Here is a 230686-nt window from a genome sequence, read left to right as displayed (position 1 = left end):
GGCCAGCGATCGCTTCAGTGCATCGATCTTTGTGGCATCCGAAATTGTATCTTTGACCAAAGTATCCATTGCGTTCTGAAACAATTCGTCGAAAGAGACCGCAACTGGATACGATTCCTTCAAACGTCGCACCGTCGAAACCACCAAGGGATCTTGAGTAGTCATCGTCTGACGTGTGGTTGGGTTAATGAAGGTAGTGGCTTGATTCACTTCGGATTGTGGCGACTTGCCTTCTTCGGCCTTTTCATCCAAGTTGCCCGCAATGTAGGCACCTTTCAGTGACTCTAACCGCAGAGCACGCGTAATCGGCGCCTTCTTATGGCATAGTAGCGTCTGACGGAAAGTGCGATTGCGAACGAAGTCGGCATACTGCTCACGTTGGACAATATCAGGAGCGACACGCTCTAGCGTTTGGGCGATTTCTTTCGGGAAATTACCGATCCACATCGTGGCTAACTGAGCTTCGCCCAAGTATTGCAAATCGCGCTGTTTGGCCCGTTCGATGAACTCGTGGAAATAGATTGGGGTGTTGTCTTTCTCTAAATGCTCGTGAAACAAGTAATTGTCCGACTGCCGGCGAATCAATTCGAGTTCGCTGTTGAGCAGCATTCCGTACGCACCTCGATCAGCAGAAACGCTCTTGGCGAGGAATTCCAACAAGGCTCGTGATTGCTGAATGCGTCGGGGTGGGTCATCGAAGTTGCGGACATGGTAATTCATCATGTCGCGGATCATTCCACGTAGATGCCAGCCTGGGTATGTGTTGTAGCTGACGTATGCGATCCCGTTTTCCGACAGGTTGTTCTGGCAAATTTTGAACAGTGCTTCCTGGACATCGTGTGGAATCCATGAGAAGACACCATGAGCGATGATGTAGTCGAACTTGCCGAATGATTCGTCGATGTCCGCACAGTCCATGTGCTTCAGTTCGATGTTGCTTAGCCCCAATGTTTCAATATTCTTGCGACCTGACTCGATCTGTTTCTTCGAAAGGTCGACACCAACAAACGTGCTTCCTGGCAGGCCTTCCGCCATCGGAATCAGATTGCCCCCAGCGGCACAACCGATCTCCAGCACGCGGCAATTATCGATCGGAGCGGCATCGAGCCCGAACAGATGCCCGACAGCCGCCAAACGTTCCGGGTGAGACTGACGAAACGGGTGACTCGGATAGGGAACGATGTCGTAGCTGTACTCTTCTTCAGTTAGCGTGGCTGGTTGCGGGTTTTCGGCAGTGCTCATGAGCTCTTTCGCGAAAGGGGGCAAGAAGAATCGAATACTTGATGGGGAATGGGGCACATCTGCCCGGTTAACCATAAGGATTCATTTTTTTCACGATAGGGGCAAGTGTCGTGATGAAACACAGGAATCTGGGGGAAATCTCGCGGTTTTCGAGTCAATTCTTGACGATTGAACCTGATAAGACATTTGAGGCAAACCGCGCGATCTGGGCGATCATTATTTACGCAACGATTTTATCGATCGACCGATAATGACGTTTGGCGGCTTCGTGCCAGGTTGTGTCTTATGCTTCATTGTCGATAGGTAATCAGGTCGTATTAGTTTGACGGAGCACCTGGATACTGATTTAATCGGACAATGGACACTTTCCCCTAAATTTAGGCGCAGATAGTACTAATGCTGGTAGTTCTTGAGGTGGTCGTCGGATCGGAAGTTGGACGCCAAATCAAAATTCCGCGAGATCAGACGTGCAAGATTGGACGCACCAATTGGGCGGACGAAACCTTCTCGGACGACGTCATGATGTCGGGCCAGCATTTCGAGATCCAGAACGACGGAAAATATTGCTGGCTTCGCGATCTCGATAGCCGAAATGGAACGCGGGTCGATGAAGACTTCGTGAAAGAAAACTTGGTTCTCCGCGATGGTCAGACCATTTTCGCGGGGCGAACTCAGTTTGTGGTGAAGATCGACGGCGGCGCTAAGAATCCCTACGAATCAACCAACTTTGGCAATTTCGAGCCGGTCGATAACCCAGGGCTGATGTCGATGGCGTTTGGCAGCGGTTCGGTCCCTACGACCGACCCTCGATTTCAGGGAGGAGACACTCCGCCACCGCCAACCAATCTGCCGCCCAGTGCTCCGCAGTCCCCTGTCATGCCAGCACCGCCTGCATCGCCAAGTGGGCAACATGGTCACAATTCGCCCGAATTTCCGCCTGGGGGTGGGCATTACCCGCCTGGTACTCCACGTCCTGAGGACGCCCCACCTTCCTGGGATGCACCTACGCCGGAACCTCCTGGGCTACCTCAATCTGGTCCCGGGCCAGCCCCGCCAACGCATCTTCCCCCAGGCTCACCACTTCCTGGTCAACCGTTGCCGCCACGACCGGGGCAACGAGGTGGTGATGCTCCTGTGTTCAAGTTCGCGAAAGGAGGCAACAGCCCGCCGCCGCTTGGCCCACTTCCCGGAGCCCCGACGAACTTTCCGGCACCTCCTGGCAGCCCGGCGTCACCTCCGAACTTTCCAGCGTCACCGCCGAGTAGCCCTCCGCAGCTTCCTGGTGGCGTCCCGGATATGGGATCTCCTCCACCACCGATCGGAAAGGCACCACTTCCGCCAGGAACGCCTCCCGCCTCGGCAGAGCCGCCAACGAATATTGAACCAGACGAAGAGGGCCCGGTATTTGGCGGGCTTCCCCAAGAAACACCTCCGCACGAGTCGCCACCCAGTTCCGACTTAACGCCACCGGGCTCCGCAAGCCCGCCTCCTTGGTTGGCTGGTGGTGGATTTGGCGGATCCGGAAATCCAAATCTCGATTTTGGTTCCCAAGAGTTCGATGACGACGCCGGGCCTGGCCTCGATTTTGGAGAAGATGTCGATGACGATCCCCAGTTCGGGCCGCCATCTTTTGGCGGGCCGAAAGGACCATCGTTCACCAATCAAAAGGGACCGTCGGCAATCAATCCAAGTTTGATTGGATTCGGCGACGAACCGCCGGGTAATAACATCGTCGGTCCACCGCCAAGCGAACCGGGCATCCCAGGTGCGGATAACTCGTCACCCTTTCCCCCGCAACGTCCGCAGTCTGATCCAAATTGGCGAAATCCTGAATACGCCTCATCGGAACCTCCCGTATCGTTCGCCGACGAGAAGCCGGAGACGGTACCTGCGAAGCCATCGGCCGATTCAGTACGCGGGTTTTGCTTCCAAGAGGAAGCAGCAGACTCGGGATATCCGGTTTATCACAGTGTCCTAGAAGGCGTACCGCAGGTTCCCTTCTCGCCGTTTGCGTTGGTCAGCCAGTTGGCGAAGTTGGCCAAGCCGGTGTTGGCGATCCACTTCATGCGAGCTGAAAAGCCGATTCCGGAAGACCTGGAAGGTGTTCCGCTACGTGCCGATTTGGATGCCAAGTTTGCGGCTCTTGGTGGGCCGATGCTTTACTGCCCAACCGATCTGGAACCTTTCCGCGAGATCATCAACGAGCTATGGGGTATGGATGCAATCAGCTGCCTCTTTACCAGTGGTGACCCTCACGCGATCGTCGAACATTTCCGCGAAGGTCTGTTTGCTCCAAAGCGAGGCGATTTGCCTGAACCAGCCACGCCTGGCCCGCAGTTTTTTGCCGTCTTCTCACCAAATCTGTTGGCAACCTATTTGTCGGCGCGTGACCAGGAGACGGTGGACGAATTATTAGGGGGTTCCATCGAAGTCGTTCTGACCGAGGTGGGCGACATGCCTGACAGTTGGCAGTTGTTCACCCGCAAGTCGTGGGCGGACCAACTCAAGGGGCTTGGCATGAATCGCGTGGTAGCTCAGCCACAATAATCGCTCGGTACCTGTTCAACCTGATTACGGACAACGATTGTTCGGAGAGAGTCATCATGGCAGAGATTCAAGTCGGAGCTGCGCTGGCTCGCTCGACCCCAGCTGTAAACGAGAAAACGCCTCTGCACGTGCTGTTGCTTGGTAACTTCCGCGGGAGCGGACACGCAGCGGAACGAAGCAGTCCGAAGCCGGTTGTTGTTGATCGCGATAACCTCTACGAACTGCCGGAACAATTGGGAGTTCGACTCGACGGTTTGCTCGCGTCTTCAGATGGGCAAACGCAGGATATTGAGTTCCACGAATACGAAGACTTCGAGCCTGACCAGTTATTCGAGAAACTTGAAATCTTCGAGCACTTGCGGACGCTCCGTCGCCGCTTGCAGAACCCCAAACATTTTGATGCGGCCGCCGCAGAAGTGTTAGCTTGGACAGGGCCGGAAACCTCGGCTTCACCTAGCTCTAATGATGTGCCCGTCTCGGCGGCGGCACCTGGCTCGGAAGATCTGTTTGCCGATGTCTTGTCGCAATCGGTTGATGGAGGAAGTTCGCCTCTGGAAAGCGGAGATTGGAACGGCTTTATACAAGGCGTCCTTGCGGCCAGTGCGATCCAACGTGTCGATCCGCGTCAGGATGAATTAGTCGCCGTCGTCGATGAAGCCATTCAGGAAACGATGCGGCAGCTACTAAGCGGGCCGAGGTTCCGCAGCCTGGAGATGAACTGGCATGGACTGCGGTTTCTGACCTTTCAAATCGAAACGCATGCTAAGCTGAAGTTCTACCTGCTCGACATGACCGAGGAGCAGTTCCACGAGACCTTGGGCGCCGAGAACTGGCAGGAAAGCTGGTTGGTTGAAGCGATTATCACGCCATCCAAAACGCCCGGGGCAACTTCGTGGGGGCTAGTTGGCTGCTTGTTTCCGTTCAGCACGCGGGAGGAAGACCTGACCGTGGCAAAGCGATTCGGATCGATGGTAGAAGCAGCCGGAGCGGGCGGGGTAATCGAATTACTGGCTCGCAAAGGGCAGTGGCTTAACCCCGACGATGCGATTCATGAAACGTGGAACGACGCCCGCATGAAGATGCCGATGACCAGCATCGCTGGGTTGTGGCCACGTGTGCAATTGCGACTACCGTACGGTAAGAAGTATCGCTCGACCGAGCGTTTCCTATTCGAGGAAATATCCAGTCCAGGTGGAAGTCAACTTGCATGGGGTAGCCCTGTTTGGCTCGCATGTGCCGCAATCGCTCATGGTTTTAACGAACGAGGCTGGGGATTGGACACTGCGGCGGTCTCGCAGTTCAGCGACCTGCCTCTCTACTTCGATCCAGCCGACGATGGAGATGCCTACCCTTGCGGTGAACACCTGCTTACCGATCAGGAGTCGGCCGCGCTGATGGAAATCGGCTTGAGCCCGATCATCTCGTTTAAGAACCAAGACCGCGTCCAAATCCGCGGCCTGCAATCACTTCGCGGTGGACCATTGCATGGTCCCTGGAAAGAAGCCTAACGACCTAGTTTCCAACATACAAAAAGCCGGAATAGGCAAACGCCCATTCCAGCTTTTGTCGTTGAACGAAGTTGCTGCTCGCAGCAAACGCTTATTGCCCCAAGATGTATGCAAACATTAAGGGAGCAACGATCGAAGCGTCGGAGTTGATCATGTACTTCGGGCTGTCTTTGCCTAGCTTGTACCAAGTGATCTTCTCGTTGGGTACCGCGCCGCTGTAAGAGCCGAACGATGTGGTTGAGTCCGAAATTTGGCAGAAGTAGCTCCAGAGACTCGCGTCTCGCATTTCTAAGTCTTGCAGGATCAGTGGGACTGCACAAATCGCGAAGTCGCCAGCGATACCACCACCGATTTGGTAGAAGCCGATCCCCTTCTTTTCGTGCTCGAGGTACCACTTCACCAAGTCTTGCATCATCCGTGTGCCTGGGTGGATCACGTTGTGCGTCGACAAAGTACCGTCATAAACACGGGCCGCGAAGATGTTGCCCAGGGTCGAGTCTTCCCAGCCAGGCGTATAAACTGGAATTCCCTTTTCGTAGGCTGCCAGAACCCAGCTATGCTCAGGCGGGATCTGGTAATGCTCCTGCAGCTTGCCATCCTTCAGCAGCCGGAAGAAATAGTCGGTAGGGAAGTGCTGTTCCCCCTTTTCGTCCGCTTCTTTCCAATACTCGAGCAGGTTGTGCTCGAAGTGGCGAATGACCGTTTCCGGAATACAGGTATCGGTGACCCGATTGAAGCCACCCTCGCGGAGCTGGAATTCATCTTCCGGTGAGAGGTCGCGGTAGTTCGGGCACATCTCGTAGTCATCGTGAGCAACGAGGTTGAAGAAGTCTTCCTCGAAATTTGCCGCGGTGCAGCTGATCGCATGGACCTTATCCTGACGGATCATTTCCGCCAGCGAAATACCAAGCTCGGCGGTACTCATCGCCCCAGCGATCGACATGAACATCTTTCCGCCTCCTTCGACCATCGACTTGTAGGTCTTGGCAGCGTCTAGCATCTCGCGAGCGTTAAAATGGCGGTAATTCTTCTCCATAAACGCGCTGATGCTCATGGCCAGTTCTCCTGCGGAAAGTAGGGGCGATGCCCAGGGGAAAGATAAAAGGTTCGAGGCGCGAAATTATAACAACGCGGCAGGGTGAGCGAAATCGGGCAAGCGGTGCCCGGCAGGTAAAGGGGCCAAGCAGAGACAAACCTGGCTGTCTACTTCCCTTTTCCCTTCCGTGACTTCGGACTTTGCTTTGGCGTATCCTGCTTCGGAGGTGAAACGGACTTTTGCGAGATTCGTTCTCGAGGGATCTTCGCGTCCGGGAAGTGTTTTTCTCCCCAGCGGGCTACCGTGATCGCTAGCTCACGTAGCGGTTCTCCGTCTGGCGTCAGTTCGTAAAGGACTTGCCGACCATCGCTTGGATCTGGTTTCCTCGTTACGTAACCAGCATCGGTCAAGAGCTTCAGCCGTTTGGCCAAGATGTTGGAAGCAATACCCTCCGGACCTTTCAGGAACTCGTCGAACCGGCTCTTGCCCATGACTAAGTCGCGGACGACGAGCAGTGTCCACTTATCGCCCAACAAGTCCAGAGTACACGAAATCGGACAGTTGGATCGACGCGGAGGAAGGGCTGGCATTTGATCGCTTGCAAAATGAAAGTGAGTTTTGTAAGGTGATCGCAGTTGAACGGAAGTCGAGTCATTTTCGTTCACATCGTTTCCGGCCTAAAAAGAATTCGATGCGCCGATTGGCTCAAGCAATCGCGTCAAAATGACATGGAGTTTTCAATATGGATCAACGTTATGGCTATGTAAATGCTGGTCCCTTAGACCAGTGGGGTGGTTTCCGATTTCAGCTGCGGGATATGCCCCCGGTGCCGAAGCGGTTTCTGAAGAGCGAGCTTAACTTGACTGGTATGGAGGTCTCGTTGAATTGTTGTCCAGCTGGGGCTGGTATGCCTTTCGCGCACAAGCATTGTAAGAACGAAGAGGTGTATGTTTTCCTGACCGGCGAGGGAGAGTTTCAAGCGGGCGAAGATATTTTGCCGATCAGCCCTGGAGCTTGTTTCAGCTGCCCGCCAGAGATGACTCGGGCTTTTCGCAACACAAGCAGCGTGCCAATGGAATTCATCGTGATTCAAGCCGAGGCAGGGACTTACTCCGGATCTGGCGAAACCAACGATGGAGAAATTGTCCCTAACGCGTTGGTCTGGGGTAACGCTTCTGCGAATTCGTAGGACAGATAGCGATCAGCTGTCAGTGGAGGAATTGATCCCTGCGGGTTCGCTTTGCTTCTTGAGGGAAAAATGAAGGTGATTTCCCTCTTTCGTTCCGTCTTCTTTCTTTTGAAGACGCGAACCTTATTCCATGACAAGCCCTCTCGAATGGGAAGCAACTCTCTATAGGCTTCCTTCGGATCGCGGTACTTATCGTGCGAATCGTCTCTAAACCCTCTGATCCTTCATGGCGAATCCCTTTTCTGAATGCGGGAAAAGGGCAGGGGGGATACTATCGAGAGTCGCTGCCGGTGCAGACATCTCAAGTAGATCAGTTGCCAGGGGACCTCGACGCGATCGTGGTGACGGCCGATCTTCAAGGACGAGAAACGTTTGAATCGTCGCGTGGGCACCCACCGCGTTTGTTGGGGGAAGTCGTTCCTGAAGAACTGGAGAACGAGATCCTTCCCGAGTTAGGCATCGATCCCCAGCGTTGCGGCGCGATCCTCGCCGGCGACTTTTATACGGTACCGACGCTCGATCGACGTGGTGGTACCGGCGACGTCACTGCGGTATGGCAGGCATTTGGCCGATGCTTCCGGTGGGTGACCGGCGTGGCTGGCAATCATGATACGTTTGCCAGCGATCTAGAACACGTCTCCCAAATGGGAAGAAATATTCACTTCCTTGACGATCAGGAAGTCGTCCTAAGTGAATTAACGATCGCCGGAATCGGGGGCATCGTCGGAGACCCACGCCGCAACCAGCGAAAGAGTGATCAACACTTTCGCGATTGCCTCCAGCGTCGCATCCATGATGAACTCGATATTCTTATTCTTCATGATGGACCAGGCGTACCAGAGCAAGGATTGAAGGGCTCGCCATTGATCCGAATGATTGTCGACGTTCTGCCACCACCGCTAATAATTCGTGGCCACTGTCATTGGGAAACGCCACTTGTCGATCTGCCATGTGGTACTCAGGTGCTAAACGTGGACAGCCGGATTGTCATCTTGCTACGCAGCCCGTGAACCTGTTTCCATCGATAATGTCTTACCTCAACAAGTAATCTCTCATTTCCCCAAAGGAAACCAAAAAATGACTCGTAATTCAAAGCCCGCGAAGCTGCATTTACCATTTTTCTATCCCCTCCGCGTATGTCATCAATATGAGTCGAAAGAAAGAAACAACGCTGGCCGAGCAGCCGGATCATGATCTGCTGAATCATCTTCACGGTCTTGGGTTAACGTCGATCGAAGCGTATCAAGATTGGTGCGAACAAAATGGGTTCAGCCGCAAGCTACACAAATCTTGGCAGCTTCGTTGCCGCGAACGTTATTTCCTGACTCAGGCCGCCGCGGAACAGCGTCTGAGGACGAAGAAGAAAGAAAAACGTAGGGAAATCGATTTGCTGTTGGCTATCTGTCGCCACGAAGTGACCATTCACGACGTCACCCAACCTCATCTTCAACGTCTCTGCAACATCGTCCAGCCTAGCAAACGGCCAAGAGAAGAACGCCATGTCGATCGCGGCGCCCTTTCTCGTCTGATCACACACGTTCATCGTTGTCGAGCTAAGTTGTTTGATAATTCTCCTGCGATCCAATACGGCGACTTGTGGGGAAGGACTTACCTTGATGCAATGGCGATGATGGCCGCTTATGCGCCATGGTGGCTGCGCGGAGTCGAAGACTGGAAGCCACGCACTCGAAGTGTTACCCGTCAGTTTGCCTCGCTAGTGCGGCATCTTTTCGTTCAGTATGACGACGTGCCACGTTTCTTTGACTCAGTGTGGTTTGCCGGCGAGACAGATGAATCGGCAAAACGACGAAAGTGGTACGTGCACGTCGGCAAGGGACAAAGTGTTCGTACTTGTGATCTTCCTATTTCGTTTACTAAAAAGATGGCGCATCACTTCATGCTTGCCCCGAATGATCTATCAATCGATCAAGCGCTGCGATGGGGGCAGATCCATGGATTGGGTGGCGATGAATGTCTCGCCCGGGCGATCCTTGGTACTCATCTTGCTGAAAACTTCCAAAATGACGATTTCTGGACGACCGTGATTCGCTGGTTGATTAGCCACCCAATGCTCGATCGAGTGCATGTCGGTCCGATCATAGATTACTTAAATAACCAACGCTTTCAGCCAGCCCCAGGTTACGAGCAAACCGCTCTTCCTACGCAGCCGAATCTCACGATGAAAGGACGCACGCCGGAGTCCCTGTTAGCACGTGTTGAACATTGGCATCGCGGCCTTGTTAAGGAAGCTCCCCATCGCCGAGTTCGAGAGTGGACTTCGACTGGGATTCCACCATATGAATTCGAAGAAGGCGCCTTCGAAAACTACAACTGGAAGCGTTGGACGATTCGCGAACTCCTCAGCAGTCGGGCGTTACTTGAAGAAGGTCGAAGGATGAATCACTGCGTGGCGACTTACGATCGATCATGTGCTAGTGGGCACTGCTCGATCTGGAGTATGGAGATCGAATCGCACGAGGGCATCAGCAAGGCATTGACCATCGAAGTCAACAACCAGGGACCTACGATCTGCCAAGCTCGCGGAAGAAGAAACCGAGAGCTCAACGACAAGGAACGCTCGATCTTACTTCGCTGGGCGGACGAAGCGGGTTTGCGAATATCGAGGTTCTTATGAAGAAGTCACCGCTTTCGAACTGGCAAGTTATGGATGCGTTCGGTGTGTTTCCAGCCATTTGATTTGGTCGTCGAGCCACTTCTGGCAGTTTAATTGTTTCGCACGAACGTTTAGCGAGTCAAAGAGTTCCTCATACGTCATCTCTCTCTTGGCCACTTGCTCCAGTTCTAGCGGAACATTGTGGAGAAGATTGGCCAGGCCAAAGACCGGGCGACTCTTGAGATCGCCGCCAAGCTGCCGGATTTCAATTAGGGCTATGTAGAGTAAATCGTGAATCTGTCGCCGCCGAAGTGTTTCTAAGTCGTTGATGGTCATCTGTCCAGCGTCCTCTGCAAAAGGGGGGCTTTCTTGAACTTGTGGAATAGGCGTTAAATCGGCGAAACTGTTTGGTGCTCTCGAAGATTTGCCTAAGCAAGAGCGAAGTACTTTGAAGTACTGGATAAATCGCAGAATGAACGGTTAAAAAGAGCGGGGCGTCGCACGACCTCAAGGAAGACTCATTGAATGAACGCCGCTAGTTCGCAGCTAAGACTTGCGTAAAATAGGGGACGTCCCCAACTTTCTACCTGAGTACCAACCCTATGGTTTACGTCGCTGCTTTATTGCTCATGTTTGCCAATCTGGCTGCGTGGGTATCCACGTTGTTCACGCTGCCAGGCAACTGGATTCTGCTGGCGTTTACGATCCTTTATGCCTACTTTCTACCGGCGGATTATTTTCCACGTATCAGTTGGACCGTCGTGATTTTTGTGGCGGTGATCGCATTGATCGGCGAACTGATCGAGTTCCTGGCTGGTGCGGCCGGAGCGGCGAAACAAGGGGGCAGCAAGCTCGGCATCTTCCTGTCATTGGTCGGTGCGTTTATTGGCAGCCTGGGCGGGGCGATCTTTCTCAGCTTTATTCCCCTGATTGGAACGATGGTGGGGGCGCTGCTTGGTGGCGCCTTCGGTGCGTTTGCTGGAGCCTGGCTAGGTGAGCATAACACGCAAAAAACATCGGAAGAACGCTTTAATATCGGCAAAGGCGCATTCATCGGCCGCATTCTCGGAACGGTCGGTAAGCTTTCGATGGGGGTGATTATGCTGGTCGTCGTGACGCTCGACTCTTTTCTCGATATGAAGGGTTACCCTCAACTCAAGTCGCAGCCACCGATGACAGTGACCGTGACTTCCGAAGCGAAGTAACGACCGGCAATCAGTCGAGATGCTTTGCGATCAACTTTCGGATGCTGGTCATGTTCCGCATCGAATGCGTAGGAAGTTTAATCGCTTTCGTCTCAGGCAACTTCCACACGTCTGATTCTGAGATTTTGCCCAAACATCGCCAGTAAAACTCCTTGCCGGTTACTTGGAAGGCATCTTTCTCTGTGGCAATCGCCGCAAGTGCGGCGGCTTGATGGGCGGGTAGCTTCTTTTGTAGAAAGGCGACATGGATTGTGTAAGCTGGGTCACCATCTTCTGGAAACGATTGGGATGCCCCGATTTTCTTGACGTCCGTCGTGGTCCGAACGAACGTGTCGACCTGATACCCTAGAGATTTCTCAAGGTGTTGTGCGATCTGATCGGGCAGTTTACTGGCGGTAACATCCGTGGCGAAAATCACATTACCGCTTGCGATAAACGTCTCGACTTCTTCAAAGCCCAATTCGATGAATAGGTCACGCAAGTCACTCATTGGTAAGCGGCGTTTTCCCAGGTTCATACCGCGCAGAAAGGCAACATGGCGTTGAGGTTTCGGCATGAGGATTTATGGTTTACCTTTGAGAGGCGAAGGAGTATGAACGGAAACGGAATAAGGACGTGTCCGGCCCAACGGTTGGTTGAACTGGCTACTTAAAATCTGCCCGTGATAGAATCCGAACCCATCGCTCTTCAACCGAGTGCTTGAATACCATTTTTTTCCGGTGGCCGTAAGCGTCCAGGCAAACTCTACAAGATACGTGTCTTCTTCCGGGGAGTATCGTACATCCTCGACTTCGGTTGTGACCGTCGATGGAATGTTCGTCGCTTTGATGAATTGCTTCGCGACCTCCTCCGCTGGAATTGGCATCCCAGAAACGGCCGATGTCCTGAGTTCGTTTTTCAAATCAAGAACGGCGTTGTAGGTCAGGACGTTGGTAAAGATCAGTGCTAAGATCGCAATCCACAGAATCACAGCGTTTAATGAGAACCGAAAGCCTGGTCGAGCAATCGCTTCGTCTTCGTTTTCAGTCACAATTTTGTTAGCTGGAAAAGTTGTAAAACATAAATCACTAGAACGTTCGTCCACTATTGTCACCTTTGAGGTGGTTGGCTCGCAACCAGAAAGGCATTCTTGTGAAAAGCCATCTGGTGACGAACGTTCAATCAGGGTCGGATGGTGGTGTGGATTTCGTGATTGGCGGATGGTTCAACACACCGATATGTTGAACCGGAGGATAGAGCCACGGCATAAACAACTGTGTTAGCCACGGCATGACAAACCATGCCAGCGTGATCACGACCAGGACGTTCACCATGGCCCGCACCAATAAATCGGGCCATCCCGTCAGCAGGGGTGGCAGCACCAGCGACCATATCCAGGCACTCGGGTAAACAGCCAACCACGTGATGATGGCCATCTTCCATTTCGCAGGTGGGTTGGCTTTCGGATCGCGGAAGAATGCTTCCAGGCCATGTAGTTTTCGGCGAACACCTTGATCGACGACAAGCGATTTTGTTCGCTCGTGGAAGTCTCGGAAACGCTCGGATTGATAGAATGCGTCACACGATTCCTGGTTCTCGAACGATCGCAAGATACCAAATTCACAGCCATGCGTTCCCGGAACCGGCGCCAGCAGTAGCACGCCGGCCGTTCCTGGTTCGTGCAACGATGTACGAGCAAACTCACGCAATGCAGCCTCATAGTCAGCTTCCTTGCCAGGTTTGACTTCGTGTGTGATGGCAACATGAACTCGGTTCGACATAGCGTCTTTCATGCGTTGGTTTCGCTTCTAAGCTCAAAAACGGTCGGTGGCTACGGTCTGAGAGATGGCGCTTACGGGATTCTTTTCACTTTTTACGCAACAACCAAAGATTGTCGACGATAATCCGATAACGTTCCACTCTACACACCTAGGAGATAGACATACGTTATGTGGCAGATTAGCGCTTCGGTTGGAAGCTATGAAAGTGGTGCCGTTAATAAGCAGCCGGACGTGAGAACCGTCCAACAGATGTTGACCGAGGCTGCAAAGAAGCTGAACAATCCGCGATTTCATCCCGGCGGCATCGACGGTTTAATCGCTCGGTCAGGAGCAAGTTCTGCCACAGTCACCGCGATTACCAACTTTCAATTATTGCGTGTCGGCATGGTGCGGGCCGATCAGCGGATCGATGTTGGTGGCAAGACTTGGAAAACGTTAGTCGCGGCGATCGGAAACATTGCGACGCCCATTCCAACGCCTGCGGCTGGCAATGTCACTTTGACGGTGCGTCACGGTGGAAAAGTACCAACCCATACCACCCGACAAGGAAATGCCGCACCGACTTTCAGTGGGATGTACGAGTCCGTATTTCTGCTCTCTGGTGGCTTGTCAGGGACCTTTCGGGGGTCGATCTGGCCCGATGATATGACCGTCAAGGGGCGTGTTGTTGACGGTACTTATCCTCTGCATATCGGGTTCCATAAAGGGGGTGGTGCCGCACGTCAGGGCGCAAATAATCTTGTGGTCAAAACCCAAGGCATTCGGCCAGGATTATTGGTAAACTGTCGGAACGCAGTGAGCGTCGAGAGTGATAACCCCACCAAGAAGACATCGTATGGGATTAACGTTCACAATGGCTTCCGAAACCAGCGTTTCTCCGATGGTTGCTTAACAATCGAACCGTCGGATTGGCCCAAGTTCATTCAGAAGTTTCTGGATGGCTTCCCGAACATCAACGACTGGCACACCAATGGCGTGAATTCCGGGAAGAAGATCGGCCAACTGGTCATTCAGCCGTAATCAAGTCGCATTCAAGGGACTCTACATCCCCTGAAAATCGAATCAGCCAGCGTGCATGTCACGCTGGCTGATTGTTTTTCTTGGTGACGACCGATTGTCTCGTGCCTATTTGAAAGGATCTTCTTCCGTAGCATCGATAACCGTCGACTCGGGACGTTCAATTTGTGGAGGCGGTTTCAGGTCGCCTGCTTCCAAGCCGCGTGTCGACACCGAAGTCGTTCCCAGACCGCGTCGGTAATCCTTGTGGATGATGCGGCTAGGGATGTCGGCATACTTGAAGAACGACGCATTCGCGAGCTGCGATTCGTTAACCTTCGACTGTGCCGTTTCCCCTTCGCGAAGCGACATGAACATTGGCGAACCACTCTGCCGGCGGCTCGACCAAATGATGTCATTCGCCTTGACGATCTTCAGCGAATAGATGTTGGGAATGTACGTCACCGTCTCTTCCCGCGAGCCCCGCGAGAAGAACGAATTGTTGTAGTAAGTTGTCGTTTGAGTTTCCCCTTTGGTGGCGTCGGCGTAAATGATTGCCGTGGGATTCTCCGCGTCCAGGATCCAACCGTTCTCTTCGATCTTCGCCAGCAATGCGTAGTAGACATCGCGATTGAGTTGATCGCCACAACGGACCTCTAAACGGACACGTTCGCCGGGGCGCGTAACTTCCAGGTCTTCACGGTCGACGGTGCCGAAGACTTCTGCTACTTTCGGGCCTGGCAATTTTACATTCCCGACGGCGAGCCCTTCATTGCGATTGTCGTCGCGAACCGAAGCACCGTACACCAAGTGATCGTTTACCACACGAACCAGTTGTCGTTCTTCGTCGCCATGCTTGGTGGTGTGCTCGAACTGGTAACTCCAGATAACGATCCGCTGCGTCAGACTAAACAGCAGGAGTTCGCGATACGTTTTGACCATCAGCTTATCGCTGCCCAGCCAGAACATCGACTTCACCGTGGTGCGGCCGATATCGTCCGCGTGGTAATACTGAGGTTCTGCGGTCGCATCAGTGAGGTTCCATACGGCCAATTGGTGGTTATCCAGCACAGCGGCCCGTTTGCCATCTTCGCTGAGAGCAACTGCTTTCGAGCCTTTCGGAGCCGGCAGGGAGGTCATGATACTGCCGGACAAGGGATCAAAGATTCGGACTTGGTCTTCTTCCGGGAGGAAAGCGTACTTCTTCGTTCCACTAAACGCCGGCAAATTTGCGTTGAACGCTTCTTGTTTAATACGATACGCCACACTTTGTTGATCGACATTCCACCCGACGTATTCTCCTTTATCCCATCGCTGCAAGACGACGTGTCCGTCAATAATCTGCGCCCAGGGATCTTCGCCCGTACCTTCGGCCGGATGGGCTTCCCAACGAACAACCGGCGTTACCATTTCGTCGGTCGGAAGGACTTCCCAAATCGCCAAGGCGATCTTCTTCTTAAAGCCGCGCGTTTCTCCATCGACATAACTGTAAGTCAGCAAGCGATGCGTTGGAGGATGGTAGTCGAGCACGTACTCATCGGGCGGAAGTTTCTGCTGGCTTTCGATCCTCTTGTCAGCAATCGACACCCAGATCAGTCGCGTTGATCCGTCCCCTTCGCGAGGATGACGTTCAGCCGACGCGAGAACGAGCGATTGTGGTCCACCCACTGGAATGATGACACCAAACTCTTCCCCATCGCTATAGCTACCAATTCGTCCAAAGGCAGCTCCACCTTGTTGGAGTTTCATGTAAGCTGGGAGCGGATCAGGAAGAATCGCGATTCGATCGTCATTGGAAATGGCGACTTGAAACTGGCTGCCGCCGCTTCCACCTGCGAATTTGACCACCGGCAAGTGGGTGGGCGTTGGTGCCGCTGCGCCCCCCATCTCGCGGCGAATCCGTTCGATATAACGTTGATCGCCGTCACTGAGTTTCGAGATGGGAACTTCCAACTCCGCCATGTCGGGCTTACGAATTTTGAGCGTATCGCCGTAGATCCCCAGCGGCGCGGCCATGATTTTGAAGCTACCGGTGGCGTCGGTCCAGTTGCGAGCCGGCGCAATGGCGTCTTCTTCGTAGGCAAAACGGACGAAGTTCTCGTGGAAGATCTCGACCTTCGTTCGGCTACCGTCCTGATATTGCACCTGAACTTGGCCAGTCTTGCGGTTGAGATCAAGAACGGTGCCGTTGTACCACTTCTTCCAGAAGTCTTTATAAACCTGGACGACATCTCCTCGACTGAAACGCCCAGCATTCGCCGTCAAAGGAAGCGTCAGCAATAGGACCATCGAGAAGAGGAGTCCGACCTGAAGACGTTGCTTGAGAGTCATCGGATTCACCATGCCACATGCGCATCGAAAAATAGGAACAGGATAAGATCGGTCAGGGGCGCGCGACTCAATTACACGTTCGCTGGCGGGCCTGAAATATTGTGGGGGGCATCAACCCATCTAAGAAAATTTATTATGGCAGGCCGTCTGGGTGGTGTCAGGACTGATTTCGGATAATTGCCTGATCGACGAGCAGAATCACAAATAACGAAAAAAGACCTGCCATTAGCAGGTCTTCTTCGGTGTTATCATTTTCGGTCGCTCAATCGAGAGCGATCGAATTAGGTAGGCAGTTGGCTACTCAAGCCACCGGCAGCTGGGACGTAGCACAGCTTGGTGTAGTCGGCGACCATGCGGTGAGCACTAAATCGCCAAGCCAACGTGCCAATGCTGTTCATCATCCGCTTGATCCACTCTTGCGGCAGACCATCGACGTCGCGATTGTAGTACAGCGGAATGACTTCGTTCTCCAGCACCTTGTATAGGTCTTCCGCGTCGCGGGCATCCTGTTTGGCGGTATCGGTGTGGGTGCGACCGGTACCAATGGCGAAACCATTGCGGCCGTCGTAAGCTTCAGCCCACCAGCCGTCGAGGATCGAACAGTTCAAACCGCCGTTGAGAACCACCTTCTGGCCGGAAGTACCAGAAGCTTCAAGTGGCTGACGTGGATTGTTCAACCAGACGTCGACACCTTGGATCATGTGACGGCAGACGTTGATGTCATAGTCTTCGATGAAGACGATGCGATCGCGGAACTGCGGATCGTGACGCAGGTTCTGGATCTTCTTGATTTTGGCCTTACCCGGTTCATCTTTCGGGTGAGCCTTACCGCTGAAGATGAACTGAACTGGGCGTTGAGAATCGCTCATCATTTCGACGAGACGATCGACGTCGGTCAGCAACAAGTCAGCACGCTTGTAAGTGGCAAAACGACGCGCGAACCCAATGGTGAGGATATTGGGATCGAGCACGGTTCGTGCGCGTTCCACTGCATCATCGTTTTCACCTCGACGGCGACACTGACGCGAGATGCGGCGGCGAACGAATTGCAGCAGCAGGTTCTTCAGGGTGGCGTGGGTTTCCCAAAGCTCGCCTGGATCGACATTATGAATCGATTGCCAGACTTCCGATTCACCCATTCGCTGATACCAGCCGCTGGGGAAGTGGCGATCGTAAAGCTGCAGCATCTGCCAAGCGATCCACGATGGAATGTGAACGCCGTTGGTAATGTGCCCGATTGGAATTTCCTCTTCCACTCGCCAAGGCCAGAGGTGAGCCCACATGCTGCGCGAGACGTGCCCATGCAACTGGCTCACTGCGTTGGCCCGTCGGGAAGCCTTCAAGCCGAGAACCGTCATGCAGAAGGTTTCGCCTTGGTTGTTTGTATCGACGCGTCCCAAGCCCATCAGCTGTTCGTGCGAAATGCCAATCGATTCACGCAGATGACCGAGGTGTTCTTCGATCAGGCCTGCATCAAAACGATCGTGACCAGCGGGAACTGGGGTGTGCGTGGTGAACACGGTTCGCTTGGCGACTTCACGCAGGGCATCGTCAAAGGTCATGCCGTCTTCGTGCATATGATCGCGAACCGCTTCGATGGTCGCAAAGGCGCTGTGACCTTCGTTCAGGTGATAAACGCCCGGATGGATGCCCAACGCTTTCAAGGCTTTGATACCGCCAACGCCGAGCACCATTTCCTGGCGGATACGCGTACGCTCGTCACCACCGTAAAGTCGGCTGGTCAGTTCACGATCTTCCGGGCTGTTACCGTCGACGTCACAATCCAGCAGGAACAACGGCACTCGACCGACGTTCATCTGCCAAACCTTGGCCAACAGCTTGCCACCCTTCAGATCGATTTGAATCGTGATTGGCTTGCCGGAAGGATCGACGGCGGGCTTCATCGGAAGGTTCTCGACTTTGGTGTCGAGGTACTCTTCCATCTGGTAGCCTTCTTCATTTAAGTGCTGCTTGAAGTAGCCTTGATCGTAGAACAGACCGATCGCAACCAGCGGCACGCCGAGGCCACTCGCACTCTTAATATGGTCGCCGGAGAGAACGCCCAGACCGCCAGAGTAAATCTGAATCGATTCGTGGATACCGAACTCAGCGGAGAAATACGCGACCGGTTTCGCTCCCAGGACGCCAGCATGCGTGTCTGCCCAAGTGGTGCTGCTGGACATGTATTCTTTAAGGCGACGATACGCGTGATTGATTCGGCTATACAGAACCATCTCTGCGACGCGTGTCTCAAGTCGCTCAGGGGTGAACTCCCGGAGTAACGCGATTGGGTTGTGGTCCAATTGTCGCCAGCGGATCGGATCGAGATCGCGGAACAAATTGAATACATCCGGCTGCCACGTCCACCACAGGTTATTGGCCAGAGACATGCACTTCTCGTACAACTTCTCGGCCGATAGCTCGACGGGTGCTGTCACGGATTCTTCGTCAGTTCGTGTCATTTCAGCCTGGCTCATCAGCAGTCACCTAATTGATATTGAACATTCAAGCCCAACGGAGTCGATGCACACTGGCAATGTAGCGAGTTGGCTACTAACTGGCGACCCCGGAAGCGTTTGCTAACCATGGTTTGTTGAGGAATATGGTTGCAAGCAGTGGCGAGCTATCAAGAGTTGTCCGGTAATCCTTTCGCAGCTTGCCAACTTGCCGTAATTTATGATTAAGAGATTCAGGAGCGAACGTTGAGCACCTAAGTGAATCGCTATGGTTAGCAACCAAACGGCTTGCTATTCCGTTGGCTTAGCGAATGATTAGTTGATAAGAATGCGAAACCAAACCATCCTGACGCAAACAGGATGCCAAGATAGACTGCACGTGCGATTCGCGGCGTGCTTGTGAGGTTCATAATGTCGAATAACGAAATCATCACGCCCGATTCACCTAATCTTGGGGCACTTTGTACGCAACTAAGTGCAATGTCGAATTCCTTGCAATCGGCTTCCGATTGGCCTTCGCAGCAGCTACAAATTTGTGCAGACCACGGAGTCTTTCGCTGGTTTATCGCACACGAACAAGGAGGCCTAGGTTGGTCCGGTGATGATGTTGTTCGAGGATATCTCGAACTTTCTGCGGCGTGTCTGACCACCACGTTCGTCATCACGCAACGTACCGGCGCATGTCGTCGTATCGCGAGTAGTGAGAATGAAGACCTGAAAGCAAAGCTGCTCCCCGATCTCTTGTCAGGAAAGACATTCGCCACGGTTGGTATCTCGCACCTGACGACCAGTCGCCAACATTTGAAGAAGCCAGCGTTATTGGCGACGGAAGTGGAAAATGGATTCGTGCTCGATGGCTACAGTCCTTGGGTTACCGGAGGCAAAGCAGCCGACAACCTCGTCGTCGGTGCGAGTATGGAAGATGGCCGGCAACTGCTATTGGCGGTTCCTACGGCGGTCGATGGGCTTGAGGCGGGAGATCCTGCCGAACTTGTTGGTTTATCAGCCAGTCAGACGGGGCCCGTTAACTTTCAAAAAGTCTTTTGCCCTATAGAGTGGGCACTCGATGGCCCGCGCGAAGATGTGATGAAACGAGGTTCCGGAGCAAATACGGGCGGACTCGAAACATCGACCCTTGCCGTAGGCCTTTCGACGGCTGCCTACCGCTACTTGGTTGAACAACAACAGAAGCGAACCGAATTTGCTCAACCGACCGAACGTTTTGAGGCGGAACTAGACAGTTTGAAGCACGACCTCTTAGCAGCCGCTGCGGGGACACCCTCGTGCGATCCGATGCAGATCCGTACGCGCGCGAACAGTTTGGTCTTACGAATCACGCAGGCGGCGCTTAGCTCAGCCAAAGGTGCAGGCTATTTGGAATCGCACCCGGTCGGTCGCTGGTGTCGCGAGGCATTGTTTTTCCTTGTCTGGAGCTGCCCAGCCAACGTCCTGTCTGCGAATCTGTGTGAACTTGCTAGAATTGAGTGAGCAACGACCGCTTACCTTGATCTAACGAACGAAGAATTGCACGCATGGAAAAAGTCGAGATTACTTGGCACGATCACCACGTTACCCGTCAGGATCGCGAATCGCTTAATGGACATGGTGGCGGCGTAGTGTGGTTCACTGGCCTAAGTGGTAGCGGAAAAAGCACCGTCGCCAATGCGGTCGATAAGAAGCTTCACGACCTGGGGATTCATACCTTTCTGCTCGATGGCGACAACGTCCGGCATGGTCTTAATGCGAGTACCAAGATCTTAGAAGATGCCTACGATGCTGAGTTCGCGAAACGATTCGGTCTTGGTTTCGGAGCAGAAGATCGCACGGAAAATATCCGGCGGATCGGTGCCGTTGCTGAGCTCTTTTGCCAAGCGGGCGTACTCGTGCTGACCGCTTTTGTCAGCCCGTATCGTGCCGATCGCGCGGCCGTACGAAATGTCGTCGAGGCCAGCGGAGGGGCAGGAGACTTCATCGAGGTCTTCGTTGATACGCCGCTAGAAGTTTGCGAACAGCGTGATCCCAAAGGGCTATACAAAAAAGCCCGCGCCGGGGAATTGAAAGGATTCACCGGTATTGATGATCCCTACGAAGCACCAGAATTACCAGAGGTCCATTTGGCAGGGGGCTCTGCGCCTCCCGACCAACTTGCCGATCAGGTGATTGCGCGGTTGCGGGAACTTGGCAAGCTTCCGCAGGATTAGCTTGACCATTTCTTGACCACTTTCTACAACTACCGATAGTACCGCTGTCCAAGAGGAACCTGCCGCAAAGGACTTGCAGCAGCGTCTAGCTAACTAGCGTGCGAGCTAATACGCTCGCATCTTTTTTTGCGTTCACTGCCGAACGGGAAGAACCCACTTCGGTTGAAAGAGGATATAGGATGATTAGTTCCTCGAAGAAAGACATCCGTTCACGCGTTGTGACGGCCTTGGAAGAAAGTTCGATTCGTCGACTTCGTTTCATTAAAGTCGAGTTCCAAGACAACACGCTGTGCCTTCGTGGTGAGGTACGATCGTTCTACCACAAGCAGCTTTTGCAGGAACTCGTCCGCTCGATAGATGGTAACGTTCAAGTTCGTAACGACGTCACCGTAGAAGCATAACTCGCTGGCGATAGCTCTTTCGAGCGGCGAATGTTTAGGCCGCTTTCGCCTGGTCCGCTTCCCAGACCAATTGTTGCTGGGCTGTTTGAAGCACATGATTGACGGAAACATCTCGCATGCAGCGATGATGTTTCAGCGGGCATTCACGTTGAGCACATGGACTGCAATCGATGCCGGCGCCAACGATCAATTCGTACGGATTGTAATTTTCGGCCCAGCGAGGATCGGTCGGTCCGAAGATCGCCACCGAGGGGATCTTAAACGCAGCGGCAAAGTGTCGCGGTCCCGAGTCGGTCGTGATCATTAACGAAGCATGGCGAATAACCGCTTTACTTAGACCGATCGAAGGCGTTTCGCTGGCCAAGCTGCGAACCGCCGGATGATTCACATCTCGCTCAATCTGCGAGACCGCTTCTCGTTCGCTCGGACCGCAAATCAGCAGCACGGCATTGCGTGGATCTTGTACTAATCGTTTAGCCAGTTCCTGGTAATATTCCGTCGGCCAATGCTTCGCACCACCGTAAGCTCCGCCGGTGTTGAAAACGATCACGCGCTTGTCGAAGAAGCGAAAGTCTCGCCAGATTCGTCGAGCGATCGAATCGTCCCCTGGTGTAGTTGCCAGTTCGCAGTAACGTGAGCGAACTTCATAGCCCGCCAGTTCCGCCAGGGCAGCGTAGTAGTCGACAGCGGATACCGGAACACGCTTGCCATGTTCGGTTGGTGGACATAGTTTGTGTGTAAGAAGTGGACCGCGACCGTATCGCTTGTAGCCAACTCGCTGCTGCGCACCGCCCAGCCAGGCGAGACCTGCCGAGCTCAACGAGTTGGGTAGCAGAATCGCTTGATCGAAACGTTGCTGCCGAAACGTCTTCACCACGTTCCAAAAACGCTGGCTAGGATCTTTGGCTTTCTTGTTCCACAGAATCACGTCGTCTAGAAAAGGTGTTCCTGCCAGAACATCGGCTACGTACGGTCGCATAACGCCGACCAGCCGATCACCACGAGTCAGGCCCTCGCGAATTGCCCGCAATGCAGGCGTGGCCATGACGACGTCCCCAATCCAATTGGGCAGTACGACCGCGATGTTTCGGAAGTTAGCCATCGTCGGTCCTTAGGCAGCCGTGCGACGAATCGTTTCGTTCGCTGCGACCTTCTGAATGATGTCGGTTGTCGAGAAGCCACCCACGATGTCGACCAAGCGGACTTCGCCACCGTACTCTTGCAGGACGTCGAACCCTGGGATCTCTTCCGGAATGTAATGTCCACCTTTCACCAGCACATCAGGGCGGACCGCTTTGATCAATTCGTATGGTGTTTCTTCGCCGAAAACGACCACATAGTCGACACACGACAAGGCGGCCAACATCGCCGAACGTTCGGTCTCGCTGATAATCGGACGCGTTGGGCCTTTCAGCTTCGAGACACTTTCGTCGCTATTCAGGCCAACGACCAGCACGTCCCCCATCTTCGACGCCTCAGTCAGATTGGTGACATGACCGAAGTGCAACAGGTCGAAGCAGCCATTGGTGAAGACCAGTTTTTCCCCGCGACGCCGATGCTCTTCCGCGAGCGAAGCGATTTGAGCGTGGGTGACGATTTTCTTTTGGCCGGGCAACAGATCGGTACGAAGTTCGGCTTCGATTTCGGCCAGTGGAATCACCGCCACGCCGGACTTTTCAACTTCCAGTCCTGCAGCCACGTTGGCCAGGCGAACCGAATCTTGTTTATTCAAGCCGGAACCCAAGCAGGCACCCAGCATCGCCAGGACCATGTCGCCGGCGCCGGTAATGTCGTATACGCTTCGGGCTTGCGTCGGGAAGTGAGTCGAAGTGCCATCACGATGCACGAGCGCCATGCCATCGCGATCCAGTGTCACGATCACGTCTTGCAGATCGAGTTGCGCACAAAGCTGGCTGCCTGCCGTCGAGGCATCTGCCACGCAGTTCAGCGGCACGCCGGTCGCCATCTCCGTTTCAATTCGGTTGGCTTTCAGCAGCGTCGCGCCACGATAACGTTCGTAGTCGTGGCCTCGCATCGGATCGACCAAGGTCGGAATGTTGTGTTGGTTGGCAAGTTCAATGACTTGCTGCAGAAACTTCGGCGTACAAACCCCTTTCGCGTAATCCGAGATCAGGATGACGTCGAAGTCTTCGATTTGATTTTCGATGCCGGTGTAGATTTTCTCGACCAACCAATCGGCGATCAGAGCGGTATTTTCATGATCGACACGCAGAATCTGGCTAGGATGTCGGGAGCCAGCTCGCCCGACAAACCGTTCTTTCAGAGTCGTGGGGCGGGACGCATCGCAGGCAATCAGCGAAGTGTCGATGCCAGATTTTTGGGCGAGTTCAACCATCTGCGAGCCAGATTCATCGCGACCATGCACCCCGGCAGCGACCACATAACAGTCGAGCCCTTTAAGCATGTTGCAGACGTTGGCGGCACCACCCAAGCGAAGTTCCTGGTCGTCGGCATGCAAAACAATAACCGGCGATTCCTGGCTAATTCGCTGCGCGTTGCCGTAGGTGTAGCGGTCGAGGATCATGTCCCCCAAAACCAAAGCTTTGGCGGGACGCATCGATTTGAACGCTTGCAAGAGCGGGGGGAGGCTCACGGCTCGTCTTCCTTGACGCGGCGGAAATCGAAAAAGTACCAGGCAGCTTCCATCCATGGAGGTATGCCTGGTCGGACGGTCGGGCGTCAGTTATACCGAGGATTGATAGCGAGGCAAATAGCGAACCCCGCCATACGCCTTTAATTTGTGCTAGCACCGAGGATCGCTTCGACCTGGTCGACCACTTGGCGGCAACTTATCGCCGCCATTTGAAAGTTGGTGTGGTCCGAGATCTCGGGCTGGATTTCCTCGAACAGCTCGCACGCCTGGCGAAGTTTGCGAAACTTTTTCTTGGCCTGTTTTAGATAGGCGGTCGGATCGTTGGCCTGAACCGCCGGACCAAGAGCCAGCATGTAGTCGTAGAGCGTCCGAGCAACTTCTTGCAGTTCGTCATCCTCTTCCGTCTCTTCGGCGTGCTTCAAAAAGGTGCGCACCATCCACAGATGGGCCATCTCGAGGTCGATGGCCTTCATCTGGGATTCAGGAGAGAGGGACGTTTCCGTCATAGCAAAGCGCGTTTCTATCGAGCGACTTACTCAGACTCGGGCTTTTCAATTCCCAAAGCGGCTTCCACCGATGGCTTTTCGTGGGCATCCGGAGCCGAAACTTCCTTCGCCGCGTGATCAGCCTTGGCTGGCGGAGCCTTGGGTTGGAATATTAGCACCGTCACGGCACCGGCGACTACCATGATCAAACCCGCATAAAAGACCGGACTGGCCTGGCTCCAAAGGTTCTTGGTTACAAGTGAAATGAACGTTGTCACAACCGGAGCAAAACCAAATACCAATGGCATCACGACCCACGGCTTCCCCCCATTGGTCAAAGCCAGAATGATGCCGAACGCACCAAAAGTACCTGCGGTACCGGCTGCGAAGCTCCACGTAAACCCGGAGAACGACCAGTCGCCTGAAAAGCGGCCTTGGGCGATCAGGATGAACGAAGGAATGATCACGGCGATCACCAGATAGGCCAAGCCAACGCAGATCAGTGGTTTGATGCGATCGTTGCCGAGGTGGTGTTGTCCTTCGTGCAAGACCGGGCCGTAGCTACCCCACGAGAGCGCAGTTAGGGCGATACCACCGATCACGAGCAGAAAATGTTGCATGGTCAGACTTCTCCGGTTCGACACGAGGGGGAAATACTTGTTAGAACGACTTTCCGCCCATTCTAACGGTCGACAGCGACGTTGGCGAGGTCAGGCAAGCAAACCCGCGGGGAATCAATCTCCACGCAGGGCGGGGACGATGTTCCCCTTCAGGGCCGAGCCAACCGCCAGGCGGCTGCTAATAATACCGACAACAAGGATCACGCCTAACATACCTGCGAGTGAGGAAACCGGGATCGAAGCGCTGCCGAACAGCATGTGCGGTACCACGGTAACTAGGGCCGAGATCACGCCAGTCAAGAGTCCGCCGAGAAGCAGCAACATCGTCTCACGCATCACCAGTGATCGGAGCCGAGCATTGGCAAACCCAGCAGCTCTCAGCAAAGCCAACTCAGCCCGACGTTCCAAGATGGTTCGCAGCTGAACCGCGGCCAGGCCGAACGTACCTAGCAAAAGTCCCAACGCTCCCAAACTTTGGAAGGTGGACAGATAGGTGTTTTGCACCGCCAGCAAACTGGTTAGTTTGCGCTGCGACGAAATCGTATCGAAGCCTTGATCGGCCAAACGATTCTCGAGTACTTCCGCCACTTCCTGCGATTTCCCGTTGGGGGATTGGATCAAAAACATCTCGTAACCACTGACATCAGGGTAACGATCCAGGAAGTTTGCTTCCCCAATTAAAAGGTTGCCCTGGAAGATGCTGTTAGACAGAAGGCCAGCGACGACATACTTCGTTTCCCGTCCATCATCATCGTGTGTGGTGAACTGCTCGCCGATTCCGCCGTACAAGTGCAGCGCATACATTGCTGTGTTTTTATCAACGACGACTGGGATCGGTTGATTGTCGCCGTCGGCTGGCTGGTCGAGCACATGCCACGGGTTCTTCTTTGCTTGCTCGCTGTCGGCCGCCGAGCCGGCCCATTCGAAGCTAGTCGCGTCTGCTTGGTCGTAATAAGCGGTCATGCTTGGCGTAACGCCTAGAACACGCGGACTGGTCGACTGATAGAGGTTTAAACAACTTGCGTCATCGCCAGGTTGGACACGCAAGGAAAGTACCGTCGTGTCGGACAGTTGTTCTTCTTCCTCGGCACTAAAGCCGGTATCAATGCGCCCTTGCACGGTGTTCAGGTCGTGGAACAGTGGCTGCGAGCTCTCAGCAATTAAGTCCATTCCGCCTGAGCCGGTATCCGTGGGGGAAAGACGAAACGCTCCGATCGCAACAATTAGAAACGCTGCCGAACCGATCAGGCCAATCGTGAGCGTACTACGACCTGGGTTACGGGCCGCATTGCTCAGCGAAAGCTGACCCAGGGTAAACGAGCGATCATTGCCTGAACCGGCCCCATTTCGAAGAGCGTGCCAAAGCAGCAGTAAGCAAGCGGTTAGCACCAACGCACCGGAACCGAAGAACGCCCCTGCCTGAGCTTCGCCACCCAAGCTAGTCGCCAGAACGGAAAGCCCGACCGCGCCAACGGCGCAAGCGAGCCCGACGTAAAGAGCCCAATGACTACGCTTGCCAAAGGTTTTTTGAGTATCGGTGGTCGAGCCGGCCAGCAGCCCTCGGATCGAAAGCTTTTTCAGCCCTCGCATCCCGAAGTAGATCGTAAGAAGGCAAACCAGAGAACCGCTTAGCAGACCAATGATCAAGCTACTGGGGTTATCCAAATGTAAGAACAGAAACGGAGTGACAACCGCCCCAAGCCACCACGTTCGGAGGCCGACCAGCATCAACCACGCATAGCCAATCCCGATGATCACACCCGCAATGCTGCCGATCAGTGAAATCAGACCCGCTTCACGCATCAGCAGCCCTTGCGTCACCTTTCGGTTAAGCCCAACCGCTTGCAGCAATCCAACCTGCTGGCTGCGTTGTTCCAAGCCTAGACGGAACAGCAGTGAAACCAGCATCAACGCCGATGCAATGATGAACATCGAGAAGCCCATGAATAGCACGTTGAACGGCGTAGTACCGGCGGCAGCCTGCAGGGCGTCTTGCCGAACGGTGATCAGCCGAAAGCCAAGGTCATCGCGGTGGGAGGCCAACGCTTCTTCGATCTGTGATTGCAACGCATGTTCGTCAAATTTGGTTCCAGGAAAGCGAAAGGAAGTGACATCGCCGAAACGGCTTCCCCACAGCGCTTGCCCGGTTGCCAGCATCAGGAATGCTTTGGGTGTCGTGCGGTAGTTATCCCAATACTCTTCGTCGTTGCCGTCGATGCGGGTGTTGTCGTAAGGGAAGGGGGGATCCCAGTCATCGATCGATTCCTGATCGGTAATCCCTTCCACAACCGGTGTGTAATCCGAATCATTGGCCGTGGTCGGCGCCTGATCGTACTGGGCAGGACGATTCCGCCGAAACGCTTCTGCTGGTTCCGTGAGCGGCGTGATCGCAGCCAGACGAAACGTGCGACCTGTTTCTTTGGCCACACCATGCGAGCTTTCTGGCTCGAAGTATTTCAGGTAGATGGTATCGCCCAGGTTTAGCTTCGTTTGCGCAGCCGCGTCTTCTTCGCTGAGCTCGGGCTTCTCGCGACGGAGCTTGGCAGCGGCATCTTGTTCTAAGCGATTCACGGTCCAGGAATTGAGGACGATTTCGTCCGGGCCAATCTCTTGGATCTCTTCGCCGTTCAAATTCTTCAGGCGGTAGTCGAGATCACTGAAATTTAGCGCCGTGATCGTGGAATATGGAATCGCGAGATCGTCTGCTTCGGTAGGCAACTCGCCGCGACCAATCGATGTGGCCAGGTAGGTGAAGATACGGTGCCCGTCCGCTGGCATTGCGTCGTGAATCGCATCGGCGGCAGCATGCCCGAAGATCATTCGGCTGCTGGTTAGTTGCCAGTAATCGTAGATGGTTTCCTTATCGCCACCCTCAGGCTGAAACTGCTGCTCAACTTTGTTGAGCGCGAAGTTATAGTCTTCAAGCGTTAGAAAGAGCTTGCTCAAGTCGAGCTCTTGTCCGTCAGGGTGGCTGACCAGCACGGCGTTGATGCAATCGTCCTGTTCCAACGCGTCTTGCAGGGCCGTTCGTGAAGCATAAGCGTTGAGCGGCAGCTGTTGCGTCGGGTACATACCAAATCGTCCGAGTCCGTCAGCTGGGATCACGGCAATCACTTTCAGCCGCGGCAAGCTCTGCGTTTCTGCAGTCTTGCGGCCGAGTGGGCTATCGGAAGGAACATCGTTTCCGCCAGGTAGGCGCAGCGTAACTTCGTCACCGACCTTTACGCCTAGTTCGGCAGCGAGTGGCTCGTTCAATACGATTTCGTCTTCGCCGATTTCAGTAGGGGACCACCCCGCCACGCTGCCCAGCTTCCAGAAATCTTTGTCGATCCCGAAAACGGCCAGGTTGCCGGCTACTTTGATCGGATCGCCCGGTTGGTCGACCACCGTTTGTAGTGTCCCTTGCATCAAGACGATTGGAACAGCTGTGGTGTTAGCGTTCTCCTCTGCGATTTGCTCGGCTACGGAAACGCGAAAGAAGCGATCTGCCAGCAGCACTTCTTGGATACTTCCCAGACGCGAAATGGCCAGGTCGCGGAGGCTGCCACGTACCGAATCGCCGATGATCAGCGCCCCGGTTAGCACCGCAGTGGCTGCGGCGACTCCCAGCAGCACGGCCAGATTCGTTTGCCAGAATTGTTGTGCACTTCGCAGCACTAACCGCCAACGATTCATCGGAGTGATCCTTTCCGCGGTTAGGCCTGAGTGGTTGCGTTTTGCAGTTGCAGCTTCCCATCGTCCAGTTGGTAACGTCGCTGGAAGATCTCGGCCAGCTCTTGGCTATGGGTTACGACGATCAGGATCGTGCCTTCTTCCTTTTGAAGTTCCAGCAGTAGATTGCCGATCACTTCGGCGTTGGTCTTGTCGAGGTTGCCGGTCGGTTCGTCGGCCAGCAGTAGTAGTGGCTCGTGAATCAAGCTGCGGGCGACTGCCACGCGTTGACGTTCACCACCGGAAAGTTCCGCTGAGCGATGTTCGATCCGCTGCGATAGCCCAACTCGCTCGATCAGCATGCGAGCACGCTCGATTTGCTTAGGTGTCGCACTCCCTTCGGCGAGTGTCGGAACGAGGACATTCTCTAAAACGGTTAGCTGTGGCAGCAGATGATGGTCCTGAAAGATGAAGCCGATGTTCTGGCTGCGAAACTTGGCCAAGTCGGTCTCGCTCAGTGCAAAGGGGGATTGGCCGTTCAGTTTCACGCTGCCAGAAGTAGGTGTGTCGAGCGTGCCAATGCAGTAGAGCAAGGTGCTTTTGCCGCAGCCGCTGGGGCCAAGGATTGCCGCACTATCCCCTTGAGAAAGCTCCAGCGAAATGTCTTTGAGCACCTTCAGCGATTCGGCTCGCGTGGGGTACTCCTTCGACAGGTTCTCGATTTCCAGGTCCGCCATGATGGGTTAATCCAGTTGGAAGTCGCTTGGGGTGTGCAATAGGGCGAGGCTACCCAAACCATAAAACGTGTATTCCACGTCTGCAACCTCATCCCAGGCCGCACCGAAGAAGCCGCCGTTGGGTTGTTCGAGACTACGAACATATCGCAGGGCTGCGTCTTGGTCGATCTCGTCGAATGCCGCCAGGTCAGTCAGGGTGAGCATACCAGTGAATGTGCTTAGCACATCGGCAATCGGTATTCGGGTGTTGGCCCGCAGTCCCCCTTCATCGTTCTGCATCTCGACCAAAAAGTCGAGAGTTCCTTCGATGATCTCTTCCGTCAGGGCATCTAGAATTCGCAGTGCGCCGATTGCGGCAGCGGTTGGATTGGTACCGGCCCGTTTGCTGGCGCGAATCTCGCGAAAGCCTCCTTCTTCCGACTCTTGCGAAAGCAGGAACTTGACCATCGACTGCGGATCAGGGATCGGTTGTTCAATCAGTTGTAAGCATAACAGCACCAGGAACGTGTGGTACGTGCTGCTGGCCATTCCTTCGGGGCCCTTAGCATAACCGCCGTCGTCACGCCGTAAGCTATTCAAGGTTTCGGCAACGGTTTGCTGCCAGCCCTCCGGAGCTTGAGCAAAGAGGTCGATCCCGGCTGCCGTTTCCAGCAGTTTGGCTCCGTAGATCAGCGAAAGGAAGTCGACGACCGATTCGTGCCCCGATAGCTTGGTTTGAAGGAACTCGGCACTACGCTGGGCAACTTCTCCATGCAGTTCCCCAAGGATCGCCAAGCTACGTAGGCCAAAGCTGGTGTAATAGAGGTCGCTTGCGCCTTCTCTTCCAGCAAAGCCCCCATCAGGCTGCTGCTTGCCCAGCAGGAACTCGATATGCCGAGTGCGGACTGCTTCGTCCAGTTCACCGATTCCGGCGGCTAGGCGAAGGGTAAGTTGTTCGTGGTAAGAAAGCATACGGGCCAGTTCAGGTTGGTGGGGTCTGGTCAACGAAGGGGAGCAACTTCTCTTTGAACCATCCGGGAATGTCCATGCTTTTGGGCGGGACGCCAGGACGAACCTGGCAGCAAACGGCCGTGATGGTTCCTTCGGCCAGGCGTTTTCCTTCGTGTTCGAAGCGGAGCCGATAGGTCACGCTGCGGCTGCCAAGCTGATCGATCGAAAGCGAAACATCGAGTACCTGTTCAAACTTGGCAGGGCTGCGGAAGTCGCAATGGACCGAAACCCTGGGCCAGCTCATCGACGCGTCTTCCAACTGGTGGTGCACGCTGAGCCCCAGCGATCGCAGGAATTCGTGCTCGGCCTGTTCCATGTAAATCAAGAACGCCGAGAAATGAACGATTCCAGCGGCATCGGTATCTCGAAATTCGACGCGGCGCGTGGTCTGAAACGATTGCGACATGAAGGTCTCCTTGGCCCCATTGTTGGCAGCTGGCGCCAGTAATCAATACGAGGGACCCATTTAGGGAGCTTATGTTGACGCTGCACGCGCATAGAAAAAGCCTGCTTCGTTGCGGAAAGCAGGCTCTTTCGTGAATTGCTTAAGACCGGTTCGGCAGACCTAGTCTTTGACGTAAGCCAACAGGGCCATGAAGCGGGCACGCTTGATCGCTTGGGTCACGGCGTGCTGGCTGACCGCGGTGCAGCCGCTCTTGCGACGACCGACGATACGACCATGGCGATTGGTCAGCTTCTTCAACAGCTCCACGTCCTTGTAGTCCACGAACATCGGGCGCGGACGTTTGCCATCGACGAAAATCGGATCCTTTTTGGATACACGGGCTTTGGTCTTGGCACGCTTGCGAGCTTTGGAGCGGTTGGCTGGTCTCATATTTCTCTTTCGGGCGATTTCTTTCGGCCGCATTCTGACGCGACCAGACTCGATATAACTGAGGTTTCCGGGCCGCAAATGCCCTTAACCTGGGATTTCCTTCTAGGGGAAACTCAAGATTCTATAGCTGCCGCGGCGAGGTCGCAACCCCCAAAAGCCTTGGAGGCTGCGATGTTTGCCGCAAAGAACACGATAGCAACGATTTACGTTACTCCGGAGCTTCCACGGTCACTGCCATGACGACGGGGGCCGTCTGATCGTTGCCTTTCACCAGATCGATCGACTTGATCATCTCGGCCCGCTCTGGGTGAACGGCTAGGTAGCGAACCTGACGCCCTTGCAGATCGAAAGCGAACTTCGATTCTGGCACGTCGACGCGTCGGATATAGTCGGCGATCTGGACCCCGTTTTTGAGGGGGTGATCCTCGACGGTGCCGTCTTCGTACGTCAGACGAACGATCATCGAGGTCGAACCGTTCTGACCGTAAGGAGATGCCCAGCCAGCGACGCCACCCAAGATATGCACAGCCTTAACCGGCATGTTACAAGGAAGGGACACCTGTTTCGGCATCTTCGGAGGAATGTTCCCCTGAGGACCGTTCAACAGAACGACGTTCGGCTTCTTGGTTCCTTCTGGATCGACCAGCTGGAACGGAACCCCATCAACCGTCTTTGGTGACCATTCGTCAAAGGCCATCCGTTCGGCCGGCGAGGCCTTCGAGTTGAACATCCCTTCGGTGCTAACGACTGTGGCGACCTTCTCGAGCGGAAGTGGCACGTACTTGCCACGCTTGGTAAGGAAGGCCAGCAGGTCGGTGAACTCTTCCGGTTTAATCTGCTTCTCGAAGCCAACCGGCATCAGCGATTGAGGCGTACCACGCAGTTCGTCGATGTCTTCTCGCAGAATCGATTGCTTTTTACCTTCGGCGTCGATCAGCTCGATTGCCGTGCGACTTTCAGAAGCCAACAGTCCGCTCATCACGCGGCCATCCATCGTAGCTACCATGTAGGTGCGGTAGTTCGATTCAACGCTACGGTTGGGATCGAGGATTTCGGTCAACAACTGCGTCTTCGGATGAACGGCCATACCGGTCAGGTCGGGGCCGATCTTCGAACCTTCGCCGCTGTGGACGTGGCACTTCGAGCATTCTCGCTTGAAGACGAGTTTGCCAGCGGCCGGGTCACCCTTCGCTTCGGTCGTTGACCACAGTTCTTCGATCACCTTCTGACGGTCGGCGTTCGGCAAAGCACCACCTCGCATGAAGAGTGCTTCAGCACGCTTACGAATCTGCGAGTCTGGATGTTGCGAAAGGGCCTGACGTTGGTCGAGTGCCAACTCGTTGAGTTGGATTTCGCCTGCATCCATGGCGCCCAGTAGTTCGCTGGTCCAAGCCGGACGTCCCAGCAGCAGGCCAATCGCATCCTTTCGGGCGGCTGGCGTCAGGGTTGGAAGGACTTCCAGCACGTGCGAACCGAGTTCGTCGTTTTCGCTCGTGGCCAGTGCGACGAAGAGGGCACGAGTAACATCGGCCGAGGTTTGAGGGCCGATCAGGTTTAGCAGTTCCACTTCAACGGGAGGATCGGTCTTCACGTTCAATTGAACGATCTCGCGAGCCAACTGCTGTGTTTCACGTGGGCTTAAATCTCCTTCTTCCAGACGCTCCAGCGAGGTCTCGACCAGTTCCTTGAGCTGCGAAGCCAGACGATCGCTGCCCCAGTTCACGGCCAAGCGGATCAGCTTACCCTTGGTGGAAGGAGGAAGCTTTTCGGCCAATGCGGCGAGTGACTGATCGAGTTCGTCGGTGATTTCTGGCTTGTCTTCCTTCGGCCAACCACTCGATAAACCGTTGACAATCGCGTCGGCGATCTGTGGCTGGGCGTCCTGAATCGACGGAATCAGATCGGCCACGGTGTCGGTTGGGCCGCTACGTGCATAGTGCTCGGTCACGATCGCCACCAGCTTCAGCATGGCATCGTCCACCTTTTTTGACTTAGCAACCGCTTTGAGGAAGCTGGCTCCTTGCTGGGCAGCTGCGGCCGTTGCGGCATCTGGGATCCAGCGATCACGGAAATTCTCTTGCTTAGCAATCATGGCCAACAGCTCGGTGCCGGCGGCGTCGCTGGCAGGTAGATCGGCCAAGGCCAACAACGCCATCAAGCGAACTTGCGGATCGTCATCGTTGAGCACGCCACTGTTCAAGATCGCCGCGGTGCTTTCCGGCGAGGAAGGCAGGACCTGAACCGCGTTCCGACGAACGCCAGGCGCCTTATGCTCAAGCGAAGCGTAAACTGCTTGAGCCGCATCGCTATTCGGATCTTCCAGAGCACCTAGACCGTCGAGGGTCCACAGTGCATGAATTGCTCCCACGTTCAAACCAACCGAGTCAATTGCGTTGTCGCTGATCAGGTTGATCAATGCTGGCACGACATCGGTCTTGCCACGTTCGACTAGCAATTGCTGAGCATGGCGACGCCACAGGAGGTTGTCGTTCTGCAGCGTTGCTACCAGTTCTTCGGGCGAAGCTTTCGTTAGATCAAGCTTCCAGCCTTTGTCTTCTTTGGCACCTTCGCCGGTATAGACAATGCGGTAGATGCGACCATGGCGTTTGTCACGTAGGTCGGTCTCGTAAGCTGCGCCTTTGCCCGTCTGGAAGCCGTGCGGCGTCGGATTGTGCTGCACGATGTAGTTGTACCAGTCGAGCACCCAGACGTTGCCGTCGGGGCCAACTTCGGCTTGGATGGGGGCGGTCCATTCATCGTCCGAAGCGACTAGGTTAAAGGCGTTGGTGGACGAGAAATCACTGCCGTGACGGGAAATCACGAACGCACCGGTAAGGTGACCAGTCGGGCCGTTCACGAAAGCAACACGATTCCAGAACGGTTCGGGATAATTACGAGCGGTATAGAGCGAATGCCCAGCACCAGCCGTGTAACCACCATGATGGTCAACCTGACGAACCTTTTCGGTGATCGCGTGAAAGTCATTGGTGTCGGCCATCGAGTGCAGCGTTAAGCTGGCAGTCCAACCGCGAACACGTTCGTAGTAGCGATTCGGAATCGGCATGTAAACGCTTGGGCAACCGTTGGCGGTCGAGCCGAAGATGATTCCTTCTTCGCTAATTCCTAAGCCCCATGTGTTGTTGTCAGTTGAACGAATGAACTCCAGCTTGCTGCCGTCTGGCTTGAAGCGGAAGAAGCCGTTACGGAAGCCTGGCTGTTCTTCGCCTTGAACGACGACATGCGAGTCGTTGTAACCCTGCATCGCCCAGATCCAGTTGTCGTGACCGTATTGGAAGTTGCTCACACCGCCGTGCGTGTCACGCATGTTCCAACCGGTGAAGATCACCTTCTTCTCGTCGGCAACGTCGTCGCCGTTGGTGTCTTTCAGGAAGATCGTCTCGGTGCCGTTTTGCACGATCAAGCCACCGTCGTGGAAGGCGATGCTGGTCGGAATGCTCAGGCCTTCAGCAAACGTCGTCACCTTGTCGGCTTGCAAGTCGCCATCGGTGTCTTCGCAGACGACGATGCGGTCGCGGCCGGGACCGCGGCTGTGCAGTTCGTTCGGGTAGTCGAGCGTCATGCACATCCACAAACGCCCCTTGGCGTCCCAGGTCATGAAAATCGGCTTGCCGCCATCGAAGATCTCTTCCGAAGCGAAAAGCTTAGCTTCAAAACCTTCCGGCAGCACCAAATGCTTCTTTGATTCTTCCGGAGCGAGCGGCTTCTGCATCAAGCTCATCGGTTCTTCCTGGGTTCCCCAGCGAGCACCGGCAGTATAGTTCGGGATCTTCGCACCAACGTCGACGTAGTCGAAGGGTTTAACGTCAGTGTTTGGCTTCTGCATTTCAGGCACGCCCATTGGTCGATCGAAGGCGGTCACCAGGCCAGGTTGCTCTGGCGGGAAGTTCGGAGCGACGGCCGGATCTTGACCGACGGCCCAACGAACGCCGCGCTCTACCAGATTTTGGAATCCAGGGTTGGTCCATGTCCGTGCGTCATGTCCCCATGCGGTGTAGAAGACGCGGCCTTTGCCTTGTTCACGAACCCACGTCCAAGGTTCTTTTTCGTTGTTGCCCACACGGTAGGTCAGCACGGTGCGGTTCTTTTCGTTGTGCTTGGTGTGGACGTAAGTTTCGTCCCAGCTTTCAAAACCGTCGAACCCCTTCATGATTGGATGCTGCGACTCGGCGATCTTTGTGCGGAAAGTACCGGTGCCGTGACGTTGGAACTGAGCCCCCACCAAGGCGATGTACTTCGGCGAGTTCAAGAAGCAGTACGATGCACAGTGCAGCGGGATCAGTCCGTGACCTTGCTCGACGTAATCGATCATGGCCTGTTCGGTGGCGGGATCGATTTGCTCGGTGTTGGCATAGATCATCAGGCCGTCAAACTTCGCGAGCGTTTCAGGATTGATATCCTTCAGCGAATCGGTGTATTTCAGATCGATGCCCCGATCTTCCAGTGCCGGCTGAAGTTCCACGAACCGCTTGGCGGGTTGGTGGTGGCCGTTATCCCCCAGGAATAGGATCGAAATTCGTCCTTCACCAGGTTGCGTATCGGCTGCGTTGGCTGAAGTCGACGCGGCATGGTTCAAGCACATTGCCACGGCGAAAACGCCGACGGCAAACCGCATGATCGAAGAGAATGTCTTGTTGCGACGCATGGCATTGGGGGGGTAGGAGGAATCGAATTTAACATCGAGCGTCGGATGTGATTCTGCCCGGTTGGACGTAGGGGAATGGGCAGGGGAAAAGTTAAAATTTCCGACTAATTCAACTATAGTGGCTCAAGGCAATAAGTCCCCTTAAATAAGTCTCGGAGATTGTAGGTTTTTTGCACGGAATTCCGTGGCGAACTCGACTCGATCCCTATTCAATCACTGCGCGATCGTTCATACTTGCCGATTCGGTTCGAGATTTTTACCTGCCGCGAAGACACCTTCGCATTCCTACAACCCGAACAACGAGAATTATGACTGAACGAACCGCTGATCGACCTGTGATGTCGATCCAGTCAACTGCTTTGCCATGCTCTGTTTTTTCCTCCAGCGAAGCTCTTTCCCGCCACGTCGCTGAAATCGTTGCCACGATTATTCGTGAACGACAGGCCCAAAAGGCCACTGCCGTGCTGGGGCTTCCAACCGGTTCCACGCCCATGGGCGTCTATCGAGAACTGGTTCGCATGCATCAGGAAGAAGGGTTGGATCTCTCCAACGTCATTACCTTCAACCTGGACGAATACTACGGTCTCAAACCCACGCAGCTGCAAAGTTACCATCGGCAAATGCACGAGGTCTTCTTTCAGCATGTGAATATCGCTTCAGAGAATATTCACATCCCCGACGGTATGATTCCGTTAGATGAAGTCGACGCCTACTGCGACGACTACGAAGCCAAGATCCGCGAAGCTGGCGGCATCGATTTGATGTTGCTGGGGATTGGCTCGAATGGACACATTGGCTTCAACGAGCCCTTCAGTATCCATAACAGCCGAACGCGACTGTGCACGTTGGATCCAATCACCCGCCGTGGTGCTGCGTCCGACTTCTTTCACGAAGAAAACGTCCCGCATCAAGCGATCACGATGGGGCTGGGCACCATCCTGGAAGCCCGCAAGATCTTGTTGTTGGCTCTTGGCCAAGGCAAGTCGTCTGTCATTCGCGAGTTGCTCGAAGGCCCGGTTACCAACCGTGTTCCGGCGACCTGCTTGCAGGATCATCGCGACACATCGGTGTTCATCGATTCGGCAGCCGGTATCAAGCTGACCGCTGTCGATACCCCTTGGGTCGAGCACGAGGTCGAGTGGGATCAGGTGATGATCAAACGGGCTGTGCTGTGGTTGTGCGAGCAGGCTGGCAAGTCGCTGCTGAAGCTCGACGACGATGACTTCCGCAAGTTCAATTTGCATCAGCTATTGCGTCACCATGGACCGGCACCGAGCCTGGCTCACCGCGTGTTTCGCTGGATGATGGATACCATCGAGTATCACCCAGCCGGTAAAGAAAAGAAGAAAGCGATTTGCTTTAGTCCTCACCCGGACGACGACGTGATCAGCATGGGCGGTACGCTCATTCGCCTAATCGACGACGGCCACGAAGCTCACGTCGCCTACATGACGAGCGGTAATATCGCCGTGTTCGATCATGATGCTCAGCGATTTGCCGACTTCGTTACTCAGTACAATCGCCTGTTTGGCATCGACGAGCACAAGTCCGCTGAAGTCGAAGGTCAAGTGGTCGAATCGCTGAAGGGTAAACCACCCGGCGAGCCCGATATCGAAGCTGTGCTGACGATTAAAGGTTTGATTCGTCGCAGTGAAGCCATTGCCGGGGCTTTGAAGGCTGGCTGTCAGGAAGAACACCTACACTTCCTCGATCTACCGTTCTATCGCACGGGTAAGGTCGCCAAGAACCCACTCGGCCCTGAAGACGTGCAGATCGTCAAAGAGTTAATCCTGAAGGTTCAACCCGACCAGGTATATATCGCGGGCGATCTTTCCGATCCGCACGGCACCCACCGTGTATGTGCGATGGCTATCTTCAACGCACTCTTGGAAATTGAAGCCGAAACCGGAAGTCGCCCGGAAGCCCTGCTTTATCGCGGTGCCTGGCAAGAATACCCGCTGCACGAGATCGAAATCTGCGTGCCACTTTCGCCGAACGACATGTTCAAGAAGCGACAGGCGATTTTCATGCACGAAAGCCAGAAGGATAGTGCGTTGTTCCCCGGAACCGACCCACGCGAATTCTGGGAACGTGCTGAAGACCGTAATATCGGAACGGCCGATTCCTACAATAGGATTGGTCTGCCTGAATACTTCGCGATGGAAGCATTCGTTCGCTGGAACGGTCAACCACTCTAAACAAGAGTGGAAGCTAAAACGACAGTAAAGAGGCTCGGTGCCACCGCCGAGCCTCTTTTTTTATGCGGCAAACGAAATGTCTCGAGTTGTTTTGCTGTTATCTAGTGCACTTAGAGATAAGCATTAACGATTGTCAGATTCAGTGTGAATTTGGCCATTGCCATGTCGGGACAGAGGCTGGGCCGACGATTATTGAGTAAATTCACAAAGATTTCTTGATATTCGTTTGGTCGCATAGAAATATGTATTCTTCTCCAAAATCAGAATTGTGACGTGAGATTAGCCTGTCGTCAGAAAATGGCGTTAGTCATCGATAGACAAGAGTGTGAGGAGAACGAGTTCCTCCGAGGAAAATCCAAGATATGTCGAAACGCTCGCTGATACTATATATCGCCCTCTACGCACTGATTGTCGTCGTATGGGCAACAGTCGGCGCTTATGTTGTTCCTCAGATTGTTAGCGACGCCTACGACGGAAAATCTTGGGGGTTCATCAATTCGATATTTGATGGTCAAAGTTCCCCCGCAAAAGAGCACTATTTAAACAAGTGGCAACGCTTTTACGTTACTAGTGTCGTCGTGTTAATGGGAATTCCTTTGCTCTTTCTTGTCGCGAATCGCTTGTGCATTCAATTCTTTAATCGATTTGTTGGTCACTCATCCCCGCAGTCACTCGGGGCAATTCGATTCTGGATCTTCTCTATTCTGGCAGTAAATGTTTTGTGGGAAGACTTGCCAAGCATTGCGTATCTCCCAGGGCAGCTACGTAGTCGAATGGGGGTCATGTTATTGATTCACAAGATACCTGGATGGGATTCTATCTATTCGAGCTACCACGCACTTTTGGTGCTGAAAGTAGCAACTTTAATAGCGTTGTTTCTGGCACTGATTGGGTTAAAAACAAAATGGAGTGTGCCACTTGCCTCTCTTCTGGCGTTGCTACACGGTGGCATTTTGCGTGAGTATTCCCATTTTTTTCATACCTGTCTTCTGCCAATACATGTTGCAATTGCTCTTTCGTTTATGCCGTGTGGAGATGGGTTCTCCGTCGACCGATATCTCTCAAAATTGAAGGTAAACGACTCACCGCAAAATCAAGGACTTCTAGCGAAATATGGTTGGTCGAGATACATCTGTTGGGGCCTGATTGCTGCAGCGTACACGGCCGCTGGACTGAGTAAGATCGCCAACGGCGGCCTCTGGTGGTGGCATGGCGAAAACCTCAAGAAAATCGTTCTTACTGACACCTTGAATCCAATGCAATTCGAGTTTGGGTTAGAGCATGAACTGGCGTATCTGCCTGTAGGCTTGTTTTCAGTGATGGGCCTTTCAGCCGTTATTATCGAGTCGACTTTCGGTGTGGTGCTTTTCTCTCGCCGTGCGAGATTGGTGTTGCCAGTTCTTGTGATTGGGATGCACTTGGGCATCTTAATTTGTCAAGGGATTTTGTTTTTCGACCTAATATTGATACAAGCGGTCTTCTTTGATTTCACGAGAATTTTGCCCGAGAATTTGCAACTGAAAGACAGTGTGAAACAGGCGAGCGAGAGCCCGAGGAGTCACTCATTGCACGCGAGGTGGTTTACGATATTCTTGTTGCTCATGTCAGTACTCGCCGCATTCTGGGCGTCCAGGCTGGAACTCTATCCTCTTACTGCGTGGCAGATGTACAGTGGAGTCAGTGAGTCAGAGTTAATCAAATACAATAAGGTGTTCGCTGTTTATGCGGATGGTAGGAAAGAAGAGGCCCGTCTCGAATATTGGATTGGTGCTCTCGCGGATTCTAGGTACCGGGATATTCTCAAGAAAACCACACAGCAGCAAGCAGCATTTTTCAAAATGCTGCTAAGTCTAGCAAACAAGGGATCTCAACAGCCAAAAATCATTCGGTTCGAGGTGGAGACTGTTGAGTGGAGATTCCTCACGAACGCGGATGATCCCGATTTCGGCACAGTTAAGAGCGTTGAACATTATCCGTGAGTAATGCAACTCTTGACAATTGTTAAAACGTCTTCCTCTTCAATTTCTCAAGGGTTCGATGTGTACGGATTATTGGCATCTGCTACTACAACCCGAGCCGTTTTTTCTTCAACCGAGGTAATCAACTTCTCTTAGATTAGCGTTTTAGCACGGCGATTTGCAAAGGAGTTGAGTTATGCGACCTCGTAGATTTGGCCATGGAATTAGTTTTGCGTGCAAGCTTGTGGGGCACCTCAATCTTTTAGTGAGAGTTCTGCAAGGTATCCTTGGGCTCGGACTTGCTCTGGCGTTCTCTCGAATCGCTCGCGGAAGGCACGCGTAAACGCTTCGTGCGATCCATACTGATAGTCGAGCGCGATCGTGAGGATGTCGTCTGCTCCGGCGGCCAGCCGTTGAGCTGCTTCGCTCAGCCGCCGAGCCCGCACATAACGCATCAGGGAGAGACCCATCGTCGCCGCAAAGGCCCTGGTGAGATGGTAAGGGGAAACGTGGCAAGCCGCGGCGATTGATTCGAGCGACAAGTCATTTTGAAGGTGGCCTTCCACAAACCATAACGCTTTCTGAACGGGATTCATTCGGTTCTCCTGAGGTCGAATTGCCCCAGCTTAGAAAGTGCCGACTAGAGCTCGCTTGATCGTTCTTGCGGATTTGGCACGAAGTTGTATCGGAGAAATTTTACGAACGAACAGTGGCACTAAAAGAGTGGGGCCAACTAGTCGTGAGCCTTCCCGCAGTTGCGAATCATTACGCACAGATAGCGCAGAAGATGCCACAAAGAAGCGTGGTGGAAAGGTGTGGGACGCTCGGAGATCAAACACCTAAGTCAGGGAAGGTTCGTTCGATTTCGGTCTTGGAGAAATTAAAACTGCCTTGCGTCAGCATGCCGATGAACGTAATCGAGCCGATGACAGCCATTAAGATCATGGCCAGCATGATGGCGTATTCTACGGAGGTGGGACCGTCCTCCGATTGGAGGAATTTGCAGATTTTGGGGAGCATGGAACCGTTCCTCGGATGGAGGGAGCGACGAGAAAAGAATAAACGTGAAATTCCATGCCCAAGCTGGGTGGTATCCACGGGATCAGTCAATTCAACCATACGTCGGATTTGAGGGGTTGGCAAAAAATAAGAATTCGCCCTGCTTTATGGGAGTTGACATATGTACAGCGTCTAGATAGGCTGTAATTACAACTCTACCCCTCCATACTGGAAGGGGAGTCTCGCGACGGATCAGGATCCTTGAACATGGCAAGTTCCCAATCGGCGACCGACCAATTAACAAAACGTCAGTGCGACGTTTTCTATTTCATTCGCGAAAAAATCCAAACGCGTGGCTACGGCCCCACGGTGCGCGAAATAGGCGAAGCGTTTGAGATTAGCTCGCCCAACGGCGTCGTCTGCCATTTGAAAGCCCTGGAACGCAAAGGGCTGATCTCACGTGAAAAGAACATGTCCCGGGCCATCCAACTTCGAGCCGAGGTCGAAGAAGAGGTCGGCTTACCTTTGGCTGGCCGAATTGCGGCAGGCGTCCTGCACGAAGCAATTGGTCAGGACGAACGGGTCGACTTCGGCACGATGTTCAATCGCCATGATCACTTCGTGTTGGAAGTCTCGGGCGACTCGATGACCGAGGCCCATATCGACGATGGCGACTACGTCGTAGTAAAGCAGCAAGATTCGGCTCGCGCCGGCGACATTGTCGTGGCGGAAACCGACGATGGCGATGCGACCCTTAAATATTGGTTCCCCGAAAAGAACCGTATTCGTCTACAGCCAGCCAACAGCAGCATGGAACCTATCTACGTCAAGAACGCCAAGGTACGCGGCGTAGTGATTGGCGTGGTACGCAAGTTCTAAGAATCGCTTGCCGACATACGACATGAGGAAACAAAAAGAGCTCACCATCAGGTGAGCTCTTCGCTTGCATGCTTTTTGGGATGGATCGAACTAAGCCGTTCGCTCGTTGGCGGTCGCCTGATTTAGCTTGTTGTAGAGCGTCTTCAAGCTAATCCCTAAGTCTTCCGCCGCTTGGGGTTTGTTTCCCTCATGTCGTTCGAGTGCTTCGTGAATTGCTTGCATTTCCAGTTCTCTCAGCGACATTGGCCCCACGACCGCGCGAAGCTGTGGCTGCTGTGAACCAGACTGTTCGCTGAATCGGCGTGGCAGGTGCTCTGGTTTGATCGGCAATTGTTCGCACAAGATCGTGGCATGTTCAACCACGTTTGCCAGTTCGCGGACGTTGCCTGGCCAGTGATGTGTTTTGAGCGCGCGGATCGTTTCGTTAGCGAACACCGTGTGTGTCATCGGGATCGTCGGCCAGAAACGACGACTGATATGTTCGGCCAGAAGTGGAATGTCTTCTGTCCGTTCCCTTAGGGCAGGGAGTTGGATTTCAAACGTGTTGATGCGGAACATCAAGTCTTCACGGAAATCGCCATCCCGGACCATATCTTCGATGTGACGATGCGTCGCGCTGATGATGCGAACGTCGACCTTGATCGAACTGTTTTCACCGACGCGGCGAATCTCGCCCGTTTCAAGTACCCGCAAAAGCTTCGCTTGGAGCGACTTGGGAAGCTCTCCGATTTCGTCTAGGAACAGGGAACCGCCATGGGCAACTTCAAACAGTCCGATACGTGTTTCTTCGGCGCCGGTGAACGCACCTTTACGGTGACCAAAAAGTTCACTCTCGATCAGATTCTCGGGGAGCGCTCCGCAGTTCACTGCCACGAACGGTTGTGAGTGTCGTAGACTTTGATCGTGTATCGCCTTCGCGACCAATTCCTTACCGGTACCGGTCTCACCGCGGATGAGAACCGCTGAGTTCGACGGAGCGACCTTGGAAATCATCTTGTTGACGACTGCCATCGGTTGCGAATCGCCGATGAGTTTCGATTTGCCTTCAATGCGATCGAGTCGGCTGGTAAGCGCTTTGATTTTTCGGTCCTGATCGCGCTTCTGGGCAACCCCTTCCAGCAGCGTTTTCAGTTCCATCAAGCGGCATGGCTTGGTCAGGTAAGCAAAGACCTTGAATTTCACCGCAGCGATGGCGCTCTCAGTCGACGACTTCCCGGTAAGGATGATCGCTTCGGTGTCCGGGGCCGTACTTTTTGCTTTCTCGATGACATCGATTCCGCTCTTGCCAGGCATGTCGAGGTCGACCAGCAGGCAATCAAAGTCTTCCTTTTCGAGGACCGCGATCGCCGTCACCCCGTCGGGACAGACCGTGACCGTATGACCAAGTCGCGGCAGTTCGAGGCTCATCAGCTTTTGGAGCGACTTCTCATCGTCGGCAAACAGAATCTTCAGCCCTTCAGGCTGCTTGGTGTTTTCGCTCATTGCGCTTACTTGCTTCCCTGCATGGCAGCGTAAAACTAAACTCGCTTCCGAGGCCTGGCCCTTCGCTCCATGCATCGATCTGACCACCATGGTCGCTCACGATGCGGTACGAAATGGAAAGCCCCAGTCCCGTCCCTTGGCCATCCCGGCGTCGGGTGAAAAACGGCTCAAACAAGTGACGTCGAACTTCGTCGGTCATGCCACAGCCGTCGTCTTTGACGGTGACTTTGACCTGGCCTCGTTCCTCGCCGATCTTCACCAATACCGATCCGCCTGGATCGATACTATCCAGGGCGTTCGTGATCAGGTTCAGAACCACTTGCTTGATTTCCGGTCCATTGACCGGAGCGAGGGCGACTTGATCGTCCTCGAAAATCAGATTCTTCTCGCGATACTTGCCCAAGTGACGCACCATATCGATGACGCCTTGAACGAGATCGCGAACATCGGTCTCGGTCTTTTCGACATCTCCTAGACGCGAGAAGTCGAGCAGTCGTTCGGTAATTTCCTTACAGCGGAATGCTTCCTCCTCGATCATACCGAGGTAAGTTTGTAGTACCGTCACGTCACAATCGCGGAACTGCGATTCCTCCCCTTCGCTCAGCCGCGAGCGAAGCGACTCCGCACAAAATGCGATCGAGGCCAGCGGATTGTTAATCTCATGGGCGACCCCGGCGGCTAGGAAACCAACGCTGGCCAGCTGTTCGCTGCGGACGACTTGGTTGGTGCGATCTTTTACCTGTTCGTTGAGGTTCGACTCGATGGCCTGGAATCGATGGGTCATCGCATTCATCGCGTCAGCGAGAATCGCCAGTTCGGCGTGTCCTTCCAGTTGTATTCGGTGGTCGAAGTCGCCATTGGCCACACGACGCGAGCCATCCATCAAGATTTTCAGGGGGCTAAACAGCCACCGCCAGCTTGCGTACACGGCGAAACCGATCGCACATGCTGTGAGGAACATCACTACCAGTGAAACGGTGATCCAGCTGCGATATTGCGAACGGACCTCGTCTTTGAGCTGCTGCATTTCTTCGATGAGGAAGCTAGGCAGCTTCTTGGCCAGTCCATGCAGGTGATCTGCTTCGCCCGAAAGCTGTTCCAGCTTGACCTTGTTCGAGAACCAATCGGAACCACGATTCAGGTCAGAGAGTTTCTGAAGCGAGCCATGAATCTCGCCAATCGTATCTCGTTCGTCCGAGTCATCACCAATGTCGCTGTCGCCGGCGCCACTGCGATCGAGCTGGTCTTCGTAGCGTCGCAACGCTTCCTGGGCGGCTGAGAACTTGATACGGAACTCTTGGGTTAGAAGCTCGTCGAGGGCCGAATTATGAAAGACAAAGTCTTCGGAATGCTTGGCCTGGTTCAGCGCGTGCCGCAGGTCGGTCACGGCCAAGGAGAAGTCGATTGCTAGCGGCAATTCGACTGAGCGGGCACTGATGTCTCGCGCGACCTGACGGTACGAAAGCCCGCCGAATAGGGTCGTGGCGAACAGCGCAAGCACGAGAGCGGCAAGCACGACTCCGCCGAGAATCAGTTTATGTCGAAGTGGGCGTCGGTTGAGCACCGCGACCTCCTTGTCGCAGAAGCACGTTTCAGCCGGCAATAATCGGAGCCGGTTGATCCAATACGCAGCCAAGATCGATTTGGTGCGAGGGGAGTGAGTCTAGCAGCCAGTTTGCAAATTTTACAAGAGCGATGTGCGGGAAATCCGAGGAAATCGTGACGGCTGAGCTGCTGGCACAAAAAAAGTGTCGACAGCATGACTGACGACACCTTCTTGTTTCTTGTTATTGGGCAAGCGTTTAGACAACGCTCAGCGAGCCCGTCGAGTCGCCAAAGTCAGGATCTTGGATTCCCATCTTCTGCATCATCGAGACGAACAGATTCGCCATTGGTGTACGATCTTCGACCTTCAACTGAACGTGACGCTCCGTTTCCAGCAAGCCACCACCTTTACCGGCCATAATGATCGGCAGATTGTCGTGACGGTGGCGATTGCCATCGGATAGGCCGCTACCGTAAACGATCATCGAGTTGTCCAGCACCGACGCACCCGAAGGATCTTTCAAGCTTCGCAGCTTGTCCAGGAAGTACGCGAACTGCGTGACGTAGAAGTGATCGATCTTGGCCAGCTTGTCGATCCACTCTTGGTTATCACGGTGGTGCGACAGGCTATGGTGACCTTCCGAAACGCCAATGTCCTTGAAATTACGGTTGCTACCGTCGTGGGCCAACATGAACGAAGCAATACGAGTTGAATCGGTCTGGAACGACAACGCCAGCAAGTCGAACATCAAACGAATGTGCTCGGCGTAATCCTTCGGAATACCTGCAGGGGCTTCCATCTCGACCTCTGGCAAATCGCGGAAGCGTTCCGACTTCTCGATGCGACTTTCGATCTCGCGGACGCCGGTCAGATATTCATCCAATTTGTGGACGTCGTTGCGCCCCAGTTGCTTCGACATCGACTTGGTTTCGCCCATGACGAAGTCGAGCACCGAGCGGCGTTCGGCCATCCGGCGATCGAAGTTCTTTTGACGTTCTTCGCCGTCACCTCGGCCGAACAAGCGTTCGAATACTAAACGGGGGTTCGACTCCGCCGACATAGGCGAGTGCTTGGTTCGCCACGACAAATTGAACTGATAGGCACACGAATAGCCAGAGTCGCACGAGCCCGACTTGCGTGCCCCATCGCAGGAAAGTTCCAGTGAGGGCAATCGCGTGGTGTGGCCGAGGTGCTTGGCCATCTCTTGATCGATCGAGACGCCCACTTCGATGTCAGAACCAGCCGTCTTACGAGGACGTTGTCCGGTGAGGAACGTGGCGTGGGCCCGGGCGTGGTCTCCGGCACCATCCTTACCGGCAAAACCGTTGGAGTGGGCCAAACCGCTGAGAATCTGGAACTCGCCACGAAGCCCTTCCAGCGGCTTCATCGTTTGGTTCAGCTTGTAGTCTTTGCCGGTACCTTCCGGGAACCATTTGGGAAGGATCACGCCGTTGGGCACGTACAGGAAGGCCGATCGCAGTGGATCTCCAGCGGCAGTCAGCGCCGGACCAGCAGCACTGGTGGTGGCTGCATTGCCGGTCGCTGGCATCAGGCTTTCCATGGCAGGCAATGCGACGGCCAGCCCCAGGCCCTTCAGGAAGTGGCGGCGGGAAGGCTTCATGGTCATGGCATCATATCCTTCTGAAATACGTTGCTGTCGGTAAGTCTTTTGTCCGGCAGGGATTGTTTCGGGCAGGATCAGCGATTGGACGACAAGAGGCTGCCGTCACCGCGACGTTTCTGGAAAGGGGCGGTATCCACAATGGTGTGAACCGTGTCACGCAGCTTGCCGTCGTTGGCCAGCATTCGCTCCACGATCAAGTCGACGGTCGGCGTGTCGTAATATTCCAAACCCCGACCGAGGGCGAAAGTAAGCAGTTTTTCGGTCAAACAACGATAAAAATCGACTTTTCGCTCGGTAGCCAACACCTTCGAGAGCTCACGCACCGTGTTAAACTCTTCCCCAGTGATCAACTTGCCTTTCGTGTCAATCTCGTTGCCGTCGTCATCTTCACGGTATTGGCCAATGTAGGTGAACTTTTCCAGGGCCAAGCCAAGCGGGTCCATGCGAGAGTGGCATGATTTGCACAGAGCTTCGCTCCGGTGAAGTTCCATCTGTTCACGCATGGTCAAACGGCGACCACGTTCGCGAACTGCTTCTAAGGCGGGCACATTTGGTGGGGCAGGGGGGGGAGGTGTTCCCAGGATGTTATCTAGGATGAACAGCCCACGCTTCACCGGCGAGGTACGGGTTGGGTTGGAAGTGACAATCAGGAACGTGCCTTGCGTGAGGATACCACCACGCACGCCGTCCTCCGGCAAGTCGACCTTCTTCATCTTGCGGTCGTCCAGGCCTTCGATGTCTTCCAGTCCGTAGTATTTTGCGAGCGGCTTGTTGAGAAACGTGTAATCAGCGGTCAGCAGTTCGCTGGCCGAGCGATTCTCTTTCAAGATGTACTCAAACAGCATGTCCGTTTCTTCACGCATCGCACGACGAACGGTTCGGCTGAAGATACGTTGGGCGTCGCCCAGGTCCTTCAGCTTGAGGGCGCGGCGAGGATCGATGCTGATCCCTTCGATGTCTTGCGATTGCAACCACTGGCCGACAAATCGGTGGATGAATCGTTCCGACTTCTCGTCGTCCAACATCCGATCGACCTGCTCATGCAGATTCTCGCGCAGTTTCGCTTCGGTGGCCAACTTCATCAGCTCGTCATCAGGCATCGAGCACCAGAGGAAGTACGACAGACGGGACGCAAGGGCGAATTCGTCAATCGGTACGACCTGGCCTGGGTTGTTTGGTTCAGGCTGGATCTCCGCCCGGAAAAGGAACTGTGGCGAGATGAGCATCGCAGCGAATGCCTGGGCGATCCCATTCTCGAACGTACGTCCTTCCAGTTCGTCAATCTTGCGTTGAATGTCCACCAAGCGGTCGAGTGTGGCATCGTCGACCGGACGGCGGAAGGCTTTCGTGGCGTAGCGTTTGAGGATCTTGCGAGCGTACACATCGCGTTCGCCCCGATCGTTGGTCGCAGGGCCGTCGAAGAAGATTCGCTTGTACTTGTCGCTCTTCTTGTCATCCACCAGCACCACGGCGGAAACAATTTCCTGAGCTGCGTCGAAGTACTTCTCGGTCATCAATGGCGAGATCGTCAGCACGTCGCCAATCGTGTCGAAGCCATAGCCGGTATCATCCGGTGGAAACGCCTCGTCGACGTCGTAGCGATAGCCGAACAAGTCTTGGATGGTGTATTGGTATTCGTCTCGATTCAACCGACGGATGGTCACACGACCTGGATCAGGATTCTTGGGATCGAGCTTGAAGACCTGCGATTCGATCCAACGACCGACCAGTTCGCTTTCTTCTTTGGTGGGTTGGTCTTCATCGGCCGGCGGCATCGTTTGCGCACGCAAATTGCGCCAGACAGCCAACCAAGTGGCGTGGTCGCCAAGACGTTCTTTCTCTGAGGCTTCTTCGATGACATCGAAGTTGATGTTCCCTTCCTCTGCACCATAGGCATGGCAGCCGTAGCAGTAGTTTTCCAAGATCGGTTTGACCTCGGCGAACGTGGGGGCCTGCGTTTGTTCGGCAGCGCTGCTATCGTTGATAGCTAAGCAGCCAAACGCGAGCGTCAGGATCAACGCGTTGAAGATATAACGAAGCATCGGGTTTCTTAAGGAGGGACGAAGGTGGGTCTTCGTGAATTGCAAGTTGCCGACGGCGAGGATAACTGGAGGGGGCAATGCCGCGGCAAAAAAGGAAGGCTGTAACTATCTATCGTAGGGAGGGATGTCCATGAAGTAAAGATTTATTCGGTAATCCCAGCAATTCCCCTGAAGGGTGGTGGGCTTGCGAGGAAGGGGAATCCTCGGCAAAACATGCGGGATACGGCCGCGACCGTTTAAAACGACTGTTTTTCCTCTGTGAAACATCTAACACCTCTGTCAGAAACTAGGTGCCGGTGACCGCAATCGAGTTTCATCAAATTGAAAAGCGTTTCTCCCCTGAGGCTTTGGTCCTTACGGTCGAGAAACTGCAAATTGCTGCTGGGGAATTTGTCTCCCTTGTGGGCCCGTCCGGATGTGGTAAGTCCACCTTGTTGCGACTGGTGGCTAATCTCGATTCACCTACCCACGGCGAACTCCGACTGGACGATGGTGTCGACATCGAGCGAGCCTTCGTCTTTCAAGACGCCAATTTAATCCCCTGGCGAACCACCTGGCAGAACGTTCAACTGCCGCTTGAACTTCGCCGGCATCTCACACAGGAAGATCGTGAGGCCATTTCTGATGCCTTGCGGCTGGTCGGTTTGCGGGAGGAAGATTTTCAGAAATATCCGCGGATGCTTTCCGGCGGGATGCGAATGCGGGTCTCATTGGCCCGAGCCTTGGTAACCGATCCGCATATTTTGCTATTGGACGAACCATTTGCGGCACTCGACGATTTGCTGCGGAACCAACTCAACGAACAACTGCTGGACATCTGGCAGCGGCAAAAATGGACCGGCTTGTTCGTCACGCACAACGTGCCGGAAGCGGTTTTCTTAAGCCAGCGGATTCTCGTAATGCATGCTCGCCCTGGGCGAATTGTGGCTGACCTTAAAGTGCCGTTTGATTTTCCTCGGACCAGCGACTTGCGATCCGATCCCGAATTTGCTCGCTTCTGTGGCGAAGTGGTCGGCCACCTGGCAGGAGTCGCCCACGCATGAACAAAGATCGCTTCACCTGGCGCTCGATTGTCTTGCCGGCGATTGTCTTTCTGTTGACGATTGCCATCTGGGAATGCATCGTCCTGACGGGCGTGCTGGAGACATACATTTTGCCGAGTCCCTACAGCGTAGCGCAAACCATGTGGCAGCGTGGCGGAGACCTTGCCGGCTACACCTTTCGCACCGGGATTGTCGCCGTGAGCGGCTTTTTAACGTCGGTTGTTCTTGGGGTGGGAATCTCGCTCGTCTTTTCCCAATCTGCGATCATCCGACAAAGTGGTTACCCCTATGCGATCTTCTTTCAAACGGTCCCGATTGTTGCCGTCGCGCCGTTGGTAATCGCGATCTTTGGTTACGGCATGCTGAGTGTGGTAGTCGTGACGACGATGATCAGCTTGTTTCCGATCATTACCAGCACGACTACCGGACTGATCACCGTTGATCAGGGGCTGCTCGATTTGTTCCGCTTGAACAACGCCACCCGTTGGCAGATCTTGTGGAAGCTGCAATTTCCCGGCGCGATCCGTTACCTGCTAACCGGCATGAAAACCAGCGCTGGGCTGGCGGTGGTCGGGGCGATCGTGGGGGAATTTTTCGCTGGGTATAGCAGTGGCGGACAAGGACTGGGATACTTCATCCTGATTTCACAAAATCAAACGAGCACCGCTAACCTATTTGCTGGCACCATTTGTAGTACGTTGTTGGGGGTGATTGTTTTCATTTCAATTTCGACCCTGGGACGATTGTTCCTGCATCGTTGGACGGGAGAGGGATAGACGTGGCACAACGCATGACGGTCGGGCTGCTGCTTGCAGTTACACTTTTCCTGTTCGGCTGCACCGGTAGTGGGCCCAAGACAGAAACGGTCGATGGTAAAACGCTTCGCAAAGTGAAGCTGGCCCTGAACTGGTTTCCAGAAGCCGAACACGGCGGTTTTTACACCGCGCAGCTTCAAGGTTACTTCGCCGAAGAGGGGCTTGATGTCGAGATCATCCCCGGTGGACCAGGGGCGCCGGTGATTCCTCAGGTTGCTCGCGGCGCCATCGAGTTCGGCATTGCCTCCGCCGATCAAATTCCTCTTGGCCGTGCAGAAGGTGCGAACGTGGTCGCGATGATGGCCCCGATTGATAAAAGTCCGCGCTGTTTCCTGGTGCACGAAGCTTCCGGTATCAAAACGCTTGAAGAGCTTAAAGACTGCACGCTGGCGATGAGCAGTGGCCGAGCTTTCGCGGAATACCTGAAGAAGCACGTTCCGTTAAAGAATGTCCGCATTGTTCCTTACGACGGTAGCATCACCGCGTTCCTGCGAGATCCGAACTTCGCCCAGCAAGGCTATGAATTCAGCGAGCCGTTTCTGGCCACCGAAGAAGGCGCCAAGGTTCGTGTACTGCCGATTCGCGATATCGGATTCAATCCGTATACGAGCGTGTTGTTTACCTCCGATAAGCTCAACGATAGCGACCCAGAGTTAATCGCGGCGATGACCCGCGCGTGCATCAAGGGTTGGAAAACCTATCTGACCGATCCGCTGGAAACGAACAAGCATCTCGAGTCACTCAATCCTGAGCTCTCACCTGGTGTGTTGAGTTTCGGTGTCGAGGCGATCAAACCGTTGACCATTGTCGACCAACCGAGCTACGGCCAGATGACGCTTGAGCGATGGAAGACGCTGACCGACCAGTTGGTCGAAATCGAGATGTTGAAGAAAGACGCTGTCAAACCGGAAGACTGTTTTAACGAGACAAAATGAGCGATTCGATTCCTGCCGATCAGTGCACGATGTTTCTCGTCCGACATGGGGCGACCGATTTGAATTTGAAGGTGCCGACCGTGCTACAAGGCAACGGTATCGACGGACCGTTGGCCGCAATTGGTCGCGAGCAAGCGGCTCTGACCGGCACCTTTCTCAAGTCTTATGCCTTTGATGCCGTTTACGCCAGCCCGATGGCCCGAGCCCAGGAAACCGCCGGGATCATTGCCCCTGGCCGTTCGATCGAAATCGTGCCCGATATCATCGAAGGGAACGTGGGGCGTTGGCTTGGTAAGAACTGGGATCAGATCGCTGCTGAAGACCCTGAAGAGTACCAAAAACATCTCGACGACCCTGCCGAGAATCCGTACCCGGAAGGGGAGTCGGCCAAGGATATTGCTCGTCGAAGCGTGCCAGCGATCACCAAGTTGATGCAAGAGAACCTCGGTCGTCGGATCTTAGTCGTGGCCCACAGCATCGTGATTCGCGTGGTCCTGGCACACCTGTATCAGATTCCGCTGAAGTCGTATCGCGCGATCGAACTCGATAACTGCTCGGTCAGTCGGCTTCATTATCATGACGAGAAGCTGAAGGTGATTGTCGCCAACTCCAACTTTCACCTCGATCCACTCTCTCAATAGTCGGCGTAGGGATCTTCGGGGATCCGCGTGACGATTTCCTCGAGGCGTTCTTCCAATTCGGCCTGACCGTCGACGATGTTCGCTTCAATGGTCAGTGCCCACAGCGGCTTCTCGGCCAGGCGATCAACACCGACTTTAACGAGATCCTTGTGCGTGCAGAGCACCGCCGTGAAGTCGCTCTGCTCGGCGACCCATTGCTCAAGGTTATGGATATCTTCTCCATCGAAATGGTAGTGATCGTCGAACTCGCGAAGCTCGATCACTTCCATACCCGCTTCACTGAGCGTGTGGCGGAAACCACTTGGGTTGCCGATTCCACAGAAAGCGAGCACCTTCTGCCCGCGCAGCGAATCGATCTCCGCGAACTCGCCGCTGGCATTCAGCAGGCGACTCGGTTGATGCCGCATCTCGACCAAGGCGGCATCCAGGTCGAGCTTTAGCACTTGATCCCAGATAGCCCGTCGCTGCTCGTCGCTAACCATGTCGCCGCGGGTCAGCACAATCACGTCGGCTCGGCGTAGTCCGATCGTCGGCTCGCGCAAAGTACCGCGAGGGAACAGATATCCATAACCAAACGGCGCCGTGGCATCGATCAAAACGATATCGAGATCGCGGGCAATCCGCCGATGTTGAAACGCATCGTCCAGCAGCAGCACCTGGGCAGCCAGTTCTTCGGCAGCGACCTTTGCGGCGGCGACACGATCAGGATTTTGCAAATGCGGAACGTCGGGCAGCAGTTGTTCCAGTTCCTTCGCCTCGTCGTTCTGGGCCCCTTGCTCGGCACCGTAACCGCGGCTGATCAGCGTGACGCGGTAATCTCGCTCGCGAAACCACCGAGCCAACCAAGCAACCATCGGCGTCTTGCCGGTTCCGCCGAGGGTGAGATTGCCGACGCTGATTACCGGCACGTCAATCTTTTCACTCCCTTTGACGTGCGAATCGTAGCGACGATTGCGAACCGTTACCCCAATGCCGTACGCCAGCGAAGCGAGCCACATCGTGCCGCGCAGCAGCGAAGCTCCGATTCCTCGGCGTTTGCCGCTGACAATTTCTTGGAAGTCTCGTGCGGAGAGCATCGTTCTCTCATACCAATAAGAAAAGGACAGGCCTACTTAAAGACCTGTCCCTTGGTTTATTTCAACTCGCCGGTGGGGACTAACCCTTCAGCTTGGCACAAATGGCGTCGGCCATCTCTTGCGTGCCAACGGCGGTCGGATCGTCGCGGTGTGGCTTCAGGTCGTACGTGACGTCCTTGCCTTCCTTGATGACGTCGGCCACGGCTTGTTCCAGACGCTGCGCGGCGTCCGTTTCGCCCATGTGTTGCAGCATCAGCATGCCTGACAGGATCAAAGCGGTCGGGTTGACCTTGTTCTGGCCCTTGTACTTCGGAGCCGAACCGTGGGTCGCTTCAAACACGGCCCCTTCTGGACCGATGTTCGCACCAGGGGCAACACCCAGGCCACCGACCAGACCGGCACCCAGGTCGCTGAGGATATCGCCGTACAAGTTTGGCAGCACGATCACGTCGTACAGTTCTGGCTTTTGGACCAGCTGCATGCACATGTTGTCGACGATGCGTTCTTCGAACTCGATATCTGGGTAGTCCTTGGCGACTTCCGTGGCGGTGGCCAGGTACAAGCCGTCCGAGTACTTCATGATGTTCGCTTTGTGAACCGCCGTGACCTTCTTGCGGCCGTTCTTTTGGGCGTAGTCAAACGCACAACGCACGATGCGTTCGGTTCCGCTCACACTGATCGGCTTGATCGAAACGCCCGTCTCTTCCGCACCAGTCTTGATCTTACGATCCGATGGCAGACCGTTGATGAACTCGATCAGCTTTTCCGTTTCCGGCTTGCCCTTCTCGAATTCAACACCGGCGTACAGGTCTTCGGTGTTTTCACGGACGATGACGATGTCGACGCCGACTTCGCTGAAGTAGCTGCGAACGCCAGGGTAGTACTTGCAAGGACGAATACAGGCAAACAGGCCCAGCTCTTGACGTAGATAAACGTTGATGCTGCGGAAACCGGTACCAACGGGCGTGGTGATCGGAGCCTTCAAGGCACAACGCGTCTTGCGGACGCTGTCGATCGTCGAGTCAGGGATCGGCGTTCCGGTTCGCTCCATCACGTCGATGCCCGCTTCTTGGACATCCCAGTTGATCGCAACGCCGGTCGCGTCAACGCACTTACGGGCGGCTTCCGCCAATTCAGGACCAGTACCGTCGCCGGTGATGAGGGTTACGTCGTAGGCCATGAGGTTTTCCTGGCAGCAGGGGGGAGAATCTTGGTGGATAAGCTATCGTTGGCGAAAAAACGCCTAGCAAAGAGCCCAAGTTAACAGACGAAAACCCCCCGGTAAACCTAGCGCCCGGGGTTTATGGCCCTGGAATCGGCGGGGAAAAGCTACCAAATCGTTGTTTTCGGTAGGGACGGGAAGAGATCAGGCGATTCTGATATTCAACGAAGCCCTTAACGAATGATGGTCTCCGGGGCGGCCCCACGCTTCGTCTTCTTGGCCCACGAACGTCAGCCGGTGCATAATAGAATCTCGAAGCGGCCGCTGAATATCATGATCCACGCCACAAACGAAGCAATTTGCTCAGGCAATGTCCCATTCTGACTCACACGACCCGTTCACCTCGCCATCCTCACCGGCTGTGCAGCTGGCTTCTTCACCAGAGGATTCAGTCAAGAAGAAAACAAGCATCTTAGAAACAGCGACAGGATTCATCGCAGGTATGTCGATCATGCTCCTGCTGTGTCAGGAATTCCCCCTGGCGATGTGGGGTGCGCACATTCTAGAAACCCTACGCCCAAATTGGGGTAATCCAAGCGAAACACAAAAAGTGCTGATGACACAGTACGAGTGGTTCATTGTCTTGCTGCCGGGGTCTTTGTGGGGTGTGCTGTTTTTCGCTGCGATCGTCGTAGCGATTGTCGGCAATCTGACAAAGACCTCCCGGTATGTCATGCTCATGTGGGCGATGACGGACCTGACCAGTTTCTTCGGCATGGCAGAAGTCGTGCGATCGGTCGGCGAGTACATGTAACAATCGTACGTCGAGGTAGAACAGGAGATGACATTGGATGGAAGCCCGTAAAAAATCCGTGAAACGGAAAGCCAGAGCAGCCTGGGCAGAGCATTCTGCGGCTTTACCACGGTTCAGCCTCAAGACGATGATCGCCTCGATCGCCGTTGGCATGGCGGCGGCGTCTTGCTACATGACGCTTAACCAGGATGTCCATCCGAGCGTTCTTGACGCGGGCTTTCGCTATTCGGAAGTCGATGGTTATTTTGCGAAGTTCAAGCGAGGCGAAATCATCGACATGGTCAGACTGCCTATTCTCAACGACGACATGGAGGTGCAGATTGTCGAGAGTGTCCGAGGCGCGGATTACGGCTTCGTTGAGTCACAATATCCCTTAGACCGTTTTTGGGTACAGGCCCACGGCTATCACGTCCATGTGTATGACGAGCACCATCTGTTTGTAATTATTTCCGACTGGTACGTAAACGAGCGGAAACGGGAGGAAGCGATAGCAGCGCAAGGCCAGAAGTAAGAATCGCATTGCATAGCCGGGCGCGTGGGAAAACGCTGGCGTTTTTTCGCCTGTTTACGTGACTATGTTAGGTATATTGCCTATCGATTCTTACCAAATTTGGCCTCCAGGAATTTCAGCGTCTCTTCCCGTTCTCGAATGATCGTCTCCTGGCCGATCTCGGCGGAACGCACGATCTGGTCTTTGATCTCTTCTAGTGATTTCCATTCTGGGACGATGCCAGGACCGAGGGCAACGTCGCGTGGTTCCATCCAGTGGATTCCGGAATCCTTGATCTCAATAATGATGAATGGTTGGTCCGCAGGGAGATAACGTCCTACTTGATGATCCAATCCATACGGCCTTTCCTCTAGCGGTGCACTCGCTAGGGCCACGAACAGCGTGTCGAAAGAATCGTCTCCCCGCGCCTCGTAATAGACCTCACCCACATCGGCAGGATTGGGAAACTTGTCCCCTTCCTTCCACCGCGTGGCGTTGCGTAAATCGGCATTGGCGTCACTATCCCAAGAGGTTTCGAAATTATATTCCTCACTAAAATTGTTTGCCTGAACCATCGGCAGGACCAGCACTCGCCAGCTATGAAAAGGCTTGCCACTAGCGTCGCTCACCACAAGTGGCGGAAATGTGCGATAGGTTTTGCGATATGCATCAACCGCAAAAGCAATTTGCTCTAGATATTGCTTACTCGTCCATGCAGTATTGTGCACGTCGCACGCAGAAAACGCGATTGCAACAACGACTGCAGTGACGAGAGTTCCGCGGGTGTTACGAGTCATTGTCGCTACTTTTGATGGAGTGGTTTGGGATTCACCAGCGCGAGCCGAAAAGGAGATCGGTAAGGTATGATTGGCGGTGCTGGAGTTTCACCTACACGCCAGTGCAATCAAACTCGAAGCAGATGTTATCGTCAATACGCGGGCATGCTGGAACGCGTTTTCGCTTGCTTAAGCCTACGTAACGGCATCATGGCCAGTCCCGTCGTTCCGTTATGACAGGGACAGCAGCAATAGACCATACCTAACCACCGTTGCTTCAACCAACGCGAGAAGTTTGGGTGTTGGCAATCCTCGTCAGGAAGGGCAGATCGATCTGCTAACCGTTCTCCGTGATGCAATTCCTCTTCGTGAATCGGGTAAGTAAGGATACGAATTTGAGTAACGTCGATCGTCGTTCCGCAGCGATCACACCGATCGACATACCAACACCAATCGACGGCAACGAACCAAATGGCAAGCATCGCAGTTGGAACAACGGCACTTAGGAGGAAAGGCCAGTGTTTCCGCAAGTATTTCATCGATATGGTTCACTTCCTAATGTCGCAGCAGTATCGTCGCCGGGACAAAGTGGCAGTGCGTTCCAGCTTAAAGGGAATGTCGCCTACAGTCCCAGGATATGCGAGATTGTTCAAAGGCCGAGAGTGGTCAGTGCTTTGGTAGGATAGATGCAACAGATCTACTGTTGCCCGAACATAGCGTTCTTGTTGATACGCTTCGATACGTTAGGCTTGATCCCTGATAAGTTCGAGTATCAGTTCCAATTCGTTATCAGGATTGGGCGAGGCAATCATGAATCCAACCGATTTCAACAGCTCTATCACGGGTGCATTGCTGGTGGCAATAAACGCCGAAATGGATAAACACTTTTCTTCCTCAGCGATTTGTATTAATTGGAGGAGAAGGAATCGCCCAAGCCCCATCCGGCGCATTGACTCGGAAACGACGAATGCAATTTCCGCTGAGTTCGTCTTCGGATCCAGGTAGACTCGGCCAATGGCAAGAATTCTATTTTGCCGCTCGTCGAAGATGGCGATGGCCTTATCGACATCGGTGTTTCCGCAAATCCGTTCTTCAGCGTCGGACTCGGATAATCGGGATATGAGATAGCCAAAACGACAGCGAATCGATTCTTCGCTCAGATCATTAAAAAAGATTAAATACTTATCGACGTCTGAGGAAGTCAGATAACGCAGAATGAATTCCTTTTCTCCCTTTGAGAACTGCAGCATCGGGGAACTTATCGTCCTTATCTAACGGCCGTTTAACGATTCAAATGTCAACGTTTCATTTCAATTGCAGAGTAAAACCAACGACCAGCTGTCTTTCGCCCGTCGTTGGCTCTTGTGGTTCAAGTTATTAGCAAGCGCCTACTTGCCAATGCAGTACAATGCCTTGTTCGTTCGCAGGTAGATCTTGTCATCCACCACGGCCGGGCTGCCGTTGGCGATGGAGTCGTCGAACTCGAACTTGTTGATTGCGATCAGGTCGTACGTTGGGGCTGCTTCCAGGACGTAGGTTCCTTCTTCGCGGGTGACGTAATACAAGTTGCCGTTGGCGACCACTGGTGAGGCGTAGATCAGGCCAGGGCGGGGTTCCATACGCTCTTGATAGATCAACTCGCCCGTCTTGGCATCGGCACAGTAAGCGACGCCCTTGCTTTCACTAGCCCAGTACAGGTAGCCTTCGTGGTAGGTCGGCGAAGAAACATTCGAGCCCTTATCGAGTTCCCACACGACGTTCGTTTCGGTCACGTCGCCGCTCCCGCCCGGCTTGATGGCGATGGCCGAGTTCTTCCGAGCACCGATCGCCACGACCAGGTCGCCGACTGGAATCACGCTCGGGCAAATGTAATCGTCGATTCCTGTGCAGTGCCACAGTTCCTTACCGGTAGCTGGATCGAGGGCCCGGACGAAGCCTTGTTCGCTGTAGATCAACTCGGGATGGCCAGCGGCTTCAATCAAGATGGGTGTGTTCCACGAACGATTCACCCCTTCATAGCGCCAAGCCTCTTTACCGGTCTTCTTATTGAGGGCGACGATCGCGTTGCCTTCGACGCCCGCGTTTAAGATCACCAGGTCCTTGAACAGCACCGGCGAATTCGCCGTGCCGAACGCGTGGATCTTGTCGCCGAGGTTCACGGTCCAGCGATGCTTACCGTCCAGGTCGTACGCGGCGGCGCCGGTGGTTCCGTAATAAACGTAAACGCCTGTCTCGTCGACGATCGGCGTACTCGAGGCAAACCCGTGCAGGGCCACGAAGCCGGCGAAGTCACTTTCGTGCTCGACGTTGGCTGGCAACGCTTCATTCCAGATGATCTCGCCGCTCTTGCGATCGATGCAGACCAAGTTGCGCTTCAAGTCTTTCTTGTCGCCAGGTTTTTCTTCACTAAGACCATAGCCGGTATAGCAGGTCAAATAAATTCGATCGCCGAAGACAATCGGACTCGAAGCGCCTGGACCGGGCATGTCGGTCTTCCAGACGATGTTCTTTTCGTCGTCCCACTCGGTTGGCACGTGTTCGACCTGGGCGACGCCGGCTTGGCTGGGGCCACGGAAGCGAGTCCAGTCGTCCGCTTGCGACGTGGCTGCGATCAGCAGCAATGGGACAACGGCAAGAAAGGTGGCAAAGTTACGATGCATCGACCAAATCCTTTGTGGCGGGGGAGGTGTGTACTTCGACGTTGGCATGCGGTGTCTTCAGGATTATAGACTTTGCCCGAAAGAGTCAAAACTGACAAGCCGATCTGAGAAATTCAACAGGCTGCTAAACGAGACGAACGTCAAGTTGTTGGCAGCGGCCCTCGATCGGGCTATGCTGAGGCTCGGCGGCCCAATTCCAGGCAGCCAGCTGTTTGGGAGTAGCTCGACATGGGATTTTCATTTCGCAAATCGTATACGTTCGGCCCATTACGGGTGAACCTCAGCAAGTCGGGCATTGGATTCTCGTTTGGCGTGAAAGGGCTGCGAGCCGGCATGAGCGCTAACGGCCGCAAGTATGTCTCGGCCAGCGTGCCAGGCACCGGGGCACGCTATTACAAATCAACCAAGTCTCTCTCAGGCCTCTGGAACGAGTGGTTCGGCGGCGAGGACGAGGCGGAAGATGAAAAGCCGAAGAAGAAACCGACCAAAAAACTGAAGAAAAAAGAATCGTTCTGGTAAAAGGCACCTCTCGATGAAGGCAAAGTTCATTCGCATCTTTCGTACCTCCAGTTCGGAACGCTTCCTGCTGCACGACAACTCCGACGAAGAGCTGGGGATGATCGATCTCCACTTCCTGGCGGATAACACCGTGGTCGGCAACTTATTTCTTGTGGCCGAAAAAGTCGATAACGAAGCTGGCATTCGCGAGCTGCTGGAACAAGTCGATGAACAACTGGTCCCCGCCGCCAGCTTCAAAGACGCCAACCTCTCGTTCACGGTCACCCAAGGGGAACTGGTCGGAACGTTCTCGAGCGAGTCGGAAGAGTAGCCGTCCACACAACGTTTCGCTTCGGATGGGGAAGAAATCTTAACCACGGATTCCACGGATGGGCACCGATGAGAACCGTGGATATATCCGCGGAGTGGTGATATGGCGTACCTCCTGAATGCCTACGCCGTCGATCTGAACGCAGTGAAGCAAGAGGTTGGTCGCGGGGACGCGAAATTGCAGGCGGCTATCATCAAGTCGCACCCAGACGAATTCGACGATGATGACGACTTTGAGCCAGGTTCGAATCGAGTTTTGTTGCGAGATGCGTTGAATCATCTTCTCGCTGGCAAAGCGGCCTTGTCGGGTGACTTCAGCCAACATGCCTACGCGCTGGAAGAGTTGTGTCGCTATCTCGCCAAGAAGGAGTGGTCGACCTACCTTCTGCCGCAACAGAAACGAACGATCAATCGCTTTCTAAACGGGCCGCCGGTCGATTTGCCGGACGAGGCCGGTTTTCCCAACGTTGGTTGGATTGGACGTCAGGAATTGCCGGCTTCGGCGTGTCAAATCGAAAAGGAATGGATCGAGCAGAGCGACGGGGAATTGCCCGAGGATGAAGCAAAGGTCCTGGGCGTCCTAGCTTATGCCGTAAAAAAAGGGCTCGATATTGTCCTCTTTTATGGCTAACGCGAAGTTTGTGAACGTCTTCATCAATTCCTTCCGATCTTATCCGTGCCCATCTGTGGAAGCCGTCATGAGAACTTCCTTCCTTTCCTCTGGGCCGAAAACCTCCCCTGAATCTCCTTGCATCGCGCTGGCGGAATCGTTCAACTAGACAGTGCGCGGATTTTGGATTTGTCCGTTCCCCCTGTCTGTAACACGAGGAGATACCTCATGCGACGTTCGTCGTTGGTTGCTGCGGCCAGCTTTGCGCTGCTGTTGTGTGCGAGTTCGGTTTACGCCATCGATTTGCCTGGCTTTTCGATGGGTGATGTGAAGTTGAAGTCGGCCGGTCCTTTGGCTTTCGCCCCGGATAACACCCTGATCGTTGGCGATCCGAAAGCCGCGATGGTTTACGCGATTCAGCTCGGCAAAGAAACGGCTGCCGCTCCGACCAAAATTGAAATGACCCTGCCGGACGATCTGCAGGTCGCTGACCTGGCCGTCAGTCCAGACACTGGCGCGATCTACCTTTCGGTCAACGAAGGGGGCGAAGGGAAGATCATGCGAGTCGACGGCGACAAGCTGACCCCTGTCGCGCTCGATAAAGTCTCGCGTGCTTCGGCGCAACTGACCAACGCCCCAGAAGACAAAGTCGTCGGCGAAGGTCGTCGTCGTGGCAATCCTCGCAACGAATCGATCACCGACTTGGCTTACGTCGATAACCAGGTGATCGTCACTGGTCGTACCACTGGCGAAGCGTCGGCTGGCGTGCATGCGATTCCTTATCCTTTCCAGGAAGAAGGTTCCGCCACATCGATCGAAATCTATCATGCTGCTCATGGTCGCTATGAAGACAGCGCCGTGGCACGCGTCTTCGTGCCGTTCACCATCGATGGCAAGCCACATTTGCTTGCTGGGTTTACCTGCACACCGCTGGTAAAGTTCCCGCTGGGTGAAGTCGCCAAAGCAACGTCGACCTACCGCGGTACCACCGTCGCCGAGTTGGGCAACCGCAATCAGCCGCTCGACATGATTGTGTACGAGAAGGATGGCGACAAGTTCCTGCTGATGGCCAACAGTGCCCGCGGCGTGATGAAGGTCAGCACCGACGACATCGAACGTAACGACGGTCTTACCGAGCCCGTCCGTGGCGGCGGCGTGGCTGGTCAAAAGTACGAATCGATCGACGATTGGAAAGGAGTCGTTCAGCTCGACAAGTTGAATGACACCACCGCCGTGATCATCACCAAGGCCGAAGGCCAGCCAACTGTGTTGAAAACGGTTGAACTGCCGTAACGGAAATCATGGGCGTTGTCATGTTTGACGCACGCTCTGCGAACTTTAAGAAGAAGGCCCGCGTCCATTGGATGTGGGCCTTTTTTGTTAACCTTTCAGTGAGATACCGAACGCATGTCCGAGATAACGATGCGTGATGCCCAGCCGTCCGATCTGGCTTCGCTGGCCCGTCTGCTGTTGCTGGTTCATCAGCTGCATGTCGATGCCCATCCGGAAGTTTACCGGCCCATTTCGCATGACGAAGCCGGCCAGCTGTTGCAGCAGCGACTGCGCGAGCCAGACACAATCGTCCGCGTCGCTGAAGCGGATACGAATCTGCCGCTCGGGTACTACTGTGCTGTAATACGGAGCCTGCCCGAGTCGATGATACTTCATTCGAGAAAGCTCTGGTACGTCAACGAAGTGGTTGTCGATCCCGCTTTTCGTGGCCAGGGCATCGGCTGCAAGTTGCTGGTCGATCTAAAACAGCTCGCCGAGCGTGAAGCAGTCGATTCGCTGGAACTGGACGTCGGCGTTTTCAACGCGGAAGCGAGGCAGTTCTTTCAGGGACAAGGCTTCAAGCCCGTTCGCATTCGGATGCAAGCCCAAGTTGCGCGTTCACGGTAGGCGGTACAGCGGCTTCTTGCCGGGCATATCATGTCCCGTCGATCCGATATGCTAGCACCCCGCTCGTCATCTATCGGTTGTATCGATTGCCCCACAATGCTGGGGTTTTCCACGGGGAATTCGGCATCGCTTCATTCAGCGCCGCTCGATCGCGCGTCGATACGATTACTGATTCTCTCCGGATCAGTGCCCCGGATTTCGGTTCTTTTTGATGCATTGGAGGCATCATGCGTAGGACGTTTGCCAAGTACTTGATGCTCGCTTCCCTGTCAGGCTGGATGGTAACCACCGCCGCCGCGCAGCAGCCAGGCAAGTTTCCAGAATCGATCTTCGACGACGCTTCTCAGGTGCAAAACGTTTCGTACTACGACGGCATCGCCAGCGATGTCTCGTGCGGAACTTCCTGTGGCGACTTCGCTCCGTCGTGCGGCGATTGTTGTGGCATGGCCTCTTCGCATAATTGCCTGTGGAATCGAAGTCAGCTGACGGGCGATTGGTATGGGCATCGCAGTGGCTTGGCTGAATGCGGGATCACCGTCCAAGGTTCGCTCACGCAGTTCTATCAAGGCCCGTCCAGTGGCGGTAATCGCGAAGTCTTCCGCTACGGCGATAAGTTCGATCTGTACCTTAACGTCGATACGGGCAAGATGGGACTGTGGGAAGGTGGTCAGCTTCAGATTCACGCAGCGGATTGGCAGTTCGGTCAGAATGCCATTCTCGATGCGACAGGGCTTTCGCCGGTGAATACCGCGATGTTATTGCCAAAGATCGGTGATCCCACTTATGCAATGACCAGCCTGCAGTACACGCAAGCAATCGGCGGTGGGTTTCTACTGACTGGTGGTCGCATCAACATGCTCGACCTGTGGCAAACCTTTTATCCTGAGTACGGTCGCGGCGTCGATGGTTTCATGAATATGTCGATGATGCTGCCTATGAATGTGGTCCCCAGCTTGCCACTGGTCACCAACGGGGCAGGGATCATCAAAGCAGGCGACCGAGGCGTAGAAGCGGCGCTGCTTGTCTTTGAAAGCCAGAACAGCCCGACGACGGTTGGCATGGACTTTCCGAACGGCGTGACGATTGTCGGCGCTGCTCGTAAGTACACCGATTTCTGGGGCAAACCAGGCTCGCATACGCTTGTTGGTGTTTACGCAACCGGGGAATACACCTCGTACGATACCTCAGGCTGGATTGTCGTTCCTGGCGCTGGGGTCGCTCCGGCTCGTAAGCAAGGTACCTGGGTGGCTGGCTACCTGGGGCAGCAGCAGCTATGGTCCGATCCATGCAACAGCAAGCGACACACCAGCGTCTTCGGCTACGTCGGTTTCTCTGACGTCGACAACAGCCCATTCCAATGGACCACCAGCATCTCGATCGAAAAGTTCGGCCCGTTTGCCTGTCGCCCGGACGACCGAGCTGGTATCGGTTACTTCCGCAACGCACTGAATTCCGATTTCCAGGACACGGTCAGCATTCTGACCCCGCTGCAAGATTTGCAAGGTGGCGAAATCTATTACAACGCCGCCATCTCGCCCTGGTTCCACCTAACGACCGACGTTCAGGTGATTCAGCCAGGCATCATTGCGAACGACACGGCGGTCGTCTTGGGTCTGCGTGGCAAGATCGACTTCTAATCGTAACCAACCGATTGAAACACGAGCTTGCAGGAAGCCACCCCTTGTTGGTGTCTTCTTGCTTTGGTGGTCGTCGGCATCATTCAGGCAGATGCCGTATAATGAATCGCTCGTGTCCGCATCGGCTTTCTCTTGTCTGACTTCTTACCTGCCTGATATCGATGAACTTACTTGCGATAATCAAATCGTTCTTCACCTCTTCCGGCAGCCCCAGCGATCCGCAGCAAGAGGCGGACGACCGGTATTGGCAGGAAGTGTACGACGCGCGGGCCAAGTTTTACGAGCAGCACTTCGGTCCGCTGCCGGATGATATCTTGAAGCTGGGGCACCTGTTCGGCGTGTGGCCTGGGGGCGGACTGTACGTGATTCCGGCGACCAAGCTGGGGGAAGGAACGTACGTCTACACGACCTTCGGCCTGACCAATCCTGACATGCCCGCCACGACCACGCTGATCGAGTGCGATGAAGCCTGTGACGAGCAGGGGAGGCCAACCCAAACCACGACCAGCCTCGGTCCGAAAGAGCCAGCCGAAACGCCCGAAGGAGCCGCCGGGTATGGTTACGAACTACTGATCGTAGCACGCGAAAACGCCGAGTGGCCGCTGTGGGTGTTGCAGTGGGCGGTCGGCGCGGAACTGTTAAACGACGCCGGCATCCTCGGCCGCGTGGAAGAGTTCGACGGGCTGACGGTCGAAGGAATCCAAGTCGGCTGTGGCGACGAAGCCAATCTACTGATCGCCAAAGCCAAGCCGCCCCTGCCGGAAGGAATGCAACTTCCTGGCGGCAAAATGGAACTGCTGGTCGCCACCGTGATCACCAACGAAGAGATGCAATGGGCCATGGAGAACGGCCGAGCCGCACTGCTGGACCGCCTGGCAGAAACTGGCAGTGGGCAGGTTAGCGTGCGCGAGCGAAGCTAATGGGTTGAGCTCGATTAGTCGAACACTGCGGATACTAGAATCGAAAAGAGTTCTGACACTGTTTCCTCCAGAACTACCCGATTGGATACCAACCGAAGCGTTTTATTTATCAAGGTGATTTTTAGAAATGATCGTCGACTGGAGAAAGGAAATTAGTATTGCCTTCTTGGTAAAACAACGGGTTGCTGAGCTCGACACGGAAGGCTTATGGTCGTTTCATTTCCCAGAAGTAGCAGCGACCGAACTGGAAATAAAAGTTGCTGAAGAGTCACTTGGCGAACGAATTGCCGCGGGATATCGAGCTTTCCTTAGTTTCGCTAATGGATGGCAGGGGATACTTCATGCAACGGACATATTTGGCACAATCGACTTGACTTGTGGCGAAAAGCTCCGAAAAGCGAACGAATTGCTTGAATCGTTGGAAGATCTACGTCCGCTTTGTGGATTGTCTCTCAATGAGGTAATGCCAATCGGCGTATCCCAAGACGATATCGACGTGATTGCTATTGGCCGGCAGAACTCTAGCAAGCCGGGCGAAGTCTTTTGGTTAGCAGGGCAATTGATCGACAGCTACCCTGATTTCGATGAGTTCTTTTTGGCTATGGTCGATTACAATCGTGATCAGGCAAGATCATTTGAAGAAGGGCGATGACCAAAGAAGATTTCTTTACCAGTCATCAGGGAAACGAAAAGAATCCTGGCACGTTATCTTGCCTCGATTAGTCGAACGCTGCGGATACTAGAATCGAAAAGAGTCCTAGTGCATTGGTCACTCATCAAGTCAGGCCGGCAGATGTTTTGTGATGACGTTGGCGTTTCAATCGTGACGCTCGACTGTTTAATTCGGGAACGGTTTGACCGCCCGCTTCGGCCGAAACTTCAGGAAGTGCTTACCGTGATACGCGCTTCCGATGATCCAGAATTAGCATGTCAAAAAGTAGTTGAATCGGGAATTGTAGGGCCGGATTTGTTTTCGAGTTCGCATCGTCGTTTTGGGCCCCACGAACCAGGCATTTGCATTCAGCCAAGTGACCGCCCCAGCCCAGCCGTGAGACCGACATCTCTGGCAATGGTAATTGCAATCGCAGCCGACGAAGATGGCATACTTCATGCAGAGTCGGCTGCTTGTGAGTTCGCTAAGCGACTAGCTCCATTCCAAGCGATTTTTAGTGGCGGCGTTGTCTGGTATCTCACTGAAAACGCCTTTCGCAAATCATATCCCTTTGAAACAACAGGTCTTGGACAGTCATTCTTCGCAATAGGGATGACTCTTACCTTGTGTCTGGATTCGGCTGGTATTGATATCAAGGATTATCGAATAGGTATGCCAAGCGAACGCATGCCACTGCTTGTACATCGAGCGTTAGCCGCCTGGGAAGGTTGGCGCGTTGCACAGCGACTTGACCTTTCTGTTACAGAGGATGTTTGGCCAGTTGATCGGTATCAGTTTAAGCGATTTAGGGAACTACCGAACCCCTTTGCACCACTACTCGAGTTGTGGCTTACGGGCTACCGTATTTCGGCCGATTTTAACGACAAGTATCCCGCTGTGCACTTGTATGCTAATCCCAGCGATATCGGAATTTAAGGTGTCAGGACTGAATAGCACCATTACTTGTCCCTACTATCAGGCTGGAACGAGAAATTAGATTAAGAAATGTCGAGTCCAGGAGAAGAACAGATATTCGCAGCGTTGTACGCCGATGATGACGGCCAGCTTGTTGGGCTTGACGAAGTCCAATTGATGGAGAGCCCGGTTCCTGAGCGAATTGATGTACTACATGCGGCATTAGGGTGCAGCAATCTTGAAATCAGTTATAAGGCTGCAATTGTTTTAGCGGCATGGGGTGACGACAAGGGGTTTGACGCACTTGAGTGTCTTGTAGACACGCGAATAGATAAGCAGGGCGTATGTGATCCACATAGGATATATGGTTATAACAATGTGTTTGACTGCATTGCACACGCGGTCTATTTGTTTGGTGACTGTGGTCGAAGAGACCGTGATCAGGTCCGGTTGTACCAAAAGATTCTCGCTCTTTACGGTGAATGTGACTTTGAGTCAAAGCTGAAGTACGCTCTTCTTCGTGTTGATTTTCCCGAACTGGCTAACAATGTTGAGAGTGCATGCAAAAGGTCAAAAGACGCTGGGAAACTTTACCTTGCGAGCCAAATGCTGCCAGTCATCGCGCGATGGGCCCCTGCAAGGGCGTGGGAAATGTTACCGGCTTTTTGGATAGACCAGAAGGCAACTCCAAATCCAACCGTCAACATTGTTGAGGCGCTCGCGTATTTTCAATCTCGAGAGGCAGAGGAAATACTGCATCATCTGGCGAACCATCGCGATAAAGTGGTGTCCAAGGAAGCAAGAAAAGTTATCGATCAATTGCATTAGAAGATCGTGGACTGCGTAGCCCACTTAGCGAAGACAAGCCGGCGGCATATAGTGTTGCCAAGTCGGGAATGCCATCAAAGCTGGGGAACAAACGCTGTCAGGACTGGAACGCACAATTCTCTTCCTCTCGCATGCTTGCCAACGAAAAAAGCCCCGCTTCGATCCGAAGCGGGGCTTTTGTTATTTAGCTTAAGTTAGGTCAGCGAAGTGTTACGCTTCATCGCCGCCTGATTCGCCACCTTCGCCACCGGAACCGGCGCCGACGGCTTCTTCGGTGTCGGCTGGCTCTTGCAGCGAACCTTTGAAGTCCAAGCGGACGGCCTTGCCTTCGTCGTTGAAGATTGCATCAACCGTGATGGTGTCCATGCCTTGGAACTCGCCCTTGAGCAGTTCTTCGGACAGCGGATCTTCGATCGAGTTTTCAATCGCACGACGTAGCGGACGAGCACCGAAATCTTGGCCCTTGTCCGACTGGTTGCTGCGGCGGATGATCAAGTCCTTGGCAGCATCGGTCAGAACCAGGTTGTAACCCCGTTCTTCCAGGCGTTCACGAACCTTGGCCAGTTCCAGGTCGATGACCTGCTTCAAGTCTTCCTTCGTCAGGTGATGGAAGATGATGACCTGGTCCAAACGGTTGATGAACTCGGGACGGAAGACCTTGCCGATTTCTTCTTCGACGCGGACCTTCATGCTTTCGTACTCGGCACCTTCATCGGGGGCTTGGAAGCCGAAGGCCGATTCGTTCTTGATCGCACCGGCACCAGCATTGGTGGTCATGATCAAGATCACGTTCCGGAAGTCGACGTTGCGACCGAAGCTATCAGTCAGGCGGCCTTCTTCCATCACTTGCAAAAGCATGTTGAAGACGTCGGGGTGGGCCTTTTCGATTTCGTCCAACAGGACGACCGCGTAAGGACGCCGACGAATCTTCTCGGTCAGCTGACCACCTTCTTCGTAACCAACGTATCCCGGAGGGGCACCAATCAGACGGCTGACGTTGTGCTTCTCCATGTACTCGGACATGTCGATTTGAATCAGGGCGTCGGCGTCACCGAACATGAATTCCGCCAAGGCCTTGGCCAGCAACGTTTTACCCACACCGGTTGGACCGGCGAAGACAAACGTACCGGTCGGACGCTTGGGATCTTTCAAACCGCTGCGGCTACGGCGAACAGCCTTCGAGATCGCCTTGATGGCGTCGTCCTGGCTGATGACCTTCTTATGCAGAACATCTTCCATCTGCATCAGACGCATGCTGTCTTCGGTGCTCATACGTGTCAGCGGAATGCCGGTCATCTTACTGACCACTTCGGCAATCACTTCTTCGTCGACCACGCCATCTTTCTGGCGGCTCTTGGCCTGCCATTCCTTGACGATGTCTTCCTTCTTTTTCTTCAGCTTGTCGGCCTGATCGCGCAAGGAAGCCGCCTTTTCAAAGTCTTGGTCGGCGACCGCTTGTTCCTTCTTACGATTCAAGGTTTCGACTTCTTCGTCGATCTCTTTCAGATCTGGCGGACGGGTCATCACGCGAAGCCGCACGCGAGCACCTGCTTCGTCGATCACGTCGATCGCCTTGTCTGGCAGGCAGCGTCCGGTGATGTAACGATCCGAGTATTCGGCCGCGGCGACGATGGCGTCGTCGGTGATTTGCACGTTATGGTGCTCTTCGTACCGATCTCGCAGACCCTTGAGGATCTCGACGGTTTCGTCCTTCGAGGCTGGGTCGACTTGGATTTCCTGGAAACGACGAGCCAGGGCGCTGTCTTTCTCGATGTACTTGCGGTACTCGTCGAGGGTGGTCGCACCGATGCACTGGATTTCGCCACGAGCCAAAGCTGGCTTCAGGACGTTCGCCGCGTCGATGGCACCTTCCGCACCACCGGCACCGACCAGGGTGTGCAATTCGTCGATGAACAGAATCGTGTTCTTTGCCCGACGAACTTCGTTCATCACGGCTTTGATTCGTTCTTCAAACTGACCGCGGTACTTGGTACCGGCGACCATCATCGCCAAGTCGAGCACCACGATTCGCTTTTCGGCCAACAGTTCCGGCACGTCGCCGTCGATCACGCGTTGCGCGAAACCTTCGACGATGGCGGTCTTACCGACACCCGCTTCACCCAGCAGAACCGGGTTGTTCTTGGTACGACGGCAGAGGACTTGAATCGCTCGTTCGATCTCGCGTTGGCGGCCGATCACTGGGTCGAGCTTGCCTTGCTTGGCCAACTCGGTCAGGTCGCGACCGAAGCTGTCCAGGGCAGGGGTCTTGCTCTTGCTGCCTTTGCCGGGGCTGCCACCTGGGTCGGAAACACCGCCCGGTTCGCCACGCCCTTCGCGGCTGCTGTCCCCTTCCATGCCGTGACCCAACAGGTTCAGCACTTCTTCGCGGACATCTTCCAGCTTCAAACCCAAGTTCATCAACACTTGAGCGGCAACGCCTTCTTGCTCGCGCAAGAGACCCAGCAGGATGTGCTCGGTACCGACGTAGTTATGGTTTAGATTCCGGGCCTCTTCCATCGAGTATTCGATGACCTTCTTGGCCCGCGGAGTTTGTGGCAGCTTGCCCATGGTCACCATGTCGGGACCCGATTGGACGAGCTTCTCCACTTCCAGTCGAATCTTTCGCAGGTCGACTTCCAACGTTTTCAATACGTTGGCAGCGACACCGCTTCCTTCTTTGATGAGTCCCAGAAGGATGTGCTCGGTTCCGATGTATTCGTGGTTGAACCGCTGGGCCTCTTGATTGGCCAGCTGCATCACCTTCCGAGCACGATCAGTAAATCGTTCGTACATGGTCATCCGTCCTCATATCGAGTTGGCGACTGCCTCAGCTACTGTCTACCCAACTCTATGTTGTCTCACAATTACGCGGCTTCCGGTAGGCTGGGTCTGCCTCTCTCCGCGTTTTGTTCACCCAAGTTTTGTGCTGAAGTGTTTGATGCGTCAGCTTGGGCCTCCGTTTCCCCTTCTTCTCTTTCAGAAAGAAGCTGCTTCTCACGGTGGATCTCAAACCACCAGCGTCTGCTGGCATCGAGACGCTCGAGTCGGTCGAGGATCTCTCGCGCTTCTTCAAATTGCTTCGTATGTCGCTTCAGCGTTGCTAATAATAGGAGCGCCTCGGCGTCGTCAGGCTCGCGCCGTAATAGCCGTAGTAAAACGGCCTCGGCCTGATACCACTGACCTTTTAAATAGGAGGTCTGGGCAGTTTGGAAAAGTTGGTCAATCGTGGCGTCGACGGCATCCCAACTCCCCGAAGCGAGCCGAGCACCCATCCATACGCTGTTAACCAGCCAGAAGCCGAGAACTAAATACCAGAGTCCGCTACGGATCCAGACGTTTCCTAGCTCTGGCCAAACCCCTTTAGAAACAAGCGCCGCGTTCAGCAGCAACGTGAATCCTAGAGCCCAAACCAGTCCTGTCCAGCGTCCCCGCAACCAAAGCTCGCTGAGCCCCGGCCACAGGCACGTAATCCATGGCGTTGATAGCATCCTTACTATTCCTGAAATGTGCGGAAAGTGACTGTGCAGTTACGCACCTCCCGCTAGGAAACGCCGGGGAATTGTAACTTCCGATTCCAGGAGGAGCAAGGTAAGTCGGCAGGCGGCTTTCACTTAGATAAACTGAGGTCGTGCGGCAATCGTTACCAACCGGTAATTCCACGAGTTGTCCCCGCCACTTGGCCCCTAAAACTCCGCCCAATCGACAGGTTCGCGGCAACGTGAACAATCCCGATCATCGAAATCGATATGACTGATCCGCATAATCCTGACCAGCACGGCTTCCCGCCGGCGATGGACATTTCGCTCTGGCGAACGCTCGACGCGGCCTCGAACCGAGCTAGCGAAGGGCTGCGTGTGATTGAAGATTTCGTCCGCTATGGGCAAAACGACAAGTACCTGACCACCGAGCTGAAATCGCTTCGTCACCAACTGGACAGTACGCTAAAAAAATTGGATCGACTGACTTCCATCCAATCTCGCGACACCTTCGGCGATGTCGGAACCACCTTGCAAGGAAAGCTGGAACAAGCACGCAGCAACTGGCACGACTTGCTTACCGCCAATTTTAAACGCCTGCAGCAAGCGCTGCGAAGCTTGGAGGAACACGCCAAGTTGATCGATTCTGCGGCTGCCACGGCGTTCGAACAGGCGCGTTACCAGTCGTATTCGCTTGAAAAGATGGTCATGACGACGATCGCCGCTAGCAACACGTTTGCGGATGTTGCGATTTACGTCTTAATCGATGGCCAGGCCAGTCAGCCGGTTTTTGAATCACTGGTCACCAAACTTCTCCATGCGAAAGCGGACGTCATTCAACTGCGCGACAAAAACTTGGACGACCGCACCTTGGTCGCCCGAGCGCAATGTCTTCGTCAACAAACGGTTGGCACCGGTACGAAGTTTATTGTCAACGATCGTCCCGACATCGCCCGCATTGTTTCCGCCGATGGGGTTCACGTCGGTCAAGAGGAACTTACCGTCGCTCAGGCCCGTATGGTGCTGGGACCCGGCAAATTGGTCGGCGTCTCGACGCACGACATCAACCAAGCCCGGCAAGCGATCCGCGATGGAGCCGACTACATCGGTGTCGGCCCAACGTTCCCCAGCGGGACCAAGTCGTTCGATCATTTCCCAGGCCTCGACTTCTTACGGGAAGTCGCCGCAGAGATCACCTTGCCGGCGTTCGCGATCGGCGGTATCACTGCCGACAACGCGGCCCAAGTCACCGCCGCCGGGATTCACCGCGTGGCCGTTTCTGGCTGCGTGAACCAGGCCCGTGATCCGCGTGCGGTAATCGACAGCCTGCGAAGTCTGCTGGCTGGTTGATCACACCATCGACTTCGCGTCTTCTGCGAACAGTCGGTTGCCTGACGGCTACGATCGCGGTAATTGAGATAAGATTGATTCCGCTTCCACCGATCTTCCACGAGCCGATTTCATGGCCAGTCTCGCGATGATCGCGCCCGTTGGCGCGGGCATTCTGTTTCTGTTTGCTCTTATGCTGATTGCCATGCTGACGATGTTTTGGATCGTTGTGTGGTGCTTCTTTGGATTTCGTCACCGCACGCACAAAGATCCGGAAACGGTTAAGAAGCAGACGGCGAAATTCTTTGTTGCTGTATTAGCCGTGATGTTTCTCTTTCCACCACTGGCCGAGGTGGGCGCGTGGCAGCCGGCGGAACCTTTTAATCCGCTGATTTCTGCGCGCGACCGGAGCCACTACGGATCGATTCCAAGTTACCAGTGGCTCGGTGCGATCTTCTCGGAAGAGCCCATTCCATCGAACCATATTATTCACTCAGGAACGCATCGTTTGGTGGCCAAGCGTTGGCAAATTGACTGGATCATTCTTGCCGGGCAGACGCTGCTACTCGGACTCTTTTGTCTTCCTTACCTGCGGGCCGTCAAGGTTGACGTCAATTGAGTGGCGTTCGGTAATGGCGATCGATAAACTGTGAATTCCGAGAACGCTGCCTGCGGCGCTATTCAATGGTGAATTCTGTTTTCGATGTTCCTTACTTGGTGCCAGCCTGTGACCGATAATCCGTACGACTCTCCAAATCTTGATACCACGGCCTACGTTAAGCAGTCGAACAGTGGGCCTGTGAAGCGACCGATTGGGGTTTCTATTCTCGTGGTGCTGTTGGGGATTACCGTGCTGCTTTGCATCTTCATCTGTGTAAATATTCTGTCAGTACCTTCTCAGGTCCGCGAGTTGGAAGGGCTAGGCGAAACACTGAGTTGGGTGATTTTTCTTACCAGCGGAATCGTTTTCATTTTGGCCGGTCTCATCCTCGCCGCAGCAATTGGAATGTGGATCGGTGCAACATGGGGTTGGTGGCTGGGGACCACTGGTTATGCATTCAGCGTCGTATTGAATGTGGCAGGGATGATGATTGTCACCGTCATGAATCCACAAGCCGAAGCTCTATCAAGTTCGTACATCAAAAACGGCACGCGAGCATTCATTGCAGGGCTGATCGTGCTGTATCTTTTCCAAGACAACGTGCTCGCTTACTTTCGCTTGCAAAATTGGTCGAAGGGAAAGCTATTTGGCGTTCTCGCAGGGATTACACTAGGGCTGTATGCTGCCCACTTCCTGATCGTGCAGATCGTTTTTGCGGCTCTAGTAGTCAATGTCGGCGAATAGAGATCATGGACCAAGGGCGTTTTCAATTAGCGATAGTGAGTACTGATTGTGACTGATAACCCGTACGATTCTCCCATACTTGATACGACGGATTACGTTAGAGAGCCGAGCAGTGGGCCCGTGAAGCGACCGATCGGGCTGGTGATCCTCGTGGTGTTCGTGGTCATCACCGCAATCGTCGTCGCCGGGGTTGGCGTCTTGATGTTTGCTACGATCGCGGCAAACCAAGCCGCAGCTTCTGTTCTCGGGGTTCCCATAATCGCCATCGGTGGTTTCATGATTGGGATAGGGGGACTAATCCTGGTCAGCGCGGTCGGCCTGTGGATGGGCAAGATCTGGGGTTGGTGGTTGGTAGGCGTTGGCTACTCACTGAGCGCACTTTGGAACGGACTCTTTCTGATGTTTATTATCGGCATGTCGACCCTCGGCCAGATCCCGGGAGGCGCCCCGGGAGAAGTCTATACCAAGTATGGCGTCCGAGCCGTCATCGCCGGGCTGATTGTCTCGTACCTGTTTAAAGACAACGTGCTCACCTTCTTCGCGCTCCACAACCAATCGAAAGGAAAGCTGTTTGGCATCCTGTGCGGGATCACGTTTCTGTTGTTCGTGGTGCTGTTCGGAATTGGGATGAGCTTGCAATTGTTGATCATGAGCAACGTTTAGCCCGTATACCCGACCAAGCCCGCTGCTATATCTCCAGCGCGCAGCCAATAAAACCCGCCAAAGAAAACGGTGGCGATGTCAGAGAATCCCTTCGAGTCGCCGACTACCACAGCCGCCGCAGTAGATGCCGATCAAGCTTCGTCCGTTCCGGCCAAGCGTCCGCTGGGAATTACCATCCTGGCAGTTTTGCATTCGCTTGGCGGTTTTCTTTTCCTGCTGGGCTTCAGTTTTCTGTTTGCCGAAACGGTTCACGATACCACGATCAATGGTATCGCGATCCGTCCCGTACTAGCGATGGCTTGGGTGACGACTCTCGCCGTCCTGTTTATCTGTTCTGGCGTCGGAATGGCTTGGGGTGCCACCTGGGCGTGGTGGATCGCGACGATCTATTACTGGCTAAGCTTGCTGTCGATCGTGATTCAGTTAGGATTCAACGTGCTGAATTCCATAGGTATGGGAAACTTCGTCTCATTTCATTTGACGCAGTCGGGCGTGCCACTGGTAGTTTTGGGCTCACTGTTGGGATACTGCTTTCGGACGAACGTACTGGCGTACTTTCGCCTCGATTCTTGGTCGAAGAAGAAATTGTTTGGCGTTTTACTGGCAGCCGCTATTGCCTGCTACGTCCTGATTATGATCGCGACGTACGGCATGGAAATTCTATTGCAGAGTCGACCTAACGGCTGAATTTAAAGCCAGGGCGAGCAAGCTGGCTTTAGGCTTATATCGTGAAGAATAGGTGCCGAGCTCATTGTTCTTCTGAGAAGCTTGTCTCCCACGATTCGAGCTCAGGCCTTGGCCTTGCGCAATCTGTATTCGCGGAAGGCCACGAGGGGCATTGAGATAATGCGTAGCGTTATCTTCCAAGTGCGTCTAATTCATTGAGCAAAAGATCGAACGCCGCACCTTGGGAACCTTGTTCGTCTTTCATGGACTGAAGTTGTTGCCGCAGCAGAACGCGGGCGTCAAGCGGCATGCTATTTCCCGGACTGGCGGCAATTCCTGTGTTGTTGCCGGCAGTCGATGTTGGTTTCAATAGCTTACGATAGATCGCGGCCGCTGAGCGGGATTGAAGCGCCAAATCGCGTAGGTCGTTTGCGACAAAAACCTCTTTCGTTCCATCTGGATGCTCGAGTGTGAACGAAATGGTATTGGGCTTTTCAACAATCGTTATGTTGTCGCCATTGAGCGTTGCTTCGGTGGTTCGCGTCCACGCGTCATTACCACCTGTATTCCCCGAAATCATCGATTGTTTCATCCTTGAGGGTTTCTCAAGATTCGTTTGAGACAGAGTGGCCGGTTTTGGGGCCCCTGGCGTGGGATTCGTGTTGATCGATATCGAAGTTCCACCGCGCGACTGCGACCTGGAACGTGTCATAGCGCCGCCAAAACCAAAGCCCCGCGAATCCCCGTCGGAATTCCCTCTTCCCATGCCTCCTCCGGCCCCCATGCCGTCCGCAGATCCTGACCCGCGAGAAAACGCGCTCGCAGATACAGACACGTTCGGCCCGCCCGAATCTTGGTTCGTTGTGGCTTGCTCACGCTGTTGGGCAATCGCAAATGGAATGAGGCTTAGAACTCCCATTGCCGTCATCGCCCCTGCGATAAACTTAGTCGGTTTGTAGTGTACCTGGTACATCGACGCGATCCTTTCCTTGAGACTAGAAGTTGACCCTGTCATCGCCACGGTGCTCATAGGAGTTGCCGTAGCGTGTTCCGCAAGTTGTACGAGAAGACGCGCGAACTCGCCGCGATTCCCACCCGTTTCCGCAATCGCGATACGATCGCAGGCCATTTCTTGAGACAGCAGGTATCGTCGCACAGCAATCCAAACCAAAGGATGGAAGAACAGCACCGCACGCGACCAAACCAAAAAACGATTCCACGCTAAATCACCACGTGCCAAGTGCGCGAGTTCGTGGGTCAGAGACAATCGCAGCTCGGACATCGAACACGATTCAAGCCACCGCTCCGGAAGAAGAATGATCGATCGCTTCTTTCGGGTAAGTAGACAGGGACTATTCGATCCTGATGCCAGCCGAACCTCGGGAATGACCGTTAGGCCTAACTTGTGACTAATCGCTCGTACATTCTGCATGAGCAGGCTACTTGCCAGAGTGGAGGTCGACTTCTGAAGTTCTTTTCGGACTCGCCTGCCACTCTCCCAAATTGAAATCGCGCAAGCGGTGAAGCCGACGACCCAGGCTGAAAATAAGAGAAGCTTCAACGGCGGAAGAGGGGATTGAAACGTATCAGAAGCAGATGCTGAAAGCGGAACGTCGATGAAATCACTTGTTGCCGTAAGTGCGGTTGGCTCCGCAGAGACTGGAAGCAGCGGAAGTGGAATTGAGAGAGGTAGTATCGCGAAAGCAATCTTGAGAAACGCCAATCGCCACAGCCAATTTCGCCAGATTGGCGGCATCGACTTCCATTGGTAGTCGATCAGCAAGGCAATCAGCACGACAACGGTACCTTGCCAGGTTATCCGCCAGAGGGTTTCGAGCCAAACGGTAAGGAACTGAGTCAGAAAGCCATTCATTTCTTCTTCCTCTTTTCCTTTAGGGCCTGCTTGGCCTCGAGATCTTCCACCAACGATTTCAATTGAGCCAACTCGTCGGGATCGACTTCCTTCTGGTCTTGTAAATAAGCGACAAAAGGAGAAACAGATCCACCAAGCATCTTCTGCACGAAGTCATCCACAATGCGAGGTAACAGTTCCGATACCGCGACGCGTGGCGAGTAGTGGTTGACCCCTTTAATGGAACGTCGCGTCACGCAACCCTTGGCCCGCAACCGTTCGAGAGTTGTCAAGATGGTGGTCCGGGCCTGACCTGTTTTGTCCGCCAGATGTTCCGCCAAAGTTCGAACGGACACCGGCTGCAGCTGTTCGACTGCTTGCAGCAATTCGAGTTCAACTTTGCCCAGAGGTTTGCGCTTCGGCATTGCTTTTCGCCTTGTGTGACTACTCGTGTAGTCGGAGTGTAGAGGATGACTACACAAGTAGTCAATCGATTTGTGAAAGAATTAGGAAGAAACTTCAAGAGCCGCAGGAAAGAAAATAGAGAAGCGTAGGTGGCAGGGCTCAATGTTCGGTAAGGATACCGCACGCCTTTCTCGAAAGAGCTTAGAAGAATGTTCGGCAAGCAAGTTGACTTGAGTCACCTTAACAAAGACGCGAGGGTGGTCATTGCCGACAGCTTCGCCGCATTCCTAGCGGAAATTGGAAAAGCAGAGATTTGACTAGATGGAGTAAGTGGAATAGGAAAGGTGCCATTCGTTCTAACCCGTTTTTTTCGAGCAGTACTTCCCTTTCTTTCCACTACCAAACTATTCAGCTTTGCTATGACTTAATCTCCAGAGGCTGACTTCTCCGGTCTCCGCCCCCGTCGCCAACAGGTCGCCGTGGACAGCGATACTGCTGACATGCCAAGGGTTTACTTGCACTTCGGTAATTTGCTTTCCTTGGCGATAGTCAAGGATCTGAACACGGCCATTTCCTAGGCCGATCACGATTTCATCTTGATTCACGAAGTCGGCGCAAAGAATGTACGAGTCTGTTAGGTAATGGGAACTCCAGCCGTTTTTCTTCGGTTCAACCACATCCACATGGCCAATCGGGACCTCCATATCCCCTTCGTGACCATCTTCCCAGCCGGAACAAAGGACGAGCGAATTGTCCTTGCTAAACTTCGTGGTAAAGACACGATAACCCAGATTTCGCTCGTAGATCAGTTTGCCAGATTCGGTATCCCAAACAAAAACGAACGAACTATTTGAATTCGCCATTTGCCATGGTTCCGTCCAAGCAGCAATCGGCATACCGCAAGCAGACAGGAGCTTACCATCTTCGGACAGTGCCACAGCCTCAACCCGGACATTCATCTCCAGTACTTGTTTGGTTTGGCCGGACTTAAGATCGACGATCCTCAACTCTTCATCTTTTGATCGTTCAACAAAGAAGCGTTGCTTTAAAGACACAGCAACGACGCTGTCAAATCGCTCAGGTTCTGGGAGTTTAATGGAATGCTTGACACGCATGTCTATCATGCCGTCTGGGTCGACAGTCAGGCTTTCGATGAGCAGATGTCCTTCCTTCTCCAAAGTCCAGAGGCATCGGTTATCCGAATATCCAACAGCACCGCGCAGTCCAGTTAACGGATCGGCGATTGATACAGACTTGCCATTGCTGGCGTTCAAATAGTACAACCTCATTGGCCAACCGCTATGTTGGCTCATGGTCTCGACAATCAAGTTCGATCCATTGCCTGTAAATTGCAAGCCCTTGATTCCTTCAACCTCGGTAACAAAGTCAATGCCTCGCACTTTCTCTAGCGTGCGAGGCCTATCTTGACGTTCGTTCCCTCTGGCTAATTTCCCCGGGGCATTGATGCTAGGAGGCATCTGTGCATAGAGATAATCTGTACCGCTATGGCATAAAGAAAATATTAAGAATGTAGTATGCGCAATAGTAATCGCAAGGTAGCTGTTCATACTTGCTGGCAAGTTATGGGTAATTGGTTTGTGGGAGAATAAAGGTGGTAGAAAGATTCTTCTCGCCCATTCACGAATCATTCCCTCACGCATCGTCTGATATTTCCGTCAATTCTTCTAGCAGAAAATCAGCAAAGTTTACGTCCAGTGTCTGAGAAATTTCGCGTTCGATGTTGTCCCAGATCGCGATCTTCCGTTCGTCGTTGTCCAAAGCCTGATCGGTGTCGATGCAAAGGTACTCTTCGTCGTTGATGTTGCGAAAAACGATCAAGCTGTGAGGCAGGCCAACGGTCGTTCTCTTGCTCATGGTGAACCATACGCAGTTCGGAACGCCACCCTTATCAAAATCGCCATTGCGAGTTAGCCCGTAGTATTCGAGGTCGTCGCAACTAATATTGCCCCATCGTACAAGGTATTCTCGAAAAGAAGGTGGGAAAGAGACACCCAGTTTAGACTCGGCGGCACCTACCATCGCTTCTGGCTGTCCGCCAGCGATAAATGCATCCAAGTCATTCAGAAGCTGTTCGATCTCTTCAAATATCGACATAGGAAGTTGCCTTCGGAACTACGAAGTTATGTTTGGGTTAACTTAAGGTGCCATTCAGCCCTGACACTTTTTCTTGTCCCAATGTTATTTCAACCGTCGATGACCTCAAGACGCTCTAGAAAATCCCCGAATGATTGGGCGATCAGGTAGACGTTTTCGAACATCGCTTCAGGTGGTCTTGCCATTCCATAATCCTCCATGTAGTCCTCCTCATCGAAAGGCTCATTGTTCAGATCCCAAAAGTAAACTTTACCTGCCTCCTCACCGCTAATTCCCAGTAGAATCTGGCTTCCACCCCCATTGTCTGCAATTGGAATAAGATTGGCAGGTACCCTACCAGAAAAGACTTGAATGCGTCGCTGAATACTGTACGCATCATCAACATCGCTCTCATCCCCATAGAAGATCGCAAGATTTCCTTTACCACTGGTGGATATCTCTGATGGCAATCTCAATACTGGGTCGTAAACTACGATCTCCTTTGGACTGCACGCCCCGAATGTTAAAAGAAATTTGCGATAAGGATCCGGGAGTCGAAGGCCCAATCCCACCTCAACTGCTTCAACCTCGGATTCTGGCATTGGTGTGAAGTTTTCGCCGTCAATTGGCTCTAAACCACCGAATTTTTCGACTGTGTTATGCAAATCCACAAGTTTTTGCCTGTCAAAAAAGATTACTGATTGCGAAGTCCGCATGCCCCTGACTGGTGACGCACACCTCGGAGTGGCGGCATCGCGCCAGGATTAATTTAAGGCGTCAGGACTCTTTGTTTGTATTTAGAGCCGCCCTCTTCGGCCTGCTGCGTGGATGGAACGTTGAATTCAGGTTAAAGCTAAAGCTGCGGGCGGTTGATTGGGGCCGATCGGGGCGGCTCGGCAGATCGCGTGACGGATGGCATCGGCATCTTTCTCCGGCATGGCTTGGTTGACGCGGGTCTTCCAATGTGCAAGCCACTTGATCGGTAGTAGAGAACGGAAAATAGTCCTGACACCTTTTCTTCTCTCAAGCGCAGACAAGGCAACTTCGTCCGAGACAAAACGGACTCAAGTCACCACAAAGAATTGCACCTGATGGTGCTGACTCACAATGTTATGATTCTCTGGTGGGCTTGAGTTTTCTACAGAGCCGTTCACGTCCCGATTTACTTACTGAGAGTTCGGCAGGTAAGAGCAGAGTCCGAGAATCGAAGAATGGACCGTCTGCAAAGCTTTCCGATAACCAGAAGGAACTCAAAGAAGCAATAAAAAATCGCCAACCGGTTACTCCAAGGGGAAAGCGAGCCGCGCAAGCAGGTCTTGAGCCACGGGTTCCCGTCATTTTGGACAAATTCAATGAGGATAGGTTTTGATATGTCAGACAATGTTTCAATTAATCTCATCACTGAAGACGCCGATACAGGAGAGTTTGTACTTTACCTCTTAGAAGATGGTCCATGGCCTAGTGGTGAGGTGGATTGGAATGATTGCTTAATTCGGATCCAAGATCATATCCTTGATGCTTTTGATGCTGTTGTAGATGGTGGATTAGCTAAGAAGTATCCTGAATCTGTTGGTACTAAGGTGCGCATTCAAGTTGACTCCCCTAGTGGTCTTCCTGGAAAACTAAATGAATTAATTGGTAAGATCGACGAGTTTGTCCACCAGCAAGACAACGAATATGGCCAGGGGCTTGCCAATTCATCCTGCGTTAGCGGCTTGCGAATTGTGACCGGACACTCACTTGGGACATGGCCCTAATATCAAGGATGGTCTAATTTAAGGTGTCAGGACTCTTTGTTTGTATTTAGGCCGTCCTCTTCGGCCCGCTGCGTGGATGGAACGTTGAATTCAGGTTAAAGCGAAAGCTGCGGGCGGTTGATTGGGTCGGGGTCGCCTTGTCGGATCGCGTGACGGATGGCATCGGCATCTTTCTCTGTCATGGCTTGGTTGACGCGGGTTTTCCAACGTGCAAGCCACTTGATCGGTAGTAGAGAACGGAAAATAGTCCTGACACTTTTCTCCCGTCCAGTTTAGACTCGGCGGCACGAACCATCGCTTCGGGCTGTCCGCCAGCGATAAACGCATCCAAGTCATTCTGAAGTTGTTCGATCTCTTCAAATATCGACATAGGAAGTTGCCTTCGGAACTACGATGCTGTGTTTGGGTCAGGGGAAGCCTTGTTTGCGACTGAATTTCTCTCCACACCTTTTCATTCCAGGACTCAGCCATGCAAACACTTATTGTGAGATTAACATGCGCAAGGACGAATTAGGCTAATATCGGTGCGAAGATGCGGCTGGCCGGACGTTTAGTTCTTTTTGTAAAACTGAAATGGACTCACTACCTCCACCGGCAGGACGCTCGTGAATGTTTGGCCGCTGAGGTGGTCGGTGAAGGTTGACCGCAGGAGAAATTTACCGGGACGGTTGAGTGAGATCTGCATTGAGACTGGAAGGTTTCCGTTCAATTTTTCTGAGACACTTAGCTCTCGCTTGTGTTCAAGGACAAGTTCTGTGCCGGCGATCGGTTGATCCTGCTCTGTAAATGCTTTGACGGAGTGGGTTAAGTTGATTGCGTAGTCCTTGATCTGGAATTTCGCGAGATCACAGTTGAGATAGTAGATCTGTCCAGCGGTCAGAAACTGCCCTGCGGGGATCTTGCCCTGAGCGTCCGCTTTAACGCTAACGTTGAGAGCCGCCAGAGCCCTAATTGGTTGGAAACGGATTGGAGCCGAGAGAATTGTCTTTCGCCCATCGCTTTGCCCTTCCAACTGAATTCTGACATCTCTCACCTTCTCGAGAGAACTGACGAACCTATTTCCTGGGATACTGACGTGTTCCACGAAGTACGACTCTGCGAATCCGCTCAGTGCATCTAAATTGCCCAGGGGGAACTTCCCAATGGTTTTTTCATCTTCATCAAGGAAGTGTGCACTTAGAACTTGTTTTGAAATCGATCCCTTCCCAGGATCCTCGAACGCAAGCGTTGCTGTGACATCCTCTCCTGCGAAGTAATCCATTTGCTTGCGTGGGCCATATGCCCCATTCGTCAGAAACATGAGAGATTTGGATTTGCTAACAGCATCCGTTTCCGCCACTTTAACTGGGATCGTGTCTAGGGCAGTACTTCCTGACAGCATATCTTTGAATTCTACCGATATCTTGAAATCGCCAGAGCTAGAGAATTTCAATCCCGTCCCAGACCAAGCCCTCTCTGGTAGCTTCCCTCCTCCTGGGACGGTCCTCAAGTTCTCGAAAACAGCCGTTTGTCCGATTGCCACTTGCTCGCTTGGTCGAAGTAGCTTCATTTGTTTTTCGATCCCGAAGGACCGATCATTAAACGTCATCCCTACGTTGCGGTATGCAAGAACATGGAGTCGGCCAGTCTGAAGTAGTGGTCCGGAGGGATAATTCCTTTCCAAGTCAAGGAACCAGCAGAACTCATCAGTGCCAAACTTCTCAATGGCTTTCCAGGTGAAGCCATGGCGCACGTCAAAATGCTGCCCGGTACGCAAGTGTTTTACTCTCGCGAATAATGAATATTCGCCGGGCGGGATCTCCTCGCCATCACTGTCGATGACCAACGTCGTTTCAACAGAGTCGCCACCTAAAACCTGTTGATAATTCTCACGCTCTTTGGCAACTCGCAACACTTCCTTCCCGTTGGCATCGATTACAGAGCCAGTGACTTCAATTTGTCCGGTGTACGGGCGTTGGTCTTGCAGGCCGGTGAGTCGCAATGTGGCAAAGATCTTTTCACCACTATGAAAGACGTTAGATCGCGGCAGCCCTGACTTGCCGTAAGTTAACACCAGTTCCGCACGACCAGATCCCAGGACTGTGCCCGGAAGCCCTAGCGTCAAGCTCAGTAATACAATTACATGTACACAAGAACGATCACGACAGAACATCATTGAATGACTTTTCCTGAAAGCGTGAGCTAATTTAAGGTGTCCGGACTCTTTACTGGTGTTTATTGCGATAGATGTTTAGGACGGTCGTTTTCTGTCCTGTTCCCGATGCACATCAAGAGGACGATCAAATACGATTTTAGCCATATTGCCAATTCGACGCTTGAGCAAGAAGCCCATGCGGCCACCATCATGCGTACCAGTGTTCAAGCCGTGGAAGCCTGATCAATCGGCCAAGCTGCAACCTTGAATTCACTTCCCACCACAAGTAGTTGGACTCTTGAAACGGCCTCCTCCGCCGAATTAGCAAAATCAAATTGAAGTCCATCAAAGTATCCTTGCTGATTTACCATCTTCCATGCCCACAACAGAGGGCGCAGGGCAGCTTTCTCCCAAGCTGGAGTGTGAAGTAATGTACGCACCTTCGAATGAGGCAGATCAACTAGAGCACCGTCAGTGAGCACTTTGATCGAATCATCATCTTGGGCTACCAGTATCACTATCGTGGGCTCAAATGTAATCTTGATCGCAGTTAGCATCGGAGAACTGTCATTGCCTTGTTGAAAACTAATCTTCCTTTTTCGATTGCCTGGCGCTAAATTATCAGGCATGAGCACGAAGCAGAGCAGCCTGATTGCCGTAACTCAGCTTAGCATGAAGCTGGCCGCCAATTCCATGCGCCCTTATTCGCTCGAACCCGTGTGGCATACTCAGCAGCAATTGATGACCTGCGTGAGCATGCGGGTTTATTTGAGGACGACCTGTCGAGCATCATCGAGATTGTCGATGCTTCAGGACTAGCTTCGAGAAACGATCGGTTGTGCCAGGCGTTTGCGCGACGCTCAATCGCTGTTCTGATCGCTCGCGGCTTGCCAAAATCGCCGATGCTAAGCTGGCGGGAATCGTTAAGGTGTTCGCCTCAGCGGAAGAAGAAGCGATCGATTCGACGGGACTAGGGTTAACTTTGACCGACCTTTACTTTAGCTTTAGAGAACGAAGCGGCAGCAAGCGAGAGGAGTTTCGTGAAACTTCGATCTGTGTCCTGGTGGGCTAGTTTCTGCTAGCCGGAGCGGTTTATAGCTGGGGGTACGGCCGGAACAAACTCGAAGCGATAGAACCGATGAGCAAGCCCTCCCTGGTCATCATGCCCAAAAGTCTGTTCGCTGAAGATGCTGATCGGGGTCGCGCCTTTTCCCGGCAGGTGTGGAAGTCGGAAATCTAGAGTCCACTGGTCATGTAGAGGCGAGAAGGATCGCTTGCCGGTGGATATCGCCCGATGATGACGGTGGAAAACCGAAGGAATGAAGGTTACGTGAAGCGTCGGAAAGTCGAATCGTTTATGAGCGGCTTGACGCCTCATTGGCGAGGTAGCCAGCAGGCATTGTGTACAAGCCGCCCTGAAAGAGCGGACCTTCAGCATTAGCGCGATGAGTTCGGTGCTAATGGGTGTTCATGGGAATATGACAAATTAACACGTGTGGCATGAGTTTTTTGGCTACGAAAACATTGCCAAGAGAACAAATTCGAGAAACATCTTCTCGCTCTGCTCGTCGCCAGAATTTTAGAGACTGCGTTAAGACGTATTGACGACGGCGCCGCCAATCCATAAGGAGTGACTTGAGGACGTCTCAGATTCGTGGCAAGTCAGCCAGTAGCAGTGTTGATTTATGTGCGCAGGCATCAATAACGACAATATTCTAGTGAAACGATAAAACGGTACAGAAATGGACGAAGTATTTCGTTGGCGCTATATCATGGCCATGATGCGGTCAGTTGCTAAAGGCCCAAACTATATTTTTTCGGGTAAATCTGCTGACGTGGCAGGCATGGATGCTGGGTCGCATGTTATGTCAGTATATTATGAGTCACCTGAAGACTGGAGAGGCATTGGCGTGTATCGCACACAGAGCAATCGTGATATATTTCGTCGTTTTATTTGGAAGGAGAAGCTGGATAAATCCATGTTCCACGAGGAACTTGATTCCCAGGGCATGGGCGTCGTACGAGCCCCACTTCAGGTTCAAATTGAGTACTGGATTACGCGAGATCCTGCAACGTCAGAAGTTGATACTGTAGTGTCAAGAATCGCAAAAGTACTTCTGGATAGGGCGGAAATACTTGCGGAAGGAAATGATTTTGAAGGACGGTTTCCCGATGACCGCGATTCGATGTTCAGTTGTATTCGAGTCAGGCATGGAACCGGTTCACTGATCCAGGACGGTGTTGATTTTAAAGTGTATTCCGGTGAAGTGCGTTTTCTGGAGCGCTGCTGCAATTTGCAATATTGCCGGAGCCTTGACTGTGGAGATATATCGGAAATGTACTACTGTGATATCTATGCAGGCGATCCATCTGTGTATGGTGCATTAGATTTGTTAAATCTTCCTCGTTGTCTTTATGAGGGGTCAATTTAAGGTGTCAGGACTCTTTGTTTGTATTTAGAAGTCGCCCTCTCCGGCTTGCTGCGTGGTTGGGGGTAATTCAGGTTAAAGCTAAAGCTGCGGGCGGTTGATTGGGTCGGGGCGCCTTGTCGGATCGCATCGGCGTCTTGCTCCGTCATGGCTTGGTTGACGCGGGTCTTCCAATGTACAAGCCACTTGATCGGTAGTAGAGAACGGAAAATAGTCCTGACACGAATGGCACCTTTTCTCCCGCTCAGACAGGCTCGTACATCTGTCAGTGCCATTTAACCTCGTTCTCTTTTGGTCCTCCGAATGTTATTACAATCATTAGCACGGAAACATACACAATAATGCAGGTAAAAGCATTTAGTAAGACGATATTGCAAGTATTTCCTATGCACAAAAGCACTATAGACAGAAAGGCAACTAATGCATATATTATTGCCGAGTGCATCGCAATACGCGCAATGCAGGCATTGCGATAAATAGTCACAACTGCAACACAGTAACAGGCTATCGAGCACAACGATGTCATTGCTAACCCATAAGTGACATCTTCTATGTAGTAGATGTGGTCGACTGACATAAACATATCAAGGACATCATTCCCCCAGAAAAATATCCAGATGCAGGACATCGACAAGAATGTCAGCAAGTCATAGACGCTGTACTGCCAATTGTTCTCGGTGCGTACTGTCCAATATTGAATCACTGAGGCAATAGCTCCTGTCAAACCAACGAGCATCCCGATTCCACCGGCCAACCATGGGTAAAAAAATAATACATTTTCAATTGACAAGTCGAGCCAGAAACAGGAACCGAAAAGGACAGCTATTCTTAGTCGTATATCCTGCCTGCCAATTGCAACCCAAACTCCGATGATGGCAGCCTGTGATCCCAAAAAAGGAATTCCGATTGGTTGTCCATAGCGCAGAAAAATAAAAGCACCACAATGAAAGCATAGGATGCCCACGATACATAGAGATCTAATGGCGATGTGCACAGTTTATTGGTGGCATTACTTCTAGGACTAATGTAAGGTATTAGGACTCTTTGTTTGTGGTAGTATCTCGCGTTTAACCTTCCGGCTTCAATTCTGCCAGCAGGTGATCGCTGTAGGTGTCGATGACAATGGTTCCGTCTTGTTGATACGGATCGAACATGCCGAGTAGCTGTGGCAAGGGGATGCCTTCCAAGTGGTGGCCGAAGCAGAAGCGAAGAATTTTCATTCGGTTCTCTTCCGAATCGGGGAAACGCATTTGGAACTTGGCTTCCGTCTTTTGGACGGCAAAGCCTTGTTCGGCCAGGACTCGCTGGACATCTTCCGACATGTAATACGGCACCGGCTGGTTGATCAGGGCGAAGCCAGCCTTCCAGATGGCGACGATCACGTTCTCGGCATTGGCGATCGCAAACGCCAGCTTGCCTTCCGGCTGCAAGGTGCGGCGCATCTCGCCGATGGTTTGCGAGAGATCCTGGACATAATACAGGACATGGTTCGAGAGGATTAAATCGAACTGCTGATCCTTGGCCGAGGAAACGTCCTCAAGCGTTTCGACCGAGTGATGGCTGAACCGGGCTACACGTTCGGCGGCCTGATCGAGCTGATGGGTGACCGGTTCGCAGAGGGAAAGATACAGCACCTCGGGCGGCAAGTTTAGCGCGTTGAGTAGCGGGGCCGAGAAGTCGCCGTTGCCACAGCCGAAGTCGAGCATGCGAATCGAAGTGCGGTCGAGCAGGAAGTCGGCCAGTTCACGCTGATAGGCCACGATGTCGCTTTCCGCTTCGGTGGCATGGGCCATGAAAAAGGCGTAGTCATTCTCAATCGGCGCGAAGTCTTTTTCGGGCATGGCGGTTCTCGGAGGAGCAGTCCGTGGGGGTGGGGAGAAAAGCAACGAATCAATATACTAAAACCAACGTCGTAAGCCATCACTTGACGTTTTTTCCAATGCCGATCTCCGCACCAGATGTTTTCCGCATTGCTGCCTGGCATCGCTTGGCAGGCGGGAGAGCAACGAAGAAGTAAGTATGAGCACCGTTCACATTTTGCCGGTTCCCTTTTTCAGCGAGTTGGCCAACCTGGCCATGGGGCTTCGGCGCGAGGTCTTCGTCCTGGAGCAAAACGTTCCGGAGGAAGAGGAATACGATGCGCTCGACCCGACCTCACAGCACTATGTTGCGATTTACAAGGGAAACGTCGTCGCCACCGCGCGGGTGATTCACGGGGATCAGGCGACCAGGATTTCGCGGTTCGCCGTGCGAAAGTCGCAGCGTGGTACCGGGGTGGGAGCCAAGCTGATGGCCTTTATCATGCAGCACTTAAGCGAAGCAGGGCACGAGAAGGTCTTTTTGAACTCGCAAGAAGACAAGATCGGTTTCTATGCCAAGCATGGCTTCGCAGCCTATGGCGATGTCTTCTATGAATGCGAGATCCCGCATCGCAGAATGACCAACTGGGGATCGGCGTAAACAGGTCCCCAGCGGTCAAGTTTGCGAGCGATTAGGCATCCAGGAAATCAACAACGCCGGTTGACAGGTTGTAGTAGGCGCCGACGATTTTCACTTTGCCACTATCGACAAAGTTGGGGATAATGCTCCCGGTCTTGGCCAGCTTCTTGGCGTTGTACAAAGCGTTGGCTTTGGTGACGTTGACCAGCTTGTCGCCGGGCTTGCCTTGTTCCTGACGAACGACCGGGCGAATGTAATCGACCATGCCTTCGATCGCGCCTGGCAGGGTTTCGTTGTTATCGATGTGGTCGATCGCCGCCCGGCAAGCACCGCACGAACTGTGACCCATCACAACGATTACGCGGGCACCGAGTTCGGCGACGGCGAACTCGACGCTGCCCAGCAGAATCGGGCCGGAACCTATCATGTTGCCAGCCACTCGCAAAGTGAATAGGCCACCGACCGGTTGGTCAAAGACGATCTCTGGCGGAACACGCGAATCGGCACAGCCCAGGACGATCGCAGGCGGGGCCTGACCTTGCGCGTCTCGCGCGAAGTCGGCTGGCGTACGAGGCTCGACGGTGGGCTTTCCGCTGGCGAAGCGGATGTTGCCAGCAACCAGTTCCGACAAGATATCGTCGGGGACCAGCGACGTCGGTTTGGTGTCGGCCGAAAGGGACGAAAGCGGGCTCAAGCCCAAAGCCCCAGCAGCCAAAGCCGTGTTACGCATGAACGTACGACGTGAATTCGAGTGAGAATCACACATGAGGAAAGGTCTCCAGGTCAGCAAATAAAGGTGGGTGTCGAAGGAGCAGGAGACCTTTGTCTCCACCGAAACTTAGCACGGTTTTGAGGACGAGGAAGGGCATTTTCGCCTCATAGCAAAGGGCGATAATCGGTTGAGAAGTCATAATCAGCATCTTGAATAGCGGCCACGAACCGAGTCGAAGAGGATCGTTGGAGCAAGCGTTTGGTTGAAGAAAGGACCAACATGGAACCACAGGAAGCATTCGGAACCATCATTGGAACCGATGCCGGCTGTGTCGTCGTCAAGCTGGAAGATGGTAACGAGATTCTCTGCCGCAGTGTCCGACGTATGCATCGCCCGCTGGGATTCTTCATGGTGCCGATTGGCCGAAGAGCACGCGTCCGGCTGACGCCCAACTCTGCAAACCACCGCCCGCTGATTTTGGAAGTATTGCCAGAGGACGACACTTGAGGAACGTCGAGTGCTTGGGCGAGGAACATGAGTTTGCAATCGTCAATCGCGTTCACAACAATAAACGCTTCCCCACCTCTCCTCATCATGCCATGCCAAGTAAGGGAAGCACCATGTCCCCAGAACCCTCGCCTGCGGATCGTCCTCTTTCCGCGGAAGAATTCGTTCAATTGAAGAGCTGGAATACGCCGACGGTTTACAACGGTTGGGAGCAGATCACGCAGCGAAATCCGGCCAGTGAAGGATTCAATTTGGAGGAGACGCGCGACTTCATGCCGCACATGGGGGCGATGGTCGGCGTGGCAGTGACGGTGGTGATCGAACCGAGTAATCCGTCGCACAAAGCGAATTCGCCAACCGCGTTTAGTGAGTACCGGCGTTACATGGCCAGTGTGCCCGGTCCAAAAATTGTGGTAGTGCAAGATCTGGATAAGCCTGCGTATGTCGGCGCATTTTGGGGCGAGGTCAACTCGAACATTCATCGCACGCTCGGTTGTGTCGGTACGATCACGGACGGGGCGATTCGCGACTTGGACGAGATGACTGGCGTCGGTTTCAAAGCAATCGCCAAGCGGCTGTGTGTCGGGCATGGCTTTGTCCATCCGGTGCGTTGGAACTGCCCTGTCGATGTTTTCGGCCGCCGCGTAAACCCAGGCGATTTGATCCATGCCGACAAGCACGGCTTTTTGGTCGTCCAGCCAGAGGAAGCTCGCCAATTGGTCGAAGCCGCGAAATTTATGGACGACAACGAACACGCCACCGTGATCGCTGCTGCTCGTAACTTGACGCTGGGAGGCAAAGAGGAAGTACTGGCCAACATCGACGCTGCGGCCATCGAGTTCGGCGCGATAGCCCGCAGCCGCTTCGGCAAACAAGGAGAATTCTGATGCGCTGGCAATCATTTTGGGTCGGTCTTCTGTTGGTAGGCTTGGCAAGCCTAGCCACTGCGGCGGACCCTGAGTTTTCAGTGACGATCGAGCATCATTTCCCTTGCCCCAGCGATGCGTTTTGGTTTCAGGCCCGGGCGACGGCGATTCCGCAAGCGGGCGATGAAAATCCCTCGATTCTGTTGACGATGCAGCCGCACGGAATGAAGGGGACGCACAACTACGCTGGGATCGTGAGTGCCACAAGCCCCGATCTGGGGCGAACCTGGGACGGGCCGAAGTCTCACGACGAACTTGAGGTGCGAACGCCAGACCAAAAGGACTTGGCTTCGTACTTGGTGGTACCGGTCGATGCGACGCCGCAGTATCATCCACAAACGGGCAAGGTGCTGCTGATCGGGGCCACGTTTTACGTCGATCCGCTAACGCAGAAGGATATACCAGGCGGGCAAAGTGATATCTTTTACGCCGTCTACGATCCTGAAGACAACGCGTGGAGTGACTGGCGAACGGTCGCGTTTCCGGAGTCATTTCGGTGGCCTTACAAACGGAGTGGCTGTGCCCAATGGGTGGTCCAGCCAAATGGAGAACTGCTGTTGCCGTTCTACTTTGGCGAGCACAACAACAGCATTCACTACGCGGCGGTCGCTCGCTGCAAGTTCGACGGCACCACGCTGAAATACGTGGAGCACGGCAGCCAGCATAAACTCGATTTTGGCCGCGGGATGAGCGAGCCCTCTCTGGCGAAATTCGAGGACACGTACTATCTCACGATGCGAAACGACAAGGCCGCTTACGTCAGCACCAGCGACGATGGCCTTCATTTCAGCGAAGCGGAAAAGTGGCGATTCGATGACGGCCAGGAGCTAGGCAGCTACAACACGCAGCAACATTTTCTGGCTCGGCCCGGTGGTTTGTACTTGGCTTACACCCGCCGTGGTGCTGACAACGACGACGTCATGCGACACCGAGCCCCAATCTTCCTGGCGAAAATCGATCCCACGACCCATCGCATCCTTCGCCAGACCGAGCAGATTGTCGTCCCGAAAGAAGGTTCCGCAGCGATGGGTAACTTTGGGGTCTGCGACATCACGCCGCAGGAAAGCTGGATCGTGGTTGCCAAGCGAACGACGACCCCCGGCGAGAAGAACGTGATTGTGTCGCGGATTCGTTGGGAGTGAGTTCAAATCGACCAATAACTCTGCTTTGATCGATTTGGTCTATCAAAAAACATTCGCTCGGTTTCTCGAAAAAGTTCTGTTAATCGTTGCAACGTCTTTCCGGTTGAGGCACGTAACGCGAGATCTCGTTTTCCTGATTCCCAGTTGGGCAGGGCTTAGGCGATCGCATTGATGCGTGGCCGTCCGCTCGTTGGGTGAGAACTGTTTCAAACATAACTCCACGCTCGAAAAAGGTAATCCCAAATGGCATTCCGACGAATCGCTCTCGCTGTAACGTGCATGCTCGCTCTGGCCGCTTCTTCCGTCCACGCTGCAGACACGAAGGACATTGTCGACACCGCGGTATCCGCTGGTAAGTTCAAGACCTTGGTCGCCGCCGTCACGGAAGCCGACTTGGTTGAGACACTCAAGAGCAAAGGTCCATTCACTGTTTTTGCTCCAACCGACGAAGCCTTTGCCGCATTGCCAGACGGCACGGTTGAAACGCTGTTGAAGCCAGAAAATAAGGAAAAGCTTGTCAAGATTCTGACCTATCACGTCGTGCCAGGCAAAGTGATGGCCAAGGACGCGATGAAATTGAAAGAAGCCAAGACCGTTGAAGGCTCGACTATCGACATCGAAGTCAAAGATGGCAACGTGATGATCGACGAAGCAAAGGTCGTCAAAGCGGACATCGAATGCTCGAATGGCGTGATCCACGTCATCAATAAGGTCATCATGCCGTAGTCGCAGCTGCCTCACACGATTCCGAGTCGAGGAGTTCAATTTGAGCTCCTCGACTTTTTTTATGCGCTGGCTTTCTTCATTGTTGGCATCTCTTGACGGCTAAGTACCATGTCGAGGGAAAATCCCCCGAGCATCGCCGCCGGCAAATAAAGCGGAAGGTCGATGACCGTGAACCACAATGGCATGCCGAGCGAAATCGCGTTGACGATTCCCATTGCGGTGAAGATCAGCCCAATCACCAGCGATTCTTTCCAGATCGCTTCCCCTTCGACCAGCCGTGCGAAAGCTGCTCCGCCGAATGCGCCACCAGCGTGGGCAACCAGCACCAAGGCGAACGCCGAAACAGGCAACGAGGCTAAGTGCCGACCAAACGCTTCGGCGTCGGCCGGATCGTTGACATCAATGCCCGATGGAAGTGGGTACATCAAAAAGCAGGGAATCAGCAAGAACAGCATAGCTGCCATGCCGGCGACAACGCCCAGTGGAATCGATGCAATGGCCCGTATGGTTGCCATCATTCTAGTTGCCACCCCGGTTGCGGGACGTGGCCTCAAATTGAGAGGGGGGAGAGATCGTGAGGTAAGGCATCTTCGGCTGCACAGACAGCACGAGAGATGTCCGCATATTATCGTCGGTTTGACGGGCGCCGATAAGGGCATTTGTCCCGATTGCGGTAACTTATTCGCCCTGTGTTCTGCGACCTATCAGCTAGGTCATTGCTAGCTGATTCATCTGGTTTGTGTGCGAATAGTTTCTCTAATCGGTACAACTTACTGAAGCGTTACGGTCCGCGCGGCCGATGAGAGAAGAGACGAAGCGGCGTAGGATAGCCGCGAAAAAGTGCTAGCACCAAAGCGAGACGGTTTTGTCGACAGGGACGGTTTCTAATTCGAACGGGGACGATCAGCCCCAAACTCCCACCGAAGACGCGCAACCTTCGATGTTGTCGTCGGTGCAGTTGGCTTTGTTCAACTGGCTGGCCGACTGGGGCGGAGTCGCGATCGACACGGTTACGTCGATCGGTGTGCTGACGCTGTTTGCCTGGCGAACGCTGGCCTGGACGGTCGGCCGTTGGCCCCGACGCGAGACCTTGCTCCCCAGCTTCTATCAAGTGGGCGTGATGAGCCTGCCGGTGGTGGCCCTGACCGGAACGTTCATCGGCATGGTGCTCGCCGTGCAAAGTTACTACCAATTCCGCGAACTTGGTTTGGAAACCAGGTTGGGCGCGGTGATTAATATGTCGTTGGTCCGCGAACTGGGGCCGGTGCTGGCTGCTACCATGCTGGCCGGCCGAGTCGGAAGTGCCATGGCGGCTGAACTCGGGACCATGCGAGTGACCGAGCAGATCGATGCGCTCACCTCGATGGGGGCCAATCCCATTCACTACTTGGTCGTCCCCCGCGTGTTGGCGATGCTGCTGTTGATTCCCGCGCTGACGGTGATGGCCGACTTCATGGGCTTCGTCGGTGGTTATTTTTATTCCGTGATCATCATTGGTATCGACAAGCACTATTACTTGTACAATTCCCAGATCTTTGTCGGCTCGTGGGATATCTTCTGCGGGCTGTTCAAATCGGTCTTCTTCGGTGGGGTGATTGCCCTGGTCAGTTGTCATCAAGGGTTTTATTGCACCGCAGGTGCCGAAGGGGTCGGCAAGGCAGCGACCGCGGCGTTCGTTTACTCGTTCGTGATGATCCTGGTGATCGACTTGGTTTTGAACATCGGTCTGGAACGCGTCTACATGGCGATGTGGCCTGATTCGATGGTTTCGATCAGTGGAGGTGCGTAAATGATGCACGCCCGCCTGGAAGCTGACGACGCTCAACCCATCGTCGAAGTGAACGACTTGCTCGTGCAGTTCGAGGGACAAACCATTCTGCGCGATATTGGCCTGAGCATTCCGCGTGGTCAGACGCTGGCATTGATCGGCGAGAGTGGTTGCGGCAAGACGGTGCTGCTGAAGTCGCTGATCGGTCTGGTTCGTCCCACCCACGGCGAAGTGATCTTCGATGGACAAAACATCAACAAGCTGAACGATCGGCAGCTGACATCGCAGCGGATTCGCTTTGGCTTCGTGTTCCAGAATGCGGCCCTGTTCGACAGTATGACGATCGGGCAGAACGTCGCCTTTCCGCTGAAGCAGCATACCAACAAGCCGCTCTCCGAAATTCGCGATATCGTCTTTCAGCATTTGAAGGAAGTTGGCCTGCCGGAATCGGTGGTGTGGAAGAAGCCGGCCGAACTCTCGGGCGGAATGCGGAAACGAGTCGGGCTCGCGCGGGCGTTGGTCTTGCGACCAGACATCATTCTGTACGACGAGCCAACCACTGGGCTCGATCCGATCATGAGCGATGTGATCAATGAACTTATTTTGCGGACACGCAGTAAATACCCCGTGACCAGTATCGTGGTCACGCACGACATGCGGACGGCACAAAAGGTGGCCGACCGGATGATCATGATGTACCCGGCACCCCGGCTGAAGGAAGCCGAGCCGCAAATCCTGTACGACGGTCGACCGGATGAGGTCGAAGAATGCCGCGACGAACGCGTGACGCAGTTCGTCCACGGGGAAGCAGGGCAACGCATCGAGGAGTTGGGAGCCTTCATCGGCGACTAGCCGGAAGGAACACGGGCCATGGACGACCGCGTTTTGCAATTTCGAGTCGGTTTTGTGATGCTGGTGGCAATGCTGCTGACCGGGATCTTGTTCTTTCTGTTGGGAGAGCAGCCGCAGTTCTTGTCCGAAAAAGAGACTTTGTATGTCGTCTTCAACACGGCGCCTGGCGTTACGGTCGATACCCCCGTGCGAACCAGCGGCATTCTGATCGGCCGCGTCAGCAATGTGAAACTGCGCGACGATCGCAAAGTGCTGGTCACCTTGAAAGTCGATCAGGAATACATGCCGCATTACAACGAAGTATGCCGGATCGTTTCGGAGTCGTTGTTGGGTGACGCGGCCCTTGAGTTCGTTCCGACTGATCGACCCGGCTTGCCGAACGAGCCGCTGCCCAACGCTGCTCAGATCGAAGGTTCGGTCTCGGAAAATCCGCTGGCCGTGCTGGTGAACTTGCAAGAGAAGATTAATCGCGCGCTTGATACGTTGGAGCAAGCAGGGACGAATATCAGCGTGCTGAGCGAGAACGCCAACCGAGTCGTCTTGGCCAATGAAGGGAACTTCGGCAGCATCTTGCAGAAGACCGATGGGGCGATCACTCGCTTCGATATGACCTTGGCCGCAGTGCAAAACCTGGTCGGGGACGAGCAGTTGAACCAACAGTTGAAGGAAGCTTTGAATGGGCTGCCGGATACGATCAGGGAATCGCGTGCGTTGATCGAACAGTTGAAGTCGGTCGCGACTCGGGCCGATACGAATCTCGAAAATCTGGAAGGCTTCACGCAGCCGCTCGGCGAACGGGGCGAGCAGTTGGTTGCTAACCTTGAGAACGCGACGGAGAACTTGAACTTGCTGGTCTCGCAGTTGGCTCAGTTCAGCCGACGCGTGAACGAGTCGGAAGGGACCGTAGGGAAGTTGATCAACGATCCCCATCTCTATCAAAACCTGAACGATGCCGCGCTGAATTTGCGTGAGCTGACCTTGCGTCTGCGACCGATCGTGGAAGATGCCCGCGTCTTCGCCGACAAGATCGCCCGCGACCCAGGCCGGATCGGCTTGAAGGGAGCCCTGGAGCGGAACCAATCGGGCATCAAGTAAGCCAGATTGGTCACTGGCTTGGGGAACGCCAACGGAAGGTTTCGCTGGTCCCAAGTCACCGCCTTCATCAACCAAGTCTCGGTGTGCCCCGGGCCTCTGGCCCGTGTCTTCCGACGTGGGACGTTGGTGATCGTAGGGTTCGATCGCATTGATGGACTGGTTGGCCGCACTTTTCGAAGACCCGGTTAGGATGCCCGAGGCACACAGATTTTCTGCTTCGGCCAGGTTGATTGAAGGGTTGATTCCTTCGGCCAAATCATCGGGCGTATCGAGGTTCACTTGTGGAGGGGCGTGCGAGCGACGTCGTTTGGGCCGCGGTGTTGGCCCTGGCGGTCGCCACGACCAGAGATCTTTCTCTTCCTGCTCGCGTTGTGCTTGATAACGTTGGCGGCGATCTTTCTCGTGGCGGGCATCTTCTTGTTCGTCGTTCACACGCCGGATCATCCGGCGCAGCCGCTTGCCGATTCTCGACCAGGAGAACTTGCTACGCGTAACCGGTCGGGTAACGCACAGCTGGATGTCGTCGAGAATCTCTTTCGGTGTTTGTGGTGGTAGGGGTTGATCGTTGCCCGTTTGCTTAAGCTGCTTTTCTTTCAGCGAAGCGTCCAACGCTCGCAAACGTCCCGACACGTCGACCAACTTTTGATCGACATGCGAGATCAGCTCGCGCACCGAATGCTTGATCTCGTCTCCTGTTGGAGGCTTCGACCGACGCAGCGGTGGCAAAACGCCTGCGGTGTACGCGTCGAGTTCGGCAGCGAGTTGGAGATACGTATCGGACATGAGATCGGAACGAGTGCTGGCACCGCAGGAAATGTTGACTTGTGGCTTCGGTTATCCAGAGATCGTGTCAACTTAGCAACTCATTTTTTCACGCTTGCCAGCGCAAGGTGTTGCCCAGGCTAGAGAAGAAAAATTCTGGCCGCGACAATTCGCTGATGAAGAAGGGATCGGAAACGAAAAAGGCCCTGAAAAGAGACCTTGAAAGCGGGTTGCGCTTTGGTCGTCCTTTCAGGGCTTGGACAGAATATAAGACATTGATTTACGGCGTGGTGACACGCGGTGGCAGCTTGGGGAGATCCCAGACGCGGATCGCACAGTCAGGGCCGACTTGGACTCCACCAACGGCACCGTGCCGTCCGCCGCCCGCCGAAACCACTTGTTTGCCATCGGGCGTGAACTTTACGCGCCAGATCCAGTTGCGATGTCCGAGCATGGTTTCGACATGCTGTCCGTTATCGGGATCCCACAGACGAACCTGGCCGCCGTAGCCTGCGGTGATCAGCAGACGACCGTTCGGGGACCAGTCGACCGTGGTCAGCGGCGGCCCTTGTTCGCGGAACTGTCGAATCAGCTTGCCGGTTTTTAAGTCCCAAATATCAATGGAAGGAGCACACAGCGAGACGGCACGACTTCCATCGGGTGAGAACTGGGCATCGGTAACCGTTTTGTTGTTCGATCGCATCACGTGGATCGGCTTGGCAGCGTTCAGGTCCCACAGACGTAGTGTTTGGTCGAGACTGGTGGTCAGGGCCTGACTGCCATCAGGCGAGAACCTGGCGGTGCGGATGTCGCTGGTATGTCCTTTCAGTTGCATCAGTTCCTCTTGCGTGTTCAAGTCCCAAAGCCGCGCGATGGAGTCTCGTCCGCCGGTGAGAACCTTCGTCCCGTCTGGCGAGATTTCGACCGCGTAAACCGTGCTGATGTGTCCTTTGAACTCACCAATCATCTTGCCACTGGCGACATCCCACAGGCAGACGGCACCGCCAGTACTGGTGGAGATCAGCTTGGTGCCATCGGGGCTGATTGCTAACGCGTAGAACTCACCAGGAGCTTCCCTTGTGCCGGAGTTATTCGGATTCGGTGGCACGGGAGCCGTATCAAATCGACGGACCTCCTTGCCTGTTTCCAAATCCCACATGCGAATGGTTCGATCCCCAATCGGCCAGCCACTGCATGAGATGAGTGATTTTCCATCGGGAGTGAAAACAAAGTCTTGGACTGGTCCAGTGTGACCGAGTAGCTTGCGGGCCAGCAGCGGCGATTCGTCTCGCGGGAGGGAGTCTTTCTCGGCTTGAATGCGTTCCTGCATCAACTGTTCCGGTGTGACAATCTGCATGCGAATCGGAGCCGCTGGAGGAGATGGTGCGGGACGTAGTTCGGCGGCATTGGTCACTTCCGGGGCAGGATCGGTTACCTCTTGCTCGACGACGTCTTCTGCCGCCGCCGGTTCTTTGGCGTTCACTTCTTTGGGGACGTCTGCCTCGGCGGCAGGTGCTTCGGCAGGTTGCTCGTCGTTGGCGGCTAGCAGTAGTTGTCCGAAATTGCTCCAGCCGTTGGCCTGACTCGCTCCCAGAGCAATCACCGCCACCAACAGCGCGGCTGTGGCGGCCATGGCGAGCAGGGGGCCACGGCGGGTACGTTTCGTGTGAAGAGGTGACTGGGCAACGTGAGCATGATCGGTTGTCGGCAACGCTTGAAGTGCCGCTTGTACCTCGGCCGCGTTTTGATAACGAGCATCAGGGTCTTTCTGTAGAAGCCGCTCGATCACGTCGCACAGTGCGGTTGGAATATCAGGTCGGGCGGCCTGGATCGAGGCAGGTTGATCGTCCTGAACGCGGCGGAGGATGGCGAGTGGAGTGTCGTCGTGGAACGGGGGTTTTCCGGTGCAAAGGGCATACATTACGCAGCCGAGGCTGTAGAGATCGGCACGGCGATCGACTTCACGACCCGCCGCTTGCTCAGGAGCGATGTATTCAGGCGTACCGGAGATCATGTCGTCTTGCGTTAGCCAACTATCGTCCAGGCCACGCACCAGACCGAAGTCGGTGAGCTTGACCTTGCCGGTCCCATCTTCCAGCAGCACATTGCCTGGCTTTACGTCGCGGTGGATCAGGCCGCGAGCGTGGGCCGCTTGCAGCCCAGCGGCGATTTCGCTGCCAACACGGATGATCTCTTCGGGAGAAAGTTGCGTCTCTGAATGCAACCGTTCTTCGAGCGAGACGCCGGCAATGTATTCCATCACCAGGTAGGGGCCTGACTCGATGTGGTCGATGTGATGAATGGTCACCACATGCGGGCTACGAATGGCCGCGGCGGCAATCGCTTCGCGTTTGATTCGTTCCTGAGCTTCCTGCTTGTGCGTCAATGGGCCTTGGATCAGCTTGATCGCCACCTGGCGGCGCAGCATTTCGTCGAAGCCGAGGTAGACGATGCCCATTCCGCCGTGCCCCAGCTGACGGATGATCTGGTAACGACCAGAAAGCCGCGTGTCTTTTTTCAGTGGGGCGTCGTGCGGTGTCCCCGTACGCGTGGCACTCGGAACCTGGCGGGTAGGATCTTTCAGGCTTTGCAAGGTTTCTTTGAGCTGGCCGTCGGCCGGTTCGCTTGATTTCGGTTGCAGATGTTGAGCCACGGCTTGCCACTGCTCTTTCTGGCCAGCGGCCGCTTCGAGCCGAGCTCGACAGGCCGAACAGTGATCGAGATGCGTAAGGACTGTGGGAAGCAGCTCGTCCGGCAACTGGTCGTCGACCAACTGATACAGATCAGACTCGTCCAGGCAGTCGGCCTGTTGAGGAAGGAAGGCGGGGGAGCGGTCGAATTTGGAAATCATCTATTCGTCTCCTTGGACCTCTTCGATCCATTGTTTTAAGCGGGCCATCACGCGACTTTTCGCAACGTAGACGCTACCGATGGTCATCTGCAGCTGCTCGGCGACCTTCTGCCCAGGCTGACCTTCAACGGCAGTTCGCCAGAAAGCTTGCCAGGTAGCAGGTTCAACGCACGTTTCCACGTGCGCGGCTGCCAGGGAAAACAATTGCTGCTGGTAGCTACGTTCCCATTCGGCTTCTTCATCCGCCGCAGGTTGGGCGGCAAGCGATTGGAACTGGCCGGTATCTTCGCCTGAACTTGGTAAACGTCCGCGACGCTCTAAGAAGTCGTGCATCCTTCGGCGAGCGATCGTGAACAACCACGAACGAAACGTGCCTCGCTGCGGATCGTATTGCAGACGAGACGCACCTTGAGCGACGCCTTGCAGGACTTCCTGCGTCAGATCGCACGCATCCGCGTCTTGCAATCCACGATTCCGATACCAACCGTACACAACAGGGCCGTACAGTTCGACGAACTGTTTCCAGGCCTCGGTGTCGGCCGCGTCACGGATTCGCAGGAGCAAGGTAACGCGGGTCAGTGGTGCATCCGGCATGGTTCCTCTCTCTGCTAATGGATTCCGAGCTGGGGAGAAAACCTTACACACAATTTTGCGAAATCGTCGCAGGTTGTTATGAGATCAGAGCTTGTGACGAGAGATTTCGACTCAATACAACACAATCAGGGTGAACGCGTGCTCCTTTCGTTCGCTGTGCGAAGCTGTTGAATGATTTGCTCGAAAATTCGATCGACCAATTGTTCCGGGGAAGTATTGGGATGATGTTGCCAGAGCGCACGATTCCAGCCTGGCCGTGCGACATCGCCACGCGGATGTTGATAACAGGTTGCTACGCCATAAATCGCCGCGACACGCCTCCGCCAGGCAAACCCAGGATCGCCGTCGTCGATACGATTGAAATCGAGTGCCTGGCAGACACTGGAATCGGGCAAGTGTTTGGCAATGAAATCATCGGCGATCGCTTCGAGCGTATCGGGGCACACCCTGCGCCAGTGGTAACCTGGAGCGAGGTAGGAAAGCAGTGTATTCCAAAGCGAAGCCATTGAGGTTAATCCGCGTGGGATGTGTCATCGCGAAGCAGCTGAAATAGATCGCTGCGATGATCGGGATGCGGAGAAAGGACGTACTGAGCAGCTTCCGCGATCCAGGCGTTTGGATGCGTGCTGAGTTGCTTGACGATTGCAACTGTTTCCGCACTGTCGACGGGTGAATCTGCATCGGCCAGCCAGTTAAGGCTTCGTAAGACTTCGATCGGATTGGGATCGCGTAGACCGCTGAGCCACTGGGTTTCTGTGCGCTGCGTTGGTTCTGGGCCTAGGGAATATTGCCTGTTTTTGATTCGACTACCATTGTTGTCCTCTAAACGTAGCAAAACGATCTCGTTTTCGACGACAGCGTAATATTGTTCTCGAGCTGGCGTACCATGAATTCCGGGCCCAGTTCTGATTCGTAAAATTGGTGTCGGACCGAATGGCGATTCATGTTCGATGTTGGCATCGACGAGATTATTCCGGTACCCAGTCGGGAAGGATTCGTTCTTAATAACTTGTCCAGAACTATTGAATGTAGTGAGGTAAACTGGGTTATCTCCCGGAATCGCGTAGATACCGCTCGTTTGCAGTAAGAGGAAACGTTCCTTTGTCTTGCACTCGCTTTTCCAGATGCAAAGTAAAGGCTTTGTACCCGTAAAAGGAGAGTCTTCCGTTTGGAGTAATTCTTTCACAATGTTGCGGAGTAACTTCGTTTCCTCATCCGAAAGCTGGCTCAGATCGCGTCCGACGAACGATTTGAATCTCTGAAATTGCACGTAATGTCGAAGGTGCGGGTAACCCAAAGCAATCGAGACCAAGCCCACTGCTAGTAGTAGCGTGCTGATTCGGAATGTCAGCCAGCGACGTGAGGTCGTTTTCTGGATGGGCTGAGGCACGGTGGCTGCTTCGCTGGTAAAATCGGAATGGAGAACGCGATGCGGGATGCGTATGCTTGTTGTAAGTGATGCCGCGAGCGATTGCGAGAAGTTCTTTTCGCCAGCTTACGCTCCTTAACTTGGCGATGCGGAAACCGTGAGCGTTCCCCTTATAGGCTCGACGCCTATCGTCGGAATTCGAAGCCGCTATGCCAACTGATTGTTGTACGGACAAGTAGGATCCCTATGCCACATACTGTTCACGTGTTTGGAATAAAGCCGGGGACCAGGGGGGAAGAAGCTGGATACGCGTATCCATTCTGGGAGCCTGAACCGAGCGATGGTGTCTCGGATGAAGTGTACGAAGCTTGGGAAGATCGCAATCCGATTTGGGGATTGCGAGACGACTTAGGTCTCTACTTAGATAGCGACTTTGTCGAAACGCATCTCGACAGCGATGAGTTTGACTTCTGGGATTACCTGGGCGTTTACGTCACCGATCCCGCCGACATCGAGACGATTCGTGAACGATTGAGCGGAAGTCACCAATTCGTTTTGGTCTTTAGTTTGGCATTGGAAGGGGCGGAAGCAGACTTCAGCGAGACTGAGGGTGCTTGGTACGCGGGCGAGTTTCCTTGCAAGTTCAACGACTACGACGACGGACCAACGCCGCAACTTCAAACCGACGACCACACCGGCCGGATTCTGATTGCCAAGCGACTTTACGCGGGCCTAGTGGTTACGGCAGGGCGGTATGGAGAAGTCCGGTTTTGGAACACGCAGAAGGCGAGCAGCATCGAAACAGTTTTCGACCATTCGACTAGCGACTTTGTGCATGCCGTCGAGTTGTCGGCGGACGAAACCTCACTCTATACCAGCAGCAACGAAGTGTTGAATTGGGATCTGACTAGCTGGCCGATCGAGTCACGATTGGTCGCGCGGCACGGCGGCTATCAAATGCAAGACTTGGCGATTTTGCCAGGCAAGAACAAGTTGATCGTGGCGTGTGTCGATAAAACGGTCGGCGTGATCGATCTGTTGACCGGCGAAGAACAGTTGCTGACGCACGATCATCGCGTGACGGCCGTGTTGTCGCTGCTCGACGGCGAACACTTTGTTTCGGTGGCAAGCGATACCTCACTCGACTATGCCGCGCTCGGGCAAGAGGATGCAACGACGTTTACAGTATGGCGAACCGCTAATCGCCAGCGTGTGCGCGAGGTAAGTTTGCCAAAACCGATTACGCGTCTTTGTTTACTTAATGATGGTCTCACCATTCTTTACGGCACCGAGAAGGGGCAGCTGGTTTGGTGGGATTGGCGAGCCAGTGAAGCGACTCGTATCGTCAGTGCCCACGACAACGGTTGGGTGAATATCATCGAGCAGTCTGAATTCGGGCAACTGTTGCTGACCGCCGGGGATTCGACCGCCAAGTTGTGGCGAGTTGACGATGGGCAACCGATCGCCACTTTCGCCGGGCATACCGATCGCGTGCTGGCCGCTTGTTTCTTAGAGGACGACTACCTGGTGACCGGCTCGAAGGACGCGACGATTCGGGTATGGCAGATCTCGAAGCAGGCCGAGGTTGCCAGGTTTACGGACGCACCAGAAGGACGACCGGAGATTCCGAGCTATCTAGATGATCCATGGGAGATTCACGCCGTGGTGGCTGATGGGAGGACGATCGTCGCGGGTGAAACGTCTGGCCGCGTCCGAATTCTGAAATTCGCAGACAACGAACTTCATCTGCGTCGGTAGCAAGCGACCGCGCGGCCTAATAGCCAGAGGGCAACGGAGGCAGTTCGTAGCCGCCTGAGGGTAGGCTGTTCATGCCGGACGATGGTGGTGCCGGGAGCATCTCGGCTGGCGTTGGCTGAGGCTGTGGTTGGTTGAGATCGTCCCAGTAAGGAATGCGTTGGGCTGGTGGTTGGACAACCGCCGAGGGGACGTAAGTTTGCTGTGGCGGAGCCAGCGGCGTAGCGTAGCCAGCGTGGGCATTCGCACGCAACTGTTCGGCCCGAGCTCGCAATTCTTCCGGCGGAATGATCCGCAAGGGAACCATCTCGAACTCGAGATCGCGTTGGTCGCGGATTTCCCAGGGGACAAGGTTCTCGGAAATGAAGTCGAGGCCTGGGTATTCGTACCAAGGTGTCTTGAACTGATGAAGCTGGACGACTGGCTCGTAACCATCTTTTTCGAGACGGATTTCACGCGTGCCGTAGTAGGTATAGCCGGTCGCTACCGGAGTGACGCCGATTTCCTGGTTGTCGACATACAGGACGGCTCCTGGAGGATTGGTGCGCACGGTGAAACGGCGTCGGACACATCCGGTGCTTGCCACCATGATGACCAACAGCGTGAGCACGCTAATGCGATGAAAAACGGTCGATTTTTGTGTGAAAAATGGACCCATGAGCTATCCTGAAACCAGAGGCCGCGAAACTTCGCGTGGGGCGGGATTGTAGCGATCATGCCGATTCGCCGCCAGATAGTTTTCCTGGGGACATCAATCTGCCAAGAAAGTCCGCGCCGAGAGCCGGTTAGCCAAGGAAAATCTATTCGGTTTTCTCGGGAAATGACCATTGATTTGAGGGGGCGCTAGAGGCAACGGCGAGTTGTGCTTGCTAGCGGGCCCGTTTATTATCGAGAGCTTCCCATAAAAAATCATTTACGTGACTATGGGCCCAATTTGGGACGCACCGATAATTAAGTAGGGAACAGGGAATTTCGCGAGTCGATATCGCATGCAAGTCGCCGTCGGCTTGTCCCTGGAGGAGCAAGAGGATCGAGTAGGTTTCCGCCAGCATGGCCCAGAGCGAAAAGCATGAATGGGCAGGATGTCTTCAAGTCGCTGCATTAAGCGATGTGGGGATGCGACGCTCTAACAATCAGGACCACTACGGCGTTGCTATTACGCAATCGTGGGAAGATTGGCAGCGGCGAGGACATTTGTTTGTCGTCGCCGATGGGATGGGCGCGCACGCGGCGGGAGAACTTGCCAGCGAAATCGCCGTCGAACAGGTACGGCATCTCTATAAAAAATACATCGACAAGAAGCCTGCGATGGCCCTGACGGCGGCCATTGAAGAGGCGAATATGATCATCAATCGCCGCGGCGAGTCAAACGCGGCGTTCCATAAGATGGGGACCACATGCAGCTGTTTGCTGCTGCTTCCCCAAGGTGCCGTGATGGGGCACGTCGGCGATAGCCGCATCTACCGTTTGCGTCAGGGCAAGCTGGAACAGATGACCTTCGATCACAGCATGGCCTGGGAGATCAAGGCCGCGACCAAGGGCAAGGAATACTCCGAGGACGTTTACGCCGCAATTCCGAAGAACGTGATAACCCGCTCGCTTGGTCCTTCGCCTGAGGTCGAAGTCGACCTGGAAGGGGCGTTCCCGCTGGAAGTGGGCGATACGTTCATGATGTGCAGCGACGGGGCATCAGGCCCGGTCAGCGACGAGGAAATCGCCCTCATCCTGCATTCTTTGGAGCCGACCAAAGCGGCCCAGTTGATGATCGACATGGCCAACCTGCGAGGTGGCCCCGACAACATCACCGTGATCGTGGTGAAAGTGACTGGCGAACAAATCGCCAACGATCCATGCAAGAACGATCCGCTGATCAACGAAGAGGACCTTCCTCCGCCACCGATGGAACGCGTGATGCGTCCCATTCCGCGGATGCTGTGGATCGGGCTACTGTTGGTGTTGATGGCCAGCGGTTTGGCGTATTACTTCCAGCAGCCTTTGGTCACTCTGGGCGGTGTATTGATAACGATCTTCGCAGGGATCTTCGCCCTGGTGTATCGGTTTACCGGTGAACTGGTTCAGTTGCCGGCGAAGAAGAAATTTCGTTTCGGCAAAGGGCCTTATTCGGAAACTCAGTGCCATGCCGACTCGAACGTGGCTCTCAATCTGAAGATTCTGTTCGACGAACTCAGCGAAGCGGCCCGGACCAACGAGTGGAAGATCGACTGGGAAACGGTCCATCAGATCGGTGGTCAGGCCGATACCGAGATGAAAAAAGGGGACTACTACAAAGCTTCCCGCCACTATCTGCTGGGCATCGGCTCGCTGATGGCCCAGATTCGTGGCCAAAACGGGGCGAAAAACCCACTGGATGAAGATTCTCGCCCTGACCTCGGCTGAGCGACATTTCTTTAGTTTCTTGTAGCTGCTACAGTAACCAGCCGATTCTTTGCCTGGCGTGGTGCTGGGACCGGATCGAAATGGATTTCGATCACGATGGGTATTCTGCAACGCTACATTGTCGAAGAGCTGCTGAAAGTCTTCTTTCTGGCGCTATTCGTGCTGACCGCACTTCTGTTGTTTGTGGGGCTCGGACAGCAAGCGATCAAGGAAGGTCTCGGCTTTGTTGCGCTGATCAAAGCGGTGCCATATCTTCTGCCCAATGCGCTTCGTTTTGCCGTGCCCGGTACGATGCTGTTCGCGGTATGCAATGTTTACGGCCGCGTGAGTGCTAGCAACGAGCTGAACGCGTTGAAGGCAGCCGGTATCAGCCCGATGAGCTTAATTGCGCCTGGGTTGGTGATCGCATTGGTCCTGTCGGTGACCTGCGTCTGGCTGAACGACGTGGCGGTCTCGTGGGGGCATCTTGGGCTGCGAAATGTGGTGATGCAATCGATCGACGACATCGTGTACGGCGTACTGAAGACGAAGAAGTCGTTTCATAGCGACAAGTTCTCGATCTTGGTGCGTGATGTCGAAGGAGACCTGTTAATTCGACCAGAAATATCAATCGTCAAGTCAGGTGAGCAGGGGATTGTGACCATCTCGGCCGCGACCGCCAAGTTGGAATCGGACCCAGAGCACGACCGAGTGATTGTCACCCTGACCGATAGCCGAATTCGATCGACCGGCCCGGAAGGAAAGGTGTTTGAGCATCCAGGCGAGTTTGTCACTTCGATTCCCCTGACCGATCCGACCGCAGTGGAAGGGATTCGTGATGCTTCCCACCAGCCGATGCGTCGGATCCCGGCGTGGAGTGGAAAGATGAAAACCTACCACCGCCAGGTCGCCCAAGTTTTGGCCGCCAAGGGTGCCGCTTGCTTGGTGACCGGTCAAATGCCGGCCGAGGATGACCCGACTTGGTCTTACTGGATGAAAGAAAAGAACTGGTCGGCCGCTCAGATCAACCGCTTGAAAACGGAACCACACCGCCGTTGGGCTAACGGGTTTAGCTGTTTGTGCTTCGCCTTGCTCGGTATTCCCCTGGCGATTCGACAACGTAACGCCGACTTTGTGACCAGCTTCTTCGCCGCGTTCGTGCCGGTGCTATTGGTCTACTATCCGCTGATGGCCTTGGGGGTCGATCGCGCCAAGGATGGCGAATGGCCCGCAGTAGCCGTTTGGCTAGGGAATGTTGTCCTACTAATCGCTGGTGGATGGCTGTTGCAGCGTACGCTGAAGAACTAAGGCCGAATGGGGCCAAGCTTCGGTTTGGCCGTAATCGTGAAGGCGGGTTACCGCCAGCGACCCCTATGATTGTTCAGCCATCTCGTTCCTGGAGATATTCCAGGTCGAATCCAGACGGGCGGCATGCGTGTTCTAATTTCGCTTTGCATCAATTGTGCCGTGCTTGGGATTGGGGAAAACCGTAAAGCAGCCCCTTCGCCTGCGAAGGTTTTCCGACAGTGACGCTTGCATGGCGTAACTAATTTCTATCACGCGATGTATTGGGCACCGCGTATTGTGATGCGGCTTCTGCGAACTCGTGGCATCAAAACCTCGGAACGACGTCGAGAGAAGCAAAACTTTCTGAGTGTTAGATCTACGGGGGTATTGGTGATGTTGAGTCGACTGAGCATTCTGCAAAAGACGATGGCTGGCTTCGGGGTTATTCTGCTGCTGATGGGCATCTCTTCCGGCGTTGCCTGGTATGGAATTCGAGATGCGGCTGATGGCTTCGATCAGTATCGAACCTTGGCCCGTGACTCCAATTTCTGCTCGGACATCATCGACCGTGTGATGCAAATGCGGTTGTCGGCCAAGAACTTTGACGTCTCCGGGCGACAAGAGTTCGTGACCAAATTCGCAGAAACACGCGCAGAAGCCGAGAAGATGCTCGCCGAAGCGGACGAGCGTATTGTCGACCCAGAGAATCAGCAGTTGATTAACGAAATGCGTGTGGCATCCGCTGAGTACTATCAGGCATTCAACGACATCGTTGCTTGCCGCGATATGCGAGAGAACAAGCGTGTGAACGTGCTCGACCAAGAAGGACCGCAAATGGTCCAGCAACTGAAGTCGATTATCGAAGCCGCACAATCCAACGAAAACGCGGAAGCTGCCGGTCTGGCTGGGGTGACTTTGAACGATCTGATGAACGCCCGCCTCAGCGTTTTTAAGCTAATTGTGACTAATGATCCCCGCTTTAACGAAGCAACCTTGCATGCGGTCGACCAATTTGCGGCCAATCTGAAAAAGCTGGGAGAAGCGTTGAAGGATCCAAAGAGCCGCGAGATCCTCGAAGCCGTCTCAACCAATCGCGAACAATATCAGCAAGCGTTGGTGGAGATGGCTACGGCAATCACTAACGAACGTCAGTTAGTTCAAGAGAAACTTGACGTCTACGGTCCGCAGATTGCCGCTTTGGCCGTTAAGCTCAATCAGGAAATTACGACAGAGCAGAACGGGCTGGGGCCGGAAGTCGAGGCCTCGAATCGTGCGACGCTAGTTTCCGTGCTGGTGGTCAGCTTGGGGGCAATCGCAATTGGTTTGGTGATTGCACTGCTACAAAGCCGAGCGATCGTCCGGCCGATTCGGCGTGTCATGACCATCCTTGGCGCGGTTTCCGAGGGGGACTTACGACAACGGCTGGAGATCACCAGTGGAGACGAAGTCGGTAAGATGTCGAATTCCGTGAACCATATGGTTGAGAACTTACAGCGAGCGATGTTAGCTTTGTCGAAGAATAGCGAGGCGATTGCCCGTTCCGCGGAAGACATGAATAAGACCGCTGAGAACATGGCGAGCGTTTCTAACGATACCAAATCGCAATCGACATCGGCCGCTGCGGCGTCGGAAGAGCTTTCGATCAACATGCGATCGCTCTCGGATATGGCCGTTGAAATGTCGACCAACATGGAATCGGTGGCCAGCTCGGTCGAAGAGATGTCGATCAGCATTAATCAGATCGCCACGAACATGGAAAAGGTCAGTGGGATTGCCTCGGAAGCACACCGCTTGTCCGATAATAGCTGTGGCCTTTTGTCGAGCTTGAATACGGCAGCCAACGAGATTGGTGATGTGGTCGAGCTGATCCAAGACATTGCCGAGCAAACGAATCTGCTGGCCTTGAATGCAACGATTGAAGCGGCGCGTGCGGGAGAAGCGGGGAAGGGATTTGCCGTTGTGGCGGGCGAAGTGAAAGAGCTGGCTCGTCAAACGGGGGATGCCACCGGCGATATTGAACGTCGTGTCACCAGCATTCAATCGACTTCCGATGAATCGATAAAGGCCATCGATGCGATTCGTGCGGTGATTGTGAATCTGAACGAAGTCGCTCAAGAGATCGCAGCAGCTGTTGAAGAACAATCGGCCACGACGCAAGAGATTGCTCAAAGCGTTGCCAACGCAAACTGTGCGGTTCAACAAGTTTCACAGTCGGTCACGGAATCGGCTACTGCCGGTGAAGAAATTGCCCGCGCCGTGAACTCTGTCGATGATGGTGCTGTGTTGGTTTCGGCTGGGGCAAGCGAAACGCGCCATCACAGTGGATCCCTGAACGGCATTTCGCAAGAGTTGGCAATCCTGGTCGGGCAATTCCAGGTCTAAGGAAGACTCGATTCGTCCACCAGCGAATCGAATTTGGGGCAGAAGAGAAGGGGGCCAGCAATTGGTCCCCTTTTTCTTTTGGCAGCGGCTAGTCGTTCGCCGCTCGGCCGCAAAAGGGGCATTTGCCAGCAGCAATCGGATCAAACGGCTCGTCTTCGTCGTCGCTACGGAACGCCTCGGTCTGGCGAAAACCACAGTCGGGGCATTTATGTTCCCACGAGTGAATTTCAAGTTCGTCGTTCTGAAAGTGGTTGTGCTGACAGGTCAGAAGATCGGACTTGCACTTGGGGCAGCCTCCGATCGTAATGCGTTCGCGCGACATGGAATTTCGATTCTGCGGAGGTCCATCAAGCAAAAAGGCAGGCCATCCAGAAGAATGAACCTGCCTTCATCGTAAACATTTAAGCGTCACGAGTCATCGTGCGTTAAAAACCGCGAGCAGCGATGATGTCGTCGAAATCGCGGAGATGATAGTCCACACCGGCAAAATCGAGGACGCGACAGAAGCCACGCAAAGCGACACCAAAACCATCTGGACCGCTGAAACCACCGAATTGACCGCCACCCTTTACGTGTGGTTCCATGTCGCAGAAGACGCCAGGAATGCCACGTTTCTTCAGCTTCTTTTCCAGCTTGGGAATCGAGGAAGCGAAGTCACGCATGATGCGTTCATAAGCACTATCACCCAGGTCGGCCGGGACGAAGTTTTTCAGAGCATCTTCGTCGATGTGCCCCTTTTCACCTACGGGCTTGGTGATCTTGTAGTCCTTGACGTGCATCCAGCCCATGCCTGGCTTCATGGCCATGTACTGGTCGTACACTTCGTCAGGCGTGTAGCCTTGGCAGACGAGGTTACCGGCATCGAAGATCAGCATCATCGCCGGGTGATTCACCTTCTTGTGAAGCTCGGCCAGGATGTCGCCGTTTTGACCGATCAGGTTCGCTTCGACTTCTAAACCGAAGGTCAAATCGCTGCGATGACAGGCTTCGGCAATTTGGCCCAATTGATCGACCGCTTGCGACATGTGTTCGCGGGGGTCAGTTCCCTTGGGATGATAGAAAGAGAAGCCGCGGATAAGCTTCGTTTCAAACGCGTGGGCTAGTTCGCAGGCTTTGTTGACGTCTTTGGCCAGATATTTCTCGAACGGGACGAAGCGATTCTTGGTGCCGTCTTCGATATCCAACAGCTTGACCTTTCCGATCGGCGAACCGAGCGACGAGACGTTCAGGCCGTATTCCCCTTCTAGAGTGCGGAGCTTGCCAATCTCGGCCTTGGTCAGATCCATCACGTTCTTGATGCCGTTGCCAACATCGATGAAACGGATGCTGTAGTATTCCAGTCCCAACGCAGCGAACGCGCTGAACTGTTGTTCGGCGGTCTTTTGATTCGCAGATTCGTCGGCAAAACCGGTCAATATCACTTGGGGCTTCGAGGTCATCTCGCTCGTCCAACTAAAGTCGCGTAAAAAATCTCTATAAAGCTATGTTCCCTGAACAGGAAGTCGTATTGTGAATGCCTCGTCGAGGGATCGCAAGTGCCCAGACAGAAGAAGCTTTTCGCGATCTCATGTCCGACGAACGCCAAGTCGGCTGCGAGGCAGGTTGAGAGTAACCACCGATTACACCGATATCACGGACCTACTCTCGTCGGCCACCGGCGAATTGAATTTCCCCACTTATCCGTGCCCAACCGTCGGATCCGTGGTTAAGACCCTCTTTCGACGGTAATCTCTTTAGGCCCAGTTACTAAATTTCTTCGAAAACAAAATCGGGTTCTGCTACAACAAAGACAACTTACTTGCTGGGCAGCAGGAAGAGACACCAGATGACACCAGAAGAGTTGATGGAGTTGGCGATCGAAATATGTCGTCAAGGGATTGGCAAAGGTCAAACGCCGTTTGGCTGTGCGATCCAATTGGACGGGAAGTTGATTGCGGTGGCCCATAATACGGTCTCGGAGTCGATCGACGTCACGGCTCACGCCGAGATCAACGCCCTGCGGGAAGGATGCAAGATTGTGCGTAGCCCGCACTTGGAAGGGGCGATCGTGGCAACAACCTGCGAGCCGTGCCCCATGTGTGCCGCAGCGTTGTACTGGGCACGGGTCGATACGATTTATTTCGGCGCTTCCATTGAAGATGCCGCCCAGGCCGGTTTCGATCAATTAAAGTTGCCGCTGAAGCAATTGTTTGAAGCGGGGGAAGGAAATACCTCGCTGGTGCCTGGCGTGTTGCGATCGGCATGCCAAGACTTGTTTGCCCACTGGAGAGATCGTCAGCCGCAGTAACGGCATCGACTGGCGAAGCACGCGTGGCAGAGAGATTCAAGATGAAATGGTACTTGTGGCTTTTGTGTTGGGGAGGCGTCGTCATGGTGCAAGGCTGTAGCGGCGGAGATGGTCAGCCAGACTCACGGATCCTCGTCGATAACGTCTCAGGAGATGGACAACTGCCATCCGGCATGATGCGGCATCAACCTCGCGATCCCAACGCTCCAGCACGCGTTGATCGCATGCCGGTAATGATTGAGGATCCTTCTCAGATTGCCAAGACGCGCGAGCGGTATCAGAAGAAGATCGATCAGCTCTATCAGCAAGCGATGAAGCAGGTGAACGAGGGAGGCTATCTCTTCGGCGAACATCTGCGGGCGGTCGAAGCTCGACCGCAAAAAGCGAAGGAGGACTTGGTTGCGTTAATGGTTGATCCATCTGTTTTGGCCAAAACGCGATTGAAAGCGGCTGAAGTGTTGATGCGTCTGAACATCGATCGGGGGTGGGCGTTTCATCTTCAGTGTCTGACCGATCCTAACGTTGAATTACGCCTGGCAGCCCTGAAGAGTTTGGCGGCTTACCAGATTCGCCCTGAACAACTGCAAGGAGAGCAAGCCAAGCTGGTAGTCAACTTGCTGGATGATAAGGATCCAAGAGTCGTCGTTGCCGCGGCCGAGCTTTGTCAAAAGTCGAATGTCACTGGAAGCGAAGTCAAGCTTCGACAGCTGTTGAAATCGGGCCAAGCGAAAGACCCCGCGAAGTTGGCGGCTTGCTTGGCTGGTGTTGCCACAACTAAGGAGTCGGTTGACGCTTTGTTGCCGTACGTTCTGAAGAAGACCGTCGATGGTTATCAGTGGGGTAGCGTCTACAATCTGGAAGGCTTGCTCAAGAATCCTGATCCGGAGATTTCGGAACCGGTTCGTCAGGCGATTTACACCTACACGTTGAAGTTTCCGGAAGAGAAATACGATCAAACGTTGGTACGTGATCTCACCCAGATCGCTGGCAGTCAATCGAAGGATCTGCTGCTAGATATCCAAAAGAATGCCACCGATCCGGCCAGTCAGTTGTATGCGACCGAAGCCTTAGCCCGGCTCGACCCTGATAATGCGGTCGATATCTTGCTGTCGCAGTTAGCGAAGGGCAAGTTTGCTTCGGACCTGATCGGAGAGATGGCCAACTATGCCACGCCAGATGATTGCACAAAGATCACGGGGCAATTGCTGGCTATGAAGTCGCCGTGGGATAGTCGTGTCGTGTTGTTGTGTTATGAAAAGTTGGGTTCGCAGGGCAAGCAGTTCATCGAACAACATGCGGATCGTCTCGACCCACACGCCCAAGAGGTTGCTTACTGGAAATCACAAAACTTGGATTTGCGGACGGCACTGAATGACTTCTATGCAGCCGGGATCTTGACGAAGACTCCGGACGAAATCTTGGCGTTAATGAAGCAGCCCAAACGAAACCAAACCACAGCCAGCGAAATTGATTTCAACGATCCTGGTGAATTGCTGGGTGCGTTGGGCTGGGCTGAAATCGTGACGATGTTCGACTCGGAAACTGGAATGATCCCGTCAAATCACGACGAGCTGTTGGCTGATTGGGGGGCGGCGACCGGTGGCAAATGGAAGCCAGAGTGCCCGGTACAGAACTGGTTGCAAGAGTCCAGCGAAGACTTTAACGCACCGTATATTGTCGAGTTTCTCTCTGAGGATCGCCTCTATCGCGTCGGAGCCGAGAATTACGGCGATTGGTACGATGTCGAAGCGGTGCTGCGCTTGGCCAATTTCAGCTTGAAAAAAATGGGCAAACCCGAGCAGTTCATTCCGCTGGAAAGTGATGGGCAGTTCATGATGCTCGTCTTCGCGGATCCTGCCAAATTCGTTCCGTTGGCGAAGAAGTACCGCATGCCTCTCTCCGAAGATGCCGCGCAGGGAATGAAGAAAGGTAAGGATTTCGAGCAGCGTGTGCTGGAGCAAATCGACTAGTTCTCCCCCAATCGTGCTGAATCGTCGTTGGTCTTTGGCCGATAAATCAAGGTAGCGGGGCGACGACAGCGATTCACAGGTGCCAGGAGAACAAGGATGTTCTGTTCCCATTGTGGAGTCAAAGCGAGCGGAAACTTCTGTTTCCAGTGCGGAAGCCCTTTGCATGCCGCGGCGGAAATCGTTTCGACCGAAGAAGATTCGGTTGTTCCAGCGGTGATTGCCTGGGAACTCGATCCAAGCTACGAGAATGTCGTTGCCGTCAAGGAAGTTCGTGCTGTCATCGCCAGCCATGCGAAGCAAGCACGCCCAGGGCTATCAGCCGAGCAGTTCTTCGATATTGCGGACAAAATCGTCCCGGTTGGCGTGTCGTATTCTGGTTTGGCCGCGATCACCCAACCGTTGTGGGCTTCGTGGGGCGTGCGGACAGGGAAAGAGCGGAGCGAGTTCTTGTCGCTACCAATTGGTGTCGCGATTGCCCGCACGATGTGTACTTTGGCTCGCAACAAGCAGGACGTAGAAGAAGTCGAGCAACATAGCGACGGCTGCACAATCACCGCCGAACTTCCTTCGTCCGTTTGGGCGATGAAGGGAGAACTGAAAGTTCGCTTGGTGCAGCAAGACCATGGGACTCACGTTACCGCCGCCACCAACATCCCCGGTCAGGCATTCGACTGGGGAAAGAGTGTCCGTTGTTTGGATGTGTTGTTTGGTGACTTAAGCACCGAACTGGGACTTCCCACTCAGCAGGCGGCTTAGCACCCTATTGAATTTCTCAATTACTCGCTAACGAAGCAGAAAATCAACAGTCTGTTAGTCCCGCCGACAAGCTATTTGACTTGGAGGCCCAGCTTTTTGGCCTGGGCGTTGATCTTCTTAACCCATTCTTGCTCGGCATCTTCCAGCGGTTGCAGGAGGGCCGATGCTTTTTGCAGGGTGGGAAGCGAGGCTGGGTTCTCTTGCTCGGCCAGTTCGCTGACTTCGTTCAGCGTGCCGATAAAGGTTTCGACCTGCCAATCGCAGTACCCTTGTACCAACTCGGCGAACTCTTTTGCCTTGGGATCACTCGGAACTTCGACCGCATAAACCGCATCACGAATCTGCTTCATCGATTCATTGCCCATGGTCTTCGTTCTGGCTAGGTCTTCGAGATTGACTTGACCTCCTTTGAACCAAGGATCTAAGACCATGCCCCAGCCTTGCACCGAGCCAGGAATGCGGTGGGTGATTTCGAGCGTTTTGACGGCATATTCAGCGCCAGGGCTGGGACCACATCCCGACATGGTGACCAAAAGAATTGCGGAAAGGGCTAGTCCCGTCAGCGATCGAATACTAAGCATCGGAGCAGTTTTCTCGTTTTGTTGTTCATGAAAGGCGCTTCCTATCCATCGATCGGAACGCCCAAGGTTTTCGATTAGGCACGCAGCTTACGCTTCGATGCCATGGCTTTGTCATCCTGTGAAGATAACAACTTAGTTACCTAACGTCTCGTTTCTGGTGGTGCTAGGTTCTATTACGCGGTGATATTCATCGAATATTCAAATGGAAGCTGAAACGAAGGCACGCAGAAACAGCGATGGATGCTCATCACGTACAGAGCACGGTCCTCATTTACGTCGCTTCGTTGAGATATTAGATGACCGTCAACTCATCCGGGGGCGTTTCGTTGTAATGTTCGACTGTGATCGTCGAGCTGATCCCACCGCGCGGGGTGAACTCGGCACGAACTTGCATCCAGCGAGGCTGCATGGCCGAGACCAGGTCGTTCAAGATTTCGTTGGTGACGTTTTCGTAGAAGATTCCCTGGTTGCGGAAGGCCTGCATATACATTTTCAGGCTTTTCAACTCCACGCACAGCGATTCCGGGATGTAGGTGATCGTGATGGTGCCGAAGTCAGGCTGACCGGTCTTTGGGCAAACCGAAGTGAACTCAGGAACGCTGATCTCGATCTCGTAATCTCGCTGCGGGTGTTGATTCTCGAAGGTTTCGAGAATTGCACGAAAGTCTTCTGGCACGGTCCGTAACTCCTTGCTTGATGGTAAACTGTTATTTTGGGCTGTCCCGGTCCTTATGGCTAGGCCAGGAACGGAGCTCAGCGAGACGGTTGTGGCGACCGAAATGCGGATAGCCGAACGGTTTAGGCATCTCGACAAAACTGGCCTGAACCTGTTTCTTAGAAGTTTGGTCTATCCGCCTGGGCCCTTTAGCCGTCCAAGGTTGCGATCCCCGCCGATGGGCTCTCAGGTAGTTCTCTGTGCGCATTGCTGAAATCTATCCCTCGATTCAAGGCGAAGGCCTTCTGACCGGTGAGCCAAGCACGTTTGTGCGGGCCAGCGGGTGCAATCTGCGCTGTTGGTTCTGCGATACGCCGCATGCCTCGTGGAATCCGGAAGGGGAAGATCTTTCGGTGGCCGAGATTCTCGGACGAATCGAACTTCTGGACGTGCCAAAAGTCGTACTGACTGGGGGGGAGCCGATGTTGTTTTCGGAGCTGATTCCACTGTGCGAAGGCATTCGCAAGTCAGGCCGCCATATCACAGTTGAAACGGCCGGTACGTTGTACCTGCCGCTGATCTGCGATTTGATGTCGATCAGTCCGAAGCTCTCGAACTCGGCCCCTGATGCCGAGGCCAATCCACGCTGGCATCGGCGTCATGAGCAAACCCGACAGCAAATCGATGTCGTGCGGCGGCTGTTGGACGAGTTTCCTTACCAGCTCAAGTTTGTAATCGATCGCCAGGCCGATTGCGATGAAGTGCTTGCGTACCTAGGAATGTTACCTGGTGTCGAGCGTGAACGTGTCTTCTTGATGCCGCAAGGGATCGAGCTGAATCAACTTGAAGCGATCGGCGAGTGGCTGGAGCCGTGGGCTAAAGAGCATGGTCTGACGCTCTGTCATCGGCGTCAGATCGAATGGTTTGGCAACGTCCGCGGCACCTAAGCGTGCGTTAGTCTTCGACAGGGAGTTCGCCCTGTGTTTCCGCGTGAACAGCTAAGCCGTGCGGCGTGATGATTTCATCTTGGAACCGCTTATCAAGTCGCTCTTTGCGGTTGGCCTTCACGTGCTGATAAATCACAGCGGATTGAAGCCACCAGAACACCGTCACCACGTAAGCGAGGCAGGCCCCGGCGAATTGAATGCTGAGGTAGCTGGAGGAAAAGTAGTTCAACGTGAAGCCAGCCAACAAGGCGAGGATCGAAACGGCCAGCTTCGATTTGCACAGCGATTCCCAGCGATTGAGCGTCGCGGAGTCGATAGCCGCCTTAGCGGTCTCGTTGGCGAGCTCGCGGAGCTTACGAATGTCGGACGTTTGTTCCGGGGCGAAGCGAGACGGCACGAATTCTTCGTGCGTGATCGGGGTCACGACTTCCTCGACCGCCTCGACATGCGGTTTCGGGGTGATCGGACAGGAGGTTGGTTTCGCGACCGGTTGCGGTGCTGGTTCGGTCACACCCTGCTTCGCACGCATCCTCTGCAGCAGGTTTTGCATGTACGAGTCGATCGCTTCCTTGTCATCGGCGTGCGGATCGTGATCAGTAGGTGTTTCGGCGCTATCGGCCTGAAACGGTGATTCCTCATACGAACTGCTCGGCTCTGCGGCTAGTTCTTCGTCGTCGAACTTAAAGTTCGGGAAGCTCGTCAGCCCAGTGCTCGATGGGGACGCCGGTTCTTCATACTGTGGAATTTCCGATTGGTAAGCCTCTTCGGACGGTGGTTCCGTTTCTACGAGTTCCTCTTCGACTACGTCGGACGACGATTCCCAGGTCTCTTCTTCCATAGCGGTTTCGCGCAGAATGCCCATCGTACGCAGGTGATCCATCGCCGATTGCTCTTCCTCTTCATAGGCAGCTGCGGCGTGTTGGCTTTCTTCCAACTGCTGGCGCAAATTGAGCGATGCCTGGCGTGCTTCTTCAAGTTGTTGCTTCAACTCTGCTTCGTTCGCTTGCCGCTCGGCAATGCTTTCTTGAAGTTCGCGATTGAGCTCTTGCAGTTCCGCCAACTGCTGTTGCAACTGGTCGCCCAGTTCCTTCTGGCTGAGGAGCTGGGATTGAAGTTGCGAAAGCTCTTCCGCTTGAGCCGGATCGGGCTGCGGGGGTGCTGGCGTCGCAGCCAATGCCGCGGCCATTTCTGCTTGCTGCGAACGTGTCGAGGAAAGGGCTTCTTCCAGCTCGCGAATCTTGCTGGTGAGTTCTTCTGCTTGCTGTTGACTTTGGGTCAGTTCTTCCTGTGACCAGGCCAATTCGCTTTCGGTATCTTTCAGCGAATTGCGGTGATCTTGCAGTTCCCGCAGGGCATCCTCATAGGCGAGACGCAATTCGGCCAACGGCTCGGAATCTTGCGAATCGAGTTCGTCGTCGTTCGAATCGAGGGATGATAGGTGCTGTCGAACGTTACGGAGATGGGACAAGATCGTCTTGACGCGTGACCGCCCGTTGTAGCGTGCCGATTGCCACCGCTCACGCAAGAGATCGGCTCGCGACTGAAGTTCGCTGGCCTGTTCCTTCAGGTGAGTGACGGTCGCTTCGGTTTCGCGAAGATCCGCTTCGAGCAGACGTCGCTGGGAACGTTCCGCCTCGGTCTCGGCGGCCGTTGTGTTCAGTTCCTGACGAACTTCATTGAGATGGTTTTGCTTGACCTCGAGTTGTTCGCGAAGTTCCGCTTGGAGCTGCTGATTGCTACGGACAAGGTCGCGAACATGATTCACGACGTTGCGAACCCGTTGGTTCTTTTTCTTGCGAAGTTCACTTTGAAGCTCGCGCAGTTCCTGCCGCGACTCCTGCGATGGTTGCGGGGTTTCGACTTCGCGTGCGAGGAGCGAGTCGACCAACTTCTGCGTTTCGTCCAACTTGGCTTGCAGGCTACTAAAGCTTGTCTTCTGCTGACGAACCACATTTAAAAGGTTACGGATGCGACGATTCGAGCGGCGGCGTTGTTGTCGGTTTTCTTGATGGAGTTCGGCAGGTGAACGACTGGGTGGGGCAGAATCGTTTGGCTGATCGGCCAAGACTTCAAAGCTCAAACTGCCCAGGCTCAAGTGATCACCAATCCGTAGCCACGCTTCGGAAATCGTGCTGCCGTTGATCCGGGTGTCACGCGTCCATGATTTGACGACCATGCCACTTTCGCCGCGGTAGATCACACAGTGCTTCGGCAAGACGTCAGCCGCAATGAGCCGCAACTGGCAGTTAGCCCCAGAGCCGACCAGGCATTTGGCGGAATGAACACGGATGATCTGACCATCGCGCTCAGTTCCTTCGACTTTCAAAACCAACGGCGTAGCAGCTTGGCCCAGGAGCTTGGAAGCTTTCTTCGTAGTTGGTGCGGCGGTGTTCTTGACCATGGTTTCGTTTCAGGAGCGGGGGCATTGACCGGCAGGGATCGGCGAAACAAACAAATTTGCGCAGATATCGACGTAAGTACGTAACTAACTAAGGCATATAGGTCACGGCAAGCGTCTGGTCAAAAACCAAGAAGAGGGAGATTTCGATGGTTAAAAAGCGCTTAAATAGGCAATTTCGATAGGCTTTTCAGCGGAAAATGTCGATCATCCGATTGCCTGCCGCAGCGGTCGTTTGGAGTCGTGGAAGAGAATTTTTCAAACTGGAAAGTGTCTCAAGATCAAAATAGGCCTGGCGGACGTAGAACTAAGAGAGACCTAATACCTGATCGAATAGCTTCTTAAGATGATTCCCAGGAAAGGGTTAGCCGATTTTCCAGGAGTCAACTTGAGAACGTGAAACTGCGGAAAAATTTTCCGAATACTGTTCCATCGGCGTACTATAGTTTCGTTACGTCAATGAGAAGAAAGGTTTGCCCGCCATTCAGGGGGGCAAAGGCACGAAGAGAATCGTGTGCTTTGCATTCCATTTAAATACTAGGCAGGGGCGAAACGAATCGCTAAAAATACGACTTTCCTGCTCCCAAGGTGACATCATGGCACGTTCAAGAGACGAGTTCATCAGCAAGATCAAGGAGATTCTGCTCCGCCGTCGTGATGCCTTGCGCAAGGCACTCGCCGGGGACTTGAGTCTGTTGAAAGAGCTCGAGCAGACCTCGGGCGACGTGGTCGACTTTGCACTCGATTCAGTCCAGGACGAACTTAGTTCGCAATTGGCCGAAGTCGAAAGCCGCGAGTTGGCCAGTATCGACACAGCTCTCGAGCGAATCAAAGAAGGTAAGTACGGCGAATGCGAAGGTTGCAATACCACCATTCCGATCGCACGTCTTCAGGCCCTTCCTTATGCGACGTTGTGCATCAAATGCCAGCGTGAACTGGAAGAACTTGGTCCGGATGGAGTCAGTTGGGCTCAGACGGATGATACCCAGGCCGTCAACTGACACATATCCGGCACAATCGGTATACTTTCCACGGGACGAGATCAAACTCGTCCCGTTTTTCTTTTCTCAGCCAGACTGCTAGCACGATCTAACTGGTGTGGTGTTGTTCATGACGAACGGCATCTCAAATCTCCCCCCGGTTATGGTGTTGATGCTATGCGAACTCTCGTAACTCTTACGCTGTTGTTACTCTGCGGCTCGATCTCCCTCGGCCAAGACATGGCCACAACCCAGATGGATCGGGCGGAAATGCGGCAAGAGATCTTGGCGGAAGCCGACTTCCTGCAGCGCGAGCTTAATCATCTAAAGAATGTTGTCAAATTCGTTCGCCCTTCGGTTGTTCATATCGAAACGACCACCGCCAACAACTCGGGCTATGCTTCGAGCAGCCAAGTCGATGAAGCGGGAGCAGGGATCGTTTTCCAGCAAGGCACCAGTTTCTTCGTGCTGACCAATCGACATGTCATCAACCAGGCGCCGCTGGAACGGATCAAGATTTACCTGGAAGACGGACGGGTGATCAAAGCGAAACGTGTCCTTACCGATCGTGATACCGACGTGGCCGTGGTGGAAGTCGAGTCCGATCGGTTGATTCCGGCCGAAGTCGGCGACAGCTCGGAAGTCGAAGTGGGTGAAAAGGTATTCGCCGTCGGAAGTCCCTTCGGATTGAGCCAAACGGTAACCTACGGCATCATTAGCGCGGTGGGGCGACGCAACCTGCAGCTTGGCCGACAAGGATTGAAGCTGCAGAATTTCTTTCAAACCGATGCGGCCATCAATCCGGGGAACAGTGGTGGCCCGCTGTTCAATTTGCGGGGTGAAGTGGTTGGTCTGAACACGGCGATCGCCAGCAACTCAGGCGGCAACGATGGGATCGGATTCGCCATTCCGATTCACGCAGCACTAGGTGTTGCTGAACAACTGCTTGAGAACGGTCAGGTAGCTCGTGCTTTCTTTGGAGTACGAATGGACGCTGATTTCGATGCAGCTGCCGCGAACAAGATTGGCCTGTTCCGTGCTCGCGGAGCCAAGGTGAGCGGCATCACGCCAGGCTCGCCAGCAGAGGCAGCCATGATTGAAGTGGGCGACGTGATCACCAAGTTCTACGGTCAGGAAGTGGAAGACGATTTACAATTGATCAACATCGTCAGCCTCTGCCCGCTGGACGAAGACATTCGCGTCGAAATCTTCCGCGATGGCAAATTCGTCGAAAAGACCGTTCGCCTTGCCGCCCGCAAGCAGTTTGAGGACTAGTTAGCCTAGTTCGTAATCGGCACTTTCCCTCGGCCGTAGATCCACTGCCCAAGGTAAACCAAAAGGGCCAAGCCCATGAACGCACCGCCACTAACGCAGACGCCGGTCCAACCGAATTCGCTCCACGCCCAGACCCCGACCGCCGAGCCGATGCTACCGCCGAGGAAGTAAATGACGATATAGATCGTTCCAAGGCGGTTTCTAGCTTCGGGGATCAAGCTGTAGATCTGAGCCTGGTTGCTGACCTGGGTGGCTTGAATGCCGAGGTCCATCACGATCACACCGAACGAGATCGCCCACAACGATGTGGCGCCGAATCCGAAGATCGCGAATGAGACGAACGTTAGCACCATCGAGCTGAATAAGATTCGTTGCGGACCATACGAATCGGCCAGCTTTCCCACCGGACCAGCGATCAAAGCGCCTACGACGCCTAACAGCCCCAGCATGCCGACGACATCGCTGCCTTGTTCGAGTGGTGGTTGTTCCAGATGAAAGGCCAGCGTTACCCAAAACGCGTTGAACGAAGCGAATGCGGCGGCTCCGTACGCACACGAGAGACGCAAGATCGGCTGGGCACGCAGCAAATCAACCATCGACCATAGCAGCCGAGGATATGACATCTGCGACTGCGGGATCGAGTTCGGAAGTTTGACATACAGCAAGAAGAACAAAACCGTCAGCACCGAAGCGCCAAAGTAATAAACCGGCCGCCAACCCCAAGCCGAGCCCAGCACACCGCTGATCGTGCGGGATAGGAGTAACCCGGTAAGGAGACCACCAAACACAGTGCCCACAACTTGCCCCCGTTTTTGTGGATGGGCGAGACTTGCGGCCAGCGAAATCGTCATGTGCGTGCCGAACGTTGAGATACCCACCGCAAAGCAGGCCACCGAAAACCAAACAATGCCATCGGAGAAGGAAACCGCCAAAAGTGCGAGGACCGAAGCGGCGATTGAGGCCAGAATGAACGGGCGACGATTATAAACATCGCCCAGCGGAAGCAGGAAAAACATTCCGAAGGTTTGGGCGAGCATACCTAGAGACGCCGCACCGCCGACTTGAGCTTCGGTTAGGCCGAGGTCCTGAGCAATGATCGGTAGCAGAGGTTGAGCGTAGTAAAGATTTCCAACGACAACGCCAACCGTCGCTGCGCACAGAATCGTCAACGATGTGCTGATGCCAGCTTCGTTCTCGGTGATATTGTGTGGGACGCGTTCTAATTCAACGGCTTGCGTCGTCGAATGCTCGGACATATCGGGGCCTGTTTCTCTTAAGTTCCGCGTGTTACCACCAACACGCCAGCGCGGTAGTCCACTACTTAGTTAGCAAAGCATATCGAGGTCAGACACCACAACCCACCCTCTGGTTCAACTTCGGGTATCCGTCTGAAGTCGCCAAGATAGAGTTCTGGCGATAACGAATAACTTTGCCTTGATCATCGCGCGTTGATGAGTTCCCCACGTCTAAGAGGAGGACGGGCAGAGGGGAACGAAACGGCGATAAGGCTTAGATGCGGTAAGCCGGGCTGAGGTTACAGGCCGCTATCTGAAGTTGGATTAGGGATCTCTTTCGACGGTTTACCAGGCCGCCCTAAGCGGTACTGAAGGCCCAGCAATACAAAGCCAAGGATGGGAAGCCCGATGTCGGTATAGAAGATGATGCCTGCGTTGCCGGGGGCGAAGTTGTGGGTCTCGATCATCTGCACGATGTGCCCCACCGCCGCGCCGAGCAAAAAACAGGAAGGCCCCACAATCGCCAGCAGTCGCATTCCCAGGCTCGCGCGAAATGCCAGGAAGCCAACGACTGCGTAGCCTAAGCTCGCTGTGCCCACCTCCGCTTGAAAGGGGCTTTGCTGCCAGCCAATAAAGCGAGCGCTCATCTCCCCAAAGAAGACGTGCATCACGAAGTTGTAGAAGAATGAGACCCCGATCGAGAAGAACAGAAACCAAGCCAACAGTTCTTCGACGACCACCGCAGAGTTCCAAGGTCGAGGTCGCAATAGCAAGGCGATCATCGTCGCGACAAAGCCAATGACCAAGAAGGTAAGCGTAAAGTTGCTGAGCACGAACTTGATGAATTCTGCCATGGTTCTTTACCTTCATGCCGAGTTAGCAATCGCTGCATGGTATTTGGCGGCAAGCAGACGTAGTGCTTTTGATCGCTGTACATTGGCCAGCAAGTGTTTCGGGATCGCTTCTTCACCTAACCGAGCTCCGGAGAGTGCTCCGATGATTGCTCCCAAGGTATCAACGTCTCCCCCAAGGCGAATCGCGGTAGTCACGGCATCGCTCCACGAATCGGGATGCTTGATTACGCAGTAAAGCGAGGCAAGGACGGTCGGAACGACGTAGGGAGTGATAATCGGCCGATCGAACTCAGGATTTGATTGGCCGGCGAAAGCAATTTGTTGAACGGCGTCATGCGATTCCGCAATTAAGGATAGGTCACGAATCTGCTGAGCGAACCCTTTTTCGATCTCCCAGCAACGTGCTGAAATCGCCTCGCAGAACGAAGTCGGTTCAAATACAAACTGATCATCTGAAAGCAGTCTGGCTGCTTCCGCAATCGCCACACCACCCGCGACGCTACGAGGGTCTTGATGCGTCAATCGCGAAATGTCGGCGACCTCTTCCGCCAGGGCTTCCGGGCGATCACGGTACCACAGGCCAAGTACGGCAGTTCGCATCGCGGTACCGTTTCCAGCTTGCCCAATCGGAGCACCCATAGTCGACCAGTCGGCGGTTATCAGGAAGGTTTCTGCCGCATGGGTGCAAGCGCCACCTGGGCCGATGACGGCGTGGTTGTGCCACAGCTGAGCAATCCGCGTGGCAATATCGTAAAGGTCGATTCCTTGCAGACGCACGATCGATTCAACGGTCGCGACGGTGAGCTGCGTGTCATCGGTGAATTGGCCGCTCGGGTAGCCATCGTAAAGATGGTAGTCGTCCAGAAGCGAATCCCGAGTCGGAATGGAATCACCCCACAGACCTTCAAACGGGGCCCCCATCGCATCGCCGACGGCACATCCCAACACCGCACCTGTCACCTTCGATCGCAGCTCAGGCATCAAGGTTTGCCTTTCGTAAGATACCGTCGTGGATCAAGGCGTGATAAGCAATCGCGGCGGATAGCTATCCATTTATTTCGTACGTCAATTCGCGAGCAACCACGCGATAGAGGGCTCCCCACGACTCGTGCAGTCGATAGGTTGACTTGTCCTGATCGCGTTCTACTTCGATTGATTCTAGCGAGAAACTTGGTAGTACGTCGACGTAACTAACATCATGAAACATCAACGTTCCTTTCTCTTCACCGATCTCTTTGATCAATTGAAACGTCAGCATACTGGTTGAGCCGTCCCATCGAATGAGCGTTAGTTCGGAATCGGCTAGATACTTCAAGAGACTCGCGGGGAGTTGACTCATGTTCCCGTCATGTTGTCCTATCTTCAGGGGATTGCTGCGACGCTGGAAATTTCCGATGAAGCGTACGCTCGGGGCGACCGGACAAGCGAGGATAAATCATTTCAAAAACGGTGGCCGATGCCAAGAGACCGCCGAATACAAACAGTGCGCGAGGATCCGTTTGGTAGGTATTGAGAAGCAACGCTCCGAGAGCCAGGGTACATGCCAACGCCGCAAGTCCAACGACCCAGCGATTCGATTTCGTTTCGTCCGCCAAGCGAAAGGCGGCCAGATTGACGAAAGCAAACAGGACGAGGAATCCGGCACTACCGAGAATGGCAATCGCTTGCAGGTCGATCAAATTGACCAGCAGCAACGATAGCACCGTCGTCAAAAGCACTCCTGCCACCGGGCGACTCCACACGCGACTTTCGAGGAATTCTGGCAGGTCACCATCTTTCGCCAACGAAAAGCCCAGTCGCGCGTTGCCGTAGATCGTCGCATTAATGGCGGAAAACGTGGCCAGCAAAGCGGAGATCGAAACAAGCACGAATCCGAAATGCCCCAGTGACGGTTTAGCGGCAGCGGCGAGAGCATAATCTTTCGCTTCGGCGATCGTCGCTTGGCTGACCGAACCAACGGTAACGATCGAAACTAAAACTTATAGCAGCACCACGAAGACGACACATCCCAAGTAAGCTCGAGGAAGCGTCCGAACAGGATTTTTGACATCTTCAGCCGCGTTGGCGATTAGTTCAAAACCTTCATACGCCACGAAGATGACCATGCCTCCCATGACCAGCGATAACGGATCGGCCCAAGTTGAAATCTCCAGCCGCGCGGCTTCGACATGAGGAATTCCAGCAGCGATGACCAGCGCCAGTAAAGAAAGCTTGATGACGACAATAATCGTTTCCGACTTACTGATGATGTCGGAATTTAACAGATTGATGACCGCCGGCAAAAGAATTGCGAGACTGGCAAAGAGCTGTTTTACGAGCGTAGAAGAATCGGTGAAAAACGTTGCGGCATAGGAACCAAACGCTGCGGCATATAACGCGATGGTCACCAGATAGCTGAGCCACAACGTTGTGTTCAAAGTGCCGGTTAAAAGATTGACACCAAACGCTCGGTCTAGAAACACTAGCGTTCCACCCGCCGATGGGAACGTGACCGATAGGCGTGCGTAGGAATAGGAGGTTAGCAAGGCAATGATACCGGCGATCAAAAACGCGACCGGTGTACCACCTCCGGCCAGCGAGACGGCCGTTCCGAGGACGGCGAAGATTCCTCCGCCTACCATGCCGCCGACGCCAATCGCGGCGGCACCCAATAGACCTATTTGAGGTTGTTTCTGGACGGTATTTGCTTGCTCATTGCGTGGGGACGTCATTAATAATCCTTCGAACGCCCCGTCGATTGAAATCTATGATTGCGATAAACGCAGAGCCTGCCGTGTCCAGGCTAACGATTCCCTATGTCGCCGTTTCTTTCGCTGCCAAGATGATTCCGCGGAGGATTGAATCTTTCACGCTGGCCGCGTCGACCGTGGTCATAACTTCCATGTTATTGGTCCAGGTCTTCACCGTGCGTTGATCGAAGATCGTGGCACCTAGCGTCAAGTCACCTTGCGTTTCGACATCGCCCGCCATGGGCACGGCCTCGAACAGCTCAGGCTGAAGCAGGGCAACCAGCGCGACGGCGTCGTTCAGCGAGATTCCCTCTTGGGCCAAGTGCCGACGATGCGAGCGGAACGAGAAAGGCAGGATGTGATTTAAAATATGCGTAGCCCGAGATTCTGCTTTCGGAATATGATCCAACAGATCGATGCCAAATGTTACCTGGTTAGTCACATCGAGTGGGACCAGGGTTTTGGTGGTCTTGGAATGAAAGACAAGACGGGCGCTCTCGGCGTCGAAGTGGCAGTTGAATTCCGCACACGGCGTGACGTTGCCAATCCCGTTGAGCGAACCTCCCATCATGACAATCTGTCCGACTTGCGACGCGAAAGTTGGATCGCGTTGAAGGCAGTTGGCAATGTTGGTGGCGGGCCCAAGGCAGAGCAATGTGATCTCTTCGGGGAATTCGCGTACCCGATCGCTGATCAGTTTTTCCGCGGGATGCGTCTGATGCAGATTGGCTGCTGGCAAGTTCAGTTCAGCCAGGCCATCGCTGCCATGCAAGAATGTGGAATCGACGGGGGGGGCTGACCTCGGCCCGGGCCCCATACCAATCCGCGGACGCCGAGGGGGATCGAGAAACTCGATCAGAGCCTGCAAGTTAATGTAGGCTTGTTCGGCGTTCACGTTGCCGGCCGTTGAGGTGACTGCGACCACGTCCAAACGTGGATCGAACAAGGCGATCATGAGCGCAATAGCATCATCGATCCCTGGGTCACAGTCGATAATGACCTTCCGTGACATACGAGATGGGACCTCCTGCCTTCCTGGAATAAAAGATCGAAACGAAGCGACAGTGCTGACTTCTCGCCCCTGACATACCCTGTTTTGAAGGTCTGCTAATGAGAAGGGAACCGTCCTGCTGCCTCGATTATATCAGATCCCCCCTAGCTACGTCAGAGAGATCGTGGCTAGGACCTACCGGCAAAGGGGGCTAAAATAGCGTGTTTGTATCAGGTTGATTGCCACTCAGCGGGGAGAAGTCGGTTGTCCCATTCAGAAGTCATCGCCAAAGTTCAAGCCGGAAATGACCTATCCTTGGACGAAATGTCGCACGCCATTGGCCAGATGATGAATGGCACATGGGCCGACGATGATATCGGCTCGCTGCTATTGGCCCTCAATGAAAAAGGTCCATCGGTCGACGAAATCGCGGGAGCGGCGACCGCGATGCGAAGCCACATGATTCAAATCAATGCGCCGTGCGAGAAGTTCATCGACACCTGCGGCACCGGTGGCGACCGAAGTGGTACATTCAATATCAGTACCGCCACGGCCCTGGTTATCGCCGCGGCCGGAGTCACCGTAGCCAAACATGGCAATCGAAGCGTGACCAGCAAATCAGGCAGTGCCGATGTTTTGGCCCGCCTGGGCGTCAACATCGAAGCCGACGTCGCAACCATCGAAAAGTCGCTCGCTGACGTCGGCATCTGTTTCTGTTTCGCGCCACTGATGCATGGCTCGATGAAACATGTCGCTCCAGTCCGTAAGAAGCTTGGCGTTCCAACGATCTTCAATTTGCTGGGGCCGCTCTGCAATCCGGCAAATGCTCCTTACCAACTGCTAGGCGTGGGCAAGCCCGAGTATCGCGAATTGCTGGCCAGCGCGTTGCAAAAGTTAGGAACTACCAAGGCCGTATTTGTGACCGGGCGCGATGGGATGGACGAGGTGACCATCAGCGACGCGACCGATGTGACTATCGCGACCGGGAATGGCTTGGTGCCGCTCGTCTGGCAACCGGAAGAGTTCGGTCTCGAGCGTCAAGGTAAAGAAGATATGTTGGTCGACGGACCAGAGGAAAGTGCGGCAATGATTCGCGGCGTGCTATCGGGCGTACTTGGCTCGGCCCGCGACATCGTAGTGATTAACGCGGCGGCTGCGTTGTGGACGATTGGCGAAAACGACTCGCTCAGCGAATGTGCTCGTTTAGCCCAGAACGCGATCGATAGTGGTGCGGCGGAAGAGAAACTCGCGAAACTCGCTGAGGTCAGCCATTCGTGAAGCGGGCCGGAACCACCTTAGCAATTCTTATCCTGGCGGTCTGTGCCGCGCATGCGATGGTGCATGTGCTGGAAGGCTCGTTGCCGTGTGTCGAGCAATCGATCGCTACGGAATATGACGTCAACCAAAAGACGACTGGCTGGCTGCAAACGGTGTGGCGGTTTCCGTGGGGCGTTGGTGCGCTGATCGCCGGATTGCTGGTCGATCGGTTTGGAGCCAAGCGAATGTTGGCGCTATACCTACTTGGCAGCGGAGCAACGTGTATCGCGGCAAGTACGTTGCCAGGGCTCGATCTGCTGTTCGTAACGATGTTCTTAATGGGGGTGATGGCCAGCATTTATCACCCCGCCGGCCTGGCGCTTCTTTCGCATGAAACAACGCCCGACACCTTACCGAAAACACTTGGTTGGCACGGGGTGTTTGGCTCGCTAGGGATTGGTGGCGTTCCGCTTCTAGCTGCCGGGGTATTGTCCGTCAGTCACTCGTGGCAAGCGTTTTACGGCGTCTTAGCTGTGATGTCGATTTCGGTCGGACTTGTGTTCGTCTATCTCACACTGCAATCGCCGGAGCGAGTGTTCTCGCACGTTGATCGGGCCAATGCCGACGATCGCGGAGATTGGACCAGCTTCGGTATTCTATTGGTGATGTCGAGCTGTATCGGGCTTTCTTACCATGGCGTAATGAGCTTTCTGCCTCGCTTCCTATCCGACGCTTCGGTATTGGGGTGGCAGATGAACAGCGAGATCGGCGGCAACGTAGGGGCAGCCAGCGCGCTGATTCTAGGCTGCTTCGGACAGTTTCTGGCGGGCTACTTTGCACGACACAAGCATCTGGAATGGCAATTGATGCTGATCTGTGCTGGGACCATTCCTTTTTTGATTGGGATGAGCTTTGCCTCGCCCGAATGGAAATGGTGGTTTGTCGCGGCCTGGGCTCCGACCTTCTTCATGCATCAGCCGGTGTTTAATAGTCTGATTGCCAAATACACTCCGCGCTCGCGGCGAAGTCTTTGCTACGGAGTGTCGTTTGCGATGGGTAACGGTATCGGTGCGATTTCAGCTGGCCTGGTCGGCGAAAACACCGATCTGCAGACAGCCTATTTGGGTTTAGCTGGGTGCGCTCTTGCGGCAACGTTGAGTGGGGGAATTCTGTGGATTCGAGCATTTCGCACCCCTCCGATCGGGCCGGAAAAGGGTGGAGAGTGAAGTTTATCGTTTGATTTCCAACGCCTGGCTGGGATAATCAACGATTCTGGAGTGGGCTGGCTCCATCCTTGTCTCTGGGGAATACTTATCAAAACCCACAGGGAATCTTTGTATTTTCATCCAAGCCTGACTTCCTGATTTCTAGAAAGCCGACCCCCGATGGCAATCAAATACCATTATCTGAAAGTTCGCGACGTTAAAGACGTCGTGGTGGCCGAGTTCATTCAATCGTCGATTCTGGACGAGACGGCAATTGATCGCGTCGGAAAGGAATTCGAGCAGCTGGTTTTGGAAGCGGCGACCGCCAAGAAGCTGTTGTTGAATTTCCAGGCCATCGAGTACATGTCGTCCGCGATGATCGGCAAGCTGATCCTACTGAATAAGAACTGCAAACAAGCCAAGATCAAATTCAAAGTCTGCAACGTAAGTGGGAACATTCTGGAAGTTTTTCAGATCATGAAGATTGGGAAGGTGATCGAGATCCACAAGGACGAAAAGTCCGCGCTCGATACCTTCAGCGGGCCATCCATCTCGCGTTGGCTTGGGTTGGGCTAAAGTCCGCACACGATTACTGTTCACCGCATGCCTAACCTGTTTTTGATCAATGGGTTAGGTTTCTTTATGGGATGCGTCCCCCTTTCGGTCTGGGGGATAACGGGCATTCCATTGCAAGGCTGTAGGCTGGCGAATCACTGCGGGCCTCTTGATTCTTCCTTCGAATTGCCAGCTTTCGTGCTAGCATTGCTACGTTGATTGTTCGCTCTTAGCGCCGTCGGGGCGTTTGCGTAAGATTCCCCGACCTCCACTTGGCCTCGATCGGAATTCTAAGAAGGTGGCTGCGTGCCGTAACGGGCTTGCGTAGCAAATTAGGCGAATGCGGCCCCAAACCGAAACGACGGAAGAAAAATCACTGCTCTCCAAACCGTTGGCGTACGGCACGCGTTTGATCGTGCGCTATCCGATCTTGGTATTGCTGATTGCGTTTGTGGCAGCTGGGGCTTCTGTCTTCTACGCGACGAACCATCTCGGGTTCAAAACAAGCCGGCTCGATCTGATCAATCAACACAGTCACTTCAATCAACTGTGGCGCGAATACCTCGACCAGTTTGGTGCGGACGACGATGTGGTTGTCATTATCGAAGGATCCGGGCGTGAGGAAATCGTGCCGGCGCTGGAAGATCTATACACCCAGCTCACGGCCGACGATCAATCATTTTATGCCGTGCTGCACGAACGTGGTTTAACCAAAGTTCGCGAGAAAGGTCTGCACTTCCTGCCGGAATCCGATCTGACCAAGATCGACCAACAACTACAACGGCTGCGACCGGTGATGCAGGGGCAGTGGGATTCGATTGGTGTTGGCCAAATGGCTTACAACTTGAATCAACAATTGCTGGCCGCGCAGCGTCAGCCAGACTCGCCGCAGGCGCAGATGATGGCCGCACAAAGCCGTGCCCAATTAGATCGCCTGGCCAGCAACTTGTTGGCGGCGATGGGGCAGGGGGAGCCACAAGGTTCTGTGCTTGTGCCGCCCAGCGATTCGTTAAGTGCGATGAGTCAGATCGACTCGGACTACTTCCTCGCCAACGACGGCCAATTAGGTTTGATCTTGCTTCGCTTGGTAAAGAACCAAGATGAGTTTGCCCAAGGTAAGGAAGCCATTGCGGAACTTCGCCGCATTTTAGACCGCTTTCAGGTCGAGTACCCTGGGCTGAAGTTTGGGCTAACCGGACTTCCCGTGATGGAAAACGACGAGATGGAACGCAGCCAGGTCGACATGACCAAGGCCAGCGGCATCAGCCTGGTCGGAGTGGCGTTCCTATTTATGGCTGCATTTGGCGGGCTGCGGCATCCTTTGATGGCGGTCGTCGCACTGCTGGTCGGCATTGCGTTGTCGGTCGGCTTCACCACGATCTTTGTCGGGCATTTGAACATCCTCAGCGTTTCCTTTGGCGTGATTTTGATTGGCTTGGGGATCGACTTTGGCGTGCACTACGTCGCTCGTTACTTGAAAGAAGCCGAAGATCGCCGGACCGACGACGCGTTGGTGCAAACAGCGCGCGATATTGGTCCCGGTATTGTGACTGGCGGGCTAACCACCGCTGTGGCATTCTTTACCGCATCGCTAACTGATTTCACGGGCGTGGCAGAACTGGGAATTATCGCCGGTGGTGGCCTTTTGGTCTGTTTGTTGGCCTCGATGACGGTATTGCCGGCTTCGATTCACCTGGCCGATCGCCATCGAAATCGTCATCAGCTTCCCAAGCCGTTGCACCTTGATTGGTGGATCTTGCCACTGTTAAAAACGCCCAAGGTGACGTTGTTCGTCGCCTTGATTGGTGTGGGATTATTGGCAATCGGCACGCCGAAGCTACGTTACGACCACAACTTGTTAAATCTTCAGCCGAAGGGGCTCGATAGCGTTCGTTGGGAAGAGAAGCTGCTAAACGACACCGACCGCAGCGTGTGGTTTGCGTTGTCGATCGCAGAAGATCGCGAGACGTTGCTCGAGCGGAAGAAGAAGTTTGAAGCGTTGCCTACCGTAAACCGCGTTGAGGAAATTGCTTCGCTGATGCCCGATAGTCCGCCGGGCAAGCTGGCCATGATTCGCGACTTGAATAATCGACTTGCCCAGCTTCCCGAGAACACACCAACGCTTAGCATTCCACCAGCGGCCCACTTGGGGCAGGTGTTGGCCGATTCCCAGCGACTTCTACCGACGAATGATCCCGACGCCCAACATACCTACCGCCGTCTGTCACAAATTCGCGAACTGCTGCGGGGCATGCCAGAGCCTCGCTACAACGCGATCATCTCGCAGTTTCAGCAGCGCTCGGCGGGGGAACTGCTACAGTGGTTGCACTCGTTGGCAGCGATCTCAAATCCTGATCCGCCGACCGCTGAAGACTTGCCAGAAGCACTGGTGACGCGGTTCGTCGGTAAGAACAATCAATTGCTGCTACGGATTTACCCCAACGCAAGCATCTGGGATATGGACGCTTTGGAAGGTTTCGTTCGCCAGGTTGAATCGGTCGATCCAAAAGTGACTGGTCAGCCACTGCAGACCTTTCACGCCTCGCGTCAGATGCAGCTGAGCTACATCCATGCGGCACTTTACTCACTGATCGCCGTGATGATCATCCTGCTAATCGATTTCCGCAGCATGACGAACACGTTATTGGCGCTCACCCCGGTTGGGTTGGGGATGGTAATGCTGTTCGGGATTCAAGGGTTCGCTGATATTCCGTTGAACCCAGCCAACATGATTGTGCTGCCGCTGATTTTGGGGATCGGGATCGACGATGGGGTGCACGTGGTGCATGACTATCGCCGCCAGGGACGAGGTTATTCGTTGACCGCCTCGACGGCGACCGGCGTGATCATTACCTCGCTGACGACAATGATCGGGTTTGGTGCGTTGATGCTGGCCGATCATCGTGGATTGGCCAGCTTGGGGCGTGTGCTGACGATTGGCGTGGCCTGTTGCCTATTCACATCGTTGGTGGTCCTGCCGTGTCTTTTGACGCTGTTGTCTGGTTTCCGACATCCGGTTGAAGATGGTGAAGAAGCGGCATCTCCGGCTCGCGAGCGTCCTCGCGGCCGCAAGTTGGCTGCGCTGCCGGATGACCCTAGTTTGCACCCGCATAAAGAGCCGCTGGACGATCCGCGGGAGGCGCGAGATTTGTCCCACAATCACCGTGATGGTCGGTAAGTCCTTCTTATTTATAGGCTTACGTGAGATTGCTGGTAGCGTTAAACGGAACGCTACGATCCTCATTAGGGCTTTCGTTGCGTCCCTAAATCGCTATACTGAATAGATTGTGCTCCAAAATCCGGCGCGGACTCTCCAGTTCGCCCTCCATATTCCGCAATTCTCGCTTAAGGTAAATGAACCATGGCCAAGCCACATCGTAAGTTGAAAAAAGCCAATCATGGTGCCCGTCCTGCCAACGCCAAGGCTCGCAAGGGCAAGCGTAAGTCGATCAAGACCTAAGATTGGAGATCAAGCCATCGCGGCTTGCACGCAGATTGATTTGAGTTTCAATGGTCTGGACGAGCCAGGCCATTTGTTTTGATTGTCTCCCAAGTTCCCAGTCAGAAGCTGAAGGATTCACGGTGGCGCGAGAAGATCTGATTCTCGACCCTGCGTCGATTGACTTTGATAATGTCGTTGCGGACCTCGAAGGGGTTCGCAAATCTAATCCTCAGCGTTACGAGATGGAACAGCTTTCCGGCATCGTTTACGATGACGGCGAAGCTGGTATCTGTGCTGGCTACTTAGATATCGCTGAGGATGCGTTCTGGACGCGCGGCCACATGCCGGGCATGCCGTTGATGCCTGGGGTTTTGATGTGCGAGATGGCGGCTCAGGTTAGCACCTGGTACGTCGTGCAGCACGACTTGATGCCGGGCAAGCGAATGGGCTTTGGTGGACTCGACGAAGTCAAGTTCCGTGGCATTGTTCGTCCTGGCGATCGTCTGCTATGCGTGTTGAAGAAAACTCGCTTTCGTCCTGGACGCATGCTGGTTTGCAACTTTCAAAGCTTTGTCGGCACGACCATGGTCGCCGAGGGCGTGATTCGGGGTATCCCGCTGCCTGACGCCATCTGAGCTTGCTCTGACGACGAGTTGGGGGAGTGACCAGGTCTGAATGTCGATTCCTCGCCGGTAACTCCCCATGTTGTTCCCGCTTGTTGACGAAAACCCGACACGTCGCCCCCCTGTGGTGACAATCGGCCTGATTGCGATCAACACGCTTCTTTTGTTAGCCACTGTGGGCTTCTCCTCAGTCGCGCACAACCGGCTCTTCATTGAGTACGGCTTTGTGCCGGAGCGTTTGACGTCGGCAATTACCACGCATGAGAATGTCGTGGTTGATTTGCGAGATCTACTGGGAAACGATCCACGATCGCGCGAAGTGTTGGAGCAGAGCAAGGTCGATACCCGCATGGTGCTCTCTGGCAACTTGCCAGCGGTTGCGATGACGGTTTTTACGTCGATGTTCCTGCACGCAGGCTTTATGCATTTGATTGGCAACATGTGGTTTCTGTGGATCTTTGGTAACAACGTCGAAGATCGCTTGGGTCACGTGCCGTTTCTATTGTTCTATCTTGTTGGTGGGGTCTTTGCGGCGCTGACACACTGGTCGGCGACGACCGGCGTGGGGGCAATGTTGCCGACGGTTGGGGCTAGTGGGGCGGTGGCGGTTGTGTTGGGCGCGTATGCGGTCACCTATCCGAAGGCCCAGATTCGTTGTTTGCTATTTATCTTCGTGATTTTTCTGTTCGTGGATTTACCAGCTGTCGCGGTGCTGGGCATTTGGATGGCCGGACAGATCATCGAAGGCTTCGGTGCTCTGCATCTTGATATCGATGGTGGTGTGGCCTGGTGGGCTCATATTGGCGGCTTTGTCTTTGGCATGGCCGTTATGCCGCTGTTGACTTTGTTGATTCCCGATACGACTTACCAGTCGGTGCTGACCCAAGAGCGGTCGTTTCAATTCGATCCTCGCAAGCACGACAACTTTCGCTACTAATTGTTCTTCTACGAAACATCATGGGCCGAAAAGCACTTCCCAAACTCAATCCCGAAGTCGATTTCTCGAATCATTTCTTCAAGTCCGAGGTTCTCGAGCAGAAGCCTGACATGCAGTCGTATTTCCCCAAAGAGCAACCGCTGGAAATCGAAGTCGGGACAGGCAAGGGGCTGTTCATGAATACGGCTTCCGGTGAATTCCCAGCGCACAACTTTTTGGGGATTGAGATCGCGTTCAAGTACGCTCGCTTTGCCGGCTATAAGTTGGCCAAAGAAGGGCGTACCAACGCCGTGATGTTCCATGGCGACGGACAGAAGATCTTTCCGCAGTATGTGAAAGATGGATCATTGGAAGCGGTACACGTGTACTTCCCCGATCCTTGGTGGAAGGCCCGACATCACCGACGTCGCTTGATGAACGAATCGTTCTGCAAAGAAATTGAACGAGCTTTGCGGGTGGGTGGCAAGCTGCACTTCTGGACCGATGTGCTCGATTATTTCGAGATGGCAGTCGAAACACTGCATAGCCATACTAACCTGCAAGGCCCCAATCCGGTGGAAGAGTCGCCGGCTGAGCACGATCTCGACTATCGCACTCACTTCGAACGAAGAATGCGGAAGAACGAGATGGATGTCTTCCGCAGTCAGTTTGTGAAGCCTGAATGACTGAGGCTTAAGCCCCGGTCGAGGTGGCCGCTTGTTCTTCGGCGCGACGTTCGTAAGTTCGTCCGCCTTCGCTCTCGATGTCCTTGGTTTCTAAGGCAATTTGGTAGAGGGCTTCGCCGCCTGCGGTTGGGTATTCGCCTGTGATGCAGGCCTGACACAACTCGTCGCTGGAGAAGTTCACTGCCCTGGCAATCGAGTCGACCGACAGATAACGCAGCGAGTCCGCACCGAGTTGTTCCGCCATGGCGTCTTGCATCTCTTCGGTCAGCAGGTAGCTGTCCCCCATGAACTTGGGAGCGAACAGTTCGCTGATGGTCGACATGTCGATCCCGTAGAAGCAGGGGGCAATGATCGGCGGACAGGCGACACGCACGTGGATTTCTTTTGCTCCGCCTCGTTCTCGCAGGCGATTAATGAGCACTTTCATTGTGGTGCTGCGAACAATCGAGTCTTCGACCAGGAAGATTCGTTTGCCTTCCAGCACTTCACGTAGCGGCGTGTATTTGATTTCGGCAGCCCGGCGACGCTTACTGCCAGACTCGATAAAGGTACGGCCAGAGTAGCGATTGCGGATCAGCCCTTCGCGGGAAGGAATTCCCAGCTTAAACGCCATTGCGTCGGCGGCAGCTTTACTCGTGTCAGGAACCGGCACCACGATGGTGTCGCTATCGAGCGGAACGCTACCACGCTCCATTTCGATTGCCGCAAGTTCTTCCCCTAGGTTGGTGCGGCTGACATAGACACTTTGTCCATCCAGCGTACTGGCAACGTTGGCGAAGTAGATCCACTCGAAGAAGCAGTGGGCTTTTCGCTTCGATTCAATGAATTGGTGAGCTTCGATCTTACCGTCAACGATGGTAATTGCCTCACCCGGCTCGACGTTTTTGATCTCTTCAGGCTCAAAGCCGAGATTAATCAGGGCGACGCTTTCGCTGGCAGCGGCGAACATCGGACCTTGAACCGCATAGCAGAGCGGCTTAATGCCGTAAGGATCGCGGGCGACCAGCATTTCACCGTAGGCGTTGAGCATGACCATGCTGTAGGCCCCATCGAACCGCGGAGCCGCTTGCTTCAATGCTTGCAGCATCGAAATGCGTTTGGCACCGGTCATCTCACGGCTGAGCTCGTGCATGATGATTTCGGTATCGGTTTCGCGGGAGAGGTGATGGTCGTCGTCGGCCAGCAGGCGATCGCGAAGTTCGCTGTAGTTCGACAATTGTCCGTTGAATGCGAAGCTGAACCACTTGTGTTTCACTAAGTGGTGTCGCTCGAACGGCTGGGCGTAGCTCTTGTCGTCTTGGCCACACGTCGCATAACGAACGTGACCGATCGCGGCTCGGCCGGCGTATTCACGCATCAGCGATTCGCTTTTGCCGCGATGCGAAAGCCGGAAGACTTCCTGCACGGTACCGATGTCGCGATGCGTGGTGATCAACTGGTTGCGATTCGGATTGAAGGTCGTGAACCCGGCCGCAAGTTGTCCGCGATTTTGGATGTCCAGCAGCATTCGCGGCATCACACGCGAAACTTCTTCGGGACCTTGATCGGGACAGAGCGGGCTTTCTTCAGCGTCGGGAAGGTGATAGATCGCCGCGATACCACATTCGTGGAAGAGTTCACTCATAGAATCTCAGTTCAATCCTGCCGTTTGCCGTAGAGAGCCACCATTGGGGGAAACGATCGCGTGAGAGCGTGGGCCGGGGTAGCAAGCACGTTCCCATTCTACGAACGACCCTGCGAATCCTCAACCGCTTGCGCCCTGCGAATCCCCGAAGTGTTCAATTGCGGTGTGTTTTCCAGACCGAACCCCCATGGCAAGTGGGCCGTCAAACTCTAAGATATCCGTACGATCTGTCCTTTTTCCCTTGAAATAGCCCTCCCCATGACCGACTTGCTCCGGCAGGAAATCGCGACCTCCGCTCATACCATTGTCGTGAAGGTCGGTACGCGCGTTCTTACGACCGATCAGGGCGTGCTCAACGAAGATCAAATCACTCAATTGGGACGGCAATTATCTCAATTGGCAGCAGCGGGAAGGCGCGTTCTGTTGGTCTCCAGCGGGGCGGTCGGGGCCGGTATGAGTCAGCTCGGACTAACTCAGCGCCCTTCCGACCTGGCCAAGCTGCAAGCGGTTGCGGCTGTGGGGCAAGCCAAGTTGATCGAACTGTACGACCGGGTTCTTCGCGACAACGGTCGGCACGCCGCCCAAGTGCTGCTGACCGCCGAAGATCTGGATGATCGAACGCGATACCTCAATATTCGCAACACTTTGCACAGCGTGCTCGATTTCGGAGCGATCCCAATCATCAACGAAAACGACACCGTTGCGGTCGAAGAGTTGATGCTTACCTTTGGCGACAACGACCGTCTGGCGGCCCGAGTCACCAATTTGCTGCGCGCCCCGCTTTTGATTTTGCTTTCCGATGTGCAGGGGCTGTATAACGGTTCGCCTGAGTTGCCCGAATCGAAGCTGCTTTCGGTCGTGCCGAAGCTGGACGAAGAGATTCTTTCGTTCGCCCGAGATAAGAAGACCGGACACTCTAAGGGGGGCATGGCCAGCAAGTTGGAAGCGGCCCGAATGGTCACGTCGGCGGGTGAGAACATGATCATTGCCTCGGGCCGGGTACCCGATGTGCTGCCCAAGCTGGTGGCCGGTGAAGATATCGGCACGCTGTTCCTGGCACAAGGCAAAGCGGTCACGCCGCGGAAGCGATGGATTGGTTACTCGGTGCAGCCTCGCGGCGATTTGATTGTAGACGACGGAGCCGCGAAAGCGCTGGGCGAAAAAGGGAAGAGCTTGCTACCAATTGGCGTAACCGAGGTTCGAGGCACGTTCCAAAAAGGAGACGTGGTTCGAATTTGTAACAGCCAATCGCAAGAAATCGCCCGCGGACTGACGAACTACGCTTCCGACGAAGTCGCCAAAATCCTCCGTTGCCGCACCGATCAAATCCAAGGCATTCTCGGTCAGCATCCATACGACGAGGTAATTCACCGCGATAACATGACGGTGAGCCGAGTGTAGCTGCTTCTTCTGATCGCGCAATAAAAAAGCCCCTCGCCAGATGTTGGTCGAGGGGCTTTTTTGATAATTAAGCTGTTTTGTCTTTAGCTTTTCTTCGCAGGGAAGAAGCGTTCAAGGTGTTCTTCGCTCGGCGGAGACGTCACGAGCGAAACGACGACCATCGCAATGGCTGAGCCAATTACCATGGTGGCGGCTGGATTCATCTGAAACACGGTGTAGTTCGTGTTGCCAGCGAAGTCGGAATCGTAGAAGAAGTAGCACCACATTGCGAAAGCCGTGATCACGCAAGCGTAAGCACCGGCTTTGGTTAGACGCTTCCAGTACAGCGAAGCGAACACCAGCGGGAACAAGCTCGAGAAGCCAGCGAATGTCCAGACACCAAGCGTGAAGACACTGCGTGGTTCGAGCAAGCTTAGGCCGTAGGTCACCGCGACAATGGCAATGATGAAGGAGCGAGCGATGATCACGACTTGCTTGTCGCTGAATCGGTCTTTGCCGCCGTAATGGACGACAATGTCTTCGGTAAACATTGTTCCAATACAAAGGAACTGGCTATCAAGCGAAGACATGATGGCGGCCAATACCCCGGCGATCAGAAGCCCTGAGAGGAAGGGCGTACTCATATCGGAAACCATCTTTGGAAGGATGGCGTTGGGGTTAAAGTGCGGCGGTATCATCGGCGCTGGCCCGTTCATCGCCGACGTGGCCCAAACCCCGACCAGCACGCACGGAATCCACACAATCGCGATGAAGAGCGGATGGAGTACGACCGGCAGTTTGAAGCTCTCGGCACTCTTAGCCGTTAGCCAGTGTTGAAACAGGTGAGGGAACATGCCGACCGAAAGAGGCACAAACATGTACGATACAAACGTCAGCATCGACATCGCGTGGGGCTCTTCCGGCGACCATTTGGTTGCCTTGTAGACACCTTCAGCACGTTTCCGCGTCCACTTCTTTCCTTTGCTGGGATCTTCCGGATCGAGGTCATCTTCCGGGTGTCCAATGTTCTTGTTGTAGACCGGATTGCTGGCCAACGCTTTGGCCGGGGCACTACCGTCACGAGGAATTTCGTTTAGCTCGTGACCAGAAAGAATGGCCGCGCTCCACGAGGATGGTACTTCCTCCGGTAAGAACCGGTCGTCTTGCAGGACGTATGCTTTATTCTTGTCGACGGTCGAAAGATGAAGTAGGTCGTTTTTTGCGGCGAACGTGGCTTCAGCACGTGCTTTCCAGTTGCCGATTTTTGGGCCTTTGTAAGCCGCAATCGCTTCCGACTTTTGCTCGTCGGTAAGTTTCAGCTCTTTCGTGACATCGGTGGCGTAGTTGTATTCCGCCAGCGTTTGCCACTTGGCAAGTTCTTTCTCGAAGTCGTCGGTATCCTGCGGATGGACGGCACGAATCAATTTCGAGGGATTATTGTCAGCGACCGCTTTCGAAGCTTCCTGAAGCCCGCCTAGTTCACTAGAAATGAGCCAGAAGGTGATGATGCCTAGGACCATGAAGATCATCGTTTGAAAGGCATTTGCCCAGGCCGTTCCGCGCATCCCGCCGAAGAAGACGTAGATTAAGACCACGATCGAAATTACCAAGCTGCCGAGAGCCGGAGGGACGCCGTAGTCGTAAGCTGCTAACGATTCGCTGCGAAATGCACCAACCGTCACCGCGCTAACCACGGTTCCGGAAGACATCACGCCGATCAACAGGTAAGGAATGACCAAGCCAACGAGGATCGGAAACAAGAGAATGCCGATCTTGTCGCTCTGCAGACGATCGCGGAAATATTGGATCTGTGTGGTGTAGCCGTACTTCTTGCCGAATGACCACAGCTTGATTCCCAATACGAAGAAGCAAAGTGAGTGAATGATTCCGCTGGAGGAAGCCAGCAGACCGTACACACCAACACCCTCGGTATAGGCTTCACCGGTCGAACCGACTAGCGCGAACGCGGTCATCGTGGTACCGAACAGGCTCATTAGTAGCAGGAAGGGGCCAATCGAGTGGCTGGCCAACATATAGTCCTTGCTAGACCCGCGAAACAAAGTGCTCGCGAAGATGCCCAAACTCAAGAGAAGGGCGAGATAAACACAGATGACAATTAAAGGTATCATTATTCGCCTTCCTCCGATTCTCGCTGCACTTCTTCAATCAAATCCGATGGCCAGGCGAAAATGGTGGCCAGAAACCAGACGATCGATGCCCCAATCGATATCCCTGCTTGCCAGAGCAAGGTGATTGGCATGAATCCCCATACAAGGGTTCCGTTGTTCCAAAGCCAGAGATCCTGACGAAGAATGATGAGGGCTACGACCAGTAGCCATACCACATATCTCATGGGAGAGAGGCCTTCGAGCTTGAGTGGGGCGGGCAAACACGTTGCAAAGACAGTTGGTTAAACAACTATCGCGGTCATTCTAGACGGCTCACAAGCAAGTTACCAGACGATTCTGGCGACTCTTTTATTGTTTCTCGCTGGTTTTACGAGGTTGCGCCAACCAGTCGAAGCCACCGGCGAAACCCAAGCGTGGGGCAAGAAGCATTGGAGATTGGAGCGTAGTGACGGTAGACTAAGCCTTAGATCTGCAAAGGATCTTTCCCGGATTGATTTGCTTGCCCCAATAGTCTTTCAGCGAAAGTGCTTCTTATGCCCCTGCCTGTGTCACGCCGTCAGCTTCTGGCAGCTTCCCTTTCAGGTGTCCTGCTTCCAACCGCCCTGCGGGCCGCTGATTCGACGCCGGCCGATTCGCCTGATCAATTGACGGAAGCAGAGCGAACAATTCCGATTGTCGACACAACCGATGTTTTGGTCTGCGGCGGCGGTCCGGCTGGGATCGCGACGGCAATCAGTGCTGCACGGACTGGGGCATCAGTCCGGATCTTAGAGGCGCACGGCTGCCTGGGAGGTGTGTGGACAAGCGGGATGCTCTCGTATGTGATGGACGCTGAAAAGCCTGGGCTGAATGCGGAGTTGCCCCGTCGACTCAAGGAGATGGATGCGCAGCGGCAAAGCGGGCCGAAGAACTACGTCTACGATGTCGAGAGCATGAAAGTGCTACTCGAGCAAATGTGCGATGAAAATAAGATCCGCGTGCAGTACCACACTAGGATTGTCGCAGTTGAAAAGGACGCCTCCAATCGGGTGCGGGGCGTGATCACGGAGTCGAAGTCTGGTCGACAAGCCTGGCGTGCGGGAACCGTGGTCGACACAACCGGCGATGGCGATGTTGGCGCACTAGCAGGTTGCGCGTGGGAGTTCGGCCGCGATCAGGATTGTCCCTGTCAGCCGATGTCGCTAATGGGCATCATCACTGCCAGCCCTGAGGCGTTGCAGCAGTTTGATCGCTTGAAAGGTGGACAAACCAAAGATCAATTCCGCGAGTTCATTCAAGCTGCTGGTCGCGATCCTTCCTACGCCAAGCCGACGCTGTGGTATATGGGCGGCTCGGTTGCCGCGGTGATGATGAATCACGAATACGGTGTCCAGCCGTTTGACGCCGCAGCTGTTACCGAGGCAACGATTCGAGCACGTCGTGAACTGTACGAAATTGCTCGGGCGCTGCGAAGCCAGGGCGGGCTTTGGAAGGATTGCAAGTTGGTGACGACTGCCGAGCAGATCGGCGTGCGTGACGGTCGGCGGATTAAAGGACGCTACTTCGTGACGGTCGACGATGTTCGTCTGGGGGCTCGGCATGAAGACGCGATCTGTCGTTCCGAGTTTAGCGTCGACATTCATGCAGCTACCCGCGAAGCCAACAAGAAGGCTGCCTATCATAACGATGGGGTAAAAGCTAAGCCGTTCGATATTCCGCTGCGGGCGTTGATAGCTCAAGATGTCGATGGCTTGATGATGGCGGGGCGCTGCATCAGCGGCGACTTCTTTGCCCATGCGAGCTATCGTGTCACGGGCAATGCCGTGGCGATGGGGGAAGCGGCTGGTGTGGCATCAGCTCTCGCGGCGAAGCAAGCTTGCCTACCGCAGGATGTCGCTTGGAAAGATGTTGAAACCGAACTGACACGCCTTCGTAAACCGGTCGGTTAGCTGGTTAGCTAAAGCAATTTATTTGTCCTGTGGTGTTAATCACGCGTGACGATCTCAAGCAGTTCGACCGCTGGCTCGCCGTTGCAATAGATTAATGCAGTTCGGCCGTAGACCGTTTCGTTCGGCTGCAGTTGCATCAGCTCGCGAAGTTCTTCCGCTGGTTGAACATGCCAGAGACTGGTCAGCTGAACTTCCCGTAGGACGTTGTGTTCGATGAGCACACGTCCAAGCGGAATGCGTTCGCTCTTAATCTCGTTGGCCGGTTCGTCGTCTAGATAGTCGCAGTTCAGCCGTACGATTCCGTACTGCACGACTTTGCCATCGCTTTGACGCGTGAGCAGGATCTTTCGCGAGTAGAAGTTGCCGTCGTTGCGAGTCTTCAGGACTTTAACGTCCACGTTGCAGCCGTGGAACTTCTCAACGGTGACCGTCATGTGTTCGTTGTGGGCCAACAGTTGATGAAACGGCGGAGGAGTCTGCTCAGCAGATACTTCTTCGAATTGCCCGAGCTTTTCCGGCTGGTCGTAAAATAGAGCGATCAATTGGCTCAACTCAGGCATCGTGTGGCGAGACGATTTCACGTCGTTTCCTTTGCTGCGGGAAAGTGGACGAACTTGAGGTGGCCAACCGTTTAGTTTTGAACGCTACGCTGCCTGGCATGGGGATGGGGGCGGCAAACGAAGAAGCGTTCGGCAATCGATTTGGGGCGGGATTTACGAAGTGGGTGCGGCCAAGGGGAACTCCAGCGTCGTGGTTGGTATCACGATCGTCGGTTTGTGATCTTCCGTGGTTTCCAAAATGGAATCCACTAAATAATACAACAATCGACGGAATGGTTCGGGTTCGATGCCGTCGGCGATTTCTTCCGCTTTTGCCCGATATTTCTCCACAAGCTGTTCCGCCGCTTCGAAAACGCCTCCTTCGAGGTACAGGCTTCGCACTCGCTGAATCTTCGCATGAGCGGTTAAGTCTGGTGCATTCGCAACCTGGATCAATTCCGCTTTGCGATCATCCTTCAGGCTTTGTAGTGCTAACGCCCATAGGACCGTGGGACGGCCGCCAATGATATCGTTGCCTGCAGATAACTTGTTGTCCGAATCGCCGAGCCAATCTTTCAGGTCATTCAAGATCTGGAAGGCGACGCCGACGTGACGAGCGAACTTTCGCATCTCGTCCCGATACTCATCCTTGCTCTTCGCCAGGGCGATACCGCAGTGCAATGCGGCTTCAAACGCTGGCGAAGTTTTCAACGCATATATTTTCAAGGCATCGATAGGAGTCAACTCTTTGCTGACCGAATCACGCCACAACAGTTCGGCACCTTGTCCTTCCGACAAACGCATGTGAGCTTCGGCCAGGTGATCAACAATCTTGGAGACGACTTCCGGCCCCAAGGTTTTTACCTCGCGGCTGACCAAGCGGTAACCAAGGCCAATCATATAATCGCCGAGATTAATCCCGGTCGAAACGCCGAACTGGCGATGGACGGTTGGCTCACCGTAGCGGAATTCGTCATCGTCTTCGATGTCGTCGTGAACGAGCGAAGCTTTGTGGAAGGTTTCGATAGCGAGCGCGCCGCGTTTAACGGCATCGGAGTACTCTGCTACGTGGGTTGCTCCGTTAGCCGTGGTACCTTGGCCGCCGGTGAGCGAATCGTAAACGGCCAGTGTGGTGAACGGACGCGAATACTTGCCACCTCGACCGATGAAGTCGATTGCCAGTTGTTCGGTGGCACCGATCGGATCGAGATTCGGTAGATCGGCAAGTTTCGCGTGAGCGGTTGCTTCGGTTTGACGTTGAGGCGCGATCAAACGAGTCAGCTCTTCTCGCTCGAACATGTCTTGAGCGGCACGCATCAAGTGGACATACGTGGCCGTCTTTTGCTGTGGCTCACGATGCGGCAGGTGGATCATGTCGAACACCCACTGCTCGTCAACGGAGGTGTTTCGACAATCGCTTGAATGCAGCGGCACGGCCATGCAAGGGATGCCGGCCAGTAAGATCTTGTCGAACGCTTTCTCGAGCACGTTCAAGCAGGCAACGCCGACGACAGCATCGACGTAACCGCTGACGAGAATCTTCATCACAATTGGCGAGCCTTCGGCGACTAGCACACGATAGCCCAACTCCTCGGCTTGGGTGCGATAATCGGCGATGCTGCAGGCGCCGCAAGTCTTGCAGTCGAGTCCGAACTGGTCGTAGTCGGCCGGACAGCCTTCGGCATGCTTCAGGCAGTGAGGTAACAGAAATAAGCGACGTTCGGGCGGAATAGCAGAAACCTGGTCGCGCCAGAAGGCCGAGGCCATCATTACCATCGTCCAGCCGACGTAGGACTCGGGAAGCTCCATCTCTGTCAGAAGCTGACGGACGATCTTCTCCATCTCGTCCTTGGACAGTGGACGCGACTTGTCGAGCTTCTCGCAGATCTGGTAACAGCGGTTCTGAATCTCTTCGCGCAGCGCCAAGCGATCAGGAACTTGTTTCAGATGGGCCGTTTTGCGGCGGCGGGAGACCCGCTTCTTGACGCCGCTGTTGGCTTCAGGCTGGGAGGGGGAAGGCATAGGCAAGGTTGCTTAACTCAGTTCTCGGTTCCACTTCCGCTTAGGACGCTGCTGCTCGGTGCGGCTTGAATGGCTTTGCAGGCATACGCTAACGCACTGACAGTCATGATTCGCGGATAGAGCTTTTCATAATACCACAGCTTAGAGAAGTAAAAACCGATTGGCGAACATTCGACATGGGAATTTTCTTCAACGCGGCGGCACAACCAATCGAGTGCTTTTTCTAACTCTGGGTGATTTTCGATTCCCTTATCGTCGCAAAGCAGGCCTTCAATGGCCAACGCTGTCTCTTCTACCGTGCTTTCGTAACGACCCACCGAGGCATCCCGAATGGAGTTGCCCCCCCCAAAACCACCATCTTCGTTTTGCTGAGAGGTGAGCCAGCGAATGGCATTCTTGGGAACAATCGTCGGTGGCGCTGGAGTATGCAGTTCGTATTCAAGGTTATGCGTATCACGGAAGTAGCTCAAGACTTTCGAGGTTCCGTAGATCGGATTGTCTTCTTCCTCACGATCTTGATTGCCAAACCACAGCGGCAGCCATGGGCCTCCCTTCTGTTGATTGAAAAGATACCACTTACCTTGGATCAACCGCTGGTATTCCCGTGGATGGAGCTCGTTGATCCAAGCCAGTAATCCGCGCATCGCATGCGCCGTGAGATCGCTACCGCTGCGATCAAACGGTTGAGTTCCCCAGCCGCGACAGAATGTTGGCCAACCACCATCTCTATTCTGGAGATCGATCAGCCAGCGACAGCCTCGTTGAGCCGCGGCGCGGATTCTTTGCCGCGTATTGTCGTCGAGATCGCCTCGATCGTAAAAGTGACGCAGTGCCAGCAACGCTCCTGGGGTATCGTCGGCATCTGGGACGCTGCCACTCAAATCGGTCCAACCCCAAGCACCTGGGGCAGCCCCAGTGAACGGGTGGACGTCTTTCGTCTGGCAATCCAACAGCCATTCCAGGCAGTCGAGCGTGAGATGCGAATCGTCGTCGTCCAACACCGAAAGCGCGTTGATCGAAAGCGTTGTGACCCAAGTTGCCAGGTTGGTATCAATGGGCCAGCTGCCATCCGGTCGAACGCTTTCACGGATGAATCGGAGCCCGTTCTGAGCGACCTCGCTGTTGGCCCGTCCGGTTGCGGCTAGGCTCATCACCACAAAGCTGGTCAGTGGGATCGCCTCTAAATAGCCGCCACTTTTTGGCTGCATCTTGGTGAGGACTTGAGCTGCCATGTTGAACGTGGCGGCTCGGGCCATCCGAGAAAATGGATTCCAAGGTTTATCGTGGTAGTACTTGGCCTGACCTATGCCCACGAGCGCTGGAATCGCGTAGCTGACCACGGGTAGTTGGATGAATTTGTAAAACGCTTGCGGCAGAACGGCGGCCTCGAACGGTAAGGGAGCGACTTCTTTCCAGTCGACCAAACCGGCGAGGGCATAATTGGTCAGAATGGGAACTGCGAATGTCTTGTCTCTGCCATACCTCGCCCGCAGCCCAGGAATTCCCCCTTTTTGCTCGATGTACTGGTTAGCTGCTGACAGGACACTTGGGTTTTTCTCGGCATCGCCCGTTAGCGTCAGGGCCGCCACCGTGAGCATCGTGGTGGCGATATTCGAATAGCTAAGGTCGGTATCTCCCCACCCACCATCCTCATTCTGGTGGGATAGCAAGTAATCGACGCCCTTACGAATGAGGGCGACATCCGCTTCGCTCGATTGTGAGCTATTTCGCAAAGCGAGTTGCAATGCGCTCACAGCCGTCGCTGTCGAAAGGCTCGAGGTCGATAGTTCGCCAATCCAATGGCCAGAAGAGTCCCGCTGATTCAGGAGATCTTGCTTGGCGATTTCGTAGGCAGCACGAATCCGGGCGGGGTCAATCATGAGTTAAGATATATCGAGCAAGCCGTAATGGCAGTTGGCTAAGTCATGGGGTGTTCCCCCATTATCAGCACAACTTACTCTGACTTCCAATCCTTTATCCGTGAGGGGGCAGGCAGACCAAACAGGGGGCTTGGATGGCTGCGCGAAATCCACAAGAAAGGACTGCTTATTGCATCCCTTCGATATACGATCGCTGATCGGAATTGCTCTCTTTTCCCTGACGTATACGATGTTTTACGTTAGAATGAATCGCTTGCCGCACGTTATTTCTCTCAAGGTTATTGCATGTATTTCCGCCTGGCCAAACGCGCTCTTCTGGAAACCGATAAACGACTTGTCGCCAAGTTTCTATGGTTGATGGGCTTCAAGGGATTACGTTCGGTTCAGAAGCATAAAGCTCGGCTGAAGCGTGGCGAGTTCTTTCCTCCGTTTCTTTACATCTCGGTGATCAACAGTTGCAACTTGCGTTGCCAAGGTTGCTGGGTCGACGTCTCCGCAAAGCAAGCCAAAATCGACGTCGACGCGATGGATCGGATGCTGGGCGAAGCCAAAGCGATGGGCAACGCTTTCTTTGGGATCCTCGGCGGCGAACCGTTCATGCATGCCGATATTTTGGAGATCTTCCGTCGTCACCAGGATGCCTACTTCCAGGTTTTCACCAATGGCCATTTCATTACGGATGAAGTTGCCAAAGAACTTCGCAAGTTGGGCAACGTCACACCGCTGATCAGTATTGAAGGAACCGAGATCATCAGCGACGTTCGTCGCGGTCGCGGGGGTGTGTACAGCAAGTCGATGGAAGGCATTCAGAATTGCATCAACAACAAACTTCTGACTGGCGTTTGTACAAGCTTGTGCCAATCGAACTTCGACGATCTTCTTCGCGAAGAGTGGATCGATCGCTTGATTGAAATGGGGGTTTTCTATTGCTGGTACCACGGTTACCGCGTGGTCGGTCCGGTGCCCAATCCTGACTTGGCACTGACGCCTGAGCAGCAACTGGCTGTCCGCAAGTTCGTGGTTGAAATGCGGGTGAAGAAACCGATCGCGATTATTGACGCTTACCACGATGCCGATGGCAATGCTTTATGTCCAGCAGCGACCGGGTTCACGCATCATATCAGTCCCTACGGCGACATCGAACCTTGTCCGGTGATTCAGTTTGCCAAGGAGTCGATTCACGACGAACGACCCCTGCGTCAGGTATTTAACGAATCGGAGTTCCTGGGTGACTTCCGCGAACTGGCCGCCAAGAATACCCGCGGTTGTATTATCCTGGAACGGCCTGATCTGTTGAGCAGTTTTGCGAAAGAGCACGAAGCGAAAGATACTACTGTGCGACATGCTGCCTATGAAGAGCTCGATGCGTTGGTGTCGAACCCTTCGCAGTACAATCCCGGCAACGAGATCCCCGAGAAAAGCTGGGTTTATTGGCTGTTGAAGAAATACGCGTTTCACGATTACGGTGCGTACTCGAAGCATTTCGATATCAAGAACTGGCAGCCTACGATTCACCAAGAGGGTCAGCCGCCAGCCGCCCCACAAAACTTGGTCCAGCTGGAAGCAGATTCGACGACACAAGCGTAGTCGATTTGCGCGCGAAAGATTTGATTCGGTCTGTGCATCTCACTAGACTGAGGAGGTCGAACCCCACACGATCATCTCTCGCTCCTTCGGATTCGCGATAATCTCATGCGCCCTTTTGCTGTACTTTTTCTCTTAACGACCGCCTCACTCGCGATCGCCCAAGATCCTTCCAAGTTGCCACATGGGGAGCACTTGCCAGGCGTCGATAATGTGCTGAAGATCTCCTCGCATGTTGTCAGCGGTAGTCAGCCGCATGGCGAGGAAGGCTTTAAAACGTTGAAAGAACTGGGCGTAAATGTGATCGTATCGGTAGATGGCGCCAAGCCCGACGTCGGGAATGCTCACAAGTACGGAATGCGTTACGTTCATATTCCGATCGGATATGATGGCATCTCGGACGACGCCCAAGCCTCGCTCAAACGTGTGATGAAAGACTTCAAGCAAGACAAGATCTTCTTTCATTGCCATCACGGAAAACATCGCGGGCCTGCCGCTGCCGCGGTTGCTTGCCGAGAGGCGGATGTCCTAAGCGAAGGAGAAGCACTCGACTTCATGCGGAGTGCCGGGACCAGTTCCGATTACGGCGGACTATGGAAAGAGATCACTGAGTTCCATCCTATTCCGATCACGACGGAGCTGCCGATGCTGGTCGAATCCGCGGAAGTTGAATCATTAGCAGCGGCGATGGCTAAGGTCGATCGAATCTACGACGAGCTGGTGCTTTGCGAGAAAGCAGGGTGGAAAGCTCCGCCAGAGCACCAAGATCTTGATCCGGCTCAACAGGCGTTGCTGTTGCAAGAGGGATTGCACGAGTCAGGACGTCTCTTGGAAGAGAATCAGTACGATGCGAACTTCCGCCAAATGTTGGCCGACACCGAATCGTTGATCCTGATCATGAAAAAACAGATCGAGTCCGACAAATCGAATGAAGCGACCGCTTCTCTGAAGAAGGTCAAAGCGGCCTGTTCAGCGTGTCACACGGACTATCGCAACTAGATATCGAGTTCATCGACGGCATCGATAAGATCGTCGAGCTCGTCCTTCTCGCGGCTGTCTTTTTCAGCTTGGCGTTTGGGGACACCGACCGCCGTGCCGACTGCCTCTCGGCCGGCAAGCAGCAGTTGTTCGTCCCGTTCACGAACCGCGGCGTCGAGCGACTTTTCGTCCTCTTGAGGTTTGCCGAACAGCTGCGACAAATCGATCTTCAAGCCACCGCCAGCCACTTCGTCGCTACCGGCGATGGTTGGCGTTTTATGTTGCGGAAAGATGATCGCGTTTTCAGGACAAACGCGGCTACACGCAGGACAGCCTTTACGGCAGTTGTCCGGCATTTCGACCAAGATGGTTTCGACCTTATCGACCCCATAAACGCCGAACAGGCAGAAGTCGATGCACTCCATGCAGTTGGTGCAGCGGCTGTAGTCGATCACCGGATACCAACGCCGTTTGGCATCTTCTTCGATGCGAAACGGTTCAATCGCCTCGATTGGCTTCTCGAGTTCCCCACCTTCCTTGATGGCGGTGTCGTTGGTTGGCTGGGCGACACGCGCAAGCTGCTGCGGAGTGGGCCCGGCCGAGCCGTTGCCGTTGAGCCCTCCGAGTTCGACTACCGATGTGGAAACCTCACGGTGGATTCGCTTCACCTCGTCGACATACTCTTGCAGGTTGTTAGATACCCGCAAGTCGATGCAGTAGATCATTCGGTTGGGCATCGATCGGCTGTCGATGACCCGCAGTTTGGATTCTTCTTCAGGCTCGTCCAAAAGGTCGTCGTCATCTTCGTCCGACTCGTGAACTAAGAGCGTCGTGCCCCGTTTGCCATGGATGCTGGTGCGATCCAGCGTCCAGCGAGCGGCACGTTCATATAACCAGGACAGGACGACAAAGTCGGTGGTGATCGCTTGAAGCCCCATGATCCCGGGGCCGTCCGGTTTCAGATCGTACAGATGCGGAACAATCGTAACCTCGATGCCGGGCTCGAATAGCAGCGCCGCCACGATGTCTTCTTCCAGCTTTCGCTTGGCTGGATTGTTGCTCTGTCCTTGGCTGACGACAACCGTCAAACGTTTGGGCATGGGGTTACTCGTTCAATTGTCCCTTGATGGTCCGCTGGGTGACATCCCAGACCGACGCGAGGTGTTCGATGTATTCTTGCGGAGAAAGCAGCGTTTCGCCACTGCCTTTAATCTCATAAAGCCAACCCTCGCCGTACATATCGACGTTAATCCGAGAAGGGTCGCTCATCAAATCGGGGTTCAACCGCGCAAGAACACCGGCAATGGGAGGATAGAGGTCGCTTTCGGCCTTACTGCTTTCAATAAAGCCGATTTCCTGACCTTCCTTAATTGTAGCACCTTCGTCAACCTGCCACTCCAGGAAATAGACATCCTGCAGCAATCTGACCGCATAGGCAGAAAACCCGAACCGGAATGCATTTCCGCTTCGGGTGGCCCATAGGTGGTTTTTGGAGTACTGGCGGTCGGTGGGGAAAGTCGCCTCGAACTTCCCCATCATGAAGACGAGCGACTCGCTCATGTATACCGCACTCCCTGGAACTGCGGCTCGAAGAACGGCGGCAATAGGCCGTCGGCACGCAGTAGGCCGTCGCGGGTCAGTTCGATCCGATCGCCATCGACAGTCACGAGCCCTTCCTCTTGGTACTGCTTCCAGATGTCGCTCCACTTTTCGAGGATTTCGACACCAAACTTCTGGCGGAAGTAGTCGGCATCGAGATAGCCTCGTTTGAGCAGCAAGATCGTTTCGCGAATCAAAAGCTGCTCCGGCGTTGGACGATAGGCTCGCTTAAGGGGGAGTTCGCCTTTTTCTAACAGTGTCCCGGTGTAGTCGGCCCACTCGGTCTTGTTCTGGTAGTGAACTCCACTAATGTGTCCGAAACTGGCGACGCCCGTGGCAAGTAGGTCGGAACCGCCAAACAAGTTATCGCGATAGCTGAAATTCACCTTGTTAGGGTCTTTGACCATCGTGTAGGCGCTGCTGACGGCGTAGCCTGCCTTGGCCAGTTCGTCGAATGCATAGCTCACCCAAGCACGCTTCATCGGCCAATCGGCGACCGGTGTCTCGATCTTGTTGCCTAGGATATCTTGCGAGTAGACCGTATTGAAGGGAAGCTCCATCTGGTAGATGGTGACGCTCTCAGGCGAGAACTCGAGTACCTTCTTAATGTTTTCTCGCCAGGTATCCCACGTCTCGCCCACCATGCCGGCAATCAGGTCGATGTTGACGTTGGGAAACTGAGCCGCTTCGATCCAATCCCACGCCTTGTAGACTTCCTTCGAGAGGTGAGCACGACCGTTCTCTTCCAGGATGCTATCGAAGAAGTTTTCAACGCCTAGGCTCAAGCGTGTGACACCCATTTCGCGTAGAGCTTTGACCTTTGATTCGCTAAGCGTGCCTGGCTCACATTCGAAGGTGACTTCTTCCGCTTGATCCCAGCTGATGCTCGATCGCAGGCGATCTTCCAATCGCTTCAACTGCTTTGGGCTGAGGAACGACGGCGTGCCACCACCGAAGTAAACAAAGCGGAACGGACGTCCGCCCATCGCTTCGGTCTGGCTGACCAATTCGATTTCCTTGGTAAGTGCCGAAACGTAGGTTTCGACTTCTTGAGCGTTCTTGTCGGTGTAAACACGGAAGTAGCAGAACTTACAACGCTTTCGGCAGAACGGTACGTGCAGGTACAAGCCGAGCGGAACCCCGTCACGCGGGGCGGAGTGAATCGCCGTGTTCAGCTCGTCGACGTAGTCTTCGCTCCACTGCGAAAAGGGAGGATAGTTCGAGATGAAGTAACTACCGACTTCGGTTTTGGTGGAATCGGTGGCCATGAGTTAATCTTGCTTTCTGCTAAAGTAAACATGCCGATATGGCGGGTTCTAGCGAAAGGGTGCTTTGAATTTCGTGATTCGGATTTACGATTTCGGACCGAAGCAATAAACCACACCGCGTTCGCTGGCAATCAGCAAACAACCGTTGGAAACTGCCGGTCCGGCGGGGAAGCCGCTCTTGGCTTCGTACTGCCAAACTTCCTTGCCGTTGGTTACATCGACGGCGCGAACACGACTATCGGCCGAGCCAAAATAGACGCGCTGACCGGCGACGACGGGCGAGCTATTGATCTTTCCTTTGGCTTTGAAGGTCCACTGCGATTGCCCAGTCGCCAAGTCGAGAGAAACGAGGTTCTTGCTGTACGAACCAAAGATCACTCGGTCAGGCATCACGGCGGCACTGGCGCGGATTTGCTGACGATTGCGTGGGTCTTCAAACTGCCAGATCACCTTCAACTGCTTCCAATCGATGGCGTAGAAGGTGCCTGCTTCGGTGCCGAAGTAAGCGACGTCGTCGCGAACCGCCGGGGCGGAGCCAGTTGGACCGTCGATCGGAACGGTCCCGATCGCCTTCCCTTCGTCGAGATCGATCACGTGAAGTTTACTGTCACACCCGGCGACGAAGCCTCGATTGGCAACGACGGTTGGCATACAGCGGATCTGATCTTCGATTTCGACCTTCCAGGCCAGCTTTCCGTCCGACTTGTCCAAGCAGTAGAGAGTCGCGTCCTGGGAGCCAATCAAGATTTTGTCTTGATAGAAGTTCACGCTGCCGTTGATCTCGAGTCCGGCTTCGAACTTCCAGATCAGCTTACCGTCTTTCGCATCGAGGCAGTGGAGTACGCCGTCGATGTCTCCGACATAGATCCGTCCATCCCGATAGGCAGGTGAACCCATGAATCCGGAGAGCTGCTCGACGTTCCCTTCGTAAGTCCAGACCTTCGATCCGTCTTCCATGTTGAGGGCGTAGACGCGCCCGTCGAGATCGCCGATGTAGGCAACCTTATCGACGACGACCGGAGTTGCCTCGAACGCTCCGTCTTCGACTTCAAACTTCCACTTCAGATCGAGTTGATCTGCCAAGGCTTCGTCCGCCACACCCTGAGCGAGGGCGTTGCCGCGATACAAGGGCCAGTCCGCGTGCGCGCTGACGGTGACAAGCAGAGCGAGCATGGTCGCTGCCGTCGTTTTTGCCAGAATGTGCGTCATGGGAAACTCCCAGGGATCGAGGAAACGGGAAAAAGGTGCCTTTATTCTACTCGAAGCACCCAGCGGAGCCATTTTTTCCGTCTAGTGGTTCATCGCGGATTGATACAGCTTCGAGAATTCACCGGCGTCGACTTCGCGTGGGTTGAAGCTACCGGTCCACTGTTTGGCTGCGTCGAGCGACAGTTCTGAAAGTTTCTCGCCGTTGATCGACAGTTGATCCAAGTTGGTGGCCAGCCCTGCCTGATCGACCCACGATTCGACTAGTTCCGCCAAGCCGCCAGCACCACTCTCGACACTCGGGTAATCAAGCAGGTCGACCGGGATGCTGAGGATGTCTTGGTACATTTTGTTGAATGCTTCTCCGTTGTAGCGAATAACGGTCGGTAACATTACGGCTACAGCTTGCCCATGCACCACGCCGTAATGGGCTGTCAGCGGGTTAGCCATCGCGTGGGCAGCGCCGAGCATCGAGTTTTCAATTGCCAGGCCTGCGAAGCAAGCGCCAAGCTGCATCGCCCCCCGGGCTTCTAAGTTCTCCGGTTCTTTCAAAACCTTCGTGAAGTTGGCGGCCAAGAGTCGCCATGCTTCGCGACTGAAGGCCAGCGACACTTCATTTCGCTTCTTGGTAACAAATGTTTCCAAGGCGTGGCTGATCGCGTCGATACCAGTGAGCGCGGTAACTTTGTGCGGCTGAGTGACGGTCAGCGTGGGATCAAGCAAAGCAATCCGGCAGGCCGCTTTCTTATCGCCGCAAGCCATCTTGGCGTGTGTTTCGGCATCGGTGATCAGGGCAAACGATTGGGCTTCGCTGCCAGTACCGGCGGTGGTAGGCACGGCGATCATCGGAAGCATCTCTTGCGTTGCCTTGCCGACGCCCCAGTAATCCTTCATTTCCCCGCCGTTGGTTAGCAGGAAATTGATTCCCTTGGCACAGTCCATCGCACTGCCGCCACCCAGGCCCACAATCAAATGGGGAGCGTGCTCTTTCGCGAAGTTGACTCCTGCCGCCACGTTATTGGTGGTCGGATTCTCTTGCACACCGTCGAATAGGAAAGCCTGCACACCGGCTGCTTCCAGGCAATCGATTCCGCGCTGGGCGTGACCAGCTTGAATAATGCCGGGATCGCTGACGACTAACGCACGCGTCGCACCGAGTTCTTTCGCGAGTTCACCGAGTCGCTGTAAACAATCCGGGCCAAACACGATCCGTGTGCGTGGCTGGAAATCGAATGGAATCATGCCTCGGGATCCTGTTGCGTTCCGAATTCCCTCATTCGCTGTTCACGGTGGAAACGAGGGAGTGTGGTAATGGCGATCCGTATGCGACGACTGCCGATTGACCAACATCCCCTATGACCAAACGGGCTAGGGGATGTGATACAAACGGCAGTGAAACTGACGGTTTAGGTTGCGGCGACCTGTACGGGAGCCGATTGGTAAGCACGGCTGCGGAAGAGGAACTCGATGATATTCCCTTCGTGTGGCTGCAGCCAATCGACTTTGTGGGTCGGAATCGGACCAATGTTCAAGCGGTCGATGTGTGTAGCGTTGACCAGCTCGCGAGCGAACTTGTCGTCGCCGGTAATCGCGGTACAAATCAGCGAGTAACCCATCTTCTTGATCATTTGATCTTGTGGGCATTCCACGACCGAAACAAATGGGAACATATATTCCTTGCTGGCGACCTGCTTTTCCGGGCTCTCCGCATGGATGACCATCGGCTTCAGATAATCGCAACGTTCCATTTGAACGAGACGGTCGCCGTAAGGAGCCGTATAGTCCGTGACACCATCTTCCGCCAAATCTGATTCGATCATGTTCCACACGGCCGGGGCCATGCCTGGCATGGTGAACGCGGCCAATGCGGCTTCGTCATCGGTTGGGTCTTTGATCTCGGTCGGACCGATCTTTTCGGCGATGGCCTGAGCGATCTCTTTGGTGTGACGGGAAGCCCAGATGCCAGACGCGTTGATGCAGCTTCGTCCGCTGTTCGCGAACACGCTTTGCACCATCAGATCCAAGTACTGCGGCCAGTCATCGACGACGTCGTCGCCGAGTAAGATCTTACTGAAGCCAGGACCGTGTGGCTGAACCTTCGGGTTGCCGGCGTACTGATCAATCGTTTGCTGGCCACCGAAGACCATCGCACGATCAACCGACGACAGTAGGGCCGAGCCAACATCCCCACCCGCACCTGGGTACAGACTGAAGGCTTCGGCAGGAAGTCCTGCTTCGACCATCGCGGAGAAAATCCGGTACGGCGTCCATGGCTCCTTTCCACCTGGCTTGAGAACCAGACCAAGTTGAAGCGCGACGGCCGGAAGCCAGAGGGTATGAACCCCCGGTGAATTGGAAGGCAACACGGCGCCGAGTACCGGACTCTGAGCTTGATAGCTGAGCATGACGTCGCGGGCCGGCTCCTTGCCGTACCCCCGAGCGAGAATGTTGAGATCCAATCCGCGAGTTAACGAATCGAGGATTTGTGTCATGTTCTGCATGACGAACGCATTCTTCTGCATGTTCGCCCGGCACATGTGTTCTGGCAGCCCGGTGCTAGCGCTTTGAGCGTGCACGAAGGCTTCCGGTGTTTGCGAACCGTCGCCAATAGGGAGGTCCGCTTCTAGGTACAATTTGCCAGCGGTGGCCATCTTATCGAGGATTTCCTCAGGGCTGAATTCAAGCAGCGCATCGCGTGCCGACTGCGCTTTCTTCATGTCCCGTTTCAGAATCCCACCGCCGACCTGACTTAGCTGAGCGATTGGTTCGCCGGTGCTAAAGTGGACGACGTCTTCTTTTTCGAGCGAGTCGTAGGGTTTGCCCCAACGGATAGCAGGAATGTTCAGCATGATTGGCGTCCGTAATTCAATTCAATGGTTAGCGATTGATTCCAAGGAAACTAGTAAACACCAACGGTGGTGCTGCTGGCGAAGCCGTGGAATGGGCGAACACCACTGACACCATCCCAGGGGTATTTCATGTATGGCATTTCCCGTTCGCCTTCGTCACGTTCCAGGAAGCCAGGGACGAAGAATTCTTTCGTCAGCGTGGTTAGCTTGACACGTCCGGTTTCACCGAATGCGACTAGTTCGTTCGGATCGTCGAAGGAAACGACTTCCGTTACCGCTCGCGGCTGGGGAGCGTAGTACGAGATCTTGTAGTTGTCTTCCGGCGTGACCGGCTTGCTGCAAGCCAAACCCATCAAAGTATTGCCGTAGGTTGGCGTCATGTAGATGCCGCTTTCCTCGGGACCACCACCAAACAACTCTTCGATACAGTACCGGGTCCACTGCGGTGTGAACTCAGTTCCGCCGCTGAAGATACCGGTGATGCCAGCTTCGGCCAGAGAGGTGCCTTTCTCTTCGAGCCCTAAGCACAGCGATTCGATTAGCTTGGGTGTGCCGAACATGCATTTCACGTCGTGACCAGCGGTGAGCACCGTGATCGCCTGATCGATACAGTGCTGCTTATATGCTTCCAGCTGATCCATCTGTCCCTTCTTGATCAGCTTGATCACCCAGCGTGGGTCGAGGTCGATGCAGAAGCAGATGCCGCCACGAACCTGAGCCAAGTGTTCGACCGCCAAACGCAGACGACGTGGACCAGAAGGGCCAAGCATTAGCCAGTTGGCACCTTTCGGAAAATACTCATCCGGCAGCGTTTCGCTGAAGTTCGAGTAGTCGGTGCGGAAGTCGTCGATCGCGATACGGCTTTTCGGAATACCGGTCGTACCACCTGTTTCAAACACGTAGATCGGCTTGTCTTGATACTGAGCTGGAACCCAGCGGCGGACCGGGCCACCCCGCAACCATTCATCTTCGAAGAGGGGGAACTTTTTAAGGTCGTCGTAGCACTTCACCTCGGTCAGCGGATCGAAGTTAAACTCTTTCTTCTTTTCCAGCCAGAACGGGCAACCGGTGGATTCGTGGAAGTGCCACTGCACGATCTCGTACGTGTGTGCGTCGAGCCGGTCCTTGGCGGCCTTAACTGCCGCTTCAACTTCGGGAGTCAGCGTTTCGCTTGCCATAATTCCGATTCAAGCCTAGGGGATAGAAGGGAGGATCTCACCGTAGCCAAGCGATTTGACCACTGGTCGAGCGTAGGGATGTGATTCTTTGGATAGTACCGAAGAAAACTTGTTCTGACAACCTTTGGTTGCCCGAGTATTTTTTAGGCGCAATAAAAAAACCTGCGAGAAGGCAGGTTTTTTCGGCGAATGGGTGGCGAATCGATTACGAATTTGCCTTCATGGCTTGCGCTGGGGCGCCGAGTTGAGCAAGCATTTGCAGCACGCCGTTCAAATGGGCGATGCGGGGACCGAAGCGGTCAACAAACTCGCTCAACATGTATTCGCTGTCGATCATATCCTCGGCCGTATCATCGACCTCGTTGGCCAAGGTGCCCAGGAAATCCGCATGAACCTTACTGAGGGCTTCTGCTGCCATGCGGCACTTCTCAGCCAATTCAGGATGGGCTTTCCGCCAGGCATTCAGCTCGGCCGAGCGTTGTTTCTGCGTGTTTACCTGCTGTTGGAGGATTTCTTCCAAAAGCAAAGCTTGCCGCTCCTGCAATTCGATCATCCGCTTCAGTAGAGCTGATGTTTCGTCGGCGTGAATGGATTGCTGCATGGGTGAAGGGTTGGAGCTAACGTCGACATGGGTAAAGAGAGGGGAGAGATCTTTGGGATCGAGCGACATAGTTTGATTGTCTCCAGGTGAGGCGAGTAAATCAGTATAGTCACCCGGGGTAGCAAATGTCGAGCATTTGCCTTCGCCAACAGCACGGCTAGCAGCCAAGGTATTGCCCCTACGATAGTTAAAGTCCACCTTTCCCAAACACCGATTCAGTTCATTGGGTCGTTAGCCCAGGCTGCCCGTACGTGTTGCGCTGTCATGATGTGAAGAATGGGCAAGATGGAGAGTATATGTCGAGTCGGAACGAGAAAACCGTGCCCACCCTCGGATTCCTTACCGTGGTGGAGCATACTCCAGGCGGATTGTTTGGTGGACTCTTGGTCCTCAATCTTGCCGGGAGACCCCTCGAGTTTCATTGCACCGCCCCTGTTAAAGCGAACCGTGCTCAGGAGATTCTCTACGGACCAACATTGAAGCCGTACTTGTATGGCGAGCAAATTGGCGGAGCGCTGCTCGCCAAGCTGAAAACACCCACATTGGCAATTTGCACCGATACCGAGCATGTACTGTCGCTTCGCGAACATGCGGACGTGCCGGTGATGTTAGTCCCCCCCGCTTGCACTAGTGAAGTTGCACCGACCGATGCCAGCATATCGTATCGTATGGATGCCGCTCATGTGGCGGTTGCGCCCCCCCATATTCGATCATTTCAGCTTGGTAGCTATGAAGTCGCTGTCAGTAGTCAGCATGAAGCGGACACTCAGTTGCTGACCGACCTCTGGCAGCAGCGAACAATCGACCTCGATCTGAACGAACCGTTCACACGGATTCGTGAAGCGATCGAAGAGGCTCACGGCGTGGGCAAGTAGCCCGCCATTCAGCCAGCCGTTCCTCCATGCATCCTCTCCCCGGGAATCCGCCTCGCAAATACGAGGCGGTACGCAATCGATATGACTGAACCATTGGAAACGATTTCTCACAATCTGAATATCAAGTCCGAGGTGATCTCGCTCGGATGGACCGCTGCGCTATCGCGTGCTCCACAAATCGCGATCACATCGGAAACTTTCAAGACACCACGGCCCAAAGCGGTTTCGTTGACCTGCAAAGGGGCCAAGGTCGGTGTCAAAAGTTTCGTCTTCCCCGAGGCCCCGGCCTGGCTGCAAGCTCTGGAAAAGAAAGTTCCACCGAAGAAGGAAGCGGGCGAACAAACGGCAGAAGATCCAGTCTCCCCAAAACCGCCCAAAGCGAAGCGAGTCACGCACATTCGTCCACCGGGCGATGTGATCAAGCTGGAAGACCGGTTGTATTATCTGCTGCAACCGTCGCTCGAATCGTTGGTTACCAGCGGTGCGCTCGAGTTTCCCTTCGAGCCGTTTCCGTACCAATTTGAAGGGATTGCATTTCTGTACCCGCGTCATGCCGCAGTGATGGCCGACGAAATGGGGCTCGGCAAAACGATGCAATCGATCAGCACGATGCGGATGCTGCTGCGAGCTGGCGAGATTCGGAGTGTGTTATTGGTTTGTCCCAAGCCTCTGGTCTCGAACTGGAAGCGTGAATTCGCTTTGTGGTCTCCTGAAATTCCGATCAGCGTGATCGAAGGAGATTCGGCCAAGCGTAGTTGGCTGTGGCGTGACAATCAAACGCCGATCAAGATCGCTAATTACGAGCTGCTGATGCGTGACCAGGAGTTGGTAAGCGAGGAAGGAGGGCTTCATTTCGACTTAGTCGTGTTGGACGAAGCCCAACGCATCAAGAACTCCAACAGCACGACAGCTGAAATTGCCAAAGGAATCCCGCGGACACGCAGTTGGGCCCTGACCGGCACGCCAATCGAGAACAGCACCGACGACCTGGTGGGCGTGTTCGAGTTTCTTGCACCGGGGCTGTTAACCAAGGGAATGGATATCAAGTCGATGAGTTCGACCGCGGGCGAATATATCATCCGCCGGACGAAAGACTTGGTGATGACTGATATGCCGCCTCGGCTGTATCGCGATGCTGAACTACATCTCTCGCCGGCTCAGCAAGAAGCGTACGAATTCGCTGAGAAGGAAGGAATCGTGCGGTTGGAAGAGATGGGGCAGGAATTGACCGTACAGCATGTTTTCGAGTTGGTGCTGCGGTTGAAGCAGATCTGCAACTTCGATCCGCGCACTGGCGAGAGCGCCAAGATGGATCAGTTAAAAGCCGATCTGGAAGAGGTGGCAGCCAGTGGAAAGAAGGCGATCTTGTTCAGTCAATGGACGAAGACGATTCAAGAGATTCGCAAACATGTCGAACCGTTCGGGCCGCTCGAGTACCACGGTAAGGTGCCGCATAAGCAGCGAGAAGGAGTGATCGACCAGTTCAAACACGATCCAACGAAGCACGTCATCTTGATGAGCTACGGGGCTGGAAGCGTTGGTTTGAATTTGCAGTTCTGCGAATATGTCTTCCTGTTCGACCGCTGGTGGAATCCGGCCATCGAAGACCAGGCGATCAACCGCGCTCATCGCATCGGGGCGGCAGGGGCCGTGACGATCAGTCGCTACTTGGCGGTCGGCACGATCGAGGATCGCATCAATAAAGTGCTCGAAGAGAAACGCGAACTGTTCGATGCATTATTTAGTCAAACCGGTGAGCCTGCGAAAATCGGTTTCTCGAAAGAAGAGATCTTCGGGCTGTTTGATCTGCGTAGTCCCAAAGGACCAATTCGCTTGGCGGCGTAATCAGACGCCTCATAGGCGACTTACGACATCGGCAATAAAGAAGCACGCCAGGTAAGTGACGCCGCCGAGGACGATTCCTGCGGCGAACCACCGTCGCCATGGCCAATCGCGAGGGGCGAAGCTAACCGTGGCCAGGCAGAACGTACAAATTACCATGGCGATGCGTCCAACAATGCGCCAGACGCCCCAGGGCTTGGTGAGTTCATTCGGATCGAGCAACACCAAATTCACCAGTCCGAGTAGCATCGCCGCGATCCCGACAATCCGGTTGCTATGTGGTGTCTCGTAGGGAATCGACTTGTCGATCGTCTCGTGATCGTTGGGCGAATTCATGGTGGGATGCCAAACGGAAAGAAGAAATTATTACGTGTATTGTACGGTTGGCGTCCGGTCACTCAAATTTCTGCTCACCGCTGAGCTTCTCGCTGGATGTGTTCCAGCACACGAAGATGAATCTGGTGAATGATCAAGTCGCTCCATAGCATCCAATAACCTTGCGGGAACATGCGCAATTCGTACCAGGTGCGTCCTTCCAGACGCGTGTGCCCATTGGCAAGTTCGATCAATCGAAACTCGCCTCGGTTGCACTTCATGTAGCCGGCTAAATGGGGTGGATGAACGTTGCGATAGGGGCTCAGTTCGACCAAAGGATCTGGCTGTTTGGTGACATCGAATGCCAAGCGTTGCGGAGGGGCCCAGGTCGTGATCGGCTCGACGAATTCACCTGTTGTGAACTCGCAGTGCCGCACGGCACCAGCGCCGTGACCCACAATTCTGGCGCGCATCGGCGAAGCGATCCCGAGTTGAAAGTACCAAGGCTGGGGAGCATCAATTTCCGGGAATGCAAGGACTGTGTCCCAAACCTGGTCGGGCGAGGCGTTGATCTCGACGGCCGTCATCACGACGGTCTCGTGGGGCTGTGTAAACATCGATTCGATGCCGGCAAGAAGCGGTAAGCAAACAACGATCGCTGAGATGTGGGGCCATTGACTGTCATTACGCGTGGCTTCCGCAATGACGAAGCCCAACATCCCACCGAAGATTCCCAAGGGCAATGCCAGCGGCAAAGCCATCACCAAGCAAATAATGCCTTCCAGGGCAAAGAGCAACAACGCCATAATGCCGCAGCCAACGACCACGGCACCCAGACAGGCCGAGATCCACAGTGATTGTCGCTGTGAGTAGTTGTACAGATATGCCGCTACCGCCCCCATCACGACGGGTGATCCGACGAAAAGACCTGCACCGTAGCTTTGCATGCACAGGACGCTGGTCACCATCATGACAACGCCTACGCCGAAGCCACCTAAGATGCAAACGATGACACGCAACTCACCAGTGGTCGAGTCTTCGCCTGGTATTGCACCAGGAGGATCAGGACGGACCTCTTCCGCCCAGGTGACACACAAGATGAAGATCAGAAAGAAGTTTGCAATCGGCAGTAGCACCAGCAAAGCCCACCAGGGGGAAATGCTATGGGTATCGATAGCTCGTCGGACGCTCATTGTCAAAGCGATCCAGACAAAGGGAAGCGTCCACAAGAAGACTGCCCAGCCGAGGAGATCGTGACCTTGAAAGTCGACTGCTCGGTAAGTCAAGATCGGACTCAGGAACTCGAGGGGAGAGTAGTATTTGCCCGCGACGTAGAAAACTGCCGTCGCTTCAATAACATACTTAAATGTCGCCAGGGCAAGGCCAATCGCGACGTATTGAAATTGGCTCACAGGACGACGGAGCCCAAACAATAAGTCGAGCGTTGCAATGAGTCGCGTCATGCGATCTTCCCAGGTAGAGTGGCATGGATACTACCCAAGGAACTGTCTAACTTCGTACCGTGTAACTCCGAAGCGGGATGTTTTTTGAGAATTCGCGAATGAATGCCGTTAGCTTACGTATGTTCCTGGCGGTAGTCCTGCTGCGTAGAGCTGGAAATGGAAGACTATGAACGATCCCCCAGAAGCCACCAATGTCGCCACTGATCGAGTTCGCTTTAGCCTGGCGACGTTGATGGAGTTAACGACAGCCTGTGCAGTGGCCTCTTCGTTAGCCTGGCTTATCGGTCCGGTTGCCAGCTTCATCCTAATGTTGGCGACATGCGGAATCGTGTTGCGACAAGGGTGGGCGGTGCTATTCGCCATGGTGGCACTATTCGCGGTTGCCGGAGCGGCGCATTCCGAGCGGATAGATGCTGAAGTCCTCATAGGATTTGGCGCGAGCCTACTCTTTATCGGCTTGTTTGCCTGGTACCGCGTGGCTGTGCGGAAGCGGTTCGTTGAGTCGCCTACCTCTGGTCAAGAAACAAAAAAAGGGCATTCCCCGTAAGGAACGCCCTCCGTTGCCCTCCTGGGAACTGATCGTTACGGAAAGATGTATCGCAGGGCGTTGCGGATTGGTTGCCCTTCAGTGTAAACCTCTGGTTGACCAAGCAGGCCGCGGCCCACGTACGAATTGTTCGGCATACCGATGATCGGCAACACGGGGCGGTAAGCCGTGCGATCGACCGGATAAACGGTAGCATTCGGGACAGGTACTGCCTGCGTAACGACTGGCGGCGTAGCAACCGGAATGCTGGTCACCGGCGGGTTGTTGTACGCAATCGTCGTCGTTGGGCGGTAAACGGTTACCGGCGTGCCAGTGGTTGTGGCGACTGGTGCCGAGTATGTGACTGGAGCGTTGTATTCAACTCGCTGAACGGTCTCGCCTACCGAGTGCCACGTGCCTGGCTGTCGGACTGGCTGAACATAGTAAGAGGTCTGTGTCTGGTAATTGGATGGATACTCGACACGTCGAACTTGCTGCTGTGTGATCGGCTGTGGATTGTCGTAAACAATCGTTTGAGGCGCGGACGAATAACGGGTCACCGTTTCATCCACTTCGGTCTCGGCGACGACTCGCGTTTGCGAAGTGACAGGTTGACCGACGTAGGTTCGCATGACCGAAGTCTCGCCTTGATGGGAAATCGGTTTGACCGCGCTGATGCGCTGAATATCGCCAACACGATCAGCCGTTCCGCGACTGGAAGATAGCTCGATCGCGTTCGGATCGTTCAGATCTTTCGGAGCCGCCAGCCGTGTCATCGGTCGGGAATCGAACTGGTTGTTGCTGGTGGCATTCCAGGCAGGCTGCTGTGCCGAAAGGAAACTCGGGGCCGCAAACATAACGCAGGCGGCGAGCGTGGTCGTCCTGAACATATTGATGCTCCTCTCAGGGCTGGTTGATCGGGGGAACTAGCTATTTCCATCTTGCAAGCCACATGCCATAAGGGCAAACGGCCAGGAAAAGTGGAACGCTAGTGCGTCACGCCGGCATTGCTGGCATAACCGCGCAACTTAATGCCGCGAAGTAATTTGCGTTGGCTCAGAGGCTGCCAGTCAGGAAGAGATTAGCGCGCGGTGGTAGCAGCGAGTCACTTCGCGTCACTCGGCCGACTTTGTAAGCCTTACAAAGTTACAACGTGCCAACAGCGACGTTATCGGTAGGATGGTGACCAGCGTGGTACGACTAATCGACCGCTTCCATCGCCGGTTCGCTGGCATCCGCTGCGACAAGCTCGGGATCACGCCCAGCCACCCATAGTGTGCCGACCAACACGCCAATTCCCAGGATATGACAGAGGAACATCGGAGCACCGAAACCGATTGGCAAAGTTCCCGCAATCACAGAAGCAATCGCCCCAAGTATTGCGTAAGGCATCTGGGTCCGAACGTGAGCCACATGATTGCAGCCGCAACTCTGGGAAGAAAGAATCGTTGTGTCTGAAATCGGTGAGCAGTGGTCGCCGAAGATCGCACCTGACAAGACGCTCCCGACAACGGTTAACAATATCGGATCATGGATGTCGAGCGTAGAGCCGTCCTTTGTCATCATCGCGTAGGTTAGCGAAACCGAAAGCGGCCCCAAGATGCCCATCGTGCCCCAGCTGGTACCGGTCGAAAAAGCGATCGCGGCGGCCAACAGGAAGATCGTGGTAGGGAGCATCGTGACAGGCAAATTCTCCGTCAGTAACCCTTCCAGGTAACCGGCCGTGTTGAGCCCGACCGACATGAGCCCGTCTTCCAATTCTTTCGGCTTGTCGGTTTCCGCCGCGAGGGCGGCCGCAAACCATAGAATTAAAAGGGCGGGCACCATCGACTTCATGCCCATCAAAATCGACCAGCCGAATTGCCCACCAGAAAGTAATCGCTGGGGCGCGATTTGAATGACTGCCACCACTAAACTGACGGCCGATCCATAAAGGAGCGCTGCGTAAGAATCACCTTTACCAAAGATTTGCATCAGAGAAGGAGACTCGACCGTCTGGCTGATCTCTTGATAGCCGGTGTAGTAGAGCAAACCCAGCACAACCGCCAGCAGCGTACCGACTGGGATTGCCGCGTTCAGCCAGTGAGAAGTCAACGAGGTGCCTACGTCGAGGTTATGTTGCATCGAGAAATGGGTGAGCTTGCGATTGATCCATCCTTCTGCCGAGTTCTCGTCGGATGCGGATGCACGCTTCTCACTTTCCTCATTGCTGCGGATCGCATTCACCTCAGCGGTCAGCATTGGTCCGAAGTCACGCCGCATCAAGGCCACCATCGGCACCAGAAGCAATGCCCATAACGTGTAAAAGCGGTAGGGAATGCTCTCTAAGAACAGCTGGAACGCTTCCGGCTTATTGGCCGCGTCGATTTGATCGACACCCAGTTGAATGAAACCGATTTCGGTTGCCACCCAGGTTGAAATCAGGGCCAATCCGGAAACGGGGGCTGCGGTTGAGTCGATGATGTAGGCCAGCTTTTCGCGTGAGATCTTTAGGCGATCGGTTACCTCGCGCATGGTCCCACCGAGCAAGAGCGAGTTGGCGTAGTCATCAAAAAAGATGATCATCCCCATCAGCCAAGTAGTGACTTGCCCGCGGACACGCGTGTTCGCAAACGGCACAATCAGGTTCACTAAGCCACGGATGCCGCCAGAGGCAGAGACCAAACCGATCATGGCTCCGATCAAAATCGTGAAGCCGTAAACTTGTAGCTTGGAGCCCTCGGTCAGCTTAGCCCAAATGAATTCGCTGACCGCGATCCAGATTCCAGTTACCGGGTTCCCGCTGGCGAGGATAACACCACCAACCAGGATGCCGATCAAGAGGGAGAGCACCGTCCGTCGCGTAACAATTGCGAGAATGATCGCGGCTAACGGAGGAACAAGGCTAAGCCATCCAAAAGGGTGGTCCATCCGTTACTTACTCATCTTCAGGTGCGCGGCGAAAGGGGAATCTCGAGGACGACTTTGGCTAGTGGGGCGGCGTTGCAATCGATATACGCGTTGCCACCATGGGCCTGGGCGATGGTCCAACATTTTGTGAGTCCGAAACCGAGCCCGCGGCCAGCTTCTCGTCCACTGTGAAATGGATCGAAAATCACATCGACCGCGTCCGTCGGAATGCCGGGACCATCGTCTTGCACAGACATGATGGCGGACTCTGCGGACTCTGCCAAGATGATCACGATTTGTCCACCCTTCTGGAGTGCTTCCAGTGAATTACGAATCATCGCACATAATGCAAACGTTAGTTGGGCGGCGTCGGCGTGGAGTTTGATTTCGTTCTCCGGCGCTTCTAACTTCAGCACGGTGTGCTGCTGACGAGCTGCGGGGAGCATTTGTCTCATCGTGTCGGCGGCAATATCGCCTAAGCAGCACGCAGCGAGCTGCGGCAGGGGAGGGCGGGCAAACAGCATTAAGTCCGCGATCATCTCGTGCCCACGCATCGCTTGGGCGTAGATGGTGGCAAGTTCGTGCCGGCGATCGGGATTTGTTTCATCAGCGAGCAACGCTTGAGCACGGCTGGCGATATTGGCCAGCGGGTTGTTGATCTCGTGGCTGGCGCCGTAAGCAAGTCGTTTCAGACTGGCCAACTTCTCGTCGCGCAATTGCCGGCGGTCAGGCGAACCAGGATCGGAAGACGATTCCATTTCGGGCGACGACATACGATTTAACAAGCGACAAGTAACCATCGGGGCGCACGATTCGAAGACCCATCATAGTCAATCATCGCGAAAATCCTACGCCGCGTCTGGGCGCTTCACAAACTGGGCAAACCGAAACCAAGCTCTGAAAGACCAAGCAGACGCCAAGGAAGCGGTAGCGTCCAATCGAAGCGTTCATAACAGGTGGGATGAACGCTCACAGCCGCACGGGGCCCCGAATGAGCCCGCGGGTTGATGATTTGTAGGAATTGAATGGAAGGCGATTAGGAGTTTACCGATTCCATGTCGAGCATGTTGCAGGCCTTGTCGACGAGGGCTTCGACTGAGAAAGGCTTCTGCATAAACTCGTTGGCACCGCAAGCCATGAGGTCGGCGACCTTATCTTGTTCGATCATACCGGAGATGCAAAGGATTTTGACGTCTTCCATCGTCTTATCCATGCGAACTCGTTGGCAGACTTCCTTACCGTTAATGTCGGGCAGCATGATGTCGAGCACGACGATGTCGGGGTGGAATTCCTTGACCAGCATCCCCGCGTCAAAGCCGTTGTTGGCGGTCCGCAGGTCAAAACGGCCGTCACGTTCGAAAGCGTCGACGAGCAGTTCCACAAGATCGACGTCGTCGTCAACGATCAGGGCTTTCCGCTTGCCACTTTCCAGAGCGTCGGTTGGAATACCGTTTTCACGCATGAAGTTGTAAAGTTGGTCGCGCGGGATACGTCGAAACCGGCTACCTGGGACGCGAAATCCTTTCAATTGCCCCGAGTCGAAGCAACGAATGATCGTTTGTTGGCTGACCTTGCAGATCTTCGCCGCTTCACCGGTCGTAAAGACTGTTTTCATGTGCTGTCATCCTATCCCTAGCGTGTTTGCCAACCAATGCGATAAGTGAGGTTGGAGGCCGCCACGTTGTTCGAGCATCCTCGCGCTCTGCGCATCCGTGTCAAACGAGTACATCCCGTTTAAAACCCTAATTCTCTGGAAGGTGTGTAATCGTTCCACCCCTCAGTAAACCCAGCATTTCCGCTCATCGTCCGGATATGCCCTGTTTACCGAATTTGCCAGATGCCGGAATTATATCGTCCCAGATTGCCACGTCAAGATTGATGTGGAATGCGTAAGTTCAATAAAGACAACAGCTTGCGAATAAAAGCGTCTCGTTGGCTAATATTTTGCCTAATCACAATACGCTTCGATGCAAGAGTGACAGCACGCGAAATTTTGTTCGTTTTTGCTGCCAAGCTACTGATAGCAAACCTACCAATATCCCCAACTTAGGAGGATTTTGGGGCCATCCGCCCGTCAAGATAAACCAGCAACAGGGCAATGTCGGACGGGGTAATCCCGCTAATTCGCTCGGCTTGGGCAACCGTGGTAGGACGGATGCGGACCAGCTTCTCACGAGCTTCATTCCGCATCTGCGTCAGCCGAGTGAAGTCGAACGACTCTGGAATGCGTTTGTGTGAGAGTCGCTTTTGCCGCTCAACTTCGATTTGCTGTCGGGCCACGTAACCTTCATATCGCAAATCGTAAGTTACCTGCAGCGCGGCTTCAGAAGTGATCTCCTTGAGCGACGGAGCAAGCTCGCAGATCTGCTCCCATCGGGAATCTGGACGCCGAACGAGATCGGAGAGTAAAGTCCCTTGATGGCGAGTAGATGAGAGGGTTGCCATTGCTTGATCGATCTGCTCGACTTTGGCCGAAAATGACTGCCAGCGATCTGGGGTGATCAATCCCCGTTGTTGAGCCAGGGCAGTCAAGCGACGGTCGGCGTTGTCTTGCCGAAGCATCAAACGATGTTCGGCACGGCTGGTGAACATACGGTACGGCTCGTCGACGCCGCACGTGACCAGGTCGTCGATCAGCACGCCGATATAGGCCTGTTCGCGGCCGAGCACTAGTGGTTCTTCCCCACGACCTTCCAGGGCGGCATTGATCCCGGCCATCAGACCTTGGGCGCCTGCTTCCTCGTAGCCGGTCGTGCCGTTGATCTGGCCGGCGAAGTAGAGCCCTGTTACTTCCTTCGTCTGCAGTGATGGCCAGAGCTGATCGGGCGGGCAGTAGTCGTACTCTACCGCGTAGCCATAACGCATGATCTGGGCTTTCTCCAGACCAGGGATCAGCTTAAACATTTCGTCCTGCACATCACGGGGTAAGCTGGTTGAGATACCGTTGACGTAGACTTCCCGCGTGTGATGACCCTCTGGCTCGAGAAACAACTGGTGTCCGTCCTTATCGGCGAAGCGGACGACTTTGTCTTCGATGCTGGGGCAATAACGAGGACCACGCGACTCGATTTCACCACTGTACATCGGGGCACGATGCAGGTTGGCACGAATCAGGTCATGAACCTTCTGGTTGGTATGCGTGATGTGACACGGCATCTGTTCGCCAGTGAGCTCGCCGGTCAAAAACGAGAATGGCTGAGGGTCGTCGTCGCCTGGTTGCAGTTCGGTCTTGCTGAAGTCGATCGAGTTGTAATTTAAGCGAGCAGGCGTACCGGTCTTAAAGCGATCGAGTCGAAAGCCAAGTCGTTTAAGTGCGGCGCTGATGCCGCTGGAAGTTCCCTCTCCGCCACGTCCTCCAGGCGTTTTGGTTTCCCCGACATGCATGATGGCGGAAAGAAACGTACCGGTAGTCAGCACGACTCGGCTGGCCGAGAAGATCACGCCACCATGAACGCTGACACCAGTGATTTGCTGCTTGCCGTCCACGTCTTCCGTTAGAAGGTCGCTGACGATCTCTTGCCGCAGATCAAGGTTTGGTTGATCTTCGACGGCTAATTTGACCCACCACTGGTACGCTTTTTTGTCGGCTTGTGCACGAGGGCTGTGCATCGCCGGGCCTTTGCGGCGGTTGAGCAAACGAAACTGGATGCCGGTCGCATCGATCGCTTGCCCCATGACGCCGCCCATCGCGTCGATTTCTCGGACGATCTGTCCTTTGGCGATGCCACCGATTGCGGGATTACAGCTCATTTGGGCGACGGTGTCGAGATTGGTCGTCAACAAGGCCGTTTTAGCGCCTAGACGCGCCGCGGCTAAGGCCGCTTCGGTCCCCGCATGCCCAGCCCCGACGACCACGACGTCGTATTGATAACGAATCTCCGACATTCAATCACCTTGCAATCTACCTGCTTTATGAGCGAAGCTTGTATTGTAGAGTCCACTGGGATGGATCGCGAAGGGCTCGATCCAGGTTTTCAGCAATCCGCGAACGTTTTCGGTCGCAGATGAGGCGTTTCGCCCACTTCCCAGGCCACATGCGGCTTTTTGACCCTCGAAAGGCAATATGCTTTTACGCTACCTCGTTTCCAACTTTCTACAGCAACAAGGCCAGAGTGTTGTCCGCGATTTCATGTCGCAGCAGGTATCTGGGCAAGCTGAATCGGATGTCGCTCCGGAGGATGTGCCCAAGCCTGAGGTGATTGTGCTGTTTGCCTTGGGAGTCGAATCGGCTGGCTTCAAGGAGAAGCTAAAGTCGGTGGCTTCCGTACAAATGGAAGGAAGAACGGTCACCGTTGGCAAATTGGCCGATCGAGTCATCGGCGTCGTCGAGACCGGCGTCGGTAGAAAGTCGGCGGCTGCGGCAGCGCGAGATGTGATCGATATCGTTGCGCCAGACTGGATTATCTCGGCTGGCTTCGCTGGTGGATTGATTGGGGATCTGAAGCGAGGGCACGTCGTAATGCCCAATCAGGTTGTCGACAAAGAAGGTAACCATGTCGAGATACCGCTCAATTTAACCGCAGAGCAAATCGAGGCGACACCTGGACTGGCGGTCGGTACGTTATTGACGGTCGATCGAATAATCGGCGATGTTGCTGAAAAACGAAGTTTGGGGGAACAACATTCGGCTGTTGCTGTCGACATGGAAACCTTGGCTATTGCGCAAGCTTGTCAAGAGAATGAGGTGAAGCTGATCTCGGTGAGAATCATTTCCGACGCCGTCGATCAGCCGCTGCCGAAAGATCTGGAAAAGATGATGAGTCAGAAGACGACTTCCGGCATGATCGGCGCGGCTGCGGCAACCATTTTCAACCGGCCTGGTAGCGTCAAGGATATGTGGAATCTGAACTCTATGGCCAACAAGGCAAGCGATAAGCTGGCCGGATTTCTGGCAGGCGTAATTCCGCAGCTTGATCTCGCGGTACGAAAGCGGGAGGAGTCGCCGTCTAACGCCGATGGTGACGGAGCCGACTAATTAATCGACGCTTGGCTGATGTGGATGCGAAGGGAAGAAATAGCCTTAACTGAGTTCTCTAGCGGAGGATAACAATGTCTACCTGATTCGTTAAAAGCCATCAGGTAGCTTCACGCAGTGTTCCCATGTATGCCAGCAGTCCAGCGGAAATTAGGAAGATCGCCCATTCGACGCCCGCCAACACGTAAGTCGTCGTTCCCATGCCTGTAAATAGGAACAAACTGATCGCGCGGAAGACGACCGACATTCCATGAATCAGCACGCACGCAATCAACAGGGGTTTTGAGAATTCGCCCCATAGCAACGGCATCAAAAAGATCAGACCCCAGGCAAACTCAACACCCCCGTAGACTGTGAAGAACTCAGATTGCCCGCTTCCTTTTTGAAGGTCGAAGCCCACCGAATTTGATGTTTGCGACGGAGCTGCGGCACACCAAACGCCGAGCGTAAGATAGCAAAGCCCGACGAAGGCTAGAAAAAAGCGGATGGCTTGCATGACGGTTCTCTCCATAGTCCTGGGGATTTTGACGCAGGAATAGAAAACCGCAGGAATCTCGTGCACGTAACTGCTAAGGAGTATCTTCTTTTCCGAGGCCCCACAAGAGTTGCGAGATCCATGCCACTGGTAAGTCGGGGTCTCCCACGGGTTCGTGATGCCCGTACTTTCTTAAAATCGCTTCAGCGGCGAGGTATCCACTGCGGACAGCTCCTTCCATGGTCGACGGCCAACCTGTCTTGGTCCAATCGCCGGCCAAGGCCAAGCCAGGAAGAATCGTCCCTTGGTTAGGACGCAAGCTTTCGATTTCAGGAGTCGCTGCAAAGACGGCTTGCTTCTCGGTAACTACTTGTTGGTCGAGCATGTAGGGGGCATGTTCAGCACCGAACGCATTCACGAGTTCGGCAAGAACCTGGCGAGCCAAGTCCTCGTGCTTCATGCCGGCTAATGCTTGCGAGGCACTGATAACGACCTGGTAGTAATAGCACGTTGTGTCACGCAGTTGCCGTGAACCGTGATTGAAAACCCACTGACTCGTTCGATCTAACAGCACGGCATGAGGCAACTTGGTCAGCGGACGATCGAGCCACAGGTGCACGCTTGAGATCGGGGACGACATGATCTCGTCCACGTTGTTGAGCTTCGGCATCAAGTTCTTCAAGATTGGTGAGAATATCTTGGGGGATTGATGCCATGGAATCGCCGCGATGAAGTTCTCGAAGGTGCCTTCCTCGCCATGCCCATAACGGACATTAAATCGCGAGTTGAAATAAGCGACTTGCCGGACAGGCGACTGGCGGTGGAAGTGAACTCCTTTTTCGCCTAGTCGCTGGGCGGCTTGTACGTCGAAGATATCTTGTAGTGGGCTCGTCGGAACGTAAACCTGGTGGGCCTGGCGATTACGCAAAAAGCCATCGACGAACACCTTGCGGGCTGCCGTGAACGAAACCTCGCTCAGCGGAGCTCCCAGCGCACTGACGAGTACGATCTCCCAGAAACGAGAAATCGCCGTTTCCGACTGTTGCTTATCGAGCAGCCAGTCCCGCATCTTCCAGCCAGCGTATTTCTGAGCGGCGGCCGGCGGGGCCATTTCCCAGAGAGCGTTGCGAATGCGTTGATGATCTTCTTTGGAAAGGTAATGTTGTCGCTGAAATGCCCCGGCCAAGTGCAGCGGAGCTGGCAGCCAGGAACTGGACGCGAAAGGATGGATTTTCCCTTCGCCGTCGATAAAGTGGAGTTTCGTATCGCGACGGAAGGAACTCTTTAAATCGAGCCGGCGGCAAAGGCCAAGAAAGTTCGTGCAGCATCCCATCGCCACGTGCTGGCAGCGATCGATCAAGGAAGGACGGTCTGGTTCACGAAACGCTCCTGCGCGACCTCCTAGGGAACGTTTCGCCTCGAAAACATGCACTTCGAATGGAAATCGCGAGAGCGCCTCGGCAGCGGCAAGCCCTGCCAGGCCGCCACCAACGATGGCGACACGTTGCCCGCGCATCTCATGGGCGTTCACTGGCGGCCTCCATGGCGATTGGGCTCCGCGAGCGAAACGGAATCTGAGAGAGTGCTAACGAGGCCAATAATTTTACCTTACGCCACGAACCGACCTGAATCCTACGCTGCAGCACGGCTTGCGGATCGCGCGAGATTTGCTGCAGCAAGTCGTAGTACGTCTGCGTCATTGCATCGTAAATTCGCCGTCCATCCGAGTAGAGATCGTCACGCAGTGCTTGAGCTCGATCGAAGAGTCGCTGAACACGCTCGATTTCGTAATAAATCAATGCTTCAAAGCCTTCGCTCGCTTCGCCCACGAGCAACGACGCTTCAGCAACGTTGAATCTCGCCAAGTCTTCCTGCGGTAGATAGATTCGTCCCCGTTGGCCATCTTCGTGTATGTCGCGAAGAATATTTGTTAATTGGAAAGCAACCCCAGCGGCAATTGCTGAATCACGATCGAAGTCAGGGCGAATACCCCACACGGGCAGGCAGCTCAACCCAATCGCTGAGGCAACTTGGTAGCAGTAATGCTCGAGCTGGGCGAATTCGGCGAAGCGTGTGCGAGTCAAATCGCTTTCGACACCGGCGATAGACTCTAAAAAGTATTGCTCAGGAATCTGGTATCGGCGAATCGTGTCGACCAAAGCAGGCAAGCGGACGTCGCGATAGTCGTCGGCGAGGGCGGCGTGAAACTTCTCTCGCCACTGCTGCAAATCGGTGGCCTGATCGGTCCCCTCAGCGTCGGCCAGGTCGTCGGTGTGACGAAAGAAGGCATACAAAGCGAACATTGCTTGACGCTTCTCCGGCGGAAGAAACCAGAATGACAAGAGGAAGTTTGATCCTGATTGGCGTGAGAGTCGGCGACACTCGGCATAGCTCTCAGTGAGGCGATCGGTCATGCAACGACCTCGTGATAATCCAAGCCAAACTTCTTTCCTCGCACGTGGATTTCCCACCACGCCTTCATTAAGAGGCCCATCTTGACGCGTTTACTGACCTTCGGGCGTCGCTGCCAGGTATCGTAGTTTTGGTGACGGATCTGCTGCAAAATGGTTTGTCCGCCCCGCACAAACAACGCCACATCGACCTTCAATTTGGAGGGGAAGTAATCGACGACCGGTTCGCCTGCTTCAAGCAGCTGCTGCGCTCGGCGAACTTCATACTTGATCAATTCACGAAAGGCTTCTTCCTGAGCACACTTCGGCATGTCGTCGACCGAGAGTCCAAACTGTTGGAAATCTTCTGCTGGAATGTAGACGCGCCCCATGTTGTAATCACGTCGGACGTCTTGCCAGAAATTTGCCAGTTGCAACCCGGTCGAAACACGATCGGAGTAAACCACCGCATCGGGCGAGTAGCAGCGTCCCAGGTACAGAACTAGCCGTCCCACCGGGTCGGCCGAGTTTCGGCAATAAGCCAGGAGTTCGCGATAATTTGCATAGCGTTTCTTCGTTTGATCCTGACGAAAAGCAATCAGCAGATTACGTAGCGGCGTGATGGGAATTTTGAATTCGTGGATGGTTCGTTTCAGAGCGACGAACACCGGGTGATGTGCATCTTGCTGGAAGCATGATTCGAGCTGTTCTTCCCACCACGCTAGCAATGTGAGCCCTTCCGCATCGCTCGACGCTTCATCCGCTAAATTGTCTGCCCAGCGGCAATAAGAATAGATGGCGGCAAAATGGGGGTGAAGTTCGGTTGGCAGAAACCAACTGATGACCGAAAAGTTCTCGTAGGTCGCTGCCGTCAAATCTTGGCAATACGCGTACGCGTCGCTCGTGCTCGGAGTTTGCCAACTGGCTTTCGGGCCGTAGTTTGCCAGTTGATATTGGAAAGGTGTCAACGCGTTATCCGAAAAGGTTGGTTTACGGTTACGACGGCAAAGGAAATTGTAAACTGGAAATTGTGCGGAATTTCGGGCCGAGGGAAAGTCCGATTACCTGGTGAACTTCATGTTAAGGGGAGCGAACGCTGCTCTATGCCCTGCTCAGGCGTTGCGGTAAGATACAGAGCATAGAGGGAGGTTTCCAACCCAATGAAAGTGATTCTAGCAAGCCCGCGCGGGTTCTGCGCCGGTGTTAACATGGCGATCGAGTGCCTGGATCTGACCTTAAAGTCGTTCGGGGCCCCGGTCTACGTCTATCACGAGATTGTCCACAATAAATATGTCGTCGAGACCTTCAAAAAGAAGGGAGCGGTGTTTGTGGACGATTTGCAGGAGGTTCCTCCCAAGTCGATGCTCCTTTTCAGCGCTCATGGCGTGTCACCAGAAATCCGTCAGGCGGCGAAAGCTCGCGATCTAACGGCTATCGACGCGACTTGCCCGCTGGTAACAAAAGTCCACCTAGAAGCGATCAAGTTCGCGAAACTGGGCTACACAATCTGTCTGATCGGTCATGAAGGTCATGACGAAGTGATCGGCACGATGGGTGAGGCTCCTGAAGCGATCGTCCTCGTCGAGACGGAAGAGGACGTCGACAAACTTGAAATCGCCGAGCCCGATAAGTTGGCTTACCTCACACAAACCACCCTTTCGGTGGATGATGCCACGCGGATCATCAATCGACTGAAAGGTCGCTTTCCGGAGATCAAAGGTCCCCCGAAAGCCGACATCTGTTACGCAACTCAAAATCGCCAGGAAGCGGTTCGCATTCTCGGCAACGAGGTACAACTGGTGTTGGTTCTCGGTAGCCAAAATAGTTCTAACAGCCAACGCTTGAAGGAACTGGCTAAAGAGTCTGGAACTCCTGGCTACTTGGTTGACGGAGCGAAAGATATCCAGGCGGAGTGGTTCGACGGAGTCGAAGCAGTGCTCGTCACCGCCGGAGCGAGTGCTCCAGAGGATGTCGTGCAAGAATGTCTCGATTACCTGGTCGAACGTTTCGATGCTACCATCGAAGCTCGCTCGATCCGGGAAGAGGAAGTCCATTTTCCTCTTCCGAAAGAGCTGCGGAAATTGGTTAGCATCACCTAAGCGATCTCCGTTACGGAGTTCGCTGAACGGGCCAACGCCCTGGCAGCTCCTGAATCTCAAACCCGCGAAATGAAACGTCCGTAGTGGGATCGTGCCCTTGCAGCATGATGGTCCCAGCTTCCAGGCGTAAACCACGTCGCGGGTTTTCATCTTGCTTTCGTTGGTCGGTCCAATCGGTGACCTGGTAGCCGTTCACCCAAACCGAGATATGGGCACCCTCGACGATCAAGGTCTTAATCAGCCACTCGTTGTCTTTGCTGACCACACGTCGGGCGGTTGTCCGGCGGAAGATCGCGCCGGTGCCGGAATCAAGTGGCTTGGTTGGGTCTTCTGCTTCAATGCCGTTGTGGATCTGGCTTTCGTAACCCATCATCTTATCGCCAGGGATGCAGCGGAAGAAAAGTCCAGAGTTTAGGTTCTCAGCGTTGGTTTTCGCTTCCATTTGTAGGACAAAGTCGGCGTAGGCTTGTTCCGTTTCGAGTTGGCCAGGACCGTTCTTCGCATGGATCGCACCCTCTTCTGTCACCGTGAATTGCGTGTCCATTTCAGGGTAAGTCTTCCAGCCGGAAAGATCCTTGCCGTTGAAGATTGATTTGAGGCCGAGTGGTTTCAGGCAAATGTTTTTGAATTGGACCTTGCCTCCGTTGTGCTGCAAGCCAATAAATCCTTTTCCCAGGTAGTCCTTGTCGTCGAGGGTCGAGACCACCTCGCCGTCAAGCTTGACTTCCATCACGGGGCCTTGGCAGCGGACTTCAAACGTATGCCACTCGCCCGGCTTGCAATCAGGCGTTGCCTTTTCGCGTCCGACCAAGCTACCGGTCGGAAAGGCGTTTGAGGGAGGTGCGATGTTCAGTTCGTAGCAGTCGTACGTTGGGCTCTTGGGGTTGGGGGAAGTACGGAGGAAGATGCCACTGTTGGTGTTTTCTTCTGCTTGGAAATCAACGCGAAACAAGTAGTCGGCGAACTGGGTCGTCGTGGAGAGCAAACCTATCTCACCGGAGGTGACTTCGATCGTACCATCAACGACTTTCCAGTCGGTTTTGGTCATTGCTCGCCAGCCGAACAGCGACTTGCCGTCGAACAGCGAGATCCAACCATCTTCGATTTCCTCGGAGGAAAGTCCGGGAGTTTCCTGCCCATAAGCAGCACTCGCCAGCGACGCGGCCGAGAAAACGACCAGGGAAAAAGCCACAACGAGTGACTTCCAGTTAGGTTGGCAGGGATTAAACGGCATTTGACGAAGTTCCTGGCGAGAAATGGAAGGACCTTAGCGGGGCAATAGGCGTAACTCTCTAACCTAAGGAAATCATTAGGGTTTGGGAAGATCTGCGGGGTTTGCTCTTGAGTGAGGGTAAGGTAGGTTAATGGTCCGTAGGGATGTCGGTGCCCTTATTGCACCGGCGGTCGGGAGACGCATGTCGTGGAAGAGAACCTCTACCTGATTTACTTTGCCGGGATCTTGGCCTTGGGGATAACTGCCCAATGGCTGGCTTGGCGTCTCCATCTACCTTCGATCCTACTGCTACTCGGCTTTGGGTTTCTGGCGGGCCTGTTGCCACAAGGACCCGATGAAATCATTGGGATCAAGGTTCTCTTTCCGATTGTTTCGCTATCGGTAGCCGTCATCCTGTTTGAAGGGGGCATGAGCCTGCGCTTTAATGAACTGCGCGAAGTCGGGCCAGCTCTGGGTGGGCTGGTTACCATTGGTGCCCTGATTGTGTGGGGCCTGGCGTCTTTAGCGGCTCATTATTTGGTTGGCTTTTCTCCGGCGATCGCGACCGTGGTGGGGGCGATCGTGGTCGTGACCGGACCGACGGTGGTTGGACCGCTGTTAAGTCACATCCGCCCTGCCCGCAAAATCGGCTCGTTAGCCAAGTGGGAAGGGATTGTGATCGATCCCATTGGCGCTGTGCTGGCCGTTCTTGTGTTCGAGTTCATCATGAAGACGGGGGAAGGTGCCACTTGGGTGACACCGCTCTGGTCGATCGCGATGACCGTCTTGGTCGGTGTGATCTTAGGCGGGCTAACCGCCTATATGATGATTTTCTCGCTAAAAAGCTATTGGGTGCCTGACTTCTTGCACAACGCTTTCATCCTGGCGGTTTTGCTGACAGTGTTCGCGATTTCGAATTACATTCAATCTGAGTCAGGCCTACTGACGGTCACCGTGCTGGGCTTGTTGATGGCGAATCAGAAGCAGATTCCGGTGCGGCACATCTTCGAGTTTAAAGAGAATCTGCGGGTGCTCTTGATCTCGTGTTTGTTCATCGTGCTGGCGGCTCGTGTCCCGGTCGACAATCTGGTGCAGGTTGGATGGCGTGGCTTGCTGTTCGTAGTGGTTTTGATTGTGATCGTTCGACCCGCTTCGGTCTTCCTTTCCACGATTGGAAGCAGCTTAAATTGGCGTGAAAAGACGTTTCTATGCTTCATGGCACCTCGTGGTATCGTGGCGGCTGCGGTCGGTTCGATCTTTTCCTTCGAGCTCTCACATCATTCCGATGCCTTAGGGCTGACACAAATTGGCGGCATTCCAGAGGGCAATCTGGTCGTTCCAGTCGTCTTCTTGGTCATTGTTGGAACGGTGACGTTTTACGGACTTACCGCTTCCCCGGCGGCTCGCTGGCTGGGACTTTCCAGTCCTTCGCCTCAGGGAGTGCTGATTGCTGGGGCCGACCGCTGGATTCGGGAACTGGCCGTGGTAATTAAGAACGCGGGCTTCCATGTGGTGCTGGTCGATACAAACTTCCGTAATATCACCGCAGCTCGAATGCAGGGGCTTTCGGCCCAATGTGCGAGTATCTTGTCGGACTTTGTCAGTGAAGAGCTAAACCTCGGTGGTGTCGGGCGGCTCCTTGCGGCCACGCCGAATGACGAAGTCAATTCGTTGGCCTGCATGGAATTTACCCACCTCTTCGGCCGTAAAGAGGTTTATCAGCTGAGTCCTTGGGACTCTGGTTCAGGCAAGCGACAATCGGTTTCTGACCATTTACGCGGGCGAGTGATCTTTGGGCATGGACTCGACTTCTACAAGATCGCGCGTCGTGTGACCGCTGGGGCTCAGTTCAAGAAGACGACGATCACGGAAGAATTCACCTACCATGACTTCCAGCAAACACATGGCGAGTCGGCCACGCTGCTTTTTGTGGTGGTGGAAAGCCGGTTGCGGATTGTTACGGCGGACGACAGCTTCGTCCCTAAAGCAGGGCAGACGATTATCGCCTTGATAGATTCTCGCCCTGAAGCTCCTAAGGCTGCGGCAAAGCACGATTCATCAGACGATTCGGAAGAAGTCAGTTCGCCGGATGAATCGCCAGCGAAATCTGTGGAATCGGAATAGAGTCTTCCAACTCAGCCAGTTTTTCCACCGAAAGGGTTAAGCAGCATCGCTGCGTGAGGTGCTCGCTGACGCTCAACGAATGCGGCTGGTTCGCCGCGAACTGGCCGAGGCTGGTGTCATTCACCGACACACTGCCCGAGAAAGGCATGTCGACCAAGACAAGTTCGACCCGCGATCCATCATCGATACCGGTCGGGCGATGGAACCATCGTTGCAGTAGGACGGGGCCGTCTTTCGACGCGGAGATAACCTCCGGCCAGCCTTTGGGCAGCTTCACCCGCTGTGGCTCGTCCGGCAAACCGGTGATCATTTCCCAAGGCCCGTTCAGGCGAATCGAGTGGTGGTCGTTCATAAGTAAAAAAGGCGGGCACGCTTTGATAACGTGTCCGCCGTCTCAATGTTGGAGATAGTCTTCGCCCGTCGTCAGGCACTAATCTGGCAGGAAGTCGGCCATGATCGTGTCTTGCCGAACCTGACGGGTTCCTTCTTCGATCGCACGCACGGTGACCGAGATACCACGCAGTGGATTCGGGTAAGGCGGCGAAGTCTCGTATTCGGCTAAATCATCGACGATACCGTTGCTGTTGTCATCGAATCCGTTTGTCCCCTGATCGATGTTTCCATCACCGAATTGGTCAACACCATCGGACTCATACAGGAGGGGCCATGTATCGTAATAGGCATAGGTGAGGGTAGTGTCTTGCGAACCACTTCCGTTGTTGCCAGGAATTCGAAGCATCGAAGGCATTTGAGTAAACGAACCCACCTGCTGTCCTGCCAGTCCGGACTTGGCATTTGGCGTACCTGAAAACAGTGGAGCTCCTGGCGGTGAGGAATAGCGTCCGCCTGCCAGCCAGTTCAAATCGACGAAAGCCCCAGTCATCGAGGTACCTGCCGTGTATGACTCATAGACGTTCGTATCGGATGTAGCCGGATAGTAAAAGTCACCGGGTTGCCCAGCAATCGTGCCACCTGGCTCTTGGCGAACGACAGCACCTGGATCAAAAACCTTCACATCGAATGCCAATGTCTTGGTCAGGATGACGTCCTCACCGGTTCGATCACGGAGATTCGTGGGGCCAATCGTCGTGTTCAATTGCTCGAACGACAATAAGCCCGCAGGCGTCATTGGATAAGGAAATGCCGGGGAACCGCCCACAATCGCATGACCGATTCGGCGTTCGCGGCTTTGCAAATCCTCGAGCGAATTGGTTTGCCACTGCGAACTGGTCGCACCAGAAGTACTCGCCGTGCTCGACATGGAGAGGTCGTAGTAGTTTCGAGCTTCCGCCTCACTCATGGTGTACGTTGCTGGGGGCGTCATCGCTGGGCCACTAGTTCCTGCAACGTCTCCCAGGTAGATATCGGGCCGAATCAGGAAGGCCCGTCGATAGACCGTGACGGTTTCGTTCGCATCGCGCAGTGCTGCAGTGTTCCATTGCTCCAAGTTACGATCGTCTGCTGGTGTCAGTTTGGTGAAATAAACGACCTCGGCATACTGCGAGGTGATAACCGTAAAATTACCACTTGAACGATCGACGTAGTACTTATAGGGATACGCTGGGTTCGTATTTGCCACCAAGTCGCCATAGATCAAACCAATAAACGGTTGATCCTTGCTGTAGGCTGTGAAGCAGAGAATGTCGTCCGCATCACCACCCATCGATCCGTTGTGCGGATCGGTAAGGATCGTCGGGTCATCACCGACGATGTCAAAAGCGGCGAAGTCGACATCGCGGTCGGGGCCTTCAATGATCTCGAAATAGCCTTGGTTACTGCCTGGTTGAACCCACGGAAGGACATCGACCGTCAGATTATTCAGGTCGGTTTGCAGTTGATTGGCGACGCTACGAATGTTGCCAGACAATTCGATCTTGGCTCGGGCATCACGCATCGCGTTTCCCATCATGCCAAAGATCTGAGCGACGGCAGCAAACATGATCAAGCTCAGCGCGGTCGCCATCAACATTTCGACGAGCGTAAGCCCGCGCGCTCGACGAGCGAAGTGCGGTGTGCGAATGTTCCACATACGATGTGCGTCCTGTTGGTGTTCCTTCGGCTAACGTGCAATCTGCCCGCACGATGAACCAAGGTCCCTATTCTCGCAGGCCGAATGGGGCAGCCTCGCGATCTATTTTAGATAAGTTGCGTGTCGACTAGCTGGCGTAAGAATGGCTGGAAGCTAAGTATTTCCAGACGCTTAAGTATATTGTGCCCCAAGTCATTATTCCACCGGCAATCTCGCTTTCCGTCAAGCAATTTGCTTGGGTGGTCCCCTCGTGCGGGTGGCTCTGGGCGGGGCGGCGCCTTGTCCTGGCCCGCTGAATCAAGATGTAACCCTTACTTCTTATCCGCAATCACATCGTCCACGATGTCTTCCAGTGTGAACTTCGGGCTGTAATCGATACATTTCGTCAGCTTCGTTAAGTCAGGGACTCGGCGGAGGATATCTTCAAAGTTAGCGCTGTAAGCTTCTTCGTAGGTTTGAAACTGAACCTCTAGGCCTGGGTTGGCCTTGCTGATCACCATCTGGGCGAGTTCTAGGATGGTTACAGGGCGATTGCTACCGATGTTAAAGACCTGTCCTAAAGCAGCGTCCGTTCGCATCAACTTGATCACGGCCTCAACGACATCGGCCACGTGGGCAAAGCAGCGAATCTGACTGCCATCGTGGTGAACCGTGGGGGACTTGCCGGCCAGGGCAGCATCGACAAAGCGGGGAAGAACCATTCCGTAGACACCCGTTTGTCGGGGGCCAACTACATTGAAGAAACGCCCGATCACGATGGGGGTTTGCTTCTGATGCCAATAGGCGAGGGCTAGGAATTCGTCGATCGCCTTGGAGGCTCCATACGCCCACCTTGGGCGGGTAGTCGAGCCGAAAACGAGATCATCCTCTTCGGTCCATGTTTCTTTTGGGTTCTTGCCATACACCTCAGAGGTACTGGCCAGGAATAGGCGAACGTTGTTTCCTTCGGCGTTGCGGCGCTGGACTTCGGCCAGCAAGAGTTCCGTGGGATAGATGTTTCGCTCGATGGTTTGGATCGGCTCTTGATTAATGAGTGCAACACCAACCGCTGCGGCCAGGTGGTATACCTCGTCCGCCTCGTTTACCAAGTCACGCACGAGGTCGCGATCGCTAACCGTTCCCTGGACGAAGCGGAAGTTGGGATTTGCCAGGAGCGGTTCGATATTTTTCTTGGTTCCAGTCGATTCATCGTCGACCACAATGACTTTGTTGCCTGTTTTCAGCAGAGCTTCTGAGAGATGCGAACCGATAAATCCGGCCCCGCCGGTAATCAGAGATGTTGCCATGGCAAGTTTTTGCTTTGCTCAGGACCCGCGAAGGTCGATCCTTCGTCGAAGTGACTTCGTAGTGAGTAGGCGGATGACGTTTCGTAGCCAACTTGTCGGCTTTCGCGCGACAGTTTGCCATCCTACTAGATGTTGACTCCGCATGTTCGTCATCGTCTCTATCATGATCGACAATGCGGACAAATTTGCGGCAAAGTCCTTTCCCCCACGAAAAAATAGCTCTAGAAAAGGATTCTCAAGGCGGAATAATGAAACTTCGTGGTATTTCCGGCACAATAGGATAGACGCATGCCGCTGACCACATTCCACTTGAGTAGATTTCGCGGACCCAATGAACGAGGAACTTTGCTTGATGCAGTCTCTCAATTCCAATCCTCTCGGTTTCCTTGTAAGAGGCAAGCAAACGAGAGGGGAAACTTCACGAGCAGCGAGTTCGATTAGTTTGCTGGCGGTCCTCGTATTGATACTCTTCGGGCAAACCGCAGCCGCCCAAGAGTCGTCTCGAGAGGCGGCTCTCTTTTTTTCAGATGTCGTCAATTACCAGAATGCGGGCGAGTTCGATTTAGCTGCGGATGAGTGGAAGAAATTCATTGAGAAGTTTCCATCCGATCCGTTAGCCGCCAAAGCACAGAACTATTTGGCCGTCTGCCAATTACAACTCAAGAAATTTGCCGACGCGACGACGAATTTCGAGACCGTTCTCAAAAAGTATCCGGAAGCTGACTTCCGGGAAGAGGCCATGCTTAACTTGGCCTCCGCTAACTATGCGTGGGCTCAAAGTGGAAATGCGGCCAAATATGGAGAAGCCGCCAATCGCTTTTCTGCACTGCTGAAAGAGTTTCCGAAATCGAAGTTCGCCGATCAGGCCTACTACTTTCTCGCCGAATCGTTGTACATGAACGGTCAACAGGAAGAATCGCTGCGGGTGTACGACTATCTTGCCCAGAACTATCCGCAAAGTCCGCTCGCACCTGATGCAATCTATGCCAAAGGAGTCACCCAGGAAGAGCTGAAGAAGTACGCCGACGCACAAAAGACCTTCGACCAGTTTCTGGAGAAACACTCCAGCAATGCGTTAGCTACGGAAGTCTCGATGCGGAAAGCGGAGGCTTTGCTGCAACAGAATCAGGTTGAGGCTGCTGAGAAGCTGTTTGCTCAAGTTGCCAACAAGCCAGGTTTCGAGCTGGCCGACCATGCCAGGTATCGCTTGGCTTTCTGTGCTTTGCAAAAAGACGAACTGCTGAAAGCGGGCAATGAGTACGCTCGCATTCCCACGCAGTTTCCTAAGTCAAGCTACGCACCGGAAGCCACGATGTTGGCTGGTCGCTGCTACTATCGAGCTGGTCATCTTGACGACGCCGCAAAGTGGCTGGCTGCCGCCGGTCGCCGCGGAGGAGAATACGAAGTTGAGGCAGGGCACTGGCTGGCTCGGGTATACCTGCAACAAGGCAAACCAGGCGAAGCGGAAAATCTAGTCAAATCGGTCCTGCCGAAAGCTCAAGGAAGCGAGTTTCTTGTCTCTCTAAAAATGGATCTAGCCGACGCCGTCTACGAACAGCCAAATCGTCGGACAGAAGCAATCGGGCTATATCGACGAATTGCGAAGGATCATGCCGACTTGCCGGAGGGAGCACAAGCTCTTTACAACGCCGCTTTTGCCGCGCTCGAAACGCGTGATTTCCCATTAGCATCTTCATTGGCAGACGAGTTCGCTCAGAAGTATCCGCAAGACGAATCGAAGTTGGACGCGATGTATGTGGGCGCGGAAGCGAAACTACAGACCGACAAGTTCGCTGAAGCGGAGCAATCGCTGAACACATTGCTTCGAGAAGGCAGAAATCGGCCCGAGGCAGCCCGCTGGCAATTACGTTTGGCCTTGTCGCAATATTTGCAAAGCAAGTATGCCGATGTGGAAAAGACGGTCGGCGGAATGCTTGCCAGTTTAAAAGACGCGGACCTGGTCGCACAAGCAAACTACCTGCTCGGGGCAAGTGCGTTTCAGTTAAACGAATACGAAAAAGCCCAACAAGCGTTGGAAGCTTCGATTCGAGCTTCAAAGTCGTGGCCGCAAGCGGACGAAGCACAGCTGATGCTGGCAAGGACGTTGAACCAGCGGGGGCAGAATGCTCAGGCCATCCAAGAGGCACAAGGGATCGTTACTGCGTTTCCACGTAGTCAGATTCTCGACCAGGTGTATTTCCGCTTAGGTGAGTTTCTCTTCGCTGCTGATCGTTTCACGGAAGCTGTTTCCGCTTACCAGCAGGTCCTGGCCAAATCACCCCAATCAACGCTTGCACCGCACGCACTTTATGGCCAGGCATGGGCCTACTTGAGAGAGCCTGACACGGCCAAGGCAGAACGGGCCTTCTCGCAATTAATTGGTCAGTATGGACAACACGAACTCGTGACCGACGCCTACACGGGGCGGGCAATGGCACGTCGTGCTGCTGGCAAGTATCCTGAAGCAATCGACGACTTGAATTCGGTAATCGCCAAGAGCAGTAACCCGAATCAGAAGCTGGAAGCCGAGTATCTCAAAGGGGTCAGCCTGGTCGATAGCAAGAACCCTGCCGAGGCCGAGAAGGTCTTCACGACGATTCATCAGCAGAATCCCGGCTTCGCCAATGATGATAAGGTGCTGTATGAATTGGCCTGGGCGCAACGATCGCAAGATAAGCCGGATGCGGCTGCAGCCACTTTTCAGATGCTGGCCAAATCGCACCCTGAGAGTCCTTTGGCAGCAGAGGCCATGTACCACGTTGGGGAGTCGCACTACAGCAAGGAAGACTTTGCGGAAGCAGAAAAGTGGTATGCCATGTCGGCCAGCAAAGCCAAGACCGCCGAGATCGGCGAGAAGGCAGTTTACAAACGAGCTTGGTCGCAATACCAACAAGACAAGACGCGTGAGGCACTTCAAGGTTTTGGCCAGCAGATCGACAAGTATCCCAATGGTGTGCTGACCTCGGATGCGGTCTTCATGCAAGGGGAATGCTTTTTCAAGGACAAACAGTTCGATACGGCCCTCGACTCGTACGGCCGGGTCAATCCCAAAAGTCTCTCCAGCGACGAAATGCGATCCCTACTGTGGCTGCATGCCGGGCAAGCGGCGAGCCAACAGAAGATGTGGAGTGCGGCGAAAAAGTGGTATGGGCAATTGGTCGATCAGGTCCCCAATTCACCTTTGATTGGCGAGACCTACTACGAGCTTGGTTGGGCTGCCTACAACGAGCGGAATACAGCAGAGGCGATTCGTTACTTCGATCAAGCTGCGGAAGCGTCGCGTGGTTTAGCAGGGGCCCGAGCTCGTTTCATGCTGGGAGAAATCTACTTCGAGCAAAAGAAGTATGACGAAGCTACCTCCCAGTTTAAGCGTGTCGTGTACGGTTTCGGTGGCGAGGAATCACTAGAAAGTGTGAAACCTTGGCAAGCCAAGTGTGCTTATGAAATCGGCCGTTGTAGCGAAGTTCAGATTCGGGGTGCCGATGCCGCAAAGCGAGCTGAACTGATTGCCGACGCGAAGAAGTTTTATGGTTTGGTGAGCGAGCGTTATCCGGAATCGCCGGAAGCGAAACTGGCCCAAACACGGCTGGAAGCCTTGGCCCAACTCTAATGCATGATGCTTAGAAAGCGACTCTCCGGAATGAATGATTTTGACCAATCAGGTGAACATCGCGGCCAGCGAAGGCAAACTGGATTCGCTGTCGTGCTTCTTCTCTTGGCGTTTGCAGGGCCGGTGTGGGCCCAGGAGGAAGAGCCTGCACCCGGCCAACCAGTGGAAGAAGAGTCGCCCGCTTTGATCGAACAGAGGCTCAACGATACCGAGTCCCTTACCTTGGTAAGCCTCGTGCTCCGTGGTGGACGAATGATGATTCCACTTGGAGTCATCTCGGTCGTTGTGGTAGCGCTCACCTTCGAGCGTCTGTTTGCACTCCGTAAATCACGAATCACTCCGTATCGACTTCAACGCGAGCTTTCGCAACTTCGCCTCAGCGAAAAAGGACTAGACCCGCGTGAGGCCTACAAGCTGTGTAAGCAATATCCCTCGGCACTTGGAAACGTCGTGAAAGCGATGCTTCTTCGCATCGGCCGCCCTCAATCGGAAGTGGAACATGCTGTCGCAGAAGCTACCGAGCGAGAAGCCGATCGACTCTATGGTAACGTGCGCTGGATTTCCTTGATGGGAAGCGTTGCCCCTTTGTTGGGACTGATGGGAACCGTGTGGGGCATTATTTGGACGTTTTATAAAACTACCCAACTGGAAATCGGGGCGGATCGCGCCGATCAGTTAGCTGGTGGGATTTTCGTCGCTTTAGTGACAACGTTAGGTGGACTAGTGATTGCTATTCCCGCGATGATTGTTGCTCAGTACTTTGAGAGTCGGATCATTTCGCTATTCCATGAAATGGATGAGATTTTGTTCGACTTGATTCCAGGTTTCGAGCACTACGAAGGGAAGTTGCGTGCCAGGCATCGGACCTACGAAAGCACCTCGACTGCCTCGTTTACCACGATGGTGCCACCCAATGAACCCACAGGTGGCGATACCCTTGATGGATCGCAGACACAACCGTTGCCCAGGTCTCCCTATCAATAGTCCCACTGATTTCGCAATCGCAATGATGTATCGGCCTTCTAGCAAGTAGACATACCTTTGGCAGTCAAATTCAAGAAAAGTCGCGCCCAGTCGATGCTCGATATCACGCCGTTGATTGATATCGTGTTTCTGCTGTTGATTTTCTTTGTGGTGATGACTCGCTTCGATGAAGAAGATTACAAGCTGGATGTCGTATTGCCGACTGCCAGTGAGGCAAAACCGTTAATCTCGCAGCCACGCGAGTTGTTTATCAACATCGACGAGCAAGGCAATTTCTTCGTTCGCGGAGAACAGTACACGATTGACGAAATTGACGAGCTGCTTGTGCAGACGGCGGCCGACAATCCAGAGAGCACGATCATTATTCGTGCGGACAAAGATAGTAAGCTTGAATTCAGCGTCCAAGTAATGAATGCCTGCAATAAGGCGAAGCTCAGCAATTACTCGATCAGCACCGCTTCGATTGAGCCAACCCAATAGCAACTGCTCCTCATCGCGGAGCTTAGCAGAAACCTATGGCCCAGGACTGGAGAACTGACGACGACTCGCGATCTTTTTCCCCACCGGAGAAAGCATGGCCAGTGTACGTCGCGTTCACTATGTTCATGCTCTACTTCGGAGCGGCCAGCTATCTGCTATTCGATTGGGATCACGAAGTCTGGTACTTCGACGCCAAAATCTACGTCGCATTCGCGGCGATCGCTTGGATCATTGGCATGCTGCTGATTCCGCTGCTCGACCTCGGCAGCGTTCGCCGCGGAATTCAGCTTTCGATTGTGCTCAGCCTGATGCTTCACCTGAGCATGTTTCTAGGGATCGTCGCGATTCAAGTGGGCGAGGTTGCGGACTCTTCGCTGAATCTCAATGAAGAGAAAACACCCAAACGGCGGCAAGTAGTCGTGCCCGATTACAGCCCCGCCCAAATCAGCGAAGATCGTGATGCCGCGCGAGAATACGAACAGCCCGTGGAAACACGTGAGGCAGAAGCCGAGGTCGATCCGCTCCAGCAGGAAAAGATCGAACACGAACAGCCGGAGATGAATCCGAACCAGGTCGCCCAAGAAGAATTGCCGCGTGAAGTCCAGCCCGAAGAGATCGAACGCAAGCAGCAAGACTTGCAGCAGCCGAAGCAAGAAACGCTTGATCAGCTTCCCTCTGAACTAGCCAAGCAGATGCGTGAGATCGAACGTCAGGCCCAGCAAGCTGAGCAAATTAAAGTCCAACGGCAAGAGGAACAACTCCCCGAACTGTCCGCGGCTCAAGCCGAAGCTCAGCGGGCCGCCCAAGCCTTAGAGATGCAGCGCCAAGCGGCGAACGTACAAGAGGCAATGGAGCGAGCGACCGAGCTGCAACGACGCGAGGCTGCACAAGAATTGCCTGAGCTTTCGGCCGCCGCCGCCAACGAAATCGAGCGTCAGCGGATGCAAAGCATGATACCGGCACAAACTCAGGCGGAAGCCGCTGCCGTTCAAGAGCGTGCGGCTCAACAGGTTCAAATCCAAGCTCAAGCTGCGGAACTTGCTCGGCAACAATCACAGCAACCAGCCAATCAGCCACGTTCTAACGTTGAAGCACCCGTTCGCTCGGCAATGGCTGCCAGTATGGCTTTAAATCGAAATCAGATAAGCCCTGATCAGCAGATTACGCCCTCGGCCGCCCCACGCGAGGTTGGCAGGAATGCTGCGGCAAGTAACTTACCGACGATCAATACCAACGTGGCGGATAATCTCCCACGTCCGATCGCCGGGGAAGCCAGCAGTGCTCAACTTCGACCTGCTGCCGGAACTGTTGCTCGCCAGGAAGTTGGTGGTGACGGCGTTGCGGCAAACGCAGTAAATCCTGGCCAGCTGTGGGCGCGACCTTCGACAGCCAATCGGTCGGCCCAAATGCTCGAGCAGCACGGGGCGACGCGTGGTATGACAGCTCGCGACGAGGGCATTGCCACGAGCGATCTTCGCAATCCATCAATCGGCCGCAGCCCAGCTACCGGTTCCCCGGCCATGCTCGGCCCGAGTGTTAAGATCGAGTACGTCGGTCCTGCGAACGGAAATCAAATGACTGGCAATGCCGATGACTTGGCATCCGGGCAATTCTCGGGGCCTGCGACGAGTATTGGCCGAACGGCATCCAACGGGACGGAGCAGTTCGGCAATGGGCAAACGGGAATGACTGAGTTCGGAACGCCCCGAGCAAACCTCGGTGCCGGCTTCTCCGCACCGACGCCAGGTACCGCGCGCCAAGGTAGTATTGGTCCGTCAATTCAAGATGTCGCCTCAGGGACGCAAGGCCTTCCCAATGGGCGTACGCCAGGGCGAAGCCCGGTGGTCGGAATCACGGCGGAACCTGTCGGTTCGGCTGGAACTGGCGGCGCTTTGCAGCCAGGCGGAAACGATGTTGCCGGAACGTTTTCTGGAATGGGGAGCGTTCCAGAAGTTCGTCGAAGAACGTTCGGCGAAGGCCCTGTGACTGCTGGTCGCCCAGGGACCATGGACATAGCCGGATCCACGTTCAGCAACGCACCACAGCCTGGCTTCATCGGAAGACGCCGCACCGACGACGGGCCTCAGATCGGCACTCAGATAGCGAATCTTCCGGTTCGATCTCCTGGTCGGCAAGGACCGCTGCTGAGCACAAAGGCCGCCGTTCCGACACAAGCGTTCAGCCGCCGAGCAATGCGAAAGGGAGCTGGGGCAGGGGACGGAGCGATTCGGCCAAGCCGAGAAACCGAAGAAGCAATCGAACGAGGCTTGGCCTTCCTGGCCCGTCATCAATCAGCCGACGGTCGCTGGAGTTTGCGTGGCTTTGCAGCCGTTCATCCTGAGAACTTCCCGCTGTACCAGGAAGAACTCGATTCGGAATATGCACTTAATTCCGACACGGCGGCAACAGGCCTCGCGCTGCTCGCGTTCTTCGGAGCTGGCTACGATCATCTGAGTGACAAGTACCAACAAGAGGTCCGCGATGGCGTCCAATTCCTTCTGAAGAATCAGAAGACGAACGGTGACCTGTACATCGAAATGGATTCCAAGTCGAATGCTAGTTGTCGGCTTTACAGCCACGCGATTGCGGCCTTGGCACTCAGCGAAGCGTACGGAATGACCCAGGACGAGAACCTGCGTGAGCCCGCTCAACGATCGCTTGATTTCATCGAACTAGCTCAAGACCCGAATCTCGGTGGTTGGCGTTATAAGCCAAGAGACGGAACCGACACCTCGGTCACAGGGTGGATGACATTAGCTTTGAAGAGCGGACAATTGGCTGGCCTGCGCGTCGATCCGAAGACATTCGACGGCATTCGTCGTTGGCTGCGCGCGGCAGAGTCACGTTTGGGAGGCCGTGCTGTGTACGTCTACAACCCGTACGCCGCGGACAACGATGCCCAGCGTCGGGGACGTCTGCCGAGTCAGACGATGACGGCGGTCGGAGCGCTGATTCAGCTATACCTGGGCAATCGCCGCGACAGTCGAACATTACAAGACAGTGCTGAATACTTGAAAGCGAATTTGCCGCAGCTAGGCACGCCACAACGACCGCTTCGTGATACCTACTATTGGTATTACGCCACGCAAGTGATGTTTCATATGCGAGGAGAATACTGGGAGGCTTGGGACAGCCAGTTGCACGTGATGCTTGAGCAAACGCAAGAGCTAGAAGGGCCGACCGCTGGAAGCTGGGATCCAAACGGCCAAGTGCCCGATCGGTGGGGGCCGTTTGCGGGACGCATTTACGTGACGACGATGAATCTGCTCTCGCTGGAAGTCTATCACCGTCACCTGCCGATCTACGATGACGTCGGACGGTAGTATCTTCGTTGCGGACTAAGATCATTCCGTGGGCGGGACATGATCGATTAAACCGATCAGTTTATTGCGCCCTTTCTCGAAGAAGTACAGCTTGTTCTCGCGAGCGAGCCAGCCGACGGCCTGCAGGACGAGGTCCTTCTTCTCGCCGACTTCCTTAGTCAATTTCGTGATTGTGGCAGGACCTTCGGTTGAAAGGTATCCCCACACCTGACCGGAGCATTCGCCAATCTTTTGGATGGTTTCTTCGTGGAGATCCGTGGATGTCGACATCGCGAGTTACTCCCCTCTCAGTTGAGAATCGTCGTTGGATGATCCGCCATCACACGGGATTATAAAGGACAGCGATGTCCGTTTGCCAGTCTCGTCGCTTCAGCTGCCTGGGGCGAACGTTACTCGCGAATCAGATCGTGGGTGATGGCATTAAAAACCGGGTCCAATTCTTCGAATTCACGATCCTCGCCTTGATATAAGATCACGCAAGGTCGCACTCCCAACATTAGGGCGCGAATCTTAGCTTGGACGAGAAAATCAAGGCAGTAGAAGCTGAGATCGCAACCGATCAGATCGACCCCTTCGATCGTCTGTTCGGCCGAAACCGACTCAAAATCGGTGTATTCCTCACTCAGAGCATCCCGAACCGCTTCGACCAGGGCCTCGAGCTCGGTTCCTGGTTCGTAGATCATCAATGACCAAAATGCCTCGGTAGGGCTGTGAACCGAGACACTTCGCGGCCAGGCGTTGGTTTGATCTTCGGTAACGCGCCAGTTCTCAGGGTACGAGAACTTAACGCCCAAACTGTCGTACGTGGCAACCACGGCGGCCTTCGATGCGTTGGAGATAGAAGTCAATCGAGCACAATTCTTCGTATTTTAGCGGGTTTGTCGCCTTTGCCTATCGCCACTGGGCAAGGCTTGCCGAGCCTGATATAGGCCTGGAGACGTCAGTTTGGTAGTCTCTCGCGACCGACTTCCTAAGGCGAATGGACTCGCACGGAATTCTATGGGCAGAACGACAACTACTCGATTCGCGAATCGTCGCGCGTTGTGCGCAAGCGGCCTCACGCTTGCTGCGCTGCTAGCGTGCGCAAGCGGATGCAGTACGTTCGGCCGGGCACAAGCTTCCCACGATCGGATCGTTCAAGCACGTCAGCTCACCCAACGGGGTGTCCAGGCGATGCACCGTAACGATTGGGATAATGCCACCAAGTATCTGGCCGAGGCCAAGCAGTACAGCCCCTACGATGTCCAGGCTCGAATGCATTACGCCGAGACTCTGTGGAAGACGGACAAACGCGAAGAAGCGATCCAAGAAATGGAAGAGATGCTTCCCCTGGCGAATGACGATCCGGCAATTCATACCCGTTTGGGACGGATGTATCTCGATTCAGGGGAGCCGACCGAAGCACACATCGCGGCCAACCGAGCAATTGAATGCGATCCCAAATACGCTGAGGCTTGGAAACTACAGGGCGACTTGGCTTTAATAAGGAACGATCTGGCTTCGGCTAAACTCTCCTATATCCGCGCAGCCAACAACGGCGAGATCATGGATCGCGAGGTGCAGCTTCGTCTTGCATCGACCTATCGCCGCTTGGGACAGCCTGGCCAATCGTTGGCTTGTATTTCTCAGGTGCATCAGGCGGAGTTCGGTCAGCGATTGCCGCCTGACGTTGGTATCGAGCAGGCGCTCGCCTATCGTGACCTGGGAAGGAATGTCGAAGCTGCCGACTGCTTGGCTGAGCTGGCCGAATCCAATGAGCTTTCGGAAGAGTTGCTCTTTGCCTGGGCTGAGTGTGAGGTCGCCGCAGGACGGCTGGCTCGCGCCGAATTCGCGGTGAACTCAGTTTTGCAGGTTAATCCACAACATGGTGCCGCTTTGCAGCTAGTCGGCAGGCTACCTGTTTACCGTCAGCAAGCCCAGAATGCATGGCGGCGCTAACCTTTTTGCCTTTTTCTTGTTCGCTTTGTAGCGACTGAATCGATCGTAGGGCATTCGGCTGGGGTTACGGCAAACCGTCGTTCGTTCGACTGCCGGCGTTGGTTGACATCGGTAACGTGCGATCTACGTTTTGAAGACCCGTTCTAGATGATCACGGGTGCTAAAGATATAGCCGACCGGAGATGTCTAAGATGAACCAACCAGCAACAACGACACCCTTTGTGGACCGCCGAAGTCCTCGTAAGCCGGGGGATAGCCCTGTTTTCGAGCGTCGTCAGTTCACCAACAGTCATGAAGACTTGTCACCAGGGGCGCAACAGTTGGCATTGGCGATCGACGAGTACAAACTGCGCAATCGACGAAGATTCATTACTTACGAAGAGATGTACGAAATCATCACAGGGCTGGGATACACCCAACTCTGAGATTTCACTTGGGGCATTTTCTTTGCAACATGATTAGTCGTCTGAGGACGACCGATCTTCGACTTGGGGCAGGTCGTACTCTTGTAGCTGCGATGCGCACGTAAACCGTTCCCACTTGTCATCGGGCAAGTTGCGGAATGCTTTCGTGTATCGCTGATCGTTCGACTTTTTGCCGCCTAGATCGCGAATGAAGATCTTCAGAATCTGATCAGGGTATCTCCGCGCCATCACGCCGTACGTTTCGGGATCTTTTTCGCCCGAATCACCCACCATGACGAACTTTCGTTTTGGGAAGGTGCGCAAGATCTGCTTGATCGCTTTGCGCTTTCCCCACCGCCGAGCAATAAAAAGCTGCAGCACGGTGGGATCGCGAAAACGAACACTCTTCATGTGAAACGAGCCGCCAGGCAGACCTTTTTGGTGAAACAAGTCCGAGAGAGGCTCGAACAACTGCCAAGGGCTGCTGGTAACATAGTGAAACGCCGCGCCCTGCTCGTACCACTTCTGGTAAAGCTCGACCATGCCAGGCACAGTGGCAAACTCGTGTAGGAACGTATTGGCCAACATGTCTTTACGAGTCGACACATGCGTATGCTTGACCGTGTCGTCGATGTCTGAGATGACTGAAATCCCCTCGTCGTCGATCAAGCGGACCAAGCCATCCAGGGGCGTGGCGACGTCGAATTCGGAGTGAATCGCATAGCGCACGTGACGCGTGGCTCCGACTGTCATGGCGATCGTGTCGACATCTTTATCGGGAATAAAGATTGTTCCGCGGAACTGTCCGTTCTTCTTCGACTTGGCTTCGAGAGGATAGACCTTTTCCCCAATCTTCACAGCGATTTTCTTGCCGCTGTGCTGATGAACGGTAAAGCCGAGGATGCGTTGGCGAAAGATGCTCGTCTCGAGTTGTTCCTGGGTCGCGCCCATTAAGCGGGCCAGCAGACGGATCATGACCTTGCGCGGAAGATTCTCCGGAACCGCCTCGAAGACACTTCCGTGAACCTGCAGCACCCACCCGCCGCGATCCACATCGGGATAGGCGTAGGTCGGATAGAGCACAACGCGCTCACTATCCTTCAAATTGCTGAGGGCAGTCTCATCAGGAACCATGTGCTGCCTACGCCGGGACCTCCAAGTTGGGGGAGTCTTCTCGATGGTAATTTTTCGGAAAGTAGGCTACTTCACACTTTCCTGCAATTGGCCATTTCGCATTCTAACCCATCTGGGGCTGGTGGTGCAGCGATCTAAGCCAGAAACTTTGTCGGAACACTTTTCAGAGTTTATTAAGCAGGGCTACTGTTTGCTATCTCACACTATTCGGTGATCCACCGAAGATCTTGCGCCGGTTTGGCTTGGGACGCATAACGAGTTGGGTTATATTCCAGGGACAGACTTGTTTAGCCCGCACCTTGGCTCCCGCCTGATTGCCCACCTATGACTGACGATCCCGCACCAGAATCGACCTCCGATACTGTTGAAATTTTACCACCTCCACCAGGTCTTTCTGAAGACATCATCGCCATTATCGCTGGCGTGGTCCTTTTGGTACTCTGCTTTGCATTGACCATGGGAATGGGGGAGCGGCAAGTTGAAGGGGAAGGTGATAACCAAGAGGTTACCGCGATTGTAAACCCATTGAAGACTTGGGTTGGTAAACCGGGCGGATGGGATCGCAATCCAGTCGATTCTTTCCTGGGTGGCGGCGAAAAGCCAAAGCCAACCTGGCAAGGGACACTTGGGGTGATGTTGATTCTGGCCGTCTTCCTCTCGCTACTTGCTCCGCTGATGCGGCCTGCAGCGAATCCAGGTCACTTCTTAGTCGGCTTCCTCATCTTGTTTGCCTTAGCCACACTCTCTTACGTTTTGGCAGGGCAATCGTTTATTAAGAGTTACAACCTCGAATACGCTTTGTGGGCGCTTATCGTTGGTTTGGCGATCGGTAACACCATCGGCAAGCAGGCATTCGGCGCATTCGGCGAAGCAGCCATTCGGACAGAGATGTACATCAAGACTGGCTTGGTTCTGCTGGGGGCCGAGGTGCTTTTCAACAAGCTGATGACGCTTGGCCAGCCAGGTATATTGATTGCTTGGGTGGTCACGCCGATCGTGTTGATCACGACGTTCTGGTTTGGTCAGCGTGTCTTAAAGATGAAATCGGCCTCGCTCAACATGACGATATCAGCCGATATGTCGGTGTGTGGTGTCTCTGCAGCGATTGCCACAGCCGCAGCCTGTAAAGCGAAGAAGGAAGAACTTTCGGTCGCGATTGGGCTTTCGCTCTGCTTCACGGCCGGGATGATGGTCGTGATGCCAGCCCTGATCAAAGCGATGGGGCTCGACGAAGTTGTGGGTGGGGCTTGGATCGGTGGAACGATTGATGCCACCGGAGCGGTTGCCGTCGCAGGTGGCTTGCTAGGGGATCGAGCTTTAGAAGTTGCCGCGACCGTCAAGATGATTCAGAACATTTTGATCGGCGTGATTGCCTTCGGCGTCGCGGTGTACTGGACAACACGGCACGAATCGGAAGACGGTGCAAAGCCGAAAGTTGATATCAGTGAAATCTGGAAACGTTTCCCCAAGTTCGTGCTCGGCTTTATCGGCGCCTCGATCATTGCTTCGCTCATTTATGCCTACGCAGATCAGGGCGACTTGTTAGTTAGTGGCACAACGGCCGTAACCAAAGGGCTTCGCGGTTGGTTGTTCTGCCTGGCGTTTGTCTGCATCGGGATCGATATGAACTTCCGCCAATTGTCGTCGCAGTTCCATGGTGGCAAGCCGTTGATCCTTTACATCTGCGGTCAAACGTTGAACTTGATTCTGACATTGATCATGGCTTACTTGGCATTCAAGGTCTTCTTCCCAGGATCTGAAAGTGCCATTCCATAGTCAAGCCAAGGGTTGGATTGCACTGTCCGGAATCGTCCTGGCAGTGATCGTAGTTTGGGGCTTCGTTCTGCCAAGATTGTCAGATACGGAACTGGTCCGCGAGCGCGAGGCGTTCTTGAAGAAGAACCGTATCGATCCTGCCGCGATGTTCTACACCGAGCTCGAATGCCTCGAACCAGAGCGTGAGGCAGACCCAACGCCGTAACTATTCCGGCAACTTCGGGCGTTTGATTCGCGGGTAATCGCGGCTACGAAGTCCTTCTCGTAAGAAGGTGATTAAGGCCTTCTTCTCGTCGTCGGTCAATTTCAGTGGCACGATGTGCTTATCGAGTCGCGGATTCTTGCCGCCTCCTTCGTTGTAGAAGTCGACCACTTCTTCTAGCGTTGCCTTGCTGCCATCGTGAAAGTAGGGGGCCGTTCGCGCCAAGTCGCGGAGCAGGGGAGTACGAAATTTTCCGACGTCCTCTTCCCGTCCGGTAAGCGTGGCCAGGCCACGATCTTGTGTACCCGTGTCGAGACCGGTGCCGATATTATGGAATTGGTGGTCCGTGTAGATTTTGGCGATGTGGCAGTTGCCGCAGTGGGCTTTTCCAAAGAAGATGCCGCTACCTTGACCGATTTCGCCATCAAGGGCATCTGCGTGGCCACCCCGGAACTGATCGTAAGGAGTTTCGCCGGCCAGAATCGTCCGCTGAAAAGAAGCCAATGCCCTTGCGATGTTCTCTGCAGTTATGCCGTCTGAGAAAATCGCTTCGAATTGATGCCGATAGCCGGTGATACCGCGCAGCCGTTCTTCTAACTGTTCAAGGCGAATATCCATTTCAGCCGGGTTTTCCAGGGGAAACAACGCTTGCTCTTCGAGCGACGCCGCGCGTCCATCCCAGAAAAAGGTGCGATGGAGACCCACGTTTACGATACTCGGAACGTTTCGTGAAGTTAACGCACCACGCACGCCTTGGCTGAATCTGCGATCATCTGCCCAGCCTTTGTCGGGGTCGTGGCAAGTCGAGCAACTTACCGATTGATCGCCAGAGAGTCGCTTGTCAAAAAATAGTTGCTTGCCGAGTTCGATTTTCTCGGGCGACATTGGATTGCCATCTGGGACGACGATCCAATCGATCCCCACCGGTACGTCGCTGATATAAGTCGACTGGGCAGGCAACTTTTCAGTAGCAGCCAATAGCAGAATCATCACGGGGAGTAGGGCGAATCGACGCATTTTCTTCGGTAGGCAAAACGGCAGGCAGGAAATCGTGATCTCTCCATTCTACGCTTAAGCCGCGAAAGGTGACGAATTAATAGCCGCCTTGCCCCAGTTGCCCGCTTTTGCTGGGACTCGATTCGATCGGCTTATCAGCGTTGTAGGCATCTAGGATTGCCCGGGTCGCGCTCGTACCACAACGCGTTGCTCCAAGTTCTTGCACGCGGACCAGACCCTTTAAGTCACGCACACCGCCGGATGCTTTCACTTGAACGTTCGCGGAACAAGCTTTTCGCATTAACTTGAGATCGTGTTCCGTAGCACCCTGATAGCCGTAGCCCCCACCATCTTGCTTGACGAAGCCGAAGCCTGTGGAGGTTTTCACCCAGTCGGCGCCTGCCGCTTCGCAGATTTGGCAAAGCTTGGTTTTTAGTTGATCGCTCGTTAGGCCAGCTCCGCCGCTGCCCAGGTAGTCGTTCTCGAGGATGACTTTTACCTTCGCACCATGGCGGTGGGCTTCCTGACAGACCGCTTGGATATCGTGAAACACGAAGTCCCAATCGCCGCTCATTGCCTTACCAATGTTGATCACCATGTCGATTTCGACAGCCCCGTCACGACACGCCTGTTCGGTCTCGTATCGTTTAACTTCAGTGCTGTTACTTCCATGGGGAAAACCGATTACGGTTCCAACTGCGACGCCGCTGCCGGCTAAGATTTCCACGGCACGTTTGACATAGTAGGGTTTGATGCAGACAGAAGCGACTTCATAAGCGATCGCAGCCTGGCAGCCCGACTCAAGCTCGGCATCAGTCAGCGTGGGATGTAAGAGAGCGTGGTCGATCATCTTGGCCAGATCTTCGTACCGGTATTTCATGGACGTTTACTTTCGCGTAGGAATCGTGGAATAACGGCGTGGAATGAAGTTGCGCAAGTAATGGCTGCTTTGTTTTAAGGCCAGGTAACGGTCATCGAGAGATCCTTCGTACGCGGCGTCTTCCACCTCGACACAAACCGGGCCGCGATAGCCAACGTTGCCCAGCATAGCCACGAAGCTCCCCCAGTCGACGTCCCCCAGGCCGGGCAGTTTGTCGGCGTGAAAGTGAGTCGGCATCGCATAAATACCGGCATCCTTTAAAGCGTGCCAATCAACTCGAGTATCCTTGGCATGGACATGAAACAGGCGCGATGCGAACTCTTTCAGCGGTTGTAGATAGTCGATCTGCTGCCAAACCAAATGCGAGGGATCGTAGTTCAAGCCTAACGCGGAGCTTGAAAGATCTTGAAACAAGCGACGCCAGATCGCCGGAGTCGTTGCCAGATTAAGTCCACCTGGCCACTGTTGATCGTTGAACAACATGGGACAATTCTCGATCCCAACCTTTACTTGATACTGCTCAGCGAATTCGATCAGAGGGCCCCATGTGTCGAGCATGCGTGGCCAATTTTCGTCGACCGACTTGGCTGGATCGCGTCCGATGAAAGTATTCATCTGCCCAATGCCTAGTTCGGCCGCAGCCGCGATCACCTGGCAGATATGATCTGTTGCGACCTTCGCTTCCTCCTCGTTGGTGGATAGCGGATTCGGGTAGTAGGCTAGGGCACTGATCTGCACTTCATACTTGTGCATCAGTTGCTTAATTTCCGCGACGTAGCGAGTATCCAGCTTGGCGACGTCGATATGCGCCGTACCGCCATAGCTTTGTCCAGGACCTTTCGCTGGCCAGCAGGCGACTTCTACGCAGTCATAATCGTACGCCGCAGCCGTAGCGAATACCTGTTCGAGATCTGCTTCCGGGATGATTGCGGTAACAAAACCAAGTTGCATCATGTGGACCGCTCCATGGTGAAATCCGCGGGGATTCTTCTTTCAAGCGTTGCATTCTTTCAGTGTACCGAATTGGAGAGAAAGTGGAGGGGCCATGACTTGGGTTAACATCGCAAGAAAAAGCTGGGAATTGCTATCGCTGCTGCTATGTTGATGAATTGCCCGTAAACGCCAGCTAGATACTTGCCTCGAGGGATCAACCATGTCGCAGTTCGATATCAACCTGGACGAAGAGCAGGATAAGAAGCCAGCCTAGGGTTTCAAATAGGATCGAGTTGGCTAGAAGGCGTTATGCCTATTGGGAGGTGAATTTGGCTTGTTGGCGGTCTGGCGCTTGGTCGTATCTTCTTTTGGTCGATTGGAATTTGCGTGGTTGGTGTCTACTTTCGGATCGATGGACTGGCGGGCGAGGATGGCGTTTGGTAGCAGCAAGATAGCAATAGCTCGGAAAGGAATCAGGCAGTCGTGAATAATCTTAACGGCACCCGGGTTTCAGACTCATTTCCTCAAACCGTACAATAAGGGATGCTGCTGCCATGCCATCCATCGCTGCTGACGGGATGCCAGGCAGTTGCCAACGAGATAATTGTCGCCCCGACGGTGACCTGATATACGTGCTCGAGATTGCCTACCCAGGAGAAAACTGTGACCGCTCAGATTCAATCCCTTTCTGATCGTCAAGCATGGAAAAAGCTGACTGCTCACTTTGAAGAAATCCGTGATCTGCACATGCGGCAGATGTTTGCCGACGATCCAAAGCGTGGCGAGCAAATGTCGACCGAGGCGGTAGGCCTATTTCTCGACTACTCAAAGAATCGCGTCACGAAAGAAACCCTCAAGCTGCTGGTCGACTTGGCCAAGGAGTCAGGCCTCCGCGAACGTATCGATGCGATGTTCAGCGGTGAGAAAATCAATCTGACCGAAGACCGTGCCGTACTGCACGTCGCATTGCGGGCCCCACGTGGATCGACCATCACTGTCGATGGCGAAAACGTTGTTCCTGGCGTACATGAAGTTCTCGACCGGATGACCGCGTTTGCTAATCGTGTTCGCTCTGGGGAATGGAAGGGGCATTCCGGCAAGCGAATCAAGAACATCGTTAACATCGGCATCGGCGGTTCCGACCTTGGCCCCGTGATGGCCTATGAAGCGCTGAAGCATTATTGCCAGCGTGATCTCACCTTCCGCTTTGTCTCGAATGTCGATGGTACCGACTTCGCGGAAGCGGTGATTGATCTCGATCCGGAAGAGACTCTTTTCATCGTGGCCTCCAAGACGTTTACCACCTTGGAAACGATGACCAATGCCAACACGGCCCGTGACTGGTCGCTGGCGGCGTTTGGTGGCGAAGCAAGCTCGGTTGCCAAGCACTTTGTCGCGGTTTCGACCAACGCCGAGAAGGTTACCGAATTTGGTATCGATACGGCCAATATGTTTGGTTTCTGGGATTGGGTTGGTGGTCGTTATTCGATGGACTCGTCGATCGGTCTTTCGACGATGCTGGCCATTGGTCCGGAAGGCTTCCTGGAAATGTTGAGTGGTTTCCACGAAATGGACGAGCATTTCCGCACCGCTCCCTTCGAGGAAAACTTGCCGGTTTTGATGGGGCTGCTGTCGATCTGGTACAACGATTTCTTCGGCGCGGAAACGGTCGCCGTGTTGCCGTACGATCAATACTTAAAACGTTTCCCTGCCTACTTGCAGCAGCTATCGATGGAGAGCAACGGCAAGTACATCACCGTCGATGGCAAACGCGTCGACTACAACACCGGACCGATCTTGTTCGGCGAGCCGGGCACGAACGGCCAGCACTCGTTCTATCAGCTGATTCACCAGGGAACGCGACTGATTCCTTGCGACTTCATCGCGTTCGGCAAGTCGCTAAACCCACTGGGGCGTCATCATGACATGCTCCAGGCCAACGTTTTCGCCCAAGCGGAAGCACTGGCGTTCGGCAAGACAGCCGAAGAAGTCAAAGCCGAAGGAACCGCCGATTGGCTGGTGCCTCACCGTGTGTTTGAAGGGAATCGACCTTCCAACGTGCTGCTCGCAGAAAGCCTGACGCCGGCTCTCTTGGGTAAACTAGTTGCGTTGTATGAACACAGCGTCTTCACGCAAGGGATCATTTGGAACATTGATTCGTTCGATCAATGGGGGGTCGAACTCGGTAAGAAACTGGCCCAGCGTATTATTCCCGAACTAGAGTCTTCGGAGCAGCCGGAACTGGAACACGATAGTTCCACCAACAACCTGATCCGAATCTATCGCAAGATGAAAGGGATGCCATGAACGAAGCACAATTGAAAAAGATGAAGTCCCATCCAGGGTTTGTCGCTGCTTTGGATCAAAGCGGTGGCAGTACGCCACATGCCCTGGAGTTGTACGGCGTGGCTGGCGACGCTTGGTCGAACGAAGAAGAGATGTTCGACCTGGTGCATCAAATGCGTAGCCGCGTGATCACCAGTCCTGGGTTCACTGGAGAACGGATCCTCGGCGCGATCTTGTTTGAAGGAACGATGGATCGTGCGATCGAAGGTCAGCCAACCGCGGACTACCTGTGGGAAGTCAAGAACGTGGTTCCTTTCCTGAAAGTCGATAAGGGACTTGCGGCGGAAGACGATGGCGTTCAAATCATGAAGCCAATGCCTCAACTGGCCGAGCTACTAGAGCGAGCCAATGCGAAGCATATCTTCGGCACGAAAATGCGTTCGGTAATCAAGCAGGCTAGTCCTAGCGGAATTACCAAGATCGTTGATCAGCAGTTTGAGGTCGCTGAGCAAATCATCGCAGCTGGCTTGGTGCCGATTATCGAACCGGAAGTTGATATCCATTGCCCCGAGAAAGCGAAAGCAGAAGACCTGCTCAAAGCAGCAATTTCCGCCAAGCTGGACGCCCTGGACGATGGCAAGTTGGTCATGCTGAAGCTGACCCTGCCTGAAAAGGCAGACCTTTACGCGGACTTCGTGAACCATCCGGCAATCGTTCGCGTGGTGGCCCTGTCGGGCGGTTATTCCCAACAGGAAGCAGACGGCAAACTACGGGCAAATCATGGCGTGGTGGCCAGTTTCTCGCGTGCTTTGCTGGAAGGACTTTCGGCGAAGCAAACCGACGAAGAGTTCAACTCGATGCTCGATACTTCGATCCAAAAGATCTATGACGCGTCGATCACGTAGTGTCGGTTTGTGGATGAGTGAATTGCTTGTGAAAGCCCAATGGTCGCAACGCTGCTGAGGTGAAATCGGAAGATGGCGGAAAATAAGACGAAGCCAACCGGTGTTAGTCCCACCAAGTTCATCAACGAACTGGAAGATCCTCAACAGCGAAAAGACTGTAAACAACTCGTGAAGATGATGAAGTCCGCTACCGGCGAGAAAGCGGTAATGTGGGGGCCAAGCATCGTCGGGTTCGGCGCGTATCACTACAAGTACGCATCGGGTCACGAGGGAGACATGATGATCGTGGGGTTCGCCCCACGTAAGAGCCAGTTGAGTCTCTACCTCAGCTGCGACATTCAGCAAAGTGCCGATTTGTTGGCCAAGCTAGGCAAACACAAGACTGGCAAAGGTTGTCTCTACATCAAAAAGCTCGAGGACGTCGATCAAGACGTCCTTACAGCACTGATCCAACGTGGTATCGACGAAGTCGAGCAAAAGCATCCCCAAACGTAACCGCCGGGCGTAAGCTATTTGTCGTCCGAGTGACGATTAAGGTGTAGCTTCTTCTGGATCTCTTGCTTGAGATCTTGAAGCACTGATTTCTTGTCGGTTTCCGCCAGAATCCGTTTCACCACCGTCTTTGGACCTTCGTCGCCCCAGCTTGCGCCATGCTCGAAGTAGTACTTCGCTGCCTTGCCAACAATGTAGGAACCGTAGCCAGCCGCGGCACCTTGGGGAAGTGCCGTCAGCACGGTTCCCCAGCCGAGGGTCGCTGCTTTGACGAACGAACTGAGGGCATGTGTACCGAGTTCCGCGGTAATGGTCCAGCCGGCGGCTTGAAGGATGCTGGTTGCCAACTTTTCGACGTTGGACCAAGTCATATCGATGCCGTAGATGTGCGCCAACGCTCGCAGCATCGCGAGATCGACGGCACTTCCACCCAGGACATCGAAGAACGCGGCCGGATTCGCACCGACGGCCACTGCTTTAGCAACCGCGAAGCTCCAAACCGTTTGATTCGCACGTCGATCGCGGATCTTCACTTTTAACGCGGCAACACGATCCGACTTGTCAGCTGCGTACATCGCTGCGTTAAGTGCCAGTAAGCCTAAACCGTCCTCTTCCAACACTTCCAAGAGCCGCAGTTTCAAGTCTTCAATCTTGGGAGGTGGATTTCGCCATTCGCTTCGTTCGGTGCCGTCCGCTTGTTGGATGATGTACTCAACTTCCTTCGGTTGAGCGGCGGTTTCGACAATACTTTCGAGCGGAACGATGCCTTCCAAACGCTGTGCCAGGATCTCGTCGAGACGTTCACGCTCTTTCTTGGAGTAGAGGTCGACCTTGTTTAACACCACGATGATCGGTTTGTTGACTGAAGCCAACGCTACTAACGCCGAATACTCGGTTTCGTTTAAGTCGGAATCGATGACGAACAGGATGACGTCCGCCTGGCGAGCGGTATCTTGGGCCATCTCACCTCGATCAGCACCACCTACCTCGTTGATGCCTGGCGTATCGATCAGCACGACTTCGCTATTGGCCAATCCTGGGATTCGGTAACCGGCGCCATTCCAGGCAACGTGCCAGATTTCTTTCGTCCAGCCTCCTTGGATATCGACTTCGGTCACGGCTTCACCGACCAACGCATTGATCAACGCTGACTTCCCGGTGCTGATTTCGCCGAAGACAACAATCTCGACCCGGCCTGAGGTTAGCTTCGTCTCCATGGTTTGCAGCTGGCTCAGGTCCTGACGTAGCAGTTCCTTTTCCTGCTCGCTGCAACCGCGGAAGCGATCAAGAGTGTGGCGGACCGATTGCAGCGCATCAAGATAGCGGCGGTCGTCAGAGAGATTGGACGCCGTACTCGATTCTGCCTTAGCCAAGGCCGCTTCCTCGCTCGTGTTTTCCGGCGTGGGATTGGTCGGCGGCAGATCGGAATCGCTCTCCTTTGGGGCGTTACTTTCGTTCTGCATAGCGTTGTCGAGCTTCCTGAACCAATTTTCGCAGGTACTGAGTATCGGTCACGTTCTCCCACTCGCGGCGGGCAAGCGCGGCCAAACCACCTTCCGGTTCCTGCATACCATTTTTGAAGTAGACCATGAAGACACTACCGATCCAGCGGGTGACCAACGCCATCACGATACCTTGCAGGGCACCGCCAGTGATTGTTCCAAGGCCCGGGACACTCTTCAGCATCGAGGCCACCGCCATGGTAATTACCGGAGCGGCTAATTGAACTCCAAGGTAACCCAAAAGCTGTTTGCCCAGTTGCCCAAGCAGGCTCACGGCCACATCAAGATCGACATCCTGGCGATAGATCTTCGCCAAGTCGACGACCATTTTGGTCGATATTGCCACGCCTGCGGCGATGTCGACGACCGGCAGCGGACTGGTCAGGGCCCCGGTACCCCCGGCGGCCCACATGTATCGGTTGATTAACTGATTGGCTTGGCGATCGATCGACGCTTCGACCTCTTTACGGGCCTTCTCGACGAGTCCGCGCGATTGCATCAACAAGTTAGCCAACAAGAGATCGGTGCCATCTTTTTTGATGACCTGCATCATGCGGCGCGCGAGTGGTTCGATGCTGAGCGGGACGTCGACTTCCTCTTCGATTTCCTGGCCATCCGGCAGCACGCGAATACGCCGACGTTTGGTGGTGCGGGAACGAACCGAGAGGATGTCTTCCGCTTGAATGAATTCCTTGGTTTGCTGCGTGATCTGTTGCAGCAGCTTGGCCTTGTCACTGTCGGTAAACCAGTCTTCTTTGTTGAGACAAACCAAGACCCGTTTATCCATACGAGCAAGGAGTTCTAGAAGCTCGAATTCACTATGCCTGAGCGGACCGTCGACGACCAAGAGAACGATATCGGCATCTTGGGCCGAGTCGGTCGCGATTTCTTGATGGAGGGCACCATCTACTTCACCTAGCCCAGGGGTATCGATTAATTGAACTTTGTTGTTGCCGGGCCACTCGACCTGATTCCGGTGAACGGTTGTCCCGCCGACGACATCCATACTGAACGTATCGCGGCCGGCTAAGGCATTCAGAAGCGACGACTTACCGCTACTGATTGTCCCAAAGGCGATGATCTCGAGATTGCCTCCTTCTAGCTTAGCTTCAATCCGATCGATCATGGGATCGACCTGATCGCGGAAGTCGCCATCGAACATCTCGCCTTGAAGGTCGGAGATATTGCGAAGGTTTTCTTCGAGTTCGTTTCGTCGTTCGTCGGAAGAGAGCTCGTGAGGACTACGGTTGCGGATTTCGCGACGATGCTCTTTACGAAGCTTGGCCACATACAGCGTCCAGACCAGGTAACTGAACGTGCCAACAACCAAAACGGACCCGACACCGACAATCCCGAAGTAGACCCATTTGCCTACCGCACCAAGCTCGTTGCCTTCACGAATGATGCTGGCGATCCAACTGGGAACATAGATCAACGCAGCGCCCAGCAGAACCAGGAGCACGAGCAGACCCAAGCCCTGGTTTTTCCACGGCTGAGGCGTCTGGTTTCGGTTAAATAGGTGGCGAAGGAAGTTCATGTCTTAGTTTAGGTTACGCGGTGACCAAGATCATCGCCAACGGGGGGCGACCAGGGCAAGCTCGGATTGGGCCTGTTTTGCTGGATAAAAACAATTTTACCGCCAAGAAACGAAAAAAGCGGACCGAATTGGTCGGTCCGCTTCTCAGATCGATGCTGCCAGATGCAGGCACTTAGCCAATTCCGGCAGGCGATGATCGCTTTGGGGGGAGCCTACTCGGCCTTTTTCTTTTTATTCGCACCGGGCTTCTTCTTATTGAAACCGAGCTTTTCTTTTTGTTCGTCGGTCAGAACGCTCGCCAGCTTTTCGCGAATCTTGCCGTTAAGTTCCATGACCGCTTTCTGAGCTTCTTGTTGCTCGTCGGTTAGTGGAGACTTGGCGTTGACGTAATCACGCATTTCTTTGCCCTTTAAGCCTTTTTCTTTGGCTTCTTTCTGGGCGGCCATGCGAGCTTGACGGTCTTCCTTCGTCATGCCGACGGCTTTGGTCAGTTCGGCCAACTTGGGGCCAAATTCTTTGCGAATGGCCACGACCTTGGCTTTCTGTTCTTCGGAAAGGTCAAGCTTCATGACCTGGCCAAAGATTCCAGGATTGGCATTCTTGCGCTGATTCTTTTTCGGTTTGGCATCTTCATCGGCGCCAAAGGCGGATCCGACGGAGACAAGGGCTACCAGCGCGAACATCAACAGGGTGCTACAACGAGACATAAAACAGGGACTCCGAATGAGTAGGGGGAAAAGTTAACGAAGTGTGAAAACTCGAAAGGTGCCACTCTTCATGCATTATGAGAAGAGCTGGCGAATTACCTTGCCGTCGCGCACGATGGTGATCGGTCGGCCGGTGTTGGTGTGATATTCTTTGGTGTGATCGATGCCCAGGTTATAGAAGAACGAAGCAGCCGCATCGTCAGGCTTGAAGCCTTCGCCATCCTTCGGCAAGGTTGCCTTTTCATCGCTTTCGCCGATGACCTGACCACCTTGGATGCCACCGCCTGCCATGAGCATGGTCATGCAGCGAGGATAGTGATCGCGACCACCACGACCGTTGATTTTCGGCGTACGACCAAATTCGCCGGTCACGAATACGCCCGTCGAATCGAGAAGACCACGCGTGTGCAAACCGTTGAACAAGGCAGCCAGGCCGTTATCCAGCTTTGGCAGCAGGTTGTCTTTCAGGCGAGCGAAGTTGTCGGTGTGCGTGTCCCAACCACCATTGGTGATGGTGACAAAGCGGACGCCACTTTCGATCAATCGAATTGCCAGCAAGCAGCTCATGCTGAAGTCGTCGGCTTCAAACGGTTTCGCAAACTTGGGGTTCTCCTGTTCGACGTCGAACGCAGCCCGAGCCCTCTTCGAGGTGATGATCGAGTGGGCCTGGTGGCTGAAACGATCGAGGCCATCGAGTAGTTGATCATCAGACTCAAACCCGGCAAACGTTTGATCGAGTTCCGCTAATAACTTGTGGCGACGTTCGACCGTTTCGATAGTAAGCCCGCCGGACAAGCTGATTCCGCGCACCGAATAAGCCTGTCCCGGCTTGGGCGTACTATTGGTTGCCAGGGGAGCGTATTTCACACCGAGATAACCAGCCGAGTGTGAGCTACGGGGGATGGCCACGAACGAGGGAAGATCTTCTGGGCCACCAAGCTCTTTGGTGACGACCGAACCGTAAGCAGGATACTGCAGCGACGCCAATGGACGCGTCCCCGTATTGACGTATTCGGTACCCAGATTGTGGGCCGCCAACGTATGCGATACGCCACGCAGGACCACATACTTGTCGGCCTGTTGTGCCAGTTTCGGCAAGTGCTCGCTGAGCTCGATACCTGGGACATTCGTCTTGATCGGAGAGAATTCGCCGCGATATTCGCTTGGGGCGTTTGGCTTGGGATCGAAGGTATCGATATGGGTTGGCCCACCATTCAAGTTGACGAAGATCCCAGCTTTGGCCTTGCCGCCAGATTCGACTTGACCTGCTTCGGCCATCGACATGTAGGTGGCCAAATTCATACCAATTCCACCCATGACGCCGACCTTCAGGAAGTCACGTCGGCGTACTCCGTCACATGTTCGATTACTGGGCATGCGAAGATCCTTGAACCGTTTATTGATGGGAAGTGTTTGTGGGAACTGTAAAGTGAAAAGAGAACTCGTTTAGTGATTAACGATGAACTCTTTGGTGTTGAGCAAAGCCCACATCAGGTCATGAAGGCCCGCTACGGGATCTTTGGCTTCCTGGAAGTGGGACAGCGAGATCGTCATCTCTTTCTCGCTCGGCTTACGGCTGAGTGTACGGAGATAGGCTTCCTCCACCATCTCGGCAGGCGAATCGAACGCGACTTCTTCAACTGGTTTTTGCTTCGCCTCGGTCTTGAGCTCGTCGAGTTGATTTCGCAGTTTTTCCAGACGCTTTCTGCCGGCGGTCACTTTCTGACGGATTTCATAAGCCCGTTGCTTGTTACCGTTTTCAGTTAAACGCAGGATTGCGTCACGTCCGTTCCCAAGTTGCTCGTATAATCGCTTGATCTGAGCCTGGATTTGTTGCTCTTGGGTCGATTTCTTATCGATCTGCGGCTTCATCGATCGGCCGACTTCTCCGACCCAGCTTTGGTTACTTCCAATCGCTGAGTGGAGGCTGAAGTCGTTTTGGAGGAAGACTGTTTGCAACAACGTGGCTTCCATGCTGCGGTCGCAATCGCAATTGCTGGCACGTTCGCTCCGTCCAAAAATCTGCAGAGGATAGGAGGAATTGCCCGTGAGGCGTGTGCCAGGGATCGCGATCGCTCGCTTGTCGATGTCGGAGAGGTACGTTCCGATCGTCTCGTCCCCAGCGGTCGCCTGTTGAATGATGTCGTACGCGACTTCGGCCGGAAGGCGACGTGGCACGGCGCGGCTGAAGTTGCGAGTATCAAAACGGTTCGTTTCATTAGGAACCCACGAGAGTTGGTAAGTACGGCTGTTGGCAATTTCACGGTGTAGCCACTTTAAGTCGTAATCGTGGGCGACGAATTGCTCAGCTAGGTAATCGAGCAGGGGAGCATTGCTAGGTGGATTACCCAGGCTTAGATCGTCGGTGGGATTCACGATACCTGCACTGAAGTAGGTTGCCCAAACACGATTGACGATCGCCCGAGCGAAGTAGGGATTGTCCTTTCCACGCAGCCACTCCATGACCGGCTCGCGGACGTCTTCATAATCGCGAAGATCAATCGCCTCTTCACCTAAAACGCGTGCTTCTGGCGAACGAGAGGCTAGGCCACGGTCCTTCTTGTTCTTCGCGTTACGGACAGCGTTCGAGCGAACGGGCGTGACGACCAGTTCGGGGAAGGGAACGGTCTTACCCTTTTGCAGCTGCTTGGCAAATTCTCGGCGCTGCTGGTTGCCGCGCAGTGTCTTGTCGATATCCAGGTTGTCGAGCATCGCCTGGTATTCGTCAAAAGCATCGCGGTCGTTGCGTGGGGGCTGTGCCGCGAAGCGGGCCCCAGTGAAGAAGGTTTTGAACTCGTCAAAATCGTTCTTCGACCAAACATCAAACGGATGCTTATGACACTGGGCACACTGAATTCGTACACCCATGAACGCGTAAGCAAACGCGATGGCACGTTCTTCCGGTTGACGGAACTCACGGCGAGCCCAGTAGTGTGTCATGTATTTGCGATCAGCGAACGAGTCCCCTTCGCGGTACATGTCGCTCATCTCTTCACAGTATTCGCGGTAGCTTTCCCCTTCCAATCGACTACGGGCGAGGATGATGCCTTCGGCGATTTGGTCATACGGCGTATTCTTTTCAACGCGATCGTAAATCCAGTCGTACCACTCTTGGGCTGGGCCGACTCGCATCGGAGAAACGTTGACCAGTTGTTGATCGTTATTGCCAGTGATGTCGCAAAGCAGCGTCGTCATCTTGGCGACGTAGGCAGGCGTTTCAAGAAGTTGATCGATCTTTTGAGCTCGTTTGTCTGGATTGCTATCGGCGTTGAACGCTCGGATTTCAGACGGCGTGGGCAACGTGCCAGCGATGTCGAGGCTGACGCGGCGGAGGAATTGCTCGTCGGAGGTTAGGTCAGACGGAACGATTCCCATCTTGCGTAACTTCTGGACGACCAACTGATCGACCTTGGTGGGCGCAGGGACGTCGGGATAGCTCTCACCGATAAGCTGGCTCACTGGGCGAAGGACGGGTACGGCGATGACCGCTTTGTCGTACGCGACGACAACATGCGTGTCCCCTGATTCGTTGGACGAAACCAAACCATCGCGATCGATGTTGGCAACTTGATCGTCATTGGTGGTGAAGCGACAAAGCGGGGTGACATCTTCCCGGCTGCCGTCGGCCCAGACTGCGATCGCGGTTAGCTGTTGTGTCTGATCTTTATCAGAGAAGACGATTTCCTCGGGCGTGACTTCCAGACGGTCGAGGATGGCGACCTGACTCTCGTCGAATTTGGCGCCAGCTTTGATCCAGTTTTTCAGGACGCGATGTTCCCAGCTGCCAAGTTCGTAAACCTGGCCACCTTCGTGCATGTCTTCGTCAGTGGGCTTGAAGATGATCAAGCTTTCATCAGGCGATTCTAAGTCGACGCGTGGTTCTTCGCCGGTGGTGATTGCCGCGTGGTCCGCTTTGAAGTCGTAGCCGAATAGCGAGAGGATAAAGCCACCTCGACCTTGGAACGAACCGTGGCACGAGCGTCCGTTACATCCCATACGGCTCATCAACGGGATAACATGCTTCTGGAAGTCGGGCGTTTCGGTAACGTCTTCCGGAGTGAACCGATCGATGATCGTAGGGGCGACCTTCAGATCAGGCTCGGCATTGCCGAGGGATTCCGCTGAGGCAGAACTTGTCATGACGATAGCCAGGGCGGCTACGAGCAATAACCAAAAGCGAGAGGTGATTGCATTCATTGGGCTGCTATCCTTCGCGGTATTTGGAACGTGGGGTGTGACCATGAACCTGATTCTTGGGTAAGAAGATGTCGTGGGAATAATCGTCTCACTTGCCGTCGGTTGTCTTTTCCGGATTCTTTTTGGAAGGCCGATCCGGGGCTGCTAATTGACGCATTTGACGTTCGATTGCCACTTGGCTTTCTTCATCAAAGCGTTCCAGGTTGCGTTCAAGACGCTCGACACGGAGTTGGGCTCGCTCGAGTTCTTCCTTCATAAACTTCACTTGAAGTTCGCGTTTCTCGGTCAGTGCTTCACGCAGCTGATTTCGCAGGTCATCATTACCAGGGTTTAATTGCAAGCGGGCTGCCAGCAACGTGGCATTGCTGTTGACCTTCCAAAGCTTTAGCTGTGACTCATACAGACGCGGGTTGCGATCTTTTAGCGAGCTAAGTCGTTCGCTCACGCGATAAAGCTCGCGAATTGCCCGGCCGTATTCCTTTTGGTCCATACCTCGCAATTGCTTCAGTAGTTTCTCGAGGGCCGGATGATGTTCTTTGGCGAATGCCAAGGCTTGTTCTTCTCGCTGCTCGCGTTCCTGTCGACTGAGTTTGTTCTCGGCATCGATCGATTGAGCCAACTGACGAGGGCGGTCTGTGTTGGCATTCGAGGTTACTGGAACCGTTCGGCCCTTTTGGACTTTGGCGTCTTGAGCTGTGGCCACCTCGCTGGCAAACAATCCCGCCAAGGCCGTCAAGGCAACAAACCCGAGAGAACGAACTGGTGTCGAAACGAGCATCATCAGCAATATCGAAACGTTAAATGGGACAACGGTACGGACAGAAACTACATGGAGGGGCGAACGGGGGAATCGTCCTGCTCGGCTGCCAAGGCCTTCAGCATCCAAGCGGGAGGTGACGTGGGCGAAGCGGCAAGGAACGTCTCCTCGACATTTTCCTCTGGAAGTGCATCGACCGAGGTAAATGTCAGAAGGTCGTCTTCCCAAAGTTCCGCCAGTTCATCCGACTGCGACTCGAATTGTTCCGCCCAAGCCGAAGCCAAGTGGACTTCTTCGCTAGGGGGACTTGGCCCGGCGACGTCGTGGTTTGCTTCATTCCAGTAGAACGTCACGCTGCCAACTGCGGCAATCAAAAGCGACGCCGCTAAGGCTAGGAAGAAACCGATAGGCAAAGTGCCGTTCCCCGGAGCGGTCGTGCTGGCCGCCGCGACCGAGGCATGCTCCGTAGGAACGGTAAGAGGCACGTGCGCTGCATAGGTTGTTTGGGTTAACTGGACCGCTTCGGCCAATAGTTCTCGAAGCGATTGATCGGTCGCCAACTGCTCTTCAAAATGCTCTGCCTCGGAAGGACTCATTTCGTCCAGCAGGTAACGAACGGCATCAAAGAACCGGGCGTCATCGGAATCGAAGTCTACAAAATCAACACTACGGATCATTCGATGATTCTCGTTGTTGGTTAGGCGTCGCGCTGGGTCCAGGCCAGCTTGCCGCGTAACTTAAGCATGGCATTTCGCATTCGTCCCAAAGCTGTTCCTAGAGGAATGTCTAGCTCCTCTGCGATTTGGGCGAACGTTTTGTCTTCATAAATTCGCATTCGCAAGACTTGCTGTAAGTCGGGCGAAAGCTGTTGGATGGCTTCGCGGACCGTGGCGGTCATTTCCTCGCGAACCAGGGGGTCGTCCTCAATGGTCGAATCTTCCGGCTGGCTTTCCAGCAGACGATCGAGAACCCTCTTGTGAGTTCCTTGCTTCCGGCGATGGGCCAGTGCTTCGCGGTAGGCGACTTGGAACAGCCAAGCCTTGCGGCTATCAGGCTGAGTTTCATGACCCACCTCTACCAGTTTGCGAAACGTAGTTTGAATGATGTCTTGAACCTGATTCCAATCGGCGACCACCCCCCAAAGGAACCTGCGCAGCTCTTCCCCGTGCTCTTGGTAGAGGGCCGCAATCTCGGCTTCGGTAAGCCGGTGTTCAAAAGGAGATGTCAACGCCTTGGAGTCCTACGCCGCAGTCGCCTAAGCGGCATCTACTAAATAAGAGGGATGAGGGGGACCAGTTATTGTGCCAAAGTTACTACGGCTGAAAAAAAGATCCTGAATGCTCGGCATTCCTATCCGTTATGCCCAAACGCAACCGCGGAAGCACGAAGTTTTGCATAAATTGAACTCAGAAAACGGCTTGAGGGTTCCGTTAGAATCGTTCGTGATATAATGATCTGTTTGGCGATTTCACCGTAAACCGTTGGGGAGTCTGGACTTGTTTATTGGTCCGGTTTTTACTCGCGAGGCGGCCGTAACCCCGCGTCGTAGTAAGTTTTACGTCTATCGCGCCGTCTATGTGGCGGCTCTATTCTTGCTGATGTGCACGGCATGGTTAGTCTTGGCCGGGACGCAAGTGATTGCCAGCGTGGGAGATATGGCTCGGTTTGGGGCCAGCATCTTCCAGATTTTGGCCCCCATTCAGCTTTGTCTCGTGATCTTCTTTGCCGCTTTCAGTGCTGCTGGGGCTGTGGCACAAGAGAAAGATCGGAAGACACTGATTCTGCTGTTGATGACCCGGCTGAATAACTCCGAGCTGGTTTTGGGAAAGATGTTGGCCAGCTTGATCAATGTCTTTGCGCTGATCTTGGCGGCCACGCCCGTCTTTTGTGCCCTGTTTCTCTTTGGTGGTGTTTCAGCTGCTCAGGTCTTGCGCGTCTTAGTTGTGACGTTGATTTCGGCCCTGGCCGCCGGTAGCATCGGTAGCACGATGGCATTATGGCGTGAGAAGACGTTTCAAACGTTGGCCCTGACTGCGATGTTGATCATGGTGCTGCTCGGGGTGAGCGGACTGGTTGCCGACCGCGTTTTCTTTGACCGGCTGTTTGATATCTCCGCCGCGCAGTGGGGTACTGCCATGAATCCCATTTGGGCGGTGATGGAGGCGGCGAATCCTTTTCCGGCAGCTTCTGGCAACTTGGCATCGATCTGGGGTGTCACTGGTCTGCATGTCTTAATCATGACGGCTGGGATTGTACTGCTAAACGGTACAGCGATCGCCCTGGTGCGAGTTTGGAACCCGTCACGTGAGACTCGCCGTGGCAAAGACATGGAAGCCCGGCAGCAGGAAGAGAGTATCTGGGGGGCCGAACACGACATGGCCCAGATCGAAGAATCTGCCGACAAGGAAGTAGTTCCAAAGAGAGATAACGAATCGCTTCGTTCTGGTCACGTCGATGCACGCACCACTGAGGTGAAGCAAGACCATCGCCAAGTTTGGCAAAACCCGATTTTATGGCGAGAAACGCAAACTTGGGCGTACGGCCGCAAGGTGCTAATCATCAAGTTCGTCTATCTCGTGCTCGCGGCCGCCGCTGCCTATCTGCTGTACGACATGGTGGCGAGTGGCACGGCCGTATATCGGGGCGATCAACTCGGTACCACGATTCCACCGGTGGCTTGGGCAATGGTGCCGCTCTATCTGATTAGCTTGGTAATCGTGAACGCCTTAGCGGTGACCTCGATCACGAACGAGCGAGATGGTCAGGCATTAGACTTGTTGCTCGTCACCGATATAAGCCCCAAGGAATTTACCTTTGGGAAGTTATGGGGCGTGATGTGGGTGACGCGTGAAATGATCCTGGCTCCCCTAGCTGTAAACGTCTATTTGTGGCTGGCTGGGGCGATGAACGGCGAGAGCTTTTTTTACGTAAGTTGTGGCCTGGTAGTGATGTATTTCTTCGTCACCATGTTAGGGCTGCACTGTGGAATGGTTTACGCCAACAGCCGCACCGCAATCGGTGTTAGCTTAGGGACGGTCTTCTTTTTGTTTCTCGGTGTGATAACGTGTATCTTGCTGATGATCAGCTTCACCGAGTCGTTCCACTTCCAGCTGTTCCCATTCCTGGGATTCATCGCTGGGGGTGGCTTAGGGTTGTATGTTGCAATTGGTTATCGCAATCCTTCGCGAGCGATCGGTATCGCCGCCACGGCCGTGCCGGTTGGTACCTTCTTCGCGATTGTCAGCTTCCTGCTGGGCAACGGGATGGAGGTATTTGTGGTGACCGTGATGGCTTATGGTTTCACGATGATCGCCATGCTGATGCCTGCAATCACAGATTTCGACATCGAGGTGGGGCATCGGTCCGGAGCCGACGACGCGTAGTTTTGCGGTTGGCTTTCGCTGCTTTAGCACCCAGGAAGAACTTACTCGGAAAGGAGTAGCAGGTTGGACGTCTTTGTGGCCATTGCACCATGGTTGGTGACAATGCTGCTGTTGGTCGCCTGCTCTGGGATGTTCTCGGCCTCGGAGGCAGCCTTCTTCTATTTGAAGCTCGAGGACCGAAAGCGGTTTCGTAAGGGAACGACTGCCCAGCGAGCGGCCGCTTCTTTGCTGGCAGATCCCGATCGGTTGCTATCGGCGATTTTGTTCTGGAATTTGATGATCAACGTGGCGTACTTTGCCGTGGCGTCGATCGTAGGGATTCGTCTGCAAGATCAGTTCGGTGCCACCTATGCCACCGCGTTCTCGACAATGTCACTGCTGGTCATCATCTTCTTTAGCGAGATGATGCCGAAAAGCCTGGCCGTGCTTCGAGCCCCGGCACTTGCGGCATTCCTGGCCGTTCCGATTGCGTTCGCCGTTCGCGTAATCGATCCAATTCGCCCGATCATGCGTGGTGTTAGTACGCTCTCGCAGCGACTTATTTGGCCACGCTTCGAGGCGGAACCGTACATGCAGGTGTCCGATCTGGAACGGGCGATCCAGATGTCGATGCAAAGCAGTACGGTGCTCGAACAGGAAGAGATGGCACTGCGGGGTATCGTCAGTCTGTCCGATTCCTTGGCGGCTGAGTTGATGCGACCTCGTATGCGTTTCAAGATGTTCCAGCCGCCGGTTTCGCTGAAGGATCTGGACTGCGAAATGACCCCCAGCGGTTACCTGCTAATCGCCGACGAACAAGGGGACGACGTGGTCAGCGCGATCAATTTAATCGACGCTACGGAGTTACCACAGGAGAACCTGGAAGACATCGCCCAAGAGGTGCTGGTGTTCCCGTGGTGTGCTCAGGCGTCGGAAGTTTTTCAGCAAATGCTGGCCAGTGAAAACGAGGTTGCTGCCGTTGTCAACGAGCTCGGAGAAACGATCGGCGTAGTAACGCTACGAGATTTGATGGAGACAATCTTCTCGAACTCGCATGGTCGTAGCGAGCGGATCTTGCAAAGGAAGACGTTTGAAGAGCTTGAACCAGGAATTTATTTGATCTCCGGTATGACGAGCGTGCGCCGGATGTCGAAGCATTTCCAGCTAGAGCTTCCCGAAACACGGCACGCCACGATCAACGGGATTCTGCAAGAAGAACTCGATGGCATTCCCGAGGTTGACGACGAAGTCGACTGGGGGCCGTTCCATTTCCTGGTCGTCGAGCAACTCGGCGAAGGGCACATCCTAGTGAGGATGACCCTGCGACAGGAGGAGGAATAACGCGATGTTGACCGTATTCTTCATCTTCGCGATCGGCGTTTTACTGAGCGCCTTTTTTAGCGGCTCGGAGACGGGCTTCTATCGCGTGACACGCGTCCGCTTGGTGCTGGATGGATTGGGAGGCGATTGGTTATCACGTTTCCTATTGTTTCTAACAAATCATCCAGCCTTGTTTGTGGCCACTACGCTGATTGGCAACAACGTAGCGAACTACATGGTGTCCCTGGCGATCGTGCTCTTTTCGCACCAGTTTTTTCCGGGCAGTTCGACCGCCGAGATGGCCTTGCCACTGATCATGGCCCCGTTTCTGTTCGTTTATGGCGAGTTGCTGCCGAAGTACTTCTTTTATCGTGCCCCCAATCTGCTCTTGCGCCGCAGCGGGTGGTTCTTTTTCCTATTCACCGTGTTGTTTGCTCCGTGTGCGGCATTGTTATGGGTGTTGGGGCGAGCGCTCCAGCAACTTTTGGGGGAATCACCCGAAACGGTTCGGCTTGCTTTGGCTCGTACCGAATTGGAAGACTTTCTGGAAGAAGGAGGCGAGTTCGGAATTTTGAATCGGGCTCAGCGGCGCGTCGCCCAGGGCGTGTTTGGTGTCGCCAACCGTCGCGTAACCACAATCGCCACTCCGATCTCCCGAGTCTGGACGGCGAAGATTGGTTCGAAGGTGAACAATATTCTTCGCGTTGCCAAGCGGAAGCAGCTTTCCGTTATTCCGATTGTCCAGCAGGAAGGCAAGCGTACGATTCCCCTTGGTTATATTCGTGTCTGTGACCTTTACATGGGGGATGGCGAAGAGATTCTCAATTATCACCCGCTCCCCGAAATTGCCGCCAACGATAGTTGTATCTCGGCCCTCACGCGGCTGCAAAGCTCCGGCGAACTGATGGCCAAGGTCGTCAGCCGAGCTGGAGTTGTCGTCGGCATTGTGACGATGCAGCAGTTGCAGCGATCAGTTCTCGACGCCAAGAAACAGCCTGCTTAATTAGTTCTGAAGATAGTCGTTCATGAGCACCACACCGATCAAGCTTTTGACGCCAGGCCGGCATCGTTTAACGTTAGATGTTGATGACCGAGAACGTGAATTGTGGGTGTTTGTGCCCACGCACACTGCCGAACCAAGCGAAGGTTGGCCGATCGTATTGACGTTTCATGGGGGGCTGTCCAATGCGCCCACCATGATGCGTTTTTGCGAATTGAACGAACTGGGAGACACCGCAGGCTTCGTCACTGTTTTCCCAAACGGCACGGGACGATTGCCGTCGATGAAGACGTGGAATGCCGGAATGTGTTGTGGTTATGCCCAACGCGAAGATGTGAACGACGTCCATTTCATCGAGGAGCTCTTGGCCGACCTGCCACAGCGCGTTCACGTTGATCCTTCGAGGGTTTATGCCACCGGGATGTCGAACGGCGGAATGATGGCATACTTGTTGGCAGATAAATTGTCCGATTGCTTTGCCGCCGTGGCTCCGGTTGGCGGAACCATGGGGAACGATACCTGTCATCCCAAGCGGCCGGTGCCGGTCATGCACATGCATGGCACCGACGATCAGTTCGTACGGTGGGAAGGAGGCGTCGGTTCGCGCAGTAAGTCGAAACTCGACTTCAACTCAGTCGACCATGCTATTTCAAACTGGGTGGCTGCCAACCGTGCGAGCCCTCAACCTCTGATCGAAAAATTAACTCCAGAAGTGAACGACGGAACATCAATCGAGAAGTTTACTTACGCTGCGACCGATGCGGACTCGGCCGAGGTCATCCTATGGAAGATCTTTGGTGGAGGACACACGTGGCCAGGTAAAGAAAGCAGGCTCGAACTGCTGGGACCTACGACGCAAAATTTAGATGCGAATTCGGTAATCTGGGAATTCTTCCAGCGGCATCGCCTTCCGTTGTGATGGACGATGCCGCCTGTTTCGTGCGGTTTGATTCAATACTAAGAACCACTTGCCGAGGCTGCCTTTTCCGCAGCACGCTTGGCTGCTTCGTTCTTCTGACGACGAATTTCGTCTTCTTTCGCCAATTCTTCCAGACGCTCCAACTGAGGCTGAGTGAGAACTGCTTCCATTTCCTTCTTCATCGCGGCTTCCAACTTGGCGATTTCCGCCTCGAGTTGCTCGATCTTGGTGTTGTAACCACTCTGAATCGTATAGATCTTTAAACGCTGATCTTGAGTGACGATTTCAGAGTAATACGTTGGAAGGCGACCGCTTGGCTCTGCCGATTCAACGGCGTCCTGAGCGGAAAGTGTCGAGTAAGTGGTGACGGCTCCAAGTAATCCCAAACCAGCAATCAAAGCAACAGCAAGCGTCTTCGATGTCATATCCAGTTGCGCCCTCAAAGAAAAAGAAGTTCGGCGCCATCCTGGCTAAAGATGGGGGTGTTCCTATACCCGACGTACTTCAATTATGGTTGGTCTAGCGGGGGGTATCAAGTGAATTTCGAGAAGGGTTTTGTCCGCGCATAAAAAAAGGCCGAAAGTAGTCGATCCGTCGTCTACTTTGGCCTTTGATCTCACGGTACACATCCTGTGTCCCGTCCTCCCGGTGTTCGATCAGTAAGATTTATCGTCAGCCCGTTTACTCGTTCTCTAGGGAAAATCAGGCATTTTCGTGCTAGCACCACCCTGGATGGTGTGAAGGTATTTCGGCTAGCAAAAAAATACGGGCGGATCCCATCCAGGATCCGCCCGTAAGACGCTTTGGCTCAGTGGCAAACCACACTCCCCAGGTAGCTTGGTCGAGCCGGTCGCGTGTTTTCTTGATCGCTTGGACTAGTTACGCGGCAGCAAAGCGTGCAGCGAAGGGAGCAGCAGGCGAGCTTCCTGTGGTTCAGCCTTAGGTGCCGCTGGCGTTGGCTTAATCTCAGGAGCGGCCTCAGGGGCACTGTGATCGTTCATGGAGCCTTCGATGCTGATGATGTCGGTGGCACCGCAGGAATCGCATGCAGGGGCTCCACAGCTGCAACCGTAGCCGTGGCGATGACCGTGACGGAAGCCACGCATATGCAGGCCGAGGCAGCTAGGGCAAGCGTTGCCGCATCCCTTGGTCATTGGCGTCGATCCACAGCAAGGAGCCGGGGTGGTTTGGCAGCCACACGATGGACGGGAGAACCAGTGGTAACGGGTGTGAAGTTTAGGACGGCATCCATGTCCTTCCGAGCAGTAACCAGCCCAGACATCGCTGCAGCACCCGCCAGACCAAGCTGGGGAACCGTAGCCGTAGCCACCGTTCGAGCAGCCGCAATCCGCAGCGGCGGCACTGGCAGCGACGTATTCGCTGCTGGCCGAGTAGTGGGTGGACGGATAGCTGACCGTCATGGCATCCCAAAGTCCGGCCGAGGCCGATCCGACAGCTGACATCACAACGAAGCATGAGGCAATGGCGATACGAAACATGGTAGGTATTCCTTCTGTTTGGGGAGTTGAGTGAGGGAGTATTTGTTGCACTGACGAAACATGCCATGCAAATAACGTTGTGCAAACGCATCATCGAAAAAAATTGCCTCTTCCGATCCTCTTATGCAGGTGGTTGGCCTGACCTGGAAGAATTAATCGTTACGACCGGTCCCTTCTCATCCGCGGCGGGTGATTCGTTAGAATAAGCTTGTGATAGAGTCGCGTTTCTTTTGGTCCCCAAGAATCAGGTCTTCGTTTTTGTGATGCACATCCCGATCAATCCCGGAGGGGTGACGGCCGCGGTGGCATTGCTGTTGGGCGTTGTCGGAATTTGGCTGCTCATCCGAATTCGCAGTGGACTACGTGGAACGACGTTGACGGCTGCATGGGCTTGGGCCATGGTGGCTTGGGTTTGCTTGGTCGGCTGCGAAATCGTGATCGGTGTTTGCCACCAACTTGAGTTGTCCATTGTCGACAACCACTGGCGATACCTGGCGGCCATGGGCTTGTTTCTGCCTACGTTGGCCCAGGTCGGGGCCAAGCGGCGGCATCTGGTTGCCTGGCAACTTCTCATGCTTGCCTTTTGGTCGGCCTTATCTGTTCCCGTGTTAGAAATCTGGTTTCTTGATTCGGCAGGACGAAGCGACCCTGGGTGGATCTGGGGATGCTTCCTCGGACTCTTGATGATCGCCGGACTGCTAAATAACTTGGCCACGCGTTTCGGTCCGGCGGCGTTGTGCTTGGCAATCGCTCAAGGGTTGATGGTGTATCCTTACTTGCCTTGGGCTTCGGCTCCTGTGACCACCGGTGGGGCCCTGCTTTCGATGGGGGTGCTACTGTTGGGAATGGGAATGGTGGCATTCCGCTCGCAAGCACGCAGCGAGATCGTGCGACCGGAGAATCAAGCATGGCTCGACTTCCGAGATCAATTTGGCAGTTTTTGGGCGTTACGAGTCATGCAGCGGGTCAACGACGCGGCGGTACGCTACGATTGGGGACTATGGCTGGGCTGGGATGGATTTCACCAAGTCGAAATTGTGGGGTCTGATCCTGAATTCCGGGATGAAGTCCGACAAGGACTCGTGGCCTGCTTGCGCAAGTTGCTTGGAGACTTTGTCGATCAGGAGTGGCTCGACGCTCGATTGCCCAAGTGCGACCCTAAAAAGAACGGCATGGAAGATCTTGAAGCCTAGGCGAATGTCCACGAGGCTTTCGTGTTCTAAATGAAACGACAGAAATTATCTGGTCATAGCCGAAACAGTTTGGTTGCCAAGCGGGTAATTGGCATCGATACTTGAATTGGGATTGATGCGGTATCGTCGCCCCTCAGCCGCCACCTCCACGACTTACGAGATTGCCTCGCCGAGAAACTTGATGACGGAACTGACGAACAAGCAAAAAGACGCGCCGGCCGAACTGGACCTGGCGGGCCGTGTCGTTGGCGATTACCGCATCTTGCGTCGGTTAGGGCGAGGGGCCATGGCTGAGGTCTTCCTGGCCGAACAGCAAAGCTTAAAACGAAACGTCGCCGTCAAGATTCTGCAGCCCGAACTCGCCAAAGATCAAGCGTACGTGCGTCGATTTCATCGCGAAGCTCAAGCGGCGGCCGCGTTGACGCATGCCAACATTGTCCAGATCTACGAAGTCGGCAACTCGGATGGCCTACACTTCATAGCCCAGGAGTATGTTCCGGGGCAGAATCTGAAGCAGCTTCTCAATAAGCGAGGGGCATTAGAAATAAAGCTTGTCGGGGCGATACTTCGTCAGGTTGCTGCGGCATTGTATAAAGCTGCCGAGCAGGGGATCGTCCATCGCGATATCAAGCCAGAGAATATCTTGATTACGGCGACCGGCGAAGTGAAGGTCGCGGATTTCGGCTTGGCCCGAGTGATCGCTCAAGATGCCGATGGGATGAATCTGACCCAGGTCGGTATCACGATGGGGACGCCACTCTACATGAGCCCAGAGCAGGCCGAAGGTAAACCTCTGGATCAACGAAGCGATATTTATTCGCTTGGGATCACGTGCTACCAGCTTCTCGCAGGACGTCCTCCTTTCGAAGGGGACAATCCTTTGACGGTGGCCGTAAAGCATTTAAACACCGAACCCGAACGCCTCGAGAAAATTCGGGGCGGGGTGCCAGCTCCTTTGGCACGCGTCATTCACAAGATGCTCGCCAAGAAACCAGCCGATCGTTACCAGAACGCCTCGGAGTTGCTGCGTGAACTGCGTGACGTACAGAAGTCGCTGGGCAGCGATGCATTTGGGAGCGACCCTTCGGATTGGTCGATCGCGGAACTCGCCTCTTTGTCGTCGGTGCGAAGTGACGGTTTGAAAGAGCTTTCCGATGTCATGAAAACGTCGGCGATGACGGTCTATCGTAAGCCGTCCTGGACGAAGAACTTTTCTCGCTTCGCCTTCTTGGGGCTGGTCTGCATTATTATTGGTGGAGGTTTAGCGCTTGCTTCACGAAAGCCTAATCTGCTTGATGGTGTCCAAGAAGAAGAGGTCAAACCGTTAGGGCAAACGGCAGAAGAACAGTTTCTGTACGCGATGTTCCGCACGAAGGATCTCGAGATGGATCAGCGCCCCAAGTACTTTGCCAGCGTGCCTCGTTTCTTTCCCATGGATCGCAGTGAAGAAAATCGCATGTGGGGGCTGCGAGCGATGCAGCAGGAAGCGATCATCCTACTAAATCTGAAACGGTATAACGAATCGTTACGTGTCTTCGAGGAACTCTCAGGCCAACGCGAGATCGATGTCGAGGCCAAGGCATTCGGTTACGCTGGCAAAGCAATTTGCCTGTACGAAATGGGCAACCACGACGCGGCCGAGGAGGCGGTGGTATCGGCCAATCGTACCGAATATCTGTCGATCATCGATACCGATCGAGACTTCCAGAAGAAGTTCCAGCATGTCTATGAGGAACTGATCGGCAAGGGTAAGACATAAACCGATTGATTGGCCAGTCTATTCCTCGAGCGCGACCTCGCACAGAACATCGAGAATGGCTTCGATTGAGGATAACGCCGCGGATTCCTCTGGCGTGTGATAGCCAGTGGTGGGAACTTGCAGCGTAGCGCCTTGAATGGTTCCTTCGGACGCTGAAGCGACACGGCCTAACTCGGTGCTTCCCAATGAGGTGGGATTCTTCCCTTCGGCAACACGCTGTTCGTTCTGCTTTGCCAGCATCTCGTCTTTAAACATGTAACGGATGCCGAACTTCTGGCAGGCCTCTTCTAGCTTAGCCACCATTTGCGGATTGAAGATGGCATTCGCATCGCGCTTTCGCAGCACGACCTGTTGGGCATCGGCAGTGGCAATATCTGGAAAGGGACTCGTATCGAGCACCAGCAGGTCTTGCGTTTCGATCCCACAGCGGCGGAACCACTCGAGCAGGAATCGCCAGCTTCGCCCCGCTTCTTCTTGAGCCGTGAATAATGCCGTTCCTTGGAAGCCTTGGCGAAATAGGTAAATCAACATTGCTGTGGTCAGCACGTTGTCCAGCTGAGCCGAGACTCGCCCGTACGAAATGGACAGCCGGTCTTGATAAGCGACCGGTGTGCCTGGCAATACGTGGTCGAGCCCCTCAACCTCGAAAACGAGGTTGCCTCGCCGTTCACAGAGGTAAGAACGCTTGATCGTCCCTTTGCCCAGGTAGGTACCACTCCAGGGGACGTATGCTTGCACAAACCGCTCATGAAAACGCTCGGCGATTGTTTGGAACGTCTGCTCCGAGACCGAGTCCCCCAAAAGGTCGCCACGGTTGCGGGCAACGAACGCCGCGTATTGAAACTCATTGGGTCCGGTACAGATCAGTCCATGCCGATCGACGTGAGCCGAAATATGCATCCGATCAGGCTGCGTGCCGCTGGCAACTAACAGGCCTTCATACAAGGTGACCGTGGCATGCGTTTCTTCTAATTCCCGCTGCAGGTAACGGAAGAAAGCGTGCTCCGATCCGACGACGGAAGGGTGACGAACCAGTTGTTTCAGGATGTCGAGGAATTCCTCGAGGTCGAGTTTGGTCACGGCAGGCATCTTGCAGGCACGAACGAGACTCAACAGCAGAATCTCTGCCCTAAGTTTAGTTAAATATCTTCCTAAAAATAAAGAGCTGACCTCAAAGAGTTTGCCTGATTCACGGCAAGTCGAGGCAACGAATTCGACAAATCTCTTTGCCCATTGCAGGGAACGACCAGATAATAGAGAGGTTGTCCCTTTTGCCTCGAGGAGTGATGTAGTGCGTTACGTAAGCATGTTAGCCATTCTGGCGATCGTTGCGGCAGGAAGCTTCGCGCAAGCGCAAGGTTTGGGGCAATACAAATACAAGAGCCGCAGTAACATTACGGTTGGACGAGGCGGTTACGCCGATGTGACTCGGCCTGGCGGATACTCAGGAAGTTTTTCTTACAACAACTATTCGCACGGCAACCGTGGTGACTATCACCACCATCATCATGGTGGCGGTTACGGTTATCGTTATCCAAGCTACGGCAGTTTTTGGGGGGGGAGCGGGTTATCGATCGGGATTGGGCTGACCCCTTACGGCTATTCTTATCCCACGCCGTACGTCTACGGTTACAACGCTGGGTATCCATTGAACTATTCCGGGCTGTACCCCTACGGCACCTATTACCGGCCTAGCGATCAATACCTTGAATACTATCTTCCTCCCACTCAGCCAGCGGAGCTGAACTACGGCCCCCAAGCAATGAAGCAATTTATGGGGTTGCCCCGAGATTTCGCCATCGAGCCTCAGCGAAGTCAATCGTTCGGCGGACTGACTTCCCCTTCGGTCGTTCCGGAAATGGTCGCCAAACCTAACTTGCCGATTGAACAGCCAAGTCCCCAGGCGGTGGAACGGGCTGCTCGCTTTATTGACGCCGGGAATGCTCTATTCCGCCAGCAACGATATAGTGAAGCTCTGGGACGCTACAAAGATGCTGTCGCGGCCGCCCCAGGAGACGCTCAAGGTCACCTGCATAAGGCACTCGCCTACTTGGCCACCAATCATCCGGAGGAAGCGGTCAAGGCGATGAAGCTGGCGGTTCAGCAAGATCCGAATATCGCTTCGACAAATCTGACCCTCGATGGGCTGCTGGATAGTAACGCTGCCGCCAAGGCTTCGATCATCGAAGCGAATGCTCGCCGTGCGGTTGCTGACCCACAGAACGCCGATTTATTGTTCTGTGTTGGGGTACTCTTACACTTCGACGGAGACGACGCCCAGGCTGCTAAATTTTTCCAGGCAGCGAAGATGGGAGTTGGCGGTGGCGACCTTTCCTACATCGATGCATTCACCAAAGGAAACAGCCAGCCGGTAGCGACGGGAAGCGGAATCGAACTGTAATCGATTTCACCCAGAATGAGCTCGAACGGACGACGAATGACGGGGCAGGATTGGCGCCGTCGGTTTCGTGCCGAATAATCGAGGGCTTCCCGCGAATGGTTGGGAAAGGCGGAGTTCGCTGCCGGCGATAGGTGGCGAATACATCAAAGCAAATCAGAAATGCCAATCGAGGAGTCTGGCACAATGAAGTTTGGAAAGCTGATACTACTATTATGTGCGTTTGCCGTGCCAGTTTCGCTGGCGGGCTGCACGTCGGAAAAGACCGACTCTGCCGGGCACGAAGAAGGGCACGATCACGACCACGAAGGGCACGATCATGAAGCGGCTGGTCCGCATGGTGGTCACTTGATTGAGCTTGGTGAGGAAGAGTATCACTTGGAATGGTCGCACGATGACGAAACAAAGACGCTAACCTTCTACGTTCTGGACAGCGCCGGCAAAGAGGAAGTCAAAATCCCAGGCGAGAATCTGCAAGTGAACGTCACCGTCGAGGGAAACACGAAATCTTGGGACATCCCAGCCGTCCGTTCCGATGGCGAAGAAACAACCGCTAAGTTCGAGACCGCCGATCCCGATCTGTTTGCTTTGCTGGAAGCGGAAGAAGCTGCGGCGACAGTAGATGTGGAAGTCGATGGCAAGCCGTACCAGGGCGAGATCGAACACCACCATCATGGTCATTCGCACTAAGTGGCGAAACTTACTCATTCAAGAAATGAAAAGGCGATGCCAATAGGCATCGCCTTTTTCTTGATCATTCGCAAGTCAGGCCTATCGACCGCCAGACATGACCCACGCGGTTGCTACCTGGGAAGGTGTTCCGCCGAAAGCAGACTGGAATGCCTGATTGAAATTCGTCCCTTTGCGGAGAGCATTCATCAACGCATCGAACTGGTTTCCACGTCCCATCGCGGCTTTCATGAAGGCGTAGCTCACCACGCCGTTCTGCTCCGGCGATAGGCGATTATTAACGAAGTCGTCGGGCTTTGCCATTGAGCTAACAGCCGGACCAATTTGATCGTCCCAGGCTTGAACTCGCGGATCACTCTTGTTCATTCGGTAAGCTATCACCCGACCGACTCCCTCGGAGAACCAAGCAGGTACGGTCCCGTCTCCCAGGGAAGCCACATGCGACGAGCCAATCAATTGTCCCAATAAGACATTCACGTCGTAATCGTCTTCGCTGGGAACCTGGATTGCTCCATAGGCATCGGTCACATCGAACCGGTAGTGACCTTTCCAGTTGCCGGGCAGGTCGCGACGTTCGATCATGTTGCCAAATTCGGCATAGTCGTAGCGTTGGCGAAAGAAGTAAAGTGTCAACTTTCCTTTCACCAGTGGCGAGGAAGATGGAATCTTCAGCAGCGTGCGAACTTTGGCGGCTGCTTTGTCTGCTTCGGCGACGTACTCCTTCAACTGGTCTTCACCAATCGTGCCGTATGCTAAGAACAGCGGCGTGTCGACTTTAGCCGTTTTCACATCCGGCATGCTTAGTTCCCACATCTGTTGGCTACTTGCGGCCCGCAACTTGGCGAGTTCCTCGTGCGTGGCCTTCTTGGCAACGGCAACTTGATTCAAACGCAACATCGAATCATCACGAGCCGAAGTGCCGTCGAATTTGCCCCCTTCACGAATCCAAGTTTCGATTTTGGCGATCTGATCTGCTGTGAGAGGCGGGCCATTTCGGGGCATTCGCTCGTTGCCGGTCGCCTTGATCAGGCTGACGAGCATGCTCTCCTGAGGTTTACCTGGAACGAAAGGCGCGCCACTGTCGCCACCACGGATGAACTGGGTAAAGTTGTCCATGCGTAGACCGCCGCTGTTATTCTGTCCGGCATGGCAACTCACGCAGCGATTGGCCAAGATTCCGGCAACGTCCAGGCTGAAACTGACCTTCTCATTTCCTGTGGCGTCCATCACTTCCAGCCGAGCCATTTCCATTGCCGCAGGAGCCGGCGAAGCGCTCGGCTGGTTGATCGGTGCTTTCGGATCGGTGCCGTCGAACTTGGCGCCTTCTTTGATCCAAGTCTTGAGGGCCGCAAGCTCAGGGGCGCGCACTTGCTGTCCACCACGGGGCATGTCACCGGTTTCGATCGTTTCGATTAGGCGGCTCCCAATTTCATCGTTCGGGAAAACAACACGCCCCTCTGGTGGCCCCTGCATCAGAGCCTCAAAAGTGCCTGCATTGAAACCGCCGCGGCTTCCGGTCACGTGGCAATTGCCACAGCGAGCGATCAAGATCGGAGCAACGTGCTTAGTGAAGCTAATGTTGGCTGCCGGGAAGATATCCGGAAGCGGGGCAGGGGGTGTTGTCGTGGGAGGTGTCCCTGGCGTAGCCGACATTTCCATCGAAGAAGAGGGACTGTTGACGTACCCCAAAAGTGGTCGGAGTGTGTAACCCTCGAGTTCCAACACACCATGCGAAGCCGCCAACAGGTCCGTCAGTTGTTTGAGTTCGGCAGCGATCTCGGCATCTTGAGCGGCGTCCAAAGTCTCCATTCGGGACTGAATGCTACGCACAAGTTCAACCGACTCGGTAACCAGGCCTCGCTTCAAGAAGTTGGAAGTCTTGCGAATATCGAGTTTTAGCGCCTGAAGTTGCTCGCGTTGTTCGGGCGTCGGGGCTGCAATAGCAGGTGAGACCACCGCAGCAATTGATACGAGTACAACGGCAACCGCAACGAGGGGTCGGAACATGGTCAATTTCAGGCCCTATCTGTTTCGTTATCGTGAGAAGACAAGCGAGCAATCTGGGAAAATGCCTATCCTAACAATAACCCAGGTTCGCTCCACAAGAAGGAACGAAATTCGCTGGCATTTGTATCCATAATGCCTGATCCACAACCGCCACGTGGTCTCAAGTTGTGGAACAACAACAGCTTAGTTCACGGACCGTACCGGCAGACTAGGTCTTGTGGTGCCGGCGAACCACTTTTTTAGCTGCCTTTGCAGCAAGCGATTGACGTCGGGTTGGCCGATAGCCGTATTCGATTGCGAACCATTCGGCATAGCGTTCGCGAGCCACGTAGTTATTGTTTCGCGTATCGAGCAGATGCCCCAGTTCATGAACGAGGACGTTATTCAGGTAGAAGTCTTTGATGGTCTCTTCGGTCCATTCCAAACGCCAGAAGCCATCTTCGTCTTCTTCCCACACGGCTCCAAACATCTTGGCCTCGACCAATTGCTCGGGGCGGGGCGGATGTGGGAAATACTCGATGAGCGATTCGTCCATCGGGTAGAGGTAGATCGATGCACCCCACTGCATGCCGTAACAAGGGAAGCTAAGCTTCTTGCGTGTCAGCCGACTCAACTGAACGACTTCCAGCCCCTCGAGCATCCATTCAGGCAGTTGTGCCAGGCGATCGCGGATCTCTTCTTCTGTCAGAATGTGACAAAAACCTTCACCGGGCGGCTGGTAAATGAATTTGTAGTCTGTTCCAGTGTCGTTCGTTGGTTCGTGCCAATCTTCCGGTGGTGCGAAGTACTCAGACTTCGTCGTACGCGCTGCATTCCCTCCGCGGCGTCGTGACGCCTGGGTTGGCAAACGAAAATCTCGCGACGCGACTTTGGTCTTCGCGACTTTCGTGTGCGTGATGCCTCGATACGACATGCGACTCATGGAACTCTCTTGGTTTGGCCTGCCGGGCGACCTGGTAGGTGTCGCTCGTGGAGTTAATCGTGTCGGTCGTCCTGCGACTTGCGATACCACGAATTCCATTTCTGGTGGGAATTGCCAAGCGGCCTCTGGGGCCGTTTGAACTTCTACTTTATCCTACGTCGCAGCCGGAGTAACTTTCAAGCAATTTGCTTAAGTCACTATTTTCAAACGGTTTAGATGTGTCCATGGGGTGACTGCTAGCCCAATCCACGCCTCAGAGTAGGCGTCATCGGGGTCTGTCAATATACCTCTGTGGGACTGTTGCCGTTCAGCTCGTACGGGTTATGCGGTGGGGGCAGAGCGGCCTAGTGGCGACGAAATTCGCCTGATAGCAGACTTAGTTGGGGGTGAGCGTTAGAAGTTGCTCACGGTGAGAACCACGACGAGCAAAGCGATCGCCGCGGCAACAACCCAGACAAGCGTGGGTAGATTTCGAAGTGACTTCGTGATCGCAGGGAGTCGCCGACTTGAGGTCGGCTTGGCGGGCAACAGTGGAATCTTCCCCGCATTGGCCGTCGGTAGGTGCACTGCTTCTGATTCCAGTAATACGGCTGCCGAATCGGAAGGTACTGGCTCCATTTCTGGTAATGCTTCATCAACATCGAACGAGGTGTCGTCGAGTTCTTGAGAATCGAATAGAGATGAACTCGAAGTATTGTTCGAATTCCCTCGGCGAAGTTCATGCGACGAGGCATTTAGCTGTTGGGCCGTATCGTTGGCTCGGTTGGCAATCGTATCTTCCTGGGCCGGATCGAATTTGCTGGAAGAAGATTCTCGACGTTCGCGAACCTGTAAGTCATACGAACTGATAGATGAGCCAGCGCCAGGAACTCTTACTCGATTATGCGATGGGCCGGATGAGCGGATACGATTGGAAACCTTCTGGGCGGCAGCTGAAAGGATGGCGGAGCCTGGCTCCTCGTCGGCCACGGTTGGCTCTTTTCCACGGGATTCAAGCCAACTTCGTAATTCGGCGGCGACTTCTTTCGCCTCTGCGAAACGATCGTTTGGATTCTTAGCAATCATCTTTTCGCAAATACGCTGCAATTCGATCGGGCAGTTGGGGCGTGACTTGCGGATTTCCTCTGGCATGACGCTGCGGTGCTTCGCGACGCGCTGAGCCATGCTGCCCTCAGGGAAGGGGGGATGTCCTGTCAGCAGAAAGTATAGAGAGCAACCAAGACCATATATATCGACACGGTGATCAACGTGGTGGTGATTGTCGGCCTGCTCTGGGGCCAAGTAGTCGGCAGTTCCCAGAATGTTTTCTTTGCCTGCGGTTGAGCTCGCCGAATTCAAATCCGACTTCAGGCGAGCGAGACCCATATCGAGGATTTTGATGATCCCGCGTTCATCGAGCAACAGATTAGCTGGTTTGATATCGCGGTGCACGATGTCGGTATCGTGGGCATGTTGCAATCCATCAGCCGCTTGGGCGATGTAGTCGGCGGCTGCTTCGAAAGGGACCGCTCCATGCTCCCGAACGATTTGTCGCAAGTCTTTTCCTGGCACGTACTCCATGACGATATAGTGCGTGCTTTCTTCGTTATCGATATCGAACGCACGCACGATGTTGGGGTGATCGAGTAGGGCCGCCGTCTGTGCTTCCAGATGAAAACGGGCCAAGTATGCTGGATCGTTTACGCGACTTCGCGGTAAGACCTTGATGGCCACCTTGCGGTTCATCACGATGTGCTCACCAAGGTAAACACTGCTCATGCCTC

The 230686-nt window shown here is 54.3% G+C and carries 200 protein-coding genes and 1 pseudogene (2 of these 201 only partly in view); 93 read left to right on the top strand and 108 right to left on the bottom strand.

The features are described from left to right. A protein-coding gene (locus tag C5Y83_RS09710; RefSeq protein ID WP_158262302.1) for a methyltransferase regulatory domain-containing protein crosses the window boundary here: on the bottom strand, nt 1–1242 show its 5' portion. Its footprint begins 378 nt before the window's first position; 1242 of the gene's 1620 nt are visible here — the first part of the coding sequence; its start codon is at nt 1240–1242; its stop codon lies beyond the left edge, outside the window. A 396-nt stretch (nt 1243–1638) separates the two neighbouring features. Here C5Y83_RS09710 and C5Y83_RS09705 point away from each other — a divergent pair, with 396 nt between their 5' ends. Beyond that, the gene (locus C5Y83_RS09705) at nt 1639–3789 is read left to right on the top strand and encodes an FHA domain-containing protein (RefSeq protein ID WP_105329471.1); all 2151 of its coding nucleotides are present in this window, start codon (nt 1639–1641) and stop codon (nt 3787–3789) included. A 56-nt stretch (nt 3790–3845) separates the two neighbouring features. Beyond that, a complete protein-coding gene (locus tag C5Y83_RS09700; protein WP_105329470.1) occupies nt 3846–5297 on the top strand; it encodes a type VI secretion system contractile sheath domain-containing protein in 1452 nt (483 codons plus the stop codon). Nucleotides 5298–5388: 91 nt separating this feature from the next. On the opposite strand, the gene C5Y83_RS09695 is transcribed toward C5Y83_RS09700, so the two are convergent. Together C5Y83_RS09695 and C5Y83_RS09690 are read right to left on the bottom strand one after the other, a co-directional pair. Then, the gene (locus C5Y83_RS09695) at nt 5389–6351 is read right to left on the bottom strand and encodes a deoxyhypusine synthase family protein (protein WP_105329469.1); all 963 of its coding nucleotides are present in this window, start codon (nt 6349–6351) and stop codon (nt 5389–5391) included. Nucleotides 6352–6500: 149 nt separating this feature from the next. Continuing rightward, complete coding sequence (locus C5Y83_RS09690) at nt 6501–6923, bottom strand: winged helix-turn-helix transcriptional regulator (protein WP_105329710.1); 423 nt, start codon at nt 6921–6923, stop codon at nt 6501–6503. Nucleotides 6924–7075: 152 nt separating this feature from the next. Between C5Y83_RS09690 and C5Y83_RS09685 the strand changes: the two genes are divergently transcribed. From C5Y83_RS09685 to C5Y83_RS09675, 3 genes are all read left to right on the top strand, one after another. Then, on the top strand, nt 7076–7522 hold the full coding sequence (locus C5Y83_RS09685) for a cupin domain-containing protein (RefSeq protein ID WP_105329468.1): 447 nt from the start codon (nt 7076–7078) through the stop codon (nt 7520–7522). 290 nt (nt 7523–7812) lie between these two features. Beyond that, the gene (locus C5Y83_RS09680) at nt 7813–8532 is read left to right on the top strand and encodes a metallophosphoesterase (RefSeq protein WP_105329467.1); all 720 of its coding nucleotides are present in this window, start codon (nt 7813–7815) and stop codon (nt 8530–8532) included. A gap of 137 nt (nt 8533–8669) precedes the next feature. Further along, nucleotides 8670–10157, top strand: a complete 1488-nt coding sequence (locus C5Y83_RS09675; RefSeq protein ID WP_105329466.1) for a PcfJ domain-containing protein — start codon at nt 8670–8672, stop codon at nt 10155–10157. A gap of 27 nt (nt 10158–10184) precedes the next feature. Here C5Y83_RS09675 and C5Y83_RS09670 read toward each other — a convergent pair whose 3' ends face one another. Next, nucleotides 10185–10472, bottom strand: a complete 288-nt coding sequence (locus tag C5Y83_RS09670) for a hypothetical protein (protein ID WP_105329465.1) — start codon at nt 10470–10472, stop codon at nt 10185–10187. A 266-nt stretch (nt 10473–10738) separates the two neighbouring features. Between C5Y83_RS09670 and C5Y83_RS09665 the strand changes: the two genes are divergently transcribed. Further along, nucleotides 10739–11341, top strand: coding sequence for a DUF456 domain-containing protein (locus tag C5Y83_RS09665; protein ID WP_105329464.1), 603 nt, complete (start codon nt 10739–10741; stop codon nt 11339–11341). A gap of 10 nt (nt 11342–11351) precedes the next feature. Here C5Y83_RS09665 and C5Y83_RS09660 read toward each other — a convergent pair whose 3' ends face one another. The 3 genes from C5Y83_RS09660 to C5Y83_RS09650 form a co-directional block, all read right to left on the bottom strand. Continuing rightward, on the bottom strand, nt 11352–11897 hold the full coding sequence (locus C5Y83_RS09660; protein WP_105329463.1) for a DUF1697 domain-containing protein: 546 nt from the start codon (nt 11895–11897) through the stop codon (nt 11352–11354). A 6-nt stretch (nt 11898–11903) separates the two neighbouring features. Then, nucleotides 11904–12371: a hypothetical protein gene (locus C5Y83_RS09655; protein ID WP_105329462.1), complete on the bottom strand. Its 468-nt coding sequence runs from the start codon at nt 12369–12371 to the stop codon at nt 11904–11906. A gap of 127 nt (nt 12372–12498) precedes the next feature. Continuing rightward, a complete protein-coding gene (locus C5Y83_RS09650; RefSeq protein WP_105329461.1) occupies nt 12499–13113 on the bottom strand; it encodes an antibiotic biosynthesis monooxygenase in 615 nt (204 codons plus the stop codon). A 156-nt stretch (nt 13114–13269) separates the two neighbouring features. Between C5Y83_RS09650 and C5Y83_RS09645 the strand changes: the two genes are divergently transcribed. Beyond that, entirely contained in the window at nt 13270–14121 is an 852-nt protein-coding gene (locus C5Y83_RS09645) for a hypothetical protein (protein WP_105329460.1), read from the top strand. A gap of 105 nt (nt 14122–14226) precedes the next feature. Here C5Y83_RS09645 and C5Y83_RS09640 read toward each other — a convergent pair whose 3' ends face one another. Beyond that, nucleotides 14227–16428 (bottom strand): SHD1 domain-containing protein, encoded by a 2202-nt coding sequence (locus C5Y83_RS09640; protein WP_158262301.1) that lies wholly within the window; start codon nt 16426–16428, stop codon nt 14227–14229. A 281-nt stretch (nt 16429–16709) separates the two neighbouring features. Beyond that, nucleotides 16710–18905 (bottom strand): alpha-glucan family phosphorylase, encoded by a 2196-nt coding sequence (glgP, locus tag C5Y83_RS09635; protein WP_105329458.1) that lies wholly within the window; start codon nt 18903–18905, stop codon nt 16710–16712. 390 nt (nt 18906–19295) lie between these two features. Between glgP and C5Y83_RS09630 the strand changes: the two genes are divergently transcribed. The 3 genes from C5Y83_RS09630 (at nt 19296) to C5Y83_RS09620 (ending at nt 21486) form a co-directional block, all read left to right on the top strand. Next, nucleotides 19296–20372, top strand: coding sequence for an acyl-CoA dehydrogenase family protein (locus C5Y83_RS09630; RefSeq protein WP_105329457.1), 1077 nt, complete (start codon nt 19296–19298; stop codon nt 20370–20372). A 44-nt stretch (nt 20373–20416) separates the two neighbouring features. After that, nucleotides 20417–21085: an adenylyl-sulfate kinase gene (cysC, locus tag C5Y83_RS09625; protein ID WP_105329456.1), complete on the top strand. Its 669-nt coding sequence runs from the start codon at nt 20417–20419 to the stop codon at nt 21083–21085. A 179-nt stretch (nt 21086–21264) separates the two neighbouring features. Further along, on the top strand, nt 21265–21486 hold the full coding sequence (locus C5Y83_RS09620) for a BON domain-containing protein (protein ID WP_105329455.1): 222 nt from the start codon (nt 21265–21267) through the stop codon (nt 21484–21486). 34 nt (nt 21487–21520) lie between these two features. On the opposite strand, the gene waaF is transcribed toward C5Y83_RS09620, so the two are convergent. The 10 genes from waaF to C5Y83_RS09570 all read right to left on the bottom strand — a co-directional run bounded on the left by waaF (nt 21521) and on the right by C5Y83_RS09570 (nt 36081). Next, the gene (waaF, locus tag C5Y83_RS09615) at nt 21521–22588 is read right to left on the bottom strand and encodes a lipopolysaccharide heptosyltransferase II (RefSeq protein WP_105329454.1); all 1068 of its coding nucleotides are present in this window, start codon (nt 22586–22588) and stop codon (nt 21521–21523) included. Between the two features lie 9 nt (nt 22589–22597). Continuing rightward, the gene (rfaE2, locus tag C5Y83_RS09610; RefSeq protein WP_233207177.1) at nt 22598–24100 is read right to left on the bottom strand and encodes a D-glycero-beta-D-manno-heptose 1-phosphate adenylyltransferase; all 1503 of its coding nucleotides are present in this window, start codon (nt 24098–24100) and stop codon (nt 22598–22600) included. Between the two features lie 140 nt (nt 24101–24240). Beyond that, nucleotides 24241–24606: an amidohydrolase gene (locus C5Y83_RS09605; RefSeq protein ID WP_105329452.1), complete on the bottom strand. Its 366-nt coding sequence runs from the start codon at nt 24604–24606 to the stop codon at nt 24241–24243. 26 nt (nt 24607–24632) lie between these two features. Beyond that, on the bottom strand, nt 24633–25205 hold the full coding sequence (locus C5Y83_RS09600; protein WP_105329451.1) for a hypothetical protein: 573 nt from the start codon (nt 25203–25205) through the stop codon (nt 24633–24635). Nucleotides 25206–25319: 114 nt separating this feature from the next. After that, nucleotides 25320–28880, bottom strand: a complete 3561-nt coding sequence (locus C5Y83_RS09595) for an FtsX-like permease family protein (RefSeq protein ID WP_105329450.1) — start codon at nt 28878–28880, stop codon at nt 25320–25322. 20 nt (nt 28881–28900) lie between these two features. Beyond that, entirely contained in the window at nt 28901–29593 is a 693-nt protein-coding gene (locus C5Y83_RS09590) for an ABC transporter ATP-binding protein (protein ID WP_105329449.1), read from the bottom strand. A 6-nt stretch (nt 29594–29599) separates the two neighbouring features. Continuing rightward, nucleotides 29600–30544: a prenyltransferase/squalene oxidase repeat-containing protein gene (locus C5Y83_RS09585; RefSeq protein WP_105329448.1), complete on the bottom strand. Its 945-nt coding sequence runs from the start codon at nt 30542–30544 to the stop codon at nt 29600–29602. Nucleotides 30545–30554: 10 nt separating this feature from the next. Continuing rightward, nucleotides 30555–30989: an acyl-CoA thioesterase gene (locus C5Y83_RS09580; RefSeq protein ID WP_105329447.1), complete on the bottom strand. Its 435-nt coding sequence runs from the start codon at nt 30987–30989 to the stop codon at nt 30555–30557. A 159-nt stretch (nt 30990–31148) separates the two neighbouring features. Beyond that, nucleotides 31149–31418, bottom strand: coding sequence for a 30S ribosomal protein S18 (gene rpsR / locus C5Y83_RS29820; protein WP_105329446.1), 270 nt, complete (start codon nt 31416–31418; stop codon nt 31149–31151). 208 nt (nt 31419–31626) lie between these two features. After that, nucleotides 31627–36081: a PVC-type heme-binding CxxCH protein gene (locus C5Y83_RS09570; RefSeq protein WP_233207176.1), complete on the bottom strand. Its 4455-nt coding sequence runs from the start codon at nt 36079–36081 to the stop codon at nt 31627–31629. 308 nt (nt 36082–36389) lie between these two features. Between C5Y83_RS09570 and nagB the strand changes: the two genes are divergently transcribed. Together nagB and C5Y83_RS09560 are read left to right on the top strand one after the other, a co-directional pair. After that, nucleotides 36390–38279 carry a glucosamine-6-phosphate deaminase gene (nagB, locus tag C5Y83_RS09565; protein WP_105329445.1) on the top strand — a complete coding sequence of 630 codons (1890 nt, stop codon included), beginning with the start codon at nt 36390–36392 and terminating at the stop codon, nt 38277–38279. 362 nt (nt 38280–38641) lie between these two features. Beyond that, entirely contained in the window at nt 38642–40258 is a 1617-nt protein-coding gene (locus tag C5Y83_RS09560) for a hypothetical protein (RefSeq protein ID WP_105329444.1), read from the top strand. Nucleotides 40259–40491: 233 nt separating this feature from the next. On the opposite strand, the gene C5Y83_RS09555 is transcribed toward C5Y83_RS09560, so the two are convergent. Both C5Y83_RS09555 and C5Y83_RS09550 read right to left on the bottom strand, forming a co-directional pair. Further along, nucleotides 40492–40833: a helix-turn-helix transcriptional regulator gene (locus C5Y83_RS09555; protein WP_105329443.1), complete on the bottom strand. Its 342-nt coding sequence runs from the start codon at nt 40831–40833 to the stop codon at nt 40492–40494. A 235-nt stretch (nt 40834–41068) separates the two neighbouring features. Further along, nucleotides 41069–41257: a Flp family type IVb pilin gene (locus C5Y83_RS09550; RefSeq protein WP_105329442.1), complete on the bottom strand. Its 189-nt coding sequence runs from the start codon at nt 41255–41257 to the stop codon at nt 41069–41071. A gap of 246 nt (nt 41258–41503) precedes the next feature. Here C5Y83_RS09550 and lexA point away from each other — a divergent pair, with 246 nt between their 5' ends. Beyond that, nucleotides 41504–42115: a transcriptional repressor LexA gene (lexA, locus tag C5Y83_RS09545; RefSeq protein ID WP_105329441.1), complete on the top strand. Its 612-nt coding sequence runs from the start codon at nt 41504–41506 to the stop codon at nt 42113–42115. Between the two features lie 90 nt (nt 42116–42205). Here lexA and C5Y83_RS09540 read toward each other — a convergent pair whose 3' ends face one another. The 4 genes from C5Y83_RS09540 to C5Y83_RS09525 form a co-directional block, all read right to left on the bottom strand. Continuing rightward, nucleotides 42206–43597 (bottom strand): sigma-54-dependent transcriptional regulator, encoded by a 1392-nt coding sequence (locus C5Y83_RS09540; RefSeq protein ID WP_409994588.1) that lies wholly within the window; start codon nt 43595–43597, stop codon nt 42206–42208. Continuing rightward, complete coding sequence (locus C5Y83_RS09535) at nt 43572–45161, bottom strand: sensor histidine kinase (protein ID WP_146117727.1); 1590 nt, start codon at nt 45159–45161, stop codon at nt 43572–43574. Before C5Y83_RS09535 ends, C5Y83_RS09540 begins: the two co-directional genes overlap by 26 nt. Nucleotides 45162–45399: 238 nt before the next feature. Continuing rightward, on the bottom strand, nt 45400–46770 hold the full coding sequence (locus C5Y83_RS09530) for a DUF1552 domain-containing protein (RefSeq protein WP_105329439.1): 1371 nt from the start codon (nt 46768–46770) through the stop codon (nt 45400–45402). Between the two features lie 71 nt (nt 46771–46841). Next, on the bottom strand, nt 46842–48809 hold the full coding sequence (locus C5Y83_RS09525) for a DUF1592 domain-containing protein (protein ID WP_105329438.1): 1968 nt from the start codon (nt 48807–48809) through the stop codon (nt 46842–46844). Between the two features lie 296 nt (nt 48810–49105). Here C5Y83_RS09525 and C5Y83_RS09520 point away from each other — a divergent pair, with 296 nt between their 5' ends. From C5Y83_RS09520 to C5Y83_RS09505, 4 genes are read left to right on the top strand one after another with little or no spacing between them, the layout of a single operon-like run. Further along, nucleotides 49106–49852, top strand: a complete 747-nt coding sequence (locus tag C5Y83_RS09520; RefSeq protein ID WP_233207175.1) for an ABC transporter ATP-binding protein — start codon at nt 49106–49108, stop codon at nt 49850–49852. Further along, the gene (locus C5Y83_RS09515) at nt 49849–50628 is read left to right on the top strand and encodes an ABC transporter permease (protein ID WP_105329437.1); all 780 of its coding nucleotides are present in this window, start codon (nt 49849–49851) and stop codon (nt 50626–50628) included. The genes C5Y83_RS09520 and C5Y83_RS09515 overlap by 4 nt, the downstream gene beginning before the upstream one ends. Before the next feature lie 2 nt (nt 50629–50630). Further along, complete coding sequence (locus C5Y83_RS09510) at nt 50631–51602, top strand: ABC transporter substrate-binding protein (protein ID WP_105329436.1); 972 nt, start codon at nt 50631–50633, stop codon at nt 51600–51602. Next, nucleotides 51599–52243 carry a histidine phosphatase family protein gene (locus C5Y83_RS09505; RefSeq protein WP_105329435.1) on the top strand — a complete coding sequence of 215 codons (645 nt, stop codon included), beginning with the start codon at nt 51599–51601 and terminating at the stop codon, nt 52241–52243. Before C5Y83_RS09510 ends, C5Y83_RS09505 begins: the two co-directional genes overlap by 4 nt. Here the strand turns inward: C5Y83_RS09505 and lpxK are convergent. Together lpxK and C5Y83_RS09495 are read right to left on the bottom strand one after the other, a co-directional pair. Continuing rightward, on the bottom strand, nt 52237–53319 hold the full coding sequence (gene lpxK, locus C5Y83_RS09500) for a tetraacyldisaccharide 4'-kinase (RefSeq protein ID WP_105329434.1): 1083 nt from the start codon (nt 53317–53319) through the stop codon (nt 52237–52239). The genes C5Y83_RS09505 and lpxK overlap by 7 nt on opposite strands. Before the next feature lie 79 nt (nt 53320–53398). Then, entirely contained in the window at nt 53399–54499 is a 1101-nt protein-coding gene (locus C5Y83_RS09495; protein ID WP_105329433.1) for an isocitrate/isopropylmalate dehydrogenase family protein, read from the bottom strand. Nucleotides 54500–54983: 484 nt separating this feature from the next. On the opposite strand from C5Y83_RS09495, the gene C5Y83_RS29385 reads away from it, so the two are divergent. Together C5Y83_RS29385 and C5Y83_RS09485 are read left to right on the top strand one after the other, a co-directional pair. Then, entirely contained in the window at nt 54984–55295 is a 312-nt protein-coding gene (locus C5Y83_RS29385; protein WP_105329432.1) for a hypothetical protein, read from the top strand. A 37-nt stretch (nt 55296–55332) separates the two neighbouring features. Then, the gene (locus tag C5Y83_RS09485; protein ID WP_105329431.1) at nt 55333–55806 is read left to right on the top strand and encodes a hypothetical protein; all 474 of its coding nucleotides are present in this window, start codon (nt 55333–55335) and stop codon (nt 55804–55806) included. 80 nt (nt 55807–55886) lie between these two features. Here the strand turns inward: C5Y83_RS09485 and C5Y83_RS09480 are convergent, their stop codons facing one another. The 3 genes from C5Y83_RS09480 to C5Y83_RS09465 all read right to left on the bottom strand — a co-directional run bounded on the left by C5Y83_RS09480 (nt 55887) and on the right by C5Y83_RS09465 (nt 59221). Then, on the bottom strand, nt 55887–56582 hold the full coding sequence (locus tag C5Y83_RS09480) for a DUF1559 domain-containing protein (protein ID WP_105329430.1): 696 nt from the start codon (nt 56580–56582) through the stop codon (nt 55887–55889). 722 nt (nt 56583–57304) lie between these two features. Then, nucleotides 57305–57811 (bottom strand): GNAT family N-acetyltransferase, encoded by a 507-nt coding sequence (locus C5Y83_RS09470; protein ID WP_105329428.1) that lies wholly within the window; start codon nt 57809–57811, stop codon nt 57305–57307. Between the two features lie 138 nt (nt 57812–57949). Next, nucleotides 57950–59221 (bottom strand): PQQ-binding-like beta-propeller repeat protein, encoded by a 1272-nt coding sequence (locus tag C5Y83_RS09465; RefSeq protein ID WP_105329427.1) that lies wholly within the window; start codon nt 59219–59221, stop codon nt 57950–57952. 228 nt (nt 59222–59449) lie between these two features. Between C5Y83_RS09465 and C5Y83_RS09460 the strand changes: the two genes are divergently transcribed. The 10 genes from C5Y83_RS09460 to C5Y83_RS09415 all read left to right on the top strand — a co-directional run bounded on the left by C5Y83_RS09460 (nt 59450) and on the right by C5Y83_RS09415 (nt 67510). Beyond that, complete coding sequence (locus C5Y83_RS09460) at nt 59450–59740, top strand: DUF4236 domain-containing protein (protein WP_105329426.1); 291 nt, start codon at nt 59450–59452, stop codon at nt 59738–59740. Nucleotides 59741–59753: 13 nt separating this feature from the next. Next, the gene (locus C5Y83_RS09455) at nt 59754–60050 is read left to right on the top strand and encodes a hypothetical protein (protein WP_105329425.1); all 297 of its coding nucleotides are present in this window, start codon (nt 59754–59756) and stop codon (nt 60048–60050) included. 102 nt (nt 60051–60152) lie between these two features. Then, nucleotides 60153–60680, top strand: a complete 528-nt coding sequence (locus tag C5Y83_RS09450) for a hypothetical protein (RefSeq protein ID WP_105329424.1) — start codon at nt 60153–60155, stop codon at nt 60678–60680. Between the two features lie 207 nt (nt 60681–60887). Further along, the gene (locus tag C5Y83_RS09445) at nt 60888–61952 is read left to right on the top strand and encodes a hypothetical protein (protein ID WP_105329423.1); all 1065 of its coding nucleotides are present in this window, start codon (nt 60888–60890) and stop codon (nt 61950–61952) included. A gap of 114 nt (nt 61953–62066) precedes the next feature. After that, nucleotides 62067–62558, top strand: a complete 492-nt coding sequence (locus C5Y83_RS09440; RefSeq protein WP_105329422.1) for a GNAT family N-acetyltransferase — start codon at nt 62067–62069, stop codon at nt 62556–62558. Between the two features lie 227 nt (nt 62559–62785). Further along, complete coding sequence (locus C5Y83_RS09435; protein WP_105329421.1) at nt 62786–64195, top strand: carbohydrate porin; 1410 nt, start codon at nt 62786–62788, stop codon at nt 64193–64195. 161 nt (nt 64196–64356) lie between these two features. Further along, nucleotides 64357–65115: a suppressor of fused domain protein gene (locus C5Y83_RS09430; protein ID WP_105329420.1), complete on the top strand. Its 759-nt coding sequence runs from the start codon at nt 64357–64359 to the stop codon at nt 65113–65115. 127 nt (nt 65116–65242) lie between these two features. After that, complete coding sequence (locus C5Y83_RS09425; protein WP_105329419.1) at nt 65243–65767, top strand: SMI1/KNR4 family protein; 525 nt, start codon at nt 65243–65245, stop codon at nt 65765–65767. Between the two features lie 417 nt (nt 65768–66184). After that, a complete protein-coding gene (locus C5Y83_RS09420; RefSeq protein ID WP_105329418.1) occupies nt 66185–66703 on the top strand; it encodes a hypothetical protein in 519 nt (172 codons plus the stop codon). Between the two features lie 69 nt (nt 66704–66772). Continuing rightward, nucleotides 66773–67510: a hypothetical protein gene (locus tag C5Y83_RS09415; protein WP_105329417.1), complete on the top strand. Its 738-nt coding sequence runs from the start codon at nt 66773–66775 to the stop codon at nt 67508–67510. A gap of 210 nt (nt 67511–67720) precedes the next feature. On the opposite strand, the gene C5Y83_RS09410 is transcribed toward C5Y83_RS09415, so the two are convergent. Further along, nucleotides 67721–70303, bottom strand: a complete 2583-nt coding sequence (locus C5Y83_RS09410; protein WP_105329706.1) for an ATP-dependent Clp protease ATP-binding subunit — start codon at nt 70301–70303, stop codon at nt 67721–67723. Nucleotides 70304–70374: 71 nt separating this feature from the next. Continuing rightward, nucleotides 70375–70998, bottom strand: a complete 624-nt coding sequence (locus tag C5Y83_RS09405) for a tetratricopeptide repeat protein (protein WP_105329416.1) — start codon at nt 70996–70998, stop codon at nt 70375–70377. A 258-nt stretch (nt 70999–71256) separates the two neighbouring features. Between C5Y83_RS09405 and C5Y83_RS09400 the strand changes: the two genes are divergently transcribed. From C5Y83_RS09400 to C5Y83_RS09380, 5 genes are all read left to right on the top strand, one after another. Then, complete coding sequence (locus C5Y83_RS09400; RefSeq protein ID WP_233207174.1) at nt 71257–72336, top strand: thiamine phosphate synthase; 1080 nt, start codon at nt 71257–71259, stop codon at nt 72334–72336. A 112-nt stretch (nt 72337–72448) separates the two neighbouring features. Next, the gene (locus tag C5Y83_RS09395) at nt 72449–72934 is read left to right on the top strand and encodes a hypothetical protein (RefSeq protein ID WP_105329415.1); all 486 of its coding nucleotides are present in this window, start codon (nt 72449–72451) and stop codon (nt 72932–72934) included. Between the two features lie 84 nt (nt 72935–73018). Next, nucleotides 73019–73660, top strand: coding sequence for a hypothetical protein (locus C5Y83_RS09390; RefSeq protein WP_105329414.1), 642 nt, complete (start codon nt 73019–73021; stop codon nt 73658–73660). 120 nt (nt 73661–73780) lie between these two features. Further along, the gene (locus C5Y83_RS09385) at nt 73781–74323 is read left to right on the top strand and encodes a hypothetical protein (RefSeq protein WP_105329413.1); all 543 of its coding nucleotides are present in this window, start codon (nt 73781–73783) and stop codon (nt 74321–74323) included. 75 nt (nt 74324–74398) lie between these two features. Further along, nucleotides 74399–75010, top strand: a complete 612-nt coding sequence (locus C5Y83_RS09380) for a hypothetical protein (RefSeq protein WP_105329412.1) — start codon at nt 74399–74401, stop codon at nt 75008–75010. A 169-nt stretch (nt 75011–75179) separates the two neighbouring features. Here the strand turns inward: C5Y83_RS09380 and C5Y83_RS09375 are convergent, their stop codons facing one another. The 5 genes from C5Y83_RS09375 to C5Y83_RS09355 all read right to left on the bottom strand — a co-directional run bounded on the left by C5Y83_RS09375 (nt 75180) and on the right by C5Y83_RS09355 (nt 80056). Next, entirely contained in the window at nt 75180–76862 is a 1683-nt protein-coding gene (locus tag C5Y83_RS09375) for a M56 family metallopeptidase (RefSeq protein ID WP_105329411.1), read from the bottom strand. Next, nucleotides 76859–77266, bottom strand: coding sequence for a BlaI/MecI/CopY family transcriptional regulator (locus C5Y83_RS09370; protein ID WP_105329410.1), 408 nt, complete (start codon nt 77264–77266; stop codon nt 76859–76861). Before C5Y83_RS09370 ends, C5Y83_RS09375 begins: the two co-directional genes overlap by 4 nt. A 384-nt stretch (nt 77267–77650) precedes the next feature. Beyond that, nucleotides 77651–78907: a WD40 repeat domain-containing protein gene (locus C5Y83_RS09365; RefSeq protein ID WP_146117725.1), complete on the bottom strand. Its 1257-nt coding sequence runs from the start codon at nt 78905–78907 to the stop codon at nt 77651–77653. Then, nucleotides 78900–79361, bottom strand: coding sequence for an SMI1/KNR4 family protein (locus C5Y83_RS09360; RefSeq protein WP_105329408.1), 462 nt, complete (start codon nt 79359–79361; stop codon nt 78900–78902). The genes C5Y83_RS09365 and C5Y83_RS09360 overlap by 8 nt, the downstream gene beginning before the upstream one ends. Nucleotides 79362–79450: 89 nt before the next feature. Next, on the bottom strand, nt 79451–80056 hold the full coding sequence (locus C5Y83_RS09355) for an SMI1/KNR4 family protein (protein ID WP_105329407.1): 606 nt from the start codon (nt 80054–80056) through the stop codon (nt 79451–79453). A 654-nt stretch (nt 80057–80710) separates the two neighbouring features. Between C5Y83_RS09355 and C5Y83_RS09350 the strand changes: the two genes are divergently transcribed. After that, nucleotides 80711–81097 carry a hypothetical protein gene (locus C5Y83_RS09350; RefSeq protein ID WP_105329406.1) on the top strand — a complete coding sequence of 129 codons (387 nt, stop codon included), beginning with the start codon at nt 80711–80713 and terminating at the stop codon, nt 81095–81097. A gap of 178 nt (nt 81098–81275) precedes the next feature. Here C5Y83_RS09350 and C5Y83_RS09345 read toward each other — a convergent pair whose 3' ends face one another. The 3 genes from C5Y83_RS09345 to C5Y83_RS09335 form a co-directional block, all read right to left on the bottom strand. Then, nucleotides 81276–81467 carry a hypothetical protein gene (locus tag C5Y83_RS09345; RefSeq protein WP_105329405.1) on the bottom strand — a complete coding sequence of 64 codons (192 nt, stop codon included), beginning with the start codon at nt 81465–81467 and terminating at the stop codon, nt 81276–81278. A gap of 180 nt (nt 81468–81647) precedes the next feature. Continuing rightward, nucleotides 81648–83252, bottom strand: coding sequence for a hypothetical protein (locus tag C5Y83_RS09340; protein WP_105329404.1), 1605 nt, complete (start codon nt 83250–83252; stop codon nt 81648–81650). A 203-nt stretch (nt 83253–83455) separates the two neighbouring features. Then, the gene (locus C5Y83_RS09335) at nt 83456–83860 is read right to left on the bottom strand and encodes a DUF6334 family protein (RefSeq protein WP_146117724.1); all 405 of its coding nucleotides are present in this window, start codon (nt 83858–83860) and stop codon (nt 83456–83458) included. 209 nt (nt 83861–84069) lie between these two features. Here C5Y83_RS09335 and C5Y83_RS09330 point away from each other — a divergent pair, with 209 nt between their 5' ends. Together C5Y83_RS09330 and C5Y83_RS09325 are read left to right on the top strand one after the other, a co-directional pair. Beyond that, the gene (locus C5Y83_RS09330) at nt 84070–84303 is read left to right on the top strand and encodes a hypothetical protein (RefSeq protein ID WP_105329402.1); all 234 of its coding nucleotides are present in this window, start codon (nt 84070–84072) and stop codon (nt 84301–84303) included. A 670-nt stretch (nt 84304–84973) separates the two neighbouring features. After that, entirely contained in the window at nt 84974–85663 is a 690-nt protein-coding gene (locus C5Y83_RS09325) for a hypothetical protein (protein ID WP_105329401.1), read from the top strand. A gap of 1064 nt (nt 85664–86727) precedes the next feature. On the opposite strand, the gene C5Y83_RS09310 is transcribed toward C5Y83_RS09325, so the two are convergent. After that, entirely contained in the window at nt 86728–87501 is a 774-nt protein-coding gene (locus C5Y83_RS09310; protein WP_105329398.1) for a class I SAM-dependent methyltransferase, read from the bottom strand. Nucleotides 87502–87679: 178 nt separating this feature from the next. Here C5Y83_RS09310 and C5Y83_RS09305 point away from each other — a divergent pair, with 178 nt between their 5' ends. After that, nucleotides 87680–88120, top strand: a complete 441-nt coding sequence (locus tag C5Y83_RS09305) for a GNAT family N-acetyltransferase (RefSeq protein WP_105329397.1) — start codon at nt 87680–87682, stop codon at nt 88118–88120. Between the two features lie 31 nt (nt 88121–88151). Here the strand turns inward: C5Y83_RS09305 and C5Y83_RS09300 are convergent, their stop codons facing one another. After that, a complete protein-coding gene (locus tag C5Y83_RS09300) occupies nt 88152–88865 on the bottom strand; it encodes a carbonic anhydrase (protein WP_105329396.1) in 714 nt (237 codons plus the stop codon). A 225-nt stretch (nt 88866–89090) separates the two neighbouring features. Here C5Y83_RS09300 and C5Y83_RS09295 point away from each other — a divergent pair, with 225 nt between their 5' ends. The 4 genes from C5Y83_RS09295 to C5Y83_RS09280 all read left to right on the top strand — a co-directional run bounded on the left by C5Y83_RS09295 (nt 89091) and on the right by C5Y83_RS09280 (nt 92112). Then, nucleotides 89091–89318: a hypothetical protein gene (locus C5Y83_RS09295; protein WP_105329395.1), complete on the top strand. Its 228-nt coding sequence runs from the start codon at nt 89091–89093 to the stop codon at nt 89316–89318. A 113-nt stretch (nt 89319–89431) separates the two neighbouring features. Then, complete coding sequence (locus C5Y83_RS09290) at nt 89432–90205, top strand: RraA family protein (protein ID WP_105329704.1); 774 nt, start codon at nt 89432–89434, stop codon at nt 90203–90205. Continuing rightward, nucleotides 90205–91386 (top strand): sialidase family protein, encoded by a 1182-nt coding sequence (locus C5Y83_RS09285; RefSeq protein WP_105329394.1) that lies wholly within the window; start codon nt 90205–90207, stop codon nt 91384–91386. Before C5Y83_RS09290 ends, C5Y83_RS09285 begins: the two co-directional genes overlap by 1 nt. A 279-nt stretch (nt 91387–91665) precedes the next feature. Beyond that, nucleotides 91666–92112: a fasciclin domain-containing protein gene (locus tag C5Y83_RS09280; RefSeq protein ID WP_233207185.1), complete on the top strand. Its 447-nt coding sequence runs from the start codon at nt 91666–91668 to the stop codon at nt 92110–92112. Nucleotides 92113–92171: 59 nt separating this feature from the next. Here the strand turns inward: C5Y83_RS09280 and C5Y83_RS09275 are convergent, their stop codons facing one another. After that, nucleotides 92172–92630 (bottom strand): hypothetical protein, encoded by a 459-nt coding sequence (locus C5Y83_RS09275; protein ID WP_146117723.1) that lies wholly within the window; start codon nt 92628–92630, stop codon nt 92172–92174. Between the two features lie 422 nt (nt 92631–93052). Between C5Y83_RS09275 and C5Y83_RS09270 the strand changes: the two genes are divergently transcribed. The 4 genes from C5Y83_RS09270 to C5Y83_RS29115 all read left to right on the top strand — a co-directional run bounded on the left by C5Y83_RS09270 (nt 93053) and on the right by C5Y83_RS29115 (nt 96382). Next, on the top strand, nt 93053–93901 hold the full coding sequence (locus C5Y83_RS09270; protein ID WP_105329703.1) for an MlaE family ABC transporter permease: 849 nt from the start codon (nt 93053–93055) through the stop codon (nt 93899–93901). 3 nt (nt 93902–93904) lie between these two features. Then, nucleotides 93905–94732: an ABC transporter ATP-binding protein gene (locus C5Y83_RS09265; RefSeq protein WP_105329702.1), complete on the top strand. Its 828-nt coding sequence runs from the start codon at nt 93905–93907 to the stop codon at nt 94730–94732. 18 nt (nt 94733–94750) lie between these two features. Continuing rightward, nucleotides 94751–95827, top strand: coding sequence for an MlaD family protein (locus C5Y83_RS09260; protein WP_105329391.1), 1077 nt, complete (start codon nt 94751–94753; stop codon nt 95825–95827). A 291-nt stretch (nt 95828–96118) separates the two neighbouring features. Continuing rightward, nucleotides 96119–96382 carry a hypothetical protein gene (locus tag C5Y83_RS29115; protein ID WP_146117722.1) on the top strand — a complete coding sequence of 88 codons (264 nt, stop codon included), beginning with the start codon at nt 96119–96121 and terminating at the stop codon, nt 96380–96382. A gap of 487 nt (nt 96383–96869) precedes the next feature. On the opposite strand, the gene C5Y83_RS09255 is transcribed toward C5Y83_RS29115, so the two are convergent. The 4 genes from C5Y83_RS09255 to C5Y83_RS09240 form a co-directional block, all read right to left on the bottom strand. Beyond that, on the bottom strand, nt 96870–99440 hold the full coding sequence (locus C5Y83_RS09255; RefSeq protein WP_105329390.1) for a WD40 repeat domain-containing serine/threonine protein kinase: 2571 nt from the start codon (nt 99438–99440) through the stop codon (nt 96870–96872). Beyond that, nucleotides 99441–100034 (bottom strand): RNA polymerase sigma factor, encoded by a 594-nt coding sequence (locus tag C5Y83_RS09250; protein WP_105329389.1) that lies wholly within the window; start codon nt 100032–100034, stop codon nt 99441–99443. It abuts the gene before it with no gap. 125 nt (nt 100035–100159) lie between these two features. Next, the gene (locus tag C5Y83_RS09245; protein WP_105329388.1) at nt 100160–100540 is read right to left on the bottom strand and encodes a hypothetical protein; all 381 of its coding nucleotides are present in this window, start codon (nt 100538–100540) and stop codon (nt 100160–100162) included. A gap of 5 nt (nt 100541–100545) precedes the next feature. After that, a complete protein-coding gene (locus C5Y83_RS09240) occupies nt 100546–101424 on the bottom strand; it encodes a hypothetical protein (RefSeq protein ID WP_105329387.1) in 879 nt (292 codons plus the stop codon). Between the two features lie 225 nt (nt 101425–101649). Here C5Y83_RS09240 and C5Y83_RS09235 point away from each other — a divergent pair, with 225 nt between their 5' ends. Next, nucleotides 101650–103161: a WD40 repeat domain-containing protein gene (locus C5Y83_RS09235; protein WP_105329386.1), complete on the top strand. Its 1512-nt coding sequence runs from the start codon at nt 101650–101652 to the stop codon at nt 103159–103161. A 16-nt stretch (nt 103162–103177) separates the two neighbouring features. Here C5Y83_RS09235 and C5Y83_RS09230 read toward each other — a convergent pair whose 3' ends face one another. Beyond that, complete coding sequence (locus tag C5Y83_RS09230; RefSeq protein ID WP_105329385.1) at nt 103178–103816, bottom strand: PEGA domain-containing protein; 639 nt, start codon at nt 103814–103816, stop codon at nt 103178–103180. Between the two features lie 392 nt (nt 103817–104208). Between C5Y83_RS09230 and C5Y83_RS09225 the strand changes: the two genes are divergently transcribed. The 3 genes from C5Y83_RS09225 to C5Y83_RS09215 all read left to right on the top strand — a co-directional run bounded on the left by C5Y83_RS09225 (nt 104209) and on the right by C5Y83_RS09215 (nt 109203). Continuing rightward, on the top strand, nt 104209–105555 hold the full coding sequence (locus C5Y83_RS09225; protein WP_105329384.1) for a PP2C family protein-serine/threonine phosphatase: 1347 nt from the start codon (nt 104209–104211) through the stop codon (nt 105553–105555). Nucleotides 105556–105651: 96 nt separating this feature from the next. Beyond that, on the top strand, nt 105652–106842 hold the full coding sequence (locus C5Y83_RS09220) for an LptF/LptG family permease (RefSeq protein ID WP_105329383.1): 1191 nt from the start codon (nt 105652–105654) through the stop codon (nt 106840–106842). A 372-nt stretch (nt 106843–107214) separates the two neighbouring features. After that, complete coding sequence (locus tag C5Y83_RS09215; RefSeq protein ID WP_158262300.1) at nt 107215–109203, top strand: methyl-accepting chemotaxis protein; 1989 nt, start codon at nt 107215–107217, stop codon at nt 109201–109203. Nucleotides 109204–109291: 88 nt separating this feature from the next. On the opposite strand, the gene C5Y83_RS09210 is transcribed toward C5Y83_RS09215, so the two are convergent. Further along, nucleotides 109292–109525 carry a hypothetical protein gene (locus C5Y83_RS09210; RefSeq protein ID WP_105329381.1) on the bottom strand — a complete coding sequence of 78 codons (234 nt, stop codon included), beginning with the start codon at nt 109523–109525 and terminating at the stop codon, nt 109292–109294. A gap of 103 nt (nt 109526–109628) precedes the next feature. Beyond that, nucleotides 109629–110642, bottom strand: coding sequence for a sugar phosphate isomerase/epimerase family protein (locus C5Y83_RS09205; protein ID WP_105329380.1), 1014 nt, complete (start codon nt 110640–110642; stop codon nt 109629–109631). 386 nt (nt 110643–111028) lie between these two features. On the opposite strand from C5Y83_RS09205, the gene C5Y83_RS09200 reads away from it, so the two are divergent. The 3 genes from C5Y83_RS09200 (at nt 111029) to C5Y83_RS09190 (ending at nt 114216) form a co-directional block, all read left to right on the top strand. After that, nucleotides 111029–111490: a nucleoside deaminase gene (locus C5Y83_RS09200; RefSeq protein ID WP_105329379.1), complete on the top strand. Its 462-nt coding sequence runs from the start codon at nt 111029–111031 to the stop codon at nt 111488–111490. Between the two features lie 41 nt (nt 111491–111531). Beyond that, nucleotides 111532–113460, top strand: coding sequence for a HEAT repeat domain-containing protein (locus tag C5Y83_RS09195; protein ID WP_146117720.1), 1929 nt, complete (start codon nt 111532–111534; stop codon nt 113458–113460). A gap of 96 nt (nt 113461–113556) precedes the next feature. Next, nucleotides 113557–114216 carry a hypothetical protein gene (locus C5Y83_RS09190; RefSeq protein ID WP_105329377.1) on the top strand — a complete coding sequence of 220 codons (660 nt, stop codon included), beginning with the start codon at nt 113557–113559 and terminating at the stop codon, nt 114214–114216. 71 nt (nt 114217–114287) lie between these two features. On the opposite strand, the gene C5Y83_RS09185 is transcribed toward C5Y83_RS09190, so the two are convergent. Continuing rightward, on the bottom strand, nt 114288–114797 hold the full coding sequence (locus C5Y83_RS09185) for a hypothetical protein (protein WP_105329376.1): 510 nt from the start codon (nt 114795–114797) through the stop codon (nt 114288–114290). Nucleotides 114798–115089: 292 nt separating this feature from the next. Continuing rightward, nucleotides 115090–115473: a preQ(1) synthase gene (gene queF / locus C5Y83_RS09180; RefSeq protein WP_214608615.1), complete on the bottom strand. Its 384-nt coding sequence runs from the start codon at nt 115471–115473 to the stop codon at nt 115090–115092. A gap of 239 nt (nt 115474–115712) precedes the next feature. On the opposite strand from queF, the gene C5Y83_RS09175 reads away from it, so the two are divergent. After that, complete coding sequence (locus tag C5Y83_RS09175; RefSeq protein ID WP_105329375.1) at nt 115713–116399, top strand: 7-carboxy-7-deazaguanine synthase QueE; 687 nt, start codon at nt 115713–115715, stop codon at nt 116397–116399. A gap of 7 nt (nt 116400–116406) precedes the next feature. On the opposite strand, the gene C5Y83_RS09170 is transcribed toward C5Y83_RS09175, so the two are convergent. After that, the gene (locus C5Y83_RS09170; protein WP_105329374.1) at nt 116407–118800 is read right to left on the bottom strand and encodes an FHA domain-containing protein; all 2394 of its coding nucleotides are present in this window, start codon (nt 118798–118800) and stop codon (nt 116407–116409) included. A gap of 593 nt (nt 118801–119393) precedes the next feature. Here C5Y83_RS09170 and C5Y83_RS09165 point away from each other — a divergent pair. Next, the gene (locus tag C5Y83_RS09165; protein ID WP_105329373.1) at nt 119394–119798 is read left to right on the top strand and encodes a TraR/DksA family transcriptional regulator; all 405 of its coding nucleotides are present in this window, start codon (nt 119394–119396) and stop codon (nt 119796–119798) included. A gap of 156 nt (nt 119799–119954) precedes the next feature. Continuing rightward, complete coding sequence (locus C5Y83_RS09160; RefSeq protein ID WP_105329372.1) at nt 119955–121052, top strand: S1C family serine protease; 1098 nt, start codon at nt 119955–119957, stop codon at nt 121050–121052. 5 nt (nt 121053–121057) lie between these two features. On the opposite strand, the gene C5Y83_RS09155 is transcribed toward C5Y83_RS09160, so the two are convergent. From C5Y83_RS09155 to C5Y83_RS09130, 6 genes and pseudogenes are all read right to left on the bottom strand, one after another. Next, nucleotides 121058–122308, bottom strand: coding sequence for an MFS transporter (locus C5Y83_RS09155; protein WP_105329371.1), 1251 nt, complete (start codon nt 122306–122308; stop codon nt 121058–121060). Nucleotides 122309–122586: 278 nt separating this feature from the next. Then, a complete protein-coding gene (locus C5Y83_RS09150; RefSeq protein ID WP_105329370.1) occupies nt 122587–123141 on the bottom strand; it encodes a DUF6790 family protein in 555 nt (184 codons plus the stop codon). A gap of 12 nt (nt 123142–123153) precedes the next feature. Further along, nucleotides 123154–124122: an ADP-ribosylglycohydrolase family protein gene (locus C5Y83_RS09145; protein WP_105329369.1), complete on the bottom strand. Its 969-nt coding sequence runs from the start codon at nt 124120–124122 to the stop codon at nt 123154–123156. Nucleotides 124123–124186: 64 nt separating this feature from the next. Beyond that, nucleotides 124187–124480 carry a hypothetical protein gene (locus tag C5Y83_RS09140; protein ID WP_105329368.1) on the bottom strand — a complete coding sequence of 98 codons (294 nt, stop codon included), beginning with the start codon at nt 124478–124480 and terminating at the stop codon, nt 124187–124189. A gap of 7 nt (nt 124481–124487) precedes the next feature. Continuing rightward, nucleotides 124488–125852 (bottom strand): annotated as a pseudogene (locus C5Y83_RS29815) (APC family permease). Nucleotides 125853–125934: 82 nt separating this feature from the next. Continuing rightward, nucleotides 125935–126882: a nucleoside hydrolase gene (locus C5Y83_RS09130; RefSeq protein ID WP_105329367.1), complete on the bottom strand. Its 948-nt coding sequence runs from the start codon at nt 126880–126882 to the stop codon at nt 125935–125937. Nucleotides 126883–127125: 243 nt separating this feature from the next. On the opposite strand from C5Y83_RS09130, the gene trpD reads away from it, so the two are divergent. The 8 genes from trpD (at nt 127126) to trmB (ending at nt 135545) form a co-directional block, all read left to right on the top strand. Further along, entirely contained in the window at nt 127126–128139 is a 1014-nt protein-coding gene (gene trpD / locus C5Y83_RS09125) for an anthranilate phosphoribosyltransferase (RefSeq protein WP_105329366.1), read from the top strand. Beyond that, complete coding sequence (locus C5Y83_RS09120) at nt 128136–129344, top strand: MFS transporter (RefSeq protein ID WP_105329365.1); 1209 nt, start codon at nt 128136–128138, stop codon at nt 129342–129344. The genes trpD and C5Y83_RS09120 overlap by 4 nt, the downstream gene beginning before the upstream one ends. Nucleotides 129345–129503: 159 nt before the next feature. Continuing rightward, nucleotides 129504–129899: an STAS domain-containing protein gene (locus tag C5Y83_RS09115; RefSeq protein WP_105329364.1), complete on the top strand. Its 396-nt coding sequence runs from the start codon at nt 129504–129506 to the stop codon at nt 129897–129899. Between the two features lie 319 nt (nt 129900–130218). Beyond that, the gene (locus tag C5Y83_RS09110) at nt 130219–133056 is read left to right on the top strand and encodes an MMPL family transporter (RefSeq protein WP_105329363.1); all 2838 of its coding nucleotides are present in this window, start codon (nt 130219–130221) and stop codon (nt 133054–133056) included. Nucleotides 133057–133239: 183 nt separating this feature from the next. Further along, nucleotides 133240–133338, top strand: coding sequence for a 50S ribosomal protein bL37 (locus C5Y83_RS30155; protein ID WP_409994587.1), 99 nt, complete (start codon nt 133240–133242; stop codon nt 133336–133338). A gap of 122 nt (nt 133339–133460) precedes the next feature. Beyond that, nucleotides 133461–133955, top strand: a complete 495-nt coding sequence (locus tag C5Y83_RS09105) for a 3-hydroxyacyl-ACP dehydratase FabZ family protein (protein ID WP_105329700.1) — start codon at nt 133461–133463, stop codon at nt 133953–133955. A 67-nt stretch (nt 133956–134022) separates the two neighbouring features. Then, a complete protein-coding gene (locus C5Y83_RS09100; protein ID WP_105329362.1) occupies nt 134023–134880 on the top strand; it encodes a rhomboid family intramembrane serine protease in 858 nt (285 codons plus the stop codon). A 20-nt stretch (nt 134881–134900) separates the two neighbouring features. After that, on the top strand, nt 134901–135545 hold the full coding sequence (gene trmB, locus C5Y83_RS09095) for a tRNA (guanosine(46)-N7)-methyltransferase TrmB (RefSeq protein WP_105329361.1): 645 nt from the start codon (nt 134901–134903) through the stop codon (nt 135543–135545). A 7-nt stretch (nt 135546–135552) separates the two neighbouring features. Here trmB and C5Y83_RS09090 read toward each other — a convergent pair whose 3' ends face one another. Beyond that, nucleotides 135553–137169: an amidophosphoribosyltransferase gene (locus tag C5Y83_RS09090; RefSeq protein ID WP_105329360.1), complete on the bottom strand. Its 1617-nt coding sequence runs from the start codon at nt 137167–137169 to the stop codon at nt 135553–135555. Between the two features lie 258 nt (nt 137170–137427). On the opposite strand from C5Y83_RS09090, the gene proB reads away from it, so the two are divergent. Then, a complete protein-coding gene (gene proB, locus C5Y83_RS09085) occupies nt 137428–138570 on the top strand; it encodes a glutamate 5-kinase (RefSeq protein WP_105329359.1) in 1143 nt (380 codons plus the stop codon). Nucleotides 138571–138653: 83 nt separating this feature from the next. Here proB and C5Y83_RS29810 read toward each other — a convergent pair whose 3' ends face one another. Then, nucleotides 138654–140678, bottom strand: a complete 2025-nt coding sequence (locus C5Y83_RS29810; protein WP_105329358.1) for a sodium:solute symporter — start codon at nt 140676–140678, stop codon at nt 138654–138656. Next, nucleotides 140678–140902 carry a DUF3311 domain-containing protein gene (locus C5Y83_RS09075; protein ID WP_105329357.1) on the bottom strand — a complete coding sequence of 75 codons (225 nt, stop codon included), beginning with the start codon at nt 140900–140902 and terminating at the stop codon, nt 140678–140680. The genes C5Y83_RS29810 and C5Y83_RS09075 overlap by 1 nt, the downstream gene beginning before the upstream one ends. A 309-nt stretch (nt 140903–141211) precedes the next feature. Here C5Y83_RS09075 and C5Y83_RS09070 point away from each other — a divergent pair, with 309 nt between their 5' ends. Then, nucleotides 141212–142606, top strand: coding sequence for an FAD-dependent oxidoreductase (locus C5Y83_RS09070; protein WP_105329356.1), 1395 nt, complete (start codon nt 141212–141214; stop codon nt 142604–142606). 35 nt (nt 142607–142641) lie between these two features. On the opposite strand, the gene C5Y83_RS09065 is transcribed toward C5Y83_RS09070, so the two are convergent. From C5Y83_RS09065 to C5Y83_RS09055, 3 genes are all read right to left on the bottom strand, one after another. Beyond that, the gene (locus C5Y83_RS09065; protein WP_233207172.1) at nt 142642–143187 is read right to left on the bottom strand and encodes a hypothetical protein; all 546 of its coding nucleotides are present in this window, start codon (nt 143185–143187) and stop codon (nt 142642–142644) included. A 132-nt stretch (nt 143188–143319) separates the two neighbouring features. After that, entirely contained in the window at nt 143320–145167 is a 1848-nt protein-coding gene (locus tag C5Y83_RS09060; protein WP_105329354.1) for a polyprenyl synthetase family protein, read from the bottom strand. Between the two features lie 17 nt (nt 145168–145184). Next, entirely contained in the window at nt 145185–147047 is a 1863-nt protein-coding gene (locus tag C5Y83_RS09055) for a prenyltransferase/squalene oxidase repeat-containing protein (RefSeq protein WP_105329353.1), read from the bottom strand. A 285-nt stretch (nt 147048–147332) separates the two neighbouring features. On the opposite strand from C5Y83_RS09055, the gene C5Y83_RS09050 reads away from it, so the two are divergent. Both C5Y83_RS09050 and C5Y83_RS09045 read left to right on the top strand, forming a co-directional pair. Continuing rightward, nucleotides 147333–148634 (top strand): radical SAM protein, encoded by a 1302-nt coding sequence (locus C5Y83_RS09050; RefSeq protein WP_199195011.1) that lies wholly within the window; start codon nt 147333–147335, stop codon nt 148632–148634. A 105-nt stretch (nt 148635–148739) separates the two neighbouring features. Further along, the gene (locus tag C5Y83_RS09045) at nt 148740–149630 is read left to right on the top strand and encodes a tyrosine-protein phosphatase (RefSeq protein WP_105329352.1); all 891 of its coding nucleotides are present in this window, start codon (nt 148740–148742) and stop codon (nt 149628–149630) included. On the opposite strand, the gene C5Y83_RS09040 is transcribed toward C5Y83_RS09045, so the two are convergent. From C5Y83_RS09040 to C5Y83_RS09005, 8 genes are all read right to left on the bottom strand, one after another. Further along, complete coding sequence (locus C5Y83_RS09040; RefSeq protein ID WP_105329351.1) at nt 149627–150709, bottom strand: ATP-binding protein; 1083 nt, start codon at nt 150707–150709, stop codon at nt 149627–149629. The genes C5Y83_RS09045 and C5Y83_RS09040 overlap by 4 nt on opposite strands. A 4-nt stretch (nt 150710–150713) precedes the next feature. Further along, the gene (locus C5Y83_RS09035) at nt 150714–151169 is read right to left on the bottom strand and encodes a glycine cleavage system protein H (protein WP_105329350.1); all 456 of its coding nucleotides are present in this window, start codon (nt 151167–151169) and stop codon (nt 150714–150716) included. After that, nucleotides 151166–152476 (bottom strand): coproporphyrinogen-III oxidase family protein, encoded by a 1311-nt coding sequence (locus tag C5Y83_RS09030; protein ID WP_105329349.1) that lies wholly within the window; start codon nt 152474–152476, stop codon nt 151166–151168. Before C5Y83_RS09030 ends, C5Y83_RS09035 begins: the two co-directional genes overlap by 4 nt. 84 nt (nt 152477–152560) lie before the next feature. Further along, nucleotides 152561–153685 carry a PQQ-binding-like beta-propeller repeat protein gene (locus C5Y83_RS09025; RefSeq protein WP_233207170.1) on the bottom strand — a complete coding sequence of 375 codons (1125 nt, stop codon included), beginning with the start codon at nt 153683–153685 and terminating at the stop codon, nt 152561–152563. An 81-nt stretch (nt 153686–153766) separates the two neighbouring features. Continuing rightward, nucleotides 153767–154924, bottom strand: a complete 1158-nt coding sequence (locus C5Y83_RS09020; protein ID WP_105329348.1) for an iron-containing alcohol dehydrogenase — start codon at nt 154922–154924, stop codon at nt 153767–153769. A 164-nt stretch (nt 154925–155088) separates the two neighbouring features. Next, entirely contained in the window at nt 155089–156531 is a 1443-nt protein-coding gene (locus C5Y83_RS09015) for an aldehyde dehydrogenase family protein (RefSeq protein WP_105329347.1), read from the bottom strand. A 50-nt stretch (nt 156532–156581) separates the two neighbouring features. Then, the gene (locus C5Y83_RS09010; protein ID WP_105329346.1) at nt 156582–157709 is read right to left on the bottom strand and encodes a hypothetical protein; all 1128 of its coding nucleotides are present in this window, start codon (nt 157707–157709) and stop codon (nt 156582–156584) included. 205 nt (nt 157710–157914) lie between these two features. Further along, complete coding sequence (locus tag C5Y83_RS09005) at nt 157915–158379, bottom strand: hypothetical protein (protein WP_233207169.1); 465 nt, start codon at nt 158377–158379, stop codon at nt 157915–157917. A 251-nt stretch (nt 158380–158630) separates the two neighbouring features. Between C5Y83_RS09005 and C5Y83_RS09000 the strand changes: the two genes are divergently transcribed. Next, nucleotides 158631–159185: a hypothetical protein gene (locus tag C5Y83_RS09000; protein WP_146117719.1), complete on the top strand. Its 555-nt coding sequence runs from the start codon at nt 158631–158633 to the stop codon at nt 159183–159185. A gap of 81 nt (nt 159186–159266) precedes the next feature. Beyond that, nucleotides 159267–161030: a DEAD/DEAH box helicase gene (locus C5Y83_RS08995; RefSeq protein ID WP_105329344.1), complete on the top strand. Its 1764-nt coding sequence runs from the start codon at nt 159267–159269 to the stop codon at nt 161028–161030. Between the two features lie 9 nt (nt 161031–161039). Here the strand turns inward: C5Y83_RS08995 and C5Y83_RS08990 are convergent, their stop codons facing one another. Both C5Y83_RS08990 and C5Y83_RS08985 read right to left on the bottom strand, forming a co-directional pair. Beyond that, nucleotides 161040–161363 carry a hypothetical protein gene (locus tag C5Y83_RS08990; RefSeq protein WP_105329343.1) on the bottom strand — a complete coding sequence of 108 codons (324 nt, stop codon included), beginning with the start codon at nt 161361–161363 and terminating at the stop codon, nt 161040–161042. Between the two features lie 74 nt (nt 161364–161437). Beyond that, nucleotides 161438–162805 carry a hypothetical protein gene (locus C5Y83_RS08985; RefSeq protein ID WP_105329342.1) on the bottom strand — a complete coding sequence of 456 codons (1368 nt, stop codon included), beginning with the start codon at nt 162803–162805 and terminating at the stop codon, nt 161438–161440. 166 nt (nt 162806–162971) lie between these two features. Here C5Y83_RS08985 and C5Y83_RS08980 point away from each other — a divergent pair, with 166 nt between their 5' ends. Further along, nucleotides 162972–163352, top strand: coding sequence for a hypothetical protein (locus tag C5Y83_RS08980; protein ID WP_105329341.1), 381 nt, complete (start codon nt 162972–162974; stop codon nt 163350–163352). 35 nt (nt 163353–163387) lie between these two features. On the opposite strand, the gene C5Y83_RS08975 is transcribed toward C5Y83_RS08980, so the two are convergent. The 5 genes from C5Y83_RS08975 to mnmG form a co-directional block, all read right to left on the bottom strand. Continuing rightward, a complete protein-coding gene (locus C5Y83_RS08975; protein ID WP_105329340.1) occupies nt 163388–164221 on the bottom strand; it encodes a hypothetical protein in 834 nt (277 codons plus the stop codon). A 310-nt stretch (nt 164222–164531) separates the two neighbouring features. Next, on the bottom strand, nt 164532–166241 hold the full coding sequence (locus C5Y83_RS08970) for a Na+/H+ antiporter NhaC family protein (RefSeq protein ID WP_105329339.1): 1710 nt from the start codon (nt 166239–166241) through the stop codon (nt 164532–164534). A gap of 17 nt (nt 166242–166258) precedes the next feature. Next, the gene (locus C5Y83_RS08965) at nt 166259–166978 is read right to left on the bottom strand and encodes a sensor histidine kinase (protein WP_158262299.1); all 720 of its coding nucleotides are present in this window, start codon (nt 166976–166978) and stop codon (nt 166259–166261) included. A gap of 278 nt (nt 166979–167256) precedes the next feature. Beyond that, nucleotides 167257–167835: a response regulator gene (locus C5Y83_RS08960; RefSeq protein WP_105329337.1), complete on the bottom strand. Its 579-nt coding sequence runs from the start codon at nt 167833–167835 to the stop codon at nt 167257–167259. A gap of 431 nt (nt 167836–168266) precedes the next feature. Beyond that, on the bottom strand, nt 168267–170105 hold the full coding sequence (gene mnmG, locus C5Y83_RS08955; protein ID WP_105329336.1) for a tRNA uridine-5-carboxymethylaminomethyl(34) synthesis enzyme MnmG: 1839 nt from the start codon (nt 170103–170105) through the stop codon (nt 168267–168269). A 178-nt stretch (nt 170106–170283) separates the two neighbouring features. Between mnmG and C5Y83_RS08950 the strand changes: the two genes are divergently transcribed. Continuing rightward, complete coding sequence (locus C5Y83_RS08950; protein WP_105329335.1) at nt 170284–171195, top strand: hypothetical protein; 912 nt, start codon at nt 170284–170286, stop codon at nt 171193–171195. 100 nt (nt 171196–171295) lie between these two features. Here C5Y83_RS08950 and C5Y83_RS08945 read toward each other — a convergent pair whose 3' ends face one another. The 4 genes from C5Y83_RS08945 to hpnC all read right to left on the bottom strand — a co-directional run bounded on the left by C5Y83_RS08945 (nt 171296) and on the right by hpnC (nt 175028). Further along, nucleotides 171296–171691, bottom strand: a complete 396-nt coding sequence (locus C5Y83_RS08945) for a hypothetical protein (protein WP_105329334.1) — start codon at nt 171689–171691, stop codon at nt 171296–171298. A gap of 73 nt (nt 171692–171764) precedes the next feature. After that, complete coding sequence (gene hpnE, locus C5Y83_RS08940; protein ID WP_146117718.1) at nt 171765–173201, bottom strand: hydroxysqualene dehydroxylase HpnE; 1437 nt, start codon at nt 173199–173201, stop codon at nt 171765–171767. Next, the gene (locus tag C5Y83_RS08935) at nt 173188–174084 is read right to left on the bottom strand and encodes a phytoene/squalene synthase family protein (RefSeq protein WP_105329332.1); all 897 of its coding nucleotides are present in this window, start codon (nt 174082–174084) and stop codon (nt 173188–173190) included. The genes hpnE and C5Y83_RS08935 overlap by 14 nt, the downstream gene beginning before the upstream one ends. Continuing rightward, nucleotides 174081–175028, bottom strand: a complete 948-nt coding sequence (gene hpnC, locus C5Y83_RS08930) for a squalene synthase HpnC (RefSeq protein ID WP_105329331.1) — start codon at nt 175026–175028, stop codon at nt 174081–174083. Before hpnC ends, C5Y83_RS08935 begins: the two co-directional genes overlap by 4 nt. A gap of 192 nt (nt 175029–175220) precedes the next feature. On the opposite strand from hpnC, the gene ispH reads away from it, so the two are divergent. Continuing rightward, nucleotides 175221–176159 carry a 4-hydroxy-3-methylbut-2-enyl diphosphate reductase gene (gene ispH, locus C5Y83_RS08925; protein WP_105329330.1) on the top strand — a complete coding sequence of 313 codons (939 nt, stop codon included), beginning with the start codon at nt 175221–175223 and terminating at the stop codon, nt 176157–176159. Between the two features lie 10 nt (nt 176160–176169). Here the strand turns inward: ispH and C5Y83_RS08920 are convergent, their stop codons facing one another. Further along, nucleotides 176170–177393, bottom strand: a complete 1224-nt coding sequence (locus C5Y83_RS08920) for a DUF1080 domain-containing protein (protein WP_105329329.1) — start codon at nt 177391–177393, stop codon at nt 176170–176172. 186 nt (nt 177394–177579) lie between these two features. Here C5Y83_RS08920 and C5Y83_RS08915 point away from each other — a divergent pair, with 186 nt between their 5' ends. Further along, complete coding sequence (locus C5Y83_RS08915) at nt 177580–179496, top strand: cation:proton antiporter (RefSeq protein ID WP_105329328.1); 1917 nt, start codon at nt 177580–177582, stop codon at nt 179494–179496. Here C5Y83_RS08915 and C5Y83_RS08910 read toward each other — a convergent pair. The 3 genes from C5Y83_RS08910 to C5Y83_RS08900 all read right to left on the bottom strand — a co-directional run bounded on the left by C5Y83_RS08910 (nt 179450) and on the right by C5Y83_RS08900 (nt 182811). Further along, nucleotides 179450–179848 (bottom strand): hypothetical protein, encoded by a 399-nt coding sequence (locus tag C5Y83_RS08910; protein ID WP_105329327.1) that lies wholly within the window; start codon nt 179846–179848, stop codon nt 179450–179452. The genes C5Y83_RS08915 and C5Y83_RS08910 overlap by 47 nt on opposite strands. 78 nt (nt 179849–179926) lie before the next feature. Continuing rightward, complete coding sequence (locus C5Y83_RS08905) at nt 179927–181525, bottom strand: type II secretion system protein J (protein WP_105329326.1); 1599 nt, start codon at nt 181523–181525, stop codon at nt 179927–179929. 311 nt (nt 181526–181836) lie between these two features. Beyond that, complete coding sequence (locus C5Y83_RS08900) at nt 181837–182811, bottom strand: NAD-dependent epimerase/dehydratase family protein (protein WP_105329325.1); 975 nt, start codon at nt 182809–182811, stop codon at nt 181837–181839. Between the two features lie 352 nt (nt 182812–183163). On the opposite strand from C5Y83_RS08900, the gene C5Y83_RS08895 reads away from it, so the two are divergent. The 4 genes from C5Y83_RS08895 (at nt 183164) to C5Y83_RS08880 (ending at nt 191208) form a co-directional block, all read left to right on the top strand. Further along, the gene (locus C5Y83_RS08895; RefSeq protein WP_158262298.1) at nt 183164–186421 is read left to right on the top strand and encodes a tetratricopeptide repeat protein; all 3258 of its coding nucleotides are present in this window, start codon (nt 183164–183166) and stop codon (nt 186419–186421) included. Nucleotides 186422–186451: 30 nt separating this feature from the next. Continuing rightward, complete coding sequence (locus C5Y83_RS08890) at nt 186452–187405, top strand: MotA/TolQ/ExbB proton channel family protein (RefSeq protein WP_158262297.1); 954 nt, start codon at nt 186452–186454, stop codon at nt 187403–187405. Between the two features lie 57 nt (nt 187406–187462). Continuing rightward, nucleotides 187463–187885 (top strand): ExbD/TolR family protein, encoded by a 423-nt coding sequence (locus tag C5Y83_RS08885; RefSeq protein ID WP_105329322.1) that lies wholly within the window; start codon nt 187463–187465, stop codon nt 187883–187885. Between the two features lie 101 nt (nt 187886–187986). Continuing rightward, nucleotides 187987–191208: a hypothetical protein gene (locus C5Y83_RS08880; RefSeq protein ID WP_146117717.1), complete on the top strand. Its 3222-nt coding sequence runs from the start codon at nt 187987–187989 to the stop codon at nt 191206–191208. 21 nt (nt 191209–191229) lie between these two features. Here the strand turns inward: C5Y83_RS08880 and C5Y83_RS08875 are convergent, their stop codons facing one another. Further along, nucleotides 191230–191478 (bottom strand): winged helix-turn-helix domain-containing protein, encoded by a 249-nt coding sequence (locus C5Y83_RS08875; protein ID WP_105329320.1) that lies wholly within the window; start codon nt 191476–191478, stop codon nt 191230–191232. A 119-nt stretch (nt 191479–191597) separates the two neighbouring features. After that, complete coding sequence (locus tag C5Y83_RS08870) at nt 191598–192056, bottom strand: hypothetical protein (protein WP_146117716.1); 459 nt, start codon at nt 192054–192056, stop codon at nt 191598–191600. A 325-nt stretch (nt 192057–192381) separates the two neighbouring features. Here C5Y83_RS08870 and C5Y83_RS08865 point away from each other — a divergent pair, with 325 nt between their 5' ends. Further along, the gene (locus C5Y83_RS08865; protein ID WP_158262296.1) at nt 192382–193146 is read left to right on the top strand and encodes a tetratricopeptide repeat protein; all 765 of its coding nucleotides are present in this window, start codon (nt 192382–192384) and stop codon (nt 193144–193146) included. Between the two features lie 191 nt (nt 193147–193337). Further along, entirely contained in the window at nt 193338–193571 is a 234-nt protein-coding gene (locus tag C5Y83_RS08860) for a hypothetical protein (RefSeq protein WP_105329317.1), read from the top strand. Nucleotides 193572–193604: 33 nt separating this feature from the next. Here C5Y83_RS08860 and C5Y83_RS08855 read toward each other — a convergent pair whose 3' ends face one another. Beyond that, nucleotides 193605–194684 (bottom strand): App1 family protein, encoded by a 1080-nt coding sequence (locus C5Y83_RS08855; RefSeq protein WP_105329316.1) that lies wholly within the window; start codon nt 194682–194684, stop codon nt 193605–193607. A gap of 324 nt (nt 194685–195008) precedes the next feature. On the opposite strand from C5Y83_RS08855, the gene C5Y83_RS08850 reads away from it, so the two are divergent. Further along, nucleotides 195009–196460, top strand: coding sequence for a YeiH family protein (locus C5Y83_RS08850; RefSeq protein ID WP_105329315.1), 1452 nt, complete (start codon nt 195009–195011; stop codon nt 196458–196460). After that, nucleotides 196447–196665 carry a hypothetical protein gene (locus C5Y83_RS08845; protein WP_105329314.1) on the top strand — a complete coding sequence of 73 codons (219 nt, stop codon included), beginning with the start codon at nt 196447–196449 and terminating at the stop codon, nt 196663–196665. Before C5Y83_RS08850 ends, C5Y83_RS08845 begins: the two co-directional genes overlap by 14 nt. Here C5Y83_RS08845 and C5Y83_RS08840 read toward each other — a convergent pair whose 3' ends face one another. The 3 genes from C5Y83_RS08840 to C5Y83_RS08830 all read right to left on the bottom strand — a co-directional run bounded on the left by C5Y83_RS08840 (nt 196666) and on the right by C5Y83_RS08830 (nt 199492). Continuing rightward, nucleotides 196666–197679 carry a cytochrome-c peroxidase gene (locus C5Y83_RS08840; protein ID WP_105329313.1) on the bottom strand — a complete coding sequence of 338 codons (1014 nt, stop codon included), beginning with the start codon at nt 197677–197679 and terminating at the stop codon, nt 196666–196668. It abuts the gene before it with no gap. Between the two features lie 76 nt (nt 197680–197755). After that, nucleotides 197756–198538, bottom strand: coding sequence for a deoxyribose-phosphate aldolase (deoC, locus tag C5Y83_RS08835; protein WP_105329312.1), 783 nt, complete (start codon nt 198536–198538; stop codon nt 197756–197758). Between the two features lie 6 nt (nt 198539–198544). Next, complete coding sequence (locus C5Y83_RS08830) at nt 198545–199492, bottom strand: sugar phosphate isomerase/epimerase family protein (RefSeq protein ID WP_233207168.1); 948 nt, start codon at nt 199490–199492, stop codon at nt 198545–198547. Nucleotides 199493–200134: 642 nt separating this feature from the next. Between C5Y83_RS08830 and pgi the strand changes: the two genes are divergently transcribed. The 3 genes from pgi (at nt 200135) to C5Y83_RS08815 (ending at nt 203157) form a co-directional block, all read left to right on the top strand. Beyond that, nucleotides 200135–201778 (top strand): glucose-6-phosphate isomerase, encoded by a 1644-nt coding sequence (gene pgi / locus C5Y83_RS08825; RefSeq protein ID WP_105329311.1) that lies wholly within the window; start codon nt 200135–200137, stop codon nt 201776–201778. Next, the gene (locus C5Y83_RS08820; RefSeq protein WP_105329310.1) at nt 201775–202662 is read left to right on the top strand and encodes a fructose bisphosphate aldolase; all 888 of its coding nucleotides are present in this window, start codon (nt 201775–201777) and stop codon (nt 202660–202662) included. Before pgi ends, C5Y83_RS08820 begins: the two co-directional genes overlap by 4 nt. Nucleotides 202663–202734: 72 nt before the next feature. Continuing rightward, nucleotides 202735–203157 carry a DUF1801 domain-containing protein gene (locus tag C5Y83_RS08815; protein ID WP_105329309.1) on the top strand — a complete coding sequence of 141 codons (423 nt, stop codon included), beginning with the start codon at nt 202735–202737 and terminating at the stop codon, nt 203155–203157. A 14-nt stretch (nt 203158–203171) separates the two neighbouring features. On the opposite strand, the gene C5Y83_RS08810 is transcribed toward C5Y83_RS08815, so the two are convergent. The 8 genes from C5Y83_RS08810 to C5Y83_RS08775 all read right to left on the bottom strand — a co-directional run bounded on the left by C5Y83_RS08810 (nt 203172) and on the right by C5Y83_RS08775 (nt 213082). Beyond that, nucleotides 203172–204617 carry a YcjF family protein gene (locus C5Y83_RS08810; protein ID WP_105329308.1) on the bottom strand — a complete coding sequence of 482 codons (1446 nt, stop codon included), beginning with the start codon at nt 204615–204617 and terminating at the stop codon, nt 203172–203174. Next, nucleotides 204601–206193 (bottom strand): YcjF family protein, encoded by a 1593-nt coding sequence (locus tag C5Y83_RS08805; RefSeq protein ID WP_105329307.1) that lies wholly within the window; start codon nt 206191–206193, stop codon nt 204601–204603. The genes C5Y83_RS08810 and C5Y83_RS08805 overlap by 17 nt, the downstream gene beginning before the upstream one ends. Before the next feature lie 212 nt (nt 206194–206405). Beyond that, nucleotides 206406–206900, bottom strand: a complete 495-nt coding sequence (locus tag C5Y83_RS08800) for a Spy/CpxP family protein refolding chaperone (RefSeq protein ID WP_105329306.1) — start codon at nt 206898–206900, stop codon at nt 206406–206408. 75 nt (nt 206901–206975) lie between these two features. Then, on the bottom strand, nt 206976–208277 hold the full coding sequence (locus C5Y83_RS08795; RefSeq protein WP_105329305.1) for a DUF1501 domain-containing protein: 1302 nt from the start codon (nt 208275–208277) through the stop codon (nt 206976–206978). A 69-nt stretch (nt 208278–208346) separates the two neighbouring features. Further along, the gene (locus tag C5Y83_RS08790; RefSeq protein ID WP_105329304.1) at nt 208347–211097 is read right to left on the bottom strand and encodes a DUF1549 domain-containing protein; all 2751 of its coding nucleotides are present in this window, start codon (nt 211095–211097) and stop codon (nt 208347–208349) included. Nucleotides 211098–211185: 88 nt separating this feature from the next. Next, nucleotides 211186–211878 carry a hypothetical protein gene (locus C5Y83_RS08785; protein WP_105329303.1) on the bottom strand — a complete coding sequence of 231 codons (693 nt, stop codon included), beginning with the start codon at nt 211876–211878 and terminating at the stop codon, nt 211186–211188. Nucleotides 211879–211922: 44 nt separating this feature from the next. Further along, complete coding sequence (locus tag C5Y83_RS08780; RefSeq protein ID WP_105329302.1) at nt 211923–212531, bottom strand: hypothetical protein; 609 nt, start codon at nt 212529–212531, stop codon at nt 211923–211925. Between the two features lie 20 nt (nt 212532–212551). Then, nucleotides 212552–213082, bottom strand: a complete 531-nt coding sequence (locus tag C5Y83_RS08775) for an RNA polymerase sigma factor (RefSeq protein WP_105329301.1) — start codon at nt 213080–213082, stop codon at nt 212552–212554. Nucleotides 213083–213350: 268 nt separating this feature from the next. On the opposite strand from C5Y83_RS08775, the gene C5Y83_RS08770 reads away from it, so the two are divergent. From C5Y83_RS08770 to C5Y83_RS08755, 4 genes are all read left to right on the top strand, one after another. Next, on the top strand, nt 213351–215237 hold the full coding sequence (locus C5Y83_RS08770) for an ABC transporter permease subunit (protein ID WP_105329300.1): 1887 nt from the start codon (nt 213351–213353) through the stop codon (nt 215235–215237). A gap of 63 nt (nt 215238–215300) precedes the next feature. Then, nucleotides 215301–216557, top strand: a complete 1257-nt coding sequence (locus tag C5Y83_RS08765; protein ID WP_105329299.1) for a CNNM domain-containing protein — start codon at nt 215301–215303, stop codon at nt 216555–216557. 4 nt (nt 216558–216561) lie between these two features. Further along, nucleotides 216562–217539: a CNNM domain-containing protein gene (locus C5Y83_RS08760; protein ID WP_105329298.1), complete on the top strand. Its 978-nt coding sequence runs from the start codon at nt 216562–216564 to the stop codon at nt 217537–217539. A gap of 22 nt (nt 217540–217561) precedes the next feature. After that, on the top strand, nt 217562–218455 hold the full coding sequence (locus tag C5Y83_RS08755; RefSeq protein ID WP_105329297.1) for an alpha/beta hydrolase family esterase: 894 nt from the start codon (nt 217562–217564) through the stop codon (nt 218453–218455). Between the two features lie 38 nt (nt 218456–218493). Here C5Y83_RS08755 and C5Y83_RS08750 read toward each other — a convergent pair whose 3' ends face one another. Beyond that, entirely contained in the window at nt 218494–218880 is a 387-nt protein-coding gene (locus C5Y83_RS08750) for a hypothetical protein (protein ID WP_105329296.1), read from the bottom strand. A 450-nt stretch (nt 218881–219330) separates the two neighbouring features. After that, the gene (locus tag C5Y83_RS08745; RefSeq protein ID WP_105329295.1) at nt 219331–219954 is read right to left on the bottom strand and encodes a hypothetical protein; all 624 of its coding nucleotides are present in this window, start codon (nt 219952–219954) and stop codon (nt 219331–219333) included. A 263-nt stretch (nt 219955–220217) separates the two neighbouring features. On the opposite strand from C5Y83_RS08745, the gene C5Y83_RS08740 reads away from it, so the two are divergent. Continuing rightward, the gene (locus C5Y83_RS08740; protein WP_146117715.1) at nt 220218–221147 is read left to right on the top strand and encodes a hypothetical protein; all 930 of its coding nucleotides are present in this window, start codon (nt 220218–220220) and stop codon (nt 221145–221147) included. A 115-nt stretch (nt 221148–221262) separates the two neighbouring features. Further along, complete coding sequence (locus tag C5Y83_RS08735; protein ID WP_105329293.1) at nt 221263–222906, top strand: serine/threonine protein kinase; 1644 nt, start codon at nt 221263–221265, stop codon at nt 222904–222906. 18 nt (nt 222907–222924) lie between these two features. Here C5Y83_RS08735 and C5Y83_RS08730 read toward each other — a convergent pair whose 3' ends face one another. Further along, nucleotides 222925–223995: a peptidase M42 gene (locus C5Y83_RS08730; RefSeq protein WP_105329292.1), complete on the bottom strand. Its 1071-nt coding sequence runs from the start codon at nt 223993–223995 to the stop codon at nt 222925–222927. 202 nt (nt 223996–224197) lie between these two features. Here C5Y83_RS08730 and C5Y83_RS08725 point away from each other — a divergent pair, with 202 nt between their 5' ends. Further along, nucleotides 224198–225307 (top strand): tetratricopeptide repeat protein, encoded by a 1110-nt coding sequence (locus C5Y83_RS08725; RefSeq protein WP_158262295.1) that lies wholly within the window; start codon nt 224198–224200, stop codon nt 225305–225307. A 183-nt stretch (nt 225308–225490) separates the two neighbouring features. After that, nucleotides 225491–225994, top strand: coding sequence for a hypothetical protein (locus tag C5Y83_RS08720; protein WP_105329290.1), 504 nt, complete (start codon nt 225491–225493; stop codon nt 225992–225994). Between the two features lie 81 nt (nt 225995–226075). On the opposite strand, the gene C5Y83_RS08715 is transcribed toward C5Y83_RS08720, so the two are convergent. The 3 genes from C5Y83_RS08715 to C5Y83_RS08705 form a co-directional block, all read right to left on the bottom strand. Further along, nucleotides 226076–228001: a c-type cytochrome domain-containing protein gene (locus tag C5Y83_RS08715; RefSeq protein ID WP_105329289.1), complete on the bottom strand. Its 1926-nt coding sequence runs from the start codon at nt 227999–228001 to the stop codon at nt 226076–226078. Nucleotides 228002–228209: 208 nt separating this feature from the next. Further along, a complete protein-coding gene (locus C5Y83_RS08710) occupies nt 228210–228923 on the bottom strand; it encodes a hypothetical protein (RefSeq protein ID WP_199195009.1) in 714 nt (237 codons plus the stop codon). Between the two features lie 393 nt (nt 228924–229316). After that, nucleotides 229317–230686, bottom strand: partial view of a serine/threonine-protein kinase gene (locus tag C5Y83_RS08705; RefSeq protein ID WP_233207166.1) — the 3' portion only. 202 nt of this gene lie beyond the right edge of the window; 1370 of the gene's 1572 nt are visible here — the last part of the coding sequence; its start codon lies beyond the right edge, outside the window; its stop codon occupies nt 229317–229319.

This window comes from Blastopirellula marina (genome assembly GCF_002967765.1).
Taxonomy (GTDB): domain Bacteria; phylum Planctomycetota; class Planctomycetia; order Pirellulales; family Pirellulaceae; genus Bremerella; species Bremerella marina_A.
Note: the sequence above shows the minus strand (reverse complement) of the source record. Positions and strands in the feature narration are given on the sequence as shown.

Excerpts from the sequence above, each read along its gene's own strand:
- C5Y83_RS09485 (WP_105329431.1), top strand. The coding sequence starts at position 55,333 with ATGGAAGCCCGTAAAAAATCCGTGAAACGGAAAGCCAGAGCAGCCTGG.
- C5Y83_RS08750 (WP_105329296.1), bottom strand. The coding sequence starts at position 218,880 with ATGACATCGAAGACGCTTGCTGTTGCTTTGATTGCTGGTTTGGGATTA.
- C5Y83_RS09465 (WP_105329427.1), bottom strand. The coding sequence starts at position 59,221 with ATGCATCGTAACTTTGCCACCTTTCTTGCCGTTGTCCCATTGCTGCTG.
- C5Y83_RS09460 (WP_105329426.1), top strand. The coding sequence starts at position 59,450 with ATGGGATTTTCATTTCGCAAATCGTATACGTTCGGCCCATTACGGGTG.
- C5Y83_RS08905 (WP_105329326.1), bottom strand. The coding sequence starts at position 181,525 with ATGTGGAACATTCGCACACCGCACTTCGCTCGTCGAGCGCGCGGGCTT.
- C5Y83_RS09195 (WP_146117720.1), top strand. The coding sequence starts at position 111,532 with ATGAAATGGTACTTGTGGCTTTTGTGTTGGGGAGGCGTCGTCATGGTG.
- C5Y83_RS09605 (WP_105329452.1), bottom strand. The coding sequence starts at position 24,606 with ATGACGGAAACGTCCCTCTCTCCTGAATCCCAGATGAAGGCCATCGAC.
- C5Y83_RS08865 (WP_158262296.1), top strand. The coding sequence starts at position 192,382 with ATGCACCGTAACGATTGGGATAATGCCACCAAGTATCTGGCCGAGGCC.
- C5Y83_RS09445 (WP_105329423.1), top strand. The coding sequence starts at position 60,888 with ATGCGACGTTCGTCGTTGGTTGCTGCGGCCAGCTTTGCGCTGCTGTTG.
- C5Y83_RS08950 (WP_105329335.1), top strand. The coding sequence starts at position 170,284 with ATGCTTTTACGCTACCTCGTTTCCAACTTTCTACAGCAACAAGGCCAG.
- C5Y83_RS09580 (WP_105329447.1), bottom strand. The coding sequence starts at position 30,989 with ATGTCGCAATCGTTTCAGACCACGCGCCGCGTCGAATTTCGAGATACC.
- C5Y83_RS09630 (WP_105329457.1), top strand. The coding sequence starts at position 19,296 with ATGTCGAATAACGAAATCATCACGCCCGATTCACCTAATCTTGGGGCA.
- C5Y83_RS09375 (WP_105329411.1), bottom strand. The coding sequence starts at position 76,862 with ATGAATGGCTTTCTGACTCAGTTCCTTACCGTTTGGCTCGAAACCCTC.
- C5Y83_RS09405 (WP_105329416.1), bottom strand. The coding sequence starts at position 70,998 with ATGCTATCAACGCCATGGATTACGTGCCTGTGGCCGGGGCTCAGCGAG.
- C5Y83_RS09130 (WP_105329367.1), bottom strand. The coding sequence starts at position 126,882 with ATGTCACGGAAGGTCATTATCGACTGTGACCCAGGGATCGATGATGCT.
- C5Y83_RS09425 (WP_105329419.1), top strand. The coding sequence starts at position 65,243 with ATGATCGTCGACTGGAGAAAGGAAATTAGTATTGCCTTCTTGGTAAAA.
- C5Y83_RS09395 (WP_105329415.1), top strand. The coding sequence starts at position 72,449 with ATGGCCAGTCTCGCGATGATCGCGCCCGTTGGCGCGGGCATTCTGTTT.
- C5Y83_RS09360 (WP_105329408.1), bottom strand. The coding sequence starts at position 79,361 with ATGTCGATATTTGAAGAGATCGAACAGCTTCTGAATGACTTGGATGCA.
- C5Y83_RS09400 (WP_233207174.1), top strand. The coding sequence starts at position 71,257 with ATGACTGATCCGCATAATCCTGACCAGCACGGCTTCCCGCCGGCGATG.
- C5Y83_RS08810 (WP_105329308.1), bottom strand. The coding sequence starts at position 204,617 with ATGCAGAACGAAAGTAACGCCCCAAAGGAGAGCGATTCCGATCTGCCG.
- C5Y83_RS08710 (WP_199195009.1), bottom strand. The coding sequence starts at position 228,923 with ATGAGTCGCATGTCGTATCGAGGCATCACGCACACGAAAGTCGCGAAG.
- C5Y83_RS08815 (WP_105329309.1), top strand. The coding sequence starts at position 202,735 with ATGGCGGAAAATAAGACGAAGCCAACCGGTGTTAGTCCCACCAAGTTC.
- C5Y83_RS09155 (WP_105329371.1), bottom strand. The coding sequence starts at position 122,308 with ATGTCCGAGCATTCGACGACGCAAGCCGTTGAATTAGAACGCGTCCCA.
- C5Y83_RS09620 (WP_105329455.1), top strand. The coding sequence starts at position 21,265 with ATGATTAGTTCCTCGAAGAAAGACATCCGTTCACGCGTTGTGACGGCC.
- C5Y83_RS08715 (WP_105329289.1), bottom strand. The coding sequence starts at position 228,001 with ATGTTCCGACCCCTCGTTGCGGTTGCCGTTGTACTCGTATCAATTGCT.
- C5Y83_RS09230 (WP_105329385.1), bottom strand. The coding sequence starts at position 103,816 with ATGGGTCCATTTTTCACACAAAAATCGACCGTTTTTCATCGCATTAGC.
- C5Y83_RS08970 (WP_105329339.1), bottom strand. The coding sequence starts at position 166,241 with ATGGACCACCCTTTTGGATGGCTTAGCCTTGTTCCTCCGTTAGCCGCG.
- C5Y83_RS09600 (WP_105329451.1), bottom strand. The coding sequence starts at position 25,205 with ATGCAACATTTTCTGCTCGTGATCGGTGGTATCGCCCTAACTGCGCTC.
- C5Y83_RS08790 (WP_105329304.1), bottom strand. The coding sequence starts at position 211,097 with ATGAATGCAATCACCTCTCGCTTTTGGTTATTGCTCGTAGCCGCCCTG.
- C5Y83_RS08785 (WP_105329303.1), bottom strand. The coding sequence starts at position 211,878 with ATGATGCTCGTTTCGACACCAGTTCGTTCTCTCGGGTTTGTTGCCTTG.
- rpsR (WP_105329446.1), bottom strand. The coding sequence starts at position 31,418 with ATGAGACCAGCCAACCGCTCCAAAGCTCGCAAGCGTGCCAAGACCAAA.
- C5Y83_RS09020 (WP_105329348.1), bottom strand. The coding sequence starts at position 154,924 with ATGATTCCATTCGATTTCCAGCCACGCACACGGATCGTGTTTGGCCCG.
- C5Y83_RS08805 (WP_105329307.1), bottom strand. The coding sequence starts at position 206,193 with ATGAACTTCCTTCGCCACCTATTTAACCGAAACCAGACGCCTCAGCCG.
- C5Y83_RS08755 (WP_105329297.1), top strand. The coding sequence starts at position 217,562 with ATGAGCACCACACCGATCAAGCTTTTGACGCCAGGCCGGCATCGTTTA.
- C5Y83_RS30155 (WP_409994587.1), top strand. The coding sequence starts at position 133,240 with ATGGCCAAGCCACATCGTAAGTTGAAAAAAGCCAATCATGGTGCCCGT.
- C5Y83_RS09290 (WP_105329704.1), top strand. The coding sequence starts at position 89,432 with ATGTCCCCAGAACCCTCGCCTGCGGATCGTCCTCTTTCCGCGGAAGAA.
- C5Y83_RS08875 (WP_105329320.1), bottom strand. The coding sequence starts at position 191,478 with ATGTCGACATCCACGGATCTCCACGAAGAAACCATCCAAAAGATTGGC.
- C5Y83_RS08980 (WP_105329341.1), top strand. The coding sequence starts at position 162,972 with ATGAACGATCCCCCAGAAGCCACCAATGTCGCCACTGATCGAGTTCGC.
- C5Y83_RS09530 (WP_105329439.1), bottom strand. The coding sequence starts at position 46,770 with ATGACCATGAAGCCTTCCCGCCGCCACTTCCTGAAGGGCCTGGGGCTG.
- C5Y83_RS09585 (WP_105329448.1), bottom strand. The coding sequence starts at position 30,544 with ATGCTTTCTTACCACGAACAACTTACCCTTCGCCTAGCCGCCGGAATC.
- C5Y83_RS09245 (WP_105329388.1), bottom strand. The coding sequence starts at position 100,540 with ATGGCTTCGCTTTGGAATACACTGCTTTCCTACCTCGCTCCAGGTTAC.
- C5Y83_RS09270 (WP_105329703.1), top strand. The coding sequence starts at position 93,053 with ATGTTGTCGTCGGTGCAGTTGGCTTTGTTCAACTGGCTGGCCGACTGG.
- C5Y83_RS09690 (WP_105329710.1), bottom strand. The coding sequence starts at position 6,923 with ATGCCAGCCCTTCCTCCGCGTCGATCCAACTGTCCGATTTCGTGTACT.
- C5Y83_RS09525 (WP_105329438.1), bottom strand. The coding sequence starts at position 48,809 with ATGCTTCGTTATATCTTCAACGCGTTGATCCTGACGCTCGCGTTTGGC.
- C5Y83_RS08735 (WP_105329293.1), top strand. The coding sequence starts at position 221,263 with ATGCGGTATCGTCGCCCCTCAGCCGCCACCTCCACGACTTACGAGATT.
- C5Y83_RS29385 (WP_105329432.1), top strand. The coding sequence starts at position 54,984 with ATGTCGATCATGCTCCTGCTGTGTCAGGAATTCCCCCTGGCGATGTGG.
- lexA (WP_105329441.1), top strand. The coding sequence starts at position 41,504 with ATGGCAAGTTCCCAATCGGCGACCGACCAATTAACAAAACGTCAGTGC.
- C5Y83_RS09590 (WP_105329449.1), bottom strand. The coding sequence starts at position 29,593 with ATGGCGGACCTGGAAATCGAGAACCTGTCGAAGGAGTACCCCACGCGA.
- C5Y83_RS08975 (WP_105329340.1), bottom strand. The coding sequence starts at position 164,221 with ATGTTCAGGACGACCACGCTCGCCGCCTGCGTTATGTTTGCGGCCCCG.
- C5Y83_RS29810 (WP_105329358.1), bottom strand. The coding sequence starts at position 140,678 with ATGATACCTTTAATTGTCATCTGTGTTTATCTCGCCCTTCTCTTGAGT.
- C5Y83_RS09280 (WP_233207185.1), top strand. The coding sequence starts at position 91,666 with ATGCTCGCTCTGGCCGCTTCTTCCGTCCACGCTGCAGACACGAAGGAC.
- C5Y83_RS09390 (WP_105329414.1), top strand. The coding sequence starts at position 73,019 with ATGTTCCTTACTTGGTGCCAGCCTGTGACCGATAATCCGTACGACTCT.
- C5Y83_RS09255 (WP_105329390.1), bottom strand. The coding sequence starts at position 99,440 with ATGATTTCCAAATTCGACCGCTCCCCCGCCTTCCTTCCTCAACAGGCC.
- C5Y83_RS08850 (WP_105329315.1), top strand. The coding sequence starts at position 195,009 with ATGACTGACGATCCCGCACCAGAATCGACCTCCGATACTGTTGAAATT.
- C5Y83_RS09010 (WP_105329346.1), bottom strand. The coding sequence starts at position 157,709 with ATGGCAAGCGAAACGCTGACTCCCGAAGTTGAAGCGGCAGTTAAGGCC.
- C5Y83_RS09345 (WP_105329405.1), bottom strand. The coding sequence starts at position 81,467 with ATGTCGATATTTGAAGAGATCGAACAACTTCAGAATGACTTGGATGCG.
- C5Y83_RS09100 (WP_105329362.1), top strand. The coding sequence starts at position 134,023 with ATGTTGTTCCCGCTTGTTGACGAAAACCCGACACGTCGCCCCCCTGTG.
- C5Y83_RS09210 (WP_105329381.1), bottom strand. The coding sequence starts at position 109,525 with ATGTCGCGCGAACGCATTACGATCGGAGGCTGCCCCAAGTGCAAGTCC.
- C5Y83_RS08820 (WP_105329310.1), top strand. The coding sequence starts at position 201,775 with ATGAACGAAGCACAATTGAAAAAGATGAAGTCCCATCCAGGGTTTGTC.
- C5Y83_RS08995 (WP_105329344.1), top strand. The coding sequence starts at position 159,267 with ATGACTGAACCATTGGAAACGATTTCTCACAATCTGAATATCAAGTCC.
- C5Y83_RS09670 (WP_105329465.1), bottom strand. The coding sequence starts at position 10,472 with ATGACCATCAACGACTTAGAAACACTTCGGCGGCGACAGATTCACGAT.
- C5Y83_RS09430 (WP_105329420.1), top strand. The coding sequence starts at position 64,357 with ATGAACTTACTTGCGATAATCAAATCGTTCTTCACCTCTTCCGGCAGC.
- mnmG (WP_105329336.1), bottom strand. The coding sequence starts at position 170,105 with ATGTCGGAGATTCGTTATCAATACGACGTCGTGGTCGTCGGGGCTGGG.
- C5Y83_RS09410 (WP_105329706.1), bottom strand. The coding sequence starts at position 70,303 with ATGTACGAACGATTTACTGATCGTGCTCGGAAGGTGATGCAGCTGGCC.
- nagB (WP_105329445.1), top strand. The coding sequence starts at position 36,390 with ATGACTGAACGAACCGCTGATCGACCTGTGATGTCGATCCAGTCAACT.
- C5Y83_RS09035 (WP_105329350.1), bottom strand. The coding sequence starts at position 151,169 with ATGAGCGAGTCGCTCGTCTTCATGATGGGGAAGTTCGAGGCGACTTTC.
- C5Y83_RS09660 (WP_105329463.1), bottom strand. The coding sequence starts at position 11,897 with ATGCCGAAACCTCAACGCCATGTTGCCTTTCTGCGCGGTATGAACCTG.
- C5Y83_RS09185 (WP_105329376.1), bottom strand. The coding sequence starts at position 114,797 with ATGCTTAGTATTCGATCGCTGACGGGACTAGCCCTTTCCGCAATTCTT.
- proB (WP_105329359.1), top strand. The coding sequence starts at position 137,428 with ATGACCGACTTGCTCCGGCAGGAAATCGCGACCTCCGCTCATACCATT.
- C5Y83_RS09340 (WP_105329404.1), bottom strand. The coding sequence starts at position 83,252 with ATGATGTTCTGTCGTGATCGTTCTTGTGTACATGTAATTGTATTACTG.
- C5Y83_RS09140 (WP_105329368.1), bottom strand. The coding sequence starts at position 124,480 with ATGAGTCAACTCCCCGCGAGTCTCTTGAAGTATCTAGCCGATTCCGAA.
- C5Y83_RS09050 (WP_199195011.1), top strand. The coding sequence starts at position 147,333 with ATGTATTTCCGCCTGGCCAAACGCGCTCTTCTGGAAACCGATAAACGA.
- C5Y83_RS09215 (WP_158262300.1), top strand. The coding sequence starts at position 107,215 with ATGTTGAGTCGACTGAGCATTCTGCAAAAGACGATGGCTGGCTTCGGG.
- C5Y83_RS08960 (WP_105329337.1), bottom strand. The coding sequence starts at position 167,835 with ATGAAAACAGTCTTTACGACCGGTGAAGCGGCGAAGATCTGCAAGGTC.
- C5Y83_RS09055 (WP_105329353.1), bottom strand. The coding sequence starts at position 147,047 with ATGATTGACCCCGCCCGGATTCGTGCTGCCTACGAAATCGCCAAGCAA.
- C5Y83_RS08800 (WP_105329306.1), bottom strand. The coding sequence starts at position 206,900 with ATGTCTCGTTGTAGCACCCTGTTGATGTTCGCGCTGGTAGCCCTTGTC.
- C5Y83_RS09495 (WP_105329433.1), bottom strand. The coding sequence starts at position 54,499 with ATGGCCTACGACGTAACCCTCATCACCGGCGACGGTACTGGTCCTGAA.
- C5Y83_RS09015 (WP_105329347.1), bottom strand. The coding sequence starts at position 156,531 with ATGCTGAACATTCCTGCTATCCGTTGGGGCAAACCCTACGACTCGCTC.
- C5Y83_RS09030 (WP_105329349.1), bottom strand. The coding sequence starts at position 152,476 with ATGGCCACCGATTCCACCAAAACCGAAGTCGGTAGTTACTTCATCTCG.
- C5Y83_RS08720 (WP_105329290.1), top strand. The coding sequence starts at position 225,491 with ATGAAGTTTGGAAAGCTGATACTACTATTATGTGCGTTTGCCGTGCCA.
- C5Y83_RS08990 (WP_105329343.1), bottom strand. The coding sequence starts at position 161,363 with ATGAATTCGCCCAACGATCACGAGACGATCGACAAGTCGATTCCCTAC.
- C5Y83_RS09285 (WP_105329394.1), top strand. The coding sequence starts at position 90,205 with ATGCGCTGGCAATCATTTTGGGTCGGTCTTCTGTTGGTAGGCTTGGCA.
- C5Y83_RS09305 (WP_105329397.1), top strand. The coding sequence starts at position 87,680 with ATGAGCACCGTTCACATTTTGCCGGTTCCCTTTTTCAGCGAGTTGGCC.
- deoC (WP_105329312.1), bottom strand. The coding sequence starts at position 198,538 with ATGAAATACCGGTACGAAGATCTGGCCAAGATGATCGACCACGCTCTC.
- C5Y83_RS08965 (WP_158262299.1), bottom strand. The coding sequence starts at position 166,978 with ATGGAATCGTCTTCCGATCCTGGTTCGCCTGACCGCCGGCAATTGCGC.
- C5Y83_RS09355 (WP_105329407.1), bottom strand. The coding sequence starts at position 80,056 with ATGCGGACTTCGCAATCAGTAATCTTTTTTGACAGGCAAAAACTTGTG.
- C5Y83_RS09170 (WP_105329374.1), bottom strand. The coding sequence starts at position 118,800 with ATGGTCAAGAACACCGCCGCACCAACTACGAAGAAAGCTTCCAAGCTC.
- cysC (WP_105329456.1), top strand. The coding sequence starts at position 20,417 with ATGGAAAAAGTCGAGATTACTTGGCACGATCACCACGTTACCCGTCAG.
- C5Y83_RS09380 (WP_105329412.1), top strand. The coding sequence starts at position 74,399 with ATGTCAGAGAATCCCTTCGAGTCGCCGACTACCACAGCCGCCGCAGTA.
- C5Y83_RS09450 (WP_105329424.1), top strand. The coding sequence starts at position 60,153 with ATGGCGTACCTCCTGAATGCCTACGCCGTCGATCTGAACGCAGTGAAG.
- C5Y83_RS09205 (WP_105329380.1), bottom strand. The coding sequence starts at position 110,642 with ATGACCTCGAAGCCCCAAGTGATATTGACCGGTTTTGCCGACGAATCT.
- C5Y83_RS09675 (WP_105329466.1), top strand. The coding sequence starts at position 8,670 with ATGAGTCGAAAGAAAGAAACAACGCTGGCCGAGCAGCCGGATCATGAT.
- C5Y83_RS09025 (WP_233207170.1), bottom strand. The coding sequence starts at position 153,685 with ATGACGCACATTCTGGCAAAAACGACGGCAGCGACCATGCTCGCTCTG.
- C5Y83_RS09505 (WP_105329435.1), top strand. The coding sequence starts at position 51,599 with ATGAGCGATTCGATTCCTGCCGATCAGTGCACGATGTTTCTCGTCCGA.
- C5Y83_RS08780 (WP_105329302.1), bottom strand. The coding sequence starts at position 212,531 with ATGATCCGTAGTGTTGATTTTGTAGACTTCGATTCCGATGACGCCCGG.
- C5Y83_RS09550 (WP_105329442.1), bottom strand. The coding sequence starts at position 41,257 with ATGCTCCCCAAAATCTGCAAATTCCTCCAATCGGAGGACGGTCCCACC.
- C5Y83_RS09335 (WP_146117724.1), bottom strand. The coding sequence starts at position 83,860 with ATGCCTGATAATTTAGCGCCAGGCAATCGAAAAAGGAAGATTAGTTTT.
- C5Y83_RS09365 (WP_146117725.1), bottom strand. The coding sequence starts at position 78,907 with ATGCGTGAGGGAATGATTCGTGAATGGGCGAGAAGAATCTTTCTACCA.
- C5Y83_RS08745 (WP_105329295.1), bottom strand. The coding sequence starts at position 219,954 with ATGTTTCGTATCGCCATTGCCTCATGCTTCGTTGTGATGTCAGCTGTC.
- C5Y83_RS09190 (WP_105329377.1), top strand. The coding sequence starts at position 113,557 with ATGTTCTGTTCCCATTGTGGAGTCAAAGCGAGCGGAAACTTCTGTTTC.
- C5Y83_RS09310 (WP_105329398.1), bottom strand. The coding sequence starts at position 87,501 with ATGCCCGAAAAAGACTTCGCGCCGATTGAGAATGACTACGCCTTTTTC.
- C5Y83_RS08900 (WP_105329325.1), bottom strand. The coding sequence starts at position 182,811 with ATGGCAACATCTCTGATTACCGGCGGGGCCGGATTTATCGGTTCGCAT.
- C5Y83_RS09560 (WP_105329444.1), top strand. The coding sequence starts at position 38,642 with ATGTCGAAACGCTCGCTGATACTATATATCGCCCTCTACGCACTGATT.
- C5Y83_RS09570 (WP_233207176.1), bottom strand. The coding sequence starts at position 36,081 with ATGCGTCGCAACAAGACATTCTCTTCGATCATGCGGTTTGCCGTCGGC.
- C5Y83_RS08830 (WP_233207168.1), bottom strand. The coding sequence starts at position 199,492 with ATGATGCAACTTGGTTTTGTTACCGCAATCATCCCGGAAGCAGATCTC.
- C5Y83_RS09685 (WP_105329468.1), top strand. The coding sequence starts at position 7,076 with ATGGATCAACGTTATGGCTATGTAAATGCTGGTCCCTTAGACCAGTGG.
- C5Y83_RS09165 (WP_105329373.1), top strand. The coding sequence starts at position 119,394 with ATGGCACGTTCAAGAGACGAGTTCATCAGCAAGATCAAGGAGATTCTG.
- C5Y83_RS08935 (WP_105329332.1), bottom strand. The coding sequence starts at position 174,084 with ATGACCGATCGCCTCACTGAGAGCTATGCCGAGTGTCGCCGACTCTCA.
- C5Y83_RS09540 (WP_409994588.1), bottom strand. The coding sequence starts at position 43,597 with ATGAGCGAAAACACCAAGCAGCCTGAAGGGCTGAAGATTCTGTTTGCC.
- trmB (WP_105329361.1), top strand. The coding sequence starts at position 134,901 with ATGGGCCGAAAAGCACTTCCCAAACTCAATCCCGAAGTCGATTTCTCG.
- C5Y83_RS08795 (WP_105329305.1), bottom strand. The coding sequence starts at position 208,277 with ATGCCCAGTAATCGAACATGTGACGGAGTACGCCGACGTGACTTCCTG.
- C5Y83_RS08945 (WP_105329334.1), bottom strand. The coding sequence starts at position 171,691 with ATGCAAGCCATCCGCTTTTTTCTAGCCTTCGTCGGGCTTTGCTATCTT.
- C5Y83_RS08730 (WP_105329292.1), bottom strand. The coding sequence starts at position 223,995 with ATGCCTGCCGTGACCAAACTCGACCTCGAGGAATTCCTCGACATCCTG.
- C5Y83_RS09250 (WP_105329389.1), bottom strand. The coding sequence starts at position 100,034 with ATGCCGGATGCACCACTGACCCGCGTTACCTTGCTCCTGCGAATCCGT.
- lpxK (WP_105329434.1), bottom strand. The coding sequence starts at position 53,319 with ATGCTCTCCGCACGAGACTTCCAAGAAATTGTCAGCGGCAAACGCCGA.
- C5Y83_RS09005 (WP_233207169.1), bottom strand. The coding sequence starts at position 158,379 with ATGTCGCTCGATCCCAAAGATCTCTCCCCTCTCTTTACCCATGTCGAC.
- C5Y83_RS09480 (WP_105329430.1), bottom strand. The coding sequence starts at position 56,582 with ATGACTCGTAACACCCGCGGAACTCTCGTCACTGCAGTCGTTGTTGCA.
- C5Y83_RS09455 (WP_105329425.1), top strand. The coding sequence starts at position 59,754 with ATGAAGGCAAAGTTCATTCGCATCTTTCGTACCTCCAGTTCGGAACGC.
- C5Y83_RS09200 (WP_105329379.1), top strand. The coding sequence starts at position 111,029 with ATGACACCAGAAGAGTTGATGGAGTTGGCGATCGAAATATGTCGTCAA.
- C5Y83_RS09225 (WP_105329384.1), top strand. The coding sequence starts at position 104,209 with ATGGCCCAGAGCGAAAAGCATGAATGGGCAGGATGTCTTCAAGTCGCT.
- C5Y83_RS09665 (WP_105329464.1), top strand. The coding sequence starts at position 10,739 with ATGGTTTACGTCGCTGCTTTATTGCTCATGTTTGCCAATCTGGCTGCG.
- C5Y83_RS09370 (WP_105329410.1), bottom strand. The coding sequence starts at position 77,266 with ATGCCGAAGCGCAAACCTCTGGGCAAAGTTGAACTCGAATTGCTGCAA.
- C5Y83_RS09260 (WP_105329391.1), top strand. The coding sequence starts at position 94,751 with ATGGACGACCGCGTTTTGCAATTTCGAGTCGGTTTTGTGATGCTGGTG.
- C5Y83_RS08890 (WP_158262297.1), top strand. The coding sequence starts at position 186,452 with ATGAATGATTTTGACCAATCAGGTGAACATCGCGGCCAGCGAAGGCAA.
- C5Y83_RS09515 (WP_105329437.1), top strand. The coding sequence starts at position 49,849 with ATGAACAAAGATCGCTTCACCTGGCGCTCGATTGTCTTGCCGGCGATT.
- C5Y83_RS08910 (WP_105329327.1), bottom strand. The coding sequence starts at position 179,848 with ATGAACGACCACCACTCGATTCGCCTGAACGGGCCTTGGGAAATGATC.
- C5Y83_RS09435 (WP_105329421.1), top strand. The coding sequence starts at position 62,786 with ATGCGTAGGACGTTTGCCAAGTACTTGATGCTCGCTTCCCTGTCAGGC.
- C5Y83_RS08740 (WP_146117715.1), top strand. The coding sequence starts at position 220,218 with ATGCACATCCCGATCAATCCCGGAGGGGTGACGGCCGCGGTGGCATTG.
- C5Y83_RS09695 (WP_105329469.1), bottom strand. The coding sequence starts at position 6,351 with ATGAGCATCAGCGCGTTTATGGAGAAGAATTACCGCCATTTTAACGCT.
- C5Y83_RS09650 (WP_105329461.1), bottom strand. The coding sequence starts at position 13,113 with ATGAAAGACGCTATGTCGAACCGAGTTCATGTTGCCATCACACACGAA.
- C5Y83_RS09110 (WP_105329363.1), top strand. The coding sequence starts at position 130,219 with ATGCGGCCCCAAACCGAAACGACGGAAGAAAAATCACTGCTCTCCAAA.
- C5Y83_RS09295 (WP_105329395.1), top strand. The coding sequence starts at position 89,091 with ATGGAACCACAGGAAGCATTCGGAACCATCATTGGAACCGATGCCGGC.
- C5Y83_RS09325 (WP_105329401.1), top strand. The coding sequence starts at position 84,974 with ATGGACGAAGTATTTCGTTGGCGCTATATCATGGCCATGATGCGGTCA.
- waaF (WP_105329454.1), bottom strand. The coding sequence starts at position 22,588 with ATGGCTAACTTCCGAAACATCGCGGTCGTACTGCCCAATTGGATTGGG.
- C5Y83_RS09595 (WP_105329450.1), bottom strand. The coding sequence starts at position 28,880 with ATGAATCGTTGGCGGTTAGTGCTGCGAAGTGCACAACAATTCTGGCAA.
- C5Y83_RS08895 (WP_158262298.1), top strand. The coding sequence starts at position 183,164 with ATGCAGTCTCTCAATTCCAATCCTCTCGGTTTCCTTGTAAGAGGCAAG.
- C5Y83_RS09645 (WP_105329460.1), top strand. The coding sequence starts at position 13,270 with ATGTGGCAGATTAGCGCTTCGGTTGGAAGCTATGAAAGTGGTGCCGTT.
- C5Y83_RS09220 (WP_105329383.1), top strand. The coding sequence starts at position 105,652 with ATGGGTATTCTGCAACGCTACATTGTCGAAGAGCTGCTGAAAGTCTTC.
- C5Y83_RS09440 (WP_105329422.1), top strand. The coding sequence starts at position 62,067 with ATGTCCGAGATAACGATGCGTGATGCCCAGCCGTCCGATCTGGCTTCG.
- C5Y83_RS09555 (WP_105329443.1), bottom strand. The coding sequence starts at position 40,833 with ATGAATCCCGTTCAGAAAGCGTTATGGTTTGTGGAAGGCCACCTTCAA.
- ispH (WP_105329330.1), top strand. The coding sequence starts at position 175,221 with ATGAAAGTGATTCTAGCAAGCCCGCGCGGGTTCTGCGCCGGTGTTAAC.
- C5Y83_RS08985 (WP_105329342.1), bottom strand. The coding sequence starts at position 162,805 with ATGACGCGACTCATTGCAACGCTCGACTTATTGTTTGGGCTCCGTCGT.
- C5Y83_RS09070 (WP_105329356.1), top strand. The coding sequence starts at position 141,212 with ATGCCCCTGCCTGTGTCACGCCGTCAGCTTCTGGCAGCTTCCCTTTCA.
- C5Y83_RS09040 (WP_105329351.1), bottom strand. The coding sequence starts at position 150,709 with ATGCCCAAACGTTTGACGGTTGTCGTCAGCCAAGGACAGAGCAACAAT.
- C5Y83_RS09160 (WP_105329372.1), top strand. The coding sequence starts at position 119,955 with ATGCGAACTCTCGTAACTCTTACGCTGTTGTTACTCTGCGGCTCGATC.
- C5Y83_RS08860 (WP_105329317.1), top strand. The coding sequence starts at position 193,338 with ATGAACCAACCAGCAACAACGACACCCTTTGTGGACCGCCGAAGTCCT.
- C5Y83_RS09145 (WP_105329369.1), bottom strand. The coding sequence starts at position 124,122 with ATGCCTGAGCTGCGATCGAAGGTGACAGGTGCGGTGTTGGGATGTGCC.
- C5Y83_RS09265 (WP_105329702.1), top strand. The coding sequence starts at position 93,905 with ATGCACGCCCGCCTGGAAGCTGACGACGCTCAACCCATCGTCGAAGTG.
- C5Y83_RS09115 (WP_105329364.1), top strand. The coding sequence starts at position 129,504 with ATGGCAATCAAATACCATTATCTGAAAGTTCGCGACGTTAAAGACGTC.
- C5Y83_RS09415 (WP_105329417.1), top strand. The coding sequence starts at position 66,773 with ATGTCGAGTCCAGGAGAAGAACAGATATTCGCAGCGTTGTACGCCGAT.
- C5Y83_RS09300 (WP_105329396.1), bottom strand. The coding sequence starts at position 88,865 with ATGTGTGATTCTCACTCGAATTCACGTCGTACGTTCATGCGTAACACG.
- C5Y83_RS09090 (WP_105329360.1), bottom strand. The coding sequence starts at position 137,169 with ATGAGTGAACTCTTCCACGAATGTGGTATCGCGGCGATCTATCACCTT.
- glgP (WP_105329458.1), bottom strand. The coding sequence starts at position 18,905 with ATGAGCCAGGCTGAAATGACACGAACTGACGAAGAATCCGTGACAGCA.
- C5Y83_RS09045 (WP_105329352.1), top strand. The coding sequence starts at position 148,740 with ATGCGCCCTTTTGCTGTACTTTTTCTCTTAACGACCGCCTCACTCGCG.
- C5Y83_RS09420 (WP_105329418.1), top strand. The coding sequence starts at position 66,185 with ATGGTAATTGCAATCGCAGCCGACGAAGATGGCATACTTCATGCAGAG.
- C5Y83_RS09640 (WP_158262301.1), bottom strand. The coding sequence starts at position 16,428 with ATGACTCTCAAGCAACGTCTTCAGGTCGGACTCCTCTTCTCGATGGTC.
- C5Y83_RS09235 (WP_105329386.1), top strand. The coding sequence starts at position 101,650 with ATGCCACATACTGTTCACGTGTTTGGAATAAAGCCGGGGACCAGGGGG.
- C5Y83_RS09470 (WP_105329428.1), bottom strand. The coding sequence starts at position 57,811 with ATGCTGCAGTTCTCAAAGGGAGAAAAGGAATTCATTCTGCGTTATCTG.
- C5Y83_RS08760 (WP_105329298.1), top strand. The coding sequence starts at position 216,562 with ATGTTGACCGTATTCTTCATCTTCGCGATCGGCGTTTTACTGAGCGCC.
- C5Y83_RS09705 (WP_105329471.1), top strand. The coding sequence starts at position 1,639 with ATGCTGGTAGTTCTTGAGGTGGTCGTCGGATCGGAAGTTGGACGCCAA.
- C5Y83_RS08855 (WP_105329316.1), bottom strand. The coding sequence starts at position 194,684 with ATGGTTCCTGATGAGACTGCCCTCAGCAATTTGAAGGATAGTGAGCGC.
- C5Y83_RS09700 (WP_105329470.1), top strand. The coding sequence starts at position 3,846 with ATGGCAGAGATTCAAGTCGGAGCTGCGCTGGCTCGCTCGACCCCAGCT.
- C5Y83_RS09075 (WP_105329357.1), bottom strand. The coding sequence starts at position 140,902 with ATGAGATATGTGGTATGGCTACTGGTCGTAGCCCTCATCATTCTTCGT.
- C5Y83_RS09060 (WP_105329354.1), bottom strand. The coding sequence starts at position 145,167 with ATGCCTTCCCCCTCCCAGCCTGAAGCCAACAGCGGCGTCAAGAAGCGG.
- C5Y83_RS08920 (WP_105329329.1), bottom strand. The coding sequence starts at position 177,393 with ATGCCGTTTAATCCCTGCCAACCTAACTGGAAGTCACTCGTTGTGGCT.
- C5Y83_RS08840 (WP_105329313.1), bottom strand. The coding sequence starts at position 197,679 with ATGCGTCGATTCGCCCTACTCCCCGTGATGATTCTGCTATTGGCTGCT.
- C5Y83_RS09275 (WP_146117723.1), bottom strand. The coding sequence starts at position 92,630 with ATGATGGCAACCATACGGGCCATTGCATCGATTCCACTGGGCGTTGTC.
- C5Y83_RS09350 (WP_105329406.1), top strand. The coding sequence starts at position 80,711 with ATGTCAGACAATGTTTCAATTAATCTCATCACTGAAGACGCCGATACA.
- C5Y83_RS09150 (WP_105329370.1), bottom strand. The coding sequence starts at position 123,141 with ATGGCAGAATTCATCAAGTTCGTGCTCAGCAACTTTACGCTTACCTTC.